Below are 168752 nucleotides of genomic sequence, written 5' to 3'. Positions count from 1 at the left end.
GCCCGGTCGCCCCGCCCATGCCGGCCATCGGGCAGCCGGAGGCGGCCGAGTTCGGCTCGTCCAAATCCGACCTGCCCGACCCGACCCTGCTCGACCTCCCCGAGCCCCCCGGCGCGGATGCGGTGGAGCCCCCGGACCCTTCGGTGCGACCGGACGAACCGGCCCGCATCCGGGCCCTGGCCGATGCCGGCGAGACCGCGGAGGCCTGGCGGGCGGTCCGGGCGGCGATCCGCGCTGCGCCGACCGATCCCGTCCTGCACTACTATGACGGCCTCCTCGCCCACAGCCTCGGGCGCGAGGCCGAGGCCGAGCGGGCCTGGCGCGGCGCGCTCTACCTCGATCGCACCTTCGTCATGGCGCATTACCAGCTCGGCTTGCTGATGATCGGCCTCGGCCGGCGGGCGGACGCGGTGCGGGCCCTCGACAACGCGATCCGTCTGGCCCAATCCCTGGCGCCGGATGCGGTGGTGGTCGAGGGCGACGGGCTCGGCCCGCACGAGATCGCGCGCAGCGCCGCCCTTGCCCGTGCCGGCGTGACAGGAGAAGGGCCGTGACGCAGACCCGGGCCGAAGCCCCCGCCGCCCGCCTGAAGGCCCTGCGCGCCGAGCGCTCCCGCCTGCTCGCCGGGCGTGGACGGGGGACGGCTGAGGCCGCCGGGCCGACGCGGGCCGTTCTCGTCTGCGCCTGCGGCGACGACCGCTTCGCCCTCGCCCTCGCCCAGGTGGCCCAGGTGCTGCCGGCCCGGCCGGTGACCCCCCTTCCCGGTGCCCCGGCGGCGGTCCTCGGGCTCATCGCCATCTCCGGCCGGGTCGTCAGCCTGATCGCCCTCGCCCGCGCCCTCGGACGCGGCGACGCGGCGCCCGGTGACGAGGGCCACGTGGTCCTCGTGCGGGGCGCGGGGGTTCCGGTGGCGCTCGCCGTCGACCGCGTCCTCGGTGTCGCCGAAATCGCCGAGGCGACGGACGTTCCGGCCCTCGCCGAGGCCGGTTTGAGCACGGAGGCGGTTTCGGGGTATGCCCCGCCCGGCGCCGGACCGGACGGGGAACCCGGGTTCGTCATCGTCGATCTGCCGCGTCTCCTGCGCCGGTACCTGCCGTGACCGTCCCTGCCGCGCTGCCGCGCCGGCGGTGAGCCTTCTTCGTACTGCCGAGACCCGGGGCCGTCCTGCCTCGGTCCCGCTCGAATTCCCGGAGCCTGGAGCCCCTCGTGTCGATCTCGATCGGAAAACGCATCCTCCTCGGCTTCGTCGCCATCACCATCGTCATCGTAGCGCTCGGCTTCTATGCCCTGGGGCAGATCGGCGTGGTGCGCGACACGACCGACGGCATCGTCACCCGCGACCTGACGGTGGCGCGCCAGCTCGACGATCTCGCCAACAAGGCCCGCGACATGGGCCTCCAGCGCCGCAACGCCATCATCGCGCTGCTGATGCGGGCGCGGGGCGGCCCGGAGCGGGATGACGGCTCCGCCTCCTGGCGCCGGTCCGCCGCCGAGGCCGAGGCGATCCTCGCCGAACTCGTGCGCGCGACGGACAGCTACCGGGCCCGGTCGGCTTCCGAAGAGCGCAGTCTCGCCTGGCGCAAGGTGAACGGCATCGCCATCGAGGCCGTGGCCGAACTGCGCGAGCTGCGCAGTGCGAGCGAGGCGCAATTCGCCGCGATCGCCGCCAAGGACGTGGACGGTGTCGAGGCCCGCAACGAGGCGTTGAACCGAAGCCAGGAGCTGTTCCTCAGCGACATCGAGCGCACCCGCAGCGCCCTCGACGAGGGCATCGCCGCCGGCCAGCGCAGCGTGGCCGATCTCTACGAGCGCAGCCGCCTCTCCATCCTGCTCACGCTGGGCGCCTGCATCGTTCTCAGCATCCTCATCACCCTGCTGATCAGCCGGGCCGTGGTGCGGCCTCTCGAGGCGGTGATGGCCTTCGCCGAGCGCGTCGGCGAGGGCGACCTCTCGGGGACCCTCGAGGCGCGGGGCAAGGACGAGATCGGCCGTCTCGGCCGCACCCTGAACCGCATGGTGGCGGGTCTGGCCGACCTCGCCCGGACCAACCGGGCCGCGACCTCGGACCTCAACGCGGCGGCCGCCGAGATCCGCGCCTCCGCCCAGGAGCAGGCGGCCAGCGTCGAGGAGCAGTTCGCCGCCGTGCAGGAGACCGCCGCCACGGTCGACGAGATCACCCATTCCGGCGCGCAGATCGGCAAGCGGGCCGGCGAGGTCATCGCCACGGCCCAGTCGACGGCCCAGACCTCCCGCGCCGGCCTGCGCGCGGTGGCCGACACCGCGCGGGCGATGGATTCGATCCGTGAGCAGGCCGAGGCGGTGGCCGGCAACATCGTCGCCCTCTCCGAGAAGACCCAGGCGATCGGCGACATCATCACCACCGTCAACGACATCTCGGAACGCACCCATCTCCTGGCGCTGAACGCCGCCATCGAGGCGGCGGCGGCCGGCGAGAGCGGGCGCAGCTTCGCGGTGGTCGCCTCGGAGATGAAGCTCCTGGCCGACCAGGCCAAGGCGGCCACCGGGCAGGTCCGGACGATCCTCGGCGAAATCCAGCGCGGCATCAACACCTCGGTCATGCTCACCGAGGAGGCGGTCAAGCGCGCCGCCGCGGGCAAGGCTCGCTCCGACACCACCCAGCGGACCATCGAGGAGATCACCGCCCGGGTCGAGGAGAGCGTCCAGACCTTCCAGCAGATCGTCGCCTCGACGAACCAGCAGCAGCTCGGCATCGAGCAGGTGATGGGCGCCCTGCAGAACATCCGCCAGGCGAGCCAGCAGACGGCGGCCGGCACCCGCGAGGTCGAGGCGGCCTCCGCCAACCTCACCGAACTCGCCCAAGCCCTGATGACGCTTGCCGAGCGCTACCGGCACTGAGCGGACTTCCACGGTTGGGGGACCTCCGGTTTCGCGGGGCATGCATGATGAACGAATGGCTTCGCGCGGATTCCGGAGGTGCGGAATCCGCCGCAACCCTGGGGCGACTTTAGGCGACCGATGGACATTCGCCAGCTTCTACTCGCGGCGTTCGAGGTCGAGCACCGCGAGCACATCGATGCGATCCGTGCCGCCCTCGGAGGCGAGGACGGCGAGCACGTGCCCGATTGGAACGACGTCTTCCGGCGGGCGCACAGCCTGAAGGGCGCCTCCCGGGCCGTCGACCTGCCGGCGGTGGAGGCGGTGGCCCATCGCCTGGAGACCCTGTTCGAGCGCGTGGTGGCGCAAGAGGGCGGTCTCTCGCGCACCGCCACCGCTGCCGTGCACCTCGCCCTCGACCGGATCGAGGCCTACGTCGCCGGGTTGACCGACGGGACGGGCCCGGACATGCCGGCCGATGCCCTCGCGGCCCTGGACCGCGCCCTCGATCCGCAGGCCGCCGCATCGCCCGAGACGGACCGGGCGCCGGACACGGCCCCCACCGCGGCGCCGGCCACCGATCCTGCCCCGCCCGTCGTCACGGCTTCGAAATCCGCACCGTCCGAAGCCCCCACCGAGGTCGCCCAGACCCTCCTGCGGGTGCCTGCGGACGCGGTCGAAGCGCTGACGCGGGCCACACACGAACTGGCCAGTGCCCTCGGGGGCGAGGCCGTGCTGGCCGAGGGCATCGCCCGCCTGGGGCGCCGGGCCGCCGACCTCGCCCGTCTCGCCGAGCGCCGGCGCGGCGCCCGCGGATCGGAGCCGGAGGGCGATGCGCGGGCCTTGGAGACCGGACTCCTCGCCCTGGCGCGCGATGCCGCCGACCTGGCACGGGTTCGCAGCGCTCTCGCATCCTCGGTCGAGGGCGCCATGGCCCGGGTCGCCGGCGAGGCCGAGCGCCTGGCGCTGGTCCCGGCCGAGACCGCCTTCGGGGGATTCGCGCGAGCCCTGCGCGACCACGCGCGCGAGGCGGACCGCGCCATCACGGTGACCGCGCGCGGTCTCGACCTGCCGGTCGATCGCGGGATGCTTCAGGTCCTCAAGGACCCTGTCCTGCACGCCCTGCGCAACGCCTTGAGCCATGGGGCCGAACCCCCCGAGACGCGCCGGCACCTCGGCAAGCCCGACGCCCTGGCCATCGGCCTCGACGTCGAGGTCCAGGGGGGGCGCCTGGTCGTCCGGGTCCACGATGACGGCCGGGGGCCGGACCTCGCGGCCATCGCCGCCACCGCCCGGCGCCGGGGCCTACTCTCGGCCGACGCCGATCCCGGGCCGGAAGCGCTCCTCGCCCTGGTCTTCGAGCCCGGCTTCTCAACTGCCTCCGCCATCGACACCCTCTCGGGGCGCGGCATCGGTCTCTCGGTGGTGGCGGACGCGGCGCGCCGGCTCGGCGGCACGGTTCGCCTCCTGGCGCGCAGCCCTTTCGGCACCGAACTCGTCATGGCGCTGCCGCTCTCGGCCGCCCGCCGGGCGATGCTTCTCGTCCGGGGCGGCGGGATCACCTACGCGATCCCCAGCGCGTCGGCCGAGCGCCTGCTGCGCCTGGATCGCAGCGACCTTGCGCAGGTGATGGGCCGGATCGTGGCGCAGGTGGAGATCGGCGGCAGCTCCGTCAGCGTGCCGGTGCTGGATCTGGCAAGCCTTCTCGGCCTGCCGGATCGCGCGGAGGAGGCCGGGGCCACCTGCCCGGCGATCCTGCTCCGTGGCAACGGGCGCCGCTGCGTCCTCGCCGTCGATGCGTTGTCCGATGTGACCACCCTGCGGGTGTTGCCGGCCCCGCCGATCGGGACCGATCCGCGACTGGTCACCGGAACCGTGATTCTGCCGGGGGATCGGCCCGCCCTCGTCCTCGATGCCGAGGGGCTGGTCGCATGGGCGGGCGAGGCCGGCTCGGCCGCGGCACCGCAACCCACAGGCAGTCGCGGAACGATCGCGCAGGCGCCACGTTCGACGATCCTCGTGGTGGACGATTCGATCACCACGCGAACCTTGGAGAAGGGTATCTTGGAAGCGGCGGGATACCGCGTCGTCGTTTGCGTCGACGGCCAGGATGCGCTCGACCGCTTGCGGGCGGGCATCGAACCCGTAGATCTCGTCGTCGCCGACGTGGAGATGCCGCGTCTCGACGGCTTCGGACTCCTGAAGGCCCTGCGGGCTGAGGAGGCCTTCGCGCAGCTGCCGGTCATCCTGATGACCTCGCGCGGCGATGCGGAGGACGTGGCCCGCGGCCTCGACCTCGGGGCGGACGCCTACCTGACGAAGCAGACCTTCGACCAGCGCAAACTCCTCGACACCATCGGGCAATTGCTGTGACCGGACACGCGCGGGACGGATCGACGCCGGGAGCGCCCGTGCGGGTGCGGGTGATGCTGGTCGAGGATTCCCTCGTGGTGCGGCAGCTCCTCATGCACATCGTCGGCCGGGATCCGCGCCTGGAGGTCGTGGCGGCCGTGGCCTCCGGCGAGGAGGCCCTGGCGACGATCGGCCAGGTCCGCCCGGACGTCGTCTCGATGGATATCCGTCTGCCGGGCATCGATGGCCTGGAGACGACGCGGCGGATCATGGCCGAGCGCCCGACCCCGATCGTGGTCATCGCCGACGCGATCGAGGATTCCTCCCTGCGCATCTCGATGAACGCCCTGCGGGCCGGGGCGCTCTCGGTGGTCGAGAAGCCGGTGGCCACCACCAATGCCGGCTACGACGCCGCCGCGAGCGAGATCTGCACGCAGCTGCGTATCATGGCCGCCGTGCCGGTGATCCGGCGCCGGCCGATCGGCTCGGAATGGGCCGGTCGCGTCGCCGCGCCGCCGCCGTTGGCCGCCGCCCTCAAGGTGCCGGAAGCCGCCAGCGTCCTGGCCATCGCCGCTTCGACCGGCGGGCCGCCCGCCCTCGCCCGGGTCATCGGCGCGTTGCCGGCAAGTTTCTCCCTTCCTGTCCTGGTCGTCCAGCACATGGGTCCCGCCTTCATGGAGGGTTTCGCCAGCTGGCTGAACGGGGTCGTCGGGCTGCCGGTCGCCCTGGCCCGTGAGGGCGAACGGGCCGAGGCCGGCCGCGTCTACGTGGCACCGGGGGACCGGCACCTGGAGCTCGGCGGCGGCGGCCACCTGCGGATCAGCGATGCCGCCCCGGTGGGCGGCCAGCGCCCGGCCGCCACGGCCCTGTTCCGCTCCGTCGCCCGGCATGCCGGTGCGCGGGGCATCGGCGTGCTGCTGACCGGGATGGGCGAGGACGGGGCTCTCGGCCTCCTCGACATGCGTCGGGCCGGGGGGCTCACCGTCGCCGAGGACGAGAGCACCGCGGTGGTGTTCGGCATGCCGGCCGCCGCGATCCGCCTCTCGGCTGCCGGCACTGTGCTGCCCCTGGACCGGATCGCCGCCCATCTCGCTCGCGTGGCAGAGGCCGCGCCGTGACCGAGGCCACCCCACCCCGTCTCCTCCTCGTCGAGGATTCCGAGACCCAGGCGCTGGAACTGCGGCTGCTGCTGGAGTCGAAGGGCTTCGCGGTGGAGCGCTGCGCTACGGCCGAGGCGGCCCTCGACCAACTCAACACCCGCCTGCCCGACCTCGTGGTGGCGGACCATCATCTCCCCGGCATGAACGGCGACGAATTCGCCCGCCAGCTCCGGCTCTCCCTCCGCACCCGCGCCCTGCCCCTCCTGATGCTCACTGGCGCCCGCGACGGCGAGCGCCAGGGACTGGAGAGCGGCGCCGATGCCTACGTGGCGAAATCCGCCGATCGCGACCTCCTCGTGCTCCGTATCCGCGCCCTCCTACGCGAGCGCATGGGCGGCAGCGACGGGCCCGGCGTCTCCGCCTTCCGCCGGGGGCGCGTCCTCGTGGTCGATGCCAGCGCCACTTACCGGACCTTCCTCGCCGGCCTCCTCGCCCATGAGGGGCAGGAGGTTACCACCGCGGACAGCCACGCCGCCGCCATCGCGGCCCTGGAGGCGGCGGGCGCCGCCTTCGACTGCGTGACGATCGACCTCCTCGCCACGACCTATGACGGCCTCGCCCTCTGCCGGGCGATCAGCGACCACCGCAATGCCGGCCTCGCGGGCCGGGAGGCCGGCGCCCCGACCTTCCAGGTGGTTGGCATCGCCGGATCCAGCCCGGCCAAGGACTTCCTCGTGGAGGCCTTTGCCGCGGGCGCCGACGACGTGGTCTCGAAATCCGACGGCGAGATCCTGGTGATGCGGGTGCGCAGCCTCGTGCGCCGGAAGCTCCTGGAGGAGGACAACCGTCGCATCGCGGGCGAGTTCGGCGCCCGTGAGCGGGCCCTGGAGCGGGCCCGGGCCGAGGCCGAGGCGGCGGAGGCGCGCGCAGCCCTGGCCGGGGCCCTGGAGCAGGCCAACGCGGATCTCGCCACCGCCAACCGCAAGCTCACCGACGCGCAGGCCAAGCTCGTCCAGGCGGCCAAGATGGCCTCTCTCGGTGAGCTGGTGGCGGGCATCGCCCACGAGATCAACAATCCCCTCGCCTTCATCCTCGCCCACCAGGGAACGGTGGAGCGCATCCTCGGCGAGGTCGTCGCGGAACCGGATTCGCCCGACAGCCCGCGCCGGCTCAGGAAGTGCAGCGACCGGGTCGGGGCCATGCGCATGGGCCTGACCCGCATCCAGGACCTCGTCCTCAACCTGCGCAAGTTCTCCCGTCTCGACGAGGGCGAGCGCACCCTGGTGCACGTGCCCGAGGCGATCGAGACCGTGCTTGCCCTGATCCAGCACAAGCTCGGCGACCGGATCGCGGTCGTGCGGGATTTCGCGGGCCGGCCGGAGATCCACTGCACGCCGGCCCTCCTGAACCAGGTCGTCATGAACATCCTCGGCAACGCCGCGGACGCGATGCCCGATTCCGGCACCATCACCATCGAGACGCGCAGTCTCCCCGACACCGACATCATCCGGATCAACGACACCGGGTCCGGCATCCCGGAGACGCTGCGCGAGAAGATCTTCGAGCCGTTCTTCACCACGAAACCCGTCGGGTCCGGCACAGGTCTCGGCCTCGCGATTGCCTACAGTGTCGTGCAGGCGCATAGCGGCACGCTCAGCGTCGAGGCCGCTCCCGGAGGTGGGGCCTGTTTCGTCATCGGCATCCCACGACAGACGGGTTGAGCATGTCACAGGGCACGATCCTCGCCGTCGACGACGAACCGGACATCCTCATCGCCCTCGAGGACCTGTTCGAGGACCAGTACCGCGTCCTCACCACGACGAAGCCGGCCGAGGCGCTGCGGATGCTGGCCATCAACCCGGACATCGCCGTGATCCTCTCGGATCAGCGCATGCCGGGCATGACAGGCGACGCCATGTTGGCCGAGGCGCGCAAAGTCCACGACGCCCAGGCCATCCTGCTCACGGGCTACGCTGATATGAGCGCGGTGGTGGCGGCCCTGAACCAGGGCGGCATCACCGGCTACGCCACCAAGCCCTGGGACGCGAACCTCCTGCGCAACACCGTGCGCCAGGCCTTCGAGCGGCATCAGCTCGGGCGGGACCTCGCGACGGAACGGGCGCTCCTGCGCGGGCTCCTCGACAATGCCGAGGATGCGATCTCCTTCAAGGATGCGGAGGGGCGCTTCGTGCGCCTCAACGCCCGCAAGGCCGCGGGGCTCGGCGGCGACGTCGCCGGGTGCATCGGACGCACCGAGGAGGCGATCCTGGGCGACGGCGCAGCGATCCGTAGCGCGGATGCCGCCGCGTTCGCGGCCGGCGAGCCGAGTGACAGCCTGGTCGCCGAGGGGGCGACCGGGGCCGAGCGCTGGCGCCACGTCACCCGCGTGCCGATCCGCGACGCGGGCGGAGAGATCACCCATCTCGCGACCATCGAACGCGACGTCACCGACCAGAAATCCCTGGAGGCGCGCCTCCGGCAGTCGGACAAGATGCAGGCGCTGGGAACCCTGGCCGGCGGCATCGCCCACGACTTTAACAACCTGCTGATGGCGATCCTCGGCAGCCTCGAACTCGTGGCGCCGAAGGTCGCCGACCAGCCGCGGGTCCAGCGCCTCGTCGGCAACGCCATGCAGGCGGCTCAGCGGGGCGCCTCCCTGACCAAGCGCCTCCTCAGCTTCAGCCGCTCCCGCGACTTGCGCCCGCGCGCCGTCGACGTGAACGAGCTTATTACCGGGATGCACGATCTGCTCGCCGGCAGTCTCGGGGGCCTCGTCACCGTCGAGACGAGCCTCGCCCCGGAGGCGCCGGCCGCCTGCGTCGATCCGGACCAGCTCGAACTCGCGATCCTGAACCTCTGTATCAATGCCCGCGACGCCATGCCCGAAGGCGGGCGAATCGCCGTCGCCACCCGCAGCCTCGTGCTGGACGACGATCCGGACCTGCCGGCCGGCGCCTACCTGTCCGTCGAGATCGCCGATTCGGGCAGCGGCATCGCCCCGGAGATCCTCGCGCGGGTCTGCGAGCCGTTCTTCACCACGAAGGCAGTGGGCCAGGGTACGGGCCTCGGCCTCGCCATGGTTTTCGGCCTCGCCCAGCAATCCCACGGGCGCCTGCGCATCGAGAGTGCCCCGGGGGAAGGTACCCGCGTCCAGATCATCCTGCCCCGGGTCGAATCGGCGGGTCCCGACGAGGTGGCGGTGCCGGGGACCGCGACGCCGGCCGCCCGGGCGGCGCGCATCCTCGTCGTCGACGACGACCCGGAGGTCCGTCACGTGACGGCCTCGTTCCTGTCGAGCTTCGGCTACACCGAGCGCGAGGCCAGCGACGGGTCGTCTGCCCTTTCGCTGATGGAACAGGGAGCCTTCGACCTCGTGGTCGCCGACCTGGCGATGCCGGGCATGACAGGGGTGGAGTTCGCCGAGATCGTGCGCGCACGCTGGTCCGACGTGCCCGTGCTGATCGTCACCGGCCATGCCGAGGCGATCCCGATCCCGGCAGACCTGCCGGTGCTGCGCAAGCCCTTCGAATCCGCCGATCTGGCGGCGGAGGTCTCGCGCCTCCTCGACCGGGCCGCCTGAGACGCGGCGTCGTCCGGGCAACGAAAAAGGCGGCCCGGAGGCCGCCTTGGTCGTCATCGAACGGAGGCGTGGCTTACGCCGCGTCGTCCACCAGCACCGGGCCGGAATCCTTGCCGCGCGCGTCGACGTCACGGTCGACGAACTCGATGACCGCCAGGGGGGCGTTGTCGCCGTAGCGGAAGCCGGCCTTCATGATGCGGCAGTAGCCGCCCGGGCGGGTGTTGTAGCGCGGGCCGATCACGGCGAAGAGCTTGCGGACCATCGCCTCGTCGCGGATCTGCGACATGGCGAGGCGGCGCGCATGCAGGCTGTCGGTCTTGCCGAGGGTGATCAGCTTCTCGATGACCGGACGCAGGTCCTTGGCCTTCGGCAGGGTGGTAACGATCTGCTCGTGCTTGATCAGCGCGGACGACATGTTGGCGAACATCGCCTTGCGGTGCTCGGTGGTGCGGTTGAAACGACGACCGCGAAATCCATGACGCATGATGGCTGTCCTTGGTTGATGGCCGCCGTGCCACGGTACGGCCAAGCGCCCCTCCGAATCACTCTTCGGGGCTGTTCATTCCGCATGACCCCGCGGCGGGATTCGTGTCGGAGTTCGCGTCGAGCGAACCCCGATGGTGTCGGCCGAACCGGCGGCGCCGAGATGCGCCGCCACGTCATGGCCGAGGCGGCTTGCCTCAGTAATGCTCTTCGAAGCGCTTGGCGAGATCCTCGATGTTCTCCGGCGGCCAGCCGGGGATGTCCATGCCGAGGTGGAGGCCCATCGCCGCGAGGACCTCCTTGATCTCGTTGAGCGACTTGCGGCCGAAGTTCGGGGTGCGCAGCATCTCGCCCTCGGACTTCTGGATGAGGTCGCCGATGTAGACGATGTTGTCGTTCTTCAGGCAGTTCGCCGAACGCACCGAGAGCTCGAGCTCGTCGACCTTCTTGAGCAGGGCCGGGTTGAAGGGGAGCTGCGGCGCGAGCGGCTGCGCCTCCTCCTTGCGGGGCTCCTCGAAGTTCACGAACACCTGGAGCTGGTCCTGGATGATGCGCGCGGCATAGGCCAGGGCATCCTCGGGCGACACGGCGCCGTTGGTCTCGATCGTCATCGTCAGCTTGTCCTTGTCGAGATCCTGGCCCTCGCGGGTGGTCTCGATGCGGTAGGACACCTTCGTGACGGGCGAGAACAGCGCATCGACCGGGATCAGGCCGATCGGCGCATCCTCGGGACGGTTGCGCTCGGCCGGGACGTAGCCCTTGCCGGTGGCGACGGTGAACTCCATCCGGATCTCCGCGCCGTCGTCCAGCGTGCAGATCACAAGGTCGGGGTTCAGGATCTGGACGTCGCCCACCGTGCCGATGTCACCGGCGGTGACGACGCCGGGGCCGGTCTTGCGCAGGGTCAGGCGCTTGGGGGCCTCGGTCTGCGAGCGGATGGCGATCGTCTTGATGTTGAGGACGATGTCGGTGACGTCCTCGCGCACGCCGGGGATCGAGGAGAATTCGTGCAGCACGCCGTCGATCTGCACGGAGGTCACGGCCGCGCCCTGGAGCGAGGACAGCAGCACGCGGCGCAGCGAGTTACCGAGCGTGGTGCCGAAGCCGCGCTCGAGGGGCTCGGCGACGACGGTGGCGACCCGCTTGGGGTCGTGCCCGGTCGAGACCTGGAGCTTGTTCGGCTTGATGAGCTCTTGCCAGTTCTTCTGAATGACCACGATGCTACCTCTCGCAAGATCGGCGCGGGCCACATGGGTGGTCCACGCATTGCCCGTCGACACCGCGCCATCGGCGCCCGGCGGGCTGGAAACTGATGCGTCCGCGTCGGGCGCGGACCGTTACTGGGCTTCGACCCAGAGCTCCGGAACGAAACTGTAGGCGGCCCCGTCCCGGGCGACGTAGCCCAGAGCCGGAAACTCCAGATGGGCGCCCGCCACGAAGGTCCGGTCGCTTGAGACGGCGTCGAGCATCCGGCGACGCACGGCGCGTGCCTGATCCCCGTCGACGTCGAAGACCATACCGGCTTCCGGCTGCTTGAACTGGATCGCCGGCAGGTGAACGATGTCCGCCCACATCAAAAGCGACGCGTCGCCCGACGTGATGCGGTAGCCGGTATGGCCGGGCGTATGGCCCGGCAGCGGGATCGCCTCGATACCCGGTGCCACGTTGCCGCCCGTGATCGTGCGCAGACGCTGCCCGTAGGGGGCGGTGGCCTGGCGCGCCATGTCGAAGTACGGCTTCGCCTCGTCCGGCGCCCGAGAAAGCGCGCCGTCGTCGAGCCAGTGCGCGGCTTCGTCGGCATGAACCACGAGTTCGGCATTCGGATAGGCTGCCGTACCGTCTTCCCGGATCAGGCCACCGGCATGATCGGGATGCAGGTGCGTCAGCAGCACGGTCTCGATGCTGTCCGGCGCGATGCCGGCCGCCGCGAGGGCCGCCGGAACGCGACCGAGGGACGGGCCACCGAAATGGCCCATCCCGCTGTCGATGAGGAGCGGGTTGCGCCCGGGACCCGTGATCAGGAAGGCGTTGAGCGTGATCCGGGGATCCTGCGCGCGAAAGCCGGCGGCCTGTAGGGCGCCGGCCTCCGCACGATCGATCCCGGTGACGAGATCCAGCGACCCCTGGAGGTAGCCGTCATTCATCACCGTGATCGTCAGATCACCCAAGCTCCACCGCAGCACACCCGGAAGCGGATTCTGAGCATTCGACACGCGTGTCTCCGTAACAGGCCCCAAAAAGTTCGCGACGGCGTCGGCTCAGACGCGACGACGCTTGCGCGGACGGCAACCGTTGTGCGGAATCGACGTCACGTCACGGATCGACGTGACGGTGAAGCCGGCGGCCTGCAGCGCGCGCAGGGCGGACTCACGACCCGAACCCGGACCGGAGACCTCGACCTCGAGGGTGCGCATGCCGTGCTCGGCGGCCTTGCGGGCGGCATCCTCGGCCGCGACCTGGGCAGCGTACGGGGTCGACTTGCGCGACCCCTTGAAACCCATGGCGCCGGCGGACGACCACGAGATGGTGTTGCCCTGGGCGTCGGTGATGGTGACCATCGTGTTGTTGAACGACGCGTTCACGTGCGCGACGCCCGAGACGATGTTCTTGCGTTCGCGGCGACGGACGCGGGTGGTTTCCTTGGCCATGTGTACTTTCGTCCTTCAGGCGCGCCCGTCATTCCAGGCGCTCGGGAGTCTTCTGCGATGCGGAGGGCGCGGTGTTCGATTGCCGGGCCGCGGCGCGGGCTGACGCGCACGGTTCACCGGGCGCGATGGTCGGGAGGCCGCGCGCGGCACGACCTCCCAAAGCGAAAGGCTTACTTCTTCTTGCCGGCGATCGGCTTGGACTTGCCCTTGCGAGTGCGCGCATTGGTGTGCGTGCGCTGGCCGCGGACGGGTAGGTTGCGGCGGTGGCGCAGGCCACGATAGCAGCCGAGATCCATGAGGCGCTTGATGTTCATCGAGACTTCGCGGCGCAAGTCGCCCTCGACGATGTAGTCGCGATCGATGGTCTCGCGGATCGACAGCACCTCGGCGTCGGTCAACTGATTGACGCGACGCTCGGCCGGGATCCCGACCTTGCCGGTGATTTCCTCGGCCTTCTTGGGGCCGATGCCGTGAATGTACTGCAGCGCGATGACGACGCGCTTGTTGGTCGGGATGTTAACGCCAGCGATACGAGCCAAGGTGTCTCTCCATGAGGCGCCGGACCTGAGGCCGGGCCGAGTGTCACGCGCGTCCGGTGGAGACCGGCCCCTGCGCGCCGTCCAAAACGACAAATCGGCCCGCATCGGCCTCTTGGAGAGGCGATCCGGACCCACTTCCTCTGAACGAAGACCGGCCCACTAGCGCGGGCCGGGGGGTGTGTCAACCCTGATAAAGCGGCGAGCCCGGCTCGATCCCGGCTCCGTGGCCGCGCCGGGAAGGTCCGGTCAGGATTCCGCCGACGCGGTGTGGCGGTCCAGGATCGTCACCAGATCCTGGGTGACGGCATCGACCGGCTTCATGCCGTCGATGGTCTGCAGAAGGCCGGTGCCGGCATAGTAGTCGGACAGGGGCGCGGTCTGCTTCCGATACGCGTCGAGGCGGGTCTTGAAGACCTCGGGCGTGTCGTCCTTGCGCACGGGCTGACCGCGGGCCGCCGTTTCCTCGGCGCGCTTGGCGATTCGGCCTACCAGCGCCTCCTCGTCCACGGCGAATTCGATGACGGTGTCGAGGGCGATGCCCTTCTGGGACAGCATCGCATCGAGGGCCTTGGCCTGCTCCACCGTGCGGGGGAAACCGTCAAGGATGAAGCCGGGCTTGGCATCCGCTTCCTCGATGCGATCGGCCACGATCCCGACCACGATCGCATCGGAGACGAGGCCACCGGATTCCATCACGCTCTTGGCCTGTAGGCCCACCGGCGTGCCGGCGGCGACGGCCGCGCGCAGCATGTCGCCGGTGGAGAGCTGAGGAATGCCATACCGTGCCACGATCCGCTCGGACTGCGTCCCCTTCCCCGCGCCGGGCGGCCCAAGCAGGATGATGCGCATGGTGTCGTTTCCTCAGGTCCGGTCTGCTTGGATATCCGGCGATCCTGCTCGGCGCCGGCTTTCGGAACTCTAGCAAGGGCCGCGGCGGCCCTGAAGCCCGCCGCGCGTTCGCGTCAGCGCCGGCGGGTCGCCCCGCGCAGCTTCGCCTTCTTGACGAGGCCTTCGTACTGATGGGCCATCAGGTGCCCGTGAATTTGCGCCACCGTATCCATCGTCACGGAGACCACGATGAGCAGGGAGGTGCCGCCGAAGCCGATGGCGGCCGAGGAATACGAAGCCAGGATTTCGGGCACCAGGCAGACGAAGGTCAGGTACAGCGCCCCGATCAGGGTGATGCGGGTCAGGACCTTGTCGATGAAGGCCGCGGTCCGCTCACCCGGGCGGATGCCGGGAATGAAGCCGCCATGCTTCTTCAGGTTGTCCGCCGTTTCCTCGGGATTGAAGACCACGGCCGTGTAGAAGAACGCGAAGAAGATGATCAGGGCGGCGTAGAGCACCATGTAGAGCGGCCGGCCGTGACCGATATAGGTCGTGATCGTGGCCAGAATTCCGGTGCCGCCGTTATTGGCCGAGAAGCTCGCCACGGTGGCGGGCAGGAGCAGCAGCGACGAGGCGAAGATCGGCGGGATGACGCCGGCGGTGTTAAGCTTCAGCGGCAGGAACGAGGTCTGGCCCTCGTACATCCGATTGCCGACCTGGCGCTTCGGATAGTTGATGAGCAGGCGGCGCTGCGCGCGCTCCATGAACACGATGAAGTAGACGAGCGCGACGGCGGCGACGCCCATGCCGAGGATGACGGCCGAGGAAAGCGCACCGGTACGGCTCAGCTCCAGGGCGCCGACGATCGCCACCGGAAGATGGGCGACGATGCCCGCGAAGATGATCAGCGAGGAGCCGTTACCGATGCCGCGCGAAGTGATCTGCTCGCCGATCCACATCAGGAACAGCGTGCCGCCCGTCAGGGTGATGACGGTGGACAGGATGAAGAACGGACCGGGCTCGATGGCCGCGCTCGATCCCTGGAGGCCGAAGGCGATGCCCCAGGACTGCACCAGCGCCAGCACCACCGTGAGGTAGCGGGTGTACTGGTTGATGACCTTGCGGCCCGACTCACCCTCCTTCTTCAGCGTCTCGAGGCTCGGGATCACCGAGGTCAGAAGCTGGATGATGATGGAGGCCGAGATATAGGGCATGATGTTGAGCGCGAAGATCGCCATGCGCTCGACGGCACCGCCGGAGAACATGTTGAACAGCCCGAGCACGCCACCCGACTGCTGCTGGAAGTTCCGCGCGAACTGTTCCGGGTCGATGCCCGGGATCGGGATGTAGGTCCCGAGGCGGAACACGATGAGCGCACCCAGCGTGAACCAGATGCGCTTCTTGAGCTCGTCGGCCTTGGCGATGGCCCCGAAATTGAGGTTCGCGGCAAGCTGCTCGGCGGCTGAGGCCATGGCACCGGTTCCTAGAGATGGATCACATGAGGGCGGGTCGTCTTCTCCGGCGAGAAGAGGCCGCTCCCTGAAAAAAACGGGAACGGCGGCCGCGCGCGAGGTCGCACGGGCCGCCGCTCAGAGCTTCGACTTAAAGTCAGTCGCGTGACTACGCAACCACGCGGGCAGGCTTGCCACGGGTGGAGACGCCGTCGCCGTAGGTCACGGTGACCGACCCGCCAGCCTTCTCGACACCCTCGATCGCCGACTTCGACGCGCGGGTGACCTCGAAGGTCAGCTTGCTGGTGAGCTCGCCCACGCCGAGGAGCTTCACGCCGTCACGGGCACGAGCGCAGATGCCGGCGGCGATCAGCGTCTCGACGGTGACGGTGGCGCCCGCCTCGATCCGGCCGGCATCGACAGCCTGTTGGACGCGCCCGAGATTCACCTCGTTCAGGTCCGTGGAGTACAGGTTGTTGAAGCCGCGCTTCGGAAGGCGACGATGCAGCGGCATCTGGCCACCCTCGAAGCCCTTGATGGAGACGCCGGTGCGGGCCTTCTGACCCTTCACGCCGCGTCCTGCGGTCTTGCCCTTGCCGGAGCCGATGCCCCGTCCGACGCGCATCCGGTTCTTGGTGGCGCCGTCGTTGTCGCGGAGTTCGTTCAGTTTCATGATGCCCTCCCTCAGGCCGCGTCGCCAAGGACGCGCACGAGGTGCTGCACCTTGCGGATCATGCCGCGCACGGAGGGGGTATCCTCCAGCTCGGAAACCCGGTGCAGCTTGTTGAGCTTGAGGCCGATCAGCGTCGCGCGCTGGTCGCCTTCGCGGCGGATCGGAGACCCGATCTGCTCGATGCGGAGAGTCTTCTGTGCCATTGGACCCTCCCCTTACGCGACGGCGGCTTCGGACATGTCGGACGGATCGGCATCACGGCGCCGGGCCTGGAGGGCCGACACCTTGAGTCCGCGACGGGCCGCGACGGAGCGCGGGCTGTCTTCGTTCTTGAGCGCCTCGAACGTGGCGCGCACGAGGTTGTAGGGGTTCGAGGAGCCGAGGCTCTTGGCCACCACGTCCTGCATGCCCAGCGTCTCGAAGACGGCGCGCATCGGGCCGCCGGCGATGATGCCGGTTCCCTGGGGGGCGGCGCGGAGGATGACCTTGCCGGCGCCGTGACGACCGTAGACGTCGTGGTGCAGGGTACGACCTTCGCGGAGCGCGACGCGGACGAGGCCGCGCTTGGCGGCTTCGGTCGCTTTGCGGATCGCCTCGGGAACCTCACGGGCCTTGCCGTGGCCGAAGCCGACGCGGCCCTTCTGGTCGCCCACAACGACGAGCGCGGCGAAGCCGAAGCGACGTCCGCCCTTCACCACCTTGGCCACGCGGTTGATGTGGACGAGCTTGTCCACGAACTCGCTGTCGCGCTCCTCGCGCTCATCGCGGCGGCCGCGGCCACCGCCTTCACGTTCACGTGCCATACTGAATATCCATCTCACTGACGCGGGTGGCGGACCCGCTCGCTTGAATCGTCCGGAACGGAGAGCGGCGGGCGCCGCCCTCCTCCGCCAATCTTAGAACTCGAGGCCACCCTCGCGGGCGGCATCGGCGAGAGCCTTGACGCGCCCGTGGTAGAGGTAACCCGAGCGATCGAAGATCACCTGGGTGACGCCCGCAGCCTTGGCGCGCTCGGCGACGAGCTTACCAACGGCCTGGGCGGCCGAGACGTCGGCACCGGTCTTGAGGCCGGTGCGGAGATCCTTGTCGAGGCTCGAGGCCGACGCGAGGGTCTTACCCGCGGCGTCGTCGATCACCTGAACGTAGATCTGCTTCGAGGAACGGAACACCGAGAGCCGGGGCCGTCCATTGGCCGCCGCCCGCAGCGCGCGGCGCACACGCGCCTTGCGGCGGTCGAGTGCATCGATTTTGCGTGACATGTTCGGCGGCCCTTACTTCTTCTTGCCTTCCTTGCGGAAGATGAACTCGCCCGCGTACTTCACGCCCTTGCCCTTGTAGGGCTCGGGACCGCGATAGTCGCGGATCTCGGCGGCCACCTGGCCGACCACCTGCCGGTCGATGCCGGAGATGACGATCTCGGTGGGCTTCGGCACCGCGATCGTGATCCCCGCGGGGATCTCGTACTCGATGTCGTGGCTGTAGCCGAGCGAGAGCTTCAGAGCCTTGCCGGCCATCGCGGCGCGGTAACCCACGCCGGTGATCTCGAGCTTCTTCTCGAAGCCCTTGGAGACGCCCTCGACGAGGTTCGCCACCTGAGCGCGGGAGGTGCCCCAGAGCGAGCGCGCCTCCTTGGTCTGATTCTTGGGCTGCACCGAGACGGCGCCGTCCTCGAACTTCACGTCGACCACATTCGGAACGACGTACTGGAGCTCGCCCTTGGAGCCCTTCATCTTCACCGTTTGACCGGTCACCGTGGCCGTCACACCGGACGGGACGGGAACGGGCTTCTTGCCTACGCGAGACATCGCCTTATTCCTCCAAGTCCGAGATCAGAACACCTTGCAGAGCACTTCGCCGCCGACGTTGCGCTCGCGCGCCTCGTGGTCGGCCATGACGCCCTGCGGGGTGGACACGATGGTGACGCCGAGACCGTCGGCGACGCGCGGCAACTCGCCGACCGACGAGTAGACGCGGCGGCCGGGCTTCGACACGCGCTGGATCGAGCGGATGACGGGCTGGCCGTCGTAGTACTTCAGCTCGATGGCGAACTCGGTGCGGCCGTTGCCGTAATCCGTGGTCGCGTAGTCGCGGATGTAGCCCTCGGATTTGAGGACGTCGAGGACGCTGGCACGCAGGCGGGAGCCGGGCGTCTGGACGACGTTGCGGCGGCGCTGCTGACCATTGCGGATGCGGGTGAGCATATCACCCACGGGATCGTTGACCATGGTGGTTGCTCCTTACCAGCTCGACTTGACGAGACCGGGGATCAGACCCTGGTTGCCGAGTTCGCGCAGCGCGATGCGCGAGATGCCCATCTTGCGATAGAAAGCGCGCGGACGGCCGGTCATGCCGCAGCGGTTGCGGATGCGGGTGGGGGACGAATTGCGGGGCAGCTCCGCGAGCTTGAGGCGCGCCTCGAAGCGCTCCTCCATCTCGAGGGACTCGTCATTCGCCGTGGCAAGCAGCGCCTTGCGCTTGGGAGCGTAGAGCTTCACCAGCGCTTCGCGGTGCTTGTTCTTCTCGATCGAGCTTTTCTTTGCCATTTCTCTCTCCGGTGTCCGCGTCTGAGACCCTAACGGGGGCTCACTGCCGGAACGGGAATCGGAACTGCGTGAGGAGCGCGCGCGCCTCAGCATCGGTGCGGGCCGTCGTCTGGATGACGATGTCCATGCCCCAGGTGGCCTCGGCCTTGTCGTACGAGATCTCCGGGAACACGAGGTGCTCCTTGAGGCCCAGCGCGTAGTTGCCGTTGCCGTCGAAGGAGCGCGGGTTCAGGCCGCGGAAATCGCGGACGCGCGGGAGCGCGATCGTGATCAGGCGATCCATGAACTCGTACATGCGCTGCTTGCGCAGCGTGACCTTGCAGCCGATCGGCATGCCCTCGCGCACCTTGAAGGTCGCGATGGCCTTGCGGGCTTTGGTGATGACCGGCTTCTGGCCGGCGATGAGGGCCAGGTCGCCGGCGGCGACGGACGCCTTCTTCGAATCGGCCGTCGACTCGCCGACGCCCATGTTGATCACGATCTTCTCGATGACCGGAACCTGCATGGGGTTCTTGTAGCCGAACTCTTCGATCAGCTTCTGGCGCACCACTTCGTCGTAGTGCTTGCGCAGGCGCGGGGTGTACCCGTCAGCATTCTTCTCAGCCATCGATCTGGTCCCCCGTGGTCTTGGCGAAGCGGACCTTGCGGCCGTCTTCGAGGATGCGGAAACCCACGCGAGTCGGCTTGCCGTTCGCGTCCTGCAACGCGAGATTCGAGAGCTGGATCGCAGCTTCCTTGGAGACGATGCCGCCTTCCTGGTTCTGCGTCTGCTTCTGGTGCTTCTTCACGAGGTTGATGCCGCGTACGAACGCGCGATCTTCCTTCGGGAGAACCTGGATGACCTCGCCGGAGCGACCCTTGTCGCGACCGGTGAGGACGACGACCTTGTCGCCTTTCTTGACCTTAGCGGCCATCACAGCACCTCCGGCGCGAGCGAGATGATCTTCATGTGATTGCGGGCGCGCAGCTCGCGGGGCACCGGTCCGAAGATACGGGTCCCGATCGGCTCCTTCTGATTGTTGATCAGAACGGCGGCGTTCTTGTCGAAGCGGATCACCGAACCGTCGGGACGCTTCACTTCCTTGGCGGTGCGCACGACGACCGCCTTCATGACGTCGCCCTTCTTCACGCGACCCCGGGGAATCGCTTCCTTGACCGAGACCACGATGATGTCGCCGACGCCGGCATACTTACGCTTCGACCCGCCCAGAACCTTGATGCACATCACACGGCGTGCACCCGAGTTGTCGGCGACGTCCAGATTCGTCTGCATCTGGATCACGGGCAGTGACCTTTCTTTGTTTCAGGCGGGTTTCCGCACGCGGACGGTATTGCCCGGCGGACGACGCCTGAGGGGGATCTGATGTCCCCGGCTCATATGAAGCACCGCGCAATCGGTGTTTTTGGACACCGGCGCGGTCACCGCGTTCGAAAGGCGCGAACACCCTTCTCAACTGTCGCGAAGGCATGCCCACTACACCAGCGGACTGCAGGACGCAAGGCCGAACACGCGCGGACCCAAACCGTGCCGGGGGCTCAGAGATCTTCCCCGCACCCGTCCGGGACGGGCACCCCGGCGCGTTCGGTGAGCTTGCAGGTATTCGACGGGCCAGTGATCCGGCGGCCGATCCGGTTTGCGCTGCCGGCGGCTTCGCCGAGGACATCCGAGATAGTCGCGCGGTCCACCGTATCGTCCCGCCCCGCAAAGGAGAAACTCTGGGCCAGGAGCCGGGCCGTCTCCTTCACGAAGGCGGCGCTCCGGCCGCCCGACAACGCGAGCGCCTCGTCGATCGCGCCTTCCTCGAACTCCAGGGACACCCCATAGAGTGCGACGAGCCGGCCCCTGCGAGCCGTATCCGGATCTACGATCTCAATGGCCTTGTCTGCGCGCCCCGGACGCGACACGAGGGCGTCCTTGATCTCGTCGGGACGGTTGGCCCCCGCGGCCCGAATCACGCAGGGAAAGCCCGCGCAAATCCGAACGATTCGGCGTCAGGCAAGTTCACGATCTCGACCTCCGAGAGCTCGATCTCTCGGAGGATGCTGTAGTGCGAAAACAGCACCACCACGGGTCGATCCGCGACCTTGACGAGCCGGAGCCCGTTGTCGAGGGCCGCGAACGGCTCGGCTTCACAGACATCCCTGTCGCGGCCCTGCAGCGGAAGCATGGAGAAGGCTTGGCCGTGGTACCAAACAAGGTGGCTCGGAATTCGTCAGGGGCAGTTGATCGGAGACCTGGTGCACCCCCAGCAGTCCTGGGCTGGCAATGCGACCTCGGCGACGATCGCGGTCTGCAGGTCCGGCCGGAGAGGGATGCCGAATTGCCGGCGCGCGCTGACGATCCCGTCGAGCTGCTCCGCTCCGAAAAGAGCCACGAGGATTTCCACCGCTATCCTTGAGCGATGCGGATGATGCCGGACGGGACCGCAATCATGCGCTCCCCCGAGCGATACGGCACGAAAAAACGGGCGCAGAAGCCTGCGCCCGTATTTGGAAGTTCCGGTGCTGTCGGTTCACGCCTCGGCGGCGGGAGCCTCCGACGTGGCGCCGGACACCAGCTGCCAGGTCTTGGTCTTCGAGAACGGACGGCACTCCTCGATCGACACGGTCTGGCCGACCTTGGCGACGTTGGCTTCGTCATGGGCGTGGTAATTCTTCGAGCGACGGACGGTCTTCTTCATCACCGGATGGGTGAAGCGACGCTCCACCTTCACGACGATGGTCTTCTCGCCCTTGTCGCTGACGACGACGCCCTGCAATACGCGCTTCGGCATGGTGTACTCCTCAGGCCTGCGCCGACTTCAGCGTCTTCTGACGCTGGAGTGTACGAACGCGGGCGATATCGCGGCGGACTTCGCGGACGCGCGCGACGTTCTCAAGCTGGCCGGTGGCGCCTTGGAAGCGCAGGTTGAACTGCTCCTTCTTCAGGTTCAACAGCTCATCGGTCAGCTGATCGGGTGACAAGGCGGCCAGATCCGACTGTCTCTGCGACGACTTCATGATCCCCTCCCTCAATCAGCGATGCGCTGAACGACGCGCGTGCGGATCGGGAGCTTCGCCGCGCCGAGGCGCAGGGCCTCCTTCGCAACGTCCTCGGCCACGCCGTCGACTTCGAACATGATACGTCCGGGATGCACGCGGGCAGCCCAGAACTCGGGTGCACCCTTACCGGAGCCCATGCGGACTTCGGTGGGCTTGGCCGTGACAGGGACATCCGGAAAGATCCGGATCCAGACACGGCCCTGGCGCTTCATCTCACGGGTGATCGCGCGGCGGGCCGCTTCGATCTGGCGCGCGGTGATGCGCTCGGGCTCGACGGCCTTCAGGCCGAAGGTCCCGAAGTTGAGGTCGAAGCCGCCCTTGGCCGCACCGTGGATGCGACCCTTGAACTGCTTACGAAACCTGGTCTTCTTGGGTTGCAACATGGCAGCCTCTCAACACCTTTCTGGGTGACGGGGTCACGAACGCGCCGTCAGGCGTGTTCGCGCCGGCCGCGCTCGCGGCCACCCTCACCATCGCGCTCGCGACGGCCGCCCGAACGGCCACCCTCTTCCTGCGCCTTCTTATCCTGTGCCATCGGGTCGTGCTCGAGGATCTCGCCCTTGAACACCCACACCTTGATGCCGCACGTCCCATAGGTCGTGAAGGCGGTGGCGACGCCGTAATCGACGTCGGCGCGGAGGGTATGCAGGGGCACGCGGCCCTCACGGTACCACTCCTGGCGCGCGATCTCGGCGCCGCCGAGCCGGCCCGAGCAGTTGATCCGGATGCCCTCGGCACCGAGACGCATCGCCGACTGAACGGCGCGCTTCATGGCGCGACGGAAGGCGACGCGGCGCTCGAGCTGCTGGGCGATCGAGTCGGCCACCAGGGTGGCGTCGACCTCGGGCTTGCGCACCTCGACGATGTTGATCGTCACGTCGGCCTTGGTGAGCGTGCCCACCAGCTTGCGCAGCTTCTCGATGTCGGCGCCCTTCTTGCCGATGACCACGCCCGGACGGCCCGAGTGGATGGTGACGCGGCACTTCCGGTGCGGACGCTCGATGACGATCTTCGAGACGGCAGCCTGCTTGAGCTGCTTCATGAGGGCGGCGCGGATCGCGACGTCCTCGTGCATGAGCTTGGCGTATTCACCCTTCTGGGCGAACCAGCGGGAGTCCCAGGTCCGGTTGATACCGAGCCGCAGACCGATCGGATTGACTTTCTGGCCCATCAGGTCCTCCTCACGCCGCTTCGGCGGTCGGGACTTCGCGCACCACGATGGTGAGGTTCGCGAAGGGCTTCAGGATACGGGCGCCGCGGCCACGGGCACGAGCGTGGAAACGCTTCAGCACGAGAGCCTTGCCGACGAAGGCCTGGGAGACGACGAGATCGTCGACGTCCAGGTTGTGGTTGTTCTCGGCATTGGCGATGGCGCTCTCGAGGCACTTCTTGACCTCGCGGGCGATCCGCTTGCGGGAGAATTCGAGATCGGCCAGAGCCGAGTCGACCTTCTTACCGCGAATGAGCTGCGCGACGAGATTGAGCTTCTGCGGGCTGACGCGCAGCATGCGCGCGACGGCCTGAGCCTCGTTCTCGGGGAGCGCGCGGGGAGTGGCGGGCTTGCCCATGATCAGCGCCTCTTCGACTTCTTGTCGGCTGCGTGACCGTGGAAGGTGCGGGTCGGCGAGAACTCGCCGAACTTGTGGCCGACCATTTCCTCGGAGACGTAGACCGGGATGTGCTTCTGCCCGTTGTGCACACCGAAGGTGAGGCCAACGAACTGCGGCAGGATCGTGGAGCGGCGGCTCCAGATCTTGATGACTTCGTTACGGCTGGAACCGCGAGCGGCTTCAGCCTTCTTGAGGAGGTAGCCGTCGATGAACGGCCCCTTCCAGAGCGAGCGTGCCATGGGCGTTACTTCTTACGGTTATGACGGCTGGACAGGATGAAGACGTCGGTCCGCTTGTTCGAGCGGGTCTTCTTCCCCTTCGTGGGAACGCCCCAAGGCGTGACCGGGTTACGGCCGCCCGAAGTGCGTCCCTCGCCGCCGCCGTGCGGGTGGTCGACCGGGTTCATGGCAACGCCGCGAACGTGCGGGCGCTTGCCGAGCCAGCGATTGCGGCCGGCCTTGCCGAGCGAGATGTTCATGTGGTCCGGGTTCGACACCGCGCCGACGCTGGCGAAGCACTGGCCGTGGACCAGACGCTGCTCGCCGGAATTCAGGCGGAGCGTCACGTAGCCCTGATCGCGGCCGACGATCTGGGCGTAGTTGCCCGCGGAGCGGGCGATCGCGCCGCCCTTGCCGATCTTGAGCTCGACGTTGTGGACGATCGTGCCCACCGGCATGTTGCCGACCGGACCGGCATTGCCGGGCTTGATGTCGACCTGCTCGGCAGCCACGACCTTGTCGCCGGGCGACAGGCGCTGCGGAGCCAGGATGTAGCTCTGCGTGCCGTCGGGGAAGGCGATCAAGGCGATGAACGCAGTGCGGTTGGGATCGTACTCGATCCGCTCGACCGTGGCGGACACGCCCATCTGCTCGCGACGCTTGAAGTCCACGTTGCGGAGCGTGCGCTTGTGACCGCCGCCGCGGAAGCGGACCGTGATGCGGCCGAGGTTGTTGCGGCCGCCGGACGACGACTTGCCCTCGGTGAGCTTCTTGACCGGCTTGCCCTTGTAGAGCTCACGGCGGTCGACGAGCACGAGCTGGCGAAGGCTCGGCGTGACCGGTTTGAATGTCTTCAAGGCCATCGGTGGTAATCCTTAACCCGACTTGTCTCAGAGGCCGGTCGTGACGTCGATCGTCTCACCCTCGGCGAGGGTCACGATCGCTTTCTTCACGTCCGAGCGCTGTCCGCGAAGCCCGCGGAAGATCTTCTTCTTGCCCTTGGTGACAAGCGTGTTCACGCCCGTGACCTTGACGTCGAACAGCTTCTCAACCGCTTCCTTGATCTGCGGCTTGGTCGCCTTCGGGGAAACCCGGAACACGACCTTGTTCTGCTCGGTGAGGTTCGTCGCCTTCTCGGTGATGACCGGGGAGACGATGATGTCGTAGTGGCGCGGATCGGCACTCATTGGAAACGCGCCTCCAGCGCATCGATCGCTGCGCGGGTCAGCACGAGCTTCTCGCGACGCAGGATGTCGTACACGTTGATGCCCTGGATCGGCAGCACGTCGATCTGCGGGATGTTGCGAGCGGCACGTGCGAAGTTCACGTCCACTTCCGCACCGCCGATGATCAGGGCGCTGGACAGGCCCATCTTCTCGAAGCGCTCGACGAGCGACTTCGTCTTGCCCTCGGCGAGCTTCACGTCGTCGACGATGATGAGGGTGGAATCCTTCACCTTCGCGGACAGCGCGTGCTTCAGGGCGAGCGCGCGGACCTTCTTGGGCAGGTCGTGGGCATGGCTGCGCACGACCGGACCGAAGGCGCGTCCACCGCCGCGGAACTGCGGAGCGGAAGCGGCGCCATGGCGAGCGTTACCCGTGCCCTTCTGCTTGTACAGCTTCTTGCGCGTCCGGTTCACATCCGAGCGGTTCTTGACCGCATGGGTGCCGGCCTGGCGCTTGGCGAGCTGCCAGCGAACCATGCGCTGGAGCAGGTCGACGCGGGGCTCGAGACCGAAGATGGTCTCATCCAGATCGACGGAACCGGCACCGGCGCCATCGAGCGTGGTGATATCGAGCTTCATCACGCGTTCTCCTCGGAAGCGGGAGCCTCGGGAGCCGGCGCTTCGGTGGCGGGAGCGGATGCGCCCTGCTCACGGAACTTGCCAGGCTGCGGAACGTCCGCGGGGAGCTTGCGCTTCACCGCGTCGCGGATCTGAATCCAGCCGCCGGCGACGCCGGGAACGGCGCCTTCGACGAGGATGAGGCCGCGCTCAGGATCCGTACGCACGACGCGCAGGTTCTGGGTCGTGACCCGGTCGACGCCCATATGGCCGGGCATCTTCTTGTTCTTGAAGGTCTTGCCCGGGTCCTGGCGGCCACCGGTCGAACCGATCGAACGGTGCGAGATGGACACGCCGTGGGTGGCGCGCAGACCGCCGAAGTTCCAGCGCTTCATGCCGCCGGCGAACCCCTTACCCGTGGTGGTGCCCGTCACGTCGACGAACTGGCCCGGGATGAAGTGATCGGCCGTGATCTCCGCGCCGACCGGGATCAGCTTGTCCTCGGACACGCGGAACTCGGCGAGCTTCTGCTTGGGCTCGACCTTGGCGACTGCGAACCGGCCGCGCTCGGCAGCCGACACGTTCTTTACCTTGGCCTTGCCGACGCCGACCTGAAGGGCGACGTAGCCGTTCTTCTCGACGGTACGGTGGGCAACCACCTGACATTGATCGATTTTAAGCACGGTGACGGGGACATGTTCGCCTGCATCCGTAAAGATGCGGGTCATGCCGACCTTCTGTGCGATGACGCCTGAGCGCATAGGTGTCTCCCTCGCGCGATTCTACGGTAAGCTCTAAATCCCCGCGGGACTTAGAGCTTGATCTCCACGTCCACGCCGGCGGCGAGGTCGAGCTTCATCAGCGCGTCCACGGTCTGGGGCGTCGGATCGACGATATCGAGGACGCGCTTGTGGGTGCGCATCTCGAACTGCTCGCGCGACTTCTTGTCGATGTGGGGCGAGCGGTTGACGGTGAACTTCTCGATATGCGTCGGAAGCGGGATGGGGCCACGGATGGTGGCGCCGGTGCGCTTGGCCGTCGAGACGATCTCGCGGGTCGACGCATCGAGGATGCGATGGTCGAACGCCTTGAGGCGGATACGAATATTCTGACCGTTCATGACCTGAAACCTTGGCGGGGCAATGGGGGGGCGGGCGCGAGGACCCGCCCCTCAATCGTTCCCTGCAGACGTGACCGTGAGGACGGACGATTACTCGTTGATGGCGGCGACGACGCCTGCGCCGACGGTGCGTCCGCCTTCACGGATGGCGAAGCGCAGCTTCTCTTCCATGGCCACCGGCACGATCAGGGTGACGTCCATGGTCACGCTGTCGCCGGGCATCACCATCTCGGTGCCCTCGGGCAGCACGCACACGCCGGTCACGTCCGTGGTGCGGAAGTAGAACTGCGGGCGGTAGTTGGTGAAGAACGGCGTGTGGCGGCCGCCCTCCTCCTTGGTGAGGATGTAGGCCTCGGCCTTGAACTTGGTGTGGGGCTTGACCGAGCCGGGCTTGCACACGACCTGGCCGCGCTCCACGTCCTCGCGCTTGGTCCCGCGCAGCAGCACGCCGACGTTGTCGCCCGCCTGGCCCTGGTCGAGCAGCTTGCGGAACATCTCGACGCCCGTGACCGTCGTGGTCTGGGTGTCGCGGATGCCCACGATCTCCACCGTCTCGCCGACCTTGACGATGCCGCGCTCCACTCGACCCGTCACCACCGTGCCGCGGCCCGAGATCGAGAACACGTCCTCGATGGGCATCAGGAACGGCTTGTCGATCGGACGCTCCGGCTGCGGGATGTAGGCGTCCACGCTCGCCATCAGCGCCAGCACGGCGTCATGGCCGATCGCCTTGTCGCCGTTGTCCAGCGCCACCTTGGCCGAGCCCTTGGTGATCGGGATGTCGTCGCCGGGGAAGTCGTACTTGGAGAGGAGCTCGCGCACCTCCATCTCGACGAGCTCGAGGAGCTCGGCGTCGTCGACGAGGTCGACCTTGTTCAGGAACACCACCAGCGCCGGAACGCCGACCTGGCGGGCCAGAAGGATGTGCTCGCGCGTCTGCGGCATCGGGCCGTCGGCCGCCGACACCACCAGGATCGCGCCGTCCATCTGCGCCGCGCCCGTGATCATGTTCTTCACGTAGTCGGCGTGACCGGGGCAATCCACGTGCGCGTAGTGCCGGTTCGTGGTCTCGTACTCCACGTGCGCCGTCGAGATCGTGATCCCGCGCGCCTTCTCCTCCGGCGCCTTGTCGATCTGGTCGTAGGCCGTGAACGTCGCTCCGCCCGTCTCGGCCAGAACCTTCGTGATCGCCGCCGTCAACGACGTCTTGCCGTGATCCACGTGACCGATCGTGCCAATGTTGCAGTGCGGCTTCGTACGCGCGAATTTCTCTTTGGCCATGATAGGCTCCGTCTGATCTGATGTTGCGTCTGAAGGGGTGCGGGAGGCGCCCCGAAGGGCGCCGCCGGCTTAGGCGTACTTGGCGACGACCTTCTCGGCCTCGCCGCGCGGCACCTCTTCGTAATGGTCGAACTGCATCGTGAAGTTGGCGCGGCCCTGCGAGAAGGACCGGAGCTGGTTCACGTAACCGAACATGTTGGCCAGCGGCACCATCGCGTTGATGACGTTCGCGTTGCCACGCATGTCCTGGCCCTGGATCTGGCCGCGGCGGGAGTTGAGATCGCCGATCACCGAGCCGGTATACTCTTCCGGCGAGACGACTTCGACCTTCATGACCGGCTCGAGGAGCACCGAGCCGCCCTTCTGAAGGGCCTCACGGAGCGCGGCACGCGAGGCGATTTCAAAGGCGAGGGCCGACGAGTCGACATCGTGGTAGGCGCCGTCGATCAGCTCGACCTTGATGTCGACCACCGGGAAGCCGGCCAGAATACCGGCGCCGAGCACCGAATTCAGACCCTTCTCGACGCCCGGGATGTACTCCTTCGGCACCGTGCCGCCGATGATCTTCGAGGAGAACTCGAAGCCCTTGCCGGGCTCGTTGGGCTCCACGATGAACTTCACCCGGGCGAACTGACCGGTACCACCGGTCTGCTTCTTGTGGGTGTAGTCGATCTCGGTGCGCTTCGTCAGCTTCTCGCGATACGCCACCTGCGGCTGACCGATATTCGCATCGACCATGTAGGTCCGGCGCAGAATGTCGACCTTGATGTCGAGGTGAAGCTCGCCCATGCCGCGAAGGATGGTCTGGCCCGACTCCTGGTCCGTCGAGACCCGGAACGACGGGTCCTCGGCGGCGAGCTTGGCCAGGGCGATTCCGAGCTTCTCCTGATCGGCCTTGGACTTCGGCTCGACGGCGATCTCGATCACCGGCTCCGGGAACTCCATCTTCTCGAGGATGACGGCGTCCTTCGGATCGCACAGCGTATCGCCTGTGCGGGTTTCCTTGAGGCCAGCCAGGGCAACGATGTCGCCCGTGAACGCTTCCTTGACGTCCTCGCGGTTGTTGGCGTGCATCAGGAGCATGCGGCCGACACGCTCCTTCTTGTCGCGCGAGGAGTTCAGTACGTTGGCACCGGACTCGATCTTGCCCGAGTAGACCCGGCAGAACGTGATCGTGCCGACGTGCGGATCGTCCATGATCTTGAAGGCGAGCATGGAAAAGGGATCGGAATCAGCCGGGTGACGGACGGTCTCTTCCTCGGTCTTGAAGTCGAGGCCCTTGATCTCGCCGCGATCGGCGGGCGACGGCAGATAATCCACGACCGCATCGAGGAGCGGCTGAACGCCCTTGTTCTTGAAGGCCGAACCGCAGAGCACGGGATGGAAAGCACGACGCTGCACGGCCGTGCGGACGAGGCGGTGCATCGTTGCCTGATCCGGCTCGACGCCGTCCAGATACGCGGCCATCGCGTCGTCATCCATCTCGACGCAAGCCTCGACGAGCTTGATGCGGTATTCCGCAGCCTGGTCGGCAAGATCGGCCGGGATCTCGGTCTCGGAGAAATCCGCGCCAAGCTTCTCGGAGGTCCAGACGATGGCCTTCATCTTGATCAGGTCGATGACGCCCTTGAAGGTCGTCTCGGCACCGATCGGCAGCTGCAGGCATACAGGCTTACCGGCGACCCGGTCGATGATGTCGGCCACGCACTTGAAGAAGTCAGCGCCGATCTTGTCCATCTTGTTGACGAACACGACGCGCGGCACGTCATACTTGTCGGCCTGGCGCCAGACGGTTTCCGTCTGGGGCTCGACGCCCTGGTTGCCGTCGAGCACGCAGACGGCACCGTCGAGAACGCGGAGCGAGCGCTCCACCTCGATGGTGAAGTCCACGTGGCCGGGAGTGTCGATGATGTTCAGGCGCTTGTCGCGCCAGAAGCAGGTGGTCGCGGCGGACGTGATCGTGATGCCACGCTCCTGCTCCTGCGTCATCCAATCCATCGTCGCGGCGCCGTCGTGGACTTCGCCGATCTTATGGGATTTGCCGGTGTAGTAGAGGATCCGCTCGGTGGTCGTGGTCTTGCCGGCATCGATGTGAGCCATGATGCCGAAGTTGCGGTAGTCCTCGATCGCGTGCGTGCGGGGCATCGGATTGCTCCTGAAAGGGTCCGGGTCCGCTTACCAGCGGTAGTGCGAGAAGGCGCGGTTGGCTTCCGCCATCCGGTGGGTGTCTTCCCGCTTCTTCACGGCGTTGCCGCGGTTGTTCGCGGCGTCGAGCAGCTCGGCCGAGAGACGCTCGACCATGGTGCGGTCGTTCCGGCCGCGGGCAGCCTGGATCAGCCAACGGATGGCGAGCGCCTGGCGGCGCTCCGTACGCACTTCGACGGGGACCTGGTAGGTCGCGCCGCCGACGCGGCGGGAGCGGACTTCGATGGCCGGGGCGACGTTCTCGAGGGCAGCGCGGAAGACCTCGATCGGGTTGGCGCGGGCGCGGTTCTCGACGATGTCGAAGGCACCGTAGACGATCCGCTCAGCGGTGGACTTCTTGCCCTCGTACATGATCGAATTCATGAACTTGGTCAGCACGATGTCCCCGTACTTCGGGTCCGGGATGATCTCACGCTTCTCGGCAGAATGGCGGCGGGACATCGCTCGCTCCGTCTTAAACTTGGTCTTCTTGAAACCACCCTGCGCAGGCCGCCTTGAGCCTCTGGGAGGCCGGCGACATCCTTACAGGGTGCGCGAATATCGGTCTTACTTCGGACGCTTGGCGCCGTACTTGGAGCGGCGCTGTTTGCGACCCTTGACGCCCTGCGTGTCGAGCACGCCGCGCAGGATGTGGTAGCGCACGCCGGGAAGGTCCTTCACGCGGCCGCCGCGGATCATCACCACGGAGTGCTCCTGAAGGTTGTGGCCCTCGCCCGGGATGTAACCGATGACCTCGAAGCCATTGGTCAGGCGAACCTTGGCAACCTTGCGGAGCGCGGAGTTCGGCTTCTTCGGGGTCGTCGTGTAGACGCGGGTGCAGACGCCACGCTTCTGCGGGCAGGCGTCGAGCGCCGGCACCTTGTTGCGGCTCTTCTGCGCCTTGCGCGGCTGAGCGATCAGCTGGTTGATCGTCGGCATGCCAATCCTCTCGAAACGCGTCACCTGCAGCGGTGACCGTCGAAATCCAAATCTCGTTCTGGCCGGCCCCGGCATCGCACGTGGCGTGCGACGAAACGCAAAGCCGCGCCCCAGGCTGATGTCAGCCTTTGGCGCGCCGTTGCAAGCAGAGGATCACCTGCATCGGAGCAAGCGATCGTGCCGGGCTGACACGTGTTCGTCTGTTGAAGTCGGATGCGTTTAGGAAGCCTGGATCGAGGCTCTGGGCCTCACGATCGATTGCTGCCTACGGCCAGCCGTTCAATGAGGGCCTGATAGAGGCGGATTCGCCCCGCGTCAACCCATTCCGTTACAAGTTCATGAAGTTGCGGGGCACGAACGCGGAGCAGATCCGGACGGACGGCACCCATGCGAAAGGGGCCGCCCCTTGGGGCGGCCCCTTCCTGTTCGTCGCGCTGGAGCGGTCGCTTATTCCGCGGCGGGCGGCAGCTCGGAGAGGGTCTGAGCCCCGCTCTCGGCGGCCTTCTGCTGCAGGATGAGGTTGTCGCGACGCCGCGCCACGGCGCGGATCTCGGCCGCCATGGAGCCCGTGCCGGCCGGGATGAGCGACCCGACGATCACGTTCTCCTTGAGTCCTTCGAGGTAGTCGATCTTCCCGTTGACCGCCGCCTCGGTGAGCACGCGGGTGGTCTCCTGGAACGACGCCGCCGAGATGAACGACTTCGTCTGCAGGCTTGCCTTGGTGATACCCAGGAGGACCGGAACGCCCACGACCGGCTTCTTGCCCTCGGCAAGTAGCTTCTCGTTGATCTCCGCCAGCTCCGTCCGGTCGATCTGGTCGCCCGTCAGGATGTCGGAATCGCCGCCGTCGGTGATTTCGACCTTCTGCAGCATCTGCCTGACGATGACCTCGATGTGCTTGTCGTTGATCGACACGCCCTGCAGCCGGTAGACCTCCTGAATCTCGTTGACGAGGTAGGCAGCGAGCTCTTCCACGCCCTTGATCGCCAGGATGTCGTGCGGGGCCGGATTGCCGTCGACGATGTAGTCGCCGAGCTCGACCACGTCGCCGTCCTGAAGGTGGATGTGCTTGCCCTTCGGGATCAGGTACTCGACCGCCTCGGACCCATCGTGCGGCGTCAGCGTCAGGCGACGCTTGTTCTTGTAGTCGCGCCCGAACTGAATCGTACCCGACTTTTCCGCAATGATGGCCGCGTCCTTGGGACGACGGGCCTCGAACAGCTCCGCCACCCGCGGCAGACCGCCGGTGATGTCGCGGGTCTTGGCCGAGTCGGCGGAGACGCGGGCCAGGATGTCGCCGGCCTTCACCTTCGCACCCGGATCGTAGCCGATGATGGCGTCGACGGGCAGGAAGTAGCGGGCGTCCGAGCCGCGCGGCAGCTTCATCGGCTTGCCGTCGGCATCGAGCACCAGCATCGCCGGCTTGAGGTCGGCGGTGCGGGCCGTCCCGCGCCAGTCGATGACGACGCGCTTGGCGATGCCGGTCGACTCGTCGGTGGTCTCGGTGATCGACTGGCCGTCGATGAGGTCCTCGTAGGCCACCACACCGTCCGTCTCGGTGATGATCGGACGGGTGTAGGGGTCCCACTCGGCGATGCGCTGGCCCCGCTTGACGGTGTCGCCCTCGTCCACGCGCAACTTCGCGCCGTATTGCAGGCGGTGGTTGGCGCGCTCGGTCCCGTCGACACCGACGATGACGATGGAGACGTTGCGGCCGGTGGCGATGAGATCGCCATCCGAGTTCCGTGCCAGGGCGCGGTTCCGGATCTTGATCGTGCCCTCGAAGCTCGACTCGATGAAGGACGAGTCGGAGATCTGGGCGGCGCCGCCGATGTGGAAGGTGCGCATGGTGAGCTGGGTACCCGGCTCGCCGATCGACTGCGCCGCGATGACACCGACGGCCTCACCCATGTTCACGGGCGTGCCGCGGGCGAGATCGCGCCCGTAGCAGGTGGCGCAGACGCCGCTCTTCGTGGCGCAGACGAGCACCGAACGGATCTTGACCTCCTGGATCCCGGCGGCCTGGATGGCCGGCAGGTGCTTCTCCTCGATCGTCTCGTTAGTTTTGACGATCACCGTGCCGTCGAGGGCCACCAGATCCTCGGCCGTGGCGCGGCCGAGGATGCGGATGGCGAGCGGGGCCACGACCTGGCCGGCATCCACGATGGCGCGCATGCGGATGCCGTTGGTGGTGCCGCAATCGACCTCGCGGATGACGGCGTCCTGGGCCACGTCGACGAGACGGCGGGTCAGGTAGCCAGAGTTCGCGGTCTTCAACGCCGTGTCCGCGAGACCCTTACGGGCACCGTGGGTGGAGTTGAAGTACTCGAGCACGTCGAGGCCTTCCTTGAAGTTCGAGATGATCGGCGTCTCGATGATCTCGCCCGAGGGCTTGCTCATCAGGCCGCGCATGGCGGCGAGCTGGCGCATCTGCTCGCGGGAGCCGCGGGCGCCGGAATTCGCCATCATGTAGACCGAGTTGACCTGCTTGTCGGTCCCGTTCTCGTCCTTCTGGACCGCAGAGATCGCGGCCATCATCTCGTCCGCGAGCCGGGCCGAGCACTTGCCCCAGGCGTCGACGACCTTGTTGTACTTCTCACCCTGGGTGATCAGGCCGTCGTTGAACTGCTGCTCGAACTCCTTGACCAGATCGCGGGTCGACCCGACGATCGACCACTTGTTCGCAGGCACGACCATGTCGTCCTTGCCGAACGAGATGCCGGCCTTGAACGCGTGGTTGAAGCCCAGCGCCATGATGCGATCACAGAAGATCACCGACTCCTTCTGACCGCAGTGGCGGTAGACGGTGTCGATCATCGCGGAGATCTCTTTCTTGGTCATCAGCTTGTTGACGACGTCGAAAGGCACCTTGGCGTGCTGCGGCAGGGCCGTGGACAGGATCACCCGGCCCGGCGTGGTGTCGTAGGTCTTCGTCAGCGGCTCGCCATCCGGGCCGATGCCGTTCCAGCGCCAGCGGATCTTCGTGTGCAGCTTGACGGTCTTGGCCGCCAGGGCGTGCTCGAGCTCGCCGATGTTGCCGAAGACGCCCTGCATCGGGTTCTGCTTGTTGGTCGGGTCGAAGGCGCCGATCGCCCCCTCGGCCACGATCGACAGGTAGTAGAGGCCGAGCACGATGTCCTGCGACGGCACGATGATCGGGTGACCGTTCGCCGGATGCAGGATGTTGTTGGTCGACATCATCAGGACGCGCGCTTCCAGCTGAGCCTCGAGGCTCAGGGGGACGTGCACGGCCATCTGGTCGCCGTCGAAATCCGCGTTGAAGGCGGTGCAGACCAGCGGGTGCAGCTGGATCGCCTTGCCCTCGATCAGCTTGGGCTCGAAGGCCTGGATGCCGAGGCGGTGCAGGGTCGGCGCGCGGTTCAGCATTACCGGATGCTCGCGGATCACCTCATCGAGGATGTCCCAGACCTCCGGCTTCTCCTTCTCCACGAGCTTCTTGGCCTGCTTCACCGTGGCGGAGAAGCCCTTGGCGTCGAGGCGCGCGTAGATGAACGGCTTGAACAGCTCCAGCGCCATCTTCTTCGGCAGGCCGCACTGGTGCAGCTTCAGCTCCGGACCGACGACGATGACCGAACGGCCGGAATAGTCGACGCGCTTGCCGAGGAGGTTCTGACGGAAGCGGCCCTGCTTGCCCTTCAGCATGTCGGCGAGCGACTTCAGAGGACGCTTGTTGGCGCCCGTGATGACGCGACCGCGGCGGCCGTTGTCGAACAGCGCGTCGACCGCTTCCTGAAGCATGCGCTTCTCGTTGCGGATGATGATGTCCGGCGCCCGCAGCTCGATCAGCCGCTTGAGCCGGTTGTTGCGGTTGATGACGCGGCGGTAGAGATCGTTGAGATCGGACGTGGCGAAGCGGCCGCCGTCCAGGGGGACGAGCGGGCGCAGGTCCGGCGGGATCACCGGAACCACGGTGAGGATCATCCACTCGGGCTTGTTGCCCGACATCTGGAAGGCCTCGATGATCTTCAGGCGCTTGAGGAGCTTCTTGGGCTTCAGCTCGGACGTGGTGGTAGCGATTTCCTCGCGCAGGGCATCGGCGATGCCGTCGAGGTCGAGCTCCTGCAGGATCCGGCGGATGGCCTCGGCGCCGATCATGGCGGTGAAGCTGTCCTCGCCGTACTCCTCCTGAGCGCGCAGGTACTCCTCCTCCGACAGGAGCTGACGCTCCTTGAGGGGGGTGAGGCCCGGCTCGATGACGCAGTAGGACTCGAAGTACAGGATCCGCTCGAGGTCCTTGAGGGCCATGTCGAGCAGCAGGCCGATGCGCGAGGGCAGCGACTTCAGGAACCAGATGTGGGCGACGGGGGCGGCGAGCTCGATATGGCCCATGCGGTCGCGCCGGACGCGCGCGAGGGTGACCTCGACGCCGCACTTCTCACAGATGACGCCCTTGTACTTCATACGCTTGTACTTGCCGCACAAGCACTCGTAATCCTTGATCGGTCCGAAGATCCGCGCGCAGAACAGGCCGTCACGCTCGGGCTTGAACGTGCGATAGTTGATCGTCTCGGGCTTCTTGATCTCGCCGAAAGACCACGAGAGGATCTTCTCCGGCGACGAGATCGAGATCTTGATCTGGTCGAAGCTCTGGGGCTGAGCCTGCTGGTTGAAAAGATTCATGACCTCTTGGTTCATGATCTACTCCTGCTGACGTGGCGCACCCTCCGCCGAGGGGCTGACCGCGTGCTGAAAACGGATGCGGCGCAACGACCGGCCGGATCGTCACTGACCGTAGAACGGGAGGCCCTGCCCCTCCCCGCTCCGACCGCGCCGGGGTCGAACCCGGCGCGGGAGCGTGATGCGGTGGTTATTCGGCCGCCTCTGCGGGCGGCTCGATCTGGTCGTTGGCGAGCTTCTTCGAGGAGGTGAGCTCCACGTTGAGACCCAGCGAGCGCATTTCTTTGACGAGCACGTTGAACGACTCGGGGATGCCGGCCTCGAAAGTGTCGTCGCCGCGCACGATGGCCTCGTAGACCTTGGTGCGGCCTGCGACGTCGTCCGACTTGACCGTGAGCATTTCCTGCAGCGTGTACGCGGCGCCGTAGGCTTCGAGGGCCCAGACCTCCATCTCGCCGAAGCGCTGACCGCCGAACTGCGCCTTTCCGCCCAGCGGCTGCTGGGTGACCAGGGAGTACGGGCCGATCGACCGGGCGTGGATCTTATCGTCCACGAGGTGGTGCAGCTTCAGCATGTAGATGTAGCCCATCGTCACCTTACGATCGAAGGGCTCGCCCGAGCGGCCGTCATAGAGCGTCGATTGGGCCGACCGGTCGAGACCGGCCATCTCCAGCATCTGCTCGATGTCGGCTTCCTTTGCGCCGTTGAACACCGGGGTCGCCATCGGTACGCCGCGGCGCACGTTGTTGGCGGCCTCCGCCATCTCCTCATCAGTCAGACCTTCCAGCTCGGACGGCGAGTAGATCGCCTCCATCTCTGCCTTCAGGGGCGCGATGTCGTTGCTGCGCAGGTAGGCATCCACCGCCTGACTGACCTTGCGGCCAAGTCCGGCCGCGGCCCAACCCAGGTGAGTCTCGAGGATCTGGCCGACGTTCATGCGCGAGGGCACGCCGAGCGGGTTCAGGACGATGTCGGCATGCGTTCCGTCTTCCAGGAACGGCATGTCCTCGATCGGCACGATCCGGGAGACGACGCCCTTGTTGCCGTGGCGACCGGCCATCTTGTCGCCGGGCTGGATCTTGCGCTTCACCGCCACGAAGACCTTGACCATCTTCATGACGCCGGGCGGGAGCTCGTCGCCGCGCTGCAGCTTCTCGACCTTGTCGAGGAAGCGCTGCTCGAGGCGCTTCTTCGATTCGTCGTACTGCTTCTGCATCGCTTCCATCTCGGTCATGAGACGGTCGTCGATGACGGCGAACTGCCACCACTGCGAACGCGGGTACTCGCTGAGGAGCTCGCGGGTGAGCGTAGCCTCCTTCTTGAAGCCCTTCGGCCCCGCGATGGGCGCCTGGCCGATGAGGACCGTGGCGAGACGCGCGTAGGTGTTGCGATCCAGGATCGCCTGCTCGTCGTCGCGGTCCTTGGCGAGGCGTTCGATCTCCTCGCGCTCGATCGCCTGGGCGCGCTCATCCTTGTCGACGCCGTGGCGGTTGAACACCCGGACCTCGACGATCGTGCCGGTCACGCCCGGGGGAACCCGGAGCGAGGTGTCGCGCACGTCGGACGCCTTCTCGCCGAAGATGGCGCGGAGGAGCTTCTCCTCGGGCGTCATCGGGCTCTCGCCCTTCGGCGTGATCTTTCCGCACAGGATGTCGCCGGCGTGAACCTCGGCGCCGATATAGACGATGCCGGCTTCGTCGAGGTTCTTGAGCGCCTCTTCGGAGACGTTCGGGATGTCACGGGTGATCTCTTCCGGACCGAGCTTGGTGTCTCGGGCCATCACCTCGAACTCCTCGATGTGGATCGAGGTGAACACGTCATCCTTCACGATCCGCTCGGAGAGCAGGATCGAGTCCTCGAAGTTGTAGCCGTTCCACGGCATGAACGCGACGAGCACGTTCCGGCCGAGGGCGAGCTCGCCGAACTCCGTCGAGGGACCGTCGGCGATGATCTCGCCCTTCTTCACGGCCTCGCCGACGCGAACGAGCGGCTTCTGCGTGATGCAGGTCGACTGGTTGGAGCGCTGGAACTTCTGCAGGCGATAGATGTCGACGCCGGGCTTGTTGGCGTCGGCCTCTTCGGTGGCCCGGATGACGATACGGGTGGCGTCCACCTGGTCGACGATGCCGGTGCGTCGGGCGGCGATGGCGGCGCCGGAGTCGCGGGCGACCACGGCCTCCATGCCGGTGCCGACGAAGGGCGCATCGGCGCGCACCAGCGGCACCGCCTGGCGCTGCATGTTCGAGCCCATCAGCGCGCGGTTCGCGTCGTCGTTCTCGAGGAACGGGATGAGCGCGGCGGCGACCGAGACGAGCTGCTTCGGCGACACGTCCATGAGGTCGACGCGATCGGGGGGCACGACGATGACGTCACCGGCCCGACGGCAGACCACGAGGTCCTCCGTCAGCTTGAAGGTCCCGTCCATCTGCGCGTTGGCCTGGGCGACGTAGTACTTCGCCTCCTCCATCGCCGAGAGATAGGCGACGTCGGTGGTGACGACGCCGTCTTTCACCCGCCGGAAGGGGGTCTCGATGAAGCCGTACTTGTTCACCCGCGCGAAGGTGGCGAGGGAGTTGATCAGACCGATGTTCGGGCCTTCCGGCGTCTCGATCGGGCAGATGCGGCCGTAATGGGTCGGGTGAACGTCGCGCACCTCGAAGCCGGCGCGCTCGCGGGTCAGACCGCCCGGGCCAAGCGCCGAGAGGCGACGCTTGTGCGTCACTTCCGAGAGCGGGTTGGTCTGGTCCATGAACTGCGAAAGCTGCGACGAGCCGAAGAACTCGCGCACGGCCGCGGCCGCGGGCTTCGCGTTGATGAGGTCCTGCGGCATCACCGTGTCGATGTCGACGGAGGACATGCGCTCCTTGATCGCGCGCTCCATGCGGAGCAGGCCGAGGCGGTACTGGTTCTCCATCAGCTCGCCGACCGAGCGCACCCGGCGGTTGCCGAGGTGATCGATGTCGTCGATCTCGCCCTTGCCGTCGCGCAGGTCCACCAGCGCCTTCACGACCGCGAGCATGTCCTCGCGGCGGAGCGTCCGCACGGTGTCCTCGGCGTCGAGGTCGAGGCGCATGTTCATCTTCACGCGGCCGACGGCCGAGAGATCGTAGCGCTCGGAATCGAAGAACAGCGAGTGGAACATCGCCTCGGCGGTGTCGAGGGTCGGCGGCTCACCCGGGCGCATGACCCGGTAGATGTCGAACAGCGCGCCTTCGCGAGCCGAGTTCTTGTCCACCGCAAGGGTGTTGCGGATGTAGGGACCGACGTTGATGTGGTCGATGTCCAGAACCGGAAGCTCGGAGACGCCGACCTCTTCGAGGCTCTTCAGGAGCTTGTCGGAGATCTCGTCGCCGGCCTCGGCCCAGATCTCGCCGGTCTTGGCGTTGACGAGATCCTCGGCGATGTACTGACCGATCAGGTCCTCGTCGGTGGCCTTGAGGAACTGCACGCCGCGCTCGGCGATCTGCCGGGCGTTGCGGGCGTTCAGCTTCTTGCCGGCCTCGAGCACGACCTCGCCGGACTCCGCGTCGATGAGGTCGACGGAGGCCTTGAAGCCCTTCAGGCGCTCGGCGTCGTAGGGCACGCGCCAGTCGGCACCGTCCCGGTCGTAGATCACGCGGTTGTAGAAGGTCGACAGGATCTCCTCGCCGTCGAGGCCGAGGGCGAACAGCAGCGACGTCACCGGGAGCTTGCGCTTCCGGTCGATGCGGACGTGCACGATGTCCTTGGCGTCGAACTCGACGTCGAGCCAGGAGCCGCGATACGGGATGATGCGGGCGGCGAACAGGAGCTTGCCCGACGAGTGGGTCTTGCCCTTGTCGTGGTCGAAGAACACGCCCGGGGATCGGTGCATCTGCGAGACGATGACGCGCTCGGTACCGTTGACGATGAAGGTGCCGTTCTCCGTCATCAGGGGCATGTCGCCCATGTAGACGTCCTGCTCCTTGATGTCCTTGACCGACTTCGCACCGGTATCCGGGTCCACATCGAACACGATGAGGCGCAGCGTGACCTTGAGCGGGGCAGCGTACGTGATGCCGCGCTGGCGGCACTCGTCGACGTCGTATTTCGGCTGCTCGAACGTGTACTTCACGAACTCGAGGAGGGCCGTCGAGGAGAAGTCCGAGATCGGGAAGACCGACTTGAACACGGTCTGCAGGCCTTCGTCGCCCCGTCCGCCTTCCGGCTCATCCATGATCAGGAACTGGTCGTAGGACGCCTTCTGAACCTCAATGAGGTTCGGCATCTCGGCGACTTCCTTGATCTTGCCGAAGAATTTGCGAATCCGCTTGCGACCGACCAGCGTGTTGGCCATGGGTGACCTCGCTCCTACGTCCCGCGTACCGGGTGCCCGGGGAAGGCGTCTGCCTCCCGCAACCAGGCTTCGGGCCCGCCCCGCCGGACGACGCCTTCCCGAACTGAAAATCCCGTGGCCCTTGCGCGGGCCGGTCGGGCCGCTTGAAGCGACCATGGCCCACGGGCGTGAACCCGCGGGCCGTTGGTGCCGTCAGGCCCGGAGGGGCCCGACGGAGAGTGACGGGCCGGAACGGCCCATCGCAGTGTCTTACTTGAGCTCGACCTTGGCGCCAGCCTTCTCGAGCTGAGCCTTGAGCTTCTCGGCCTCTTCCTTGTTGACGGACTCCTTGACGGCCTTCGGAGCGCCCTCGACGAGGTCCTTGGCTTCCTTGAGGCCGAGGCCGGTGATCGCGCGGACCTCCTTGATGACCTCGATCTTCTTGTCGCCAGCGGCGGTCAGCATGACCGTGAACTCGGTCTGCTCCTCGGCGGCGGCGGCAGCGCCACCACCGGCGGCCGGGCCGGCAGCCACGGCGACTGCAGCGGCGGCCGAGACGCCCCACTTCTCTTCGAGCATCTTGGCGAGGTCAGCAGCCTCGAGAACGGTCAGCGAGGACAGGTCGTCGACGAGCTTGGCAAGATCAGCCATGTTGGTATTCCCTTGGATATCGGTTTGAACGGATGGGTTGAAAAGGGCGATGCGGCCTCAGGCCGCTTCGCCCTGAGCCTCGTCCTTGGTGGCATAGGCCCCGAACACGCGGGCGAGCTTGGCCGCCGGTGCGTTGACGACCTGGGCGATCTTGGTCGCGGGAGCCTGGATGAGGCCCACGATCTTGCCGCGCAGTTCGTCGAGGGACGGCAGCGAGGCGAGGGCCTTCACACCGTCCGGGTTCAGGGCGGTCGTGCCCATGGCGCCGCCGAGGATCACGAGCTTGTCGTTGACCTTGGCGAAGTCCACCGCAACCTTGGCGGCCGCGACCGGATCGCTCGAATAGGCGAGCAGGGTCGGACCCTTCAGGAGGGGCTTGATGGAGGCGACGTCCGTGCCATCGAGAGCGATGTTGGCGAGGCGGTTCTTGGTGACCTTCACGGTGGCGCCGGCCTGCTTCATCTGCGAGCGCAGCTTCTGCATGTCGGCGACCGTGAGGCCCTTGTAGTGGGCCACGACGACGACGGCGGTGTTCGCGAACACGCCGTTGAGCGTCGAGACGAGATCAGCTTTGGCTGTCCTGTCCACTGGGGCTCTCTCCGGTTGGCGGAACCCGAAAACGGGTCCGCCGGTTGCACATGCCGCCCGGGACGGAACTCGGCTTAACACGAAGCCGGAACGTCCTTGGCGACGCTTCACGGCCCTGTCCCCTACCGCCCCCCGGAACGGGTGGACGACATGGGTGAGATGGTTCAAACCGATGCCTCACCCTGCCCGCGCGATGCGGACCCGGCGAGGGCAGTAGAATTTCGGTCTTCCCAGTCTGTGCAGGCGTGTGGATTAAGCCGGTGACCCGGCGCCTGCAGTCTCGGACAGGACATGGCCGGACGAAGCTCAGAAGGGGTTTCATGCCCCTCAAAGCCTTCCGGCCAACATCACCTGGTTGCCCAGGCGATCTCTCAATCGGAATGCGACCGATCGGTCGATTCCTTTCTCATGTATGAAAACGTTGAGCGGGGTCTATAGAGCCTTGCAAGCAGCCTGCCAAGTGCCCCGGGGCGATTATTCCGTCGCAGGCGACGCTTTTCCCTTGACGCCGCAGGCGGCCCGAAGCCGCCTGCGGATGGGCCGCAAAAGCCTGTCAGGTCGGCAGGAATTTGCGGGCGGCCCGCCACCAGGGCTCGCGGGCGTCGCGCTTCTGGTCCGCCTTGGCGGCGTAGAACGAGGCATTGTGCTCGCCGCGCAGGGCTTCCCGGGTGAAGCGGATGAGGTGGTGGGCGACGAAGCCCATGTTGAACACCGCCTCGATCTGTCCGCGCTTCAGGGCGTGGCCGGCGGCGCGCCAGAACACCCGCCGGTAATCGGACAGCAGTCCGACGCGCACAGCGATGTTGAAGCCGAGCACGAGGCCGCGGCGCAGGTTGGTGCGGGTAAGCTTGCCCCTGACCGGCGTCTTGATCCGGTTCGGGTAGGTCACCTCCACCTGGTGCCGGAATCGCTCGAAGATCTGCGCCGGCTCGTAGGCGTGGGCGATGGCCCGGCGCCAGGAGGCCACGACGTCGTCGTGCGGACGCTTGAAGAGCACGTTCGATTCGAGCGCCGCATCGTGGACGAGGCGGTTCTCGCGGGTCAGGCGATCCCAGAGCGGCGTCTTGGGCAGCGCCTGCAGGAGGTTCATCGTCAGCACCGGCACGGCCGACTTGTCGATGAAGTCGATGAGCTTCTGCTCCGACTGATCGGTGTCCGTGTCGAGGCCGAGAATGATGCCCGAGGTCACCTCGAGGCCGAAGCGGTTCAGGGTCTCGATCGCCTCGTACATCGGCACGGCGGCGTTGTGCTTCTTGTCGATTCCCGCGAGGGCGTCCTCCTCGGGCGTCTCGATGCCGACGAAGACGGTCATGAAGTTGGCCTGCCGCATCAGCTCGAGGATGTCGGGCTGCTTGGCCATGTTCAGCGTCGCCTCGCAGGCGAACTGGAGCGGATAGTCGTTCTTCTTCTGCCACGCCACGAGGTGGGGCAGCATGTCCTTCGTGGCCTTGCGGTTGCCGATGAAGTTGTCGTCGACGAAGTAGACCACCGCCGGATGGCCTGGCTGCGCGATGATGGCGTCGAGCTCACCAAGCATCTGCTCGGGGCTCTTCAGGCGCGGCTGGCGGCCGTAGAGCTGCGGGATGTCGCAGAACTCGCAGCGATAGGGGCAACCCGAGGAGAATTGCAGCGATCCGATGAGGTAACGCTTGAGGGGCGCCGCTTCGTAGGCGGGGGCCGGGAAGTCCGAGAGCGGGAGCCGCTCCTTGGTCTCCAGGCGGACCTGGGCCGCCGGGATCGAGACATCGCGGTCGAGGATCGCGACCAGCTCGTCGGTGGCGTCACCGATCTCGCCGAGATGCAGGTAGTCGAATTCGGGATACTGCTCGGGGGAGCCGGAGACCGAGGGGCCGCCCAGCGCCGTCACCTTCCCGGCCGCGTGGGCGCGGGCGTAGATATCCCGGATCTGCGGGGCCTGGATGTGCATGCCGGACACGAACACCGCGTCGGCCCAGGCGAAGTCCGCTGCGCCGGCCCGGGCGATGTTCTCGTCGATGAACCGGTACTCCCACGACTCGGGCATGTAGGCCGCGATCAGCAGGAGCCCTTGCGGGGGCATGAAGGCCTTCACGCCGCCCATCAGGGGGTAGGCGTGAGAGAAGGTCCCGAAGGACGGCGTGTAGGCGGGAAAGACGCACAGGATGCGTCGCTTCGAGGTCACGGAGAGGGAGCATCGCATGACTGCATACCTAGCACAGGCCTACGCGAAGGCGTCACCCTCCTGTGTTCTTTTCTTGGGCGCTCCGACGACCGTCCGCTCCTGGAACGGCGCGGGGCATTCCTCCCTCACGGCTCTTTGATCGTGGTCGAACCCCAACCGCCGGTGCGCGGTGGTCGGGGAACGCAGTCCCCGAGGGCTCGGACCGGCCGCAAGCCGAGAAGCCCTTCCGGCGAGCCTGAGCACAAACGAAAACGCCCGGCCGCGAGGCCGGGCGCTTCTATTCTGTTCAAGCCTGAAGGATCAGGCGGTGAGGACGCTCGCGGGCTCGACCTTCACGCCCGGACCCATCGAGGAGGTCACGGCGACGCGCTGGACGTACTGGCCCTTGGCGCCGGCGGGCTTCGCCTTGGAGACGGCGTCGGCGAAAGCCTTGATGTTCTCGACGAGCTTGTCGGCGTCGAACGAGACCTTGCCGATACCGGCGTGGATGATGCCGGCCTTCTCGACGCGGAACTCGACGGAGCCGCCCTTGGCGCCGGCGACGGCGCCCTTCACGTCCATGGTCACGGTGCCGACCTTCGGGTTCGGCATCAGGCCGCGCGGGCCGAGCACCTTTCCGAGACGGCCGACGAGCGGCATCAGGTCGGGGGTCGCGATGCAGCGATCGAACTCGATCTTGCCGCTCTGGACGATCTCGAGGAGGTCCTCGGCGCCCACGATGTCGGCGCCGGCAGCCTTGGCCTCGTCGGCCTTGGCGCCGCGGGCGAACACCGCCACCCGCACCGTGCGGCCGGAGCCGTTGGGCAGGTTGCAGACGCCGCGGACCATCTGGTCGGCGTGGCGCGGGTCGACGCCGAGATTCATCGAGATCTCGACGGTCTCGTCGAACTTGGCGCTGGCCTTCTCCTTCACGAGCTTGATCGCCTCGTCGATGGGATAGAGCTTGAGCGCGTCGATGCCCTCGCGGGCGGCGCGGATGCGCTTGCCTTCGTGTGCCATTGTGCCCTCCCCTTAAGCGACGACGTCGAGGCCCATGGCCCGCGCGGAGCCACGGATCATGGCGACGGCGGCGTCAACCGAGTCGCAGTTCAGGTCGGGCATCTTCTTCTCGGCGATCTCGCGCAGCTGCGCTTCGGTCACCTTGCCGACATTGGAGCCGGCCTTGCCCGGGGTCTTCGAGCCGGAAGCCGGCTTCTTGCCGATCTTCAGGCCGGCGGCCTTCTTCAGGAAGAAGGTAACCGGCGGCTGCTTCATCTCGAAGGTGAAGGAGCGGTCCTGGTACGCCGTGATGACGACCGGGATCGGGGTGCCCTTCTCGATCTGGGAGGTCTTCGCGTTGAAGGCCTTGCAGAATTCCATGATGTTGAGGCCGCGCTGACCGAGCGCGGGGCCGATGGGCGGCGACGGGTTCGCGGCGCCGGCCGGAACCTGAAGCTTCACGTAGCCCGTGATCTTCTTTGCCATAGGGACTGCTCCCAAAGAATGCCCGGCATCCGGCTGGCCTCAGCGCGGACGAAACGGGCGGTTGCAGGTCGCGGTTCGGTCCGTGGACCCCGGCGGCGAACCGGGCGGGCCTCCCGCGTATGACACCGTCGCGCGGGACGGTGGTTTCGCGCGCGGCCGAGGCCGGGCGGGAAGGGACATGGGGCGAGCCGGGGACGGCTCACCCGAAATGGGGCCGGATCAGACCTTCTCGACCTGCCCGTATTCGAGCTCGACCGGCGTGGCGCGGCCGAAGATCGACACGGCGACCTTGAGGCGCGACCGGCTCTCGTCGATCTCCTCGACGGTGCCGTTGAAGGAGGCGAAGGGACCGTCGGAAACCCGAACCGTCTCGCCGATCTCGAAGGACACGGAGGGCTTGGGACGGTCGACGCCCTCGGCGACCTGCCCCTTGATGCGCTCGGCCTCCGCATCCGGGATCGGAACCGGCTTAGACTTGTCGGCGCCCAGGAAGCCCGTCACCTTCGGGGTGTTCTTGATGAGGTGGTAGACCTCGTCGGTCAGGTCACACTTCACCAGGACGTAGCCGGGGAAGAACTTGCGTTCCGCATCGACCTTGCGGCCCCGGCGCACCTCGACAACCTTCTCGGTCGGAACCATGACCTCGTCGAACAGCTCCATCAGGCCACGCTGGGCCGCCTGATCCTTGATGGACTGCGCGACCTTGTTCTCGAAATTCGAGTAGGCGTGGACGATGTACCAGCGCTTCGACACGGTTCTCACCAAATCCTGACGTCAGTCAGCCCGATCACGCCGCAGCGCGCCCGGGCCGAGAAGTTGTTAGGCGCCGACCCCGAGGATCAGAGTCACGAGATAGCGCAGCGCCTGGTCCACCACCGTGAAGAAGATGCTCGCCACCACAACCATGATGAACACCATCACGGTGGTCACGACGGTCTCCTTGCGGGTCGGCCACGTGACCTTGCGGCCCTCGTCGCGAACCTGGCTCAGGAACTCGGCCGGACCCACGCGCTTCTGCGCGGGGCGCACCGGCGGGGTCGCCCGAGGGGGCGTCGGCGTGGTGGAGCCGCGCTGCGGGGTGCGCGCGAGATCCACTTTCTTCGATGCTTCGTTCGATGCCATGGCGCCAACAACAGGGAGATCGGCCCGAGCTTCGGGAAAGCGCGACGCGGCGGCTCCGGGGAGGAGCCTGCATCGACGGCCTTCATCGATCTCGGAAGGCGACCGCTCTAACGCAAGTCGCCGGGCTTGTCGACTGCGCCCGGCCGGACTTCGCTGAGGAGCGATCTGCTGAAAGGGAAGAGGGCTGGGAGGATCGACGGGTCTGATGCGGCCAAATGGCAGGAGTGGAGGGACTCGAACCCGCAACCTCCGGTTTTGGAGACCGGCGCTCTGACCAGTTGAGCTACACTCCTATGCGAAGGACGAGTCCTCCGCCGCGGCGCTGCTATAGACCGGTCGCGAGGGCTTCGCAATGGTCAAACGGCGTCGTCGGCGAAGAACCTTCGCGACGGCTCTCAGGCCGGCGCGGACCCTGGAAACGCGGACCTGGGAAACGCGGACCTCGGAAACGACAACGGCGCCCCGGAGCGATCCGGGGCGCCGCGTCGTGTCACCGGTCGGGTGTCCCGCGAGGGGCGCCCGATGGCGGCGGGTCTACTCGTTGATGGCGGCGACGACGCCTGCGCCGACGGTGCGTCCGCCTTCACGGATGGCGAAGCGCAGCTTCTCTTCCATGGCCACCGGCACGATCAGGGTGACGTCCATGGTCACGCTGTCGCCGGGCATCACCATCTCGGTGCCCTCGGGCAGCACGCACACGCCGGTCACGTCCGTGGTGCGGAAGTAGAACTGCGGGCGGTAGTTGGTGAAGAACGGCGTGTGGCGGCCGCCCTCCTCCTTGGTGAGGATGTAGGCCTCGGCCTTGAACTTGGTGTGGGGCTTGACCGAGCCGGGCTTGCACACGACCTGGCCGCGCTCCACGTCCTCGCGCTTGGTCCCGCGCAGCAGCACGCCGACGTTGTCGCCCGCCTGGCCCTGGTCGAGCAGCTTGCGGAACATCTCGACGCCCGTGACCGTCGTGGTCTGGGTGTCGCGGATGCCCACGATCTCCACCGTCTCGCCGACCTTGACGATGCCGCGCTCCACTCGACCCGTCACCACCGTGCCGCGGCCCGAGATCGAGAACACGTCCTCGATGGGCATCAGGAACGGCTTGTCGATCGGACGCTCCGGCTGCGGGATGTAGGCGTCCACGCTCGCCATCAGCGCCAGCACGGCGTCATGGCCGATCGCCTTGTCGCCGTTGTCCAGCGCCACCTTGGCCGAGCCCTTGGTGATCGGGATGTCGTCGCCGGGGAAGTCGTACTTGGAGAGGAGCTCGCGCACCTCCATCTCGACGAGCTCGAGGAGCTCGGCGTCGTCGACGAGGTCGACCTTGTTCAGGAACACCACCAGCGCCGGAACGCCGACCTGGCGGGCCAGAAGGATGTGCTCGCGCGTCTGCGGCATCGGGCCGTCGGCCGCCGACACCACCAGGATCGCGCCGTCCATCTGCGCCGCGCCCGTGATCATGTTCTTCACGTAGTCGGCGTGACCGGGGCAATCCACGTGCGCGTAGTGCCGGTTCGTGGTCTCGTACTCCACGTGCGCCGTCGAGATCGTGATCCCGCGCGCCTTCTCCTCCGGCGCCTTGTCGATCTGGTCGTAGGCCGTGAACGTCGCTCCGCCCGTCTCGGCCAGAACCTTCGTGATCGCCGCCGTCAACGACGTCTTGCCGTGATCCACGTGACCGATCGTGCCAATGTTGCAGTGCGGCTTCGTACGCGCGAATTTCTCTTTGGCCATCGTCTCTTTCCTGCGGCAAGCTCACACGAGCGGTCGCCCGGGCTGTCGCTCGACGCGTTGTCGAGCCGGGCGAAAGACGGGGGCCCGCTTAGAGGCTTGCCGTCCTTTGATCAAGGGCTTTGCGGGACAAGGCGCTCCGGCACGCTACGGAACCGGGCGTCGGACAGGGGATGCGGCGAGCAACGCGGCCCGGTCCAGGCCCAGCGCGGTGGCGATTTCCTCGAGGGCCTGCGCCTCCACGTCGGCGATGCCGTCGAGGTCGGCCACGTCCGCCGCGATCAGGAATGTCGCTTCGCGCTCCTCCTGCCCCCGGCCCTCGATGGCGGCGACGCGGCGCAGGTTCTCGGCCCGGCCCGCCCGGGTCCGGGCACGGGCGATCCCGTCGTAGAGTTCGCTCTCGAGCATCAGCCGGTCGTAGCCCTTCTCGAGGATGGGATTGGCCTGCAGGCCGGCCAGCGCCGTATCGAATTCCGCGCTGGCGATCTCCCCGTCCGCGACCATTACGTTGGCGGCGGCGGAGACCATCGCCTGCATGAGGACCGTATCGCCGGCATAGGCCGTCACGGTCTGGCTGAAGCGGCTGACGATGTCCTGGAAGATGTTCATTGGGGGCTCTGGACACGGACGGGATCGTTGCGGGGCGCGGCATCGACGCCGCGGCAGGCATCGCGGTTCCACGCGCCGATGACAAGCGTCCGTCGGTTCAGAACAGCGCCACCAGGGCGATACCGCCGATCATCAGCACGCCCCCGAGGGCGCGCCAGAGGGTGAGGGGATGCTGCTCGAACCCGATCCAGCCGAAATGGTCGAGCAGGATGGAGGTGATGACGCCGGCGGTGATGAGAAGCCCCAGATAGGGCGCGGCCCCGATCTGCTGCGCGGCGAACAGCTGGGACAGGATGAGGAGCGCCCCGACCACGCCGCCGAACCAGGCCCAGAGCGGCACGGCCCGCATGTCGCCGAGGCTCGGAAAGGCGAAACGACCGAGGACCAGGCCGAGGGCGAGGAGGGTCGCGCCCCCGGCCAGCGAGACGACGATGCCTGCGGCGAAGGGCTGCGCCAGGTTCTTGGAGAGCGTCGCGTTCACGCCCGACTGCACTGCGTTCGCGATGCCGGCTAGGAGGACGAAACCGTAGAGGAGCCACATGGTCGATCCTGGGCCTTCAGCGTTGCGGACCGGGCCGCGAGAGCGAGCCGGGGTCGTGCAGGTACCCTGTGATAAGTCCTTGGCGGGGGCCCGAGATCGGCTAAGAATGGCGACGGGGCCAAATAACAGGGAAACGCGGTATGGATGGGACGGCCAGGGGGTCCGTCGACGCGGGAGATCCGGAGCCGCGGCGGGGTGGTGCGGATGCACCGCGCGATCTTCGCTTCGCCCTGCGCGCCGAGACCGATGCGGCCCATCGGCGCCTCGATGCGGGGTTCGTCGCCTACGACCTGAGTCGGCGAGCCGATTATGTGCGCTTCCTGTCGGCGATGCGTGACCCCTTCGCGCAGATCGAGACCTGGCTCGACGGGGCCGATGCCGCCGACCTGCCGCCGGACTGGGCGGCCCGCCGCCGGTCCACGGTCCTGCAGGCCGACCTGTCCGGGCTGGCGATTTCCCCTCCGGAGGTCGCGCCTGCCCCCCTGCCCCCCACCTTGTCGAGCGCCGAGGCGCCCGGTCTCCTCTACGTTCTGGAAGGTTCGCGCCTCGGCGGCCAGGTTCTGCTCCGTCAGGTCCTGGCGAGCCCGGACCCGCTGGTCCACGGGAACGCCCGCTTCCTCCGGCACGGCGCGGGGCTCCGCCTCTGGCCGAGTTTCGCGACTTGGCTCGGGACGCGCCCGGTCGCGGATCACGCCGCCGCGATCCGTGGTGCGCAACGTGCCTTCGCGCTGTTCGAGGCGGCGCAGGCGCCGGGCTAGTCCCGGGGGGGCGTGCTCGCCAGGGCCCGGCGTAGGGTATCCGCGGTGTAGGGCTTCTTGATCATCGGCACGGCGCCGAGCTCGGACGGGATTCGGAAGCTCTCGCCGTAGCCCGTCGCGAAGACGAAGGGCACGCCGGCCGCGATCAGGCGTCGGGCGACCGGCAGGCTCGTCTCGGCGCCGAGATTGACGTCGAGGAGGGCAAAGCTCGGATGCGCCGCCTCGATCTGCCGCAGGGCTTCGTGCACGGATCCCGCCATGTCGACCGCGCTCGCCCCGAGGGTGGACAGGATCTCCTCGGCCTCCAGAGCGATGATCATGTTGTCCTCGACCACCAGGACGGTCCCGGACAACGCCGCGGCATCGAGTTCGGGCGTCCGGTCGCGCTCCCGCGACAGGGGGGCGGCGACGGTCGGTGCGGCCCGCACGTAGCGCGCCGGCACGGCGAAGCGGCCGCGCAGGCCGGTGAGTTCGTAGGTGATCTCCGCCTCGCCCTTCAGCTCGTAGGGGATCGAGCGCTCGATCAGCGTGGTGCCGAAGCCGCGGCGGCTCGGCGGCTTCACCGGCGGGCCGCCGCTCTCGCGCCAATGGATCACGAGGCACTGCGAGGCATCGCGCTCCCAGGCCACGTCCACCTGTCCGACCCCCTCCGACAGGGCGCCGTACTTCGCCGAGTTCGTCATCAACTCGTGGATGACCAGGGCAAGCGTCGAGAACGCCTGGGGATCCAGGAGGACATCGGTGCCGTCCAGACGGACCCGGCCCGCCTGCTGGTCGAGATAGGCCTCCGCCTCCAGGGTGATGAGGTCGCGCAGGGAACCCGGTCCCCAGTTCGTGGTGGTGATCTGGTCGTGCGCCCGGGCCAGGGCCTGGATGCGCGCCCCGACGACGCCGGCGAAATCCTCGACGCTGTCGGACCCCGAGCGACTTTGGGCGACGATGCCCCGGATCAGGTTGAGGATGTTGCGCACCCGATGGTTCAGCTCGGCGATCAGGAGCTCTTGGCGCTCCTGCGCGGTCTTGCGCTCCTTCTCGGCGGAATCGGTGAGGCGCAGGATGACCTCGAGCAGCGTGATGCGCAGGGCCTCGGCGATGCGCAGGTCCACCGCGCTCCAGGGGGCGGCCTGCCCCCGGACCACCTCGGTCCAGGCCTCGAAGCTCTTGCGGGGCGTGAGGCGCAGACCGTTCGGTCCGAGGCTCGCCGGCTTCTCCGGATTGCCGGCCCAGGTGACGGTGCGCGCGATCTCGCGACGGAAGAACACCAGGAAATCCCGCGGCGCCCGCGAGATCGGGATCGCCAGGAGTCCCGCGGCCCGCTCGGGGTAGTCGGCGGCCGGGGGATGGACCGCGCCGATCTCCTGGGTGGCGAAGGCCCGGCTCGCGGCCGTCCGGTTGAGGAAGCGCACGAGACCGGTGAATTCCTCCGCCGTCGGGGTCGCCCCCCGCAGGGTGATCTCGCCGTTGACCCAGACGCCGATGCCGTCGCACGTGACGATTCCCGCGATGTCGTCGAGGAAATCGGTGATGTTCTCGAGGCTCGTTCCGCCCGAGGCGAGCGCACCCATCAGTCGGTCGTGCAGCGCCCGGGAACTGCCTTCGTAGGCGGCCTCCGCCTCGCGCTCCCGGCTTTCCAGGATCAGCGAGAACATCTGCCCGAACAGTTCGGCGCCGGTTCGGCGCTCCAGCGAGATGTGGCGGGCCTCGGTGTGATGGCAGGCGAACAGGCCCCAGAGCTTGCCGCCCCGCAGGATCGACACCGACAGGGAGGCCGCCACCCCCATGTTGCGCAGGTATTCGAGGTGGATCGGCGACACCGTGCGCAGGGTGCTCATCGACAGGTCGAGGGGTCGGCCGTGGGGATCGCGCTGCGGCAGCACGGCGACAGGTTCGGCATCGACATCCGCGATGATGCGCAGCCAGTTGCGCTCGTAGAGGGCGCGCGCCTGTTTCGGGATGTCCGAGGCCGGGTAATGCAGTCCGAGATAGGGGGCGAGGCTGGAGCGTGCGGATTCGGCGATCACCACCCCCGAGCCGTCCGGGTCGAAGCGGTAGACCATGACGCGATCGAAGCCGGTGAGCGCCCGCATCTGGCGCACGGCCTCCCGGCAGAACGGGTCGAAACCCACCGTCTGCTGCAGGCGTCCGACCATGCTGCGCACAAGATTGCCGGCGTTGAGGTGTTCGCTGACGCTCGGCTCGGCCTCGATGACGATGATGCCGTCCGAGATGTGCAGCGCGATGTCGAAGGGGGCACCTCCGGCCTGCAGGACGGTGCCGAAAATCCGGTCGATGGCATCGGGCCCGCGCAGGGCCTGAAGGTGACCGCGGATCAGGTGGATCGCCTCCGCGTCGATCAGGTCGGCCAGGGGAAGGCCGAGCACATCGGCCCCCGACTGCCCCAACCACCCGGCGGCATTCTCGGAGGCCCGGACCACGATCCAGTCCGGGGAGACCGCGATGAGGAAACCGAAGGGCTGAACCGCGCCGAGGATGTGGATCGGTTCCCGATCGCAGGACGTGAGGTCCACAGGTCGGGGACGTGCTGAAGATTCGATCATCAGGTCTCTGATTCGCCGGTCCCATGTCCGTTCGGAGAAGCGCGTCGAGACCAACGACAGACCGTCCGGAAAGTCTCCTCGATGGTCGGGCAACGGACGCAGTTTCGAGTCGATTGTGTTGCGGATGCCACAGGCCGGCGCGACGCCGACGGGATTCGTCGTCTCACGACCGGGTGCCCATCCGGTCTGTGACCCCGGCCGCCAGGATCGCTCCGATCAGGTAGGACCCGAGTCCGAGCGCCCCGGCCTCCAGCCAGAAGCCTGCCCGCCCCGAAAGGAAGCCCCCGGCGGCGAGGCCCCCGGCCAGACCCGCTGCCAGGACGAGAAGGCCGGCGCTCCGGCGCGCAGTCGGTGTCCGCGGCAGGCCCGTCAGCGCGCCGATGGCGCCGCCGAGGAGGGCGCTGGCAGCCGCGAGGGGCCAGAGCAGGGTTGCCAGGAGCGTCACGCCCTTCGTCTCCGTCGGATCGTCATGACCGTGACTCGATCCCGACGCCCTGGCCAGCCGGACGCGGCGAGCCGGCCGGGGCGGCAGCGACCTGTTCGAAACGAAGGCCGGCCTGGAGCAGATACTCCACGATCGCGAGGGCACGGCCCTGCGCAAGATCGGGGGCGGGCTCCGATTGAGCCGCCGGCTTCGCCTCGGTCCTGACGGCCTTGTCCTTCGGATTGGACTTGCCGGGCGCCTTATCCGAGGCACGCGAGCCGGAGGATCCGGCCGGTGCCTTGCTCGGTGCTCTGCCGGCATCCTTGCCCGCGTCGAGCGACGCCGTGCTGTCCACCGCGGTCTCGACGACAGGCTTCGGTGCCGCGGTGGCGCCGCTCGGATCGAGATGGCCCGTGACCACCAGGCGCAGGGTCGGGCAGGTCTTGCCCAGTGCCGCAATCCCATCGAGGAGGGGGTAGAAGGCCGGCGTCAGAATCGCGCTTCCGGGCGGGAATATGAGGGCTTGGCCCATGAGCTTGGTCCCGAGCGCAGCGACGCAGCGCTCCGGTGTCCAGGCCGACGCTGCGTCGGGGGTCGTCACCGAGATCTCCGCGGTCCAGCCCGGCGGCATCGCGGCCGACAGGTCTTCGGAAACGCGCCGGCCACCCTGCGCATACAGGCTCTCGCCCGTCAGGGTGATCGCGCGATCGGCGAACCGGGCCTCGCCCCGCCCCAGCAGGGTGAGGGCCGTGGCGGTCGCGCGCAGCACCCGGGCGAGCTCGGGCGGGGCCCCTTCGCCGAGGCGGGTGCGGTCGATCAGGCGCTCGCGGAACAGCCGTGGACGAAAGGTCCCGAGCAGGGCCTCGCGCGCCTCGGCATCCGGCAGGTGGCCGGACAGCGTTACGGTTTCCGCGTCGCGCCGGAGCAGGATTTGATAGGGCGAGAGCGGTCGGGTGCTCAGGGTCGCGCCGCCCCGGCTCAGCCCGGCGGGCATCCCCTCGCGCAACAATCCCTCGATCTCAGGGATCGCCTGGGCGTCGAGGGCGACGCCCTCGAGTGCGATCCGCGCATCGGCGACGGTGACGCTCCCCTCCTGCAGCAATGCGGCGAGGCTCAGGGCGAAACGCGCCATCGCGGCTGCATCGACCCCGAGCGGAAGGCCACGCGCCCTGCGCATCCGGTCCTCGATCCGCCCCGTCTCCGAGGCCTGTGCCGCCTGCGCCCGGATCTCGGCGCGCGCCGCGTCCGAGACCACGTGGCCCGAGAGCGTCAGGGTGCCCCCCGGCTCCCGAGACGCGACGAAGCGGAAATCCGGCACGACCGCCGGCCGAATCTCGACCTGGCCGAGACCATAGCCGGTCGGCAGATCGGCCAGGGCCGTCCGCAAGGCTTCGTCGTCGGCGATGGAGGCCGCCTCGCCCACGACCGAGAGGCGCATGTCCTCCAGCATCACCCGGCCGCCGGGCGCGAGGGCACGCAGCCGCGCCAGGGCATAGGCGGCCGCCGCGGCGAAGTCCGGTGGCGCGCCGAGGGCGGCGCGGGCGCGGTCGTGCAGGGCGGTTCCGGGGTCGAGGGCGGGGGAGAGTTGCTCGGCCAGGGCGCTCGGGCCGATTTCGGCTGGCCGCACGCCGGTCACGTCGACCCCGTCCCTGCCCTTGGTCGCGATCCACAGGAAGGGCGAAGCCGGCTCGACCACGCCCACGGGGCCGACGATTCGCCGGACACCGTCGAGGGCAGCGAGCCGCTGATACGCTGCATCGCGGGTCGCGGCATCCGGCGCCTCGCCGGTGACCACGAGGTCTCGCCCCTCGACCGACACGCGCAGCCACGGCTCGGAGCCGGGCGTCGCCGTCGCCCGAGCCACCGCATCGGCCTTTTCGCCGAGTTGCGACTCGAGGCGCGGCGTGAACCAGGCGGCGGACAGGCCGAGGATCAGGGCGAGGCCGGGCAGGCCGGCAGCCCAGCCGAGGCGGCGGGATCGGTCACGGAGTGCGTAAGCGGCGGACACGTCGGACCCCGGTGGCAGGCGCGCGGGAGCGAACGCCAGGGCGGCACTTCACACGGCGTTCACGGCATCATGAAGGCCGGGGCGCCGCATGAGCCTCGCTCAGGCGTCGCGCAGCATCTCCAGTTCGAGCCAGCGGTCCTCGGCCTTGGCCAATTCGGTCTCGGCGACGCCGAGCAGATCCGATGCCTTCGCGAAGCGGGCCGGGTCCCGCGCGTAGAGTCCCGGATCGGCCAGGACCTCGCGCAGCTTGGCGATATCGGATTCGAGCTTCTTCATCCGGTCCGGCAGGGTCTTCAACTCGTGCTGGTCCTTGAAGCCGAGTTTGGGCTTGCCGGCCGGGGCTCCCGCATCGCCGCCCTTGGCGCGATCCTTCGCGTCGGCGCGGGCCTCCGCCTTCTCGGTCCGCCCGGCGGCCGCCCGGGCCTGCACGCCCTCCCCGCGCTGGGCGATCATGTCGGTGTAGCCGCCGGCATATTCGACCCAGCGGCCCTCCCCTTCGCTGACCAGCACGCTCCCGACGACCCGGTCGAGGAAGTCGCGGTCGTGGCTCACCAGGATCAGGGTGCCGGAATAATCCGCCAGCATTTCCTGCAGGAGGTCGAGGGTTTCGAGGTCGAGATCGTTGGTGGGCTCGTCGAGGACGAGGAGGTTGGCGGGCTGGGCCAGGGCGCGGGCGATGAGCAGGCGGTTGCGCTCGCCGCCCGAGAGAACGCTCACCGGGGTCCGGGCCTGCTCGGGCGCGAACAGGAAATCCTTCAGGTAGCCGATGACGTGGCGGCTGACGCCGCCGACGTTCACCGAATCGCCGCTGCCGCCGGTGAGCACCTCCGTCACCGTCATGGTCGGCTCCAGCACCGCACGGGCCTGGTCGAGGAGCATCATCTTGAGGTTGGTGCCGAGCGCCACCGTGCCGGACTCGGGCGGGAGCTGCCCCGTGAGCAGGTTGATTAGCGTGGTCTTGCCGGCGCCGTTGGCCCCGACGATGCCGAGGCGGTCGCCGCGCATCACCCGAAGCGAGAGATCGTCGACGATCTTGCGGGCGCCGTAGGCCTTGGCCGCGTGCTTGGCCTCGATCACCAGGGCGCCGGAGCTCTCAGCCTCCATCGACGTCATGGTCGCGGTGCCGACGGGCCGGCGATCCTCGCGCCGCTCCTTGCGCAGGGCATGAAGGTTGCCGAGGCGGCGCACGTTGCGCTTCCTCCGGGCGGTGACGCCGTAGCGCAGCCAGTGCTCCTCGTCGGCGATCTTGCGCTCGAGCTTGTGCCGGTCGCGCTCCTCCTCCTCGAAGAAGGCGTCGCGCCAGGCCTCGAAGGTGGAGAAGCCCTGCTCGATCCGGCGGGTGACTCCGCGGTCGAGCCAGATCGTGGTCTTCGACAGGGCGGACAGGAAGCGCCGGTCGTGGCTGATCAGCACGAGGGCGCCGCGCACGCTCTTCAGCTCGGATTCGAGCCACTCGATGGCCGGCAGGTCGAGGTGGTTGGTAGGCTCGTCGAGGAGCAGGATGTCGGGTTCCGGCGCCAGGGCCTGGGCCAGGGCGACCCGCCGCCCCTCCCCGCCCGAGAGGCTCTTCGGGTTCTCGGCACCGGTCATGCCCAGGCTCTCGAGCAGGTAGCGGGCCCGGTAGGCGTCATCCCCGTGGGTCAGGCCGGATTCGACGAAATCGAGGGTCGTCTCGAAGCCGGAGAAGTCGGGTTCCTGCGCCAGATAGCGGATCGTGGTGCCGGGCTGGACGAAGCGCACGCCCCGGTCGGGCTCCACGAGCCCCGCGGCGATCTTCATCAAAGTGGACTTACCCGAGCCGTTGCGACCCACGAGGCAGGTGCGTTCGCCGGGGGAGATCGCGAGCTCGGCGCGCTCGATCAGCGGCGTGCCGCCGAAGGTGAGCGCGACGTCTTGGAGGGTGAGGAGCGGGGGAGCGGCCATGGGGCCGGCTTATGGCAGCGACCGCGCCTTCGAACAAACCCGGAATCGGAATGCCCTTGCAAACCCGCGGTCGTGCCCCGCTCACATCGTCGGGTTGGCGGGGCCCGTCGGCATCGGATCGGGGGCGATGGCCGGGCCGATATCCGGATCGTTGACCGGGATTTCGGTGGGCGTCACGTCGGGCGCTTCGGTGGGGGTCGTCCCCGGCACGTCGGTCCCGGGGGTGTCCGGGCCGGGGGGCGGGGTCTGAGGCGCCTCGTAGGGCGTCTCGGGCACCGGGACTTCGGGGATCGGGCCGGGGTTCGACATCGGTTGCGCCTCTCAAGAGCCTCGGGGAGCGGACCGGTGGAACAGTCCGTCGCCGAGGGAGGTTCCGGGCGCGATGCCGGCGGCACTCGTCATTTCTTGGTCAGGAGCAGGTTGCCCTCGTTGCCAAGTTTCTTCTGGATCTGCTGCGCGAACAGGGCCAGCAACAGCGGCAGCCGGACCTCGACCCGCACGGTCTCGGGGCGAACATCCACCTGCCCGTCGACCTTCTGGCCGAGGGCAGCCATCGCGAAGTCGAGGCGGTCGTCGGTCCACGCCATCTTCTCGACGGCGACACCCGCCTTGGCGAACAACCCGTCGGCCTGGGTGATCCCGTCCGCGATGCGCCGACGGGCTTCGGCCAGGCCGAGTTCATGGGGGATTTCGACGATCAGCGGCTTTGCCATAAGGGTCTGAGCTCTCGGTTTCACCGACCAGATGGGGCCGGCCGGTCCCTCTCACAACGCCGACCGGCCCGATAAGCTCAGTTCACCACGCTTAGGGCGACGTAGGTCGTGCCGCCCATGCCGAGGGCGCGGGCCGAGCCCTTGGCGAGATCGATGATCCGGCCTCGGATGAACGGGCCACGATCGTTGATGCGCACCACCACCGAACGGCCATTGCGCTTGTTCTCGACCCGGACCCGGGTGCCGAACGGCAACGTGCGATGGGCGGCGGTCATCCCGTTCGGATTGAAGCGCTCGCCATTCGCCGTCCGATGGCCGCTCGCGTACCAGGAGGCGGCACCGCTCTGGGCGCTGGCTGGCTGAACGGCGGCAAGTGTCACGACGGTCCCGATGATGGCAGCGGCCCCACGAACAGGCTTGATGGTCATCCGCATTCCCTTTGTTGTTTCGGATGGCCGGCAAAATGAAGCGGAACAGGGCCAAAATGAGACCGGACAAATGTGGCGGCCGGGGCCGAAATTGAGGCTATAACGGTTTATTCATCACTGGTTGTGTGTGGCCATATTGTCGAATATCCGCGGGCTTTGCGATGACGAAACGGCAATGCTGGAACACCAGTGAAATCGCCGAGACCGCGTTGCAGCCGGCGTCGCTGCGCAACGGTGGGATGCGGAAAAACGAAATCAGCGTTGCGCTCAGTGAAACCCTGGTCTGCGACGGGGTCGCGAGGGGCGCCGGAGACGAATTTTCTCTTTCCGCGGAGCTGTGAGGTCCAGGCTGGGTGGACCCGGTGCCGATCGCGGCACCGGCTGGGCCGCTACAGGGTCCGCTGGGACGGTTGCGGCCGGTCTCTCAGATCTTTCGAGACCTGCTCGTTCGAGCGGCGATGCTGTCGCAATAGCCTCGTGTCCATTCGAACGACCAACCCGGCAAAAATTGCAGCCCCAAATCGAGACGCCTTGTCTTCGTCCCGGCAACCCGCCCTTTACGTTAACGGGGCCAAGGTCTGCCGGTCAGTCGCGTAACCGGTGTTTGCCATGGCTTCCCTGCGTACCGCGGTTGCCGACACCGTCGCCCGGAAAAGTGTCTCGCGTACCGGGCGGCCCGTGTCGGCGCCGCGGATGGGTCTCGTACCCGCCGCCAAGCGTTTTCCTCTCGAAGACCGTCTCCCCCTCAACGAGATCCTCGTCGGAGACTGCATCGCTGCGATGAACGCCCTTCCGGCGTCCAGCGTCGACTGCGTCTTTGCCGATCCGCCCTACAATCTTCAGCTCGGGGACGGCGCGCTCCTGCGTCCCGACCAGAGCCGGGTCGACGCGGTCGACGACGACTGGGACAAGTTCTCGACCTTCGCCGCCTACGATGCCTTCACCCGCGAATGGCTGGCGGCCGCGCGCCGGGTGATGAAGCCGAACGCCACCCTGTGGGTCATCGGCTCGTACCACAACATCTTCCGGGTCGGCGCCACGCTGCAGGATCTCGGCTTCTGGATCCTCAACGACATCGTCTGGCGCAAGGCCAACCCGATGCCGAACTTCCGCGGCAAGCGCTTCACCAACGCGCACGAGACCCTGATCTGGGCCTCCCGCTCCGCGGAGTCGAAGGGCTACACCTTCCACTACGAGGCGCTGAAGGGCGGCAATGACGACGTCCAGATGCGGTCCGACTGGTTCATCCCGCTCTGCACCGGCGACGAGCGCCTGAAGGGCGCCGACGGGCAGAAGGTCCATCCGACGCAGAAGCCGGAGGCACTGCTCGCCCGCACGCTCCTGTCGGCGACGAATCCCGGCGACGTGGTGCTCGACCCGTTCTTCGGGACCGGCACCACCGGTGCGGTCGCCAGGCGCCTCGGCCGGCACTTCATCGGCATCGAGCGCGAGACGGTCTACGCCGAGGCGGCCCGCGCCCGCATCGACGCCGTCGAACCCCTGTCGCAGGCCGCCCTGCTGGTGGCTCCGAGCAAGCGCGCCGAGCCCCGCGTCGCCTTCCTCAGCGTCATCGAGGCCGGGCATATCCGCGCCGGCGAGACCCTGACCGACGCGCGCGGCCGGCACAGCGCCATCGTGCGTCCCGACGGCACCCTGATGGCCGGACCGGCCACGGGTTCGATCCACAAGATCGGCGCCCTGGTGCAGGGCTTTCCGGCCTGCAACGGCTGGGATTTCTGGCATGCGACCCGGAACGGCAAGCCGGTGCTCATCGACGTCTTCCGCGCCCAGATGCGCTCCGCCATGGGCTCGGCCGCCTGAGGGGCGCCGGTCAGCGCGACCGCGGCCGTCCCCGTCTGCGGGGGGCGGCCGGGGGTGCCGCCTCGGCCGGGCCTTCGAACTCGTCGATCGACCCGTCGGGAATCGGGGCCGGCGCCGGGCGCGGGGCGGGCTTGGGCACCGGGCGGAAGCGCGGCGACGCAGCGGGTGCCTCCGACTCGGGCTCGACGAAGAGCGGCGTATCCGTGAGGCTCCGCATCGCCTTCGGTCTGCCGCGCTTGGCAGCCCTTTCCGCCAGCGGCTCCGCGGCCTCCGGCTTCGGATCGAAGGCGTGTGCCAGGACCTTCTTCATCACGCCTGGCAGCGGTTCCCCGTCGAGGTCGCGGCGCGGCGTGAAGCGCAGGCCCGGCGGCGGCGTCGTGCTGAGCGCCACCTTGGCGACGAACACCGTCAGCTCCAGGGGGAAATGCGTGAAGCCGTGTCGGACGAGGCCCGGCAGCCGCCGCCAGCGCGCGTCGAGCGGCGCGTCCAGGAGGGCCTGGGCCGGATCGTAGTCGGGCTCCCAGGGGCTCATCGGTGGTTCGGCCATGGAGCCCAGCAAACCCTCGGGCGGCCGGGTGCGCAGCAGGACCGCCTCGTCGCCGCTGCGGATCGCCACGAAGGCCGCACCCCGGCGCAGGGTGCCCTTCACGGCCTTCACCTTCCTGGGGAAGGTCTCCTGAAGGCCGAGGGCCCGGGCGCGGCAGGGGGCCATCCAGGGGCAGAGGGCGCAGGCCGGGCGCTTGGGCGTGCACAGCGTGGCGCCAAGATCCATCACCGCCTGGGCGAAGTCGCCGGGCCGGTCCGCGGGCACGAGGGCCTGGGTCAGCGCCCGGATCTCGGGGCGGGCCGCCGGCAGGGTGGTCTCGACGGCGAAGAGCCGCGTCATCACCCGCTCGACGTTGCCGTCCACCGCCGCTTCCTGACGGTCGAACGCGATCGCCGCGACGGCGCCCGCCGTGTAGGCGCCGATGCCCGGCAGCTTGCGCAGGGACGCGGCCGTGTCGGGAAAACGCCCGGCCGCCGCCACCGCCCGGGCGCAGGCGTGCAGGTTGCGGGCCCGGGAGTAGTAGCCGAGCCCGGCCCAGGCCGACATCACCGCCTCCTCGGGCGCCGCCGCAAGGTCGTCGACGGTGGGGAAGCGCGCCAGGAACTTCGCGAAATAGGGTTTGACGGCCGCGATCGTGGTCTGCTGCAGCATCACCTCCGAGAGCCAGACCCGGTACGGATCGGGCGTCTCGCCCGGCAGCGCCCGCCAGGGCAGGACGCGGCGGTGCCGGTCGTACCAGGTCAGGAGATCCGCGGCCTCGGGGGCTGGAACTGGGGTGTGGGGCACGGGCACCGGCGCGTGATGGGGAAGCTCGTCCATAGACCGCCGGCCGGGTGCGTCCAAGGCCGACTTCTCCAGGGCCGACCTGCCTGAACGTGTCGTCGGGCGGGGGGCGGCGCCCCGCTTCGGCCGGACGGAACGGCATGCTAACCATTGCGGGCGATATCGGAGCCTCGATCTCGTCCCGGTCGGACACTACGGAAACCCTGCGCATGGCGCGTGTCAAACCCCTCGCCGAGCTGCTGAAGGGCTGCATCGGCCCCGCCTTCGCGGCGCAAGGGTTCGCCTCCACCGACATTCTGGCCGCCTGGCCCGAGATCGTCGGGGAGCGGCTCGCGCGGTACTGCCAGCCCTCGAAGCTCGAATGGCCGCGCCGGCGTCGGCGCGAGGAGGAGGGGCGCCCCGATCCCGGCACCCTCGTGGTTCGGGTCGAAGGCGTGTTCGCCCTCGAATTGCAGCACCTCGCGCCGGTGGTGATCCAGCGCATCAATGCCCATTACGGCTGGGCCTGCGTCGGCAAGATCGTGATGCGCCAGGGACGGGTCGACCGGATCGGGCGTCGCCCCGCGCCGCCGGTGGTGGATCCCGTCCGCCGCGGCGAAGTGGCGCTTGCGGTCCAGGCGATCGAGCACGACGCCCTGCGAGACGCCCTCGACCGCCTCGGAACGGCGGTGGTGGCGACAACACACAAGCGCTAGGCGCGCCGCGCAGCCTTGTCAGGACGCCTGCAGGATTCTACCGCATCGCTGACGAGAAGATTTGGTCCGCGACCGGAGCCCTCCCGATCATGATCACCCGACGCGATGCCCTGAAAGCCACCGGCCTTGCCGTCGGCGCGGCGATCCTCCTGCCCCGGTTCACCCTCCCGGCCGCGGCGGAGGACGCGAACCTGTCGACCCTGATGGAGCCCGGTCCGCTCGGTGACGTCTGGCTCGGCCCGAAGGACGCCAAGGTGACGATCATCGAGTATGCCTCGATGACCTGCTCGCACTGCGCCGCCTTCCACAGGAACACCTGGCCGGCCCTCAAGGAGCGCTACATCGACACCGGCAAGGTGCGCTTCACCCTCCGCGAGTTCCCCCTCGACCCGCTGGCGACGGCGGCCTTCATGCTGGCCCGCTGCGACGGCGATGCGAAGTACTATCCCATCACAGACTTGCTCTTCGACCAGCAGCAGGCCTGGGCCTACGTCCAGAAGCCGCAATCGCCGGTGGATGCCATGGAGCAGATGCTGCGCCAGGCCGGCTTCTCGAAGGAGAAGTTCGAGGCCTGCCTGAAGGACCAGAAGCTCTACGGCGCCGTCAACGCGGTGAAGCAGAAGGGCATGGACACCTTCAAGGTCGATTCGACCCCGACGTTCTTCATCAACGGCGAGCGCTTCAAGGGCGAGATGACCATCGAGGGCATGGAGAAGGTGATCAAGCCCCTCCTGGGCGCCTGAGATCCCCGAAGCGGGGCCGTCGCGCGACGGCCTCGCCCGCTGCCGTCGGCCCGGTGCGAGAACACCGGGGGGCGGATCGGCAAAACACCGATTTCTCGTGGTGCAACAATATCTTACGTAAGGTCGAGGGCGCCTTGACACCCAAGGTGGGCGAAACTATGGTGCGCCCCGCTTGAAGGAGGCGTTCCGCCGGTTCCCTCCGCTCTCGCCAATGTGAGTTCTCGCCGTGAGCGGCAACGAAACTGCGGACGAAGGCGGGGACGGGCGGAAGAAAGCACTGGACGCGGACCTCTCTCAGAGGCTCAAACGTCTTGAGACGCAGATTGAGCGGAAGCGGCCGAGTGCCCCTCCCGGTCATTCGACGCGTCCCGGTCCTTCGGCCGGGCCCTCTCCTCTCGGCCAGGCGATGCGGCTCTCGACCGAGTTCATCGCGGGCGTCCTCGCCGGGGGCATTCTCGGTTGGATGTTCGATCATTACCTCGGGACGAAACCCTGGGGACTGATCGTCCTGCTGATGCTGGGGTTCGTCACCGGCGTCTACAACGTCATGCGCGCCTCGGGGTCTCTTCCCAAGGCGCCGACGAAGGAAGAGGACCGCTAGCGGTTCTCGGGGAAGCGCCGCGCACGCGGCGAACCGAATTGAAATCATGCCGCTCGCGCGGCACCGGTGGTGGCGGGCCGTCTGGCCGGCCGAGAGTCAGAAGGGCGGGAGCGGCAATGGCCGTAAAGATGGATCCGATCCACCAGTTCGAGCTCAAGCCGCTGGTCTCCTTCGGTCATATCGGCAACCAGGAGATCGCGTTCACCCAGTCCGCGCTCTACATGTTCGCCGCCGTCGGGATCATCGCGCTGATCACCGTCGTGGCCACCGCCCGCCGCTCGGTGGTGCCGGGCCGCATGCAGTCCATGGCCGAGATCTTCTACGAGTTCATCGGCTCGACCCTGCGCCAATCCGCCGGTCACGGCTCCGAGCGCTTCATGCCGCTGATCTTCTCGCTCTTCATGTTCGTGCTCGTGCTGAACATGCTCGGCATGATCCCCTACGCCTTCGCGGTGACCAGCCACATCATCGTCACCTTCGCGCTGGCCTTCCTCGTGATCGGCACCGTCATCGTGTACGGCTTCATGGCCCACGGCACGAAGTTCCTGAAGGTGTTCGTTCCGTCGGGCGTGCCCGGCTGGCTCCTGCCGATGATCGTCGCGATCGAGATCGTGTCCTTCATCTCGCGTCCGATCAGCCTCGCGGTTCGTCTCTTCGCCAACGTGCTGGCCGGTCACATCGCGCTCAAGATCTTCGCGGGCTTCGTCCCGGCGCTGCTCGCCGCCGGCGCTTGGGGGGCCATCTCGCCGCTGCCCCTGGCCCTCAGCGTCGCCGTCACGGCTCTCGAGTTCCTCGTCGCCGGTCTGCAGGCCTACGTCTTCGCGACGCTCGCCTCGATCTATCTCAGCGACGCCCTGCATCCCGGCCACTGAGCCGGGTCATCCCGGCCGAGGGCCGGGACACCCCCTTCCGTCCCCGGTTCGCGATCGCGGCCGGATTTCTCTCCACGCAACGACGACACGGACACCAGGAGCAATTTGATGGATCCCTTAGCTGCCAAGTACATCGGTGCCGGCCTCGCCTGTCTCGGGATGGCGGGCGCCGCCATCGGCCTCGGCAACCTCTTCGGCCAGTTCTACGCCGGCGCGCTCCGCAACCCGTCGGCCGCGGACGGCCAGCGCGGCAACCTGCTCCTCGGCTTCGCCCTCACGGAAGCGCTCGGCATCTTCTCGCTGCTCGTCGCGCTGCTGCTCCTGTTCGCCGTCTAAGACACGCTCGTCACGGATCTCGAACCGATACCGGACCGGACGCCGCCTCCCGCAGGGATGGCAGAGGCGTCCGGTCCCCACTCCTTGAATTTACGCGAAGGACGTCATGGCTCAGCCGGCCCATTCGACCGCAACGCATGAAGGCTTCGTCGCGACGCCGGCCGCCGAACATGGCGGCGGTTTCCCGCCCTTCGAGAGCCACACCTTCGCGTCCCAGCTCATCTGGCTCGCCCTCGCCTTCGGGCTGCTCTATTACCTGATGGACAAGATCGCGCTGCCGCGCATCCAGGCCATCCTGCACGACCGCGCCGTGCGTCTGTCGGGCGATCTCGACGAGGCCCAGCGCCTGAAGGCCGAGGCGGATGCCGCCGGAGCCGCCTACGAGAAATCCCTGAGCGATGCGCAGGCCAAGGCGCAGGCCATCGCCCTCGAGACCCGCACGGCCCTCTCGCAGGAAGCCGAGACCAAGCGGAAGGCGCTCGAGGCCGAGCTGAACGCCCGCATCGCCGCCTCCGAGGCGACGCTTCGCACCCGCACCGCCGAGGCCATGGGCAACGTCCGCGGCATCGCCGGCGAGACGGCCTCGGCCATCGTCGAGCGCCTGACGGGCCGCAGCCCCGACGAGGCCGCCCTCGCCAAGGCCCTCGACAGCGTCTCCTTCCCGCACTGAGGCGGACGCCAAACCATACCTGACCGGCAGGACCCGAGGGGCGAAGGCCCCGCCGGATCGCCGGACACCATCGAGTTGGGACGACGAGCATGTTGTTGGAAGCCGAATTCTGGGTCGCAGTCGCCTTCGTCCTGTTCATGGCCGTGGTCTGGAAGGTCGGTGGCTTCAACCAGATCACCAAGGGGCTGGACGGCCGTGCCAAGCGCGTCCGCCACGAACTCGACGAGGCGCGTCGCCTGCGTGAGGAGGCCGCTGGCGTCCTCGCCGATTACAAGAAGCGCCGCGCCGAGGCCGAGCGCGAGGCCGAGGCCATCGTGGCGTCCGCCCGCGAGGAGGCCCAACGGATCGCCGACGAGGGCCATGCCCGCCTGAACGACTTCATCGCCCGTCGTACCAAGTCGGCCGAGACCAAGATCGCGCAGGCCGAGGTCCAAGCGACCGCCCAGGTTCGAGCCGCCGCTGCCGACGCCGCGGTGAAGGTTTCGGAGGTCATCCTGCGCGAGCGCATGCAGGGTGAGACGGCCGAAGGCCTCGTCCGCCAGAGCCTCGGCGAGGTTCGGACCCGCCTGCGGGCCTGATCCTTCCCTCTGCGACACCAGGGAAAGCCGCCGCGAGGCGGCTTTCTCGTTTTCGGCGCCGTCCCACGCCGGCAGCGTGCTAGAAGGCCGCCCCGATCGCGCCGGCGCCACGCCGCAGCGGAGTTTCGATGCAGCCGATCATTGCGATCCAGAACCTGTCCAAGGTCTACGCCTCGGGCCTCAAAGCCCTCGACGGCATCAACCTCGACATCGCCGAAGGCGAGATCTTCGCGCTTCTCGGTCCGAACGGGGCCGGCAAGACGACGCTGATCAGCATCGTCTGCGGCATCGTCACGGCGAGCGCCGGCCGCATCCTCGCGGGTGGGCACGACATCGCCCGGGACTATCGCCAGGCCCGCCGCATGATCGGCCTCGTGCCGCAGGAGCTCACCACCGACGCCTTCGAGACGGTGTGGGCGACGACGAGCTTCAGCCGCGGGCTCTACGGCCTCAAGCCGGATCCGGCGCATATCGAGCGGGTCCTGCGCGACCTCTCCCTGTGGGAGAAGCGCGACGCGCGGATCATGACCCTGTCGGGCGGGATGAAGCGGCGGGTGCTCATCGCCAAGGCCCTGAGCCATGAGCCGCGCATCCTCTTCCTCGACGAACCCACCGCCGGCGTCGACGTGGAACTGCGCCGCGACATGTGGCGCCTGGTGCGCTCGCTGCGCGACACGGGCGTCACCATCATCCTCACCACGCACTACATCGACGAGGCCGAGGAGATGGCCGACCGCATCGGCGTGATCCGCAAGGGCCAGATCATCCTGGTGGAGGAGAAGGCCGAGCTGATGCGCAAGCTGGGCAAGAAGCAGATGACCCTGAACCTGCAGGAGCCGCTCGCCGCCCTGCCCCCGGCCCTGGCGCGGCACGATCTCACCCTCAAGCCGGGCGGACAGGATCTGGTCTACACCTACGACACGAAGGGCGAGCGCACCGGCATCACGGCGCTGCTGGCCGACCTCGCCGCCGCCGGCATCCGCTTCCGCGACCTCCAGACCAGCCAGTCCTCGCTGGAGGAGATCTTCGTCGACCTCGTGAAGGAACGCGCATGAACTGGTACGCGGTCCGCGCCATCTACGGCTTCGAGATGGCGCGCTTCTGGCGCACGGCGCTGCAGAGCATCGTGGCGCCGGTCATCGCCACCTCGCTCTACTTCGTGGTCTTCGGAGCGGCCATCGGTTCGCGGGTCGCCTCGGTGGATGGGGTCGCCTACGGCGCCTTCATCGTGCCCGGCCTGATGATGCTCTCGCTCCTGACGCAGAGCATCGCCAACGCCTCGTTCGGCATCTACTTCCCGCGCTTCGCCGGCACGATCTACGAGATCCTCTCGGCGCCCGTCTCGCCCCTCGAGATCGTGCTCGGCTATGTCGGCGCGGCGGCTTCGAAATCGATCCTCATCGGCCTCATCATCCTGGCCACCGCCGCCCTGTTCGTGCCCCTGCGGATCGAACATCCCTTCGTGATGGTGCTGTTCCTGCTCCTGACGGCGGTCACCTTCAGCCTGTTCGGCTTCCTGATCGGCCTCTGGGCCGACGGCTTCGAGAAGCTGCAGCTGGTGCCCCTCCTCATCGTGACGCCGCTGACCTTCCTCGGCGGCAGCTTCTACGCCATCGAGATGCTGCCGCCGTTCTGGCGTGCGGTGAGCCTCGCCAACCCGGTGGTCTACCTGATCAGCGGCTTCCGCTGGTCCTTCTTCGGCACCTCGGATGTCGGCGTCGGCGTCAGCCTCACAATGGCGTTGATCTTCCTGATCCTGTGCCTCGCCGGCGTGACCTGGATCTTCCGGACCGGCTACCGCCTGAAGACCTGAGGCGCGGTGGTGCCCTCTCAGGGCCGCTGGGCCAGGAAATCGAGGACGCCCGTGCGGTGACCGCGGTCGCCCACGGCCGTGCTGTGGTCGCGGTTCGGAAGTTCGAGGGCGGTGCCGTTCGGAAACAGCGCCGCCAGCGCCGGACCCGAGCCCGAGACGGTGTCGAGGGTGCCGGTCGTCACCAGGGTCGGTGACGAGATCTCGGCGACTTCGGCGCGCGACAGGGTCTGGCGCGAGCCGCGCATACAGGCGGCCAGGGCCCGCAGGTCGCTCTTCGTCTGCTCGGCGAAGGTGCGGAACGCGGCGGCCGTCGGGTTCGGGGCCGGTGCGCCGGGCTCCGCCTCCAAGGCCTCGGCGATCCCGTCGGGCAGGCCCTTGCCCTCGATCAGATGCAGGCCGAGACCGCCGAGCAGCAGCGAACGGACGCGCTCCGGCGCATCGAGCGCCAGGAACGCGGCGATGCGCGCGCCCATCGAGTAGCCCATGACATCGGCCTTGGGGATCCCAAGATGGTCGAGGAGGCGGCGCGCGTCCTGGGCCATGAGGTCCGCGCCGTAGACCTCCGGATCGTAGAGCTTCTGGCTCTCGCCGTGCCCCCGGTTGTCGAGGGCGATGGTGCGGTAGCCGGCCTGGGTCAGGGCCCGGACCCAGAGGGTGTTGACCCAGTTCACCGCATGGTTCGAGGCGAAGCCGTGGATCAGCAGGACCGGGTCGCCCGACCCGCCGACGGCGGAGACGTCGATGTAGGCGAGGGAAACACCGTCGGAATCGAAGCGCTGCATGGGCTCGGGCCTTATCGGTCGGGGCATGGTCCCGCCTCCTTGAACCGTCGGGCGCGCGGACGGAAGCCCTCCGGTGGCGCATGGGCGCACATGAAAGCGGCGGCAGGTTGCCCTGCCGCCGCGTTTCGCCGAAACCGGATCGTCCGAAACGGATCAGAAGGTGATGCCGGTCTCCAGCATGTAGCGCTCCTGCGAGGTCTTCAGGCCGCTGCGGCCGAAGCCGAGGCCGGGCGTGATGTCGTAGAGCTGCACGGTCGAGAACTCGCCGCGGACGAAGTAGCGATCGAAGGTGAAGGTCGGGGTCACGGTGAAGGAGAAGGCCGAGCTGCCGGCGCCGTAGAGCACCGAGGTCTGACCGAACGGATTGTTGCGATTGCCGCTCTGGCTGATGTACTCCACGCGGCCCGCGAGGGCGAAGTTGTCCGTGAAGGCGTAGCTGGCGAGGAGGGCGCCGCCGATGGTTTCGGCACCGGCGAGGCCCAGGACGGCGTTCTGCTCCACGTTGGTGTACTGGACGTACGGCGTCACGATCCAGGGACCGTCCGCATAGGTGTAGTTGGCACTGATGATGCTGCTGTTCTGCAGCGAGACGGGCGTGGCGTACTGGAAGCGAAGGCCGCGACGACCGAACGGGTCCGCGAAGTCGAAATTGGTGTAGCTGGAGAAGTGCGTGCCGCCGTTGATGCCCACCGTGTTGGCGGGGTCGATCTTGTAGGTGATCGCACCCGTGACCCAGTTGATCTCGCCGGAATAGAAGCCGTCGGTCGCGGCGAACGAGGCCGCCCACGGACCATCCGAGTAGTTCACCTGCACACCCTGGTTGATCACGTTCTCCTGGCCGAAGAGGAGGCCGCGCGAGATGTTCAGGTTCTGGAAGGTGAACGGCAGCTCGGAGCCGATCAGGGTCGGCATCCGACCGCCCTGGATCGACCAGTTGTCGTTGATCACGTACTTTCCGAACACGATCGGCGCCGGGGAATACAGCAGGTCCGTCTGGTCGAAGGTGCCGTAGATCGGCAGGCCGAGGCCGGGGATCGAGTAGGCGCCGAAGGCGGCGTAGAACTGGAACGGGCCGTCGGCCTTCTGGATGAAGCCCATCAGGTTTGAGACGTCCACGCGGCCGGCTCGGTCACTCGGCAGCGGAGCGGGCGAGAACGTGTACTGGTTGGGCTGGGTGTAGAAGTAGCCCGTGACCGCACCGCCGACATAGACGTCGCCGAAGGCGCCGAGCGTCAGGCAGGACGGGTTCGGGTTCTGCTTGATGACGCCGCCATAGGCCGGGAAGGTGATCTCGGCCTTGCACGGCGCGGGCGGGGCAGGGACCGCCAGCACCTTCGCCGGCATGTCGGCCGCGAAGGCGCAGACCGAGGACAGCAGGACGGCGGAAAGGGCGAGAAGCGAGCGCTGCATGGCGATGGGAACTCTGCGGGAGGATCTGCGTTGGGGCGACGTTCTCAAAGGTTCCCGGTTACGGCAAAGCTATCCTTTGTGCAGACGCCTATTTTTCGGGCAATTGAGGCCGCTCGAACTGGGTTTCGGTCGTTGTGTTGCCGCAATGGAACAGGTCTGAGCACCAGATTCGGTCTCGACGATTGTCCTCTGCTTCCGAAGTGGCGCGACGGTCAGGTCTGATCTGCGGCCGACCGCATTCGCCCGGAGGGGGCGCTGCGGGCTGATCGGCCCGGAATGTCCGGGACCTTTCGATCCTCCCGCGGCGGCGTCGCTTGCCGCCGCGTCCGTGCGCTGGCATCAGCACGCACGATGAAAGACACGCAGCCCTACGGCACTTACGCTCCCACCGGCCTCGTCGCGCGCATCGCTCGGCAGACGGGCCGGATCTCCTACGCGAGCTGGGCCGGGCGACGCCTCGCCCTGTTCCTGCGCCGCGTGGCGATCGGGCTGCTGCGCGGCGCCCCTCTGGACGTCGAACGCTACGGCGCCCGCATGCGGCTCTACCCCTACAACAACAACTGCGAGAAGAAGGTGCTCTTCACGCCGCAGTTCTTCGATCCGGAGGAGCGCGCACTTCTCCGGGCGAAGCTTCAGCCCGGCTGCACCTTCCTGGATATCGGCGCGAATATCGGTGCCTACGCGCTGTTCGTGGCGGCCTTCGCGGGGCCGCGCGCCCGGATCCTGGCCGTCGAGCCGCAGCCGGACGTGTTCGACCGCCTGACCTACAACATCGCTCAGAATCCGTTCGGAACGGTCAAGGCGGTGGCCTGCGCGGTCGCCGACAAGGCGGGGGAACTCACCCTGTTCGTGGATCCCCGCAACCGGGGGGAATCGAGCCTGAAGATCGTCGGGACGAACGAGGGCGCGCAGATTCGTGTGCCGGCCGTGCCCCTGCTCGATCTCGCCCTCGGCGAGGGCATCGCGCGCATCGACGCGATGAAGCTCGATGTCGAGGGCGCCGAGGACCTGATCCTCGAACCCTTCCTGCGGGCCGCCCCCGCGAGCCTCCACCCGCGGCTGCTCATCGTCGAGAACGGCACCGACCAGTGGCAGATCGACCTGCCCGCCTTGCTCGAGCAGCACGGCTATCGCCGGATCGCTCGCACCCGCCTCAACCTGATCTTCGAGCGGGCCGACTGACGGGCCCGCGCGGTTCTTCTGGGACGCGCGCCCTACAGCACCGGGATGGCGTCGGCCACGGCGATGCCGACCGGGTCGATGCGGCAGCGGTGGGCGTGGACGGCGACGCCGGCCGCCCGAGCGGCCTGAAGCGCCCGGTCGAAGGCAGGATCGAGGTCCCGCGCGGCGTCGAAGCGATCCGCCCACATCTGCACCACGATGATGACCATGGCACGGCCCCCGGCCTCGACGACGGCCGCGAGGTCCGTCATGTGGCGGGCGCTGCGGGCGGCGACGCAATCGGGAAATTCCGCGAGGCCGGGGCTGCGCATCAGGTGACAGTTCTTCACCTCGACATGGCAGGGCGGCATCCCCTCCCCGGTGGCGAGGAAGTCGACCCGGCTGGCCCGGGCGTAGCGGACTTCGGGGCGCAGGCTCGTGTAGCCGGCGAGGCAGGGCAGGCCGCCGGCGGCGAAGGCCTCCGCCACCAGGGCGTTCGGCCGCATCGTGTTGATGCCGACCCATTGCCGGCCGCCGGGCAGATCCGCCTCCACCAGTTCCCAGGAAAAGGGGAGCTTGCGCGTCGGGCTCCGGACGTCGGACAACAGGGCCCGCGCGCCCGGCACCGCAAGTCCCAGCATCGCCCCCGGGTTGGGGCAATGGGCCGTGATCACGGACCCGTCGGCAAGCTGCAGGTCGGCGAGAAAGCGCTTGTAGCGACGCACCAGGCGCGCCTCGATCAGGGGCGAAGGGAAGCGCATCGCGGGTCCGGGGCAAGAAACGGGTTGATACGGGCCCCCGTCGACGGGGAATCGGGCCGTCGTGAGGCGCCCGGGCTGGTCAGTACCGACCGGATGCGACAGAATTCGCGCGGCGCGCCCGGGTCGATGACCGGGAAAGCCGCAGTTCGTCCGCGAGGCCGCCATGTTCAATCTGTTCGACATCCTTCAGGCGCAGGCGGGCCCCAACGCGCAGGGGTTCGGACGGCAGTTCGGCTTGTCGCCGGAGCAGAGCCTGCGCGCGATGGAAGCCCTGCTTCCGGCCCTCACGATGGGGCTGCAGCGGAACGTCGCCCAGGATCCGACCGGCTTCGCCCACCTCTTCAATCTCGTCGGCCCCGCCGCGCCGAAGGCGTCGAGCGCGACGCCGCAGATGGACATGCTGGTCCAGCAACTCTTCGGCTCGCCCCATCTGAGTCAGGCCGTTCTGCAGCAGGCCGCTGCCGTCAGCGGCGTGGCGATGCCGGCCTTGAAGCAGATGCTGCCGATCATGGCCGGCATGGTGGTGGCGGGGATCGTCCACGTCATGATCAACCAAGCGCCTGCCGCGGCGCCGGTCCCGCGCGCCGAGGCGAACCCCTTCGGCTTCCCGCCCAATGCCTGGTCGGAGATGATGCAGGCGTTCCTGAACTCCGGCGCCAAGGCCCCGAAGCCCGCGACGCCCTCGCCCCAGGCACGGCCGCGTGCGGCGTCGACGTGGCTCGCGGCTTCGCCCCGGCCGGAGTCCGCCGCGCCGGACAGGTCGGCCACGGAAGCGCCCTTCGACGTGATGCAGCAGATGTTCCAGACGGGCCTGGAGGTGCAGCAGGAGAACGCCCGCGCGATGCAGCGCCTGTTCGATACCTTCTGGCAGGATCCCCGCAATCCCACCGAGACGGGCGGCAACGGTTCGGGTGACCGGCCCAAGGCAGGGCGCACCGGGCAGCGCTAGCCGAAGACCCGCCGTCGGCGACGCCGGCAGAGGACGGCAGAGAACCGATCGTCGCCGGGCCATCGACCCGAGGGCGCTGCGCCCGGGCGCCCTGCCGACCGGTCAAGACGCCGGCCGTCCAACTCATTCGTCGGATTGGGGCACCACTCGATCGCAGCGATGGCCGCAGCGGCAGGCCGGCGTGGCGCTCGGGCGACGCCCAGATCCGCCCTTGCCGAGGGGATCGAACGGATCGCGCCCGAGAGGCTTGAGATGGGAACCCTTGCAGAACACTTACGGAACGTTTAACGTGTTCGTGGTTTGTTTCTAGTGCCACCCGCCGCGATCCGTGGCGCTAACGAAGAGTGTCCCGCATGTTGACGCGTAAGCAGCTGGACCTGCTCCAGTTCATCCAGCTTCGGATGCGCGAGAGCGGCGTTCCCCCGTCGTTCGACGAGATGAAGGACGCCCTCGACCTGAAGTCGAAGTCGGGCATTCACCGCCTGATCACGGCCCTGGAGGAGCGCGGCTTCCTGCGCCGGCTGCCCAACAGGGCGCGGGCCATCGAGGTGATCCGGATGCCGGAGAGCCTCGGGGGGAATGCGGGCGCCCCGCGCGCCGCTCCGGCCTCCGAGGTTCGCCGCTTCATGCCGAGCGTGGTCGAAGGCGGCAAGGGCAAGGGCCTGCCGGCCGGCGCATCGGTGTCCCGACTGCCGACCACGCAGGCCACCGACGAGAGCGGTCGGGCCGTGACCATCCCGGTGATGGGTCGGATCGCGGCCGGTACGCCCATCTCGGCCATCCAGGAACAGAGCCATTCGGTTACGATGTCGCCGGATTTCCTGGCCGGTGGCGAGCATTACGCCCTGGAGGTGCGCGGCGATTCGATGGTCGATGCCGGGATCCTCGACGGCGACCTGGTGGTCATCCGCAAGCAGGACACCGCCAATACGGGCGACATCATCGTGGCCCTCATCGACGACGAGGAGGCGACCCTGAAGCGCCTGCGCCGGCGTGGATCGTCCATCGCCCTGGAAGCGGCGAATCCGGCCTACGAGACGCGGGTCCTCGGGCCGGATCGGGTGCAGATCCAGGGACGTCTGGTCAGTCTGGTGCGCCGCTACTGAAGGGGGTCCCCGTCCGGTTCATCGCCGGACGGATCCGACGGGTCGCGGGTGCGATCGGGGATTTCCGGTAAGACCGACGCCGGCGGTGTCGAAGATGGCAAGGCCGTTCCCGGCGGGTCCAACGGCTTTCGCAAGGGCGTCGCACGCCAGGGCACGACATCCCCGGGATGCTTCGCGGTGGCGAGGGACGGCCCATCGCGGGTGAGGCGAATCGCGGTCGCACCGTGGGATCCCAGGAAATCCCGGTCGATGACGATCGATGCGGTGCAGCCCCCGGGCGCGGATTGCCGGGTGATCAGGATGTCGGCCCTGGCGCAGTCCTCTCCGAGGGCACGCTTGTCGGTGGTCAGGGCGAGCACGCGGCCGTCGGGTGTGGTCAGGGTACAGCCCAGGCGATCGCAACGCGCGCTGTCGAACCCCGTGACGTCCTGCACCCGTCGGTCGTCTCCATCGGCCTTGAGCCATTGCGCGAGCACGAAGGGGGGCGGCCGGCCAAGGGTGGCGAGCCGCCCGTTGCGCTGGCGGATGGCGGCGCCCGCCCCCTCCCGATCGACGTAGATGTCGTAGCGATCCGGGGCAGCCGCACAGGCGATGCCGATCGCTGCCGGAATGAGGCCGAGCCAGCGCAGCGACGAGGCCGGGAGCGTCAGGACGATCAGGGCGGCGGCCAGGAGGCCGAGGGCCCCCGTGCCGAAGGCCGGGACCACGACGACGGCGTTGCCGAAGCCCGCGATCCAGGTCGAGATGGTCAGCATCCCCCGCACCGCCAGGCCCATGGCCCACCAGACCGGCTGATCCAGCGCGAACGGATAGGCGAGGATGCCCAGAACCGCTGACGGCATCACCGCCAGGGAGACCAGCGGCAGGGTGAGCGCATTGCCCACCAGCCCGAAGGGCTGCACCGTCTGGAAGTGGTAGGTGGCGAAGGGCGCGGTGGCGATCTGGGCCACGAGCGTCGTGGCCAGGGTGCCGAGGACCGCCGCGGTCGCCAGCGCGAAGATCCGGGTGAGCAGGCCGGCACCGTCGCGCTGCCGCCCGCGTCCGGCGATCAGCGGCGCGCAGGCAATCAGGCCGGCCACCGCCGCGAACGACATCTGGAAGCTCGGGCCGAGGAGGCCGTCCGGCTCGCGGGCCAGGGCGATCAGGGCGGCGAGGGCCAGGTTTCGCATGCTGAGCGCCGGGCGATCGACCAGGATCGCGCCGAGCATCACGAGGGTCATGATCAGCGAGCGCTCGGCGGCGATGTCCCAGCCGGAGAAGACGCAGTAGGCCGTCACGCCCACCATGGCGACGGCAGCGGCGATCTTCTTGATCGGCCAGTGCAGCGCCGCGAACGGAACGAGGGCCAGGAGCGCCCGCACGAGCCAGAACACCACGCCGGCCGCCAGGACCATGTGAAGGCCCGAGATCGAGACGACGTGGTAGATGCCGGCGGCGCGCAGGATGTCGTTGGTCTCGGGGCTGATCAGGCCGCGCTTGCCCGTCACCAGGGCCGCCGCCACCGCTCCGGCCTGTCCGCCGTTGGCGTCGGTGATGCGGCGCGTCAGGGCGTTGCGGGCCGCGTCGACGGCGGCCGCGAGGCGGATCTGCCAGTCCGCGCTCTCGGCCGGCGGCCGCAGGTCGACCTTGCCGACGAGGGAGCCCACCGCGCCGATCTCACGGAAGAAGGCATCCCGGGCGAAGTCGTAGCCTCCGGGGCGGGCGGCTTCCGGCGGCGGAAGCAGGCGCGCGGTCGCGGCGATGCGGTCGCCCGGCTTCAGGGTATTCGCCTTGCGGTAGGAGGCCCGCACCCGGACCGGGCGGACCTCGGCGCCGAGGGTGCCGAAGCTCTCGACGCGGAGGATCAGGCGCGCCCCCTCCTCCCGCTCGTCCAGCCCTTCGATGGTGCCCACCAGCGGACCGATCGTGGTGCGGGCGAGGATCGGCCCGTCGACCGAGCGGACGCGCGCGGCGGCCGCCGCGAAGCCCAGGAGGGCGGCGACGGCGGCGAGCACCAGGGCCAGGCCGAACGGGCGCGCCACGAGGAGGGGCGTCGTCGCGGCGAGCAGGGCGGCGGCCGCGAGCGGCGCCAGGAGCGACGGCGTCCCCTGCGTACCGAGGAAGAACGCGAGGATGCCGCATCCGAACGCGACGGCGAGCCAGGCGAAGAGCCGGCGCTGCTCGATCTCGCGGGTCCATCCCGCCCGGAACCAGTCGCGGATCGGCCCGGCGCCCGGGCGACGCGCGGCGAGGTGGCGCGTGATGCGCCCCATCGCCGCCGTCGCCCGCGCCTGCGCCATCGCGAAAACCTCCGGGCGTGCGTCCGTGACCGGGAGCCGGCGATGCGCCCTGCGATCCTGGGAACGGGACGATTCCTTAACGTGTGCCCGCGCGCATGCTACACGCGCGGTTCCGGGCCGGTCGATCCGCTTCCCGCCCGAATCACGAGCCATTCAAGTCCAGATTGATGTCGTCAGCCGTCGTCACGCGTTTCGCGCCCTCGCCCACGGGCTACCTTCACATCGGCGGGGCTCGCACGGCCCTGTTCAACTGGCTCTATGCCCGCCGCTTCGGCGGCCGCATGCTGCTGCGCATCGAGGACACCGATCGCGAACGCTCGACGCAGGGCGCCATCGACGCGATCCTGGACGGCATGCGCTGGCTCGGGCTCGATTGGGACGGGGACGTCATCTACCAATACGCCCGCGCCGCCCGTCACCGCGAAGCCGCCGAGAGCCTGCTGGCCTCCGGCCACGCCTATCGCTGCTACGCGACGCCCGACGAACTGACGGCGATGCGCGAGGCGGCCCGCGCAGAGGGGCGGCCCCTGCGCTACGACGGGCGCTGGCGCGACCGCGACCCGTCCGAGGCGCCCGCCGGCGTCAAGCCGGTGATTCGCCTGCGCGCCCCGACCGACGGCGAGACCGTGGTCGAGGACGGCGTGCAGGGCCGGGTCGTCTGGCAGAACAAGGATCTCGACGACCTCGTCCTGCTGCGATCGGACGGCAACCCGACCTACATGCTCGCCGTCGTGGTGGACGATCACGACATGGGCGTCACCCAGGTCATCCGCGGCGACGACCACCTGACCAATGCGGCGCGCCAGCGCCAGATCTCCGATGCCCTCGGCTGGGAGGCGCCCGCCATGGCGCATATCCCGCTGATCCACGGCGCGGACGGCGCCAAGCTGTCGAAGCGGCACGGGGCCCTCGGCGTCGATGCCTACCGCGACCTCGGCTACCTGCCGAGCGCCCTGCGCAACTACCTCGTGCGCCTGGGCTGGAGCCACGGTGACCAGGAGGTCTTCTCCACCGAGGAGATGATCGCCGCCTTCGACCTCAAGGCCATCGGGCGGTCGCCCGCGCGCTTCGACTTCGCCAAGCTGGAAAACCTCAACGGCCTCTACATCCGTGGCGCGGCCGATGCGGACCTCGTCGCGGCGATCGACGACGTGCTGCCGGCGCTCGGCCCGGCACGGGGGATCGCGGTGCCCATGAGTCCGGCTCTGCGGGAGACGCTCACCGCCGCGATGCCGGGCCTGAAGGAGCGGGCCAAGACCCTCGTCGAACTCCTGGACAGCGCCTACTACCTCACCGCGGCCCGGCCCCTCGTGCCCGACGAGAAGGCGAAGGGGCTGCTCGGCGACGAGGCCCGGAATCGCCTGGCCGCCCTCCTGCCGGCCCTCGAGGGGTTGCGCGATTGGACCGCCGCCGCCACCGAGGGCGCGGTCCGGCAGTTTGCCGAGGCGAACGGCCTGAAGCTCGGCCAGATCGCGCAGCCCCTCCGGGCGGCGCTCACCGGCCGCGCCACCTCGCCGCCGGTTTTCGACGTCATGGCCGTGCTCGGCCGGGAGGAGTGTCTCGGCCGGCTCCGCGACCAGACCGGCTGACCATCGCACTGCAGCAAAATGCCGGTTCGTCCGAGTGCTCCGAGTGGAAGAATGACAAATCGGCCCGGATTTCGCTTCGACGTCGAGGTGAGCCGGGCCGTCGGTTGATGACGGTCCGCCGATCCGCTACCCCCATGCTCGTGTGAGCAAGTGCAGCATGCGCCGCATTTGCACCCCGGATCCGGGTGGTCGATTGCATCGCCACGCGGGCCGACGCCGCCCCGTTGCCACGAAAGGGTCCAGGTCTCCATGAGCGCCTCCAGCACGATCACCGTGGGCGACAACCACGTCGAACTTCCGATCAAGACCGGCACCATCGGGCCGGACGTGATCGATATCGGCAAGCTCTACGCGAAGACGGGCAAGTTCACCTTCGATCCCGGCTTCACCTCCACCGCCTCCTGCGAGTCGAAGATCACCTACATCGACGGCGATGCGGGCATTCTCCTCTATCGTGGCTATCCCATCGAACAGATCGCCGAGCACGGCGACTTCCTCGAAACCTGCTACCTCATGCTGTTCGGCGAGCTGCCGACCCCGGCCCAGAAGGCGGATTTCGACTACCGGATCACGCGCCACACCATGGTGCATGACCAGATGAACCGCTTCTTCCAGGGGTTCCGCCGCGACGCGCACCCGATGGCGATCATGGTCGCCTGCGTCGGTGCCCTCTCGGCCTTCTATCACGATTCCACCGACATCTCGGACGACCAGCAGCGCATGGTCGCGTCGATGCGGATGATCGCCAAGATGCCCACCCTGGCGGCGATGGCCTACAAATATTCGATTGGACAGCCCTTCGTTTATCCGAAGAACGATCTCGACTACACCTCGAACTTCCTGCGGATGTGCTTCGCGGTTCCGTGCGAGGAGTTCAAGGTCAATCCGATCTTCGCGCGCGCGCTCGACCGGATCTTCATCCTCCACGCCGATCACGAGCAGAACGCCTCGACCTCGACCGTGCGTCTCGCGGGCTCCTCGGGGGCCAATCCCTTCGCCTGCATCGCGGCCGGCATCGCCTGCCTGTGGGGACCCGCCCACGGGGGCGCCAACGAGGCGGCCCTCAAGATGCTCGAGGAGATCGGGCATCCGGAGAACGTGGCCAAGTACGTGGCCAAGGCCAAGGACAAGAACGATCCCTTCCGCCTCATGGGCTTCGGCCACCGCGTCTACAAGAACTACGATCCGCGCGCGCGCATCATGCAGAAGACCACCCACGAGGTGCTGGGTCAGCTCGGGATCAAGGACGATCCGCTGCTCGAAGTCGCCGTGCAGCTGGAGCAGATCGCTCTGAAGGACGACTACTTCATCGAGAAGAAGCTCTATCCGAACATCGATTTCTACTCGGGCATCACCCTCAAGGCGATGGGCTTCCCGACCTCGATGTTCACGGTGCTGTTCGCCCTGGCCCGCACCACCGGCTGGATCGCCCAGTGGGCCGAGATGATCGAGGATCCCTCGCAGAAGATCGGCCGTCCGCGTCAGCTCTACATCGGTCCCGACAAGCGGGAATACACCCCGATCGATCAGCGCGCCTGATCCAGGCCCCCCGCGCCGGACACCCTCCGGCGCGGAATGCGTCTTCGGATCGGTGCCGTCGCCGCCGATCCGCGACCCGGACCGCCCTAGTGCGGGCGCGCGCGATCGACGATGGCCCGGGCGGCCGCGAAGGCCTCGTCGGGATCGAGCGCGGTGGTATCGAGGAGGACGGCGTCGGTCGCCGCCTTCAGCGGCGCCGTGGAACGCTGCGCGTCCCGTGCGTCGCGGGCGACGATATCGTCGAGAATGGCGCCCAGGCTCGCGGATTCCCCGCGCCGCAGCAATTCGAGGTGGCGGCGCCGGGCGCGCTCCTCGGGCGCGGCCGTGATGAAGAGCTTCACCTGGGCGTTGGGGCAGACCACGGTCCCGATATCGCGTCCGTCCAGCACGGCGCCGCTGGCATCGCCGGCAAAGCGCTGTTGCCAGGCCAGGAGGGCGGCCCGCACGGCGGGAACCGCCGAGATGCGGGAGGCCGCCTCGCCCATGGCGCGCTCGCGCAGGCGCGGATCGGCGAGCCGGTCCGCGATCAGGCTGGAGGCGGCCCGCGCCGCGGCCTGATGATCGTCGAGGCTGTGGCCGGAATCGATCACCGTCAGGGCGACGGCCCGGTAGAGCAGGCCGGTATCGAGGTGCGGCAGGCCGTAATGGGCGGCCAGCCGCTTGGCGAGGGTGCCCTTGCCCGAGGCGGCGGGGCCGTCGATCGCGATCACCATCGGCATCGCGCTCACCCTTCGATCCGGCCGCCGAGGCCCTGCATCGTCGGCAGGAAGCTCGGGAAGCTCGTGGCGATCATCGCGCCGTCATCCACCGTGACCGGCTCCCGGGTGGCGAGGCCCATCACCAGGAACGCCATGGCGATGCGGTGATCGAGATGGGTCGCCACGGTGCCACCCCCCCGGGCCGGCTCGCCGGTGCCGTGGACGACGAGATCGTCACCCTCGACGAGATAGGCGACGCCGTTGGCGCTGAGTCCGTCCGCCACCGCCGCGAGGCGGTCGGATTCCTTCACGCGCAGCTCGTGCAGGCCGCGCATCCGCGTGGTGCCCTCCGCGAAGGCGGCCGCGACGGCGAGCACCGGGTACTCGTCGATCATGGCCGGGGCGCGCTCCGGGGGCACGTCGACGCCCCTGAGGCGGCTCGCCCGCACGCGCAGGTCGGCGACGGTCTCGCCGCCCTCCTCCCGCTCGCGCAGGCGCTCGATGTCGGCGCCCATCTCGATCAGGGTGGTGATGAGCCCGATCCGCAGGGGGTTCATCATGACGCCTTCCAGCGTCACCTCGGAGCCGGGCACGATGAGGGCCGCCACCAGGGGGAAGGCCGCCGACGAGGGATCGGCGGGGACGACCACCTTGGTACCCCGGAGCATGGGCTGCCCGGTGAGCGCGATCGTCCGCCCGTGTCCGTCGGGGCCGTGGGGCGTCACCGTGACCTCGGCGCCGAACAGGCGCAGCATCCGCTCGGTGTGATCGCGGGTGGCCGCCGCCTCGATCACCGTCGTGGTCCCGGGGGCGTTCAGGGCGGCCAGCAGCACGGCCGACTTGATCTGGGCCGAGGCCACGGGCGTCTCGTAGGTGATCGGGATCGCCTCGCGGGGGCCGCGCAGGGTCAGGGGCACGCGGCCGCCCTCCTCCTCGCGCACCACCTCGGTTCCCATCCGCACCAGCGGATCCAGGATGCGGCGCATGGGCCGCTTGCGCAGGGAGGCATCGCCGTCGAAGGTCGCGGTGACCGGCTGGCCGCCCACGACGCCCATCATCAGGCGCGAGCCGGTCCCGGCATTGCCGAAATCGAGCACGTCCTCGGGATCGCTCAGGCCGCCGATCCCGACGCCGCGCAGGCGCCAGCGCCCCTCGCCCACCCGCTCCACGTCGGCCCCGAGGGCCTTGGCGGCCGCCGCGGTGCGCAGGACGTCGTCGCCCTCGAGAAGGCCCTCGACATTGGTCTCGCCGATGCTGAGCAATCCGAGAATCATCGCGCGGTGCGAGATGGACTTGTCCCCCGGAGGCCGCAGGCTGCCCTGGAGGGGCAGGCCCGCATGGGCGGTCAGGGGGTGCGGCTGGGAATCATGGGACACGGGCGTCGACTTTTCGGCTGGGCGCAGGGGCGCCTGCGGGCTTCTGCAGGCGCGCCGATCATGGGGCCGGTTAACATGCGTCGCCGCCGCCGTCATCCGATGGCGCGCATCCCGGGCCGCTTGGCCCGGAAAACGCCCGTGGACGGCCGAAGACGGACGTGGAACGTACGTCAACCGCAAGAGAATTTGACAGGAGCGTCCCACGCGACTAACGGGGCGCCTCTCCCAAAAGATCGCACGTACTAGAGGTTCGCCCGTGGCCAGACCGGAACTCGGCTTGAAGCGTCAATGCATGAGCTGCGGCGCCAAGTTCTACGACCTCGACAACGACCCTCCGACCTGCCCGAAATGCGGAACGATCTATCAGGTCGCGGCAGCCTCCGGCCGTGCCGCCCCGGCGCTCGCGGCGCGGGCCAACGCCGCCCCGGCCGATGACGACGAGGATACGGATGCCGAGAAGGGCGGTCCGGAGATCGTGTCCCTCGACGAGGTCGAGGCGGCCGAGGACGAGGCGGATACGACGACCGAGGACGTCGACGGCGACAGCAACGACGATACGGACGACACCTTCCTCGAGGAAGAGGACGCCGGCGACGACGACGTGGCCGACCTGATCGACGGCGACATCGAGAACGACGAGGAGAGCTGACGCTCGCCCGCGCCCTCCGCCCAACCGCCGGCAAAAAAGTTTGCCGGCGGGGCACAAAGGGGGTTGAGGCCGCGGACAAGCCCCAGTACATCACCGCTATCGGCGGTGGGCGACACGCCCGCCGACGACGACCACCCCGGGCCTTCCAGAGGCCGGGGTGTTGAGAGTGGGGCCTTAGCTCAGCTGGGAGAGCGCTTCCATGGCATGGAAGAGGTCATCGGTTCGATCCCGTTAGGCTCCACCAAACTTCCCCTCCCCCCGTCCCGGCATCGACGTAGACCTTTTCGCCCGTGCTGCGTATGGCGGTGCGGTGTGAGCACGTGCGGCGGCCACGACGACGCGCGGTGCAGGTGAATGGGACGTGGTTCGGTGTTCATGGCGACGTCCCTCCCCGGCGACCCGGTCACGATCCCTGCTGCGGCCACCCTCCTGAAGGACCTGTGTGACCGGCTGCGCGCCGGCCCGAGTGCCACGGCGGTTCTGGAGGACTGGTGCCGCGCCCGAGGGCTCGCCCAGTCCCCCGGCCTCGTCGCCCATGCGGTCCCGGCGCCGGAGCGGCCGGCCAGCCCGGTGCAGCGGGAGCGCCTCGCCCTGCCGCGCACGGTGCCGGTGCGCTACCGCCGGGTCCGCCTGACCTGCGGCGCGCTCGTCCTGTCGGAGGCGGAGAACTGGTACGTCCCGTCGCGCCTCACGCCCGTGATGAACCGGTTGCTGGAGACCAGCACGGTGCCCTTCGGCCGCGTCGTGCACGACCTGTCGCCCACCCGCCGGACCCTGTCCCTGCGCCTCCTGCCCGCGGGGGACCGTCCGGACATCGCCGGGCCTGCCGACCCGCTCTTCGCGATCGAGGCGCTCCTGCTGCGGGCGGACGGCCTGCCGCTCTGCGAGGTCGGCGAGACCTATACCGGCGCCGTCCTGGCCCGCGCCTGAGGCGGCCCCGCCGTCACGGCCGACCGAAGGTCTGGCCAGCGGAATAGACGCACGCTATGCCCCCGCCCGACGAACGCGCAGGGCGAGGATTTCCGACATGGCGATCACGGGACGGGTGTTGCGGAGCGCAGGCTGTGCAGGGGCGGTCGCGCTTCTGCTGAGCGGCGCGGTCTCGGCCCAGCAGGGACGGGACGCCACGGGGCTGTGGCTGACGGAGACCGGCGCCTCGAAGGTGCGGATCAGCCGCTGCGGCAACGGCTATTGCGGGACGCTGGCGAGCGTCGCGGGTCCTGGCCTCGACGCAAAGAACCCCGACCCGTCCCTGCGCACCCGCAGCCTCGTCGGCGTGCAGATCATGGACACCCGCACCGCCGGCGCGAACGGCTACGAGGGCACGCTTTACAATCCCAACGACGGCAAGACCTACGCCGGCACCCTGACGCTGAAGGGGGCGGACATCGTCGAGGTCTCGGGCTGCGTGATGAGCGTGTTCTGCAAGAGCCAGACCTGGAAGCGCGTGAACTGAGCGCGCGCCGCCCCCGGGACGAAGCGGAGGGGCGGGCGCGCGCGTGTCAGGCCGTGAGGGCGGCGCGGATGGCGTCGATGGCGGCCTGGGCCCCCGCGCCCTCGGGACCACCGGCCTGGGCCATGTCGCGGCGCCCGCCGCCGCCCTTGCCGCCGAGATGGCCCGCGCCGGCCCGGACCAGGGCCACGGCGTCGTAGCGCTCGGTGAGATCCGGGGTGACGCCGACCACGAGGCCGGCCTTGCCGTCGGGGGCGACGCCCACGATGGCGACGATGCCGGAGCCCAGGCGGGTCTTGCCCTCGTCGGCGAGGCTCTTGAGGTCGCGCATCTCCACGCCCTCGACCACCCGCGCCATGACCTTCACGCCGCCGATCTCGGCGATGCCGTCGTCGCCGCCCGCGCCCGCGCCCCCCATGGCGATCTTCTTGCGCGCGTCGGTGAGGTCGCGCTCCAGGCGCCGGCGATCCTCGATCAGGGCCGCGAGGCGATCCGGCACGTCGGCCGTGGCGGCCTTCAACAGCCCGGCGATCTGCGCCAGCGTCCGGCTCTCCTCGGCGCGGTGGCGCCGCGCGGCATCCGCGGTCAGGGCCTCGATGCGGCGGACACCGGCGCCGACGGCGCTCTCGCCCACCACCGAGACCTGGCCGATCTCGCCGGTGCGCCCCGCATGGGTGCCGCCGCAGAGCTCCACCGAGAACGCCTTGCTGCGCCCGCCCTCGCCCGCGATCGGGGCGCCCATGGAGACCACGCGAACCTCGTCGCCGTACTTCTCGCCGAACAGCGCGCGGGCGCCGGATTCGATGGCCTCGTCCACGGCCATCAGCTTGGTGACCACCGGCGTGTTCTGCAGGAGCACGGCGTTGGCGATGTCCTCGACGGCCCGGATCTCGGCCTCGTCCATGGGCTTCGGGTGGCTGAAGTCGAAGCGCAGGCGGTCGGGGGAGACCAGGGAGCCCTTCTGAGCGACGTGGTCGCCGAGCACCTGGCGCAGGGCCTCGTGCAGCAGGTGCGTCGCCGAGTGGTTGGCGCGGATCGCGGCGCGGCGGCCGTGGTCGACGGCGAGTTCGACGGCCTGGTTGAGCGACAGCGTGCCCGCGTCCACCGTGACGTGGTGGACGAAGAGATCGCCGAGCTTCTTCTCGGTGGCGGTGACCCGCGCCTTCAGGCCGGCCGCCGACAGGGTGCCGGTGTCGCCGACCTGGCCGCCGGACTCGCCGTAGAACGGGGTCTGGTTCACGAGGACGAGGCCGGTCTCGCCCGCCGTCAGGCTCCCGGTCTCGGCGCCGTCGCGCAGCAGGGCGGTGACGATGCCCTCGGCGCTCTCGGTCTCGTAGCCGAGGAACTCGGTGGCGCCGACGCGCTCCTTCAGGCCGTACCAGACCGTCTCGGTGGCGGCCTCGCCCGAGCCCGTCCAGGCGGCACGCGCGGCCTTGCGCTGGCGCTCCATGGCCTGGCCGAAGGCGTCCGTGTCGACGCCGATGCCGCGCGCCTTCAGGGCGTCCTGCGTCAGGTCGAGGGGGAAGCCGTAGGTGTCGTAGAGGGTGAAGGCCGTCTCGCCCGAGAGGTTCTGGCCGGAGCGCAGGTCGCGGCTCTCGGCGTCGAGGATCGCGAGGCCGCGCTCCAGGGTGCGGCGGAAGCGGGTCTCCTCCAGCCGCAGGGTCTCGCCGATGAGGCCCTCCGCGCGGGTGAGTTCGGGATAGGCCTGGCCCATCTCGCGCAGCAGCGTCGGCACGAGGCGGTACATCATCGGCTCGCGCGAGCCGAGGAGTTCGGCATGCCGCATGGCGCGGCGCATGATCCGGCGCAGGACGTAGCCGCGGCCCTCGTTGCCGGGCAGCACCCCGTCGGCCACGAGGAAGGACGCGGCGCGCAGGTGGTCGGCGATGACCCGGTAGGAGGCCTGCGTGCCGGGCTCGGGCGGGCGACCGACCGCGTGGCTCACGGCGTCGATGAGGGCGCGGAAGAGGTCGGTCTCGTAGTTGCTCGTCACCCCCTGGAGGATCGCGGCCATGCGCTCGAGGCCCATGCCGGTGTCGATGGAGGGGCGCGGCAGGGCGAGGCGGTTGCCCGGCTCGACCTGCTCGTACTGCATGAACACGAGGTTCCAGAACTCGAGGAAGCGGTCGCCGTCCTCGTCGGGGGAGCCGGGCGGCCCCCCCTGGAGCGTCGGGCCCTGGTCGATGAAGATCTCGGAGCACGGGCCGCAGGGGCCGGTATCGCCCATCTGCCAGAAATTGTCGGAGGTGCCGATGCGGATGATGCGGTCGTCCGAGAACCCCGCGATCTTGCGCCAGAGACCGGCGGCCTCGTCGTCGTCGGCATAGACCGTCACCAGCAGCCGGTCCTTGGACAGGCCGAACTCCTTGGTGATCAGGTTCCAGGCCAGCTCGATCGCCCGCGGCTTGAAGTAGTCGCCGAAGGAGAAGTTGCCGAGCATCTCGAAGAAGGTGTGGTGCCGGGCGGTGTAGCCGACGTTGTCGAGGTCGTTGTGCTTGCCGCCGGCGCGGACGCATTTCTGCGCCGTGGTGGCGCGGTCGTAGGCGCGCTTCTCGACGCCGGTGAAGACGTTCTTGAACTGCACCATGCCGGCATTGGTGAACATCAGCGTCGGGTCGTTGCGCGGCACCAGCGACGAGGACGGCACCACTTCGTGGCCCTCTTTCGCGAAGTAGTCGAGGAAGGTCGACCGGATCTCGTTGACGCCGCTCATCGCATCACAACTCTGTCGTAGGGTGCCGCCGGCATACGGGCGCCCCGGAACGCTCCGGCGCGCCGCATGCTGCGCGCCGAACATCCCGTATCCAGGGGCTCCGCCGCGCAGGCGCACTCATAAGGAGCGTTCCGGCGCAAGTCACGACCGGGTTTCGCTTTTGCCCAGGGCCGAGCTAGGAACACCCCGCACCTCTTCTCAGGGACATCGCCCCATGCCGGTCGAAATACGCCTCCTCGCCTGGTCCTGCCTGCTCGGTCTGGTCCACATCGTCGCCGCCTCCGCGAGCGGCGTGCAGCAGCGGGGCGGCTTCGGCTGGGCGTCCGGCAATCGCGAGGGGCCGACGCCCGAGGTGACGGGCGCCGCGAGCCGGCTGGAGAAGGCGTCGAAGAACTTCCTCGAGACCTTCCCGATCTTCGCCGCTCTCGTCCTCGCCTGCGTGGCGACGGGCCGCCACAACACGGCGGTCGTCCTCGGCGCCTACCTCTACTTCTTCGCCCGGCTGGTCTACCTGCCCGTCTACGGCTTCGGCATCCCGAAGGTCCGCTCCCTGGTCTGGCTGGTCTCGATCGTCGGCATCCTGTTCGTGCTGTGGGGCCTGTTCATCAAGCTGCTGCCCTACACGCCCTGAGGCGTGGTCGCGCCGCCCCTCGCCTGCCCGCCCCTCGCCCGCCCCCCCCCCCCCGCCGGCCCGCCCCTTGCCGGCGCGCCCGGCAGGCGCATATCGTCGGGGCTCAACCGCCCCGACCATGCGGGCGGACTTCGGGAGACATCCATGCGATCGGTCCTCACCGCAACGCTGCTGGCCGGTTGCGCCGCGCTGGCGTTCACCGCCGGCGCCCGCGCGCAGGGCGCCGCACCCGCCGAGACCAAGGCGAAGGCCGACGCCCTCGAAAAGCTCACGGGGATGCAGGGCACCGGCACCGCGGAGGCGCCGGAGATCCCGCAGACCGGCCGACGCGCCGACGCCCTGCGCAGGACGCTCGCCAAGATCAAGCTCCCCGACGGTTTCAAGATCGACCTCTACGCCGTGGTGCCCGATGCCCGCTCGATCGCGGTCGGGCCCAATGCCGGCGTGCTGTTCGTCGGAACGCGCAAGAGCAAGGTCTACACGGTCACCGACCGGGACAAGGACCGCGTCGCCGACGAGGTCCGCGCCTTCGCCCCCGGCCTCGATTTCAAGATCCCCAACGGCGTCTGCTTCTCCAAGGACGGCGTCCTGACCGTCGTCGAGCAGAACCGGGTCCTGTCCTTCCCGGCGGCGGAATTCTTCTACGAGAGCCCCGACGTCGCCGCCGGCGTGCTGGTGAAGCAGGGCGACCTGATTCCGGCCGCCGAGGAGAGCTACAACCACACCGCCCGGATGTGCCGGGTCGGGCCCGACGGCAAGACCTACATCTCCCTCGGCCAGCCCTACAACGTGCCCCCGGCCGCCAAGCGCGACCTCTATGCCAAGACCGGCATCGGCGGCATCATCCGCATGGACGCCGACGGCAAGAACCGCGAGGTCTACGCCACCGGCATCCGCAACTCGGTGGGCATGGACTTCAACCCCGCCGACAAGGCCCTGTGGTTCACCGACAACCAAGTCGACGGCATGGGCGACGACATCCCGCCCGGCGAGCTGAACCGCATCGCCAAGGCCGGCGAGAATTTCGGCTTCCCGTGGTTCGGCGGCGGACAGGTCCGCACCGTCGAGTACAAGGACGAGACGCCGCCGAAGGACGTGGTGTTCCCGCAGGCGGAACTGCCGCCCCATGCGGCGGATCTCGGCATGACCTTCTACAACGGCCGTCAGTTCCCGGATTCCTACAAGGGCGGCATCTTCACCGCCGAGCACGGCTCCTGGAATCGCACCCAGCCCCTCGGGGCGCGGATCATGTTCGTGCCCATCGACAAGGACGGCAAGGCCGGCGCGCCGAAGCCCTTCGCGGAGGGCTGGCTGACGCAGGACGGCGAGTATCTCGGTCGCCCGACCGACGTGGCGGTGCTCCTCGACGGCTCGCTCCTCGTGGCCGACGACACGGCGGGCGCGATCTACCGCATCTCCTACGAGGGCAAGTAGCGTGCGGCCCGTCTCCGGAACCGCGGGGCCCGTCCGGGCGGCTTTGCTGGGCGTCCTCCCGATCCTGCTCCTCGGTCACGGGGCGTGGGCGGGGGACGCGAAGGCCGGCCGCAAGGCGGCGGTGGCCTGCCAGACCTGCCACGGCCTCGACGGGGTCTCGAAGCTCCCCGAGGCTCCGAACCTGTCGGGTCAGGTCGAACCGTACCTCGTAAAGGCGCTCAAGGAATATCGGGACGGCACGCGGCGCAACGAGATCATGAACGTCGTGGCCAAGCCTCTCAGCGACATCGAGATCGCCGATCTGGCCGCGTATTACGCGGCGATCCAGGTCGACGTTCTCCCTCCGGGCTGACCGGCGGATTCAGGAACGAGAAAGGCCGCCGGGCATCGTGCCCGGCGGCCTTTTTTCTGGCTTTGAGAGCCGCGCCATCCCGTTCCGGGAGCGCGGAAGGCCCTCAGGCCTCCCCCTCGTCGAGCTCGTCCTCGGTCGGCTTGGCGTTCTCGAGGATCTTCTCGGCGACGAGCCCGGAATTCTGGCGGATCGAGGTCTCGATCTTGCCGGCGATCTCTGGGTTGTCGCGCAGGAAGCCCTTCGAGTTCTCGCGGCCCTGGCCGAGGCGCTGGCTGGCATAGGAGAACCAGGCGCCGGACTTCTCGACGATGCCGGCCTTGACGCCGAGGTCGATGAGCTCGCCGACCTTGGAGACGCCTTCGCCGAACATGATGTCGAACTCGACCTGCTTGAAGGGCGGCGCGACCTTGTTCTTCACCACCTTGACGCGGACCTGGTTGCCGATGGCCTCGTCACGATCCTTCAGGGTCGAGACGCGGCGGATGTCGAGGCGCACGGAGGCGTAGAACTTCAGGGCGTTGCCGCCCGTGGTGGTCTCGGGGCTGCCGTACATCACGCCGATCTTCATGCGGATCTGGTTGATGAAGATGACCATGCACTTCGAGCGCGAGATCGAGCCGGTGAGCTTGCGCAGGGCCTGGCTCATCAGGCGCGCCTGGAGGCCGGGCTGCGAATCGCCCATCTCGCCCTCGATCTCGGCGCGCGGCGTCAGCGCCGCCACCGAGTCGACCACCAGCACGTCGATGGCGCCCGAGCGCACCAGGGTGTCGGTGATCTCCAGGGCCTGCTCGCCGGTGTCGGGCTGCGAGATCAGGAGGTCGTCGAGTTGCACGCCGAGCTTGCGGGCGTAGACTGGGTCGAGGGCATGCTCGGCGTCCACGAAGGCGCAGACGCCGCCCTTCTTCTGGGCCTCCGCGATGGTGTGCAGGGCGAGCGTGGTCTTGCCCGAGGATTCCGGGCCGTAGATCTCGATGACGCGGCCGCGGGGCAGGCCACCCACGCCGAGGGCGATGTCGAGGCCCAGCGAGCCGGTGGAGATCACCTCGACCTCCGCGACCTTGTCGTTCTTGCCCAGGCGCATGATCGAGCCCTTGCCGAAGGCCCGCTCGATCTGCGACAGCGCGGCGTCGATCGCCTTCGCCTTGTCCTTGTCCACCATCGGGGAATCCACAACTTTCAGCGCGGGCTGGGCCATTCGTCGGCATCCTTATGCATGGGGGAGGTGCAAGGCTCAATGCGCCCCGGTTGCCGATTGTGTACCTGTTTTGTTCTCATCGGGCAAGGTCCCGGGGCGAAGATTTCCTGTCGCGGCGCGGGAATCGTCGCCCCCGGGACCCGTCGTCCCGATGCGCGCGCCTACGCCTCGTGACACGATGGTTGGCACGCTAATAGGTTGCAAGATTGTATAATACAATCTATCGTCCACAAGTCGAACCTGAGACGGATTCGACGCGCTTGGTGCTTGCGCCGCGCTGTTTACGAACTCTTCAGTCGCCATCGATGCACGCGACATGACGCACCCGCGGCGCTGAGGATCAAATGGCGGACACGGCACCTTCTTTGGAGGTCCATGTACCGACATCGTCACGGATTGCTTGCTCTGATCAATCCTCTCAGGCGTAAGGTCATGATTTCCAGCGTCAATCCAAGCCTTGGACAGATCTACAACCTCGCAGAGATGGCTCCGGCAATCACCAAGATGCCGGAAAGTCAACGCAAGGAACGCGAGGCGGAGTTGAACCCGCCACCACCTCCGGCTCCTGGGAACGTCGTGGCGGACAATGATCCGTCGAACCAATATGCGACTCTGGAAAAAAACGGCCGTGTCCTTGCGACTGTGTATAAAAGCGGTCTTATTTCGACTCCAAATGAGGTCCAGCTGCCAAGTGACCTTGCCAACGACGGACACGGAACGTCGTTAGCCGACGCTCGCCTGAAGCAGATGTTGGACATGTATGGCGGTGAAATCAAATACACGCAGGATACCATGATGCAGGCCGCCTCGAAGACGGCCTCCACGCTGTTCTCCGCTCACCTCGCCGGCCAGACATAAGACAATTGAAAAACCGCATCAGAGGCAATTCATCTGATCGCCAATAACGCTTGAAAGGAAAGCAGCGGTCTGCTTTCGAAATTTCGATCGCCTCTGTACTCTGTTTTGTGCCAGTATAGCATATTCGTGGAACGACGAGCACGGCGAGGGCCTGTCGGCACCTGAACGGATTGCTCGCGCTCGCGTTTTCCCCACTCGGCGTTGGGCGCGTCGATGCCGGGTGACGCGCGAGGGGCCGAACGGGAGCCCTTGGTCGAGGCCTGCCGGCCGAGCGCCAAGACACCACCGCAGGATCGACGCCGCACCCTCCCGGCGATCCTCTGGCTGCGGCCGAGCGAGACGCTCAGGAAGCGCTGGGCCGCTCATGGGGCGGCTATGGCACCAGGGCCTGCGTGATCGCCGATGGCCGAGGGCGCGCCATCGCCGTCCGGTCGGACCCCGGTCAGGACCATGAACGACCCCACGCCGTTCCCTTGCTCGACCAGCCGCCGGGCGTGCCCCGGTGGGTGGTGGGCGACCTCGGCTTCACGAGCCACGCCGTCCGCGAGGACATCCGGGACATGGGCGTCCTCTGCCGCGCAGCCGCCCTCGACCGGCTCGGGCGATGACAAACCCTAGCGGGCGATGGTCTCCTTCACCGTCTCCACGAGCTGCTTCAGGCTGAAGGGCTTGGGCAGGAAGTTGAAATCCTCGCCGTCGGGGAGGTTCTTGCGGAAGGCATCCTCGGCGTAGCCCGACACGAAGATGACCTTGAGGTCGGGGGATTGCTTGCGCAGTTCGCGCAGCAGGGTCGGCCCGTCCATCTCGGGCATCACCACGTCGGAGACGACGAGATCGATGGTCTCGGTGGTCTCGGCGATGATCCGCAGGGCATCGAGGCCCGAGGCGGCCTCGAGCACGGTGTAGCCGCGGGCCGACAGGGCGCGGCTGTTCACGGCGCGCACGGGGTCCTCGTCCTCCACCAGCAGGATCACGCCCTGGCCGGTATGGTCCGGCGCCGGCTTGCGGGGCGCGGGCTTCTCGCCGTCCGGGCGTGGCCGGTCCGGCCCGCCCTTGAGCCGGGTGGCCGCGATCGCAGCGGTGCTCTGCCCCGTCGGGGGGGCCAGCGCGAGCTCCGGCTCGGGCGCGGGCTCGGCGGCGGGTTCGTGGCGCGGGAAGTAGATCCGGAAGGCGGTGCCCTCCCCCACCGTGGAGCGCACGTCGATGGTGCCGCCGCTCTGCTTGACGATGCCGAACACCGTCGAGAGGCCGAGGCCCGTGCCCTTGCCGATCTCCTTGGTGGTGAAGAACGGCTCGAAGATCTTTTCCATGACGTCGGGCGGAATACCCTGCCCGGTGTCCAGGACCTCGATCAGCACGTGGTCGCCCACCGGCATGCCGACGCGGGTCTCGCTCGGAACGGCCTCGTCGGCGACGTTGGCGGTGCGGATCAGCAGGCGGCCGCCCTCCGGCATCGCGTCGCGCGCGTTCACCGCGAGGTTCACGATCACCTGCTCGAACTGGTTCACGTCGGCCTTGATCGGCCAGATGTCGCGCCCGTGCTTCAGGTCGAGGTCGACCCGCTCGCCGAGCAGGCGCTTGAGCAGGAGCGTGAGGTCCGAAAGGGCCTCGCCGACGTTCATCACCTCCGGGCGCAGGGTCTGGCGCCGCGAGAAGGCGAGCAGCTGGCGCACCAGGCTCGCGGCCCGGTTCGCGTTCTGCTTGATCTGCATGATGTCCTGGAAGGCCGGGTCGGTCGGCCGATGGCTGGCCAGGAGCAGGTCCGAATAGCCGATGATCGCCTGGAGGACGTTGTTGAAGTCGTGGGCGATGCCGCCGGCGAGCTGGCCGACCGTGTCCATCTTCTGCGCCTGGGCCACCTGCTGCTCGAGCTGGCGTTGGGCGGTGGTGTCGAGGGCATAGAGGATGACCCGCTCGCGGTCGCTCTGCTCGGCCTCGTCCCGGCCGCCGCCGGCCGGCTCGCCGCCCGCCGGGCTCAGCCAGACGCGGGCCGACCGGTTGCCGGGGCCCGAGAGCGCGATCTCGATGGGCTGCACCTCGACGAGACCGGCCGCGGCCTTGCCCAGGGCCGCCTCGAGGCCGGCGCGATCGCGCTCGGCGATGGCATCCCACATGGTGGGCTCGCCCTGGAGGTCGTTGCGCCCATCGGGCAGGGCCTGGCGCGGAAGCCCGCCGAACAGCCGTGCGAAGGAGGCGTTGGCGCGGGCGATGTGACCGCTCTGGTCGAGGGTCGCGATGGCGATGGGGCTGTTGTTCAGGAAGCGCGCGAGCCGCACCTCGGCGACCCGCTGCGGCTCGTCGCTCTCGGCACCCGCCGAGCGGTTGAGCACGAAGGTGCGCGACGGGCCGGGCCGTCCGTCCTGGCCGAAGGCGACCCGATGGTACAGGCGCGCGGGCAGCGGATGTCCGTTGCGGCGGCGCAGGTCGAGGTCGAACCGGTCGGTCCGGACCTCGCCCGGCAGGCCCTCCGAGGCGGTCAGGACGTCGGCGCCGGGGGCGATCTCGGGCAGGCGCAGGCCGCCGGAGCCGACCGTCGCGAGGTCGTAGCCGAGCCAGGCCGCGAGGGTCGCGTTCATGTAGACGATCGCGCCGGTCGGATCGATCGAGAGGAAGCCGGCGGGGGCGTGGTCGAGATAGTCGATCGCGTGCTGGAGTTCCTGGAAGACGTTCTCCTGGCGCTCGCGCTCGTGGGTGATGTCGCTCACCGTCCACAGGGTCGCGGGGCGACGGGGCCGCTCGATCGGGCGCACGCTGATGCGGAACCAGGCGAAGGCCCGCTCGGCCGCGCTGCCCGGAGGCGGGGCCATCCGGATCTCCTCGGCATGCCCGAGGCCGTCGCGGGAGGCCTGGGCGAGGCGGTAGACCGCCTCCGAGACCTCCGGCGAGCCGACGAACACCCGCTCCACCGGGCGCAGGCTGGCGAAGGTCTCGCCGCCGGCGATGCGCAGGTACGATTCGTTGGCGTAGATCAGGCGCCCGCCCTCCTCCACCACGATCGCGCCCTCGGGCGCGGCGTCGACGATCGCCTTGGTGATGTCGTCCCGGGTGGTCTGGCCGGCGAGCTGGATCGCCCCGATGGCGAGGGCGAAGAGGCAGAACACGCCCGCCATGGCGAGGAGCGCCAGCAGCCCGAGGATCAGCGGCTGGGCCTGCTCGCTCGCGACGAAGGACAGGCCCACGGCGGCACCGACGAGCAGGCCCGCCAGCACGAGGAGCAGCCCGACGCGCCCGGGCCGCTCGGAACGATCGATCGCGTTCGACGCGGGCTTCCCGTGTCCGCTGAACTCAACCATCCGCCGCCGACCCATCCCTGAAGCTCATCCGGTTAGCCCCTCGGTTTCGCACGCAGCAAGGGCAAACCGGCGTATGTCGCCGAGAAATCTCGCGAAAGAGGGTGCATAAAGCGTGGCGAGCGCAAGCGCCAATCCTCACGCGGCCCGCCGGCGCAGGCGCATGACGTAGCCGATGACTTCGGCCACCGCGCGGTAATGCTCCGCCGGGATCTCCGCGTCGATCTCCACGGTGGCGTGCAGCGCCCGGGCCAGGGGCGGGTTCTCGAGGATCGGGACGTCGTGGTCCTTGGCCACCGCGCGGATCTTGAGGGCCAGCGAGTCGACGCCCTTGGCCACGCAGACGGGGGCCGCCATGCCGGCCTCGTAGCGCAGGGCGACCGCGTAGTGGGTCGGGTTCGTGACGATGACGGTGGCGGTGGGGACGGCGGCCATCATGCGCTTCTTCACGCGCTGGGCCCGGATCTGCTTCATGCGGCCCTTCACCTCCGGGCTGCCCTCGCTCTCCTTGTGCTCCTGCTTCATCTCCTCCTTGGACATGCGCAGGCGCTGGCGCCAGCGGAAGCGCTGGTAGACGGCGTCGCCGAGCGCGATGGCGACGAACACCGCGAGCATGCCCGCCATCATCTTCAGGGCGAGGGTCAGGATCGCGGCCAGGACGGCGCTCGGGTCGAGGCGCGCGAACACCTCCATCCGGTCGCGCTCGCCCCACAGGATGGTGCCGGCCACGACCCCGACCATGCCGAGCTTGGCCAGCCCCTTCACGAACTGGAACAGGGCCTCCATCCCGAAGACGCGCTTGACACCCGCCATCGGCGAGACCCGGTCCCATTTCGGGCCGACCGCCTCCGTGCTGAAGACGAACGGATGCTGGACGAGACCGGCGGCCAAGCCCGCGACCAGGACGAGACCTACTGGTATACAGAGGGCCTGCGCGCAGATGATCAGCGTGCGCAATCCCATCTCGGTATAGGCCGCTGAATCCGACGGCACCGCATGGGCGTTCATCAGGAAGCCCCGCAGGCTCGGCACCAAGTTCCTGGCGATCAGGCCAGACACCATGAGCAGCGCCATGGTGAAGGCGGCCAGGATGAAGAAGGTGTTGATCTCGGGGCTGTTGGGAACGTTGCCCTGCTCGATCGCCTTCTCGATCCGCCGCGGAGTCGGGTCTTCGGTCTTGTCTTCCGGATCGGAGTCGTCCGCCACCGCTCAGACCTCCGCGCGGGGGCTCAGCGCCCGGCGAGCTCGGCCAGATAGCGCCCGATATCGTCGAGGAAGACGCTCATCATCACGCCGAGGCTGCCCAGCAGCAGCAGCATCCCGATGAGGACCGAGGCCGGAACGGCCACGAAGAACACCTGCATCTGCGGCATCAGGCGCGCCAGCACGCCGAGCCCCACGTTGAACAGGATGCCGAAGGCGATGAACGGGGCCGAGATCTGCACGCCGAGCGAGAAGCCCCGCGCGATGGCCTTCAACGCGAGGCTCGCCGCCTCGCCCATGCCCGGGACGCCATCCGGCGGGAGCAGGACGTAGCTGCGCCCGATCGCCTCGAGGGCGACGTGGTGCAGGTCGGTCGCCACGATCAGGGTGATGCCGAGCAGCGCCAGGAAATTGCCGATCGCGGTCTGCTGCCCGCCCTGCGTCGGGTCCACCGTCATGGCGTAGGACAGCCCGAGTTGCTGCGAGACGATCATGCCGGCGGTCTGCAGGGCGGCGAGAACCATCCGCACCGTGAGGCCGAGCACCAGACCGACCAGCAACTCGCCGATGAGCAGCGCGATCAAACCCGGACCCGCGATGGCTCCGCCCTGCATCGGCAGGAGCGGCCGCACCGTCGGAAACAGGATCAGGGTGAGCAGCAGCGCGAAGGCGAGGCGCAGCCGCGGCGAGACCAGCTGCTCGCCAACGCCCGGCATCAGCATCACCAGGGTGCCGATCCGGGCGAAAGTGAGGAGGAAGGCCGCCGCGATGCCCGGCAGGAGGAGGTTCATGGCCCGTCATAGCAGGCTTCAGCCGCCGGACACGATGCGGGCCGCGATCCGGGTCATGTAGCTGCCGAGGGCTTCGCCCATGAACGGCAGCATCAGCAGGAGCGTCGCGAACACGGCCACGATCTTGGGGACGTAGATCAGGGTCTGCTCCTGGATCTGCGTCAGGGCCTGGAACAGGGAGATCACGAGGCCCACCACGAGGGCGACCAGCATGACCGGTCCCGCCACCTTGAGGAACACGAAGATGCCGTCGCGGGCGACGTCGATGATGGCGAGACCGGTCATGGAGGGGATGTCATCTCGCGTCGGGGCGGAAGTCTTGGGAGAGCGAAGGCAAAGCGGTTGGCCGCGGTTTCGGGATCGATGGTCCGTGGACGCCTAGATCTGCATCCGCATGATTTCCTCGTAGGCGGAGATCACCCGGTCGCGGACGGCGACGAGGGTCTGGAGGGCGGTCTCGCTCTCGGCCACCGCCGTCACCACGTCGACGACGTTCGCCTTGCCGCCTGCCACGGCGAGCGCCTGGCTGTCGGCTTTGCGTCCCGCCTCGCCGACGCTGTCCAGGCTGGACGTCAGGAGCGATGTGAAGTCGGAGCCCGACGCGCCGGTGGCCGGCGCGATCTTCGGCGAACCCTTGGCGCCGATGTTCTGGATCGCCGCGTAGGCGCCGGCGGCGAAGGCGTTGCTGGTCATGGCGGCGGACTTTCAGGCAGCGGAAGCGGCGGTCAGGCCTTGAGGATCTCGAGGGTCTTGGCGACCATGCGGCGGGTTGCCGTGACCATGTTGAGGTTGGCCTCGTAGGAGCGCTGGGCCTCGCGCATGTCCATGTTCTCGATCAGGCCGTTGACGTTGGGCATCGCCACCTCGCCCCTGGCGTTGGCGCTCGGATTGCCCGGATCGTACTTGGTCCGGAACGGCGAGGTATCGCGGCGCACCCGCCCCGCCTCGATCAGCGACGCGCCGGTTTCGCGGTCGACCTGCTGGGTGAAGGTCGGGATCTTGCGGCGATAGGGCTGGCCGCCGACGGCGCTCGGCGCGGAATCCGCGTTGGCGATGTTCTCGGCGATGATTCGCATCCGGCTCGACTGGGCCTTCAGGCCCGAGGCGGCGGTGGTGAGGGATTTCAGGAAGTCCATGGCGCGCTCCGTCAGGCGTAGGATGGCCGCTCAGCGCTTGCCGATGGCGATTTTGATGGTGTCGAGGCTCTTCTGGTAGAGCGAGGCGGCCATCTGATAATCCGCCTGGTTGTCGCCGGCCTTCATCATCTCCTCTTCGAGATTGACGCCGTTGCCGTTGGGACGGATCTCGAAGTCCTTCACGCGGCGCGGGTCGGCTCCGGGACCGTCCGGGCCTCCACCCGGGGCGATGTGGGACACGTTGGTCACCGCGAGGCTGCTGCTCGTGGTGGCGCCCTGCGGCTGCGACAGGACGGGACCGGATCGTCCGAGGTCTGGGCTGGCGAGATCCCGCGGCTTGAAGCCGGGCAGGTCGGCATTCGCCACGTTCTCGGCCAGGAGCTTCTGGCGCGTCTGGTGCCACTGCATCCGCGTGCGCAGCATGCCGAGAATGGGCAGGTCGGTGACGGACATGGGCGAGACCCTCCCCTCACCCGGAAGAATCTGCCCGGTGGGACCGGCAAAATCTGCCGCCCCCATGGTTAACGCCCGGTTAAACTCCGGGCGTCTCCCTCGAAGTAGGAACAGACCTCAGGGCGTTCTCTGCGTAGGTGGTTTCGCCTGTGGGCATTCCGCGGGCGGCGGCCCACTGGGATTGAGGGGCGCACAAGCCATTGGCGGACCGGCCGACCGGGCATCCTCGCTGGGATGGCGGAGGGCACTGCGGCTCCAGAGAACGCCGAGGGTGATGGCGGCCGCGAGGAAGAGGCCGGCGGCGAGGAAGGGGATCCAACGCGGAACGGTCATCGCCTCAACCCGTCTCGGAGGCGCCCTGCCGCTCGCGCCAGAGCACGTAGGGATGGTCCTCCACCGCCACGGGGAGGTGCTCCACACGCATCGGTTGATCGCCCAGGGGCTGGCAGAGTTCGGCATAGATGCCGGCGCCAAGGAGTCCGTGGCGCTCGCCCTCCTCCGCGCTGTAGGCGAAGTAGGCCTGTTTGATGCCGGCCAAGCGCATGGCCGCATGGCACATCGGGCAGGGGCGACCGCTGGCATAGACGATGCAACCGTCGAGCTTCGGGCGCCCGAGCCGACGGCTTACCTCCCGGATCGCCACCATCTCGGCGTGGTCGGTGGGATCCTGGGTGATCGCGATAGTGTTGACGGCCCGCGACAGCACATCGCCATCGCGTACGATCACGGCGCCGTAGGGGCGCCCGCCCCGGAGAACGTTGTCGCGGGCCAACGCGACCGCGTCGCGCAGATGCGCTTGATGCCGATCTTCCACGGATGCCACGTCGAACCACCTCCGGCTGTGTCGTCCATCCAACGCCCCAGGACCGCTGGCGGGTCCCGTTTCGAGACGAGCGGCAGACGACCGCTTGATGCGCCGCTAACCGCGGGCGGGGCACTGTCATTCCAGGCCGCGTTGCGTATCGGCTTCGCCGTGGAGACACGGCACGCCCCGCCGCTCCGTGATCGGATCGGGCGGCGGGGCGTCCTTGGCGAACCGCAAGTCCTTCAAGACATTGCCGAATTTGTCTTGGCCAAAGGAGCTGTTAACGAAGTCTTAACGTTGTTGCCCGCGCTGGCGCCGGACATGATACTGGGTTTTCCAGTGTTGCGTCGGGCCACGAGCCCCAAAAGCGAGAGACCCCGGTCTTGTCATCGTTCTTCAGCTCGGATGGCTCGTTTCCCCTCCAGTTCGCCATCATCTTCGTCATCATCTTCCTCATCCTTGCGGCGGGCGTCTTCCTGATCCGGCGACTCGGCGGGAAGGGATCGCCCCTCTCCGGCAAGAATTCTCCCCGCGGCCGCCAGCCGCGACTCGGCATCGTCGACATCTACGAGCTCGACCGTCAGCGCCAGCTGATCCTGCTGCGGCGCGACAACGTCGAGCATCTGCTTCTCGTGGGCGGCCCCAACGACGTCGTGATCGAGCGCAACATCCTGCGCGGCATGAGCGCCCGGATGGCGTCCGATGAGACCGCCTTCGACGAGGCTCCCGAGCCGGTGCTGAAGACGATGCCGGAACCGCCGGTATCCGAGCAGGCTCCGGTCCCGAGCCTGGCGCCATCCGTTCCGCCCGTTGCTCCCTATCGTGAGCCGGTCTTCGAGATGGCGGTGCCGTCCCCCGGCGCGGATTACGAGGTGGCCCCACCCCTGGGCGATCGCCCGCGTGCGGCTGCTCCAGAGCCGATGCCGGGCGTCCCGGCCCCGGAGCCGGCCGCGCCGCGACAGCGCGACTCTCAGATTGCGCGCGTCATGCGCCGGACGCCGCCCTCCCTGGCGAACTTCGTTCCTGCCGCGATCGCGGACCGCGTCGGCCTGCCGGAGCGGGGATCCGAGCCCGAAAGCGGTCGCGACACGCCCGCGGAGGCGGTCGCCGCACCGGCGCCTCCCGTCTCGGCATCTCCCGTCTCGGCACCCACAGCCCGCGGCGTCGATGCCGCGATCCTCTCCGACATGGCACGCCAGCTGGAGGAGGCCCTGCGCAGACCCTCGGCGGCGGTCCGTCCCGCCATGCCCATGCAGAGCCCCGTGGCTGAGGCCGTCGCGCCTGCGATGCCCGAAGACAGGCCTGACGCCCCGGAAGCGCGCCCCGAACCCCAGCCGGAGGTGAACCGGGTCCCGGTCGCCGAGGCGCCCGGCATCGATCCCATCGCCGCCGCGATGGCGGCCACCGCTGAGACGTCGGCATCGGACGAGCGGATCGCCGTCGAACCGCGGTCTGCCGTCGACGACGCGCTCTTCGCAGATCGTATTGAGGAGCCAGAGCTCGAGGCCGTGCCGTTGGAGCCGCCCGCTCCGCTTCAGCCCGCTCCGATCGAGCCGGACCCCGTGATCCAAGCGGCGGTCGCCGACGCGCCGGAGGTCGAATCCACCGCTCCCCCGGCGGTGATCGAATCGCCACCCGCCGCAGCGCCAACCCCGCCGCCTCCCGCTCCTGCGCCCGCAAAGGCGCCAGCCAGCCCCAATCCGTTCTCCGTGGAAGAGATCGAGGCGGAGTTCGCGCGGCTGCTCGGCCGCCCTTTGGATCGCAAGCAGTAGACGGATCCGGGGGCGCCCCGCACCCGACCCGCACACCCCGCCGGGGCCGAGTTCGCATGGCCTCGCACGGGGATGCGGCCCGGGGCGCGAATGCTAAGAGGGGCGCGCGGCCGCGTCGCGTCGCATCGCCCGGAACCGGTATGACCGAACCCCGCTCCTTCCCCCTGAGACGCTTGCGCCTGCCGGTCTCGATCGGCCTGGGGCTGGCCTGTGCCACGACGGCGGTGCAGGCCCAGAGCCTTTCGGTCGATCTCGGCACCGGCGGGGTGACCGAACGGGCCCTCCAGCTCGTCGCGCTTCTCACCGTCCTCGCACTGGCGCCCTCGGTGCTGGTGATGGCCACGTCCTTCACCCGGATCGTGGTGGTGCTGTCGATTCTGCGCTCGGCGCTGGGGACGCAGAGCGCCCCGCCCAACGCGGTCGTCACCAGCCTCGCGCTGTTCCTGACCGCCTTCGTGATGGCACCGGTCGGGCGGGAGGCTTATCGCAATGGTATCGAGCCGCTGATCGCCGGGCAGATCACGCAGAGCGTCGCCTTCGAGCGCGCCTCCGCACCCTTCAAGACCTTCATGCTGAAGAACGTCCGCGAGAAGGATCTCAAGCTCTTCCTGGACATGGCGAAGGCGCCGGTTCCGGCCGGCCCCGAAGCCGTGGGCCTCGAAGTGGTGACGCCGGCCTTCATGATCTCCGAGTTGCGCCGTGCGTTCGAGATCGGCTTCCTGCTGTTCATCCCCTTCCTGATCATCGACCTCGTCGTCGCCTCGATCCTCATGGCCGTTGGCATGATGATGGTGCCACCGGCGACCGTGGCGTTGCCGTTCAAGCTGATCTTCTTCGTCCTCGTCGATGGCTGGACCCTGGTGGCGGGCTCGCTGGTGCAGAGCTACGGGACCTGAAGGGCCGCGTAAGCCGGTGGCCATGCACGAAAAAGGGCGCCCGAGAGCGCCCTTCCCTATCGTCACATGCCGGTTCGCGCGATCAGCGCTCGAGGTAGCTCTTCAGGGTCGAGATGCGGTTGCCGACGAGGCGCACGGCGCGCTTCAGGCGATCTTCCGACACGCCGAGGCGCGTGGCCATCGCGCTGCGCTGCTGGGTGTCGAAGATGTCGAGGTGGGTCTTTCCGGTCGTGGTGTCGAGCGGTTCCGTGAGCATGGGAAGGCCTCTGCTGTGCCGGGCTGGAACGTAAGCCGCACGGGTGATTGGGATTGGAGGCAGAACGTCGCCGCGGCGCGTTTGTTGCGCTGGGCCCGACAGAATTCGGCGAATCGCATCAGGCTTTTACGCCGCATGTCCGGCGTGACGTCGTCCCCGCTCAGCCGGGCGGGGTCGCACTCGCCTGGGCGTCGGCCCGCGCATCCGTCTCGCGCTTGCCCGGCGCCGGCACGGCGCTCTCGGGATAGCGCTTGCGGTATTCCGAGAGGAACGCCTGGAGCGTTTCGGCACTGGTGGCCTTCTGCGCGATTTCGCGGAAGCCCGCGGTGCGGACGGCGTTGGCTTGGGTGAGAAGGGCGAAGGTGCGGGCATCGACGCTCTCGGCCATCGGACCCGCAAATTTCGCCCGGAGGCGCTCGAGGCCAAGGGTCTCGCCAGCGAGCCCGTAGGCGATCGCCGCGCGCAGAATGTCCGTGCGGGCGTCGTCGTCAAGGGGTACGCGGCGGCGCCAGGCATCGCCGACCAGTGCCTCGTGCGCCTCCCCGGCGTCGCGCCAGCGCCGGCCGGTCCAGAGGATGTCCGCCCTGAGGCGCTCGGCATCCGGCCCCGTCTCGCCCTCGATGGTCTCGAGAGCGAGGTCGGTGCGGGACAGGTCGGACAGGGCACGCGCCCGCAGCAGCGCCCGCGCCCGGCGCAGATCCTCGGGGAGTTCGGGCAGGTAGGTGGCGTCCAGGGTCTGGAGGGCCTGGAGGGGCTTCTCGTCCATGAGCCGGATGGCCGCGAGTCGCGCCGCCGTGCCCGCACGGCTGGGCCCCGTCAGGCGATGGTCGACCTGATGCTGCAGCAGTTCGCCCGCAGAATCGAGGAGGTCCAACTCCACGAGGCGATCCGACAGCCGCCGTACGATCTCGTCGCCGCGACGGCCCAGTGGGGCGAACTCCTTGAAGTCGAAATACAGTGCCAGGGCCTCGATTCCGGACAGCTTGGAGCTGCGCTCACCGAGGTAGAGATCCTCGAAGAGGGTCTGGGCCATGTCGTGCACGTCGCGCACCAGCGGTGAATCCGTGCCGGTAGAATCGGCGCGGCGGGCGGTCATCATCGCCTGACGCCAGCGTCCCGCCTCGACGTAGAGCTTGGCCAGGGCCGAGATGGTTCGCGGCTCGAGGTCGCCGCCGTGCCAGGACAGGGCCAGGAGCTCCAGGCGCTCGATGGCATCCGCTACCGTGATCTTCCCCGCCGCGTGCCCCAGCACGGTGGCCCTCAGGCGGGCCGAGGCGGCGACCCCTGCCTCTCCGCTTTCGCTGAGGCGCTCGTAGGCATCGAGGGCGGCCACGGTCTGGCCGGTGACCTCGTCGATCCGGGCGCGCAGCAAGGCCAGTCGTTCCTGGGTCGGGCGGTCCGCTGCGCGGGTGGCCGCGACGATCTGGCGGTTGGCTGCATCCCAGTCTCCCGTCTCGACCGCGGCCTCGGCGGCTGCGGTGCGCAGGAGGGCCTGGAGGTCTTCGGGGTAGCGGTCGAGCACGCTCGCGGTCGCGCGGAACGAGGCATCGGCCGCGCTCCAGCGGCCTTCGAGGGCTTCGAGGTAGCCCTGCCACAGCCGCGCCTCGGGATCGTTCCTGAGGATCTCGACGGCCAGACCCGTGCGCATGTCGGACATGCGCCCGATCAGGGCGTTTCCGATTACGGTGAGCATCGGAACATCGCGCTGGCCGGCCAGGACGGGATCGTCGCCGAAGGCGGTCTTGAGGACGCCGAGCGCTTCCAGGGAGAGGCGATTGGCGAGCATCGTGCGCGCCAGGACCATTCGGAGCGGTCCGCGCGCGGCACGCGGTGCCTCCGCGGCCGCTTGAAGCTGGTCGCGGATCAGCTCGCGGGTGTCGCCGCGCTGCGAGGCCTCCCAGGGACCCCGGTCCACGGCGAGGTCACTGAGGGATATCAGGGGCGCATCGGCGGGGCGCGCGACGCCGGAGACGGCCATGCCGCTTTCCCGGCTGATCGCGACCCCGTCGAGGTCCGGCCGCACGAGGAGGTCGTCCGCCTGCGCCAGGACTGCGACGCCCTGCCGGCTCGGCAGCAATTCGAAGTCGACGAAGATCTGCCGTTTCGGAATTCCGGCCGGCTTCGGGCCCCGGCCCGTCACGACGGCGATGCGCTCCCCGTCGAGGCTGAGCCAGGAGGCGACCCCGGGGTTCGGGAGGCGCACGCCGACACTGATCCGCCCGGCCGCATCGGTGACGCGAATCGCCGAGAGGGCGTCGCTCGCAGACAGGTTCTCGCTGGCCACCAACTCCCAGCCGGTCGGGTCCCCGGCGGGGCCGACCGGCACAAGGTCCAGGAGCCGGTCGCGCGGAACGAGAAAGCGCACGGTCACGATCCGACCGGTTCGCGTTGGCGGACCGAGTAGCGCGAGCATGGGATCGCCCGCGGGGACGACGACCGGCTCTGCGGTCTCGAAGACCAGATTGGCGATGCCCGCACGCTCGAACAAAGCGGCCGGCGGCATGGTTTTGAACGGGAACGCGAGGCCCGGTCCGGTGGGGCGTTGAACCGTCGCGGCGACGGGAGCCGCCGGTGCAGCCCCGGACGTCTCCGTGGTCTGCCCCGGCGACCGCTGCGGGGCCTTCTCGGGTTTGGGTTCTGCCGCCCTCACCTCCGTCGCTCTGGTCTCAACTCCCTTGGTCTCGGTCGTCTTTGTCTCGGTCGTCTTAGTCTCGGTCGTTTTGGCCTCGCCGACGGGCCCAGCGCCCTCCCCGGCCTTCGCATCCTGCGCGCTGGGCTTGGCCTTCTCGGCAGGCTTTCGGACGAGGTCGATCGTCGCGCCGTCCTCGTCGCTGAAGGTTCGGATCTCGTAGCCGTCCGCGGGAGTGACGAGAAGACGGGCGCCGGTCTCGTCGCTCTCGGCCGCCAGGCTCTCGATGGACGGCTTCAGGCGCCCGCGGGTGGCGACCTCGTCGATGCGCCAGGCTCCCGGAATCGCGAGGCGCATGGCCGGGCCGACGGCCTCGAAGCGTGGTGCGGCGGACGCCGGTGCACGCAGGCTCAGGCGGGTGAGCGTCGGAAGATGCGCCAGTTCGAGGCGCAGGGTCTTCGGCTCGGCGGGGGGGCGCGCCGCCCGCAAGGCCGCCTCAGCGGCCTGGGTCCGCCGGAACAGCTCGGCCACCACCTCCGGCGGCAGGGCCGGCGGCAGACCGCTCCAGTCCTGCGGCAGGAGATCGACGAACACCTTCTCCCCCGCCTCTTGGACGTTGACGCGGTAGGGGCGTTGCAGGGCAAGGCGTAGGCCCAGTCCGTCGGGATCGCGCCGCACGGCTGTGACGTAGTCCGGCATCTCGGCGGCGATGCGCTCGGAGCCGGCGCTCGCCTTCTCCGAGAAGCCGAGGACGAGCACGGACCCGGACATCCGCGCCTTGACCGAAACCGGGCCGTCGAAGGTCAGGACGAGGCGACCGTAGCGCTCGCTCTGCGCGCCCTTGATCGCCGTGAGTCGTGCGGCGGTCGCCTCCGTCCCCCCGCAGAGAGCCGCGGCCACGATCGAGATCGCGGCGAAGCCAGCCCGAAGCCGACGCCGTCGTGTCGCGATACCGGCATCGAGAGCCATCGCTGGATACGCCAAACCCATGGGGTGGAGCGACTCGCAGCCGAGCCGATCCGCCTTACGCCGCACTGTCCGGCCACTCTCGCGTGTCGAGGCTAACGGGCGCTTAAGACGCGGTGTCGCTTTCTCCGGACCGCTAACGTTTGGCGATCAGACCCGGGATCGTCCGGCCGGTCTCGCCGAAATTCTCGGCGGCGCGCGCGCAATTGGCGGAAATGTCCTTGGTGTAAATCTCCGTATAGGCCCGGCTGCGCAGGTTCAGGTCACCCTGGGCCAGATCGTCGGGCGCGACACCGAGGCCGGCGACGACGGAATTCAAGCGCTCGAAATTCGGTTTGAGGTCGCGGCAGTAGGTTTCCACGAAAGCGAGCAGGCCGGCGAGCTTGGCTGCGCTGTTCTTCTGGCGTTCGGCCTTTGCCTCGGCGGCCGTCGGCGGGGGGCCGGGCGGCTTCTCGGGCGGCCGTTCCTCTTGGGCCCATGCCGGCGCCGCCAGGGCTCCGGCCACCATCAGGGTCATCAGGCTTCGGGTCGGCAGGGCCGATCTCTTCATAGCTACGCTCCTCGGGTCCGGCCGCGCCACGGTCCCGCTCAGCTCGTCAGCGCGATGGCGCGCGCCAGCGCGTTGGCGAATCCTTCGAGCGGTACCGTGATGGTGACGGGTTCTTTGGCCTCCGGCTTCGTCGCGGAGACCAGCAGGTTCTTGGCGGTCTTCATCGTGTCGGTCGCCAGGGTGGGCAGGCTGATGGGCACGAGGCATCCCTCCTGACTGCAGGACAGATAGGGTGCGCCCTTGCCGAGGACGGCCTCGTCGAGCTTGAACGAGATGCCGGGCTCGATGGCGAGGCCGAGCGGCATCAGAATGAAGCCCTGCGCGCGCCCATCGTTGGGCGTCCGGATCTCCAGGGCGAATTCGCGACGGCCCTTGGCCCCCTGGGCCTGCATCACCGCGCATTCCGCCTTCGCGTCGGCCTTGGCCTCGGCCTTCGCGCAGGTCACGGTCCAGTCGCCATAGACCTCGGTGAGGGAGCTCGCACCCGTCGGCCAGCCGGCCGTGGTGGTCGGAGGCGCGGAGGCGGCGGCCGGCATCGGCGCCGCGGGCTTCGCCGGAGCCGGCTTCGGCGGGGCGGCCTTGCGCGGTTTCGGCTTGGCCGGCGCCTCGGTGGCGGCCGGAGCTTCGGCGTCCTGTGCCGCGACGGGAGCCGCCACGGTCACGGCGAAGCTCAGGACGGCGAGGACTCGGATCAGGCTGATGGACGGCACGTGCTTGGCTCCCCGAACCCGCGCGGTGGGGATTTCATCCGCTCGGGATGCCTGCCCCTAGTCGGGCGCGGACGAACGCGCAATGGAGGCGCGGACAACCCAGTGGATGACCGCCTGCAAACGTCAGGGTGGTCAGCGCCGGGGCGGAGGCGTCGGTGCGTCGATCGCCGGGAGTTCGTTCGGGCCGAGACCGGCTGCGACCGTGGCTGCCGGGCCGCCGGCCTGCCCGCGCGCCCGATTGGCCAGGGCCACGGTGAGCTTCTCCGCGGGCTCCGACTGCATCAGCGCCAGCACCTCGGCCATCTTGCGGGGATTCATCGCCAGAACGATCGGCACGAGGACCTCGAGGCTCAGCCGGTCGAACACCCGCGCGGCGTCCTTCGGCTTCATCGTCTCGTACATCGTGACGATATTCTTCAGCGCGGCCCGCTCGGCTTCGGCGCGCTGCGAGCCGCCTCCTTCGGCCTTGTCCTCACCCTGCTTAAGCGTGTCGACGCCCTCTTCCAGCTTGCGCTCGGCGGTGCCGAGCAGCTGCTCGCGCAGATCGAGGGCCTCGCTGCGCTGCTTGAGGGTATCGCGCCGCGCGGCGAGGCGCTCGAGGAGGGCGCGCTCGGACGCCGGCATCGGCTCCGGCGGCGGACGCGGTGCCGGCTTCTCGGGCTCCGGAGCCGGCTTCTCGGGTTCCTTCGGCGTCACCGAGCCGGTGGTCGAAGGGTCTGCGGGCTCGTAATTCGTGCGGGCCTTGGCGAGGACGCGCGCGAACTCCGGCATCGCCGCGCCCGGTTGCGGCTTCGATTCCTCCACCGCGATGGCCGCGACCTTCAGCACCAGGAGCCCGGCCGCCGCCAGGGTCACGGCATCGATCAGGCGCAGCTTCAGTGGCCGCGTCTGACGGAACCGGACCAAGCTGCCGGTCCGTTTCCCGGGGGGCGGCTTCGTCACGCGGCCTTGCTCCGCAGGCGGCCGAGGGCGCGCTCGGACATGGCCAGGGCGGCGGCGGCGGCGACCCCGAGGCGCTCGCCGTTGGGGCTCGACGGTGCGGGCGGTGCGACGCGGACGGGCGAGACCACGCGCTCGAGGTCACGCAACTCCGGTGCCGGGGCCGCCGTGCGAGCGAGCTCGCGGGTCGGGGCGGCCTGGGCCACGATGGAGGCGATGCGGGCGATCACCGTCTCACCCGCCTCCACGTGGGCGGCGAGGTCGGTGGCGTAGCGCTCGGCGGTGCCGAGGCGGTCGGCCAGGGTCCGGTCGCACTCGTCGAGGGTGGCGCGCAGGCCGACGATGGCCCGTTCGGCGGTGGAGCTCGCCATGACGAGGTCGCCGATGGTCTGGCGCAGGGCCGCCTCGTCGGCCTTGAGCTTGGTGATGCGGCCGCTCAGGCGCATCGAGGAGACGATGCTGGCGACCAGCAGGACGGCGACGAGGCCATCGGCCAGGAGGGTGACGAGGAGGCTCATGGCTGGTCGCGTCACCCGTCGTTGCGGTTGTTCATGGAGGCTTCGAAGGCCTGGAGCGTGGTGCGCGACCGGCGCAGCGGCCGGGTGAGCTGCACCGCGATGTTGTCGTCGATCCGGCCGATCCGGCCCTGGGTCAGGGCCCAGTCGCCGCAGCGGATCGCGATCAGGTCCGAGGGTTTGGTGTCGAACATCAGCGTATCGCCGACCTTGAGCGACAGCACCTTCTTCAACGGCAGCATCATCTCGTGCAGCACCGCCTCCATGGTCGCGTCGGCCTGCCAGATCTCCGTGGCGAGGTGGCTTTCCCAGACGTGGTCGCGGCCGAGCTTCTCGCCCATGAAGCTCTGCATGAGCAGTTCACGGATCGGCTCGATGGTGGCGTAGGGGAACAGGATCTGCAGCAGGCCGCCGCGTCCATCCATGTCGAGCTTGAGGCTGATCAGGATGGCGGCGTTGGCGGGCCGGGTGATGGTCGCAAAGCGCGGGTTGGTCTCGATCCGGTCGATGGCGAAGCGCACCGGCGAGAGCGGCTGGAACGAGAGCTCGAGGTCCGTGAGGATGATCTCCACCAGGCGCCGCACGAGCTGCATTTCGATGGTGGTGAAGGGGCGTCCGTCGAGGCGGGTCGAGGAGCCGCCGCGCTTGCCGCCGAGGAGCAGGTCGAGGGTCGAGTAGGCGAGATTGGATTCCACCGTGACGAGGCCGGAATTCTCCCAGGCATCGGCCCGGAAGACGCCGAGCAGGGTCGGCAGCGGGATCGCGTTCAGGTAGTCGCCGAAGCGCACCGAGGTGATGTTGTCGAGGGTCACCTCGACGTTGTCCTGGAAGAAGTTGCGCAGGCTGGTCGACAACAACCGGATCATCCGGTCGAAGACGATTTCCAGCATCGGCAGACGTTCGTACTGGACGACGCCCGAATCGACGATGGCGCGCACGCCGCCGGCCCCCGAGGCCGAGAGCTCGCGCAGGGAGAAGCCGAGGACGCCGTCGATCTCGTCCTGGTTCAGGATGCGGTCGTTGCCGGCGAGTTCGGGGAGATTGTCGGTCTCCCCGTCCTCGATCATCGTCGCCCATTCGGCGGCGACGTCGCTGGCATGGGTGGTGGTGCCCTGTTCGGCGAGTGCCGCGCCCCACTCGTCGGCGAGCGAGGCTTCGCCCCCCTCGCCGTTCTGGGCGATGAGGGCTGCGGCCCAGTCGTCCTCGTCGATCTCGTCTTCCGGTCCGGCCATCAGACTCTCGTCACCTGCGAAACTTCATCCATCCCAATCGGCAGCGCCCGCCTACTGGATCACCACGTCCTTGAAGAGGACCGCCTCCGCCCGGGCCGGGTGGATGGCGACGTTCACCCGGCGCAGCAATTCCTCGCGCAGGCGGTAGATGCCGGCCGACCCGGCGAGGTCGCTCGCACGCAGTTCGCGCAGGTAGACCTGGAAGGCGTCCTCGATGCGCGGCATCAGGGGCTTCACCTCGCCCTCGACCTTGGCGTCCTTGAGCTCGATCGCGACCTTGATCTTGGCGAAGCGCGTCCGGTCCTGGCCCGGCTCGCTGGCGAGATTGACCATCATCTCGCGGACATCGAGGAACACGACCGGCTTCTTCACCTCGGCGGCCGCTTCGGCGTGGCCGTCGCCGGCCTTCTTCTTCAGGAAGACGAAACCGCCGCCACCCACCAGCGCCAGCACCACCGCGCCGATGATGATGAGCTTCTTCTTGCCGCCTTTCGGGGCCTCGCCCTCCGCGCCCTCCTCACCCTCGGCGGTGGCCTTCTTCGGCTTCTTGGCCATCGCTGGACCTCGGGACTGCGCGGTGGGGCGAGCGGGATCCGCTCGACGACATCGACACCCTCGGATGTCGACCCTCGCAGAGGTATCGGGCCAGCAAGGTTAACGCGTCGTTAAGGCGGCAAAAGCTGCCGGGTCGGACTTGCCGCGCGGTCGGACACGGCAGGCGCTGCCTGATCGTCGATATCTATCTAAGATATTGACGATGTTCGTAAAATACGGATTTTCAGAGCTGGCACGGCCCATGCGGATGTCGGGACATCGTCGCTCGTCGGGGCTGAGAGTGTCATGCAGAACGCATTGTTCGTGGGGGTTTCGAGCCAGGTCGCGCTCCAGCGCGAGCTGGACGTCATCGCCAACAACATGGCCAACATCTCCACCAACGGCTTCAAGGGGCGCAACAGCCGGTTCCAGGAATACCTGATGCCGGTGGCGAGCGCGGATTCCTTTCAGAGGCCGGACCGCCGCGTCTCCTACGTGATCGACCAGGGCACCGCCCTGGACCTCGCCCAAGGACCGATCGAGCAGACCGGCAATCCCCTCCACGTGGCGGTGCGCGGCGAGGCCTTCCTGGTGGTGCGCACCCCGAATGGCGATCGCTACACCCGCAACGGCGCGTTCGAGACCGACGCCCAGGGGACGCTGGTCACCAGCGACGGGTACCCGGTGCAAGGCGAGGCGGGGCCGATCCAGATAGGCCAGCAGGAGACCGGCGTGTCGATCGGCCCGGACGGCACGGTCTCGACCAACCTCGGCATCCGCGGCCGCGTCCGCCTCGTCACCTTCGCCAATCCCCAGGCGCTGACCAACGAGGGCGCGAATCTCTACGCCTCCGCGGCACAGCCGCAGGCCGCCGGCCTCGCCGGCCGGGTGGAGGCCGGCGCCCTGGAGCGCTCGAACGTGAAGCCCGTCGTCGAGATGACCCGGCTCATGGACGTGAACCGCACCTACACCATGGTCTCGGGCGTGATCTCGCGCCTCGACGATCTGCGCGGCACGGCGATCCGCCGTCTCGCCGACGTCGCGTAAGGATCTCAGCAGATGCGCGCCCTCTACGCCGCCGCCACCGGCATGGCGGCCCAGGAACTTAACGTCCAGGTCATCTCGAACAACATCGCGAACCTGCGCACCACCGGCTACAAGCGCCAGCAGCCGCATTTCCAGGATCTGCTCTACCAGAACCTGCGCCGGGCGGGCTCCTCGACCTCCGACCAGAACACGCAGCTGCCCGCAGGCCTCGCCATCGGCTCGGGCGTGAAGACGACGTCGACCGCCCGGGTGATGTCGCAGGGGACGCTGACGAGCACCGAGAAGGAATACGACGTCGCCATTCGCGGCGAAGGCCTGTTCCGGGTGACGCTGCCGGACGGGCGCACGGCCTACACCCGCGACGGCTCGTTCGACCTCTCGGCCCAGGGGCAGCTCGTCACCCGCGACGGCTACCTCGTCGATCCCGGGGTGACGGTGCCGAACAACGCCACGTCGGTGACGATCAGCGCCCAGGGAGCGGTCCAGGCCACCGTGCCAGGGCAGACCGCGCCGCAGGCCCTGGGCCAGTTCCAGCTCGCCCGCTTCGTCAACAAGGTCGGCCTCGAATCGATCGGCGACAACCTGTTCATCGAGACCGCCGGCTCCGGCCCGGCGATCAACGGTCTGCCGGGCTCGGAAGGCTTCGGCAACCTGCAGCAGAGCTACCTGGAGGAGGCGAACGTCAACGCCGTCACCGAGATCTCGTCGCTGATCGCGGCACAGCGAGCCTACGAGATGAACTCGAAGGTGGTGACCGCCGCCGACCAGATGCTCTCGACCACCTCCCAGATGTTCCGCAGCTGATCGAGGTCCTGACCATGCATGCGCTCAGACAGATCCCCCCCCGCCGCCCGATCCGAGTCTCGACCCTGAGCGTCGCCATCGTGGGCCGAACCCTGCTGGCCGTCCTGGCCTTCTCGTTCCTCACCTTCCAGGTCCTGGCCCAGGAGGCCCGCCCCGCCGGGGCGAGCCTGCGCTTGCGCGGCGACGTCACCGCCCGCGGCGACGTCCTCACCCTCAGCGACCTCGTCGAGGGGGCCTCTGCGGAGACGGCGCAGCGTCCGCTGTTCCGGGCGCCGGCCCTTGGCGCCACCGGCACGATCCAGGCGCGTCGCATCGCCGATGCGGTGGCCGGTCTCGGGCTCGGCCCGGTGGAGACCGGCGGCCGGGTCCAGGTCTCGGTCCAGCGCGCCGCCCGCCGGGTGACGCAGCCGGAGATCGAGGCCGCCCTGAAGCGCGCCCTGGAATCCGGCTACGGCGTCGATCCGCGCAACCTCGCCATTCGCCTCGATGGCGAGTCCCCGACCCTTCTGGCGCCCCTGGACCTGAACGGTCAGGCCGTCGCCCTCGACCTCAGCTACGATCCGCGCTCGCGCCGGATCGCCGGTCTGATCACCCTGGGCGAGCGCCAGGCATCCCTCCGGGTCTCGGGCCAGGTCATGGAGATCCGGGAGGTCGCCGTCCTGGGGCGCAGCCTCAATCGCGGCGAGACGATCAACGCGGCCGACCTGACCCTCGAGCGCCGTCCGCGCGAAGCGACACCGTCGGACGCGCAGGGGTCCCTCGGCGATCTCGCCGGACAGGTGGCGCAGCGCAGCCTCAGCGCCGGTGCGATCCTGCGCTCGGGCGACCTCGCGCCGCCCGACCTCGTGGCCCGGGGTGAGGCCGTCACGATCCTCTTCGATTCCCCCGGTCTCAATCTTTCCCTCCGGGGACTGGCCAACGAGGGTGGCCGCCTCGGCGCCATGATCACGGTCACCAACCCGGTCTCGAAGAAGATCCTGTCCGCCACCGTGATCGGACCCGGCCGCGTTTCCGTCGGTCCCGCGCCCCTGGTGCGCCAGGCCAGCGCCGCCCTCGACGGTCCCGCGCTTCAGCGCTGAGCCGCCCCGTCCGCGTCCCCTTTCGGTTTGCCAAAGGTTCGGTCCCAATGACCCACCGCGTCTCTCCAGCCCTCGCCGTCGCGCTCCTCTGCACGACCCTCGGCGCCTGCAACACTGCGGACCGACTGTCCCAGATCGGTGCGACGCCAGCCCTCTCGGCCATCGAGGACCCGACCGCCCAGGCCGGCTACAAACCGGTGCGCCTGCCGATGCCGGAGGTCCAGCCGGTCTCGTACGCTCCGAACTCCCTGTGGCGGACAGGCTCGCGCGCCTTCTTCAAGGACCAGCGGGCCGCCCGAATCGGCGACCTCGTCACCGTGAAGGTCAATGTCACCGATAAGGCGAACCTGAACAACGAGACCAAGCGCTCGCGCTCGAACGCCGAGGGTTTCGGCCTGCCCAACGCCTTCGGCCTGGAGAGCAGCAAGGGAGTGACGGCGGCCGGGATCAGCCCCGACAAGCTCATCAACGCCACTTCGACCACATCGAGCGACGGTGCCGGTTCGGTTCAGCGCAACGAGACCGTCACCACCAGCGTCGCGGCCATCGTCACGCAGGTCCTGCCCAATGGAAACCTCGTGGTGGAGGGCAAGCAGGAGATCCGCATCAACTTCGAGGTCCGCGAACTCATCGTCGCGGGCGTGGTCCGGCCCGAGGACATCGAGTCCGACAACACCATCGATTCGAGCAAGATCGCCCAGGCCCGGATCGCCTATGGCGGACGCGGCCAGATCACCGATGTGCAGCAGCCGCGCTACGGTCAGCAGCTGGTCGACGTGCTCCTGCCGTTCTGAGCCCCGTCGGAGCCCGTTCGTCCCTCTCGGAGAACGGTTTGGATCGCGGTCCGCCCGCGACCAGCCCGCTCAGTCGTCCCGGTAGACGCGCTCGCGTCGCTCGTGACGCTCCTGCGCCTCGAGCGACAGCGTCGCGATGGGGCGGGCATCCAGGCGCTTCAGCGAGATCGGCTCGCCGGTCTCCTCGCAATAGCCGTAGGAACCGTCCTCTAGCCGCGCCAGGGCGGCGTCGATCTTGCCGGTGAGCTTGCGTTGCCGGTCCCGCGCTCGCAACTCGATGGCCCGGTCCGTCTCGGACGAGGCACGATCCGCCAAATCGGGATGATTTTCGTTCTCGGTCTGTAATGCGACCAGCGTATCTTGGGCCTCACGTAGAATATCGGACTTCCAGCCGAGCAGTTTGCGACGGAAATACTCCCGCTGCCGATCATTCATGAACGGCTCGCTCTCACTCGGTACGTACCCGTCCTCAATCGTGACCTTCGCCATTCGCGCCTCTTGCAGCCGGTCCGCGGCGATCGTTTTGCGTGGCTATAATGCAGGGTGCAGGCCACGACAACGCATCGTGGTTACCACATACCGCAATCCTCTCGGATGTTTTGCGCGCTGCGGCAAACACGCAACGGCTGCAAACACGCCACCGGAGGCTGTGCGTTGCAACAGCGGCTGCGCTTTGTCACCTAGAATCTGTCCTGCGTTAAAATGCAGGTCTCCGTGGCGAGGGATCAGGAGCTGACCTGCACCCGCCGACAGGCCGGGGCGGTCCGGCGGAGAACGCGGGCGACGCCGTCCCGTCGGGGTCGCAGGGGCGCATGCGCAAAGCTATTGCTGGCTCCTCTCGTTCTCAAGGCCAGAAAGGTGTCCTCAAGGAAACGATAATTTCCGGTGCTACCAAGCAATTCTATCCTAAGACACTGCAGGCAAAGAGAGAAATTGAAGAAAAATCCCAGGGGAACTGGCCTCGGCGGGTGTGGTTCTCCCATGGCGACGCTTGCGGGACCCTTCCGGTTTCTCGGCCCTGACTCCGCTGGTGATCGCATCCTTTTCCACCGTCACGACTTCGGAGATCGCCCCATGGCAGCCAAGGCCAAAACCCTGCACGACGCGTTCTACGAGACCCTCAAGGACGTCTACTACGCCGAGAAGCAATCCGTCCGAGCCCTGAAGAAGTCGGCCAAGGCGGCCGAGCACGCGGAGCTTCGCAGCGCGTTCGAGACTCACGCAGAGGAGAGTGCCGAGCAGGTGGAGCGGCTCCAGCAGGTCTTCGAGATCATTGGCAAGCCGGCCCGCGCCAAGACCTGCGAGGCGATGCAGGGCATCACCTCCGAGATGGAGGAGGATCTCGAGGATTTCGGCGATAGCCCAGCCGCCGATGCGGTGCTGGCTGCCTGTGCCCAGGCCGTCGAGCATTACGAGATCGCCCGCTACGGCACCCTGAAGACCTGGGCACGCCAGCTCGGCTACGAGGATGCCGCCAAGCTCCTGGAACAGACCCTCGAGGAGGAGAAGAAGACCGACGCCCTGCTGAGCCAGATCGCCGAGCGGATCAACACCGAGGGCAGCGAAGTCGCCGCCGGATCGGACGACACGCCGCGCGCCAAGAAGACGAAGGCCTGAGGTCGGCTCCGGCCCCCGCGCCTCAGGCGGCGCGGGCGGCGGACAGCTTGGCGAGTTCGACCGCGGCCCGCAGCTCGATCTCGGCGATCAATCCATCGAGACGGGGGTCGCCGCTGGTGCCGCTGCGCTCCGACAGGCGGGCCGCGATGGCCTGCAGGTCGCGCGTCGAGACGCGGCCCATGATCAGGGAGGCCTTCAGCCGGTCGAGCCCATCGAGCAGGTCGTTGCCGCGCTGGGCCGACCGGCGCCGGCGCTCCTCCGGCGTATCGGTGTTGCTCTGAAGCGTGAGGATGGCATCGAGACCGGCGAGCGATGCCGCGGCGGTGGTGCCCGGCCCGCCCGCGTTCGTTGCCGGGCTGGCGACGGCGAAGGCGGGCGCGCCTTCGCTCCGGCGCGGTGCCGCGCTCGGGCCGGTGCTGGCAGTGACGAAGCGGGTGTCGACGCGCATGAGGTGAGACCGATCGGGGCGATGGTCCGCCCGGCGCCGGCAGAATCCGGCAGGCGTGGTTAACCGGTCGTAAATGACCCGGCAGAACGTGCCGGGTCGGCATGAAGCGTCCGGGACCTTTGCCCGGCCGACGCCGGTATCGCCAGAGAATAGCGTTCAAATACAACGCTTTGGCACAAGCGTTCGGTTGGCATGGTCCTGGCAGACTGGACAGGACCTTCCCGTCGCAAAGTGCGCCATGACCGACACTCCGAACGGCCCCACCCGAATCCGGCGCTTCGCCCTCTGCCTTCTGGCAGGGTGGGCGATGCTGGTCGGCCAGGCGGTCCCCGCCCTCGCCCTGTCGCGGGTCAAGGACCTCGCCAGCGTGGAGGGCGTGCGCCAGAATCAGCTCGTGGGCTACGGCATCGTGGTCGGGCTCAACGGCACCGGCGACACCCTGAACAACATCCCGTTCACGAAGCAGTCCCTCCAGGCGATGCTGGAGCGCCTCGGCGTGAACACCCGCGGCGCTACCATGCGCACCCAGAACCTCGCGGCCGTGATGGTGACCGCGAGCCTGCCGCCCTTCGCCACCCAGGGCAACCGCATCGACATCACCGTCTCGTCCCTCGGCGACGCCAAGTCCCTCCAGGGCGGCACCCTCCTGGTCACGCCGCTGCTGGGCGCCGACGGCGAGGTCTACGCCCTGGCGCAGGGCTCGGTGGCCATCGCGGGCTTCTCGGCCGAAGGCGACGCCGCCAAGATCACCCGCGGCGTTCCCACGAACGGGCGGGTGCCGAACGGCGCGATGATCGAGCGCGAGATGGCGTTCAAGATGAACGACATGCGCTCGCTGCGCCTGTCCCTGCGCAATCCCGACTTCACCACCTCGAAGCGCATCGCCGCTGCGATCAACGACTTCATGGGCGCCGATACCGCCGAACCCACCGATCCCGCCACGGTGACCCTGCAGATCCCTGCTCGCTACACCGGCAACATGATCCGGCTCGTGACCGAGATCGAGCAGCTGAAGGTCGAGCCCGACCAGACCGCCCGGGTCGTCGTCGACGAGCGTTCGGGCATCATCGTGATGGGCCGCGACGTGCGGGTCTCCACCGTGGCGATCGCACAGGGCAACCTCACCGTCACCATCACCGAGCAGCCGCAGGTGAGCCAGCCGGCCCCCCTCTCCAATGGCACCACCACGGTGGTGCCGCGCACCGGCGTCAAGGTCGACACGGGCGACGGCAACAAGCTCGCCCTGGTCAAGGAGGGCGTGACCCTGCGCGAACTCGTCGACGGCCTCAACGCCCTGGGCGTCGGCCCTCGCGACCTCATCTCGATCCTGCAGGCGATCAAGGCCGCGGGCGCCCTCCAGGCCGATATCGAGGTGATGTGATGCCTCTCGCCGCCCTCTCCCAACTCCAGCCGGAGACCTGAACCCATGCTGTTCGCGCCCCTCGCCGCCAGTGCCGCCCTCGGGGTCGGCAAGGCCATCGTCGGCGACATCGCCAAGACCGTTCAGAGCGCGGTCGGCGGGAGCGCCGGTAGTACCGCGAAGTCGGCCGCCGAGGCCAAGGCCAAGAAGGCCTCGACCGACTTCGAATCGATGTTCCTGGAGCAGTCCCTCGACCGCCTGTCGCAATCCGAGGGCACCGACGGTCCGCTCGGCGACAACGGCACCGGGGGTGGCGTCTACCGGTCGATGCTCACCAAGGAATATGCCGGCCAGATCGTGAAGAGCGGTGGCGTCGGTATTGCCGACCAGGTGTTCCGCGAGATGATGAAAATGCAGGAGGGTGCCGGTGCAAAGGTCAGCTGACGTTCCGGCGCCCCGCGTGTCGGACCGGGCCGGGGCGACGGCCCTGGTCGCCGGGGTGATCGCGAGCCTTGAAGCGCTCGAGGGCGTGCTCGCCCGCGAGAGCGACCACATCCGCGTCGGCCGCCTGCGGGAGGGCCTCGCCGAGAACGAGCGCAAGTCGGCCCTGGCGGCCGCCTATTTCCAGGGCCTTGAGGCGACGAAGGCCAACGCCATCGCCCTCGCGCGCTTCGCGCCGGAGGGGATCGCTAACCTCAAGGCGGCCCATGCCCGCTTCACCCAAGTCCTGGAGACCAATCAGGCCGTGCTGGCGACGGCTCGAACCGTGTCGGAAGGCCTCGTGAAGACCCTGGCGGACGAGATCGGGCGCACCCGCACGCCCACCGTCTATGGCCGCCCGTCCCAGGGCCCCTCCCCCTATGGCCGCAGCGGGGTCGCGCGAAGCCAGCCGCTGGTGCTGTCGCGCAGCCTCTGAACAACAGGACGCGCGGCGGGACGCCTGTCCGCGGGGCGCGTCAGGGACGCCCGTGACCCATGCGGACGAAGGCACGCACCGGCCCGAACTCGGATTCGCTGCGGGTGTCGATCGAGAGCTGTCCAGCCGTGACCGGCGCGGCGCCGTGGCTGCCGACGTCGATGCCACCGACGGCGCGGCCGCTGAGGCGGATGCAGGTGGGTGAGCCCGGCACGCGGACGAAGCCCGCACCCTGTTTCGGGCAGGGCAGACGTTTCTCCCCCTGAACCTGTGGTCGGAGACGCTCCGCCGCGCCGGCTCCCACCGAGAGGCCGGGCACGATCAGCATCGCCATGGCCAGCACGGCAGGCATCCTGGGGGTCATGACCGGGCTCCCGCATTCGCTCCGGCCCCTGGGTTAAGCCATCAAGGCCGCCGGACCAACTCGCCGATCTCAGCTGAGATAGTTCACTAAGTTCAGCTTCGAGAGCATCGAGGTGACTTGGTAGCTCGCCTGGAGCTGCGTCTGCAACTGCAGGAGCTGCGCCGTCACGTCCTCCGCCGAGATGTTCTCGACGCCGTCGAGCGAGCCCTGAAGGGCGTTGCGGTTGGTCCGGTTTTCCATCTTGGTGTCCGAGAGGGTGCTGGCGGCGAGGCCGAGATCGCTGGCGATGCCCGGAACGCCCCCCGTGGTGTTGTTCGAGACGAGCAGGGTGCCGGCGTGGTCGGCGAGCGCGCTGAAGCGTTGGGCCTCCGGCGTCCCGCTGACGGCCGTCGTTCCCGCATCGGCCGCGATCATGGCGAGACCGGCGAGCACCTTCCGGATCGGAGCTTCGTTCGCCTGCACGCCGATGTTCAGGACCCGGTTCGCCCCGATCTGCGCCGTGGCCGTGGCGCGTGGATCCGACGAGGTGTCGTCGCCCGTGTACCAGATCACGGTCTTGGTGCTGGCCGCTTCGGCGTAGCCGTTGCCGTCGGTGCTGATGCGCCGCGGTGCGAGGCCGGCGGATTGCGATCCGGCGAAGAAATTCTGTGCCGCTCGGGACGCCGAGCTCGCCGCGAGGCTGGTGGAAGCCGCACCCTTCAGGGCATTGGTGACGGCCTGCGAGAGACTGTTCGCAACAGCCTGTGGGCCGCCTGCCAGGGAGAACTCGGTGGTGGAGGTCGGATCGGCGTTGGGGCTGGCCGTCAGGGTCAGGGTCTGGGTCGTGCCGTCGCGCATGGCAACGCTGACCGTCACGGTGTCGCCCGCGACGGGTGTTCCATTGACGCCAAGCGTCAGCGACGCCGGCGTGCCGGTTCCGAAATTAGCTTGCACACCGAGATCGGTGGGGCCCTGGATGCTCGCGACCGGCGAGGTTGCGAAGCGAGTGTTGAGGTAGGTCTGCGCCTCGGCCGCCGTGGCGAAGACCGGCATGGTGTCTGTCGCACCCGCCGACGAGGACGCCTTCGGTGTGAGATCGACAAAGCTCTGCGTCCCGTCCGGCTGATTGATCCCGATCCGAAGGCGATCCCCCTCGGCCGGCGGCTTCGCCAGGGTGAACGTCACCGGCGGAGCCGTCGCGGTGGTGGTAGCGCTGGCGGCGATCGCCGTCGTGTTGGAACTCGTTGCCGAGAGGAGCCGAAAACCGAAATTGGCCCGCGTCTCGGTTCCGGCGGCCCCGGTCCCGTCCTCGCTGATCGTCACGGTGTTGGCCGGCGTCCCGGTCACGGAACTACTGACCCGGCCAGATCCGGTCGGCAGACCGAGGTCCGCGGTCTTCTGCTCCGATATCAGGGTCTTCAGGCCGGCGAGGCCCTTGGCGACGTCGCCGTTCAGGATCGTGTCGGTGGAGGCGACCGGCGGCGCATCGGTGGCGCGACCGCCGAAGATGTATTGTCCTGCGAGATCGACGTTCAGGGCATCGACCGCCGCATCGAGGCTGTTGCGCGCGACCTGAGGCGTGTTGGCGATCGTCGAGCTGTTGCTCGCGGTCAGCGAGCGCCGCATCCCGTCGCCGAGGGTGTTGATCTGCGTCACGCTCGCGTTGGCGAGGGTGACGCGGGTCGTCGCGTTCGTGATCACCGCGTCGTAGCCGTCGAGGGCGCTGAGGGCCGCGTGCGCGCTCAGGCTGGTCGTCCGCCCCGTGCCGAGGCTGCCATAGGTCGTGCCGACCTTGCCGCTTGAGAGCTGGTTCGTCAGCGTATCGAGGCGACTCTTCAGGCCGACGAGGTTGGCCGTGTTGCGGTCGCCCAGATAGGTGCTGGCATTGAACGGAGCGATGCTCATCGGTGCCTCGGAAGTGGGCGGGGTCTCGGTCGGGCTCGGCACATGGGGGCTCGGCCTCAGATCCGCAGGAGGGTGTCGAGGAGGTCGCGGGCGGCGGTGAGCACCCGCGCATTGGCGCTGTAGGCGGTCTGGAGTTGCACGAGCTTCGACATCTCCTCGTCGATGCTCACGCCGGAGACGGAGGCGACGCGGGACTGGGCGGTCGCCAGCGCGATGCCCTGCCCTTCGTCGAGGTCCTGGGCGGAGGCCGCTCCCGCCCCTTGGGCGTCGATGATCCGCTGGGCGAAATCCTGGACGCTCGCGGTGTAGGGCGCCGCGACGCCGCCGATTCCGCTGGCCGCCGCGAAGGTTCGGCTCGCACCGGTGAGGGCCTGGTAGAGGTACTGGGGCCGCGACGCATCCGACGCCAGGGTCTTGGGCGAGAGGGTCACGAGGTTGGCGGTGTTGCTGACCACCGCCTGGTTCACGCTGATCCGCTGCGCGAAACCCGTCAGCTGCGAACCGCCGTCGAAGGAGCCGGTGTACAGCGTGCCCTTCTTGTTTCCGTCGACGAAGAGCGGAATCTGAGCGGCGCCGCTCTGGAAATCGTCCGGGTCCTTCAGCTGCGTGACGCTGGCGCTGACGCCGAGGAGCGTCGGCGCCCCACTCGATGGATCCGAGCGGATGCGCAGGCCGCCGGTGTCGGCGCTCGGCTGGCTGGTGACGCTGAAGCTCGCCCCGAGGGCGGTCTGAATCGCATCGCGCAGCCCGGCATTGGTCCCCGTCAGCTTGATCGGAATGATCGATGCCGTCGGATCGTTGATGTCCTGGGGATCGATCTTCGGCGCCGGGTCCGAGGTGTAGGGGAGGAGGACGAGGTTGCGCTGTGTGCCGGCGGCATCGCGCACACTTACGGTCACCGCGTTGCCAGCCTTCAGGCCGTCGAGGTCGATGTCGAACCCGCTGGAAGTACCGGTCGTGACCGGCGTGCCCATGGCGCTGCGATCCGACAGGGAGCGCGAGAGCCCAGCCGCCAGTTCGTCGAGCTGGCGCTGCGCCTGCGGCAGGACCGAGTCGCGCAGCTCGATCCCGGCGGCGAGCGAGCCGGAGCGAATCGCCTGGGTGGCGATCAGGTCGATCTTGGAGCCGCCGGGCGTCGTCGCGGTGATCGTTCCGACCCCCCGGGTCGCCGCGTTGTCCGTGTATTCCGAGTCGGGCGAGAGCGTGCCGCGTCCGTCGAAGCTGAGAATCGCCGCGGCGCCACGATCGACGAGGGTCATGCCCGACGTGGTGATGACCGTCAGGGTGCCGTCCCGCTGGTCGACGGTCTGGATGTCCAGGAAGGCGGACAGGCCGGTCACGGCCTGGTCGCGCTGGTCGAGCAGGCTGGCGCGGGCCCCCTCGTCGGTGGTGCCCGTGATCTGCGTGTTCAGCTTGGCGATGGAGGCGAGGTACGCACTCGCCTTCGCCGTGTCGCTGCCGAGCTGGCTCTCGGTCGCCGAGCGCAGGTCCTGGACGCCCTGCGCGATCGTGCCGATGGTGGAGGCGAGGTTCGCGGCCTTTGTGACGACCGTGGCACGGGCCGGTGCGGAGGTCGGATCGCTGGCGAGGGCTTGCAGCGACTGGGCGAAGTCGTTCATCACGCCGTCCAGGGCCGTGGACGCGCCGGGGGTCCCGTAGAGCTGATCGAGCTGCGTCCGAACCGCGGAGAGGGAGCCGGTATAGGCGGCACCCGAGGTCTCCATGCGCAGTTGCCGGAGGGAGGCCGCATCGAGGGCCCGGCCGATCGTGCCGACCGAGACGCCGGAATTGCCAACGCCCGTCGAGACGGTGTCGAGGGTGCGCTTCGTGTACCCGACCGTGCCGACATTGGCGATGTTCTGCGAGACGACCCCGATCGCGGCCTGGGTCGCCTTCAGCCCGGCGGAGGCGGTGTTGATGGCGTTGAAGCTCACAAAGCCCCTCCCCTCGGTGTCGGATCGCGTCCGGTGTCAGGCGTCCTCAGCGGATGATGTTGATCAACGCGGACATCATGTCCTGGGCGGTCGAGATAACCTTCGTATTGGCGGAATATGCCTGTTGGGTTACGATCATCTTAGAAAATTCGCCCGCAATGTCGGTATTCGACTGCTCCACGTTGCTGCCGACGACGGTGGTTCCGTTCAGTCCGACGAGGGCCGTGCCGGACTCGAGGGTCTGCTGATAGGTGCCGTTCGAATTCGCCTTCAGGCCGTCCGAGTTGGTGAACTGCACCACCTTGATGTTCGCCAGCGCGATGGTGTTGCCGTTGCTGTAGGTACCGGAGACCTTGCCGTCGGTGGTGATGCTGAGGCCGGTGAGTGTCCCCGAGGTGTAGCCGTCCTGAGTCTGGGTATTTGTCGTCACGGTGCCGCCGGCCGAGGTGTAGGCCGTCAGGCCGCCGCTGCCGTAATTGAGCTGAATGTTGCCCAGATTAACGTCGCCGACCGTGAGAGCAGGAATGGTCACCGCGTTGGAGGCTGGCGAAATCAGCTGACCGCTGCTGTTGAACTGGAAATCCGTACCGGCATTGACCCAGGACGTTCCGGAATCCGACACGGTGCTCTTGTCGGCATAGTACAGATTCCAGACATCGTTGGTCGCCGGGGTCGCCCCGTTGGCCGTTGCGCCGTTCTGAACTTTCGCCCACCGCATCTGGATGCCGACTGGTCCACCGCTCGGCGTGTAGGCGGTGAGTGCCGGCCCAGCGATGCTGGTTGCAACGAATTTCTGTATGTCTGCCGGATCGGAGATTTTGACCTGCGCGCCCGTCGAACTCGCTCTCCACGCGGAATCGCCGATGAGTTCCGAGTTCGGCTTGTTGGCGTCCGCGGCGGATGTCGCTGGCGTCTTGGGCAGGTTGGCCGAGTAGGTGATCGTTGTGGTGGCGTGCGCCGGTATGATCGAATTCGAGACCTTAATCGGTCCTTCTCCGGTCGCTTGTCCGGTCAGCGGGTCTAGGCTGCTGCCCTTGAGATAGGCGCCCCCGCCGTTGACGAGGTACCCGTCCTTGTCCAGAGCGAAGTCGCCGCGTCGCGTATAGGAATCGCCGGTCGCGAAGTTTGACTGGCCGTTGGCGTCGCCGGACTTGGTGGCCACGGCGAAGAAGCCCTCCCCGTTCAACGCCATGTTCGTGCCGATGTCGGTGGCGTTCAGGTTGCCCTGCACCGTCGTGGTCTGGCGAGAATTCGCCGCGACCGATCCGGCGACCTGCCGGCTCGGCGTCTGCTGCTCGGCGACTAGATCGACGAAGCTCGTATCGACCCGCTTGAATCCGGTCGTCTGGGAATTCGCGATGTTGCCCGAGATGTTGTCGAGCGAGAACGCCTGCGCCTTGAGGCCGGAAACGGCCGTCTGCATTGCGGTGAAGACATCCATGGCCGAAAACCTTGCGTCACGGTGGCAGTGCCGGCGCGTTCCCGCACGGCTTCAGCCTCATCGAGCAATCGGCATGCCATGGGCAAGTCGTTGATTATTCGTCGATATCCGTGACCGGTACCCGGCAGGAATCGTACTTTGCTTCGTCCCATCGGCAGCTTTTGCCGGGTCAACGGTCGCAGGCGAGGTCGTTTACGTGCCGTTATCGTCATCTCGTCTAAGGTCGCCGGAACAAGGTGGTGGATCGAAATCATGAGAGCCAAACGGTCGACCCTCGTCCATCTGATCTACTTCTCGCGACTCAACCTCGCGGCGGACGCGGCGACGCGCACCCGGCAGATCGGCGAGATCACGCGGCAGGCGCAGAAGAAGAACGAATTCTCGGTGATCACCAGCTTCCTGCTCATTGAGCAGAACTTCGCTGCGCAGGTCATCGAGGGCGAACGGGCTTCGGTGAGCGAGACCTTTGCCCGGATCAGCAACGATTCGCGGCATCGTGACGTGCAGATCGTGGAATGGCGCGAGATCCTGAAACGTGAGTTCGTGAACTCCTTCACCACGGGCATCCGGAGTCCGGTCAACGACGCGATCTTCCAGAAGGCCAACCTGCTCCCGATGTTCCAGCGCGGAACGCCGAAGGGCATCGCGATCCATGCCCTCGCGGCGACTCTTCAGGCGGAGTCGATGACGAAGCAGGGTATCGACCACCTTTTCGTCTGATGCTGCGGTTGCGTGGCGCGCCGTCGTCGCCCCGTCCTCAAACCCGTGAAATTCCATGAGCGATACGCCCGCGATCCTCATCGTCGATGACCAGGAGAAGTTGCTCAAGCTGGTCATCCTTCTGATGAATCGGCTTGGCTTTCCCGATGTCGAGGGCGTGACCGATGCGGTCACGGCCCTCGAGCGCATGCGGGAGCGCCGCTACGCGCTCGTGATCTCCGATCTCGACATGGAGCCGATGGACGGCCTCTCGTTCCTGCGGGAGATCCGGGCGGACGACGCCCTGATGAACACGCCGTTCCTGCTGACGGAAGCCTCGTTCGACTTCGAGGACATCAACCTCGCCCACCAGGCGGGCGCCGATGCCTTCATCCTCAAGCCCTTCGACATGTCGGTGCTGAAGGCCAAGCTGAAGCAGGTCATCAATCGCAAGCCGCGCCGGCGCGAGGCGCCGCTGGCCACCGAATCGGCCCTGAGCATCGACTTCCCGATGTTGGGAAAGTTCTGAGGCCGACCGTCGGTCTCAGGCGGGGATGACCCGCCTGTAGAGGTGCCAGGTCGCATGACCGAGAATCGGCATCACCACCGCGAGGCCGACGAAGAGCGGCAGCGACCCGAGGATGAGCAAGCCGGCCACGATGAAGCCCCAGGCCGTCAGGGTCCGCGGATTGCGCCGGAAGGCGGCGAGCGAAGTTTCGATCGCGGTTAGCATGTCCACGTCCCGGTCCACGAGCATCGGCACCGAGACCACGCTGAGCGCGAGGACCACGAGGGAGAAGGCGAAACCCACGAGATTGCCGATGACGATCAGGGCCCAGCCCCGCGGGGTGGTAAGCACGTCCTGAGCGAAGGCAAAGATCGAATCCGGTACGCTCGTTCCGTAGAGCGCCCAGTAGATCCCCTGCGCCGCCACCAGCCAGCAGGCGAAGACCACCGCCAGCAGCAGTCCGAGCCCGGCGAGGGCGCCCGCAGCCGGACGTGTCAGGTTGGCGAAGGCGTAGGCCCAGTCGGTGGACAGGCCCTTCTCGCGGCGGCGGCTCAGTTCGTAGAGGCCGATCGCCGCGAAGGGGCCGATCAGGGCGAAACCCGCCGCCAGGGGAAAGACCAGGGGCAGGACCTCGGTGCCGAAGGCGGCGGTGGCCAGCACGATGCCGACGAGGGGATAGATCAGCCCGATGAAGAGGGCGTGGGTCGGCATCGCCAGGAAATCGTCGACGCCGCGGCGCAGCGCCATCGAGAGGTCGTGCCCGTCGATGGCATTCACCACCGGGCGGGCCATGCTGTGGCCGAGATCGTGAACCGGAAGGGTTGTCATGGCTCAAGCCCTCACGCAGGGAGGATGCCCACGACGTCGGCGTCCGAGCCCGTCTCGGCAAGACAAAAGCCCTTCCGGACCCAATCCCGCCGCGCATGCCCGTGCGTGCTTGCGCCGAGAGCGACTACCCTCGACGCTAATCCCTTTCGGCGGTCTTGTCTTCAGCCGCGCGGATATGTGAGCGAAGATTTTCAGATACTGTCTGCCGCGGCGCGAAAGCTTGGCGCTGGGCGGCCTGTGTCAGGCCGCGCGCTTCTGATAGTCCTTGATGTCGCTGAAGCGGACCTCCGGGGCGCGCTCCTCCTCGTAGCGCAGGGAGAAGGCCGTCGTGGCCATGAAGACCGGGGCCCCATCGAGGTCGCTCGCCATGGCGGAGCCGTGGCTGCCGATGAACTTGTCGAGTTCGGGCTCCTTCTCGGCGGTGATCCAGCGGCAGATCGAGAACCGGGTCGGCTCGTAGTCGATCGGCAAGCCGTACTCCGCCTGGAGACGCTCCTTCAGCACGTCGAGCTGCAGGGCGCCCACGACGCCGACGATAGCCTGGGAGCCGTCATGCGGGCGGAAGACCTGCACGACGCCTTCCTCGCCCATCTGCTGCAGCGCCTCCTTCAGCTTCTTGGCCTTCATGGCGTCGGTGAGCTTGATCCGGCGCAGGATCTCGGGTGCAAAGCTCGGCACTCCGCGGAACACGATCTCCTCGCCCTCCGTCAGGGTGTCGCCGATGCGAAGGGTGCCGTGGTTCGGGATGCCGACGACGTCACCCGCGAAGGCTTCGTCGGCGATGGCCCGGTCCTGGGCGAAGAAGAACTGCGGGGCTGAGAGCGACATCGGCTTGCCGGTGCGCACCAGCTTGGCCTTCATGCCCCGGTTCAGGCGCCCCGAGCAGACCCGCATGAAGGCGATGCGATCGCGGTGGTTCGGATCCATGTTCGCCTGGATCTTGAACACGAAGCCCGTCATCTTCGGTTCGGTCGGCTCTACGAGGCGCTTGTCGGCATCCTGGCCGCGCGGTGGCGGTGCGAAGCGGGCAAGCCCGTCGATCAGGTCGCGCACCCCGAAATTGCGCAGGGCCGAGCCGAAGAACACCGGCGTCAGGTGGCCCTCGCGGAACGCCGCGAGGTCGAAGCGCTTCAGCCCGGTCTCGGCGAGCTCCGCCTCCTCCCGCCAGGTCGCGGCCTCACCGTCCTCGGTCAGCAGCTGGTCGAAGAGCGGATCGTCGACGCCCGTCACCGCCACAGTCCCGGCATCGTCCGCCGCGTCGAGGCGGCGCACCCGGCCGTTGCCGAGGTCGTAGGTGCCGGCGAAGCTTCGCCCGCGACCGATCGGCCAGGTCACCGGCGCCACGTCGAGGGCGAGCACCTTCTCGATCTCGTCGAGGAGCTCGAAGGGGTCGCGCGCCTCGCGGTCGAGTTTGTTGATGAAGGTGACGATGGGGATGTCGCGCAGGCGGCAGACTTCGAACAGCTTGCGGGTGCGCGCCTCGATGCCCTTGGCAGCATCGATCACCATCACGGCCGAATCGACCGCCGTCAGGGTGCGGTAGGTGTCCTCGGAGAAGTCCTCGTGGCCGGGGGTGTCGAGGAGGTTGAAGACGCAGTCGCCGTATTCGAAGGTCATCACCGAGGTGACGACGGAGATGCCGCGCTCCTTCTCGATGCCCATCCAGTCCGAGCGGGTCGAAACCCGGTTGCGCTTGGCCTTGACCTCGCCGGCGAGCTGGATCGCGCCGCCGAACAGCAGCAGCTTCTCGGTGAGCGTGGTCTTGCCGGCATCCGGGTGCGAGATGATCGCGAAGGTGCGGCGGCGGGCGACGGGGTCGGCCTTCGCCTCCGGCGGCTTGATCTCAGACGGCATCTGCATGGCGGGCAAAAATTTCCGGGTCCGCCCTGGGCGGCACTGCATTCGCGACGGATAAGCGACGAAGGGGTGTTCTGTAGGCGTTTCGCGCGCGATGCGCAAAATTTAGCCGCGTCCGAGATAGGGCATGGCGGTGGCCATCACGGTGAGGAACGGGACGTTGGCCGAGAGCGGCAGGCCCGCCATGTAGACCACGGCGTCGGCGACATGCCGCACATCCATCACGGGCTCGGCGCGAATGCTGCCATCCGCCTGCCGGGCGCCCTTCGCGATCCCTGCGGTCATCTCCGTCTCGGCATTGCCGACGTCGATCTGCCCGCAGGCGATGTCGTAGGGGCGTCCGTCCAGGGCCGTCGCCTTGGTCAGGCCGGTGATCGCATGCTTGGTGGCCGCGTAGGGCGCCGAATGCGGCCGCGGCGCCTGCGCGGCGATGGAGCCGTTGTTGATGATGCGCCCGCCCCGAGGATCCTGCGCCTTCATCATCCGGAAGGCCCCTTGCGTGCACAGGAAGGCACCGGTGAGGTTCACGTCGACCGAACGCTGCCAATCGTCGAGGGCGACCGCATCGATCGCCGCCCCTGGCGTGAAAACCCCGGCATTGTTGAACAGGAGGTCGAGCCGCCCGAACCGCTCGGCGACACGAGCGAACAGTCGCGCCACGGAATCTGCGTCCGCCACGTCCGTCTCCACGGCCTCGGCGGCGGCACCGGCCGCCCGCGCCAGTCCGGCCACTGCCTCCAGAGGGGCCAAGCGCCGCCCGGCCAGGGCAAGATCATAGCCGGCCACGGCCAGCGCCAGGGCCACGCTCCGTCCGATCCCCGACCCTGCCCCCGTCACCACCGCGATCCGCCCGCTCATGTCCCAACGCCTCCCGCTGAACCCGCGAGAGCCATAAGCGTCCCCTCCCCCTGTTGCCAGCACCCGATACTGCGTCTAGACACCTCTCCGCCGAGCGCGATGGGGCGTCGCCAAGTGGTAAGGCAGCGGTTTTTGGTACCGCCATTCCCAGGTTCGAATCCTGGCGCCCCAGCCAATTCTTCAAAGTTGTTTGGTTGCAACTGCTTAGCCTTGCTGGCGCAACCACGTGATGACGCCAGACGTAACAGTCCGTTGGGTGCCACGGACGGATGCTGGAATCTACTTGGGCAGAGAATTTCCTGGTGATGGCAGAGCAATTAACTGCCGACATCGCCGCATGATATCGTATAAAATTTTCTTCGTGTTTTTCCAGCGGTTGTAAAATTAGGCCGAGGTATTCGCGTGTTGAAAAACGTATGGAGAATTGTTGCAGCCTTATTCTCAGTTATTGGAGCATTGGTCACATTAAAAGAATTCATTGGTCTGCTTGGATCAAAAGATAACAAAGAAATTAGTTGTAAAAACTTTGAAACAACTCTTTTTAGCGGATCTTACCAATTTTCTGTTCGCTCGGATTACAAGGGTGTTATAGCAAGCCTCGCTGAGCAGGACTCACGCGGGGTAGCGTCGGCATCTCGGTCGTGATTCATTCCTGGGTTTGGAGCCTGAGGAGGATGCGATGGCTGCTCCGGTGCCGCTGCGATCGGACTTCGATGCGCAAGCCTTGCGCGGTCTGGCCAAGGGGTCGCGTGATCCGGCGCAGACCCGCCGCCTGTTGGCGCTGTCGGTGATCGCCGCGGGTGGTCTGCGCTCGGAGGCGGCCGAGATCGGCGGGGTCGGGCTGCAAACGGTGCGCGACTGGGTCGTGGCCTTCAACGCCGATGAACCGGACGGGCTGATCGATGGCAAGGCCCCCGGGGCCCGTCCGCGCCTGAACGCCGACCAGCGCGATGTCCTCAAGGCGCTGGTCGAACAGGGACCGACGCCGGCCGTACACGGTGTGGTGCGGTGGCGGTTGTGCGATCTGGCCCAAATCCTGTCCGAGGATCACGGCGTGTCGGTCTCCGAGCAGACCTTGAGCCGGGTCTTGCGGGCCATGGGCTACCGCAAGCTCTCGGCCCGCCCGCGCCATCACGCCCAGGATCCGGGCGCCGCGGCTGTTTTTAAAAAGACTTCCCCGACCGTCTGGCGGACATCGCGCAGGCTGTCGGCGGCAAGCCGGTAGAAGTCTGGTTCTGTGACGAGGCCCGTGTCGGCCAGAAGAACACCCTGACCCGACGCTGGGCCAAGGGCGGAACGCGACCCTCGGCCCCCAAGGACCAGCGCACGGCTTCGGCCTACATCTTCGGAGCGATCTGCCCGGCCCGGGGCGTCGGGGCAGGCTTGGTCATGCCCCGCTGCACCACGTCAGCGATGGCCCATCATCTCGAAGAGATTTCGGCGACCGTGGCTCCTGGCGCCCACGACGTCCTCCTGCTCGATCAAGCCGGCTGGCACACCACCAGGAAGCTGCCGGTTCCCGACAACATCACCCTCTTGCCCCTGCCGGCGCGCTCACCCGAACTCAACCCGGTCGAGAACCTCTGGCAGTTCATGCGGGACAACTGGCTCGGAAACCGGATCTTCCAATCCTACGACGACATCCTCGATCACTGCTGCGATGCCTGGAACAAGATCATCGCCCAACCCTGGCGCCTCATGTCCATCGGACTGCGCCGATGGGCCCATGCGTTCTGATCAGTGAGGATTTGTATTACCTATGAAGGTGCTAACAGCAACGTTTATGAGACTGTTTTGACGTTCCGGAATACAGGCGACGTGCCACTACCAGAGTCGGAAGTTAGGTCTCCTCTCAAAATTTATACTGGGTCTAACTCTGATATTGTCGACATTAAGCTGATACAAGTTAAAATCTCGATCGGCAACAATTTTGTGCTTTCAAAGATTAATCAAAAAGAAGCACAGGTGCGGTGGAAGCTTTTTGACCCAGACATGGCCTTCAAATTATCAGTCTTACAAGCGGGATTGCAGCGTTCAATCAATGTAACTGCAAACCTTTGGCCTAATTTCAACATTAACAAATACACTGAGTATACCCTAAAGTCTCTTTTTCTTATGTTTGCGCTTGCCATTCTTACTATTTTAGGAGGGGCGGCATCCTTCATTTTTCTTTTAAACCATTCAAATGCACGGCACGCAGTGCCTATGAAACAAAAAAATGTATTTCAAAGGAACCACACATTCTTCTTCTTAATGGTCATGTTTTTGTTACTAGTTATATATTTTTCAATAACAAATTATCTTATAACATATTCGGGCAAAATCATAGGCCGTCCACCATCTCCTATTTAGACTGATAGTAGTATTGAATTCAGTAATTAGTTTATTGGATCGAAACGTTTCGAGTATTATCATTTTGTTCCATTTAAGCGATGTTAACTGAATAATTTAGTTAAAATGTCACTGCAGGCGCTAAACCCAATCTTGGTGATGCGCCTGCGAATCTTAGTTCCAGTTTATCGATGAGATCGCCGCGGGCATATCGTACGGCAACTCTGACAATAAGGTTACACCTTGATCCATCTGGATCGCGATCACCCGCCCTAGGCCCCGGCACGCCCCTGCCGTCACCGTGAACCCGTCAACGATCTTGTGATCCGTCACCGCCATCCGGTCGTGGATGTCGGCGAATTCAGGCATTGTGATCTGTCGAGAGTGCATGTCGTTCCAGGTCCATATTGAGTATCGTGTTTGCACCGTATTGCAAGACGAAGATTAGCAGGGAAGTGGCAAAATCATAACTGCACCTTATTCAAGTATTAGATCAGTCAAAATTGATTTATTATTTGGGTGATGCTTGCGGTGGGGCTGGTCCGTGTCGGTTGATGCGCGGTAGGTGCCGAGCGAGGAGTGGAATCGAGACTCGGGTGGGCCGGGGGCACATGCAGCGGGTGTAAACCTGGTAAAGCGCAGATTGCCTTAGAGGCTCGCGGACAGGCGTAGCTTGCGTTGGGCCATCCCCGTGAGCGCAGAAACGGCTGTTGGCCGCTGGCGGGCATCTATGACAATCTGGCGGGCTATCTTAGCGGCAGCCTCGGCAACAGCGTGAGGAGTGGGAGCCAGTAGCGGTGATCGCGGAGCCGGACCCGCTGCTGCTACGATAACGCGCCGATGGAAAGCTTCTTCCACACCCTCAAGGTCGACCTCGTCCACCAACGACGATGGGCGACCCGGGACGAGGCCCGACGCGACTTGTTCGCCTACATCGAGGGCGACATCAATCGACAGCGCATTCACTCGGCTCTCGGCTACATCACGCCCGAGCAGGCCGAGCAGAACGCGAGCTGAACCCGTGTCCGTGAAATCGGGGGAGGATCAAGCGAGCCTGAGGGAACTCTCGAAGCGCTACGAGATCAACCAAAAGACGGTCGCCAAGTGGAAGAAGCGGACCTCGGTCGCCGACCAGCGCACTGGGCCGAAGGATGCTCGCTCGACGGTGCTGTCACCTGAGGACGAGGCGATGGTAGTCGCCTTTCGTCATCACACGCTCCTACCACTGGACGACTGCCACTACGCGCTCCAGGCCACGATCCCGCACCTGACTTGCTCGTCGCTGCATCGCTGCCTCCAGCGACACGGCATCAGCCAATTGCCGGAGGTCGACGGCGACAAGCCCAAGCGGTCCCGCTTCAAGGCCTATCCACTGGGCTACTTCCACACCGATCTGGCTGAGGTCCACACGGCCGAAGGACGGCCCTACCTGCTCGTCGCCATCGACCGCACGAGCAAGTTCGCCTTCGTCGAGCTCCATCAGAAGGCGACACGGCGGGTTGCGGGTGACTTCCTCCGCCATCTCATCGAGGCCGTGCCCTACAAGGTGCACACGGTACTCACCGACAATGGCACCCACTTCACGACACCCGGCAACGTTGCCTCGGCCGCCTCCATCATCAAGGCGGCGATTGCATCTGGCGAGACCTTCCGAGCTCACAGCTTCGAATCCGCCTGTGCCCGCAACGATATCGACCATCGCCTGACCAAGCCGCGCTACCCCTGGACCAACGGTCAGGTCGAGCGAATGAACCGCACGATCAAGGACGCCACGGTCAAACGCTATCACTACGACAGCCACGAGCAGCTCCGCGCTCACCTGGCCGACTTCGTCAGTGCCCACAACTTTGGCCGCCGCCTGAAGACCCTGCGCTGTCTCACGCCCTACGAGGACATCTGCAAAGCATGGTCCGCCGAGCCCAGCCGCTTCAGGTCGAACCCGCTTCACCAAATGCTGGGACTAAACATCTAGCACCCATGTGCCCCACGGGGCACATGGGTGCTAGTTCAGGAGAGTTGGTATGAGTTGACGGATCAACAGCCTCCGCCGGATTAGGCGTTGGCGAGCGTTCTGCACGAGCACAGCATCCCGGCGCAGATCTCGGTGCGACAACGGCCCTGAAACGATCTCGAAGACCCTACGTAGCTGGATCGTCAAAACAGTGAAACGGGCGGATTGAGGCAGGAGATTTTTAGTTCTCTGAAGGAAGCGCAAAGCGGGATCTGGCTTTAGTAGCAAAACTACAATTGCGTTCGGATTTATCATTTCTCGGATTATCAGTCGCACGCGCCTGTTACTATCCAGGATCTGGATTTTCGGCAATCTATAGAAGCGGTCATGTCGCTACCATTCAATCAGCCCTCTCTGATATACCGGTTCGGTCACTGAGTCCGACGCACATCCCACGGAAGGTGGTCAGCAGCTAACACGCCATCTGAATCGCTGAGGGTGGGGCCGCCATCGCCATCGCCCTCGACGTTGACACCGTCCGCCCGACCGGCGCAATCCTCAAAAGCATCGTCGCTGTAACCCTACAACTCCGGGCTCGTGGAGGGGGGCTGTCTCGCCATTTTCGAGGGTACCAACGACGGAGAGATTGAGGAAGGCAGACAATCAATCCGAGCGGCAATTATCCCGCAAGCAATCAATCTCAATGAAACTCGGCTATAGCATAGTAGGTCAAACTCCGGTGCCGAACCTGCACTCAGACTTGCAAGAAGGTAGGTTCGCCGGGAGATTTGCGCTCTTCTTTCGTTTGAATAAGCGAGATGACAAGGCGGGTTTCTCAATTGGGTGTTTCAGGTCAAGAGGGATTATCGCCAACCTGCTCTCGTCCGTATTGGCGGATCAATTCGTTCAGTGCGTCTTCGTCGGATTCAAGGTCTTCCGTGCCTTTGAAGCGCGAGAACTCGACGTGACCATCCTCGAAGACATCGATCTCCAGGCGCTCGCCGACTACAGTGACGGTGATCATCACAGTGTCGTCGCGGTGCCGGTCCACCCGGAACCATAGCCCCTGCTCTTCGAGGAGCCGCAAGATTCGGTAGAGCGGATGGGTCAAGGAGACCTCCTGTCCTTCAGGGCGATCTTAGCTCGACTGTCCCACCAGGTCTCTGGCTTCTCTCCGAAGTCGGCACGCCGGCCGCTTCATGGTTGGGTCCGACAGGAGGTGGATCAAGCTTTTTCGCGAAGTCGCCCGAAGGCCCTTCAACCCGCCCGCGATCTCACCGACCTTCGGTCCCTGGAGGGACACCGCTCCGCCTCGCGGCGGATTTCTACGACAGGTCGATTACGCCATCGCCGCCTCGATGCGGAATGGCGTTCCATCGACCCACATCCGGTGGAGGATCACCGCCAGCCGCCGTGCCACCGCGACCATGGCCTTGGCCGTCCCGCGACGCTTGGCGAGCTTCAGGCCCCATGCCTTCAGCGGCGAAGGCTTCGAGCCCGGCCGCAGCAGCACCAGGGCTGCCTCGAACAGCGCGGCGCGTAGGGTCTCGTCGCCGTTCTTGGTGATGGGCCCGCGCCGGTCCAACTCGCCCGACTGGTGGGTTCGCGGCGCCAGTCCGAAGTGCGCGCCGACCGCGCGGAACTGGCGGAAGCGGGCCGGCTCGTCGACCGCCGCGCGATAGGTCAACGCGACGAACGGGCCGACACCGGGCGCACTCATCAGCAGGCGGCAGGGCTCGTCCGCGCGAGCCAGCGCCAGCATCCGCTTATGCAGGAGCACGTATTGCTCGCGCACCACGCGGCGCACGGTCAGCATCGGCTCGATCACGGCGATCAACCCGGCTCGGCCGTCCGTCAGTTCGCGGATGCGTTCCTCGTAGCGGGCGCGGGTCACGGTCCCGACCTTCAGGCCGAAGTTGCGCAGCAGCCCCCGGATGCTGTTCTCGATGTCCATGAGCTTGGCCTGCAAGGTCCGGCGCCCGCCGAGCAGGGCACGGATCTCCTGGCTGGCCAGGGTCTTCACGTGAACCGGCTTGTAGAGGCCGACCCGCATCATCTGGGCGATGCCGCGCGCGTCGTTGCGGTCGGTCTTGTTCACCTGGGCGCTCAGCACCGCCTTGGCGTGACGCGTCTCGATGCACACCACCGGCAGGCCCGCCTTCGCCAAGCCGGCATAGAGCCACTGGCAGAGCGGACCGGCCTGGATCCCGACCCGCCCGTAGGTCAGACCGCGACCGCCCAGAAACGCCACGATGGCTTCCGGCTCGCTCTCCACCTTGCCCTCGCGCACGACCTGACCGGACGCGCTCAGGATGCAGATGCTCGTGCTGCGCACCGAGACATCGAGGCCGACATAGTGGTCCATCGCTCATCTCCCTGATCCGCCTGGGCTAGATCGGAGAACCGTAAGTCCCACTCCGGTAACCGTCACACCCGCTGCGTCGGACACGGCGGGAGCCCAATGACCCATCCTTTTCCCTAGCAGGGTGCAAATGGCCAATAAATCATTTAGAAAAATGAATAAAACGTATTCGAATCGCTCGTATCTTGGATTTACAATTAAAGTAGCGGCATTGGAGGGAGACAACATGTGTTTTTACTAAGTATATAATAATATTGTTACCAATTTGATATTTATATGACAGAAAAATCCGTATAATATTCAAGTAGTTGATCCGTTGCGAGTAAATTTACGGATTTCGGGTGTTCAATTAGTATGCGGCGTGCCTTGGCAGCTTCAGCATATTATCAAGTATTAATTGTATACTAATTGTAGAAAACCGCAGTTGGCGCGTTTCCCGGGGTAGTGTGACTTTAAATTCTATTGATAAAGAACTACCTGTCTGGGCTTTCCAGATCCCGATGTCGAGTTGCTGTGCGGCAATCGTAGTAAATCAAGTATTTTTACAAATCAACCTGCGATAACTCTCATCATATAACCACAGGAATAATACAAGGCATAAGACTTCGGTCCCCTCGGTTGACACGCAGAATCGAAATATTTATGTAAACCTATTCCTAAATTCAGGGTTTGGCCGAAATGGAACGGACGGAATCAAAGAAGATATTCGTTGCAGGCCACAAAGGAATGGTAGGGTCTGCAATCCTGCGTCATTTACAAAGCCAGGGTTATAAGAACATTCTTACTGCAGATCGGCAGTCACTTAACTTGCTTAATCAGGCTGCTGTGCAGCAATTTTTTATGGATCACCAGATCGATATGGTGTATCTTGCTGCTGCAAAGGTCGGGGGAATTCACGCCAACAATATCTATCCGGCTGAATTCATTCATGAAAATTTGCTAATTCAATCAAATCTTATCCATGCTACCCACGTGGCGGATATTGACCGCCTGCTGTTTCTCGGATCTTCTTGCATTTATCCGAAACTAGCTCACCAACCTATGCGGGAAGATGCGCTGCTGACCGGGCTTCTCGAGCCGACCAATGAACCCTACGCGATCGCTAAAATTGCTGGGATCAAGATGTGCGAGAGCTACAACCGTCAGTATGGACGGCGCTACCGCAGCGTCATGCCTACCAACCTTTATGGACCGAACGATAACTTTCATCTTGAGAATGCACACGTTTTGCCGGCTCTAATGCGCCGTTTGCACGAAGCGAAGGTTAACAATGTTCCTACGGTAACCGTTTGGGGGACAGGACGTGCAATGCGCGAATTTCTTCACGTCGATGATATGGCACGCGCTAGCGTATTTGTGATGGAATTAGATGACGAAACTTACACTTCTAATACGCGTCCGGATCTTTCTCATATCAACGTTGGTACAGGAAGAGACTGTACAATACGAGAGCTTGCAGAATCGCTTGTAGGTGTAATCGGGTATGAAGGAAAGTTACAATTTGACGCTACGAAGCCCGATGGCACGCCCCGTAAATTGATGGACGTATCGCGTATACGCGGAATGGGGTGGCAGCCTCAAATTGAACTTGAAAATGGGCTCCGGCAAACTTACTCTTGGTTCCTCAAGAACTATACTGATCTGCGTGGGTCATGAATTAAACGAATCCCACCTCTATGAGGCGTGCAACTATATAACATGAGTTGCGTGGCAGATGCTTGTCATTCTCGGCAAGATCATAATTTCCGAATCGTTATTCGACAGCGATGTGGTCCCCCTAACCTTGGACTCAAGATTTCGGGTTGGTAGCCATGCCTGGGATCCCTTCCGCGTGCACAACGATTCCATAGCCGATTTCTGGTTGACGGAAGAGCCTTTTGCAAAGATCCGTTGTATCTGCGGATGGACACTCGGGGTTAGGTAGAGAGTTGACGACTGAGACGTGATTAGCGGGACCATCCGCCTTTCGGAGTCCGGTAATCGCCGGGTTGGTTGCCCCACGTCAGGTCTACGGTCTGAATATGACGCTCTACAATCTCTTCGAGCACTGTGCGGCGGAGAGGACGGAGGAGGTCTGTTTAAGACCTTGGTCCGTACGGGTGGGCTGCTTCCTTAAATGCTGATCAACGCCTCAGTCGTAAAGCCACATCGCTACATCTAGCTGTGGAGGATCAACAGGTTGTCCTCGGATAATCAGAGTCGGCTGATGGGCGTCTGGCGGTTGATGCCCATGTGAGGGCGCTGCCAGTTGTAGCGGAAGAGGAAGGCGGTGAGTTCGTCTCCTCGTTGCTCGGATGTGTCGTAGGCTGGGGCATAGGCCCATTCGCGCAGGGAGGTCTGGACGAAGCGCTCGACCTTGACGTTGGTTTTCGCAGTATAGGGCCCGGTGCGTTCATGGGCGATGCCGAGCCATCGCAAGGCTTTGGCATGCCGTCTGTATTGGAAGGCCAACCCTTTGTCGGTCATCGCGCGTTCGGCCGCGATGCCGTGGCGGCGGAAGAAGCGCAGAGCGCTAAAGAGGAAGGCGAGGCAGGAGCCTCGCTTCTCGTCGGGATGGATCTCGGAGTAAGCCAGCCGGGAATGATCGTCGAGCCAAGACGGCCGCGTCGCGGCCAAGACGGAAGCGCTCCTGCGCCCGACGAAGCAGGTTCATCAGCCTACCTTGGCTGAGGTTTGAGACCGAACAGATCGGAGAGCGGCCATCTGCAGCCGCCCGTAAGAGAGCGCGAGGACACGTCTTCAGGTACGTGGCCACCGCATGCATCCGCGGTCCGAACAGAGCGCCGCGGGCCGCCGCGGGCGCCGGCGCGATCACGCGCGTCCCGCAGGTCGGACAACGAACGGCAAGGCGCCGATGCTGCGTCACGATCGGCGCGACCGCGGGCAGCTCAATCTGCTCGCAGGTGCTAACGACCTCCGCCGAAAGTGCGGCGTGCAGGCTTCCGCCGCAGCATGCGCAAGCCTCGGGACGATGCACGATGACGGCATCGGGATCGTCGCTCGTCACCCGGTGTGGCCTTCGTGACCGGGCTTGGCCCCGACGGGCTTGGACTGCGCGCGTTGCTCCTTGCGATCTGTCGCTGGCGGCTTGGACGAGGTGCGCGAGGTCTTCTCTGGCCGCTGCAGCCGCAGCACCAGTTCGATCAGATCCTCGCGGCTCAGCCGTTCAAGATCGCTTCGGCCCATCCCCAGAAGGACTCAGCGAAATTCCGCCCGCGCAAGGGGTGGGCAATTACTTTCGAGGTGTTCAAAACGCAAGATCACGCAATCCGTTCAGGCGACAACAGGCCCTACTGAAACTCTCTCGATCCAGCCGTCTATGCCTCCAAAATATTCCAAGAAAACAGGCGACTCACGTACTGCGATCGGCATTATACTAAAACAGCCTGGCAAGGCGGCTCTCTCAAGCCTCTGATCCAAATGGCACAACCAGATTTTTCTTTGAAATTTTTTCTTGGGTTAGTAAGATCGGGACGATCTGCCATCCGATTGGATTTTAGCGGACGCCATTTCCCATTCAGCAATTCCGTTCCAAAAACAGGCCCCTGTCGCTTGAAAGCGTTGCTGAAAGAGTTCTCAGGCGTGTGTAGTTTCGAAACCACAAGCAAAACTCACCGATCGTGAACCAGACGCGGTTGTCGCTTGATGGCAGCGCTCTTGCTCGGCCGGCGATATTCCACGGAAGATCCACAACCGCACTTTTGACCATAAGACGCCCTAAGGCGCAGCCGTTGGCTTAACGAGCGAGATTAACCATGCAGCCACCTGCCTCCGAGGTACCCGTCAGGCGAAGCGAATTTGAGGTGTACGCGAACGTCATCCGAGCCTTGATGCTTCGTGACATGCGTACCCGCTTTGGAGGGTCGTACTGGGGCTATGTCCTCGTGGTTCTCTGGCCTGTTGCGCATATTTTTCTAATGGTTGGGATTATGGTCTTTCGGGGTATACCCTCCCCAATGGGGAATGATGCGATCCTGTTCGTCGCGACCGGTGCAGTCCCGGTCCTCGTTTTTCAGTATACTTCGCGCGAAGCAATGAAAGCTATGCTGGTAAACCGGCCTTTGATGTATTACCCGCAGGTTAAAGCTTTCGACATCATGGCAGCCAGGTTTCTCGTCGAAACGATAAAGGGATTCCATGGACTGATCGTCATTGTCGCTATCCTTCTCGTACTGGGTGTCGACCCGACGCCAGAGGCTCCCGCGATGGCGATTGGCGGCTACGCAATGGCTCTGATCCTCGGACTCGGAATGGGAGCCATCAATATGGCCATCATGACAGTTTTTCCAGGATGGCTGTGGGGATACATCATTGTAACGATCTTGCTCTATATGACATCAGGCGTTTTCTTCCTGCCCCACATGCTCCCCGATGAATTATACAGCGTCATGAAATGGAGCCCAATCGTTCAGATTGTTGAGTGGGTGAGACTAGCCTATAATCCTCAGCTCGGAGTGACTGTTGATTACACCTACGTGATTGGCTGGGGTTTCGGCACTGTCTGGCTCGGACTTGTGATGGAACGCTTTATCCTGCGACGCTTCGTTTAAGATCCTGTATCTGGAGCCGCACGGGCAGCCGTGGGTGCGGGGTGAAGGACCACCGGCAAACGACAAAGCCCCGCGCGGCGGATGCCGGCGAGGCTCAGGAGGGGTAGGTCGATTTGGGGCGTTACCTCGGCGAGGGCCCGGGGGCGAGGCGTAGCCCTGACTGCCACAAGTCGCCGATGTAGGGCCGCTTACGCTCGATCAGCGGTCCGATGTCGGACCGGCTCTAGCATTACAGTTGCGTCTTTGTTGATGTTCTGACTCTTTGCGGTCCCATGATTCGCACTTCATGGACGGTTGGGACTTCGGTCGAGACGATGCTTGAGCTGCAGGCCTCGTCGCTGCGAGCGGTGAAGGGGCGCATGCGGCCCCTGTTCAGCCAGGAGCGGGTCAACACCTCGGCGGGAGTGTTCCTAGACGGACTGCTCGGCGCCGAACGGCGCAAGACGGGCTGGATGCGAGCCGAAGCCGCGGGCGATGCCGGGCCCTGGCGTCAGCAGGATCTGCTCGGTCGCGGACGCTGGAATGCGGATGCCCTGCGCGACGTAGTGCGGGTTTATGCGTTGGAGACGTTGGCCGACCCAGATGCGGTTCTGGCCCGCGACGAGACCGGCTTCCTCAAGCAGGGCAAGGCTTCGTGCGGGGTGCATCGCCAGGACACCGGCTCGGCCGGCAAGATCACGAACTGCCAGATCGGTGTGTTCGCAGCTTATGCCTCTCGGCACGGTCATGCCTTCATCGATCGAGCCTTGTCCCTGCTCAAGACCTGGACCTCGGATCCGGCCCGGCTGGCCGCCGCCCACGTGCCGGAGGGGACAAGCTTCGCGGCCAAGCCGGGGCTGGCTCTGGCCGATGATCGAGCGGGCGATGGCTGCGGGCGTGCCCTTCTCGTCGGTTGCGGCCGACGCCGTCTACGGGGTCGGCGACATCGAGATGGCCCTATGCCGGACGGGCAGGGTTACGTGCTTGGGGTCAAGACCGAACACGCATTCAACGCCCGGGGTCGGCAAGCCGGAGATCGCCGGCACCGCCGAGACGATCGCGAACGGCCTCGCTCCGTCGGCCTGGACGCGTCTGTCGGCTGGAGACGGAACGAAGGGCGCGCGGCTGTATGACGGCCTATTGTGAGTTGGCCGACCTCGATGGTGCCGACGACGATCAGACCCGTGTGTGGACGCGGGGGCTGCTGACCAACCTCCTCAAACAGCAGTTCCCGGCTGCCCTGCCCAACACGATTTGGTTGGCCTATATCACCTATCTGCCGACCGGAGAGGGCTGGCTCTACCTGGCCGCCGTCCTCGATCTCGCAACTCGCAGAATCGTCGGTTGGTCCATGCGCGACCACATGCGGACCGAGCTGACATCGGCCGCCTTGATGATGGCCACCCAACGGCAGCGACCGGGGGGCGGCATCATCTGTCACACGGATCGCGGCAGCCAATACGCCGCCGCAGCCTACCGAAAGCAGCTCGCCGACATGAAGGCGACGCCGTCCATGAGCCGGACGGGCTGCTGCCACGACAACACCCCGATGGAAAGCTTCTTCCACACCCTCAAGGTCGAACTCGTCTACCAACGACGATGGGCAACCCGGGACGAGGCTCGACGCGACCTGTTCGCCTACATCGAGGGCGACATCAATCGACGGCGCATCCACTCGGCTCTCGGTTACATCACGACCGAGCAAGCCGAACGGAATGCAAGCTAAACCTCGTCGCCGCAAAATCGGGGGAGGATCAGACTCCGCCGCAGGGGTGATCACACCGGCACCGCGTTCAAGTGGAATGGCAATGACGAAATGGACACGGTTTGCGGCTCTGGATCGGCCGAGGTCCAGGCCGACGGCTCGCTCCGCGGCGAAATCCGCGTCCACCGCGGCGACGAAATCCCCTTCATCGCTCGCCATTGGCCGACTTCTTCAACACCCTGGTAGGCGATCCGTTTGGCGAGGATCATGGCTGCGGCGATGAAGAAGGTGAGCGCATAGGATCGGGTCGCCTCTTGGTCGCAGGCCAAGCTGCGGCAGCGGGCGATCAGTGGCGTATCCCGCGGCCAGGGCGATGCCGGCGAACTGACGCTGCTCTTGCGATGAGGCAGCCCCAAGATCGGGACCAGGCGCGCCCGGTGTTCGGTGATAGAGTTACGGACCTCGCGGCCTGAGGTCCGCACGACCTGCGGCATGATCCGTTCCAGGGCATCCGCGAAGGTCAGGTCGACTTGGTCCGCCTCAACCTCGCACCGGTCGAGATCCGTCAGGGCGTCGGCGAGCGTCGACAGGCTTGCGGTTGGGTACCAGGCCATCGACCCAGCCGGGTAGTCCGGCTGGGAGCCGACATCGGCTGGAATCGCAACAACATCGAGGAATTCACCGATCACGTGTCTGTTCTGCCCGGCATTCACGTATTCGCTGATGCGTTGTAAATTGCACGGATACAGACGTGGCTCGCCGACTTCGACGGCGACGTGCAGGCGCACGTCCTCTCGGGGTTCAGCCCGCCGAACGAACCTGGCAGTGAGCCGGGCCCGATCTGCGAGGGGGCCTGCTGGGCGCATGCCCGACGCCAATTCTCCGAGTTGGCCGATTTGAGGTAGGCCCCGGTCGCGATCGAGGCGGTGACGCGGATCGATGCGATCTTCGCCATCGATTGCGCCGTCAACGGTCTTTCGTCCAATGAGCGCTGTGCGCACCGTCGTGAACGCTCGATCGCGCCGGGCCGCTGCAACTGGACCTTTGCCGGTTCGGATGTGAGGGACCATCGCGCCGCGGCCCTGTCTACATTGATCGAGACCGCCAAGCTCGACCGCGTCGGTTCGCAGGACTGGGTCGCCGACGTACTCAGTCGTTTGCCCGACCATCCGGTCCGGCGTATCGACCCCACCCTGCCGTGCAATTGGACCCAGCCTCAGCTTAAACAGATCGCCGCTTGACACTCCGTCTCCAAGACGACCGCAGCCTTCACCTAAGGCGTACCTCGAAGTAATCCTTCAGCGCAGTGGAATGCTCCCATGGACGGTGCGAGGATTTCCAGCGCGCGCGCGGCGCACCGTTTCGACGTCCAAGGGGAACTTTGCGCCAGACGGGCCGTGCATGCGCGGCCAATGGTTGCTTCGTGCCAAAGCCTCAATCTCTTCCGCGGTGCACCCGCAGGCCCTGGCAAGTTCATTCGCCGTGCGCCAGGGTGTCGTCTCGATGCTGCTGTCGGGCATGCTCATCCTTTGCTGTCGATAGTACGGTCCGTAGCACGCTCGGTGACTCTTCGGCCGCCCGAAATCATGCAGACCGTCTATGTCTGATATGCGGTCGCCGCCTCACCGCTCGATAAGGGCCATCAGCATCAATCCAACATGGCTTGCATTGGCGATCTCCCCAGATAAAGCCAATCGCTTGGCTTCCTGGCGCCCTACGAGTACCACCTCGACGTTCTCGGTCGGGTCTGGATTGGAGGCACCCGCGACAACGCCGGTGGCTCGGATGAGGTGTAAGCGGTTGGCATAGCGCGCCGGGTCGACGCTGAGTTCGGCGAGGTGGGCCAGGGTCCCACCAAAGTACCCGGTTTCCTCACAGAGTTCGCGGGCCCCGGCAGCCACGGCGTCAATATCTGAGGGATCCATCATGCCTCCAGGAAGCTCGAGGCTGATCCGCTGAAGCCCATGCCGATACTGTCGGACTAGGATGACGCGATCAGCCTCGTCCGTCGCGAACACATGCACGAAGTCGGGAAACTCGAGAACGTAGTAGGGCGACACTGCTACTCCCCCGGGTGTTGTGCATTCGTCTGCTCTGACGCTGATCCAGCGATCCCGAAGGACGTGGGTCGTCCTGCGAATCGTCCAACGCTTATCGTCCGCCATCGCTGATCCCTGTCCGCAGCCAAGCGGCAATGCCGGGCGACGGGACCAATACCGTAAAAACATGGAAACGACCTACGGACCTCGAGCTCAGCGGCGGAGCCAAGCTCATCGCCCGCGAAAGACGCCGCTTGAAGGCCGGCAATGAATCGGTTGGCATCTGGACCATCGGCATCGGCCACAACTCGGTGGCCGGCGCGCGCCCGGCACTTATGGCGAGGTGGTCTGGCATCAAAGGCCTAGCCGGCGTGTCGCTTATCCGGACGGCATCGCGGTCGCCCTCGTTGACCGCTCCGCACAGAAGAGATGACATCGAGCGTGGCCGCGATCAAGGCGCTGTCACGCCTGTTGGCCCCATCGGGCGGAAGCCAGGCGGCGCGCCGCGCGCGTCGGGGACGAGAGAGCGTTTCGTGCCCAGCTTGCCCCGGTCCGTCGGGTTTGGGCCGGTGGCAGGCCCTTTTTTTGCAGGACAGACGCGCTGTCCAGGCAAATCCGGCTCCAAACGCCGACCGCCTGCCAATCCCGCAGCCGATGCCAGCAACTCATGCCCGAGCCGCAGTCTGAACCGCGCCGGGTTTTCCGGAGGCCATTCGGTTTGGGTCAGGCCGCCAAGGCTTCGAGCTCGGCCTGGGCAGAGTCGCGCGCTTCGGCCTCGGCAGGAGGGATAATCCCGATGGGTTCGAGCAGACGAAGGGGGGGGACCCCGTCGACCCATGCGAGGGTGGCGAACTCGACGGCCTCGCAGGAGCGCCATGGCCCACGCCGATGGATCACCTCGGCTTCGAACGGGCCGTTGATCGTCTCAGCCCGCGCGGTGTCGTCGCTGTCGCCGACGCGGCTGACGGACGGCTCGACGCCCGCGTCCGCCAGCCGCTCGGTGTCGCGGATCGTCAGAGTATCGCGAGCCCCTGTCGCTCTGGTGCACGAGGAGCCCACCACCCGGGTGGGGACGAGGCTCGTGCAGGGCCTGCTCCAAGGCATCCAGCACGAAGGCCGCGTGAGCCGTCTGAGAGACCCGCCTGCCGACGATGCGGCGGGCGAAGACGTCGATCACGAAAGCAACATGGACGAAGCCGGACCAAGTCGCGACATAGGAGATGGCGCTGACCCACAGGGCGTTCGGGCGCGGCGCCTTGAACGGGCGGTTGACCCGGTGGAGCGGGCAGGCAGCCGCTGGATCAGGGATCGTGGTGCGGACCTTCCTGCCGCGCACGATGCCTTGCAGCTCCATGACCCGCATCGGCCGAGCAACCGTGCAGCGGGCAACCGCGATCCCTTCCCGCCCGAGTTGCCGCCGGACCTTGCGCACACCGTAGACACAGAAGTTTGCTTCGAACACGCGCCGGATCTGGACCATCAGCGCCACATCCGAGCGGCCCCGTGCTGGTAGCTTGCCAGGATCAGCCCGCCTCGCTGCGTGGGCGTGGTAGGTTGATGGGGCGATCGGCAGCGCACGGCCTATCGGCTCGACCCGGTAGGCCTCCCGGTGATCGTCGATGAAAGCGATCATGTCCGCGACCGGCGGTCGAGCTCCGCCATCGCAAAATAGGCCGATGCCTTCCTCAGGATCTCGTTGGCCTGCCGGAGTTCGCGGTTCTCGCGCTCCAGCGCCTTGATCCGCTCCTTCTACCCCGTCGTTGGTCCGGCCCGCTGGCCCTGGTCCCGTTCGGCTCGCCGGACGAGAGTTCCGCAGCGTCTCGCCCGAGCAGCCGATCTTGGACGCGATCGAGCGGATCGCCGCATATTGCGAGCCGTGTTCGCCGTGGTGGTCGAATACCATCCGGACCGCGCGCTCGCGAACCTCAGACGAAACGGGTGTGCTTCGCTTCGTCATGGCTCCATCCTCTCAAGAGTGGGAGCCTCCGGGAAACCCGGAGCGGTTCCGTACGATCAAGGCGCGCTGGGTCTGCGAGCAGGCCCACCAGCAGCTCAAAGAAGAACTCGGCCTCGATCACTTCGAGGGACGGTCCTGGACCGGGTTGCATCGACACGCGCTGATGACGTGCATCGCCTGCGCCACTCTGTCGTCGGTCATCGGGGTTACCTCGGCTCGGGTTGAAGTCTGCAAACTCCACCTTAGCCGCCGGCCCCGATGGCCACCCCAATCCCCACCCGAATGGGCCTGAAAATTACACCTCGCCCGTGGACGCTACCGGCGCTTCGGGCTGCCCTCCGACATCAAAGTGCCAGGTAGTGCAAGAGGCTGTTATGAACTGGCCGCGAGTTGCGCGGCCTGTTTGAGTATGAGGCAGACGAAGGCGAAGATGTGGAGGTCTGCGAGGGTGCTGGGATAGTGCTCGTAATCCTTGACGAGGCGGCGAAAGCGCGTGGTCCTGGCGAAGGAGCGCTCTGTCTGACGTCAGCACATGTGGGACAGATTGAGGGTCTTCACGAATAGAGGATGGCTGGTTCATCGTCGCCCCTGAGGAGCGAAGATTAAGCAGACATCCGGACCGGCCAAGAAGCCGGCAGCAGTGATGATTGAGAACATCCGCCGGACCACACGCCGGCAGTTTTCGTCCGAGGAGAAGATCCGTGTGTTGCTGGAAGGCTTGCGTAGCGAGGGCGGTATCGCCGAGTTGTGCCGCAGCGAGGGTATCGCCGCCAGGGCACAACCGACCTGTTAGCCGCCCTCGACATCCAGGCCGGAACGGTGATTGGGCGCTGCGCACGCCGGCATTGATCCGTCGGGTTCTGCGCCTTCCCCGATCAGATCAAGGCGGCCGTACCCAACAATCTTGACATGCACCTCGTGCTCGACAATGCGGCCACCCACAAGACCCAAGCTGATCCAGGACTGGCTGGTGAAGCGTCCGCGCCGCACCTTCACTTCACGCAGACGTCCGCGTCGTGGCTCAACCGCGTCGAGGGCTGGTTTGCCCTGCTAACCCCGCGACGCCTGCAACGCGGTGCCTTCCGACAGATCACCGATCTCGAAGATGCGATCCACACCGACATCGGCCAGACAAACTCCGACTCGAAACCCTTCGTCTGGACAAGATCTGCAGGTGCCAACATCGCCATCATCGGCCATTTCTACCAGAAAAATTTTAAATCAGACCACTAGCAAGAGATGCGCAGTCAGTGAATCGTTTTTGTCTGAAACGTTGTGCGGATTTGTTGATGCGCTGGCGAGCGATAGTCAAATTGGCGGCCTTTGAACGCATAGCGGCATAGCCCCGCGTTCCATGATTATTGTCTTGCTGCACAAAAATTAGGCAGCCATCTTCCGCTTATCAATCTGGTCCGATAGGTTACGCTGAAAATCGCCAGATCGAGAGCCAATTAAATGTGTCCTAAAGGCTACCCGCGCCAATACCGCCAGGCGATCATGTCAAAGATCGTTACGATCATGTATGCACGATAATCAAAATTCGAAAAAATGCGTTTTCGATTATATTCATTACTGGGGTATTCATGCCAAGGTCCAGCCAGCTAAGAATAGCTTTTATCGTTGAGCCACTACCTGTTAGGTCCGGACCGGAAGATTTTGAAGGACCTTTTTTGCATTTCTGCTCGATGGCAGAAGCCCTCAATAGATCAGGGGCAGCAAAGACATATCTTGTTGGTCCTGATTATTTGATCAATAAATACCATCTTACTTGTCATGGCATAACTGGGAGCACCCTTGGTTTTGATCAGTCCTGGCCAAAGATGTGGCGTCAGGAATGGCCCAATTTTTTAAACGGACAAGACGATTACAAAATAGATTTAATCTCAAAGATAATCAGCAGCGAGTTGATCGATGTTGTATACATCTGGAGCAAAAATGACACACTGCGCAACGCCTCGATCAGAGGAGGCGCTCGAGTGATTCACGTCGAATTATCTCCAATTCGATCTCCGACGGGCTTTTATTGGATCTTCGACCCAAATGGCGTTGGCCCTGACTCCTTGGCCTCAGAGATGATTACAAGCGCAAAATTTCAGGAAAACTCAGACCTAAATTTCGCCTATTCTCTGTCTGATTTGATATCCGATCAGACCATTCAATTAAAAAAGTTTTATGATGATAAAAAACGTATAATGATCCCACTTCAGCTTGACCATGACATAAATATGATTCTTTGGAATTCATACGGCAATCAATATAGGAGCTTGAAAGCTGTATTAAGGATACTATCGAAATACAAAGAAATAGATTTGACGGTGCGCGGGCATCCTGGATCAAATCGCAATTATTCCGCTCTAGTAAATCTGTATGCGCCCGAAGCTAAGTATGTAACTGGCGAGACTTCTCTGTGGAATTCACTTAGCCATTGGGACGGAATTATCCATGTAAATTCGAGTGTTGGCTTTGAAGCGCAACTCCTTTCATTGAACGTTTGTTCTTTGGGATCTAGCCTAACATCAAGTGCGACCGCACCTGATGAGTATAGCAATAAAATCGAATCCTTTGTGGAGGACATTCTTTCAGGAAATTCATTTGACCGCTCACAAGGTAAAATTAATTTTCGAATATTAAGAAAATATTTTACGGTCGTAGATTTTATCGCAAGCAAGCCATCCACGTATGCTGCAGTTGCTTCTGCTATAAGTTCGTTTCCTGGCAGCACTGCAGTTTGGTTTCAGTCGCTTGGACTACAGGAAATATTACAAGCATCACAGATACAAAGACTTGAAAACGAAATTTCTTCACTAAAAACGCAAAATCATTATAGAATTGGTGAGCATAGATCAGATGAGCGGTTGCGCGGTGAAAATCGCAAACACATCGATGAACTTAGATCTGAAAATCAAATAAGGATCGATGAAATCGAATTATTGAGGAAAAAAGTTGATTTGATTTCAAAGAATATTGAATAGTAAATCTGACATTAGACTGGGGGGCAATTGCGCTGTTCCACGAGTGCAACCGGCGCCAGGATGCGTTCCCGGTCAAAGGAATGCAGACGGCTGAAGTCAAAGCGTTGTAGCGTCCCGATGACTGTTAGGTGTTTGATCCCGCTGCGTGGTGATACGGTTGAGCACCATGCTGCAGCGGATGTGCTCTGGGCCAGATTCTCCCTAGAGGCGCTACCACGATGGAGGCAGCCCTTCACGCGATCCAGTGACGTGAAGAGAGCAGAAGGGCGCTGGCCCGGCGCTACGGCGTCAGTCCGACGACGGTATAGAAGTGGCGCAAACGGGCGACGACGGCGGATGCCCGGATGGAATCCAATGAACCGCGCGCCACCGTACTCACGCGCGAGAAGGAGGCGATCATCGTCGCCTTTCGCCGTATCACCCTGCTTTTCTTCGACGACTGCCTCAACGGCCTGCAGCCGACGATCCCGCACCTGATCCGGTCCTCGCTGCATCGCTACCTGGAACGGCACGGCATCAGCCGACTGCCCAAGATCGAAGGCGTCAAGCGCAAGACTCAGCGCTTTGCGAGTTAGGCCATTCGCTACGTTCACATCGACATTGCTGAAGTGGGCACTGATCCTCCCCCGGTTTCGCGGTTCTCCCGCAGTTTGCGCGGATTACGCAACGAGGAGGACGCGGCGTCGAAGCAGGGGAAAGCCGGCGCGTCCGTCCATGGTCCGCTTGAGCATTTTTAGCCAACGGCAGGCGACCAACGGTGACCGCGCCATGGGGGCCGCCGAGGGCGAGGCCGCCATTCGCACCGTCGTCGACAACACCGCTCGCCTCACAGGCAGCAGCCCTGTAGCACCATTCTCAAGACCGTCGGCGCCTGAACCCCGTCATTACAGGCGTGGGTAATTACCTCGGATGGGTCAGCCAGGGTTCTTCGATCTGGACGACCGCTATCAGCGTCTGTCGGAGAACGGCGATCCGTCGGTGAAACTTGCGGCCCTGATCGAGTTCGAGGCTTTCCAACCGAAGCTGGCCTTCGCACTGAAGCGGTCCACTCGGATCGCAGGGTGGCCGCCCGCCCTACGACTCGGTCCTGATGTTCAAGATCCTGATCCCTCAGACACTCTACACGCTGTCGGACGACGCCTCCGAGTTCCAGATCCGAGACAGGCTGTCGTTCATGCGTTTCCTCGGCCCCGGTTTCGAGGATGGCGTGCCCGACGCCAAGACGGTGTGGCTGTTCCGGGAGCACCTGACCCGGGCCGGCGCGATCGACGGGTTGTTTGCCGCCTTCGACGCCTGGCTGAATGGCAAGGGTTATCTCGCGATGTCGGGCCAGATCATCGACGCCTCGATCATCGCGGCGCCGCGTCAGCGCAACATCGATGCCGAGAAGGCGGTCCTGAAGGAAGGCCGAATCCCGGAGGCGTGGGCGGCAAGCCCGAAGAAGCTCGCACAGAAGGATCGCGATGCTCGCTGGACACTGAAACGGGCCAAGGCACGCCCCGCAAAGGCGGACGGTGCGAAGGCCGAGGTCGAGATCGCCATTCCGGTGTTCGGGTACAAGACGCACGTCTCGATCGACCGCAGGCACGAGGTCGTCCGCCGCTTCGGCGTAACCAGCGCGGCTGCCCATGACGGAGCGCAACTGGCCAACGTCCTCGATCCGGCCAACACGGCGAGTGACGTCTCCCGCCGAGACGGCCTATCGCTCGAAGGCCAACGAAGCTTATCTTGCCAAGCAGGGCCGGCGCTCGAAGATCCACTTCCGGCGACAGCCCGGCCTCGATCTGACGCCGGCGCAGTGCAGGGCCAACCGCGCCCGCTCTCAGGTCCGATCGGCCGTCGAGACGGTGTTCCCCGGGCAGAAGGACCGCTTCGGCCTGTTCGTGCGCACGATCGGTTTGGCCCGAGCCCGGACTAAGATCGGGCTCGCCAACCTCGCCTACAACCTCAAGCGCTTCCTCTGGATCGAAGCCCGGCCGGTGGCGGCCTGAGGCGGCCTTGGGAGGACTCCAAGCCCGCTCACGACCGCCGCCAGATTGCCAGAACCCCAGTCCGATCACGCCAAAGCTGCGAGCGGCATTAGATCGACGGCCAAAAGCCCGCAACTGCATGGTTCTTCGAGGTGTCCGAGCCGCATAAAGCGCCGAGAATGACCCGCTCAGGGCCGCCAGCGCCTCGTCCGTCAGTTGCCGGATGTTCCGCAGAAGATGATCCGCCCGGACCCGAGCCTCCAGGTCTCATACGAGAACAACGCCCCCGAACGCCGATCCGAGCCTCGCATTTGCCTCCCCCGCCCACTGCCAGGCAGGAGTGCATCATGCCGAGACCCGGTACGCCACGGACTTCTTCAACGCCCTGCCAGGCCTTATGAAACGGGGGCTTGCAGACCCAATCAAAGAGGACACTCGGACAAGGGCAAGCAATAGCTGCGTTGGACCCTGCTCGAACTATGATTTAAAGACGAGCGTGTTACATCGATACACGTTCGTCTGCTGATACGGGCCGCAAACTATTTCTCGAATTCGTTCTCACCTGGGCTAGCAAAGAACTGAACGCTATCTCCTATCCCTGCTGCCGCTGAAGGGGAGCAGTCCTGCGAGACGGTCTATGGTTCGCCGAAATCCAGTTGGAACTGCAGCCGGCAGAGCATACCGGGCATCGGAAAATATCGTAATATGTTCGATTGCTACTCCAAGCGTACGTGTATCTTTGTTTTTGGGAGAAACAAGTTTCTCGCAAAGGATCCCGACGATTGTCTCTCCGGCCGTCGTGTTCGCCTCCGGACTGATTACGAACTCATGAGTCGACCATGCAGAACTGGTTCGAATTTTCGCAGCGCTGCGGCCATTCACTGTGATCTCAACGTCGTTTCGTGTCAAAGATCGGACCCTGATCTGCATCCGCATCGCTCCAATCCGATTGGGCAGAAGCGTATTGGGGAACCCGAGAGTAGCACCCGTGTCAGCCGTCCATGTGAAGAGTTCCTCGGCTGCGCTGAAGCCGGTTCGTTGGAAATACTTGGCATTTCCTTTGCCGAAAACCAACGCGAGCACCGCTGCGCGTTCGACCTTGGTGCGCGTTTTTGGCGGACGGGCATAATCACGCCATTGCGATAGCATGCTGACTGTCAGGGTTCGCTTGCGCAGTTCCGCACCGTACGTGTCTGGTCCGCCTCGGTACGCATGGATGATCTTGACGATCTCATCCTGGCAGCGCGGCAGCTGCGGCACCTCGGCCGCTGGACAGGATGCGATGAAGTCGTTGATCCGATCGCCGTCGCGTTGCCATTGTTCGTAGTCATTCACGATCGCGACGCGTGCCAAAGTCCCCATTTTCTCTAGATCGGTCCGATCCCGCAGATTTATGGAGCCGACCGATTCATTAAATAGAATACCATTGTGCCAGTTAGAAATATATTCATTATGTGTTGGGTAATCCCAAGCGATCACCACCATTCCTCGCGCCATTGCATCGAGGAAGGCATGCCCGATGCCTTCGGCGACGCGTGGTGCAACGAAAACGTTACAAGACCCGAGCACTTCGTCAAAGGCAGCTTTACTGTCAAACCAATTCGACGTCGTCACCTTACAATCAAAGTCGTCTTCGACTGACGCGCTGCCAACCTTAGCATCGTCCCGCGGCAGATGAACGTGACACGAGTCGATCTGCCCCTTTAGAAGTCTGCCGACGCTCTGCGTGTTGATTGGAGAATCGGGGAGCCGGTTCCAGAAAAAGCAGCGCAGCGAATCGTAACTCGTGACGGCTGGAAGCCGCGCTGGATCTGGGGCGTATTTAACCAGCAGGCTCTCACAGCCTAGCTGCACGGCGCGGGTATGTAGCGTTTGCGAGAAGTTGATATATCTTGCTTGGCGGTTCAATGCCCAATGCTCATCCGGTAATCCATTGGAGCCATCAAACATCTGGAAAACAATTACTTTCTTTCCCTGCGATATAAAATGCGGAGTTAGAAAGTCGACTTGTGCCAATACAACATAATCGGCTTCGTCTTGTAAAAGCGAGGGATCGAACCGCGCGCTCGGATCGACATAGACTGTTTTTACGATAAATCGTTTTTGTAAAATTTTTACTAAAAAATCAAAAGACTTCGTTTTGGTGTGAAAGATATGGTCGACGAATAATAGCGTTTCCATCCTCAATTATCCATCCAAGCAGCGTATTTCTGATCAGTGTCGGCGATGTACAGAGCACGAGACTGCGCCGCTCGGTCCATCAGGTCCTTGCGATCACTGCGTGACAGGGTGGCTATCGCCGCCGCCATTTCGGAGTTGGATCCGCACGAAGTTCCGCAGGCGTATAATTTGATCTGTTCGGCGAAACCAGTCCCCGCCTGGCCGACGCATTGCCGACCGAACAACAGCGACTCCATGAGCATCGCCGAACCACGGTATTCGTAAGTCGCAGCGTCGTACGGCATGAGGCAGATATGAGAGTCGGCGTAGGATTGGACGATTTCCGAATAGGGCAGCACGCCCGGCAAGAGTATCACATTAGGGATCGAATACAGCTTGTTGAGAAAGTCTTTGTTGGCAAACTGTTCGCTCGCATGCAGATTTTGAATAATAAACCTGATCTCTGGATTGAATATATTTGTGGCTTCGATGATTTCGATTAGTCGAAAAAATCCTTTGTCGCGCCGTCCTGAGCCGCCACACAAAACAGTGAATGGCGTGTTTGCACTCAACGGGAGCATGTCCGTCTGGAAAGAGGGATAGGGTGTCGTGCTGAACGCAACGCCGGAAAGGTCTGTAAGATACCGAGAATATTTCGGCGTTTCCGCAGACAAGCTAATGCTGTAGCCTTCCTTTTTCAGCGCCAGGATCCGCTGCACAGGAACGGGCAGCGTGTTCGATCCCAACGAATTCACGTTTTCCATGACATTAATCAGGCGAACGAGGAGGCGCGGACGTTTATGCTGTTCAAGGCGGCGGATCGCGTTTGAAAGACCAATCAGCGCGTAGTAATCTGCGCTTGGAAACAACAGTGTATCATCAGAGCTGATGTCGACTTCGATGAAAAATCGGAAAAAATCGTAAGATGCAGCATCGTCCTGAGATTCGAACAGATTCTCGTCAAATTGATGATCTTCGCTTGGTATATTTTCTATTTTTATCAAGTTATCATAGTAAAAATTGAAAAAACGATGGATTTCATCCCTCTCGGTGCCGATCGGAAGATGTCGACTTGCAAAGATTTCAACATTCTCAAAATGTTTGCGGGCGAATCCGGCAAAATAATGAAGCGAATTGAGACTGTGCCCGTAGTTCATGGCGCAAACTGGATCTAAGATAAAGCATCGCCTACCTCGCATGCCATACTCGCTTTCTAGAAGTTATTCGTATTGACCAATAAATTTTGTGACTAGGTAATATCCCAGTGGATCATTGCGCAGCCTGCACTCGCATAGAGCATGCCTGCTCGGTACGGAAGCGCTCGTAAAACACATCGACGGATTTTTGCCCGACACTGGGTGGAGGATGAGCGATCTCGTCTCCGCCTGCGGTAGGCGCTTACCGGCAATCTGACGGACAGGATACCTGAATCGGTCAAGGTTGCCTAACCACGCCATGTTGAGGCCAACGCGGCGGGGGCGACCCGAAGAACCATCGGCCGTTGCTTCGGCGGTGAGTGTGCCGAAATGCCAGCCTTGTGGCTGATGCGCGCGGCGCCGATTGCGCGAGTGGATCGTGGAATGCGTGGGATCGGCCGTTCGGAGAAGTCGTGACGAACCGACCGCACGCAGCGCATTCGATCGCGGAATCGTGTCAGACGTCCCTCGGTCAACGATCTTCAGCGTACGAGTTTCGTGACAGTTTCGAAAGGATTTCGCTGGCGTGGCTCTGATTGATCTGCGCTGCATCGGTGGAGTCGCTTGCAGCGGCTCGTAAGGCCCCCTGCCAGCGTCGGTGCGATCGTCGGGACCGGCGGTCCTCTCATTCGGGCGCTGGAGAGGGGGGCAAAGCGGTTTCGAAGAGAGGGGGGCTGCGCTGTCGGGCACAGCGCTTCGATGGAGGCCCCGGTCTCGAACAGGCCCAGGTCGAAGCCTGATCGGTGGACATCACGCAGGAATGCCGGGCAGACTCCGAATGTTCATGGAGATTCCGCGATGCGCCCCCGCCTTTCTGCATCCTATTCGAACACCGGCTTTCAGGTCGTCTTTTAGATTTCGCTGCGTCCTGCGTCCTGCGCCCTTCGATCGACCGAACCGCGCCTCCTGCGAGGGAGGCAGGATGATCCAGCACTTGGCGGCCCCCCCCCTGTTCCTGTAGGGACGTCGCGATTGATGCCGACAGGACATCGCATCGCACCATGCTCGATGCTGCTGGCGACGAACGACCCCGAACCTGGAGCCGAATGTGACGAACAAGCGCGCACTGATCACTGGAATCACGGGGCAGGACGGAGCCTATCTTGCTCAACTCCTGCTGGGTAAGGGCTATGACGTACACGGCGTCGTTCGGCGCTCGAGCCATGCAGGTGTCTTCGATCACCGGCTGAAATGGCTTGGCATACAGAATGACGTCGAATTGCATGACGGCAACCTGCTCGATCTGTCGAGCCTCGCCCGCATCGTGCAGGCGGTCCAACCCGACGAGGTCTACAATCTCGCCGCCCAGTCCTTCGTGACCGCGTCGTGGCAGCAGCCCCTTCTGACCGGTCAAATCACCGGCCTCGGTGCCGTGAACCTGCTCGAGTGCGTGCGCACGCTGAAGCCCGACGCCCGGTACTACCAGGCCTCGTCTTCAGAAATGTTTGGTCTGATCCAGGAGCAGATCCAGAGCGAGACGACCCCCTTCTACCCGCGCTCTCCCTACGGTGTGGCCAAGCTTTATGCCCACTGGATGACGATCAATTACCGCGAGAGCTTCGCTCTTCACGCCTCAAATGGAATCCTGTTCAACCATGAATCCCCGCTGCGGGGCGTCGAGTTCGTGACGCGCAAGGTGACGGACGGTGTCGCCCGGATCAAGCTCGGCCTCGCCAAGGAACTCCGCCTCGGCAACATCGATGCGAAGCGCGACTGGGGCCACGCAAAAGACTACGTCCGTGCGATGTGGATGATGCTCCAACAGGACGCGCCGGATGACTTTGTCATTGCGACGGGGCGCACCGTAACGGTCCGCGAAATGTGCGAGATCGCATTCCGCCACGTTGGACTGACGATCGACGATCACCTCATCATCGACGAGAAGCTCTTCCGCCCAGCCGAAGTCGAGGTTTTGCTTGGAAATCCGGCCAAGGCGCAGGCGGCATTCGGCTGGCAGGCCGAGATCTCCCTCGAAATGATGATCCAAGAGATGGTCGAGGCCGATCTGAGACGCCTCGGTGCAAAGTCCTGATCATTTCAAATCCGTGAAGCGGATCCTTGTAACCGGAGCTGCCGGCTTTGTCGGTCGGCATGCTCTGACGACGCTCGCGTCCGCTGCGGGTCCCACTGACGAGATTGTTGGTATCGGGCGAGGCAGATCTGCGGATCTGCCCGCGGGGGTGACCTTCAAGTCTCTTGATCTACTAGATACTTCTGGTTTGGCAGACTTCATTGCGACCTTCCGGCCAACGGATATTCTGCATCTAGCTGCGATTGCCTCCGTACAGCAATCAGCAAGTGCGCCGGGTGAGACGTGGCGGGTCAATATCGGCGGCCTCCTGAACCTAGCTGAGGCCGTGATACGTTTCTCTCCAGAGGCAACACTGTTCTTTGTCAGCTCTGGCGAGGTTTATGGCCGGGCATTTCTCACTGGCGATCTTTTGACTGAGGAGGCCCCACCGGATCCCTGCGGTGCTTATGCCTGCTCGAAATGGTTCGGCGAGATGATTCTTCGTGACGTCTTGAAGAACGGACGTTTCGTCGTGCTCCGCCCCTTCAATCATATCGGCCTGGGCCAGGACGAACGATTCGTCGTGCCGTCCTTCGCCGGACAGATCGCGCGAATCGAAGCCGGTCTCGTTCCACCGGTGCTGGAGGTCGGAAATCTGGACGCCGCGCGCGACTTCCTCCCGGTGGCCGATGTCGTCCGGGCCTACGCCATGCTGATCGCGCACGGTGCGCAGATCAAGAGCGGCACGGTGTTCAACGTCGCCTCGGGGCAACCTCGAAGTATCGCGAGTGTCCTCGCCGACATGCGCCGGCACGCCCGTGCCCCCTTCGAGGTGCGCACTGCAGCGGACCGGATGCGTCCGTCCGAAATCCCGGTCGCGGCTGGCGACGCGTCGCGGCTTTCGGCATCGACCGGTTGGGTTCCGCGCGAGGATTGGGACACGACACTCTCGGACATCCTTGCTTACGCCCGCACCAATCTGCGTGGTTAAACCCGCGAAAAGGCTGAACCGATGAGCGAATCCTCCAATCTGATCCATCCGATCATCCTCTGTGGCGGCTCGGGCACGCGGCTCTGGCCAGCATCGCGCGAGAGCATGCCCAAGCAGTTCACGCCGCTCGTGGACCCCAAGACCTCGACCTTCCAAGCCACCGCCCAGCGCCTGGGCGATACCGGCGTGTTCGCCCGCCCCACCGTGCTGACCAGCAGCGACGCGCGCTTCATCGTCGCCGAGCAACTGCAGCAGGCGGGCATCCAGGCCGACATCATCCTCGAGCCCGAGCGGCGCGACTCCGCCGCAGCGGTGGCGGTCGCCACCCTGCACGCGGCCCGGCGCGACCCCGAGAGCGTCGTGTTGATCATGGCCGCCGACCACGTCATCGGCGACACCCCCGCCTTCGTGGCCGCCGCCCAGGCTGCGGCGGCCGGCGCCCGGGCCGGGGCCATCATGACCCTCGGGATCACGCCGACCGCCCCCGCCACTGGCTACGGCTACATCCGCGTCGGTGCCGCCCTTTCGGGCGGCGCGGGCAACCATGCGGTCGAGCGCTTCGTGGAGAAGCCCGATCACGACGGCGCCCTGCGGCTGATCGAGGAGGGCGCCCTCTGGAACTCGGGCTACTTCCTGTTCCGCGCCGACGTGATGCTGGCCGAGCTCGAAGCCCACGCCCCGGAGATCCTGGCGGCCACCCGGGCGGCCCTCGATGCGGCCGTGACCGACCTCGACTTCGTGCGCCTCGACGCGGAGGCCTTCGGCCGGGCGCCCAAGACCTCCATCGACTACGCCGTGATGGAGCGGACCCGGCATGCCGGCGTGCGCCCGGTCTCCTTTGCGTGGTCGGATGTCGGCACCTGGGACGCGGTCTGGGACGTGCTGGCGCACGATGCCGACGGCAACGCCGTCCGGGGCCGGGTCGAGACCATCGACACCCATGGCAGCCTGATCCACAGCGAGGGCGAGCACCTGACGACGGTGGTGGGGCTCGACGACGTCGTGGTGGTCACGACCCCCGACGCCGTGCTGGTGACCTCGAAGGCCCGCTCGGGCCAGGTGAAAGACCTTGTCACCCGCCTGCGTGAGAAGGCTCACCCGGAGGCGGACGCCCATCGGCGGATGTACCGGCCCTGGGGCTGGTACCAGCGGATCGACATCGGCGAGCGCTTCCAGGTCAAGCGGATCATGGTGACGCCGGGCGGACGGCTGTCGCTGCAGAAGCACTTCCACCGGGCCGAGCACTGGGTGGTGGTCAAGGGGACGGCGGAGGTGACACTGAACGACTCGGTGGTGCTGGTGCACGAGAACGAAGCGATCTACCTGCCGATCGGCTCGATGCACCGCCTGACCAACCCGGGCAGGATCCCCCTGGAGCTCATCGAGGTCCAGGTCGGCTCCTACACCGGCGAGGACGACATCATCCGCGTCGAGGATATCTACGGACGCTGAGTCACGTGGGTCGCTCACGCCTCGCCCCACTCATTCGACTGAGCACACAGCGCCGCGCTGCGGATCGCGACACGGCCGATCAGGGATTCCGTTCAGGCTGTGCCGCGGAAGGCCCATCGCGATGAGCGTCCCTCCGGCGGCACGTGGGAGTGATCATTCGGGACTCGGGAAACAGGCCGGCCGAGTAAATCGTGCGTGGCGGTGTGAGACAATCCCGAGGGACGGGTGACGGCGCGCAGCCATATTTTCAAGGTCAGCGGAGAGCCCGTCGCGGGATCGCAGGCGTTAGATCGTGCGAGGGATGGCGATCTGGGGTGATGGCGGACAGACATCGCAGCGCTGGGACCCAGCATCTTGAACCAGCCTCAGCGGATGGCGGACGGGAGCCGAATCGCGGCCGAACGACGGGCATGGAGGGGGCCTCAAGGCCAGGAGGCCGGAATTCGAACGCGGGCATCGAAATCCGAGCCGCCGGACCAGTGAATTTGTATCGACCGGTCCAGGTGCTCTAAAGGACTGCCTCATGGACGTGATTTTAGCGCAAGGCCGGTTCGTTCTGTCAGAGTGCTGGAAAATCAGCTGGTAGCAATGCTTCCCATGATTGCGATGCTAAACTGGATCTATTTGACCTGGCGCGTTGAAAGATTGCTGGAAATTCTGAACAGAGATATCAATTTCGAAGAGTATTCTGCTTTAAATCCTGACGTGAGTCTTGGCGGGATGCACCCGGCTCATCATTTCATTCGGTTCGGATGGTCTGAAAATCGGTTGGTGACCGGAAGCCGAACGGCTGCGGAATTTTTTGCGACCCATTCGTCCGTCGCAGATGCCGTCACAAAGTTGAACAAAAACGTTTATCTGAAGGAGGTCGAGAAAATATTCGACCGCAAACATCCGTTTCTGTCGAAGAATGACGTTCGGTTCATCGGCTACGTCGAATCGAAGCTTGGGCTGGGAACTGCGACCCGAGGTACGGTCGCGTGTTTCCGTCGGTCGTCCTCCCGATACTCGATCTATCCCTACAGCCATGGCGCGGTGGATAGATACGAGGCGAAGTTTCAACCTGAGAAATACGATACCTATCGTCGACACAAGATCAACGTCTTCGAACTCGGTCTGGATCACATCGACCATGCCATCGACTATGTCAATGGTGGATCCGAGATCAAGTCTTATAACATTCTGAAGCTGTACTGGGAGCTTTCAGAGATACCGTCCGAAAAAATCGAGGCCTTGAACCTTTACGACGAAGTCTGGGCTCCATCGAAGTTTGTGCATGATGCCGTCGCAAAAGTTTTCAAAAACAAAATTCTAATCATGCCGCCCTACGTCGATGTCAGCTGTCGGGGACATTTCAAGAGGGATCGGTTTGGTCTTTCGAAAGAAAAATACTACTTCCTGTTCTCATTCGATTACAACTCATCGATCCATCGCAAGAATCCTTTCGCCGTCGTGAGAGCCTTTCAGGCTGCTTTTCCGCTGACCGACTCGTCCGTCGGTCTCGTCGTCAAGTCGAATAATTCGAGGAACTCGTCCGTCGACCCACGGCTGGTCGCGGAGCTGAAAAGTATCGATGAACGGGTCGTATTTATCGAAGACTACTTTGATCGTGCGACGATGCTGTCACTTATTGCTTGCTGTAACTGCTATGTATCGCTTCATCGTTCGGAAGGATACGGCATGGGAATGGCGGAGGCTATTTGTCTTGGCCGAAAGGTGATTGCGACGAACTACTCGGGAAATATCGATTTTCTGAATCGATACAACAGCTTTCCGGTGGATTATAAAATGGTCGGCGTCGAGGCCCATCAGTACAATTTCGCTGCCGGTCAGACATGGGCTGAGCCGATCCATGAGAGCGCCGTGCAGCAGTTTCGTGCCGCCGCCCGCGACCGTGTTCCCCGCGTCAGAGGCCTTATCGAACAGCAGCTTTTCTATCGCCGTTCCATACCTAGCAAGGCGCAACTGGCGAAGATGATGTCATCGCGCATTCACGCCATCAAGGAAGCGCTTCGGCCAAATTAAAGTAAGGCTTGGGTCTGTTTGAGGATGCGAATGTATTACAAAGTTCTATGAAAAGGCGAGTGCGCATTAAAGACTGTTAATCAAGCGCATGAAGCTCTCTTTCAAACTGATCGACCGTCGACGGTTGCGCGGTTCTGGTCGAGACGCAGCTGCAGGACACGCTCGGAAATGCCCTGTTCTTCAGCGAAGGCCCGGTCGCGCGCATCCATGCCACGGATCGCTCCTTCCGCGTCCGGATGCAGATCGATGCCGAAGTGCTCCGCCCAGAAGCGTCCCTCGACCGCCGAGACAGCGCGCTGCTGGGCCATGTCGAAGGCGTGGGAGTGGTAGACCACTGCCTCGTCGACATAGGCCTTCTGAAAGCCAAGCCTCAGGGCCTCCGCCGCCCAGATCTGGTCCTCGCCCCACTCGACGTCCGGATAAGGCAGGATCTTCCAGGCTTCCCGAGACATCGCCGAATTGTTGTCCGAGTAGAACTGCAGGGTCATCGCCCAGCTCTGGCCACCCGGGTAGAAGAAGCTCGGCAGGCCGGTTTCGCGATCGATCACATCGGGCAGGAGGGCGAGGCGGTCGAACATCTCCTGCAGATCGCGCCGGGTGAAGGGATCGTGGTCCGGATAGGCCTCGTGCCGGCCGATCACGCCCGCGACGCGCGGGCCTCGCGCGAAGCCGCCGATCAGGGCCGACAGCCACCGCGCGTCCTTCGGACAGGCATCCTGGGTCAGCAGCGCGACGTAATCGCCCTCCGATCGGGCGATTCCGAGATTGCGCGTCCGACCGTGCTGGAACGCAGCCTTGTCGATCGTCTCGACCCGGAACTTGCCGCCGCGCGCCCGCACGCGCTCGGCGGTGCCGTCCGTCGAGCCGCTGTCGATGACGAGCACATCGTAGGGGAAATCGCAATTCTGGCGGGACAGCGCGTCGAGGACACGGGTGAAATCCGGGCCGGCATTGTAGGTCGGGATGAAGACCGTGGCCCGCGTGCCTGTCAGTACGGCGGGTGCCGGGAACGCCTTCACGGTGACCGGGGCGAAGCCGGTCTCGCCGAGCCGCTCGAGCAGAGCGGCTTCCAGCGCGCGGGCGCTCCGCTCCCAGGACGTCGCCTGGGTGAAGGCGAGACCGCGGGCCCGCTGCAGGGCCTGGCGATCCGGATCCGAGGCGAGGCGCTCAATCGCGTCGGCGATCGCGTAGGGCATCGGGCCGGCGAAAGTGACCTCGTCGTTCTTGAAGATCGCCCGGGTGCTCTCGGTGTCGATCTCGATGACGGGCAGGCCGCAGGCCATCATCTCCAGCGGGATCAGCGAGTAGTTCGTCGTGGAGAAGACGATTCCCAGATCGCAGGATCGATAGAGCGCAGCGAGTTCCTTCGGCGTCAGGATGCCGTGCTGGACGTGGGGAAACGCATACTGAAGCACAAGGTCCGCCTGGCCGAACAGCGCGACCTCGAACGGGAATCCGCGCTCGGACAACGCTTCGAACGCGGCGAAGCCGAGGGCGACGGCCCGGCGCGGCGTATGCTCCCGTGCATAGAAGGCGATCCGAATGGGCCGGGCGGCGACGGCCGGCCGCGGCGCCCCCTCGGAATAAACCGTGTGATCGGCGCAGAGCTCCCAGGCCCGGGCCCAGACGCCGCGGGCCCGCATGCGGTCCAGCAGCCAGGTTCCGGCGCACAGATGGGCGAACCCGAAACCGTAGGTGGCCTCGGCGATCAGGTTCAGGTCCCCGGCGGCGTGGAAGGAGGGCTCGAAGTCCTGGATCAGGTAGAAGCGTTCCTTGACGTTCTGCACCTGGGCGGCCGGATAGGTGCTCCAGCAATCCGTGGCGATGAGCACGTCGGCCGAGATCTGGCGCACGTCGTCCGGCAGGAAGCGGACATGGACCCGCGATCCGATGGGCCGGTACCAAGTCTGGAGCAGGCGCTTCGCCTGCGCCTGGCTGTCGAAATGCGCGGCGTTCTGAAACCAGAGGGTCTGGTGGTGTCCGAAGCGTTCGAGCCACTCGACGAGACGGAAGATCGTCATGTGGCCCCCGGCCCCGCCCTGGGCGAAGGACGGCACGATCCAGTGCACGTCGAGGGCGTCCGGGTTGTAGAGCCGGCTGACCGGCGCCACCGGAAGCGGCGGCCGCCGCGCGATCCGCGGTGTGTCCCGGGGCCAGAGCGTCGCGGGCGGGCAGCGGCTGCTCTCCCGGTCGGGAAGGCCTGAGACCGGGATCAGGCGGTCGCGGCGTTCGGTGACGTAGTTGCGGACCGCGTAGCCGGAGGCGCGCACCACCAGCGGCATGATGCGTTCCAGGGCATGCGCGAAGGTCAGGTCGACCTGATCCGCCTCGGCTTCGAACCGGTCGAGGGTCGTCAGGGCGTCCGCGAGCGTCGTCAGGCCCGCGGTGCGGTACCAGGCCATCGATCCGGCCGGGTAGTCCGGTTGGGCTCCGGCAGCGGCCGGGAGTCCGAGGACGGCGAGGAAGGCGTCGATCGCCGCGCTGTTCTGCTCGACGTTCACGTATTCCCGGATGCGGTGGAAATTGCGGGGGTACAGGCAGCCCAGCGACGGGTCCGCCGCGAAGCGCTCTAGGACCCAGTCCACCAGCGCCTTCGATCCCAGGGTCTGGTCGAAAAGGTAGTGGCGCCACTCCTCGCCCCAGGAAACGTGGGTGCTGACCTTGGTGTGCAGATGCAGGACGACGTCGAAGGCGCGCCAGAGGTCCTGGCATCCCACGAGGAAGGGGCCGATGTCGCGGCCGCGATTCGGCACCACACGGACCTCGGTCGGCTGCGTCACGGCATGCCGGGCCATCGCGCGGGCGATGAACTGCGCATCGGCCGCGGAGACGGTCGTGATGACGATCAAGGCGTCGGGCGGCAGGTTGTGGAAGCCCGGGATCAGTTCCTTGATCAACTCCGGGTAGAAGCAGTGCGCGTGAACGCAGAGGCGCAGCGCAGGCCCTATCGTCTCGGTGGGGCGGTCCCTCAGGTCGACGGCGATCGACTCGGCGCTCGCCGTTTGCGGAGCGATCCGTTGGACCTGCGCATGGTAGGTGTCGATCAGGCTCCGTCCACGGCTCTCCTGAGCCGCGAACCTCCGGTGATAGAAGAAGGACTCGAACGCGGAGGACGGATCGCGAAACTCGGCTTGTCCGAAATGGATGAAGTGCTGGAGCGCAGCGATGTTCGCAGCGGCAACGTCGGGATAGTGGCTCTCGTAGAAGCCGGCATCGAAAACCGACCGGAACGTCGCCTCCGCCGCCGCGGAGGTCGTCGGCGGGACGTCCGGGCCCTCGCGCCAGCGGTAGCTCCCATAGAGCGCGACGCAATGCTCGGCGGGGGTCCTGGCGGTGACGTCGAGGGTCGGGTGAGCGGCGTAGAACGCCTTCGGGTCGAAGTCTTCCGTGGGGCGCCGCAGCTCGGGCCCACCGTCCAGGAGGTAGTGGATCAGCGGATTGATCCCGATCTCCTGCACATCACGGTAGGATGTCAGGTAGAATTGCGTGTCGAAGAACGGTGAGGGCCGGAAGCCCTTCTTCCAGCCGATCGTGTGGAAGTGCTTCTCGGCGTTGACGTAGCGCCCGATACCGTAGCTCTTCCTGTAGAACTTCCGATTGAACAGATTGCTCCTGCGGATCATGCCGACATGCCGTCGGAAAGATTTTCTTCTCCGCAAGAAAATCATTTTATCCCAGACCCTGCCGTGAAAATGAGATGCGGGCGCCACACCTGTCGAAGACCGAAGGCTCTGACGCCTTGGACAGAGCGAAACGAAAAGGCGCCGACCGCATCCGCGCCGAGGCCCTCGCGCAGACCGGTGGCCTGATAGCACCCCCCCTCGGCACCCGGCAACGCAGTCCCGGACCGGGCACCGCCCCCACGGATTTCATCGGGCAACTGAGGCCATCGCGGTCGTGCGGATCTCGGCAGCCGTGACGCCGCTGCGCGGGCCCGGTCGATGGCGCGAGGTCGGCTCCTGAAGCGACGCGTTCCGATCCTTGGTCGTCGCCGATTCTGCGTCTATGGACGTCCGATGAAAGCAGTCTACACGGCGCGTGGCGACGGGCTTGGCACCCGCATGCTCTCGGCCCTCTATGCCCGCATCCTGGCGGATCATCTCGGCCTGCCGCTGAAGGTGATCTGGGCTCCGCTGGGCGGCGCAAGCCTCTACGCCGATTACGGGCTGATGCACCCGGATTTCCTCCTCGATATCTTCGCCGATCGGACGCTGTTCATCGACGCGAATCCAGGCCTCCGCGGTGCGATCCTGACGCGTGACGCGATCGCGGATGTCCGGCTTCGAAGCCTGTACCATTCCATCGATCAGCTCGCCGGTCTGGGTCCGGACGCCTTGCTGGGTGCCTTGGGAGAATCCGAGGACCTGCTTTACGATTTTCCGGGCCCGCTCATCAATTTCATGTCCACCGAGATCGATCTCGGGAGCGCCCTCATGGCTGGGTGGGCGAGGGTGAACTGGAGCGCTGCGGTTCGCGAGGCGGTCGGACTGATCGGCAGGCGCATCGACCTTCCCACCTGCACCGCGGTCCATGTCCGCCGCGGCGACATCCTCGATGTCGTCAATCGCGGCGATCTCGAGCATCTCGTCAACGACGGGATGGTCCAGGTCCTGCAGCGCTATACACCGCTCTCTGCCTTCTTCCGGCAGATCGATGCATCGATCCAGTTGGGCGATATCCTGGTCTGCACGGAAGACGCGAATGTGGTGCAGCGCTTCGCTGATCGCTACGGACGCGCGCGCGTCGCGTCGAGCATCGGCCTCGACCTCACCGAGAACCAGCGTGCGGCCACCGATCTGCTGCTGCTCTCGAAGGCTCGGCAGATCTTCGCGCCGTCGGTCAGCTTCTTCTCGCATTGTGCCGCCGCCGTCAGCGGGGCCCGCCTCACGAACACGGGCTGGGACCTCGCGGCGAGCCTCGAGGAAATCCTGGCCTTCATCGATCGCAGCGACGCCACGCGGGTGCGGCAGGTCTCCGCCATCGCCTATGCCGCCGCGAGCCGCCTGGTCGCCGCGCAGGACCCGAGTCTCGCGGAGCAATTTCGTGCCCAGGCCGCGCACTTCGATGCGGGATTGTCCGGCCGCGTGATGGGCGAGCACGCCCCGGCTGCCTGAACCGTTCCGGCCTGTCCTCGGCTGGGCTCGGCGAACGGTCCTCTGGGCTTGGCTCAGGATAAACCTGGCCCATCTTGTCCCTCTAGCGCCCGAACAAGCGCCGTCAGCGCCTGATTGACCGGCGTGGCGATCCCGGCCGCCTGGCCTTTGTGCAGGATGAACCCGTTGAGGTGGGCGATCTCGCTGGGCCGGCCCCGCGCCAGATCCTGGGCGGTGGAGGAGATCTGGTCCGGCATGGTCGCCGCGAGGGCGAGGACCTGGATCAGGATGTCGGGCGCCACCGCGATGCTCGAGGCTTGCGCGACGGCGACGCATTCGGCCACGAGGTCCGTCATCACGGCGTCGATGCCCGGTACTCCGAGAAGCCGGCCGTAGGGCAGCCGCGTGATCGCCGAGAGGGCGTTGTAGGCGCAGTTGACGATCAGCTTGCCCCAGAGGGCGTCGAGGGCGCGGTCGGAGACCTCCGTCGGGATGCCGGCGGCGGCGAAGAGCGCGGCCACCTCGGCGCAGCGGGGGAACGGACCCATCACCACGTCGCCCCGGCCGTAATGCCGGACATGGCCGGGGCCCGGCATCCCGGTCGCGACGTAGACCGCCACCGGCACCACCGGCCGGCCGAGAACCGCCTGGAGCCGCTCGGGGTTGTCGACGCCGTTCTGAAAGCTCAGCACCGCTGCGTCGGGCGTCAGGAACGGGGCGATCGTCCGGCCCACCGTCTCGGTGTCGCCGGACTTGACGCAGACCAGCACCACGTCGGCGCCGGCCACCCCCGCCGCTTCGGTCGTGGCCTGCAGGCGCACCGCCTCCTGCCCGGCCGCGGTCTCCAGAAGGAGACTGCGCGCCTGGATCGCGTCCACGTGGACCGCCCGTCCGACCAGGGTGACGGTGGCCCCGGCGCGCGCCAGCAGGGCACCGTAATAGCACCCCACCGATCCCGCCCCCATCACGGCGACCTTCATCGCAGCGTCTCCCTGTGCGCGATCCTGATCGGAGGCTTACGGGAGGCCGCCGCCCAGGGCCAGCCGTCGTTCCCGACCGGTTTCAGGCCGCCGGGGCGAGGGCGTCGCTGCCCGCGGGGCTTTCGGTCAGAAAGGCGATGAGGGGGCGCATGAGCGCGCCCCCGCGGTCCTCACCGATCAGAACGACCTCGGTTATCGACGGGGCCGGCCAAGGCTCGGGAGCCCGCAGGATCCGCAAGGCCGCCTGCAAGAAGGAGCGCCCGAGCAGGGTCACCCCGAGGCCGCTGGCCAGCGTCTCTACGCCCATCAGGCCGCTCGTCGTGCAGGCTGCGACCCCGGCGCCGTGCCGGGCGGACCGAATCCTAGAAAAATCGATCGCGGCCCGGAACCGCATGCGGGCGACGACGTTTCGCGCGTGCGGGGCTCGATGGCCCGCGATCAGGGCGCCGGCGCACGCGTCCGGCGTCCCTCGTCATCACGTTGCTCAACGGAGGATGTGGTCATGAGGACTTACGATGTGTCACCCCTGTTCCGGTCCTCGGTCGGCTTCGACCGGCTGTTCGATCTGCTGACCCAGGCCGAGCGGGTCGAGGCCTCGACGGCCTGGCCGCCCTACAACATCGAGAAGGCGGCCGAGGACAGCTATCGCATCACCATGGCGGTGGCCGGCTTCACGCCGGACGAGATCGACCTCGTCCAGCACGACACCACCCTGCTGGTCTCCGGCCGGTCGACGGGCCCGGAGGGCGAGCGGCAGTATCTCCACCGGGGAATCGCGTCCCGGTCGTTCCGCCAGACCTTCAACCTCGCCGAACACGTCACCGTGCTCGGGGCGTCTCTGGAGAACGGACTCCTCACCGTCGACCTCAGGCGCGCGGTTCCCGAGGCTCTGAAGCCGCGCCGCATCGCCATCGGCGGGGCCCCGGGCGCCGTCGGACAGGATAACGCGCCGGCCCGGATCGGGGAGGCCGAGCCGGGGGAAACGCATGGGCCCGGCGTTCGGAGCGTCGAAGGCCCACGGACAGGTGACAACGCTCGCGCCCGGGGACAGCCCGAGGCCGCCTGATGCCCCGCCCGGTCGCCGCGCGAACCGAGCCCGGCCCCGTTCGGACATCCGCTCTCTCGCGGACCCGGGGTGCCGTGAAGACCTCCGGGCCCGCGAAAAACCGTTGGACGTCAACCCTGCTGATGGAGTGCATCATGAGTGTGAGAGATCTTCTTCCCTGGACGCGCAACGCGGGTACCGCCGGGCCGGGTCCGATGCGGTCCGAGCCGCTGAGCCCCTTCCTGACCCTCCACCGCGAGATGAACCGCCTGTTCGACGACGTCTTCAGCGGCCTGAACGGCGCGTCCGCCCTCGGCCGGGGCGGCGCCGGCTGGCCCAGCGTCGAACTCGTCGAGACGGACCAGGGCCTGCGGGTCTCGGCCGAGCTGCCGGGCCTCGACGAGAAGGATGTCGAGGTGCTGATCGAGGACGGTGTCCTCACCCTGCGCGGCGAGAAGCGCTCGGAGACGAGCGACGCGGCCCGCGGCTACACGGAGCGCGCCTACGGCCGCTTCGAGCGGACGATCGCGCTGCCGTTCGCGGTCGAGGAGGACAAGGCGGAGGCTACCTTTTCGAACGGCGTGCTCAGCGTGACCCTGCCCCGCTCGGCCCAGGTTCCGGCCTCGGCGCGCCGCATCGCGATCACCGGCGGCGTGCAGACCGGGACGGCCCATTGACCGGCGCCCGAGCCCGGGCGGCCTGACGCGGCGGACGCGGATCCTCGGGTCGCGCCCGCCGATCCCGCGCTCCCGAGGAGATCCCCGTTCACCCAGAGACTCTTGCTCACGAAGAGACCCTTGCTCACGAAGAGGAGGATGTCATGCAGTTGTCGGACACGACCATCGAGCGCCTGGGGCCGCTGGCCTCGGCGACCCTCCGGGCGACGGCCGTCGATCCGTTCGAGGCCTTCGTCGCGCCGGGCGACGTCTTCCGGCACCCGCGCGAGGTGCTGACCTATCCGGGCCTGTCGCTCGCCGAGAAGCGCGCCGTCCTGGCCTCCTGGGCCTCGGATTCGCGCGCCGTCGAGTCCTGCCCGGCCCTGCGCTGCCTCGAGGGCTGCCGGGCCGAGCCGGTGCCCCTCGACGCGGTGCTGGCCGCGCTCCAGGCCCTGGACGCGGTACCGGTGGCGGGGATCTGCGCCCGCGACGGCCAGGCGGGCGAGGCCGCTGCGGCGGACGGCCTGAACTGAGGGCGGAGGTGCGGCATGCCGACCTTTCCGCTGAAAAGCCCGCCCCATCGGCCGGACGGGCACCGCCGGGCCGGGATGCCGTGGCACGGCGCCGACGTGACGCGCCTTGTCGACGGGGTCGTCACAACAGGCCTCTGCGTCGGACTCGCCGTGCTCCTGCGGGCGTGGCTGGCCGGGCCGGCCCTGGCGGGCGCGACCCTGGCAGGGCTCCTCACGGGCGCCGGCTATGTCTGGCTCGCCGTGGCGATCACCGGGGACGCCGCACCCGGCGATACCCGGCGCGCGACGCCCTGGGACGTCACTGCCTGGCATGTGACCGCCTGGGATGTGGCCCTGGTGATCCTCGCCGCCAGCGTCGCCGTGCAGGCCGCGGCGCCGCTCGGTGCCTGATTGGAGCGCGAGACCCCCATGCGTGACACCATCCTCGCCGTCGGACACAGGTCGCCGCCCGTAGCTCCGGACCCTGGACGCCGCGACCCGGACTGGGAGCGTGCGCTCGTCAACCCGGCCGCGGTATTCGGCACCGTCCGGGCCGTCCTCGATCACCCGCGCCTGATGCGCGGCGTCAAGCGGGAGATCCTGCGGCGCTGGGCCTGGGACGAACACCTCAAGGAGGTCGCGGCCTCCGAGGGCATGGCGGAGGGGGAGCCGTCTTGCCTGGACGAGGTCCGGGCCGCCCTCCTCAGCCTCGACGCGGCGTGGCGGCCGAAGCCCTCCGCCCCCGCGGCGGCCATCCCGCCCCTGCGGGAGGCGGAGGACCGCCTCGCCGCCTGATTCTCCCGTCGTGGCGGGCCCCTCCCCGCAGGTGCCGCTCGGGCCTCTCCGGCCGGCTCGCTCCGGCGCGCTCAGTCGATGACTTTGATCAGTCGATCACCTCGACCACCCGCCGGGTGCCCGGTTCCACCAGCACCGGATGGTCGTTGACGATGGTGTAGTTGTAGCCCTTCAGCGCGAATTCGGACGGCACGTCGTAGTAGACCACCCCGTCCTCGGGCAGCACCGCGCCGACCCGGACGGTGCCCGGATAGACGTAGGACGGCCGCCGCTCGGCGCTGGCGTAGATCCGGAAGCGCTCGCGCCGGTCGACGCCGAGGATACCGTTGGCCGTGCCGACGGCGGCGCCGATCGCGCCGCCCACCACCGCGCCGAGGGGGCCGGCCGCCAGCTCGCCCCGCGCGGCCCCTTCCTGCGCGCCCTGGACGAGACCTTGCGCCTGGACCGGGCCGAGGCTCGCCAGGACGAGGGCCGAGGCGGCGAGGATCTTGAGGGTCATGGGGCGGGTCTCCGGTGCGGATGGATGCGGCTGCGAGCGGGCAACGCGGCCCGGCCCGTCCGGTGCCGGTGGTCGTACCGACAAAGCCGACCCGTGTCGCGCCGGACACAGCGGCGTCACGAGGCGTCTCCATGAGGGGCCAGGTTTCGCGCGTACAGATCACCAGGATGGGACAGGAAA

The 168752-nt window shown here is 66.5% G+C and carries 161 protein-coding genes, 3 tRNA genes, 14 pseudogenes and 1 other annotated feature; of the genes and pseudogenes, 72 read left to right on the top strand and 106 right to left on the bottom strand.

The annotated features are described in order from the left end of the window. From AC6EUL_RS06510 to AC6EUL_RS06480, 7 genes and pseudogenes are all read left to right on the top strand, one after another. Positions 1-554 (top strand): annotated as a pseudogene (locus AC6EUL_RS06510) (CheR family methyltransferase); the annotation flags it as partial. Further along, on the top strand, positions 551-1099 hold the full coding sequence (locus AC6EUL_RS06505; RefSeq protein ID WP_499869494.1) for a chemotaxis protein CheW: 549 nt from the start codon (positions 551-553) through the stop codon (positions 1097-1099). The pseudogene AC6EUL_RS06510 and the gene AC6EUL_RS06505, both read left to right, overlap by 4 nt. Positions 1100-1206: 107 nt before the next feature. Further along, the gene (locus AC6EUL_RS06500) at positions 1207-2877 is read left to right on the top strand and encodes a methyl-accepting chemotaxis protein (RefSeq protein WP_056219916.1); all 1671 of its coding nucleotides are present in this window, start codon (positions 1207-1209) and stop codon (positions 2875-2877) included. Between the two features lie 120 nt (positions 2878-2997). Then, positions 2998-5229, top strand: a complete 2232-nt coding sequence (locus AC6EUL_RS06495; RefSeq protein WP_499869492.1) for a hybrid sensor histidine kinase/response regulator — start codon at positions 2998-3000, stop codon at positions 5227-5229. 53 nt (positions 5230-5282) lie between these two features. Further along, the gene (gene cheB / locus AC6EUL_RS06490; RefSeq protein WP_499869503.1) at positions 5283-6326 is read left to right on the top strand and encodes a chemotaxis-specific protein-glutamate methyltransferase CheB; all 1044 of its coding nucleotides are present in this window, start codon (positions 5283-5285) and stop codon (positions 6324-6326) included. After that, positions 6323-8029, top strand: coding sequence for a response regulator (locus tag AC6EUL_RS06485; RefSeq protein WP_056219906.1), 1707 nt, complete (start codon positions 6323-6325; stop codon positions 8027-8029). Before cheB ends, AC6EUL_RS06485 begins: the two co-directional genes overlap by 4 nt. Before the next feature lie 2 nt (positions 8030-8031). After that, the gene (locus AC6EUL_RS06480) at positions 8032-9888 is read left to right on the top strand and encodes a response regulator (protein WP_499869489.1); all 1857 of its coding nucleotides are present in this window, start codon (positions 8032-8034) and stop codon (positions 9886-9888) included. Between the two features lie 73 nt (positions 9889-9961). On the opposite strand, the gene rplQ is transcribed toward AC6EUL_RS06480, so the two are convergent. The 48 genes from rplQ to AC6EUL_RS06240 form a co-directional block, all read right to left on the bottom strand. Next, the gene (rplQ, locus tag AC6EUL_RS06475) at positions 9962-10372 is read right to left on the bottom strand and encodes a 50S ribosomal protein L17 (RefSeq protein WP_499869487.1); all 411 of its coding nucleotides are present in this window, start codon (positions 10370-10372) and stop codon (positions 9962-9964) included. Positions 10373-10568: 196 nt separating this feature from the next. Further along, positions 10569-11588, bottom strand: a complete 1020-nt coding sequence (locus AC6EUL_RS06470; RefSeq protein ID WP_055949333.1) for a DNA-directed RNA polymerase subunit alpha — start codon at positions 11586-11588, stop codon at positions 10569-10571. 120 nt (positions 11589-11708) lie between these two features. Then, a complete protein-coding gene (locus AC6EUL_RS06465; RefSeq protein ID WP_499869485.1) occupies positions 11709-12584 on the bottom strand; it encodes an MBL fold metallo-hydrolase in 876 nt (291 codons plus the stop codon). A gap of 45 nt (positions 12585-12629) precedes the next feature. Next, complete coding sequence (gene rpsK / locus AC6EUL_RS06460) at positions 12630-13019, bottom strand: 30S ribosomal protein S11 (protein ID WP_055949325.1); 390 nt, start codon at positions 13017-13019, stop codon at positions 12630-12632. A 170-nt stretch (positions 13020-13189) separates the two neighbouring features. Continuing rightward, positions 13190-13558 carry a 30S ribosomal protein S13 gene (gene rpsM, locus AC6EUL_RS06455; protein ID WP_019904471.1) on the bottom strand — a complete coding sequence of 123 codons (369 nt, stop codon included), beginning with the start codon at positions 13556-13558 and terminating at the stop codon, positions 13190-13192. A gap of 246 nt (positions 13559-13804) precedes the next feature. After that, complete coding sequence (locus AC6EUL_RS06450) at positions 13805-14407, bottom strand: adenylate kinase (RefSeq protein WP_056219898.1); 603 nt, start codon at positions 14405-14407, stop codon at positions 13805-13807. Positions 14408-14520: 113 nt separating this feature from the next. After that, positions 14521-15858 (bottom strand): preprotein translocase subunit SecY, encoded by a 1338-nt coding sequence (secY, locus tag AC6EUL_RS06445; protein ID WP_056219895.1) that lies wholly within the window; start codon positions 15856-15858, stop codon positions 14521-14523. 148 nt (positions 15859-16006) lie between these two features. Then, complete coding sequence (gene rplO, locus AC6EUL_RS06440; RefSeq protein ID WP_499869482.1) at positions 16007-16510, bottom strand: 50S ribosomal protein L15; 504 nt, start codon at positions 16508-16510, stop codon at positions 16007-16009. An 11-nt stretch (positions 16511-16521) separates the two neighbouring features. After that, entirely contained in the window at positions 16522-16713 is a 192-nt protein-coding gene (gene rpmD, locus AC6EUL_RS06435; RefSeq protein WP_055949314.1) for a 50S ribosomal protein L30, read from the bottom strand. Between the two features lie 12 nt (positions 16714-16725). Beyond that, positions 16726-17313: a 30S ribosomal protein S5 gene (rpsE, locus tag AC6EUL_RS06430; protein WP_055949312.1), complete on the bottom strand. Its 588-nt coding sequence runs from the start codon at positions 17311-17313 to the stop codon at positions 16726-16728. 93 nt (positions 17314-17406) lie between these two features. Continuing rightward, positions 17407-17769, bottom strand: coding sequence for a 50S ribosomal protein L18 (gene rplR / locus AC6EUL_RS06425; protein WP_056219889.1), 363 nt, complete (start codon positions 17767-17769; stop codon positions 17407-17409). Positions 17770-17781: 12 nt separating this feature from the next. Further along, positions 17782-18315 carry a 50S ribosomal protein L6 gene (gene rplF / locus AC6EUL_RS06420; RefSeq protein WP_055949306.1) on the bottom strand — a complete coding sequence of 178 codons (534 nt, stop codon included), beginning with the start codon at positions 18313-18315 and terminating at the stop codon, positions 17782-17784. A gap of 24 nt (positions 18316-18339) precedes the next feature. Continuing rightward, positions 18340-18735, bottom strand: coding sequence for a 30S ribosomal protein S8 (gene rpsH, locus AC6EUL_RS06415; protein WP_055881679.1), 396 nt, complete (start codon positions 18733-18735; stop codon positions 18340-18342). A gap of 12 nt (positions 18736-18747) precedes the next feature. Continuing rightward, a complete protein-coding gene (gene rpsN, locus AC6EUL_RS06410) occupies positions 18748-19053 on the bottom strand; it encodes a 30S ribosomal protein S14 (RefSeq protein WP_056183527.1) in 306 nt (101 codons plus the stop codon). A 40-nt stretch (positions 19054-19093) separates the two neighbouring features. Continuing rightward, positions 19094-19660 (bottom strand): 50S ribosomal protein L5, encoded by a 567-nt coding sequence (gene rplE, locus AC6EUL_RS06405; protein ID WP_056219886.1) that lies wholly within the window; start codon positions 19658-19660, stop codon positions 19094-19096. Next, complete coding sequence (gene rplX, locus AC6EUL_RS06400) at positions 19653-19967, bottom strand: 50S ribosomal protein L24 (RefSeq protein WP_056219883.1); 315 nt, start codon at positions 19965-19967, stop codon at positions 19653-19655. Before rplX ends, rplE begins: the two co-directional genes overlap by 8 nt. After that, positions 19967-20335 (bottom strand): 50S ribosomal protein L14, encoded by a 369-nt coding sequence (rplN, locus tag AC6EUL_RS06395; RefSeq protein ID WP_055949294.1) that lies wholly within the window; start codon positions 20333-20335, stop codon positions 19967-19969. The genes rplX and rplN overlap by 1 nt, the downstream gene beginning before the upstream one ends. Positions 20336-20589: 254 nt before the next feature. Then, positions 20590-21009 carry a hypothetical protein gene (locus AC6EUL_RS06390; protein ID WP_499869477.1) on the bottom strand — a complete coding sequence of 140 codons (420 nt, stop codon included), beginning with the start codon at positions 21007-21009 and terminating at the stop codon, positions 20590-20592. Continuing rightward, the gene (locus AC6EUL_RS06385) at positions 21006-21221 is read right to left on the bottom strand and encodes a hypothetical protein (RefSeq protein ID WP_499869475.1); all 216 of its coding nucleotides are present in this window, start codon (positions 21219-21221) and stop codon (positions 21006-21008) included. The genes AC6EUL_RS06390 and AC6EUL_RS06385 overlap by 4 nt, the downstream gene beginning before the upstream one ends. Positions 21222-21266: 45 nt before the next feature. After that, on the bottom strand, positions 21267-21440 hold the full coding sequence (locus AC6EUL_RS06380; RefSeq protein ID WP_499869474.1) for a hypothetical protein: 174 nt from the start codon (positions 21438-21440) through the stop codon (positions 21267-21269). A 126-nt stretch (positions 21441-21566) separates the two neighbouring features. After that, positions 21567-21827 carry a 30S ribosomal protein S17 gene (rpsQ, locus tag AC6EUL_RS06375; RefSeq protein WP_056270312.1) on the bottom strand — a complete coding sequence of 87 codons (261 nt, stop codon included), beginning with the start codon at positions 21825-21827 and terminating at the stop codon, positions 21567-21569. A gap of 10 nt (positions 21828-21837) precedes the next feature. Further along, positions 21838-22053 carry a 50S ribosomal protein L29 gene (rpmC, locus tag AC6EUL_RS06370; protein ID WP_056219869.1) on the bottom strand — a complete coding sequence of 72 codons (216 nt, stop codon included), beginning with the start codon at positions 22051-22053 and terminating at the stop codon, positions 21838-21840. 11 nt (positions 22054-22064) lie between these two features. Then, entirely contained in the window at positions 22065-22478 is a 414-nt protein-coding gene (gene rplP / locus AC6EUL_RS06365) for a 50S ribosomal protein L16 (protein WP_055949287.1), read from the bottom strand. Positions 22479-22525: 47 nt separating this feature from the next. Then, positions 22526-23266: a 30S ribosomal protein S3 gene (rpsC, locus tag AC6EUL_RS06360; protein WP_499869470.1), complete on the bottom strand. Its 741-nt coding sequence runs from the start codon at positions 23264-23266 to the stop codon at positions 22526-22528. A 10-nt stretch (positions 23267-23276) separates the two neighbouring features. Then, on the bottom strand, positions 23277-23663 hold the full coding sequence (rplV, locus tag AC6EUL_RS06355) for a 50S ribosomal protein L22 (RefSeq protein WP_055949281.1): 387 nt from the start codon (positions 23661-23663) through the stop codon (positions 23277-23279). Positions 23664-23665: 2 nt separating this feature from the next. Continuing rightward, a complete protein-coding gene (gene rpsS, locus AC6EUL_RS06350) occupies positions 23666-23944 on the bottom strand; it encodes a 30S ribosomal protein S19 (RefSeq protein WP_055949278.1) in 279 nt (92 codons plus the stop codon). 5 nt (positions 23945-23949) lie between these two features. Then, positions 23950-24786 carry a 50S ribosomal protein L2 gene (gene rplB / locus AC6EUL_RS06345; protein ID WP_056219866.1) on the bottom strand — a complete coding sequence of 279 codons (837 nt, stop codon included), beginning with the start codon at positions 24784-24786 and terminating at the stop codon, positions 23950-23952. 27 nt (positions 24787-24813) lie between these two features. After that, positions 24814-25110, bottom strand: coding sequence for a 50S ribosomal protein L23 (locus tag AC6EUL_RS06340; RefSeq protein WP_018044227.1), 297 nt, complete (start codon positions 25108-25110; stop codon positions 24814-24816). After that, on the bottom strand, positions 25107-25727 hold the full coding sequence (gene rplD / locus AC6EUL_RS06335; protein WP_056270306.1) for a 50S ribosomal protein L4: 621 nt from the start codon (positions 25725-25727) through the stop codon (positions 25107-25109). Before rplD ends, AC6EUL_RS06340 begins: the two co-directional genes overlap by 4 nt. Further along, complete coding sequence (gene rplC / locus AC6EUL_RS06330) at positions 25727-26467, bottom strand: 50S ribosomal protein L3 (protein WP_055949264.1); 741 nt, start codon at positions 26465-26467, stop codon at positions 25727-25729. The genes rplD and rplC overlap by 1 nt, the downstream gene beginning before the upstream one ends. Before the next feature lie 50 nt (positions 26468-26517). Next, positions 26518-26826, bottom strand: a complete 309-nt coding sequence (rpsJ, locus tag AC6EUL_RS06325; protein WP_018044230.1) for a 30S ribosomal protein S10 — start codon at positions 26824-26826, stop codon at positions 26518-26520. 90 nt (positions 26827-26916) lie between these two features. Continuing rightward, positions 26917-28107: an elongation factor Tu gene (gene tuf / locus AC6EUL_RS06320; protein ID WP_055949261.1), complete on the bottom strand. Its 1191-nt coding sequence runs from the start codon at positions 28105-28107 to the stop codon at positions 26917-26919. A 69-nt stretch (positions 28108-28176) separates the two neighbouring features. Further along, positions 28177-30252, bottom strand: coding sequence for an elongation factor G (fusA, locus tag AC6EUL_RS06315; protein ID WP_056275823.1), 2076 nt, complete (start codon positions 30250-30252; stop codon positions 28177-28179). 30 nt (positions 30253-30282) lie between these two features. Beyond that, positions 30283-30753, bottom strand: coding sequence for a 30S ribosomal protein S7 (rpsG, locus tag AC6EUL_RS06310; protein WP_055954713.1), 471 nt, complete (start codon positions 30751-30753; stop codon positions 30283-30285). Between the two features lie 105 nt (positions 30754-30858). Beyond that, positions 30859-31230, bottom strand: coding sequence for a 30S ribosomal protein S12 (rpsL, locus tag AC6EUL_RS06305; protein WP_018044234.1), 372 nt, complete (start codon positions 31228-31230; stop codon positions 30859-30861). A 447-nt stretch (positions 31231-31677) separates the two neighbouring features. Beyond that, positions 31678-35886, bottom strand: a complete 4209-nt coding sequence (gene rpoC, locus AC6EUL_RS06300; protein ID WP_499869461.1) for a DNA-directed RNA polymerase subunit beta' — start codon at positions 35884-35886, stop codon at positions 31678-31680. Between the two features lie 172 nt (positions 35887-36058). Continuing rightward, positions 36059-40183, bottom strand: coding sequence for a DNA-directed RNA polymerase subunit beta (rpoB, locus tag AC6EUL_RS06295; RefSeq protein WP_499869460.1), 4125 nt, complete (start codon positions 40181-40183; stop codon positions 36059-36061). Positions 40184-40432: 249 nt separating this feature from the next. Beyond that, the gene (gene rplL / locus AC6EUL_RS06290; protein WP_056218129.1) at positions 40433-40813 is read right to left on the bottom strand and encodes a 50S ribosomal protein L7/L12; all 381 of its coding nucleotides are present in this window, start codon (positions 40811-40813) and stop codon (positions 40433-40435) included. Positions 40814-40870: 57 nt separating this feature from the next. Then, complete coding sequence (gene rplJ / locus AC6EUL_RS06285) at positions 40871-41401, bottom strand: 50S ribosomal protein L10 (protein ID WP_499869458.1); 531 nt, start codon at positions 41399-41401, stop codon at positions 40871-40873. A gap of 553 nt (positions 41402-41954) precedes the next feature. Continuing rightward, the gene (locus tag AC6EUL_RS06280; RefSeq protein WP_056218133.1) at positions 41955-43580 is read right to left on the bottom strand and encodes a B12-binding domain-containing radical SAM protein; all 1626 of its coding nucleotides are present in this window, start codon (positions 43578-43580) and stop codon (positions 41955-41957) included. 282 nt (positions 43581-43862) lie between these two features. After that, positions 43863-44561 carry a 50S ribosomal protein L1 gene (gene rplA, locus AC6EUL_RS06275; protein WP_056218136.1) on the bottom strand — a complete coding sequence of 233 codons (699 nt, stop codon included), beginning with the start codon at positions 44559-44561 and terminating at the stop codon, positions 43863-43865. Positions 44562-44573: 12 nt separating this feature from the next. Then, positions 44574-45026, bottom strand: coding sequence for a 50S ribosomal protein L11 (gene rplK, locus AC6EUL_RS06270; RefSeq protein ID WP_056218139.1), 453 nt, complete (start codon positions 45024-45026; stop codon positions 44574-44576). Between the two features lie 219 nt (positions 45027-45245). Continuing rightward, positions 45246-45779, bottom strand: a complete 534-nt coding sequence (gene nusG, locus AC6EUL_RS06265; protein WP_056218143.1) for a transcription termination/antitermination protein NusG — start codon at positions 45777-45779, stop codon at positions 45246-45248. A 66-nt stretch (positions 45780-45845) separates the two neighbouring features. Continuing rightward, the gene (gene secE / locus AC6EUL_RS06260; RefSeq protein WP_056218145.1) at positions 45846-46148 is read right to left on the bottom strand and encodes a preprotein translocase subunit SecE; all 303 of its coding nucleotides are present in this window, start codon (positions 46146-46148) and stop codon (positions 45846-45848) included. A 216-nt stretch (positions 46149-46364) separates the two neighbouring features. Then, positions 46365-46441 (bottom strand) — tRNA-Trp (locus AC6EUL_RS06255). A 241-nt stretch (positions 46442-46682) separates the two neighbouring features. Beyond that, positions 46683-47873, bottom strand: a complete 1191-nt coding sequence (tuf, locus tag AC6EUL_RS06250) for an elongation factor Tu (RefSeq protein ID WP_055949261.1) — start codon at positions 47871-47873, stop codon at positions 46683-46685. Positions 47874-48017: 144 nt separating this feature from the next. After that, positions 48018-48479: a tellurite resistance TerB family protein gene (locus AC6EUL_RS06245; RefSeq protein ID WP_056215742.1), complete on the bottom strand. Its 462-nt coding sequence runs from the start codon at positions 48477-48479 to the stop codon at positions 48018-48020. Positions 48480-48576: 97 nt separating this feature from the next. Further along, positions 48577-49020: a DMT family transporter gene (locus tag AC6EUL_RS06240; RefSeq protein WP_056215746.1), complete on the bottom strand. Its 444-nt coding sequence runs from the start codon at positions 49018-49020 to the stop codon at positions 48577-48579. Between the two features lie 140 nt (positions 49021-49160). Between AC6EUL_RS06240 and AC6EUL_RS06235 the strand changes: the two genes are divergently transcribed. Beyond that, entirely contained in the window at positions 49161-49778 is a 618-nt protein-coding gene (locus tag AC6EUL_RS06235) for a biliverdin-producing heme oxygenase (RefSeq protein WP_056215748.1), read from the top strand. Here AC6EUL_RS06235 and AC6EUL_RS06230 read toward each other — a convergent pair. The 7 genes from AC6EUL_RS06230 to AC6EUL_RS06200 form a co-directional block, all read right to left on the bottom strand. Beyond that, on the bottom strand, positions 49775-52336 hold the full coding sequence (locus AC6EUL_RS06230) for an HWE histidine kinase domain-containing protein (protein WP_499869453.1): 2562 nt from the start codon (positions 52334-52336) through the stop codon (positions 49775-49777). The genes AC6EUL_RS06235 and AC6EUL_RS06230 overlap by 4 nt on opposite strands. Before the next feature lie 163 nt (positions 52337-52499). Continuing rightward, on the bottom strand, positions 52500-52781 hold the full coding sequence (locus tag AC6EUL_RS06225; protein WP_056215754.1) for a hypothetical protein: 282 nt from the start codon (positions 52779-52781) through the stop codon (positions 52500-52502). Between the two features lie 22 nt (positions 52782-52803). Beyond that, the gene (locus tag AC6EUL_RS06220) at positions 52804-54768 is read right to left on the bottom strand and encodes a BON domain-containing protein (RefSeq protein WP_499869449.1); all 1965 of its coding nucleotides are present in this window, start codon (positions 54766-54768) and stop codon (positions 52804-52806) included. A 99-nt stretch (positions 54769-54867) separates the two neighbouring features. Continuing rightward, on the bottom strand, positions 54868-56691 hold the full coding sequence (locus AC6EUL_RS06215) for an ABC-F family ATP-binding cassette domain-containing protein (protein WP_499869447.1): 1824 nt from the start codon (positions 56689-56691) through the stop codon (positions 54868-54870). 81 nt (positions 56692-56772) lie between these two features. Then, positions 56773-57000 carry a hypothetical protein gene (locus AC6EUL_RS06210; RefSeq protein WP_056215764.1) on the bottom strand — a complete coding sequence of 76 codons (228 nt, stop codon included), beginning with the start codon at positions 56998-57000 and terminating at the stop codon, positions 56773-56775. An 89-nt stretch (positions 57001-57089) separates the two neighbouring features. Beyond that, positions 57090-57404, bottom strand: a complete 315-nt coding sequence (locus AC6EUL_RS06205) for a polyhydroxyalkanoic acid system family protein (RefSeq protein ID WP_056215767.1) — start codon at positions 57402-57404, stop codon at positions 57090-57092. A 77-nt stretch (positions 57405-57481) separates the two neighbouring features. Continuing rightward, positions 57482-57832, bottom strand: a complete 351-nt coding sequence (locus AC6EUL_RS06200) for a septal ring lytic transglycosylase RlpA family protein (RefSeq protein ID WP_056215770.1) — start codon at positions 57830-57832, stop codon at positions 57482-57484. Positions 57833-57993: 161 nt separating this feature from the next. On the opposite strand from AC6EUL_RS06200, the gene AC6EUL_RS06195 reads away from it, so the two are divergent. Together AC6EUL_RS06195 and AC6EUL_RS06190 are read left to right on the top strand one after the other, a co-directional pair. After that, on the top strand, positions 57994-58173 hold the full coding sequence (locus tag AC6EUL_RS06195) for a hypothetical protein (protein ID WP_056379986.1): 180 nt from the start codon (positions 57994-57996) through the stop codon (positions 58171-58173). Positions 58174-58441: 268 nt separating this feature from the next. Then, on the top strand, positions 58442-59653 hold the full coding sequence (locus AC6EUL_RS06190; protein ID WP_499869443.1) for a site-specific DNA-methyltransferase: 1212 nt from the start codon (positions 58442-58444) through the stop codon (positions 59651-59653). Between the two features lie 10 nt (positions 59654-59663). Here the strand turns inward: AC6EUL_RS06190 and mutY are convergent, their stop codons facing one another. After that, entirely contained in the window at positions 59664-61019 is a 1356-nt protein-coding gene (mutY, locus tag AC6EUL_RS06185; protein WP_499869441.1) for an A/G-specific adenine glycosylase, read from the bottom strand. A 173-nt stretch (positions 61020-61192) separates the two neighbouring features. Between mutY and AC6EUL_RS06180 the strand changes: the two genes are divergently transcribed. The 9 genes from AC6EUL_RS06180 to AC6EUL_RS06140 all read left to right on the top strand — a co-directional run bounded on the left by AC6EUL_RS06180 (position 61193) and on the right by AC6EUL_RS06140 (position 67291). Next, positions 61193-61678 carry a DUF721 domain-containing protein gene (locus AC6EUL_RS06180; protein WP_499869439.1) on the top strand — a complete coding sequence of 162 codons (486 nt, stop codon included), beginning with the start codon at positions 61193-61195 and terminating at the stop codon, positions 61676-61678. Positions 61679-61767: 89 nt separating this feature from the next. Then, complete coding sequence (locus tag AC6EUL_RS06175; protein WP_056215780.1) at positions 61768-62421, top strand: thioredoxin domain-containing protein; 654 nt, start codon at positions 61768-61770, stop codon at positions 62419-62421. Between the two features lie 226 nt (positions 62422-62647). Then, positions 62648-63022, top strand: coding sequence for an AtpZ/AtpI family protein (locus AC6EUL_RS06170; RefSeq protein ID WP_056215783.1), 375 nt, complete (start codon positions 62648-62650; stop codon positions 63020-63022). A 116-nt stretch (positions 63023-63138) separates the two neighbouring features. After that, on the top strand, positions 63139-63894 hold the full coding sequence (locus AC6EUL_RS06165) for a F0F1 ATP synthase subunit A (RefSeq protein WP_056215786.1): 756 nt from the start codon (positions 63139-63141) through the stop codon (positions 63892-63894). A 108-nt stretch (positions 63895-64002) separates the two neighbouring features. Further along, complete coding sequence (locus AC6EUL_RS06160) at positions 64003-64230, top strand: F0F1 ATP synthase subunit C (protein WP_018044493.1); 228 nt, start codon at positions 64003-64005, stop codon at positions 64228-64230. Positions 64231-64336: 106 nt separating this feature from the next. Continuing rightward, entirely contained in the window at positions 64337-64900 is a 564-nt protein-coding gene (locus AC6EUL_RS06155; protein ID WP_056215787.1) for a F0F1 ATP synthase subunit B family protein, read from the top strand. Positions 64901-64992: 92 nt separating this feature from the next. Next, a complete protein-coding gene (locus AC6EUL_RS06150) occupies positions 64993-65478 on the top strand; it encodes a F0F1 ATP synthase subunit B family protein (RefSeq protein ID WP_200927220.1) in 486 nt (161 codons plus the stop codon). A 128-nt stretch (positions 65479-65606) separates the two neighbouring features. Next, complete coding sequence (locus tag AC6EUL_RS06145; RefSeq protein WP_056215793.1) at positions 65607-66533, top strand: ABC transporter ATP-binding protein; 927 nt, start codon at positions 65607-65609, stop codon at positions 66531-66533. Then, complete coding sequence (locus AC6EUL_RS06140) at positions 66530-67291, top strand: ABC transporter permease (protein WP_056215796.1); 762 nt, start codon at positions 66530-66532, stop codon at positions 67289-67291. Before AC6EUL_RS06145 ends, AC6EUL_RS06140 begins: the two co-directional genes overlap by 4 nt. A gap of 17 nt (positions 67292-67308) precedes the next feature. Here AC6EUL_RS06140 and AC6EUL_RS06135 read toward each other — a convergent pair whose 3' ends face one another. Continuing rightward, on the bottom strand, positions 67309-68073 hold the full coding sequence (locus AC6EUL_RS06135; protein WP_499869500.1) for an alpha/beta fold hydrolase: 765 nt from the start codon (positions 68071-68073) through the stop codon (positions 67309-67311). A 153-nt stretch (positions 68074-68226) separates the two neighbouring features. After that, positions 68227-69489, bottom strand: coding sequence for an outer membrane beta-barrel protein (locus AC6EUL_RS06130; protein ID WP_056215943.1), 1263 nt, complete (start codon positions 69487-69489; stop codon positions 68227-68229). 345 nt (positions 69490-69834) lie between these two features. On the opposite strand from AC6EUL_RS06130, the gene AC6EUL_RS06125 reads away from it, so the two are divergent. Beyond that, positions 69835-70665: an FkbM family methyltransferase gene (locus AC6EUL_RS06125; RefSeq protein WP_056215801.1), complete on the top strand. Its 831-nt coding sequence runs from the start codon at positions 69835-69837 to the stop codon at positions 70663-70665. A 32-nt stretch (positions 70666-70697) separates the two neighbouring features. Here the strand turns inward: AC6EUL_RS06125 and sfsA are convergent, their stop codons facing one another. Continuing rightward, positions 70698-71405: a DNA/RNA nuclease SfsA gene (sfsA, locus tag AC6EUL_RS06120; RefSeq protein ID WP_499869432.1), complete on the bottom strand. Its 708-nt coding sequence runs from the start codon at positions 71403-71405 to the stop codon at positions 70698-70700. 163 nt (positions 71406-71568) lie between these two features. Between sfsA and AC6EUL_RS06115 the strand changes: the two genes are divergently transcribed. Both AC6EUL_RS06115 and lexA read left to right on the top strand, forming a co-directional pair. After that, the gene (locus AC6EUL_RS06115) at positions 71569-72354 is read left to right on the top strand and encodes a DUF937 domain-containing protein (protein WP_056380000.1); all 786 of its coding nucleotides are present in this window, start codon (positions 71569-71571) and stop codon (positions 72352-72354) included. 353 nt (positions 72355-72707) lie between these two features. Then, the gene (gene lexA, locus AC6EUL_RS06110; protein WP_499869430.1) at positions 72708-73460 is read left to right on the top strand and encodes a transcriptional repressor LexA; all 753 of its coding nucleotides are present in this window, start codon (positions 72708-72710) and stop codon (positions 73458-73460) included. Here lexA and AC6EUL_RS06105 read toward each other — a convergent pair. Continuing rightward, entirely contained in the window at positions 73454-75739 is a 2286-nt protein-coding gene (locus tag AC6EUL_RS06105) for a ComEC/Rec2 family competence protein (protein ID WP_499869428.1), read from the bottom strand. The two genes, lexA and AC6EUL_RS06105, sit on opposite strands and share 7 nt — an antisense overlap. A 167-nt stretch (positions 75740-75906) precedes the next feature. Between AC6EUL_RS06105 and gltX the strand changes: the two genes are divergently transcribed. Both gltX and gltA read left to right on the top strand, forming a co-directional pair. Then, entirely contained in the window at positions 75907-77328 is a 1422-nt protein-coding gene (gene gltX, locus AC6EUL_RS06100) for a glutamate--tRNA ligase (protein ID WP_499869425.1), read from the top strand. A 249-nt stretch (positions 77329-77577) separates the two neighbouring features. Next, positions 77578-78867: a citrate synthase gene (gene gltA / locus AC6EUL_RS06095; protein WP_056215808.1), complete on the top strand. Its 1290-nt coding sequence runs from the start codon at positions 77578-77580 to the stop codon at positions 78865-78867. Between the two features lie 86 nt (positions 78868-78953). On the opposite strand, the gene cmk is transcribed toward gltA, so the two are convergent. Together cmk and aroA are read right to left on the bottom strand one after the other, a co-directional pair. Beyond that, complete coding sequence (cmk, locus tag AC6EUL_RS06090) at positions 78954-79586, bottom strand: (d)CMP kinase (protein WP_056215952.1); 633 nt, start codon at positions 79584-79586, stop codon at positions 78954-78956. Between the two features lie 5 nt (positions 79587-79591). Then, a complete protein-coding gene (gene aroA / locus AC6EUL_RS06085) occupies positions 79592-80941 on the bottom strand; it encodes a 3-phosphoshikimate 1-carboxyvinyltransferase (RefSeq protein WP_056215810.1) in 1350 nt (449 codons plus the stop codon). Positions 80942-81197: 256 nt separating this feature from the next. Between aroA and AC6EUL_RS06080 the strand changes: the two genes are divergently transcribed. The 4 genes from AC6EUL_RS06080 (at position 81198) to AC6EUL_RS06065 (ending at position 83046) form a co-directional block, all read left to right on the top strand. After that, a complete protein-coding gene (locus AC6EUL_RS06080) occupies positions 81198-81590 on the top strand; it encodes a TIGR02300 family protein (RefSeq protein ID WP_082487898.1) in 393 nt (130 codons plus the stop codon). A 168-nt stretch (positions 81591-81758) separates the two neighbouring features. After that, positions 81759-81834: transfer RNA gene (locus AC6EUL_RS06075), tRNA-Ala, on the top strand. Positions 81835-81965: 131 nt separating this feature from the next. Continuing rightward, positions 81966-82520, top strand: coding sequence for a hypothetical protein (locus tag AC6EUL_RS06070; RefSeq protein WP_499869422.1), 555 nt, complete (start codon positions 81966-81968; stop codon positions 82518-82520). A gap of 97 nt (positions 82521-82617) precedes the next feature. Then, positions 82618-83046, top strand: a complete 429-nt coding sequence (locus AC6EUL_RS06065) for a DUF2147 domain-containing protein (RefSeq protein ID WP_056215815.1) — start codon at positions 82618-82620, stop codon at positions 83044-83046. 46 nt (positions 83047-83092) lie between these two features. On the opposite strand, the gene alaS is transcribed toward AC6EUL_RS06065, so the two are convergent. After that, a complete protein-coding gene (gene alaS / locus AC6EUL_RS06060) occupies positions 83093-85756 on the bottom strand; it encodes an alanine--tRNA ligase (RefSeq protein WP_499869420.1) in 2664 nt (887 codons plus the stop codon). 214 nt (positions 85757-85970) lie between these two features. Between alaS and AC6EUL_RS06055 the strand changes: the two genes are divergently transcribed. From AC6EUL_RS06055 to AC6EUL_RS06045, 3 genes are all read left to right on the top strand, one after another. Further along, entirely contained in the window at positions 85971-86387 is a 417-nt protein-coding gene (locus tag AC6EUL_RS06055) for an MAPEG family protein (protein WP_056215820.1), read from the top strand. A 144-nt stretch (positions 86388-86531) separates the two neighbouring features. Further along, complete coding sequence (locus tag AC6EUL_RS06050; protein WP_499869418.1) at positions 86532-87821, top strand: PQQ-dependent sugar dehydrogenase; 1290 nt, start codon at positions 86532-86534, stop codon at positions 87819-87821. 1 nt (position 87822) lies between these two features. Then, positions 87823-88173, top strand: coding sequence for a c-type cytochrome (locus AC6EUL_RS06045; protein ID WP_499869416.1), 351 nt, complete (start codon positions 87823-87825; stop codon positions 88171-88173). A 103-nt stretch (positions 88174-88276) separates the two neighbouring features. On the opposite strand, the gene recA is transcribed toward AC6EUL_RS06045, so the two are convergent. Then, complete coding sequence (gene recA / locus AC6EUL_RS06040; RefSeq protein ID WP_056215830.1) at positions 88277-89368, bottom strand: recombinase RecA; 1092 nt, start codon at positions 89366-89368, stop codon at positions 88277-88279. A 432-nt stretch (positions 89369-89800) separates the two neighbouring features. Here recA and AC6EUL_RS06035 point away from each other — a divergent pair, with 432 nt between their 5' ends. Then, a complete protein-coding gene (locus tag AC6EUL_RS06035) occupies positions 89801-90226 on the top strand; it encodes a hypothetical protein (protein ID WP_499869413.1) in 426 nt (141 codons plus the stop codon). Between the two features lie 213 nt (positions 90227-90439). Further along, positions 90440-90792, top strand: a pseudogene (locus AC6EUL_RS06030) (transposase); the annotation flags it as partial. Between the two features lie 48 nt (positions 90793-90840). On the opposite strand, the gene cckA reads toward AC6EUL_RS06030, so the two are convergent. The 9 genes from cckA to AC6EUL_RS05985 all read right to left on the bottom strand — a co-directional run bounded on the left by cckA (position 90841) and on the right by AC6EUL_RS05985 (position 98527). Beyond that, complete coding sequence (cckA, locus tag AC6EUL_RS06025) at positions 90841-93519, bottom strand: cell cycle histidine kinase CckA (RefSeq protein WP_499869412.1); 2679 nt, start codon at positions 93517-93519, stop codon at positions 90841-90843. Between the two features lie 135 nt (positions 93520-93654). After that, complete coding sequence (gene flhB / locus AC6EUL_RS06020) at positions 93655-94722, bottom strand: flagellar biosynthesis protein FlhB (protein WP_056274088.1); 1068 nt, start codon at positions 94720-94722, stop codon at positions 93655-93657. Positions 94723-94745: 23 nt separating this feature from the next. Further along, entirely contained in the window at positions 94746-95510 is a 765-nt protein-coding gene (gene fliR, locus AC6EUL_RS06015) for a flagellar biosynthetic protein FliR (RefSeq protein WP_056355546.1), read from the bottom strand. An 18-nt stretch (positions 95511-95528) separates the two neighbouring features. Beyond that, the gene (gene fliQ / locus AC6EUL_RS06010; protein ID WP_056215843.1) at positions 95529-95795 is read right to left on the bottom strand and encodes a flagellar biosynthesis protein FliQ; all 267 of its coding nucleotides are present in this window, start codon (positions 95793-95795) and stop codon (positions 95529-95531) included. A gap of 93 nt (positions 95796-95888) precedes the next feature. After that, positions 95889-96203, bottom strand: a complete 315-nt coding sequence (gene fliE / locus AC6EUL_RS06005; protein WP_499869409.1) for a flagellar hook-basal body complex protein FliE — start codon at positions 96201-96203, stop codon at positions 95889-95891. 32 nt (positions 96204-96235) lie between these two features. Further along, on the bottom strand, positions 96236-96646 hold the full coding sequence (flgC, locus tag AC6EUL_RS06000; RefSeq protein WP_056215858.1) for a flagellar basal body rod protein FlgC: 411 nt from the start codon (positions 96644-96646) through the stop codon (positions 96236-96238). A 30-nt stretch (positions 96647-96676) separates the two neighbouring features. Continuing rightward, entirely contained in the window at positions 96677-97099 is a 423-nt protein-coding gene (gene flgB, locus AC6EUL_RS05995) for a flagellar basal body rod protein FlgB (protein ID WP_056274076.1), read from the bottom strand. A gap of 337 nt (positions 97100-97436) precedes the next feature. Next, complete coding sequence (locus AC6EUL_RS05990) at positions 97437-97922, bottom strand: nucleoside deaminase (protein WP_244476396.1); 486 nt, start codon at positions 97920-97922, stop codon at positions 97437-97439. A 368-nt stretch (positions 97923-98290) separates the two neighbouring features. Further along, positions 98291-98527, bottom strand: a complete 237-nt coding sequence (locus AC6EUL_RS05985) for a hypothetical protein (RefSeq protein WP_244472815.1) — start codon at positions 98525-98527, stop codon at positions 98291-98293. A gap of 30 nt (positions 98528-98557) precedes the next feature. Here AC6EUL_RS05985 and AC6EUL_RS05980 point away from each other — a divergent pair, with 30 nt between their 5' ends. Beyond that, positions 98558-99676: a hypothetical protein gene (locus AC6EUL_RS05980; protein WP_499869406.1), complete on the top strand. Its 1119-nt coding sequence runs from the start codon at positions 98558-98560 to the stop codon at positions 99674-99676. A 140-nt stretch (positions 99677-99816) separates the two neighbouring features. After that, entirely contained in the window at positions 99817-100572 is a 756-nt protein-coding gene (gene fliP, locus AC6EUL_RS05975; protein ID WP_499869404.1) for a flagellar type III secretion system pore protein FliP, read from the top strand. An 82-nt stretch (positions 100573-100654) separates the two neighbouring features. On the opposite strand, the gene AC6EUL_RS05970 is transcribed toward fliP, so the two are convergent. The 8 genes from AC6EUL_RS05970 to fliL form a co-directional block, all read right to left on the bottom strand. Continuing rightward, a complete protein-coding gene (locus AC6EUL_RS05970) occupies positions 100655-100828 on the bottom strand; it encodes a DUF3606 domain-containing protein (protein ID WP_082487900.1) in 174 nt (57 codons plus the stop codon). Positions 100829-100988: 160 nt separating this feature from the next. Beyond that, entirely contained in the window at positions 100989-104426 is a 3438-nt protein-coding gene (locus AC6EUL_RS05965) for a hypothetical protein (protein ID WP_499869402.1), read from the bottom strand. Positions 104427-104559: 133 nt separating this feature from the next. Further along, entirely contained in the window at positions 104560-104940 is a 381-nt protein-coding gene (locus tag AC6EUL_RS05960; protein ID WP_499869400.1) for a hypothetical protein, read from the bottom strand. 71 nt (positions 104941-105011) lie between these two features. Beyond that, positions 105012-105683: an invasion associated locus B family protein gene (locus AC6EUL_RS05955; RefSeq protein ID WP_499869398.1), complete on the bottom strand. Its 672-nt coding sequence runs from the start codon at positions 105681-105683 to the stop codon at positions 105012-105014. Positions 105684-105815: 132 nt separating this feature from the next. Continuing rightward, the gene (locus tag AC6EUL_RS05950) at positions 105816-106589 is read right to left on the bottom strand and encodes a MotE family protein (RefSeq protein WP_499869396.1); all 774 of its coding nucleotides are present in this window, start codon (positions 106587-106589) and stop codon (positions 105816-105818) included. A gap of 32 nt (positions 106590-106621) precedes the next feature. Further along, positions 106622-107140: a DUF6468 domain-containing protein gene (locus AC6EUL_RS05945; protein ID WP_499869394.1), complete on the bottom strand. Its 519-nt coding sequence runs from the start codon at positions 107138-107140 to the stop codon at positions 106622-106624. An 11-nt stretch (positions 107141-107151) separates the two neighbouring features. After that, positions 107152-108369 carry a flagellar motor switch protein FliM gene (fliM, locus tag AC6EUL_RS05940; protein WP_056215891.1) on the bottom strand — a complete coding sequence of 406 codons (1218 nt, stop codon included), beginning with the start codon at positions 108367-108369 and terminating at the stop codon, positions 107152-107154. 51 nt (positions 108370-108420) lie between these two features. Continuing rightward, positions 108421-108924 carry a flagellar basal body-associated protein FliL gene (gene fliL, locus AC6EUL_RS05935; protein ID WP_056380023.1) on the bottom strand — a complete coding sequence of 168 codons (504 nt, stop codon included), beginning with the start codon at positions 108922-108924 and terminating at the stop codon, positions 108421-108423. A 285-nt stretch (positions 108925-109209) separates the two neighbouring features. Between fliL and flgF the strand changes: the two genes are divergently transcribed. From flgF to flgH, 4 genes are read left to right on the top strand one after another with little or no spacing between them, the layout of a single operon-like run. Further along, a complete protein-coding gene (gene flgF, locus AC6EUL_RS05930) occupies positions 109210-109950 on the top strand; it encodes a flagellar basal-body rod protein FlgF (RefSeq protein ID WP_499869391.1) in 741 nt (246 codons plus the stop codon). Between the two features lie 12 nt (positions 109951-109962). Continuing rightward, a complete protein-coding gene (gene flgG / locus AC6EUL_RS05925; protein WP_055951334.1) occupies positions 109963-110754 on the top strand; it encodes a flagellar basal-body rod protein FlgG in 792 nt (263 codons plus the stop codon). A gap of 14 nt (positions 110755-110768) precedes the next feature. Further along, positions 110769-111833: a flagellar basal body P-ring formation chaperone FlgA gene (gene flgA, locus AC6EUL_RS05920; RefSeq protein WP_499869388.1), complete on the top strand. Its 1065-nt coding sequence runs from the start codon at positions 110769-110771 to the stop codon at positions 111831-111833. A gap of 47 nt (positions 111834-111880) precedes the next feature. Further along, positions 111881-112627, top strand: a complete 747-nt coding sequence (gene flgH / locus AC6EUL_RS05915) for a flagellar basal body L-ring protein FlgH (protein WP_056215907.1) — start codon at positions 111881-111883, stop codon at positions 112625-112627. 69 nt (positions 112628-112696) lie between these two features. Here the strand turns inward: flgH and dksA are convergent, their stop codons facing one another. Next, complete coding sequence (dksA, locus tag AC6EUL_RS05910) at positions 112697-113116, bottom strand: RNA polymerase-binding protein DksA (RefSeq protein ID WP_055951344.1); 420 nt, start codon at positions 113114-113116, stop codon at positions 112697-112699. 585 nt (positions 113117-113701) lie between these two features. On the opposite strand from dksA, the gene AC6EUL_RS05905 reads away from it, so the two are divergent. Beyond that, positions 113702-114244, top strand: coding sequence for a YciE/YciF ferroxidase family protein (locus AC6EUL_RS05905; protein ID WP_056274049.1), 543 nt, complete (start codon positions 113702-113704; stop codon positions 114242-114244). A gap of 22 nt (positions 114245-114266) precedes the next feature. Here AC6EUL_RS05905 and AC6EUL_RS05900 read toward each other — a convergent pair whose 3' ends face one another. Then, positions 114267-114692, bottom strand: a complete 426-nt coding sequence (locus AC6EUL_RS05900; protein ID WP_056274047.1) for a flagellar assembly protein FliX — start codon at positions 114690-114692, stop codon at positions 114267-114269. A 307-nt stretch (positions 114693-114999) separates the two neighbouring features. Here AC6EUL_RS05900 and AC6EUL_RS05895 point away from each other — a divergent pair, with 307 nt between their 5' ends. From AC6EUL_RS05895 to AC6EUL_RS05885, 3 genes are read left to right on the top strand one after another with little or no spacing between them, the layout of a single operon-like run. Then, positions 115000-116073 carry a flagellar basal body P-ring protein FlgI gene (locus tag AC6EUL_RS05895; protein ID WP_244472818.1) on the top strand — a complete coding sequence of 358 codons (1074 nt, stop codon included), beginning with the start codon at positions 115000-115002 and terminating at the stop codon, positions 116071-116073. Between the two features lie 45 nt (positions 116074-116118). Further along, entirely contained in the window at positions 116119-116496 is a 378-nt protein-coding gene (locus tag AC6EUL_RS05890; RefSeq protein WP_056215917.1) for a rod-binding protein, read from the top strand. Next, the gene (locus AC6EUL_RS05885) at positions 116480-116968 is read left to right on the top strand and encodes a hypothetical protein (protein ID WP_499869384.1); all 489 of its coding nucleotides are present in this window, start codon (positions 116480-116482) and stop codon (positions 116966-116968) included. Before AC6EUL_RS05890 ends, AC6EUL_RS05885 begins: the two co-directional genes overlap by 17 nt. Before the next feature lie 40 nt (positions 116969-117008). On the opposite strand, the gene AC6EUL_RS05880 is transcribed toward AC6EUL_RS05885, so the two are convergent. From AC6EUL_RS05880 to AC6EUL_RS05865, 4 genes are all read right to left on the bottom strand, one after another. Further along, on the bottom strand, positions 117009-117332 hold the full coding sequence (locus AC6EUL_RS05880; protein WP_499869382.1) for a porin: 324 nt from the start codon (positions 117330-117332) through the stop codon (positions 117009-117011). A gap of 69 nt (positions 117333-117401) precedes the next feature. Then, complete coding sequence (locus tag AC6EUL_RS05875) at positions 117402-119216, bottom strand: hypothetical protein (RefSeq protein ID WP_499869380.1); 1815 nt, start codon at positions 119214-119216, stop codon at positions 117402-117404. A gap of 56 nt (positions 119217-119272) precedes the next feature. Beyond that, the gene (flgK, locus tag AC6EUL_RS05870; RefSeq protein WP_499869378.1) at positions 119273-121150 is read right to left on the bottom strand and encodes a flagellar hook-associated protein FlgK; all 1878 of its coding nucleotides are present in this window, start codon (positions 121148-121150) and stop codon (positions 119273-119275) included. A gap of 46 nt (positions 121151-121196) precedes the next feature. Continuing rightward, positions 121197-122591: a flagellar hook protein FlgE gene (locus AC6EUL_RS05865; protein WP_499869376.1), complete on the bottom strand. Its 1395-nt coding sequence runs from the start codon at positions 122589-122591 to the stop codon at positions 121197-121199. Positions 122592-122843: 252 nt separating this feature from the next. Here AC6EUL_RS05865 and AC6EUL_RS05860 point away from each other — a divergent pair, with 252 nt between their 5' ends. Both AC6EUL_RS05860 and AC6EUL_RS05855 read left to right on the top strand, forming a co-directional pair. Further along, entirely contained in the window at positions 122844-123311 is a 468-nt protein-coding gene (locus AC6EUL_RS05860) for a BLUF domain-containing protein (protein ID WP_056274034.1), read from the top strand. A 55-nt stretch (positions 123312-123366) separates the two neighbouring features. After that, positions 123367-123819, top strand: a complete 453-nt coding sequence (locus AC6EUL_RS05855) for a response regulator (RefSeq protein WP_056215936.1) — start codon at positions 123367-123369, stop codon at positions 123817-123819. Positions 123820-123834: 15 nt separating this feature from the next. On the opposite strand, the gene AC6EUL_RS05850 is transcribed toward AC6EUL_RS05855, so the two are convergent. From AC6EUL_RS05850 to AC6EUL_RS05840, 3 genes are all read right to left on the bottom strand, one after another. Then, positions 123835-124626 (bottom strand): DUF2189 domain-containing protein, encoded by a 792-nt coding sequence (locus tag AC6EUL_RS05850; RefSeq protein ID WP_056493439.1) that lies wholly within the window; start codon positions 124624-124626, stop codon positions 123835-123837. A 240-nt stretch (positions 124627-124866) separates the two neighbouring features. After that, a complete protein-coding gene (locus AC6EUL_RS05845; RefSeq protein ID WP_499869373.1) occupies positions 124867-126486 on the bottom strand; it encodes a peptide chain release factor 3 in 1620 nt (539 codons plus the stop codon). 102 nt (positions 126487-126588) lie between these two features. Beyond that, positions 126589-127341, bottom strand: a complete 753-nt coding sequence (locus AC6EUL_RS05840; RefSeq protein ID WP_499869371.1) for an SDR family oxidoreductase — start codon at positions 127339-127341, stop codon at positions 126589-126591. A gap of 100 nt (positions 127342-127441) precedes the next feature. On the opposite strand from AC6EUL_RS05840, the gene AC6EUL_RS05835 reads away from it, so the two are divergent. Further along, a tRNA-Gln gene (locus tag AC6EUL_RS05835) sits at positions 127442-127516 on the top strand. A 504-nt stretch (positions 127517-128020) separates the two neighbouring features. Next, positions 128021-129078 (top strand): IS630 family transposase gene (locus AC6EUL_RS05830; RefSeq protein ID WP_499869369.1). Its coding sequence is split into 2 segments (ribosomal slippage): positions 128021-128513 and positions 128513-129078, totalling 1059 coding nucleotides; the frame shifts between segments, so codons are not numbered across the junction. A 768-nt stretch (positions 129079-129846) separates the two neighbouring features. On the opposite strand, the gene AC6EUL_RS05825 is transcribed toward AC6EUL_RS05830, so the two are convergent. Further along, complete coding sequence (locus AC6EUL_RS05825; protein WP_499869367.1) at positions 129847-130041, bottom strand: hypothetical protein; 195 nt, start codon at positions 130039-130041, stop codon at positions 129847-129849. Positions 130042-130473: 432 nt separating this feature from the next. Here AC6EUL_RS05825 and AC6EUL_RS05820 point away from each other — a divergent pair. Together AC6EUL_RS05820 and AC6EUL_RS05815 are read left to right on the top strand one after the other, a co-directional pair. Beyond that, positions 130474-130689: pseudogene (locus AC6EUL_RS05820) on the top strand (IS3 family transposase); the annotation flags it as partial. Between the two features lie 4 nt (positions 130690-130693). Beyond that, a complete protein-coding gene (locus AC6EUL_RS05815) occupies positions 130694-131644 on the top strand; it encodes an IS481 family transposase (protein WP_499869365.1) in 951 nt (316 codons plus the stop codon). Positions 131645-132476: 832 nt separating this feature from the next. Here AC6EUL_RS05815 and AC6EUL_RS05810 read toward each other — a convergent pair. Both AC6EUL_RS05810 and AC6EUL_RS05805 read right to left on the bottom strand, forming a co-directional pair. Further along, a complete protein-coding gene (locus AC6EUL_RS05810; RefSeq protein WP_499869363.1) occupies positions 132477-132734 on the bottom strand; it encodes a hypothetical protein in 258 nt (85 codons plus the stop codon). 228 nt (positions 132735-132962) lie between these two features. After that, complete coding sequence (locus tag AC6EUL_RS05805) at positions 132963-133988, bottom strand: IS110 family RNA-guided transposase (RefSeq protein WP_499869362.1); 1026 nt, start codon at positions 133986-133988, stop codon at positions 132963-132965. 675 nt (positions 133989-134663) lie between these two features. Here AC6EUL_RS05805 and fcl point away from each other — a divergent pair. Then, the gene (gene fcl, locus AC6EUL_RS05800) at positions 134664-135641 is read left to right on the top strand and encodes a GDP-L-fucose synthase (RefSeq protein ID WP_499869361.1); all 978 of its coding nucleotides are present in this window, start codon (positions 134664-134666) and stop codon (positions 135639-135641) included. A gap of 537 nt (positions 135642-136178) precedes the next feature. Here the strand turns inward: fcl and AC6EUL_RS05795 are convergent. Together AC6EUL_RS05795 and AC6EUL_RS05790 are read right to left on the bottom strand one after the other, a co-directional pair. Continuing rightward, positions 136179-136394 (bottom strand): annotated as a pseudogene (locus AC6EUL_RS05795) (integrase core domain-containing protein); the annotation flags it as partial. A gap of 175 nt (positions 136395-136569) precedes the next feature. Further along, positions 136570-137111 (bottom strand): annotated as a pseudogene (locus tag AC6EUL_RS05790) (IS66 family transposase zinc-finger binding domain-containing protein); the annotation flags it as partial. Between AC6EUL_RS05790 and AC6EUL_RS05785 the strand changes: the two are divergent. From AC6EUL_RS05785 to AC6EUL_RS05770, 4 genes and pseudogenes are all read left to right on the top strand, one after another. Beyond that, positions 136998-137282 carry a hypothetical protein gene (locus AC6EUL_RS05785; protein ID WP_499869505.1) on the top strand — a complete coding sequence of 95 codons (285 nt, stop codon included), beginning with the start codon at positions 136998-137000 and terminating at the stop codon, positions 137280-137282. The pseudogene AC6EUL_RS05790 and the gene AC6EUL_RS05785 sit on opposite strands and share 114 nt — an antisense overlap. A gap of 458 nt (positions 137283-137740) precedes the next feature. Beyond that, the gene (locus AC6EUL_RS05780) at positions 137741-138535 is read left to right on the top strand and encodes an ABC transporter permease (protein WP_499869359.1); all 795 of its coding nucleotides are present in this window, start codon (positions 137741-137743) and stop codon (positions 138533-138535) included. Between the two features lie 314 nt (positions 138536-138849). Continuing rightward, positions 138850-139647, top strand: coding sequence for an IS701 family transposase (locus AC6EUL_RS05775; RefSeq protein WP_499869357.1), 798 nt, complete (start codon positions 138850-138852; stop codon positions 139645-139647). 77 nt (positions 139648-139724) lie between these two features. After that, positions 139725-140240: pseudogene (locus tag AC6EUL_RS05770) on the top strand (IS3 family transposase); the annotation flags it as partial. Positions 140241-140290: 50 nt separating this feature from the next. Here AC6EUL_RS05770 and AC6EUL_RS05765 read toward each other — a convergent pair. After that, complete coding sequence (locus AC6EUL_RS05765; protein WP_499869355.1) at positions 140291-141007, bottom strand: hypothetical protein; 717 nt, start codon at positions 141005-141007, stop codon at positions 140291-140293. Positions 141008-141145: 138 nt separating this feature from the next. Between AC6EUL_RS05765 and AC6EUL_RS05760 the strand changes: the two genes are divergently transcribed. Continuing rightward, the gene (locus AC6EUL_RS05760; protein ID WP_499869354.1) at positions 141146-141460 is read left to right on the top strand and encodes a transposase domain-containing protein; all 315 of its coding nucleotides are present in this window, start codon (positions 141146-141148) and stop codon (positions 141458-141460) included. Between the two features lie 381 nt (positions 141461-141841). Here AC6EUL_RS05760 and AC6EUL_RS05755 read toward each other — a convergent pair whose 3' ends face one another. The 3 genes and pseudogenes from AC6EUL_RS05755 to AC6EUL_RS05745 all read right to left on the bottom strand — a co-directional run bounded on the left by AC6EUL_RS05755 (position 141842) and on the right by AC6EUL_RS05745 (position 144161). Further along, positions 141842-142384, bottom strand: a complete 543-nt coding sequence (locus tag AC6EUL_RS05755; RefSeq protein WP_499869352.1) for an NUDIX hydrolase — start codon at positions 142382-142384, stop codon at positions 141842-141844. A gap of 239 nt (positions 142385-142623) precedes the next feature. Next, positions 142624-142936 (bottom strand): annotated as a pseudogene (locus AC6EUL_RS05750) (transposase family protein); the annotation flags it as partial. Between the two features lie 247 nt (positions 142937-143183). Further along, on the bottom strand, positions 143184-144161 hold the full coding sequence (locus AC6EUL_RS05745) for an IS3 family transposase (protein WP_499869496.1): 978 nt from the start codon (positions 144159-144161) through the stop codon (positions 143184-143186). Continuing rightward, positions 143817-143933: a sequence feature (AL1L pseudoknot), on the bottom strand. Its footprint overlaps the gene before it by 117 nt. 106 nt (positions 144162-144267) lie before the next feature. Here AC6EUL_RS05745 and AC6EUL_RS05740 point away from each other — a divergent pair. The 7 genes and pseudogenes from AC6EUL_RS05740 to AC6EUL_RS05710 form a co-directional block, all read left to right on the top strand. After that, positions 144268-144405, top strand: a pseudogene (locus AC6EUL_RS05740) (IS701 family transposase); the annotation flags it as partial. A gap of 411 nt (positions 144406-144816) precedes the next feature. After that, positions 144817-144987 (top strand): annotated as a pseudogene (locus AC6EUL_RS05735) (transposase); the annotation flags it as partial. Then, a pseudogene (locus AC6EUL_RS05730) lies at positions 144978-145448 on the top strand (transposase); the annotation flags it as partial. The pseudogenes AC6EUL_RS05735 and AC6EUL_RS05730, both read left to right, overlap by 10 nt. Positions 145449-145900: 452 nt before the next feature. Further along, positions 145901-147187: a capsular polysaccharide export protein, LipB/KpsS family gene (locus AC6EUL_RS05725; RefSeq protein WP_499869350.1), complete on the top strand. Its 1287-nt coding sequence runs from the start codon at positions 145901-145903 to the stop codon at positions 147185-147187. Between the two features lie 185 nt (positions 147188-147372). Next, positions 147373-147759: pseudogene (locus AC6EUL_RS05720) on the top strand (transposase family protein); the annotation flags it as partial. A gap of 133 nt (positions 147760-147892) precedes the next feature. Beyond that, positions 147893-148087, top strand: a pseudogene (locus AC6EUL_RS05715) (hypothetical protein); the annotation flags it as partial. 9 nt (positions 148088-148096) lie between these two features. After that, a pseudogene (locus AC6EUL_RS05710) lies at positions 148097-149178 on the top strand (IS5 family transposase). 126 nt (positions 149179-149304) lie between these two features. Here AC6EUL_RS05710 and AC6EUL_RS05705 read toward each other — a convergent pair. From AC6EUL_RS05705 to AC6EUL_RS05695, 3 genes and pseudogenes are all read right to left on the bottom strand, one after another. Next, positions 149305-149468, bottom strand: a pseudogene (locus tag AC6EUL_RS05705) (IS5/IS1182 family transposase); the annotation flags it as partial. Positions 149469-149742: 274 nt separating this feature from the next. After that, positions 149743-151338 (bottom strand): glycosyltransferase, encoded by a 1596-nt coding sequence (locus AC6EUL_RS05700; protein ID WP_499869348.1) that lies wholly within the window; start codon positions 151336-151338, stop codon positions 149743-149745. Between the two features lie 2 nt (positions 151339-151340). Beyond that, a complete protein-coding gene (locus tag AC6EUL_RS05695; protein ID WP_499869346.1) occupies positions 151341-152474 on the bottom strand; it encodes a glycosyltransferase family protein in 1134 nt (377 codons plus the stop codon). A gap of 1087 nt (positions 152475-153561) precedes the next feature. Here AC6EUL_RS05695 and gmd point away from each other — a divergent pair. The 4 genes from gmd to AC6EUL_RS05675 all read left to right on the top strand — a co-directional run bounded on the left by gmd (position 153562) and on the right by AC6EUL_RS05675 (position 158992). After that, positions 153562-154545: a GDP-mannose 4,6-dehydratase gene (gmd, locus tag AC6EUL_RS05690; RefSeq protein ID WP_499869345.1), complete on the top strand. Its 984-nt coding sequence runs from the start codon at positions 153562-153564 to the stop codon at positions 154543-154545. Then, positions 154532-155515, top strand: a complete 984-nt coding sequence (locus AC6EUL_RS05685) for an NAD-dependent epimerase/dehydratase family protein (RefSeq protein ID WP_499869343.1) — start codon at positions 154532-154534, stop codon at positions 155513-155515. The genes gmd and AC6EUL_RS05685 overlap by 14 nt, the downstream gene beginning before the upstream one ends. 21 nt (positions 155516-155536) lie before the next feature. Further along, a complete protein-coding gene (locus tag AC6EUL_RS05680) occupies positions 155537-156967 on the top strand; it encodes a mannose-1-phosphate guanylyltransferase/mannose-6-phosphate isomerase (RefSeq protein WP_499869341.1) in 1431 nt (476 codons plus the stop codon). A 564-nt stretch (positions 156968-157531) separates the two neighbouring features. Continuing rightward, positions 157532-158992: a glycosyltransferase gene (locus AC6EUL_RS05675; protein WP_499869339.1), complete on the top strand. Its 1461-nt coding sequence runs from the start codon at positions 157532-157534 to the stop codon at positions 158990-158992. 101 nt (positions 158993-159093) lie between these two features. Here AC6EUL_RS05675 and AC6EUL_RS05670 read toward each other — a convergent pair whose 3' ends face one another. Beyond that, positions 159094-162615: a rhamnosyltransferase WsaF family glycosyltransferase gene (locus AC6EUL_RS05670; protein WP_499869337.1), complete on the bottom strand. Its 3522-nt coding sequence runs from the start codon at positions 162613-162615 to the stop codon at positions 159094-159096. 393 nt (positions 162616-163008) lie between these two features. On the opposite strand from AC6EUL_RS05670, the gene AC6EUL_RS05665 reads away from it, so the two are divergent. After that, positions 163009-164106: an O-fucosyltransferase family protein gene (locus AC6EUL_RS05665; RefSeq protein ID WP_499869335.1), complete on the top strand. Its 1098-nt coding sequence runs from the start codon at positions 163009-163011 to the stop codon at positions 164104-164106. A 53-nt stretch (positions 164107-164159) separates the two neighbouring features. Here AC6EUL_RS05665 and AC6EUL_RS05660 read toward each other — a convergent pair whose 3' ends face one another. Together AC6EUL_RS05660 and AC6EUL_RS05655 are read right to left on the bottom strand one after the other, a co-directional pair. Further along, positions 164160-165065, bottom strand: a complete 906-nt coding sequence (locus AC6EUL_RS05660; RefSeq protein WP_499869333.1) for a ketopantoate reductase family protein — start codon at positions 165063-165065, stop codon at positions 164160-164162. 82 nt (positions 165066-165147) lie between these two features. Then, positions 165148-165372 (bottom strand): hypothetical protein, encoded by a 225-nt coding sequence (locus tag AC6EUL_RS05655; RefSeq protein ID WP_499869331.1) that lies wholly within the window; start codon positions 165370-165372, stop codon positions 165148-165150. A gap of 195 nt (positions 165373-165567) precedes the next feature. On the opposite strand from AC6EUL_RS05655, the gene AC6EUL_RS05650 reads away from it, so the two are divergent. From AC6EUL_RS05650 to AC6EUL_RS05630, 5 genes are all read left to right on the top strand, one after another. Beyond that, positions 165568-166131: an Hsp20 family protein gene (locus AC6EUL_RS05650; RefSeq protein ID WP_499869329.1), complete on the top strand. Its 564-nt coding sequence runs from the start codon at positions 165568-165570 to the stop codon at positions 166129-166131. A gap of 134 nt (positions 166132-166265) precedes the next feature. Further along, positions 166266-166787 (top strand): Hsp20/alpha crystallin family protein, encoded by a 522-nt coding sequence (locus AC6EUL_RS05645; protein ID WP_499869327.1) that lies wholly within the window; start codon positions 166266-166268, stop codon positions 166785-166787. A gap of 143 nt (positions 166788-166930) precedes the next feature. Then, entirely contained in the window at positions 166931-167299 is a 369-nt protein-coding gene (locus AC6EUL_RS05640) for a hypothetical protein (protein WP_499869325.1), read from the top strand. Positions 167300-167314: 15 nt separating this feature from the next. Further along, positions 167315-167689 (top strand): hypothetical protein, encoded by a 375-nt coding sequence (locus AC6EUL_RS05635; protein ID WP_499869323.1) that lies wholly within the window; start codon positions 167315-167317, stop codon positions 167687-167689. Positions 167690-167707: 18 nt separating this feature from the next. After that, positions 167708-168073 (top strand): hypothetical protein, encoded by a 366-nt coding sequence (locus AC6EUL_RS05630; RefSeq protein WP_499869321.1) that lies wholly within the window; start codon positions 167708-167710, stop codon positions 168071-168073. Positions 168074-168161: 88 nt separating this feature from the next. Here the strand turns inward: AC6EUL_RS05630 and AC6EUL_RS05625 are convergent, their stop codons facing one another. After that, positions 168162-168572 carry a DUF1236 domain-containing protein gene (locus AC6EUL_RS05625; RefSeq protein WP_499869319.1) on the bottom strand — a complete coding sequence of 137 codons (411 nt, stop codon included), beginning with the start codon at positions 168570-168572 and terminating at the stop codon, positions 168162-168164. Positions 168573-168752 lie beyond the last annotated feature (180 nt).

Source organism: Methylobacterium sp. 001424705 (assembly GCF_059816145.1).
The sequence above is the reverse complement of the archived record's forward strand: the minus strand, read 5'-3'. Positions and strand labels throughout refer to the sequence as shown.

What these genes read in the sequence shown, in the direction of transcription:
- AC6EUL_RS05665 (WP_499869335.1), top strand. Translation starts at nt 163,009, where the DNA reads ATGAAAGCAGTCTACACGGCGCGTGGCGACGGGCTTGGCACCCGCATG.
- AC6EUL_RS06385 (WP_499869475.1), bottom strand. Translation starts at nt 21,221, where the DNA reads ATGCTTCCGCTGCAGGGCCGCGACAGGGATGTCTGTGAAGCCGAGCCG.
- AC6EUL_RS06155 (WP_056215787.1), top strand. Translation starts at nt 64,337, where the DNA reads ATGGCTCAGCCGGCCCATTCGACCGCAACGCATGAAGGCTTCGTCGCG.
- flgF (WP_499869391.1), top strand. Translation starts at nt 109,210, where the DNA reads ATGCAGAACGCATTGTTCGTGGGGGTTTCGAGCCAGGTCGCGCTCCAG.
- AC6EUL_RS05745 (WP_499869496.1), bottom strand. Translation starts at nt 144,161, where the DNA reads ATGGTATTCGACCACCACGGCGAACACGGCTCGCAATATGCGGCGATC.
- AC6EUL_RS06140 (WP_056215796.1), top strand. Translation starts at nt 66,530, where the DNA reads ATGAACTGGTACGCGGTCCGCGCCATCTACGGCTTCGAGATGGCGCGC.
- AC6EUL_RS05840 (WP_499869371.1), bottom strand. Translation starts at nt 127,341, where the DNA reads ATGAGCGGGCGGATCGCGGTGGTGACGGGGGCAGGGTCGGGGATCGGA.
- rplD (WP_056270306.1), bottom strand. Translation starts at nt 25,727, where the DNA reads ATGAAGCTCGATATCACCACGCTCGATGGCGCCGGTGCCGGTTCCGTC.
- AC6EUL_RS05645 (WP_499869327.1), top strand. Translation starts at nt 166,266, where the DNA reads ATGAGTGTGAGAGATCTTCTTCCCTGGACGCGCAACGCGGGTACCGCC.
- cmk (WP_056215952.1), bottom strand. Translation starts at nt 79,586, where the DNA reads ATGCCGATGGTGATCGCGATCGACGGCCCCGCCGCCTCGGGCAAGGGC.
- rpsK (WP_055949325.1), bottom strand. Translation starts at nt 13,019, where the DNA reads ATGGCCAAGGAAACCACCCGCGTCCGTCGCCGCGAACGCAAGAACATC.
- AC6EUL_RS06205 (WP_056215767.1), bottom strand. Translation starts at nt 57,404, where the DNA reads ATGGCAAAGCCGCTGATCGTCGAAATCCCCCATGAACTCGGCCTGGCC.
- AC6EUL_RS05900 (WP_056274047.1), bottom strand. Translation starts at nt 114,692, where the DNA reads ATGCGCGTCGACACCCGCTTCGTCACTGCCAGCACCGGCCCGAGCGCG.
- rpsN (WP_056183527.1), bottom strand. Translation starts at nt 19,053, where the DNA reads ATGGCAAAGAAAAGCTCGATCGAGAAGAACAAGCACCGCGAAGCGCTG.
- AC6EUL_RS06480 (WP_499869489.1), top strand. Translation starts at nt 8,032, where the DNA reads ATGTCACAGGGCACGATCCTCGCCGTCGACGACGAACCGGACATCCTC.
- gltX (WP_499869425.1), top strand. Translation starts at nt 75,907, where the DNA reads ATGTCGTCAGCCGTCGTCACGCGTTTCGCGCCCTCGCCCACGGGCTAC.
- AC6EUL_RS06035 (WP_499869413.1), top strand. Translation starts at nt 89,801, where the DNA reads ATGATTTCCAGCGTCAATCCAAGCCTTGGACAGATCTACAACCTCGCA.
- AC6EUL_RS05945 (WP_499869394.1), bottom strand. Translation starts at nt 107,140, where the DNA reads ATGAGCCTCCTCGTCACCCTCCTGGCCGATGGCCTCGTCGCCGTCCTG.
- AC6EUL_RS05805 (WP_499869362.1), bottom strand. Translation starts at nt 133,988, where the DNA reads ATGGACCACTATGTCGGCCTCGATGTCTCGGTGCGCAGCACGAGCATC.
- fliR (WP_056355546.1), bottom strand. Translation starts at nt 95,510, where the DNA reads ATGAACCTCCTCCTGCCGGGCATCGCGGCGGCCTTCCTCCTCACTTTC.
- AC6EUL_RS06195 (WP_056379986.1), top strand. Translation starts at nt 57,994, where the DNA reads ATGACGAAACGGCAATGCTGGAACACCAGTGAAATCGCCGAGACCGCG.
- rpsL (WP_018044234.1), bottom strand. Translation starts at nt 31,230, where the DNA reads ATGCCGACGATCAACCAGCTGATCGCTCAGCCGCGCAAGGCGCAGAAG.
- AC6EUL_RS05655 (WP_499869331.1), bottom strand. Translation starts at nt 165,372, where the DNA reads ATGGGCGTAGAGACGCTGGCCAGCGGCCTCGGGGTGACCCTGCTCGGG.
- AC6EUL_RS06240 (WP_056215746.1), bottom strand. Translation starts at nt 49,020, where the DNA reads ATGTGGCTCCTCTACGGTTTCGTCCTCCTAGCCGGCATCGCGAACGCA.
- AC6EUL_RS06125 (WP_056215801.1), top strand. Translation starts at nt 69,835, where the DNA reads ATGAAAGACACGCAGCCCTACGGCACTTACGCTCCCACCGGCCTCGTC.
- rpsS (WP_055949278.1), bottom strand. Translation starts at nt 23,944, where the DNA reads ATGGCACGCTCGCTCTGGAAGGGGCCGTTCATCGACGGCTACCTCCTC.
- cckA (WP_499869412.1), bottom strand. Translation starts at nt 93,519, where the DNA reads ATGGTTGAGTTCAGCGGACACGGGAAGCCCGCGTCGAACGCGATCGAT.
- rpmD (WP_055949314.1), bottom strand. Translation starts at nt 16,713, where the DNA reads ATGGCACAGAAGACTCTCCGCATCGAGCAGATCGGGTCTCCGATCCGC.
- AC6EUL_RS05725 (WP_499869350.1), top strand. Translation starts at nt 145,901, where the DNA reads ATGGCAGAAGCCCTCAATAGATCAGGGGCAGCAAAGACATATCTTGTT.
- AC6EUL_RS06230 (WP_499869453.1), bottom strand. Translation starts at nt 52,336, where the DNA reads ATGATCGAATCTTCAGCACGTCCCCGACCTGTGGACCTCACGTCCTGC.
- fliM (WP_056215891.1), bottom strand. Translation starts at nt 108,369, where the DNA reads ATGGCCGGACCGGAAGACGAGATCGACGAGGACGACTGGGCCGCAGCC.
- dksA (WP_055951344.1), bottom strand. Translation starts at nt 113,116, where the DNA reads ATGGCGAAGGTCACGATTGAGGACGGGTACGTACCGAGTGAGAGCGAG.
- AC6EUL_RS06180 (WP_499869439.1), top strand. Translation starts at nt 61,193, where the DNA reads ATGGCGCGTGTCAAACCCCTCGCCGAGCTGCTGAAGGGCTGCATCGGC.
- AC6EUL_RS05875 (WP_499869380.1), bottom strand. Translation starts at nt 119,216, where the DNA reads ATGAGCATCGCTCCGTTCAATGCCAGCACCTATCTGGGCGACCGCAAC.
- AC6EUL_RS05965 (WP_499869402.1), bottom strand. Translation starts at nt 104,426, where the DNA reads ATGGCTCTCGATGCCGGTATCGCGACACGACGGCGTCGGCTTCGGGCT.
- flgA (WP_499869388.1), top strand. Translation starts at nt 110,769, where the DNA reads ATGCATGCGCTCAGACAGATCCCCCCCCGCCGCCCGATCCGAGTCTCG.
- rpsG (WP_055954713.1), bottom strand. Translation starts at nt 30,753, where the DNA reads ATGTCCCGCCGCCATTCTGCCGAGAAGCGTGAGATCATCCCGGACCCG.
- rpsE (WP_055949312.1), bottom strand. Translation starts at nt 17,313, where the DNA reads ATGGCACGTGAACGTGAAGGCGGTGGCCGCGGCCGCCGCGATGAGCGC.
- rplR (WP_056219889.1), bottom strand. Translation starts at nt 17,769, where the DNA reads ATGTCACGCAAAATCGATGCACTCGACCGCCGCAAGGCGCGTGTGCGC.
- AC6EUL_RS05865 (WP_499869376.1), bottom strand. Translation starts at nt 122,591, where the DNA reads ATGGATGTCTTCACCGCAATGCAGACGGCCGTTTCCGGCCTCAAGGCG.
- rpoC (WP_499869461.1), bottom strand. Translation starts at nt 35,886, where the DNA reads ATGAACCAAGAGGTCATGAATCTTTTCAACCAGCAGGCTCAGCCCCAG.
- AC6EUL_RS06280 (WP_056218133.1), bottom strand. Translation starts at nt 43,580, where the DNA reads ATGCGATGCTCCCTCTCCGTGACCTCGAAGCGACGCATCCTGTGCGTC.
- cheB (WP_499869503.1), top strand. Translation starts at nt 5,283, where the DNA reads ATGCTGGTCGAGGATTCCCTCGTGGTGCGGCAGCTCCTCATGCACATC.
- AC6EUL_RS06115 (WP_056380000.1), top strand. Translation starts at nt 71,569, where the DNA reads ATGTTCAATCTGTTCGACATCCTTCAGGCGCAGGCGGGCCCCAACGCG.
- AC6EUL_RS06145 (WP_056215793.1), top strand. Translation starts at nt 65,607, where the DNA reads ATGCAGCCGATCATTGCGATCCAGAACCTGTCCAAGGTCTACGCCTCG.
- rplO (WP_499869482.1), bottom strand. Translation starts at nt 16,510, where the DNA reads ATGAAACTGAACGAACTCCGCGACAACGACGGCGCCACCAAGAACCGG.
- rpsC (WP_499869470.1), bottom strand. Translation starts at nt 23,266, where the DNA reads ATGGGCCAGAAAGTCAATCCGATCGGTCTGCGGCTCGGTATCAACCGG.
- rplK (WP_056218139.1), bottom strand. Translation starts at nt 45,026, where the DNA reads ATGGCAAAGAAGATCACGGGCTACGTGAAGCTTCAGGTTCCGGCCGGC.
- rpmC (WP_056219869.1), bottom strand. Translation starts at nt 22,053, where the DNA reads ATGAAGTCGTCGCAGAGACAGTCGGATCTGGCCGCCTTGTCACCCGAT.
- AC6EUL_RS06245 (WP_056215742.1), bottom strand. Translation starts at nt 48,479, where the DNA reads ATGAACATCTTCCAGGACATCGTCAGCCGCTTCAGCCAGACCGTGACG.
- AC6EUL_RS06135 (WP_499869500.1), bottom strand. Translation starts at nt 68,073, where the DNA reads ATGCAGCGCTTCGATTCCGACGGTGTTTCCCTCGCCTACATCGACGTC.
- AC6EUL_RS05845 (WP_499869373.1), bottom strand. Translation starts at nt 126,486, where the DNA reads ATGCAGATGCCGTCTGAGATCAAGCCGCCGGAGGCGAAGGCCGACCCC.
- rplB (WP_056219866.1), bottom strand. Translation starts at nt 24,786, where the DNA reads ATGGCCTTGAAGACATTCAAACCGGTCACGCCGAGCCTTCGCCAGCTC.
- alaS (WP_499869420.1), bottom strand. Translation starts at nt 85,756, where the DNA reads ATGAGCGGCGTCAACGAGATCCGGTCGACCTTCCTCGACTACTTCGCG.
- AC6EUL_RS05630 (WP_499869321.1), top strand. Translation starts at nt 167,708, where the DNA reads ATGCGTGACACCATCCTCGCCGTCGGACACAGGTCGCCGCCCGTAGCT.
- AC6EUL_RS05755 (WP_499869352.1), bottom strand. Translation starts at nt 142,384, where the DNA reads ATGGCGGACGATAAGCGTTGGACGATTCGCAGGACGACCCACGTCCTT.
- sfsA (WP_499869432.1), bottom strand. Translation starts at nt 71,405, where the DNA reads ATGCGCTTCCCTTCGCCCCTGATCGAGGCGCGCCTGGTGCGTCGCTAC.
- rpsJ (WP_018044230.1), bottom strand. Translation starts at nt 26,826, where the DNA reads ATGAACGGTCAGAATATTCGTATCCGCCTCAAGGCGTTCGACCATCGC.
- tuf (WP_055949261.1), bottom strand. Translation starts at nt 28,107, where the DNA reads ATGGCCAAAGAGAAATTCGCGCGTACGAAGCCGCACTGCAACATTGGC.
- rplQ (WP_499869487.1), bottom strand. Translation starts at nt 10,372, where the DNA reads ATGCGTCATGGATTTCGCGGTCGTCGTTTCAACCGCACCACCGAGCAC.
- AC6EUL_RS05780 (WP_499869359.1), top strand. Translation starts at nt 137,741, where the DNA reads ATGCAGCCACCTGCCTCCGAGGTACCCGTCAGGCGAAGCGAATTTGAG.
- rplA (WP_056218136.1), bottom strand. Translation starts at nt 44,561, where the DNA reads ATGGCACACGAAGGCAAGCGCATCCGCGCCGCCCGCGAGGGCATCGAC.
- recA (WP_056215830.1), bottom strand. Translation starts at nt 89,368, where the DNA reads ATGGCCCAGCCCGCGCTGAAAGTTGTGGATTCCCCGATGGTGGACAAG.
- rplP (WP_055949287.1), bottom strand. Translation starts at nt 22,478, where the DNA reads ATGTTGCAACCCAAGAAGACCAGGTTTCGTAAGCAGTTCAAGGGTCGC.
- secY (WP_056219895.1), bottom strand. Translation starts at nt 15,858, where the DNA reads ATGGCCTCAGCCGCCGAGCAGCTTGCCGCGAACCTCAATTTCGGGGCC.
- AC6EUL_RS06055 (WP_056215820.1), top strand. Translation starts at nt 85,971, where the DNA reads ATGCCGGTCGAAATACGCCTCCTCGCCTGGTCCTGCCTGCTCGGTCTG.
- mutY (WP_499869441.1), bottom strand. Translation starts at nt 61,019, where the DNA reads ATGGACGAGCTTCCCCATCACGCGCCGGTGCCCGTGCCCCACACCCCA.
- rplC (WP_055949264.1), bottom strand. Translation starts at nt 26,467, where the DNA reads ATGCGCTCAGGCGTCATCGCACAGAAGGTCGGCATGACCCGCATCTTT.
- AC6EUL_RS06175 (WP_056215780.1), top strand. Translation starts at nt 61,768, where the DNA reads ATGATCACCCGACGCGATGCCCTGAAAGCCACCGGCCTTGCCGTCGGC.
- rpsH (WP_055881679.1), bottom strand. Translation starts at nt 18,735, where the DNA reads ATGGTCAACGATCCCGTGGGTGATATGCTCACCCGCATCCGCAATGGT.
- rplL (WP_056218129.1), bottom strand. Translation starts at nt 40,813, where the DNA reads ATGGCTGATCTTGCCAAGCTCGTCGACGACCTGTCCTCGCTGACCGTT.
- AC6EUL_RS05985 (WP_244472815.1), bottom strand. Translation starts at nt 98,527, where the DNA reads ATGCTCGACGTTGTCGCGCCGCAGCAGGATCAGCTGGCGCTGACGGTC.
- fliQ (WP_056215843.1), bottom strand. Translation starts at nt 95,795, where the DNA reads ATGACCGGTCTCGCCATCATCGACGTCGCCCGCGACGGCATCTTCGTG.
- AC6EUL_RS06190 (WP_499869443.1), top strand. Translation starts at nt 58,442, where the DNA reads ATGGCTTCCCTGCGTACCGCGGTTGCCGACACCGTCGCCCGGAAAAGT.
- rpsQ (WP_056270312.1), bottom strand. Translation starts at nt 21,827, where the DNA reads ATGCCGAAGCGCGTATTGCAGGGCGTCGTCGTCAGCGACAAGGGCGAG.
- flgC (WP_056215858.1), bottom strand. Translation starts at nt 96,646, where the DNA reads ATGGACTTCCTGAAATCCCTCACCACCGCCGCCTCGGGCCTGAAGGCC.
- AC6EUL_RS06065 (WP_056215815.1), top strand. Translation starts at nt 82,618, where the DNA reads ATGGCGATCACGGGACGGGTGTTGCGGAGCGCAGGCTGTGCAGGGGCG.
- AC6EUL_RS05650 (WP_499869329.1), top strand. Translation starts at nt 165,568, where the DNA reads ATGAGGACTTACGATGTGTCACCCCTGTTCCGGTCCTCGGTCGGCTTC.
- AC6EUL_RS05880 (WP_499869382.1), bottom strand. Translation starts at nt 117,332, where the DNA reads ATGACCCCCAGGATGCCTGCCGTGCTGGCCATGGCGATGCTGATCGTG.
- AC6EUL_RS06165 (WP_056215786.1), top strand. Translation starts at nt 63,139, where the DNA reads ATGGCCGTAAAGATGGATCCGATCCACCAGTTCGAGCTCAAGCCGCTG.
- AC6EUL_RS05960 (WP_499869400.1), bottom strand. Translation starts at nt 104,940, where the DNA reads ATGACCCTGATGGTGGCCGGAGCCCTGGCGGCGCCGGCATGGGCCCAA.
- rpoB (WP_499869460.1), bottom strand. Translation starts at nt 40,183, where the DNA reads ATGGCCAACACGCTGGTCGGTCGCAAGCGGATTCGCAAATTCTTCGGC.
- AC6EUL_RS05825 (WP_499869367.1), bottom strand. Translation starts at nt 130,041, where the DNA reads ATGCCTGAATTCGCCGACATCCACGACCGGATGGCGGTGACGGATCAC.
- AC6EUL_RS06210 (WP_056215764.1), bottom strand. Translation starts at nt 57,000, where the DNA reads ATGTCGAACCCCGGCCCGATCCCCGAAGTCCCGGTGCCCGAGACGCCC.
- rplF (WP_055949306.1), bottom strand. Translation starts at nt 18,315, where the DNA reads ATGTCTCGCGTAGGCAAGAAGCCCGTTCCCGTCCCGTCCGGTGTGACG.
- fusA (WP_056275823.1), bottom strand. Translation starts at nt 30,252, where the DNA reads ATGCCCCGCACGCACGCGATCGAGGACTACCGCAACTTCGGCATCATG.
- AC6EUL_RS05890 (WP_056215917.1), top strand. Translation starts at nt 116,119, where the DNA reads ATGCTGTTCGCGCCCCTCGCCGCCAGTGCCGCCCTCGGGGTCGGCAAG.
- gltA (WP_056215808.1), top strand. Translation starts at nt 77,578, where the DNA reads ATGAGCGCCTCCAGCACGATCACCGTGGGCGACAACCACGTCGAACTT.
- secE (WP_056218145.1), bottom strand. Translation starts at nt 46,148, where the DNA reads ATGGCATCGAACGAAGCATCGAAGAAAGTGGATCTCGCGCGCACCCCG.
- fliL (WP_056380023.1), bottom strand. Translation starts at nt 108,924, where the DNA reads ATGGCCAAGAAGCCGAAGAAGGCCACCGCCGAGGGTGAGGAGGGCGCG.
- AC6EUL_RS06200 (WP_056215770.1), bottom strand. Translation starts at nt 57,832, where the DNA reads ATGACCATCAAGCCTGTTCGTGGGGCCGCTGCCATCATCGGGACCGTC.
- AC6EUL_RS05695 (WP_499869346.1), bottom strand. Translation starts at nt 152,474, where the DNA reads ATGAACTACGGGCACAGTCTCAATTCGCTTCATTATTTTGCCGGATTC.
- tuf (WP_055949261.1), bottom strand. Translation starts at nt 47,873, where the DNA reads ATGGCCAAAGAGAAATTCGCGCGTACGAAGCCGCACTGCAACATTGGC.
- AC6EUL_RS05700 (WP_499869348.1), bottom strand. Translation starts at nt 151,338, where the DNA reads ATGGAAACGCTATTATTCGTCGACCATATCTTTCACACCAAAACGAAG.
- AC6EUL_RS06450 (WP_056219898.1), bottom strand. Translation starts at nt 14,407, where the DNA reads ATGCGCATCATCCTGCTTGGGCCGCCCGGCGCGGGGAAGGGGACGCAG.
- AC6EUL_RS06070 (WP_499869422.1), top strand. Translation starts at nt 81,966, where the DNA reads ATGGCGACGTCCCTCCCCGGCGACCCGGTCACGATCCCTGCTGCGGCC.
- flgB (WP_056274076.1), bottom strand. Translation starts at nt 97,099, where the DNA reads ATGTCCGTCACCGACCTGCCCATTCTCGGCATGCTGCGCACGCGGATG.
- rplV (WP_055949281.1), bottom strand. Translation starts at nt 23,663, where the DNA reads ATGGGCAAGCCCGCCACTCCCCGCGCGCTCCCCGAGAACGAGGCTCAG.
- AC6EUL_RS06105 (WP_499869428.1), bottom strand. Translation starts at nt 75,739, where the DNA reads ATGGCGCAGGCGCGGGCGACGGCGGCGATGGGGCGCATCACGCGCCAC.
- AC6EUL_RS05850 (WP_056493439.1), bottom strand. Translation starts at nt 124,626, where the DNA reads ATGACAACCCTTCCGGTTCACGATCTCGGCCACAGCATGGCCCGCCCG.
- AC6EUL_RS05775 (WP_499869357.1), top strand. Translation starts at nt 138,850, where the DNA reads ATGCTTGAGCTGCAGGCCTCGTCGCTGCGAGCGGTGAAGGGGCGCATG.
- AC6EUL_RS05895 (WP_244472818.1), top strand. Translation starts at nt 115,000, where the DNA reads ATGCTGGTCGGCCAGGCGGTCCCCGCCCTCGCCCTGTCGCGGGTCAAG.
- AC6EUL_RS05680 (WP_499869341.1), top strand. Translation starts at nt 155,537, where the DNA reads ATGAGCGAATCCTCCAATCTGATCCATCCGATCATCCTCTGTGGCGGC.
- flgG (WP_055951334.1), top strand. Translation starts at nt 109,963, where the DNA reads ATGCGCGCCCTCTACGCCGCCGCCACCGGCATGGCGGCCCAGGAACTT.
- lexA (WP_499869430.1), top strand. Translation starts at nt 72,708, where the DNA reads ATGTTGACGCGTAAGCAGCTGGACCTGCTCCAGTTCATCCAGCTTCGG.
- AC6EUL_RS06215 (WP_499869447.1), bottom strand. Translation starts at nt 56,691, where the DNA reads ATGGCCGCTCCCCCGCTCCTCACCCTCCAAGACGTCGCGCTCACCTTC.
- AC6EUL_RS05640 (WP_499869325.1), top strand. Translation starts at nt 166,931, where the DNA reads ATGCAGTTGTCGGACACGACCATCGAGCGCCTGGGGCCGCTGGCCTCG.
- AC6EUL_RS05670 (WP_499869337.1), bottom strand. Translation starts at nt 162,615, where the DNA reads ATGATCCGCAGGAGCAATCTGTTCAATCGGAAGTTCTACAGGAAGAGC.
- AC6EUL_RS05860 (WP_056274034.1), top strand. Translation starts at nt 122,844, where the DNA reads ATGAGAGCCAAACGGTCGACCCTCGTCCATCTGATCTACTTCTCGCGA.
- rplE (WP_056219886.1), bottom strand. Translation starts at nt 19,660, where the DNA reads ATGGCTGAGAAGAATGCTGACGGGTACACCCCGCGCCTGCGCAAGCAC.
- AC6EUL_RS06160 (WP_018044493.1), top strand. Translation starts at nt 64,003, where the DNA reads ATGGATCCCTTAGCTGCCAAGTACATCGGTGCCGGCCTCGCCTGTCTC.
- AC6EUL_RS05970 (WP_082487900.1), bottom strand. Translation starts at nt 100,828, where the DNA reads ATGCTCACGGAACCGCTCGACACCACGACCGGAAAGACCCACCTCGAC.
- AC6EUL_RS06340 (WP_018044227.1), bottom strand. Translation starts at nt 25,110, where the DNA reads ATGAGTGCCGATCCGCGCCACTACGACATCATCGTCTCCCCGGTCATC.
- flgH (WP_056215907.1), top strand. Translation starts at nt 111,881, where the DNA reads ATGACCCACCGCGTCTCTCCAGCCCTCGCCGTCGCGCTCCTCTGCACG.
- fliE (WP_499869409.1), bottom strand. Translation starts at nt 96,203, where the DNA reads ATGACCAGCAACGCCTTCGCCGCCGGCGCCTACGCGGCGATCCAGAAC.
- AC6EUL_RS06050 (WP_499869418.1), top strand. Translation starts at nt 86,532, where the DNA reads ATGCGATCGGTCCTCACCGCAACGCTGCTGGCCGGTTGCGCCGCGCTG.
- AC6EUL_RS05660 (WP_499869333.1), bottom strand. Translation starts at nt 165,065, where the DNA reads ATGAAGGTCGCCGTGATGGGGGCGGGATCGGTGGGGTGCTATTACGGT.
- AC6EUL_RS06235 (WP_056215748.1), top strand. Translation starts at nt 49,161, where the DNA reads ATGGATGGGACGGCCAGGGGGTCCGTCGACGCGGGAGATCCGGAGCCG.
- fliP (WP_499869404.1), top strand. Translation starts at nt 99,817, where the DNA reads ATGACCGAACCCCGCTCCTTCCCCCTGAGACGCTTGCGCCTGCCGGTC.
- AC6EUL_RS05625 (WP_499869319.1), bottom strand. Translation starts at nt 168,572, where the DNA reads ATGACCCTCAAGATCCTCGCCGCCTCGGCCCTCGTCCTGGCGAGCCTC.
- fcl (WP_499869361.1), top strand. Translation starts at nt 134,664, where the DNA reads ATGGAACGGACGGAATCAAAGAAGATATTCGTTGCAGGCCACAAAGGA.
- AC6EUL_RS05635 (WP_499869323.1), top strand. Translation starts at nt 167,315, where the DNA reads ATGCCGACCTTTCCGCTGAAAAGCCCGCCCCATCGGCCGGACGGGCAC.
- AC6EUL_RS05905 (WP_056274049.1), top strand. Translation starts at nt 113,702, where the DNA reads ATGGCAGCCAAGGCCAAAACCCTGCACGACGCGTTCTACGAGACCCTC.
- AC6EUL_RS05855 (WP_056215936.1), top strand. Translation starts at nt 123,367, where the DNA reads ATGAGCGATACGCCCGCGATCCTCATCGTCGATGACCAGGAGAAGTTG.
- AC6EUL_RS06495 (WP_499869492.1), top strand. Translation starts at nt 2,998, where the DNA reads ATGGACATTCGCCAGCTTCTACTCGCGGCGTTCGAGGTCGAGCACCGC.
- rplX (WP_056219883.1), bottom strand. Translation starts at nt 19,967, where the DNA reads ATGGCCGCTAAGGTCAAGAAAGGCGACAAGGTCGTCGTCCTCACCGGT.